We start from the raw sequence: 225,917 nt of genomic DNA, 5'->3' as shown, positions 1-225,917 counted from the left end.
TGTTCCTGCTCTCGGCGCTGCTGCCGTGGATGTGGTTCAACGGCGCGGTCTCCGACTCGACCAGGGCGTTCCTGAAGGACGCGAAGCTCGTGCGCTCGACCATGATCCCCCGCACCATCTGGGTCAATCGCATCGTGCTCTCGAAGGGCATCGAGTTCCTGCTCGCGCTGCCGGTGCTCGCGCTGTTCGCGATCGTGTTCCCGGTGTCGGTCGGCTGGGAGCTCGCGCTCTTCCCGCTCGCCATCGTGCTGCAGGCGGTGCTGACCGCCGGCGTCTGCCTCATCGTGGCGCCGCTCGTCGTCTTCTTCCGCGACCTCGAGCGCGCGGTCAAACTCGCGCTGCGGTTCCTCTTCTACGCCTCGCCGATCATCTACGGCGTCGCCGACCTGCCGAGCGAGCTACACGTGTGGGCCGCGTTCAACCCGCTGTCGGGCATCTTCGGCCTGTACCGCTCGGCGTTCTTCGCGCAGGAGCTCGACTGGTTCGACGTCGGCATCGCGGCGCTGATGTCGGCGGCGATCCTCACGGTCGGGCTGCTCGTGTTCCGCAACAGCCAGCGCCAGGTGCTGAAGGAGATCTGATGACGGATGCCACGGCCGCCGCGCCCGAGATCACCGCCCCCTATGCGATTCGCACCGACGGACTCGGCATCCGCTTCCGCCGCAACCGACGCGGCCGCCGCTCGTTCAAGGACCTGCTGTCGGGGCGACGGCGCCGCACCCGGCCCGACGAGTTCTGGGCGCTGCGCGACGTGTCGATCACGGTGCGCCCCGGCGAGGCGATCGGCGTCGTCGGGCGCAACGGGCAGGGCAAGTCGACGTTGCTGAAGCTCGTCGCCGGCGTGATGATCGCCGACGAGGGCACCGTCGAGGTCACCGGCGGCGTCGCGCCGCTCATCGAGATCACCGGCGGCTTCGTCGACGACCTGACCGTGCGCGACAACGTCTACCTCACGGCGGGCCTGCACGGCATGACGAATCCGCAGATCGATGCGAAGTTCGACGAGATCGTCGAGTTCTCGGGCGTCGGCGCGTTCCTCGACACCCCGTACAAGCACCTGTCGAGCGGCATGAAGGTGCGCATCGCCTTCGCGGTCATCTCGCAGCTCGAGGAGCCGATCCTGCTCGTCGACGAGGTGCTGGCGGTCGGCGACAAGGCGTTCCGCGAGAAGTGCTACAAGCGCATCGAGGAGCTCCTCGCGGGCGGGCGCACGATGTTCTTCGTGTCGCACAACGAGCGCGACCTGCGCCGGTTCTGCACGCGCGGCCTCTACCTCGACAAGGGCGCCCTGCAGCTGGACGCCCCCATCGACGAGGTGCTCGACCGCTACAACGCCGATCACGGCACGGCGTAGCACGCTTCCCCGGCGCTGTCCACGGGTGCGCCCGCGGAGGGACTCCCCCAGCACCGTCCCGTATCATCGCCGCATGCCCGAGCGCGTGCACAAGATCACCTCGATGGACGGCTCCGCGCCGAACGAGGCGCCGCCCGCGCCGGGGCGCCCCGATGAAGCGGCGCCGGCCGGCGGGTCGGGGCTCGATCGCGGCATCGACGCCGTGCTCTCCATCCAGCGTCCGATCGTCGTTGCGCACATCCGCAGCATCCGTCGTCGGGTTCCGGATGCCTCGACCGAACGTCTCGTGCGCATCCTCGAACGGCGCTACCTCGCCGCCGTGACGACGGGCGGCGCCGCCGTCGGCGCGACCGCCGTGATCCCGGGCATCGGCACCGGCATGACGCTGGCCCTGTCGGGCATCGAGACCGCGGGCTTCCTGGAGGCGACGGCGCTCTTCGCGCAGTCGGTCGCCGAGGTGCACGGCATCGCCATCGACAACCCCGATCGCGCCAGGGCGCTCGTGATGACGCTCATGCTCGGCCGCGAGGGCGTCGACCTCGTGCGACAGTTCGCCGGGCAGGCGAGCGGCGGCGGCATCGCCCGCGAGGCGTACTGGGGCGAGCTCATCACGAACGGGCTCCCCCGTGCGCTCGTCGGGCCGGTCGCCGACCGCCTTCGCTCGTCCTTCATCAAGCAGTTCGCCGTCAAGGGCGGGGCCGGCATCGTCGGCAAGGCCCTCCCGTTCGGCATCGGCGCCGCCATCGGCGGAACGGGCAACCACCTGCTCGGCCGCAAGGTGCTGCAGCAGTCGCGTCTGGCGTTCGGCCAGCCCCCCGTGCTGCTGCCCGCGGAGCTCGAGCCCGGCGATTCGCCGACGCTGCTGAACGCGACCGCTGCGCGGCTCACGCGGGCGGGCGCGGCGGTCGGATCCGTCGCGGTGTCGACGAGCCGCGGCCTGCGCGGTGCGGCGTCGCGGCTCGGCCGGCGCGACCGGCAGCTCGAGGCAACCGCGGATGTCGCGACGGCCGATGCCGAATGGTCGGCGCCCGACGGGCCTCCGTCCGGCGTCGACGAACGCTGAGATCGCCTCGTCAACGGTGTCGCACGGGCCACGTCCACCGCGCAGCACCGCCGCGCCGGGTGTCGTGCCCGGCAGCTAGGCGGTCGTCTCGAGATCGTCCTCTTCGCGCTCGGCCTCGACGTCGTGCTCGTCGACCTCGCCGTCTTCGGCGTGCAGAGCGGCGAACCGCTCCCATTCGGCCATGAGGTGGTCGACGGCGGCATGGAACCGGTCGGTCGTGACACCGGGCGTCGTGTCGCCGAAGTACCGCTCGACCCAGACGCCGAGCCGTTCGAGCGCCGCCCGGTCGTGGGCGACCTCGTCGACGCGCGCGACGGCTCCCGCCTGATCGGAGGCGTCGAGCCATTCGCACGCCTGCAGGTACCCGGCCGTGTCGATCTGCGCCGCGGGGTTCACCGGGCGGGTGATGAGCAGCGGCTTGCCCGCGGCGAGCCGGTCGTAGACCATGGCCGAGATGTCGACGATCGCGACATCGGCGGCGGCGAGCTGCCAGCCGAGCTTCGGGCCGTCGTCGAAGATGTGCTGCGCGGTCGGATCGGCGGCGTTCGCCGCGGCGAGCGCGGCGATGATCGTCGCGTTCGCGGCACCGTACTCGGGGTCGACGACCCCGGAGCGCGGGTGCGGCCGGTAGATGACGCGGTGCCGCCCGGTGGCGAGCAGGCCCTTCACGAGGTGGACGCCGTGCGTGGCGATCGACCCGTATGCGGCGGCGGCCCGGTCGCCCTCCCATGTCGGTGCGTAGAGCACGACCTCGCGGTCGTCGGGCGTGTACGGCAGGGTCGTGCCGTCGAGGTAGTGGTCGGCCTGCGGGCGCCCGATCGGGATCGCCCGCTTGTCGAAGTCGTAGTCCCAGAGCACCTTCTCGAGGCGCGCCCTGGCGGCGTCGCCGGCGATGAGGGCGTAGTCGTAGGCCTTGAACTGGTTCGTGGTCATGTACATCTTGTCGGACTCGCCGTGATTGATGAACACGTGCCAGCGCCGCCCGTAGCGCATCATCTGGAAGTTCTTCGCGTTCTGGTTCACGTAGAAGATGACGTGCAGGTCTTGCTCGTGCACGACGCGCTCGAGGTCGGCGACCCTCCGCACGTACGCCACGGGCAGCGGCGACTCGTCGAGGAGTTGCAGCGCGGCGCCGGAGGCACGGCTGAGGACGAGCACCGGATGCCGCTCGGCGAGCGTCGCGAGCGGGGCGTACCACTGGCGCATCTGGTACAGGTTGACCTTGCCGTCGGCGAAGTAGACCCCGACGCGGAACCGGTGCGGCTCGAGCGGCGCCTGGTCGGCGAGCTTGTCGACGAGCGCCCGCTGAGCACGCCGCGACCACATGATCTCTTTGGCGAGCTTGACGGCCCGGCGTGCATCTCTTCGCAATCCCACCGTTCAAGGGTAGCGAGGCGCCCCCGAGCGGATGCCTCGGAGCGGCGTCCGCCCGCACACCGATGGTCGATCGTTACGGGCGCCCGACTCACGCCGGTCAGACGACGGGCGGACGGCCGGCGCGGGCCATGCGCCACACGGTGCGCCAGGTCATGCACCGCCGCTCCCCGGGGTGCTCGCGCCAACCGGCACGCCAACCGCCGAACCAGGCCTTGAGCGCCGCGGGATTCCTCGCCCAGCGCAGGACCTGGATCGCGGTCCACGAGCCCACGTAGAGCGGCACGAGCACGTACGGGAGGTTGCGGCGCGCGAGCCACACGCGATTGCGCGCGTTGAGCCGGTAGTAGTAGGCGTGCCGCGCCGGATCGATGACCGGATGCCCCGCCTCGAGATCGCCCGCGTACCACGCGATGCGGCCGGTGTCCCAGACGCGCCAGGCGAGTTCGATGCCCTCGTGGGCGTAGAAGAACGGGTCGGCCCAACCGCCGGCCGCCTCGAACACGGCTCGCGGCAGGAGCACGGCGCCCTCCCAGCAGGAGAACACGGGCGAAGAGTGCGAGGCCTCGCCCTTGCGGATGCGCGGGATCCATCGTCGGGGCGAGACCAACCCGGTGGGGTCGACGACCCGGGGCTGGATGAGGCCGAGCTCGGGCCGGGCGGCGAGCATGCGGCATCCGTCGCTCAGGAAGGTTCCGCTCGGCAGGAACGCGTCGTCGTCGAGGAAGAAGAGCACGTCGCCCGCGACCTCGGGCACACCGCGGTTGCGGCCGGCCGGGATGCCGAGGTTCTCGGGCAGGTGCAGCGTCTTGACGCCGGCGGGCAGCGGCGGTTCGGCGGTCGCCGGATCCCACCCGTTGCCGACGCAGACCACGTCGACCTCGACGCCGACCTGATCGAGGACGCTGCGGATGCCGCGCGCGAGGTCGTCGGGACGCGTGCCCATGGTGAGCACCACGACACCGACCCGCGGCATCGCCCCTGCCGCTGGAAGCGCCGGCTCGGGGCGGTGGCCGGAGGCCTCAGGACCGGACACGGCGGGATGCCATGATCGCGACGAAATGCCCGAACACGGCGAGGATCGCGAGCGGGAGCAACGCCGAGAGCACGATGCGGTCGACGAGCGGCTGGCCGAACACGAGCCCCACGAGCGAGGCCGCGAACACGATGAGCGTCAGTTCGACCGAGTGGTAGAGGCGGTGGAACGGCACGAACCTCGCCGCCCTGCGGAGCTTGGCGACGAGGCCGCCGCGCGGCGCGCTCTCGCCGTGGGTGTCGGCCAGCTTCGAGAGGCCGGCGTTGGCCCGGGCGACGTGGACCATGTCGTTGAGCGCCTTGTTCAGCACGATCACGAGCGCGAGGAGCGCGGCGAGGGTGGTCCAGAGGAAGTCGGCCGGGAACTCGAGCGGGTACGCGGCCGCCCGGATGCCGAGCGCGAGCGGGATGAGCGCCTCGGTCGAGTAGTGGCCCACCTTGTCGAGGAACACGCCCGCCGGCGAGGAGGTGCGCCGCCACCGGGCGACCTCGCCGTCGCAGCAGTCGACGAGCATCTGCAGCTGCCCGAGCACGACCGCGAGCAGCGCCCCCCAGACCCCGGGGATGAGCAGGGCCGCCGCCGTCGACCAGCCGACGAGGATCATGATGCCGGTGACCCCGTTGGCCGAGATCGGCGTCTTCAGGAACCACCACGTCAGGTAGGGCGAGAACCGCCGCAGGTAGAGCGAGGCCGTCCAGTGCTCGGCGTTGCGCCGGCCGCGCACCTCGGGCGGCTGCGCGACGGCGCGGAGCTCCGCGATGCTCGCGGGCCTCCCGTGCGGGTCGATGCGCGACATCCGTGTCACCTTCCCGTGTGTTCGGCGATGTTGCTCGTCAGCGCGAGGTACCCCGGCACGAAACCGGCCCCCCAGAAGACGTGAATGCATGGCAAGACTACGAGAAACCAGAGCGCCGTGCGCACGCCGTGACCGCGCGCGTACAGCAGCGTCGCCGCGAGCACGAAGAGCAGGTAGACCGCCGGCACGGCGAACCCGAGCAGCAGCCAGGGCGTCGCCCCCAGCGCAGCCTGCACGAGCCCGAGCACGCCGACCACGAGGCCGAGGATCACGCCCACGACCATGACGGGGGGAACGAAGTACCGGATGCCGCTGGCGCCCGGGAACCGACGTGCGAGCTCGCCCCGCCAGAGGCCCGTCGAGAACATCTGCCTGGCCAGCCGTTCGAGCGTCGCACGCGGGCGGTACGTGACCGCGAGCTCGGGGGTGAACCACACGACCCCGCCGTCGGCCCGCAGGCGGCGGTTGAGCTCCCAGTCCTGACCGCGCTTGATGCCCTCGTCGAAGAGGCCCACCCGCAGCAGCGCCTCGCGACGGAACACGCCGAGGTAGACGGTGTCGGCCGGGCCCTCTTCGCCGCCGACGTGGAAGGAACCGCCGCCGAGGCCGACCTTCGTGGTGTAGGCGAGCGCGACCGCCTGCTGGAACGGCGTGATGCCCCTCGCGTCCATGATGCCGCCGACGTTGTCGGCGCCCGTGCGCTCGAGCACCTCGACCGCGACCCTGGCGTAGTGGGCCGGGAGCTTCGAATGCGAGTCGACGCGCACCACGACCGGGTACACCGCCGCCCGGATGCCGAGGTTCAGCCCGGCCGGCGTGGAACCCGCGGCGTTCTCGAGCACGTGGATGCGCGCGTCGCGCCCCGCGAGGTCTGCGACCAGCTCGTTGGTGCCGTCGATCGAGGGACCGAGTGCGATGAGCACCTCGACGGGGCCCTCGTAGTCCTGCGCGAGGATCGACTCGACGGCCTCGAGCACGTGCGAGGCGTCGTTGAGCACGGGCATCACGTAGGACACGCCGACGAGGGGCGAAGGGGTCGCCTCGTGGTGCTGCTCGGGCATGTTCCTCACTCGTGATCGGGTCGATCGAGCCTAGCAGCCGACGCCCGCCGTTCCCCGGCGGCGCGGGGCCCGCGACGGGCGGGAACGCGAACGGCGGTGCCGGCCCGCAGGGGCCGGCACCGCCGTTCGGATCGGTTCGCCGCGGGCTCAGCCCTCGAAGGTGCCGAGGGTGACCTCGGCGGTCTTCGACTCGCCGTCGCGCGTGTACGTGAGGCTCGCCTTCGCGCCGCCGGGCAGCGCCCGCACCTGCGCGGTGAGGTCGGTCTGGTCGGTGATCGGCACGCCGTTGAACTCGGTGATCACGTCGCCCTCCTGCAGGCCGGCGGCCGCGGCCGCCCCGCCCTCGACGGGCGCCTCGGCGATGAGGGCGCCGACGGTGTCGCTGCCCTGGGCCACCTCGGCCGAGGTCACCGAGGCGCCGAGCAGCCCGTGGGTCGCGGCGCCGTCGTCGATGATCTCTTCGGCGATGCGCTTGGCGAGGTTCGACGGCACGGCGAAGCCGACGCCGATGTTGCCGGACTCCGACGAGGAACCCGTCGAGAGGATCGCGACGTTCACGCCGATGAGCTTGCCGTCGGAGTCGAGGAGCGCGCCGCCCGAGTTGCCCGGGTTGATCGCGGCATCCGTCTGGATGACCGGCAGCGACACCTGGCTGGTCGCCGTCTGCTGCTGTCGCTGCTGCTGGCCGCCGTCGCTCCCGTCGCCGCCGTCGGGCAGGTCGAAGAAGAAGTCGAACGGGCTGTCGGATCCGCCGTCCTCGCCCTGGCCCCCGTCTTGGCCCTGACCGTCGGTCGAGTCGTCGGGCGTGCTCGGCGCGGCCGAGGAGGCGACGTCGATCGAGCGGTTGAGCGCGCTGACGATGCCGTTGGTCACCGTGCCCGAGAGGCCGAGGGGTGCGCCGATGGCGATCGCGGTGTCGCCCACGTTGAGCTCGTCGGAGTCGGCGAACTCGAGCGGGGTGAGGCCCGAGGCATCCGTCAGCTTGATGACCGCGAGGTCCGACAGGGGGTCGGTGCCGACGACGGTCGCCCCGTAGAGGTGACCGTCGGCCGTCTTGACCTGGATGCTCGGGTCGGAGATCTCGCCGTCGAGGGTGACCACGTGCGTGTTGGTCAGCACGTAGCCGTCGTCGGAGAGGATGATGCCCGAACCGGTGCCCGCGGCGCTGCTGCCCGCGACGGAGATCGTGACGACGCTCGGGCTCGCCTTGGCGGCCACGGCCGTGATCTGGTTCACCGAGTCGGTGTCGTTGACGACGATGTTCTGCGCGCTCGCGGTGTCGGAGGCGGTCGCGCCCCGGTCGTCGGAGTTGACGAGGGCGGTGATGCCCGCACCCGATGCGCCGCCGATGAGCGCGGCCGCCACGAGGGCTGCGGCGATGCCGAACCCGACGCGCTTCTTCGGCTGCTCCTGGCCGGCCACGCCCGGAGCCGTGGGCCCCGCGTTGTAGGGCGGCACGCCCGCGATGGGCTGCGTCGGCTGCGTCTCGCCCGGACGGGGACCGCCGAACGCCGGCGGGATCTGACCGGGCTGGGCCGGGGCCGCGTAGCCGGTCGCGACCGGCGCGGCGACGCCGGCCGCCGTCGCACCCGCGATGGGCGCGGTCGGAGCGGTCGGCGTCGCGGCGCGCACCGGAGCGGCCGGAGCCGAGGCGTAGGGCTGGGGGGCCTGGCCGGGCGTGTACACCGTTCCGGTCGCCTGCACCGGGGCGGGAGCGGCCGGAGCTGCGGGCGCAGCGGGAGCGGCGGGCGCGGCGTCGCTCACGGCGGCGGCAGGTGCGGCCGGGGCTGCGGGCGCGGCCGGGGCGGCGTCGCTCACGGGGGCCGCGTCGCTCACGGCGGCGGCAGGTGCGGCCGGGGCGGCCTCGGCCGCTGCGGGGGCGCCGGGAACTGCGGGCACGGCGCCGGTCGCGGGAGCGGCATCCGTCGTCGGTGCTGCCGCTGCTGCGGTGTCGGGCGCGGTGGGCGCAGCGTTCTCGGAGACGTTCTCGTGCTCAGGCTGCGTGGGGCCCTCGGTGCTGTCGGTCATGGTGTGCTCCTTCCAAGGCGAAGCCAGCTTCCCGCCGCAACCTGTGCGACGCATCGGCGAAGTCTGTGATCTTGCTATCCCCCGGCGGTGAAGGCCCCGAGTGCTCGAGAGACGAGGGCGAACCCCGCGGATTCCCGCCCGGGAACGCCGTGGGACAGCGTAGCGGCCGCACCCTGACATACGGTGTGAGCGTGACCGACTTCGACTCCGGATCCCGCCTCCGCCCGTGGCAGCGCACCGCGGCCGGCGCCGGGCTCCTCTCCCCCGACGGCGTCGTCGCCGCGACGATCTTCGCCGAGATGAGCGCGCTGGCCTCGCGCACGGACGCGATCAACCTCGGTCAGGGGTTCCCCGACGAGGACGGCCCGGCCGAGGTGCTCGAGGCGGCCATGCAGGCCATCGCCGACGGGGTGAACCAGTACCCGCCGGGGCCCGGCATGCCGGTGCTGCGCGAGGCGATCGCCCGCCATCAGCGGCGCTGGTACGGCATCGAGGCGGATGCGGCATCCGAGGTGCTCGTGACCGCGGGCGCGACCGAGGCGCTGGCGGCGACGATCCTCGCCCTGGTCGACGACGGCGACGAGGTCGTCACGTTCGAACCCTCCTACGACGCCTACGCGGCCCTCATCGCGCGTGCGGGCGGCGTGCACCGCACGGTCCCGCTGCGGTTCCCCGACTGGCGGCCCGATCCCGACGAGCTCACGGCGGCGATCGGCCCGCGCACCCGGCTCGTCATCGTCAACACCCCGCACAACCCGACCGGTGCCGTGCTCGACCGCGACACGCTCGGGCTCGTCGTCGAACTGGCCGAACGGCACGACGCGATCATCGTGACCGACGAGGTCTACGAGCACCTCGTGTTCGACGGCACGCACGTGCCGATCGCCGCGCTGCCCGGCGCCCGTGAGCGCACGGTGACGATCTCCTCGGGCGGTAAGACGTTCAGCACCACGGGGTGGAAGGTGGGCTGGCTCGTGGCCCCGGCGCACCTCGTCACGGCGATCCTCGCGGTGAAGCAGTACCTCACCTACGTCAACGGTGCGCCGTTCCAGCCGGCCATCGCCGCCGGGCTCGACCTGCCGGACCATGTCTTCGCGGATGCAGCGGCGAACCTCCGCGCCAAACGCGACGTGCTCGCAGCCGGGCTCGTCGCCGCCGGCTTCGAGATCTCGCTGCCCGCGGCGGGCTATTTCATCGTGGCGGACGCCGCTCCGCTCGGGTTCGACGACGGCGCCGAGCTCTGCCGTCGGCTGCCCGACCTCGCCGGGGTCGTCGGTGTGCCGATCTCGGCGTTCGTGCATCCGGAACGTCGCGACGCCACGCGGAGCCTCGTGCGCTTCGCGTTCTGCAAGCGCCTCGAGGTGCTGCAGGATGCCTCGGAACGCCTCGCAGCGCTCGGTGCGCGATGACGGCGAGCGGCACCCCCCGGGATCACGATCCGCCACGCGACCAGGCGGGATCTCGACCTGACCGAGTCGATCGAGAACGAGGCCGACGCCCTGCTCGTGGACCTGCTGCGCCCGGCGCAGTGGCGCCCCGCGCCCACGGGCCGCGAACGCGCGGCGCAGCGCGGCTTCACGCTCATGGCGATCGAGGAGGGCACCGAACGGGCCGTGGGCTTCGTGCACGTGCTCGAGGTCGGCGCCGTCGATCAGGGCGGCCTGGCGCACCTCGAGCAGCTCTCGGTGCTCCCCCATGTCGGCAGGCGCGGCCATGGCCGCCGTCTGGTCGAGGCAGCGGCCGAGGACGCTCGGCACCGGGGGTACGACCGGATGACGCTGCGCACCTTCGCCGACGTGCCGTGGAACGGCCCGTTCTACGCGACCTGCGGCTTCGTCGAGAGCGAACCGGACACGGACTTCCTGCGACAGCTCGTCGAGGTCGAGCGCGATCACCGGCTGGAATCGGCCAGACGTCGCATCCAGATGACCCGCGATCTCCGCGGTGCCGACCTGTCGGCGGGGTGAGCTGATGTCGGGGCACGACCGTGACGATCGCTGGAATCACAACATCGAGTACCACTCGATGCTGCTCGAGTGCGTGCCGGCCGGTGCCGCCTCGGCCCTCGACGTGGGAACCGGCAATGGGCTGCTCGCCATCGAGATGGCACGCATCGTGCCCGCGGTGACCGCGATCGACCTCGACGCGGCGGTGCTCGCCGAAGCCGAAGCCGAAGCCGAAGCCGAAGCCGAAGCCTCGGCCGGCATTGCGGCGATGGGCGGCGCCCACATCGCCTGGGTCGAGGGCGATATCATGCGGCATCCGTTCTCGGCCGCGTCATTCGACGTCGTCGTCTCGGTCGCGACGCTGCACCACTTCGACGATCCGGCGACGGCGCTCGAGAGGATGGCGGAGCTCACCGCACCGGGCGGCGTCGTGGCCGTCGTCGGACTCGCCCGCAGTGCCGGCTTCGTCGATCTGTGGTGGGAGGCGGTCGCCGTCTTCACCCATCGCGTGCGCCGCCGCGGCCGCACCGTCTGGGAGCACTCCGCGCCGACGCGATGGCCGCCGCCGCACACGTACGCGCAGATGCGCGACATCGCGCACGCCGCCCTCCCGGGCGCAAGGTTCCGGCGCCTCGCCCTGTGGCGCTACGCGATCGTCTGGCGCAAGCCGGGCACGCGCAGGACGCCCGCCACGTGAACGCGAGCGAGTACGACGAGCGTGCGGATCCAGAATGCGCGCGCTCGTCGCATTCGCTCGCGTTCGGGTCCGTTCGGGTCAGCGCGGCACGACGGCGAAGCGGCGCAGCACGAGCGCGGGGTTGACGCGGCGCACGGCGGCGATGCGCTCGGCCGAGACCCACGCGATCGCGACGTCCGCCACCTCGCCCACGGTCGCGAGCTCGACGCCCATGGGGTCGACGATCATGCTGTTGCCCGCACCGACGGGCGGCGCGTGGTCGGCCGCGGCGACGTACACCGTGTTCTCGAGCGCGCGCGCCGTGGTGAGCACGCGCCAGTGCGCCTCCTTCAGCGGTCCGCGCACCCACTCGGCCGGCATGCACACGACGTCGGCGCCGGCGTCGACGATGCGGCGCGTGACCTCGGGGAACCGCGCGTCGTAGCACGTCTGCAGGCCGAACCGCAGGCCGCCCGCCTCGAACAGCTCGGGCTCGCCGATGCCCCCGGGCGCGACCCAGTCGGACTCGCGCTGGCCGAACGCGTCGTAGAGGTGCAGCTTGCGGTACGTCGCCACGACTCCGGATGCCGGCGCCACGGCGACGACCGTGTTCGCGACGCGCGCCTCGCCGTCGAGTCGCTCGACCATGCCCGCCACGAGGTGCACGCCGAGGCGGTCCGCGAGCTCGGCGAGCGCGCGCGTGAACGGGCCGTCGACCGGTTCGGATGCCGCGTGCCACGAGGCATCCGGCTGGGGGGTGAAGTAACTCGAGTACTCGGGCAGCACGACGAGGCGGGCCCCGCGCGAGGCCGCCAGCTCGGCGAGGCGCGTGATCTCGGCCAGATTCGCCGCGACGTCGTCGCCCGGCGCGAACTGCGCGACCGCGACGCCGAACGCGGGCTGAGGGGTCTCGACCTGATCGGTGCTCATGCTGCGATGCTACGCACGTGCGGCGTCGAGCGTCTCGAGCGCCCACGCGTAGTGGCCGCCGAGGCATTCGTGCACGGGCTCGGCGAGCGGCCCGCCGAGCCACTCGTGGGCGGTGGGGTCGAAGAGGTCGTCGTCGCTCAGCGACTCGAGTCGGGCGAGCACGCTGATGTGGCTCTCGCGCAGCCGCTCGCGCGCGGTCGCGAGCGAACCGGTGCCGCGGTAGCGGTCGCGGAGCACCACGTTGAGCTCGTCGAGCTGCGCCCAGCTGTACCCCTCGGCCGGGTAGGAGACCGGCTTTCCGGCGCGTTCGGCGTCGAGCCAGCCGAGCAGCAGCAGGTGCCACGCGTGCAGGTGGTCGATGAGGTCGCGGATGTCGCGGTCGCGCCCGGCTCGCGGGAAGGGCGCCTCGCGCTCGGCCTTCGGAATGGACTCGATGGCCTCGTCGAAACGGTGGAATCCGCGAACGGCGGATGCCTCGAGCTGGACTCGGTTCGTCGGTACGGACATCTGCCCATGCTACGTCCGGCGGCCGAGGCGGCGCGGGGTCTCTCCCGCGGCGACGCGATCGGCGAGGTTCCACACGGCCGCGGCCGCCGCGGTGTCGTCGAGGCGCCGGAACCGCCGCACCTGCGTCGGCGGCCCCGAGAGGCGGAACGGGCCCGACGGTGCGACGAGCATGCCCGGGTCGGGGGTCGTCATGAGCGCGGAGAGCGCCGGGCGCGCGGCCTCGGCGGGGGTGCCGCCGAGTCGCCGGCTGATGCGGGCGCCTGGGCCGGGCGATCCACCCCGGAGCCCCGGCGCGATGCCGGTGTCGGGCACGATGCCGGGGTGGCACAGGCCGACGCGCAGCGCGTCGGCGCGCCGGCCGAGTTCGACGCCGAAGAGCCCGAGCGCGAGCTTGGACGCGCCGTAGGCGCGCAGCGGCGTGTAACGGTCGAGCTCGAGCGGGTCGTGCAGGTCGAGGCGGGCGTTCGCCACCGCCAGGCTCGTCTGCACGGCGACCCGCGCGCGCCCCGCGAGGAGCAGCGGCAGGATGCCGAGCACGAGCACGGCGTGCCCGAGGAAGTTCGTCTGGAAGTGCAGTTCGTAGCCGTCGACGCTGACATGCCGGAAGCGGTCGCCGAGCAGCACGATGCCGGCGTTCAGGACGAGGAGGTCGATGGGGCGCCCGTCGTCGCGGAGGCCGGCCGCCAGCGCGCGAACGGAATCGAGCCGCGCGAGGTCGAGCCGCATGCACTCGATCCGGGCGGAGGGGGCCCCTACACGGATGTCGGCCGCGGCGCGCGCACCGCGCTCCCGGTCCCGCACGGGCATGACGACCTCCGCACCGGCTCGGGCGAGCGCACGGGCGATCTCGAGCCCGATCCCGCCGCTCGCGCCGGTCACGAGGGCCCGAGTCGAGGAGAGGTCGGGCAGTCGGGCCGTGCGGTGTTCCCGGCGGAGGCCCGTCATGCCGCGCACCGGCCCTCGGCGGGCGAACCGCCGCGCTCGACCCCGAACGTCGGCTCCATGGCAGGAGCGTATCGGGGGTGCGCCGGGCGATGCCTCTGGGCTGGCCCTGAGGCGGCTGAGCAACTTCGGAGACGACGAAGGAGAGCACTCCCGTGCTCCCCCGCGGTTCCAGTTTAACGCCGGGACAGGGCCTTGCCGCAAGGCCCCCCTCGTGATGCAGAATGATCGTCCCGTTGCGGACCACCCGAGGAGAAACCCTGACCAACAGTGCATTCAACCTGCCCGAACGACTCGCCGCGAAGGCGGCGCCCGAGCTGATCGACGGCGACGAGGCGCACTTCAGCGCGATCGCCGCGACCGTCGGGCGCACGGTCGCCGAGACATCCGCCCGCCTCGACGAGGTGCGCCGCCTCCGCGGCGGACACGGCCAGCAGGCGCTCGACCGCGATCTCGAGGTGCACCGCCTGACCGGTCGCCTGCGCACGCTCCGCCGGTTCGGCCTCGACCTGTGCCTCGGGCGCATGGTGGACGGCGCAGCTGCGGGCGCCGGCGCGGCCGAGACCCCGGTCTACGTCGGCCGCGCCGGACTGACCGACGACGCAGGCGCGCGTCTGCTCGTCGACTGGCGCTCCCCCGCGGCGGAGCCGTTCTTCGGCGCCACCCACGGCGACCCGATGGGCCTGTCGAGCCGCCGCCGCTACCACTGGACCGCCGGGCGCGTCACCGACTACTGGGACGAGGTGTTCACCGACGACGGTCTGACGGGGCACGCCGCACTCGACGACCAGTCGGCGTTCATCGCGAGCCTCGGCGGCAGCCGCTCCGCGCGCATGCGCGACGTGCTCAGCACGATCCAGGCCGACCAGGACGCGATCATCCGGGCCGGGTCGCGTGGCGCCCTCGTGGTGGACGGCGGACCCGGCACCGGCAAGACGGTGGTCGCGCTGCACCGCACCGCGTACCTGCTCTACTCCGACCCGCGGCTCGGCCACCGACGCGGCGGTGTGCTCTTCGTCGGGCCCCATCAGCCGTACCTCGACTACGTCGCCGATGTGCTGCCGAGCCTCGGCGAGGAGGGCGTCGCCACCTGCACGCTGCGCGACCTCGTGCCGGAGGGCGCGCGGGCCGGCATCGAGCGAGACCCCGAGGTGGCCCGGCTCAAGAGCTCCGCGCGCCTCGTGCAGGCCGTCGAGGCGGCGGTGCGGCACCACGAGGCACCGCCGACGCGCGGGCTCACGGTCGAGTCGCCGTGGGCCGACGTCTGGCTCGACCCCGCCGACTGGGCCGAGGCCTTCGACGCGGCCGAGCCGGGCACGCCGCACAACGAGGCGCGCGGGCGCGTGTGGGAGGCCCTCATCGACCTCCTCGTCGACCACCACGACGAGGTCGGCGAGTCGGTCACCGAGGCGATGGTGCGAGGTGCGCTGCAGCAGGACGCCGAGCTGCGCACCGCGTTCAACCGCGCCTGGCCGCTCCTCGACCCGGCCTGCGTGATCGGCGACCTGTGGTCGGTTCCGGCGTACCTCGCGGCCTGCGCTCCGCACCTCACGCCCGCGGAGGTCGCCGCGCTGCAGCGCACCGACACCCGCGCGTGGACGGTGTCCGACCTGCCCTTGCTCGACGCCGCACGGCTGCGCATCGGCGACCCCGAGGCATCCGCCCGCCGCCGACGCCGGGAGGCCGAGGACGCGAGCCGGCGCGAGGAGATGTCCACCGTCATCGACCACCTCGTCGAGGCCATGCAGTTCGACGACGGCGAGGGGCTCTGGCGCATGCTGCAGGGCTCCGACGTGCAGCAGACGCTGCTCGAGAACACGGTCGGGTCCGCCGCCGACCCCGATGCGCTCGCCGGGCCGTTCGCGCACATCGTCGTCGACGAGGCGCAGGAGTTGACGGATGCGGAGTGGCAGATGCTGCTCGCCCGCTGCCCGTCGCGCAGCTTCACCGTCGTCGGCGATCGCGCGCAGGCCCGCCATGGATTCACCGAGTCGTGGACCGAGCGGCTCGCCCGGGTCGGACTCGATCGCGTCTCGATCGCGACGCTCGGCGTGAACTACCGCACCCCGGCCGAGGTCATGGAGGCGGCCGAGCCGGTGATCCGGGCCGCGCTGCCCGACGCGAACGTGCCGACCTCGGTGCGGCGCAGCGGCCTGCCCGTCATGCGCGGCTCGGCCGGCGAGCTCAGGCAGGTGCTGGCGCACTGGCTCGACGAGCACAACGAAGGGGTCGCCTGCGTGATCTCCGCGGATCCGGCGGGCAACGGGCATCTCCTCGGGGACGAGCCCGCGGATGCCTCGGCCGACCGCCCGCCGGCGCCGCCTCGCGTGCGGCGCCTGACGCCCGAGCTCGCGAAGGGGCTCGAGTTCGACCTCGTCGTGCTCGTCGACCCCGATCGGTTCGGCGACGGCGTCGAGGGGGCCGTCGACCGGTACGTGGCGATGACCCGGGCGACGCAGCAGCTCGTCGTCCTCACGAGCGGCTGAGCCACGAGGCATCCGCTCACGCCGCGTTCGCCCCCGAGTCAAGGGGTCGTCCCGTCACCGTCTCGGCCGGTAGCGTCGTCGTATGCCACTCTTCGGTCGCCGTGAGCCCCGCATCGTCCGCCTGCAGGACCCGACGGTCGCCGTGAAGCCCGACCGGGCTCCATGGAGCCTCTGGGCCGACGGCTTCGGCCGGCTCGCGATCAGATCGGTGCAGGCGATCATCGTGGTCGCGATCGCCGCCGGCATCATCTTCGTCATCCAGTCGCTCACCCTGGTCACCATCCCGCTCGTGCTCGCGCTCATCTTCGCGAGCGCCTTCGCCCCCGCGATGAGCTGGATGCGCTCCCGCGGGGTGCCGTCGGTGCTGGCGACCCTGATCACGCTGCTCGTGACGGTGGCCCTGCTCACCGGGCTCGGCTGGCTCATCGTGTGGGCCGTGCGCGACCAGTGGGACGAGCTGTACGGCCAGGCGCAGGAGGGCTTCGCCTCGTTGTCAGAATGGGCGCACCAACTTCCGTTCTTCCCGACCCCCGAGCAGCTCGACGACTGGATCGGGCAGGTCACCGATTTCCTGACGAGCGCGCAGTTCGGCTCGGGGGCGATCGCGGGCGTCGGCGCAGTGGCGACCTTCATCACCGGGTTCGTGCTGCTCGTGACGATCCTGTTCTTCTTCCTGAAGGACGGCCCGCAGATGTGGGAGTTCGTGCTGCGCCCGTTCACCGGCGAGAACTACGCTCGGGCGCGCCGCGTCGGCGACAAGACTATCTCGACGCTCGGCTCCTACGTGCGGGGCACGGCGGCGGTGGCGCTGGTCGACTCGATCGGCATCCTCGTCGGGCTGCTGATCCTGCAGGTCCCGCTCGCGATCCCGCTCGCGGTGCTCGTGTTCATCCTCGCGTTCATCCCGATCGTCGGCGCGACGCTCGCCGGCATCCTCGCGGCCCTCGTCGCGCTCGTCTCGAACGGCCTCGTGAACGCGCTCATCGTCGTGGGCGTGGTCGTGCTGGTGAATCAGCTCGAGGGCAACTTCCTGCAGCCGGTGCTCATGGGCCGCACGATGAAGCTGCACGCCTTCGTCATCCTCGTCGCCCTGACCGTCGGCACCGCGCTCGGCGGCGTGCTCGGCGCCGTGCTGGCGGTGCCGATCACGGCCGTCGCATGGGGCGTCGTGCAGGTCTGGGACGGCCCCGGCCTGCCCGCGCGGTGGGCGAGGGCCAAGCCCGTCCCGCCGATCCGCGTGCGCTGACGGCCCGCGAACGGTCGCTCGAACGGCCGGAGGGGCCCGCCCATCGGCGAGCCCCTCCGGCGTCGATGCGGTTCAGCCGCGGCCGAACAGCTTCGTCAGCCAGTCGACGATGGCCGAGATGACCCGCACGATCACCTGCGCGACCGTGCGCTGCTTCTCGACGACCACGGCGTCGGATGTCGCGACCACGGGCTCCTGCCCCGGCACCGTCGCCGTGACCTCCACCGACAGGGCGTGGCCGACGTCGGAGCCCCGCACCTTGTACTCGGGTCCGACGCCCTTGGCGCCCTTCACGGGCTCGCCGTCGATCAGCCAGCGGAAGGCGAACGTCGCGTCGTCGTGCGACCAGGTGCCGGGGTCTGCGCTCACCCGCTCGCCCTTCACGACGTCGCCGACGATGCTCGGCGCCTCGAGGTTCTCGAGCGGCACCGTGACCTCGGGCAGCACCTCGAGGTCGGTCGGCTCCCCGATCGCTGAGAGGCGCGCGCCGGTGTCGGCCGGCGCGGCATCCGTCAACTCGAGCAGGCCGTGCAGGTCGATCGAGCCGTCGGCCGCGATCGTGGGCCGAATGCCGTCGAGGTCCGTCGACTCGAACCAGCCCGCATCGACGGGCGAGACGCCGCCGAGGTTCCACACGTTCGTCGGGTCGGTCAGCAGCGTGGTGTCCGCCTGCTTCAGGCCCAGCACGTCGAGCGACGGCGACTGCCACGACAGCACGCCGGTCGCCCGGTAGTCGGTCGTGCTCGCGTTCGTCTCGAGTCGCACGCCGCGGTCGTTGCCGACCGAGGTGACACGCTCGAGCCGCACGTTCGGGCCCGAGTTCGACGTCACCCCGGTGCCGAGGTTGCCGAAGCTGACCGAGTTGCGCAGCAGGTGGTCGCCGGGCATCGACTCGCCGCCCAGCTTGAACCCGTTGCCCTCGCCGGTGAACGACGTGTCGCCCGAGACCCAGCCGTTGTCATAGGCGACCGAGTCCTCGATCACGACCGTGCCGATGGGGCCGGTCGTCGACTTCGCGTAGAGGTCCCATCCGTCGTCGATGTTGTTGTAGGCGATGTTCGAGCGGAACACGTTGCCCTCGCCCACCGTGAGCTTCGCGGCGAAGCCGTCGGCGTCGTTGCCGCCGACGTCCATGTTGTCGTGCGACACCGACGAGACGACGAGGTTGTTCGTCGGCCAGAGCGCGGGCGGCTCGCTCTCGGAGCCCGAGATCTGGATGCCCGTGTCCTGGTTGTGGTGCGACTCGACGCGCTCGACGATGTTGTGGTTGCCCGAGACGAGCATCGGCTTCTGCTTGTTCGCCGAGCCGGTGATCTCCAGGTTGTACACGTGCCACCAGTCACCGCGCAGCACCAGCCCGCCGTCGGGCGAGCCGGTCAGGTCGAGCACGGCCCGCGTGCGCGGTTCGCTCATGATCGTGATCGGCGCATCCTCGGTGCCGTTGTGGCCGCGATCGGCGACGATCTTGCGGTCGAGCGCGTACACGCCACCCGCCAGCACGACCTGCTGGCCGGGCTGGGCGAATCCGACCGCGGTACGCAGGTCGAGCGGCGACGCGGTCGTGCCGTCGCCGTCGGGCGTGCCGTCGGGGGCGACCCTGATCGACTGCCCCGGCTCGCCGAACGAGGCGACCGTGACCGTGAACGGCTCGTCGACCGGCTCGGTCGACGAGATCGCCTCGTACTCGCCGAGCTGCGGCTGCTCGGCCGACGGCAGCAGCCGTGCGGTGAGCTCGTTCGCGCCGGGCTGCAGGGCGACGGGAACGAGCGTCCGCTCGCCCGGGGCGAGGGCGATGCCGTCGACGAGCACATCGCCCGCGGCACCCAGGATCTGACCGGTGCCGTGCATGTTCGACACCAGCGGCACGTCGAGGCTCGACGCCGGCGTCGTCGACGTCACATCGACCGACAGGGTCGGGTCGATGAGCTTCGTGGGCGGCGGCACCGCGGCGTCGTCGTCTTCGGGCCGGATCGTGGTGAACTCCCAGTCGGTGACCGTCACCTGGATCTTGCGCGCGACCGCCATGCCCACGTACAGCACGTCGGGGTTCTGCTGCTCGAGCAGGTCGGGGTCGTAGTCGATGACCTCGAGCACCTCGTCGCCGCGGTGCCAGACCGCGTGGTATCCGGTGTTCGACCTGCGCAGGCTGAGCTCGTACTCGTCGCCGTTCGCGAATTTCGGCGCCGAGACATCCGGCCGCCAGTTCGGGTCGAACTCGGCGGAGTCGCTCGCGTCGCGCGTACCGGCGGTGTTGTCGGTCGTGGCGCCCGTGTAGCCGGTGACGAGGCGGCCGCCGGGCGTGCCGTCGTGCCACTGCCCCGCCTCGGTGCCGTAGTTGTACCGGGTGAGGAGCGCCCCCGCCGAGTTGAAGTAGCGTGCGGCCGAGACGCCGGGCACGAGATCGTCGACGGCGATCACGCCGAAGCCCGACTGCGCGTCCTTGAGCGCCGCGTCGTCGACGTGGAAGGTCGCCGTGAGGGTGAAGTTCTCGGTCGCCGGATCGACGGCCGTGTAGTAGTACTGGAACCCGTCTTCGGAGGTCGCGATCTTCGTGGAGCTCGCGCGGGCGTCGAACGTGATCGACCCGTCGGCGTTCTCGGTGACCTGCCCCCCGGAGTTCGCGTTCGAGCCGATCTCGGCGATCTGCCAGCGCTCGACCTCGCCCGCCACCTCGACGGTGAACGGCGCGCCCGTGGATGTGTCGTCGCCCCGATGTGCGAGCACGCGCATCTGGTAGGTCGCGCCGGGCGTGAGGCCGGTGACATCGGCCGTCGCGCCGGTGAGCCCGTCGAGCGCCGTCGTGAACGGGGAGCCCGCCACGCTCGTCTCGATCGAGTACGTCTCGGCCTCGGCGACCTCGGACCACGTGAGGCTCACGGTCGCGGCGCCGCCGGCGACCGCGGTCGTGAGCGCCCCCGTGATCTCGGCGGGCGCGAGCGGCAGGGAGAACCCTGCGACGGCGGCGCGCGCCGAGGCGATCGGCGAAGCCTCGCCGGCGCGGGTCAGCCGCACCTCGACCTCGTAGTCGCCGGATGCCGGCGGCGTGAGCTCCAGCGTGCCGCCGACGCCGTCGGTCGCGGCGAGGGTCTGGTCTGCGACCGCCCCCGTGCTGTCGAAGAGCGTGGCGTAGACGACGTCGCCGCCGTCGGCGCCGAGCACTCCCGTATACGAGACCTGGAGCCGGCTCGGATCGATCGGGTCGGTCGCGACCGCGTCGATGGTCGGAGCGGCGACGTCGGTCCAGTCGCCGCGGGTCTCGGGCGCGAAGTCGCCGAGCTGGGCGGCGTAGACGTTCACGCCCGAGCTCGGCGAGGCGAGCCAGTACTCGCCCGCGGCGAGGACGTCCAGGGTCGCGGTCTCGACGGCCTCTGTGCCGTCATCGGCGAGCGACGGGATGCGCCCGACCTCGCCGCCCGCGTTGTACAGCGCGAGCGCACGGTCCGCCGTGGCGCTGCCGCTGCGGGTGTTGACGTGCAGTTCGGTGGGCACGTCGGCATCGGAGACGGTGAAGTGCAGCGAGCGGGATGGGCCCGTGCCCGATCCGTTGAGCTTGATGCGCTGGGTGAACTCCTCGCCGCGGTCGGAGATGCGCGCGTGGGCGTCGACCGTGACGTTCTTGCCCGGTGCGGCCCAGATGCTGAAGTCGGTGCCGGTTTCGGTCACGGCGACGTAGTCGCGGGCTTCCAGGCTGTTCGCGTTCAGGGCCGTGTCGGGGCCGATCGCGACGGCCGCCACCGCCCCGGTCATGGTGAGGGCCGCGGCGGTCACGACCGCCAGCGACACGCGGATGGATGGTCTGAGCAGGGACATGGATCTCCTCGTCGAGATGCGCACCGCGCGACGTCGAACGGTGCGAGAAAGCGGTTTCTGAAGCCCGTCAGCTCCGACGGTAATCGCTTTCCGATTGCGAGGCAAGAGTCGGACGCCCCTGAGCGCTGCTCATCGCACGGCGAAACGCCCCGTGCCGGTCGACCGGCACGGGGCGTCGCACATCGTTCGCGACCGACCTCAGTCGCGTCGAGCCGTTCGGCGGCGCAGACGGCTCAGCACGATCGCGGCACCGCCGACGAGCACGGCGAGGATCGCCGCCAACGGCGCGGCGCCCGCGTCGAAGCCGGTCGACGGCAGATGCGGATGCGTCGTCGTCGCCGTGTTCTGCAGGCCGACCGCGACACTCGCCCCGGCGCCGACCGTGATGGTCGGGTCGTCGGTCGTCACGCCGTCGATCTGCCACACGGGCGAGCCCCACTCGACACCGTCGATCGCGGGAGGAGTCGCCTCGCTGAACTCGACCGTCGCGCCGACCGGGACGTCGGCCACCGCGGTCGCCTCGCCGAGGGCGAGCACCAGCGTCTGCTCGGCGCCGCCGTTGACGCGGTAGGTCACCGTGAACTCGGTGCCGTCGGGCACGAGGTCTGCAGTCTCACCGGTCACGGTCTTGGTGATCGTGAACCCGCCGGGAGCGAGGTCGGCGGTGTTGTCGAGTTCCAGCGCGACCGTCGTTCCGGTCGCGGGCACGAATGACACCCAGCCGTCGTCGTCAGGGGTCTGCACGACACCGTCGATCGTCCACGTCGGCTCGCCCCAGGCCACCCCCGGGATCGCCGGCGGGGCGGTCTCCCGCACGGACACCGGGATGCCGGTCGGCAGCCCCTCGGCGGTGACCAGGGTGCCCGCGACGAGTTCGGCGGTCTGCACCGGACCGTTCGACACGCGGTACTCGATCGGGAACGAGGTGTCCGCCGGCACGAGGTCGGAACCGTCGCCCGACACTGTCTTCAGCGCGGTCAGCGAACCGAAGCCATTGGCGGTGTTCGTGAGCGACAACGCCACGGTGGCGCCCGGCTGCACGACGAATGTGATCGCGCCCGAGGCATCCGGGGTCTGCGGGGTGCCGTCGACGGTCCAACCCGGCGTGCCCCATTCGATGCCGGGGAGCACCGGCAGGTCGTCCTCGCGCACGGTCACGACCGTGCCCGCGGGCAATGCGTCGAACGTCACGGTCTGATCGATCGGGATCTCGAGCGTCTGCTCGGCCCCGCCGTCGAGGGTGTAGACGATCGGGAACGTCGTGTCGTCGGGGACGAGCGAACTCGCATTGCCGACCACGCTCTTCGAGATCGCCGCCCAGCCGACGGCCTGCGCCGTGTTCGCGAGTTCGAGCGAGATCGACTCGTCGCCGATCAGGGTGAAGGAGACCGCGCCGCTCTCGTCGGGGGCCACGGGTTCTCCGCCGACCGTCCAGGCGGGCTCGCCCCAGCTCACCCCTTCGACGTCTGGCAGTCCGGACTCGTCGATCGTGATGACGTCGCCCGCCGCGAGCCCGTCGACCATGGCGGGTTCCTCGGGCAGGACGGTCAGGTCGATCGGGTCGCCGCCGTTCACCGTGTACTCGAGCGTGAACTCCGCGTCGGACGGCACGATCGTCGCGCCGGAACCGGTCACGGCCTTGGTGACGTTGAATCCGGCGGGCATGGTCTCGGCGGTGTCGGTCACGGTCAGGCTGAACGACGGATGGGTCGCGTCGATCACGAACGTCGTGTCGCCGCTCCAGGTGACGTCGGTCCACGCGAGCTCGGGCGGGAGCACGTCGTCGCTCGGCGCGATCTCGACGAGCGTCACCCGGGTGCCGAACGGGAAGTCGTCGGCGGGCGACGCGGGCGTGCCGTCGGGGTTCAGTGCGAGTACCCCGGTCGCCACGGTGCCTCCGGGTTCGAGGGCGACGTAGCGCACCTGGAACGCGGTGCCGTCGGCGAGGTCTGCGGCGTCGACGCCCGAGAGCTCCTTGGCCACCGAGAACGTGCCGGCGTCGAGCGGTGCGTCGCAGGGCAGCGACCCGGCGAACAGGTACGAGTGCACCTCACCGCCCTCGAATGTGAGTGCGTCCGCGAGGATCTGGCCGTCCCACGGCTCGGCGACCACGTCGAGACGCGCGTCGGGAGCGTAGATCGACCCGTCGCCGCGGCCGCCGGTCTCGATGTCGACCGTGCCGGTGACCTGCGACAGATCCCACAGCACGTACGGCGAGTAGGTGCCCTGCGGGTCGATGCCGGGAGGCATGATGCTCGTCGTGCCGGGCGAGACGTGGATGATGAGCGGGTTCGACGGCCCGGGCGCGCCGTCGGAGAACTGCAGCTGACCCGCGCCGGCGATGTCGTCGTATTCGACGATGTTGGGCTGATCGGGAGCGAGCGGCCCGAGCACGACGCGGTCGCCCGCGTCCTCGATGACCGACACGGGGTACCCGATGCCGGTCGACGGGTCGGCGATGTCGGCGAGGCACTGCGTGATCTCGGCCTCGTTGGCGTCGGCATCGGCCTGCACGTAGCGCGCGACGATCTCCTGCGTGCTGGACCCGGTGTTGTCGTAGGTGTAGATGCTGCCGTTGCCGGCCGACGTCGCGGGCGGTGCCGCGTCGTCGGGATACGTCTGGTTCTCGGCGTCGATGAGCGGCGGGTCGTCGCTGCCTGTGCTCAGCGCGTACCGCAGCCAGTCGCCCCGGGTGAAGCTGACGAACGGCTCGTCGCGGTCGACGATCTTCAGGTCGCCGAACTGCGACGGCTCGGTCGCGCCCGTGTTCGTGATCTGCACGCGCCCGAAGTTGTTGGTCGGGTTCGAGGCGTACGCCCCGATGAGCACGCGCGTCGGGTCACCGTCGACCGTCGGCAACGTGTACGCACCGGTGCCCGCGATGACGTGCGCGAACTGGTACTGCGCGGTCTGGGTGACGCGGAGGCGGTCGCCGACGGCGATGCTGCCCTCGAACTCGGTGTTGGCGAGGGTGGCGTCCTCTTTCGCGTACACGGTGAAACCGCCCGCGAGGCTCAACGGGTTGACCGAGGACTTGCCGGCGAGCGCGGCCGGCGCAGCACGGACGACGGATGCCGCGGGCGCGGCCTCTGCGGGCGCCGACGAGGCGGGCGCCACCGCCGACGCGCCTGCCGCGAGCACGAGCATGCCCATCGCGGCGACGAAGCCGTTCCACCGTCTGCTGCTGCCCACACGGGCCCCCTCACGCTGTGATCGCCCGCACGGACGGCGCACCGCCGCTCGCTGTGCCGGTGCGACGGGTACGCATGATGACACTCTCCGAAGAGACTACCGGCTCGCCGGGGCCGCGGACAGCCTGCAGCCCCGCGAAACGCACGGTACACGGCGCACGACACTCGGCGCCTCCGACCCGCAACACAGCAGAGGCCGTGACCTGATCTCAGGTCACGGCCTCTGCTGCACCGCCTTCGGCGGATCGGTTGCGGGGGCAGGATTTGAACCTACGACCTCTGGGTTATGAGCCCAGCGAGCTACCGAACTGCTCCACCCCGCGCCAGGCCCTCGATCAGGGCCGCACGCTGTTGCGCTTCGTCCAGTATACGGGTGCGGTGACCCCGCTCGGACCATCGGCGATCGACCGAGCCACCTGAAGCACAGCTCTCGAAATGCAGCACAACCTCGAGATGCAGCACAACCTCGACATGCAGCACAGCCTCTGAAAACGCGAAGAAGCCGGAATCGAATGACTTCGATTCCGGCTTCTTCGTGCGATATTTCTACCGCCTCGGTTGCGGGGGCAGGATTTGAACCTACGACCTCTGGGTTATGAGCCCAGCGAGCTACCGAACTGCTCCACCCCGCGGCACAAGAGATGAATCTAGCACGGGAATCGGGCGCCATCAAATCGAGGGCGGATCGCCGGCGTCTGGATGCACCGCGAGCCAGCGGCTCGGGCCGAGGCATCCGATCGCGTTGCAGCATGCGCACACCTGGTTGCATTCGCTATGGATGCCCACCACCCTCGGCGGCGTTCCGTTGGGGTTCCCGCAGTTTAAGTAAGGACTCCTTTCGAAACCCTCGGTGGCGTTGGTACTGTCCGGGAGACCGTCAGCCCGCCCGGGCCGAACCGCCCGGCATGATCGAAGAGGATCCCCATGACCCAACGCCATCTGCTCCGCAGCGGCTCCATCGCGATCGCCGCAGCATCCGTGCTCGCGGCATCCGTCCTGACCGCGGCACCGGCGAGCGCCGCACCTGCGACAGCCGACCCCGCGCCCGCTGCGCAGCTCAACGGCTACCGCAGCGTCGGCTACTTCATGGCCGACTCCCCCGTGACGCGCGACTACCAGGTGGCCGATCTGGTGAGCACGGGCGCCATCGGCGACCTCACCCACCTCAACTACGCGTTCGGCAACGTGACGAGCGACCTGCGCTGCGACATCCTCGACCAGGCCGGCGAGGGCGACGCGCAGAACGACTTCCTCCGGCAGGTCGGCGCGGCCGACTCGGTCGACGGCGTCGCGGATGTCGCGGGCCAGCCGCTCGCGGGCAACTTCAACCAACTGCGCAAGCTCAAGCAGGTCAGCCCCGACACGAAGATCCTCGTGTCGCTCGGCGGCTGGACCTGGTCCGATCACTTCTCCGAGGCCGCGTCCACGGCCGAGGGACGCACCGCGCTCGTCGAGTCGTGCATCGACCTCTACCTGCGCGGCGACCTGCCCCTCATCGACGGCGTCGGCGGCCCCGGTGCCGCTGCGGGCATCTTCGACGGCCTCGACATCGACTGGGAGTGGCCGGTCACCGGCGGCGAGACGGCGAACGCCCGCCCCGAGGACCGCGAGAACTTCCTCCTGCTGATGGAGGAGTTCCGCGCCGAGCTCGACGTGTACGGCGCCGAGACGGGCGAGGACTACCTGCTGACGGCGTTCGCACCGGCCGGCGGCTGGAACGCCGGGCAGGGCGGATGGCTCGACCCGCGCCTGTTCGCGGCCGTCGACTTCCTCAACGTGCAGGGCTACGACTTCCACGGCGGCTGGGTGCCCAACCAGACCGGCCACCAGGGCAACCTGCACCCCGACGGCGCGCAGAACTGGGGCCTCGGACTCGACGGCGCCATGGGCATGTACGTCCACGCCGGCGCCGACCCCTCGCAGCTGAACGCGGGCCTCGCCGCCTACGGACAGGGGTGGACCGGCGTCACCGACGGCACGAAGGCGTGGACCACGGCCACCTCCTCGATCGGCACCGCGACCTACGCGAACCTGCGCACGGTCGGCAAGGCCTACTTCGACCCGAAGGTCGGCGCCTCGTGGCGCTGGGACGGCAACGACTGGTGGAGCCTGGACGACCCGACCTCGGTGAACGCGAAGGCCGAGTGGCTCGCCGCCGAAGGCTACAGCGGCGCGATGTGGTGGGACGTCACCGGCGACTACCGCAACGAGCTCGGCGGCGCCCTCGGCAGCACCCTGCGGGCTGCGACGCCCGGTCCGGGAACGGATGCCTCGTGCGCGGCGCCCTGGTACGCCACGGGCGTGTACAAGGCGGGATCGGTGGTCTCGCACAACGGTGCCGAATACCAGGCGAAGTGGTGGACCCGCAACCAGCAGCCGGGCGGCGCGAACGGCCCCTGGAAGCAGATCGGCGACTGCGGCACCGCGCCCGCCGTGCCGACGCAGGACTGCGCGCCCGCTTGGGACGCCGGCACGGCCTACACGGGCGGCAAGCTCGTCTCGCGCGCCGGGGTCAACTACACCGCGCAGTGGTGGACGAAGGGCGAGCGCCCGGGCACCGCGACGTGGGGATCGTGGACGCCGACGGGTCTCTGCGCCTGATCTCGCGTTCGAAACACCGATGGCCGGCAGCGTTCGCTGCCGGCCATCGGTCGTTCATGCGGGAATCACTCGTTGTTGGTCAGGGCCAGCATCTTGGCGATGGTCTCGGCGAGCTGCGCATCGGCAGCGCCGTACGCGGCCCAGTCGCCGTCGGCGAGCGCCGCCTGCTTCGCCTTGAGGAAGCCGGATGCCTCGCGCAGCAGTTCCTGCATCTCGGTGCTCGGCTGGTCGGTCGCCCCGTCGGTGCCGCCGTCGGTGCCCCCCTCGCCGTCGGTCTCGCCGTCGGGCGTCTCGGGCGTGGCATCGGGGTCGACCGCGTTGTCACCGGCATCCGCACCGGAATCCCCGCCGAACAGCACGTCGAGCGCGAGGTCGAGGGTGTCCTGGAACGCGATGTCGTCGCCGAACGCCACCAGCACCTTCTGCAGCAGCGGGTAGCTCGTGTTGCCCGTGGACTTCACGTAGACCGGCTGCACGTAGAGCAGGCCGCCGCCCACGGGAACCGTGAGCAGGTTGCCGTTGATGACGTCGGACTGCCCCTGCTTCAGCAGGTTCAGCGACTGCGACACGGTCGGGTCGGAGTTGAACGTGGCCTGCACCTGACCGGGGCCGGGCACGTTGTCGTCTTCGGGCAGGGTCAGCAGCCTGAGCTTGCCGTACCCCTCGGCGCGCTTGCCGTCTTCGGACCCGGCGTCGGCGTCGACCGCGAGGTACCCGCGCAGCACGTTGCGGCTCTGGTCGCCGCGCGCCTCGGGGATGAAGGTCGAGTAGAGCGAGTAGGACGGGGCATCCTGACCGGGCATCTGCATCGTCAGATAGTAGGGAGGCTGCAGCAGGGTCGTGTTCGCGCCCTCGGTCGGCTCCTTCGGCGTCGTCCAGGCGTCTTCGCGCGAGTAGAACGCGCTCGCGTCGGTCACGTGGTAGCGCCCGAGAACCGCACGCTGCATCTTGAACAGGTCGGCCGGGTAGCGGACGTGGCTGAGCAGCTCGCCCGACATCTTGCTCATCGGCTCGACGGTCGACGGGAAGACCTTCTGCCAGGTCTGGAGGATCGGGTCTTCGGTGTCCCACGCGTACAGGGTCACCGATCCGTCGTAGGCGTCGACCGTGGCCTTCACCGAATTGCGGATGTAGTTGACCTCGTCGAAGGGCAGCGTCTGCGGGAGCGTCTCGCTGTCGGCGATCGCCTCGCTCATGCTCACCTTGTTGGAGTACGGGTACTGGTCGGTGAGCGTGTAGGCGTCGACGATCCAGACGAGCTTGCCGTCGACGACCGAGGGGTACGCGTCGGAGTCGGGGGTGAGGTACGGCGCGACCTTGCGCACCCGGTCGATGGGATCGCGGTCGTAGAGGATCTGCGAGGTCGTGTTCACGGCGTCGGAGAGGAAGATCTGCTCCGACTGGAACTTGAGCGCGTAGGCGAGCTTCGTGAAGACGTTGTCGAGCTTCGGACCGCCGTCGCCCTGGAACGTGGTCTGGGTCTGCTCGTCGTTGTCGCCGCCGGCCGGGTAGTCGAGCTCGACCGGCTTCGTGCCCTCGGGCGCGCCGACGATCGAGTAGTCGGGCGAGTTCTCGCCGAAGTACACGCGCGGCTCGAACTCGCCGAGGTCGCCCGTCGAGGGGATGCCCGACTGCACGAACACCGGCTGCCCGCCCGGCGAGCGCTGGTTGCCCGCCGCCGCGACGAGGCCGTAACCGTGCGTGTAGACGATGTGGGAGTTGTACCAGGTCTCGGCGTCGCCGAGACCCGAGATCTGGAGGTCGCGCACCGCGACGACGGTGTCCTGCGTCTCGCCGTCGATCTGGTAGCGGTCGACGTCGAGCGCGTCGGGGAACTGGTAGTACTGGCGGAACTGCTCGAGCTGCCGGAACGCCGGGCTGATCACGAGCGGATCCATCAGGCGGATGTTCGCCGTGGTCTCGGCGTCGGCGCGCAGGGCTCCGGGCTCGGCGGTGGTCTGCGCCTCGAACGGGATCTCCTCGATGTCCGAGACCCCGTAGGCGTCTCGGGTGAGGTCGATGTTGCGCTGGATGTACGGGGCTTCGAGCGTTCGCGGGCTCGGGTCGACCTGGAAGCGCTGGATGACCCACGGGTACAGGGTGCCGATCAGCAGGCTCGAGACGACGAGCAGGGCGACGCCGACGAGCGGCAGGCGCCAGCGGCCGATGATCGCGGTCACCATGAACAGCACGGCGACGCCGACGGCGGCGACGGCGAGGATCTGGCGGCCGGGGATCACCGCGTTCACGTCGGTGTACGCCGCACCCGTGATGAGCGATCCGGTCTCGGTGACCGTGGCGTACTGGTCGAACCAGATGCTCACGCCCTGCAGCAGCAGGTAGAGCCCCGCCGTGATCGCGATCTGCACCCGGGCCGACTTGGAGATGACGACCTCTCGGCCGCTGATGCGGATGGCGCCGTAGAGGTAGTTCGTCGCCGCCACGAGCAGCAGCGAGAGCAGCACGACCGCCGAGGCGAACCCGATGATCGAACGGTAGAAGGGCAGCTCGAACACGAAGAACCCGAGGTCGAACCCGAACTGCGGGTCGGTCGAGCCGAACGGGGTGCGGTTCAGCCAGGTGAGCGTGAGGTCCCAGCGGCTCGACGTCGAGACGCCCGCGAAGATGCCGAGCACCACGGGGATGCCGTACATCGCGAGGCGCCGCAGCGGCTCGAAGACCTCTTGGTAACGATCGAGTTGCGAATTGAGTTTCGCGTACACCGGGCGCGTGCGATAGGCGATCTGGATCGAGGCCCACACCGGCAGGGCCATCGCGACGAACCCGATGAGGAACAGCACGGTGCGGGCGATCCACTGCGTGGTCAGCACCTCGAGGAACCCGAGCTGGTCGTACCAGAGCACGTCGGCGTAGAGGCCCACGAACACGAAGAACGCGATCACCAGCACTGCCAACACCCCGATCGTCAGGGCGATGGGCGCTCGACGGCGCGATGTCCTCGGTTCTTGCGTCTGTGCTGTCACTCTCGGCCTCTTGCTTCGGTCGGGACGGATCGAGATTCCATCCTATGTTCGCGAACCCGAGCGTCTGCCCGGAACCGTGCGCTCCGAGGACATGAGGCGCCGGTCAGTCGTCTCCGTCGGCGGTGCAGGTCGCGAAACCGGAGGTGTCCGCGTCGGCGCCGGCGGCCTCGACGATCTGGCGGGCCTGATCGAGATCGGAGACGGCGAAGACGTCGAGGCCGTCGGGCACGTTGCCGACCACCTCGTCGCAGTTCGACTCGGGTGCCAGGAACACGGTCGCGCCGGCGTCCTTCGCACCCCACAGCTTCTGACGGATGCCGCCGATGGGCCCGACCACCCCCGCCGAGTCGATCGTGCCCGTGCCCGCGACCACGTCGCCGCCCGTCATCGCGCCCGGCGTCAGCTTGTCGACGATGCCGAGCGCGAACATCATGCCGGCGCTCGGGCCGCCCACGTCGTCGAGCTGCAGCTCCACGTCGATCGGGAATTCGTAGACCATGCGCACGCCGATGCCGAGGACCGCGGTGCCGCCGTTGTCGGTCGGCGTCACCTCGACGCCCGTCTCCTCGCCGTCGCGGAGCACGGTGAGCTCGGCCGGCGACGCGGTGCCGTTCTCCTGCACGGCGGCGCGCAGCTCGTCGATGGAGAACACCTCGGTGCCGTTCACGGCCGCGATCACGTCGTCGTCTTCGAGGAGCCCGGCGGCCGGGCCGTCGTCGAGCACGCCCGAGACGGTCACCTGCCTGGGGAAGTCGTAGTCGAGCTCGACGAGCGCCGCCGCGATGGCGTCCTGCTGGGAGTCCACCATCGCCGCGGTGTTCTGCGCGTCCCGGTCCTCGTTGCTGAGCCCGGGCGGGAAGATCGCCTCGACGGGCACGACGGACTGCTGCGGGTCGAGCCAGGCGCCGAGCACCTCGAACCAGGTCGGCGTCGAACCCGGCCGGCCGACGACCGAGACGGTCAGCAGGTTCAGCTCGCCCTCGGTCGGATACGTCTGCTCGTCGGGGATCTCGATGAGCGGAAGCTCCTCGCCCTCGTGCTCGGCCGTGCCGAGGGTGTCGTAGACCGGACCAGGTCGTTCGACGACGTACGGCGTCGGGAAGAGCGCGAACGCCACGCCCACGACCGTCGCGACGATCGCCGCCCACCAGCCGACGCGCTCGCGCAGCGGCCGGTGACCGCGGCGGCCGTGCGCCGCACCGCCGTCGACGGCGTCGCCCCCGTGCGACCCGTCGGTCGCCGACGATTCGGGCAGCGGCGACCGGTCGTCGTCGAACAGGGCCATGGGTGCGTCCTTCCGAGCGGTTCGAGCCACCGCATGGTTCCGATACCCCCGCTGTTCGCGACGGGCGGACACCGGGAACGCCCAGCTTAAGGCATTTCCCAGCCAGTCGCCCTGGGCTCGACGCTACGGTTGGAGAGAACTTGACAGGAGGTGGCTCACGTGGCCGATGGGAACGAAGAGCCGAGCGGAACCAACCCCGAAGAGGAGTTCCGCGAGATGCTCCGCAACCTGCTGTCCGGGGGCGGCGACATCGACCCGGCGCAGTTGGCCGGTGCCGCCGGCCTGCCGAACGACCCCGCGAGCATGGCCGCGCTGTTCGGTCAGCTGCAGCAGGCGATGAACCAGGCCGAAGACGGCATCGACTGGAGCGTCGCCCTGCGCCAGGGCGAGCAGCGCGCGGCATCCGCTCAGGTGCAGATCACCGACGAGGAGCGCGCCCGCCTCGGCCAGGCGCTCGACGTCGCCTCCCTCTGGCTCGACGAGGCGGTCGACTTCTCGCGACTGCCCGACTCCCCCGAGCTGCTCACCCGCCGCGGCTGGGTCGCCGCGACCATGCCCATCTGGACGCAGCTCGCCGAGCCCGTGGCCCTCAGCATCTCCGACGCCCTCACCCGCGTCATGCAGGAGCAGGCGCCCGAAGAGATGCAGTCCATGATCGCGGGTGCGAGCAAGCTCATGCGCGGCATCGGCGGTGCCATGTTCGCCATGCAGCTCGGCCAGGTCGTCGGCCAGCTCTCGGGCGAGGCGGTCTCCGGCGGCGACGTCGGCATCCCGCTCCAGGCCGACGGGCGCGCGGCGCTCATCCCGCAGAACATCGCGGAGTTCGGCGCCGACCTCGACATCCCGTCGACCGAGATCGAGCTCTACCTCGCGGTGCGCGAGCTCGCGCATGCGCGCCTGTTCCGCCACGCGCGCTGGCTGCGGCTGAACCTCATCAGCGCCATCACCGCCTACGCCAGGGGCATCGAGATCGACACCGAGCGTCTCGAACGCCTCGCCGACGGCTTCGACCCGTCGAACACCGACGAGCTCCGTCGGGCGGTCGAGTCCGGTGCCCTCATCAGCCCGCGCAGCGAAGCGCAGGAGTCGGCGCTCTCGCGGCTCGAGACGATGCTCGCCCTCATCGAGGGCTGGGTCGACCAGGCGACCGCCGACGCGACCTCGCGGCTTCCGAAGTCCGACGCCATCGCCGAGACGATCCGGCGCCGTCGCGCGACCGGCGGGCCGGCGGAGTCCGCGTTCGCGACGCTCGTCGGCCTCGAGCTCCGACCCCGTCGGCTTCGCGAGGCGACGGCGCTGTGGCGCGCAGTGGGCGACGCCGTCGGCGTCGAACGACGCGACGCGCTCTGGGCGCACCCCGACCTGCTCCCCACGGCCGAGGATCTCGACGACCCCACGGGCCTCATCGCCCGCCTCACGGGCACCGTGACCGCCGGCTCCGAGGCCGACGACGACTTCGATCAGGCGCTCGAGCAGCTGCTCCGCGGTGAGACCCCGGCCGCGCCCGGTGAAGACGGCAGCGAGCCCGACGCAGGCGATCAGGGCGCACCCCCGACCGCCTGACCCGACGCGGCGTCGCAGATCGGCCTCGCCGGCCTCGCCTCCCGAGCGACGCGGAACGACCGCGGCGCCTGTGGAGAGGCGAGGAGACGACGGCGCCCGATGCGGCATGCTCGCCGCATGACCCCTCGCCTCGACCCGGCCCTGCCGCTCGTCTGGCGCACGCCCGACACCCTGCAGCTCGGCGCGGCCTCGGCGCGCGTCGTCATCGAACGGCCCGGCCCCCTCGAGATCGGGCTGCTCCAGGCGCTCAGGCACGGCGTCGAGGTCCCGACGCTCGTCACGATCGCGTCGGGCCTCGACGGCACGCCCCGACAGGTGCACGAGTTCCTCGACCGGCTCGCACCCGCCTGCGTGAGCAGGCGGGACGGGGCGGATGCCGCGGAGTCGGCCGCCGACGTCGCATCGACGGCCGGCGCGCCGGCCTCCGCCGCACCGGCCGCAACCGCACCGGCCGCCATCGAGGTCGACGGCGCCGGCGAGCTCGCCGATGCGGTCGCGACCGGCCTCCGCACGCTCGGGCACGATGCGCGAACCCCCGATCGTGCTCCGGCGACCGAGCCGACGCACGCGGCGCTCGTCGTGATCGTCGCCGACTGGGCGGTCGCACCGGTGCGGTACTTGCCGCTGATGCGGCATGACGTCCCCCATCTCGTCGTCCTCGGCGACGACGCCGGCATCCGCGTCGGGCCGCTCGTCGAGCCGGGCACCGGTGCCTGCGTGCGCTGCCTCGATCTCGCCCGGCGCGACGAGGACTCGGCATGGCCGGTGATCGCGGCGCAGCTCGCCGGGCGGCCCGCGCCCGACGACGGGCCCCGGCTGCGGTTCGAGGCCGCGATCGCCGCGGCCCGTGCCGCCGACGACTACCTCCGCAGGGGCGAGAGCCGCCTCATCGGGGCATCCGTCAGCTTCGACCGCTCCCGACTCGCCTCGCACCGTCGCGACCACGGGATGCATCCGCTGTGCGGCTGCCGAGCTCCTGGAGGAATCGCGATTCCGAACGCTCTGCCCGATGCTGCCCGCCGACCCTCGCCCAGCTCAGCGAGAGCCGTCGACGTGCCCGCGTGACTCCGACGTAGAAGAGTCGTCGTTCCTCGTCGATCGCGTCGAGGCCCTTGGCGTAGGCGATGGGCAGCATGCCCTCGGTGAGACCGACGATGTGCACCTCGTCCCACTCGAGGCCCTTCGCGGAATGCAGCGTGGCGAGCGTCACGGCGGCGACCGTCGGCTCGTGGTGCGCCTCGGCACGCGAACGCAGGTCGTCGGCGAAGGCGCGGAACGTCGTGCCGGCCGGCGCGTCGTCGACGAGCCGTGCGAGGGCGTTCAGGGACTCCCATCGGCCGCGCACCGCACCGGGGCCGTCGGGTGCCTGGGCCGTCCAGCCGAGGGAGCGCAGCACGTCGCTCACCGATTTGAAGAGCGGCTCGTTCGCGATCGTGAGGGCGGCGGCGCGCAGCGCCTGCACGGCCTGGCGCACCTCGGGTTGGTCGAAGAACCGCACCGCGCCGCGCACCCGCGACGCGACGCCGACCTCGTCGAGCGCGTGCTCGAGCATCGCCGACTGCGAGTTGACGCGCATGAGCACCGCGATCGTCTCGGGAGCGGCTCCGGCGTCGATGCTCGCACGCACCAGCGTCGCGACGCCCCGTGCCTCGGCCAGCTCGTCGGCGTAGGAGGTCACCGAAGGTTCCGCGGCGGGACGCGTCGGCCCCGCGGCATCCGTCACCGCACGCAACTGCAGGGAACCCGGTCGACCGCGCATGAGCCGGTTCGCGGCGTCGACGATCGGCTCGGTCGATCGGTAGTTGCGCTCGAGCCGCACCACGGTGGCGTCGGCGAACCGGCGGTCGAAGCCGAGGAGGTACTCGGGGGTCGCGCCCGCGAAGGAGTAGATCGTCTGGCTCGCGTCGCCGACGACGCAGAGCTCGCTCCGGTCGCCGAGCCACAGGTCGAGCAGGTGCTGCTGGGCCGGAGAGACGTCCTGGTACTCGTCGACGACGAAGTGCCGGTAGTTCTCGTGCACCTGCATGGCGACGGATGCCTCGGCCTCGACCATGCCCGAGGTCGCGAGCAGCACGTCCTCGAAGTCGAGCTGGCGGCGCTCGTCCTTCAGCCGCTCGTAGGCGGCGAGCAGATCGCGGAACTGGTCCGCGGAGAGCGAGCCCGGAGCGCCGCGCACCGCGAGCCTCGTCTCGTATGCCTCGGGCGTCATGAGGGTGACCTTGCGCCACTCGATCTCGCTCGCGACGTCCCTGAGCGTGGGCTGGTCGACGCGGAGCCTGATCGACTCGGCCGCGGCGCCGAGCATGCGGCCCTTGTACTCGAGCACGCGAGGCGCCGAACCGCCGACGACGAGCGGCCAGAAGTGGTTGAGCTGGGCGAGCGCAGCCGCGTGGAACGTGCGCACCGGCACGCCGCCGGCGCCCAGGAGTCGGAGCCGTTCCCGGAGCTCGGCCGCGGCGCGCGCGGTGAAGGTCAGCGCCATCACCCGGGCCGGATCGTAGGTGCCGGTCGAGACGCCGTAGGCGATGCGGTGCGTGATCGCCCGCGTCTTGCCGGTTCCGGCGCCGGCGAGGATGCAGACGGGGCCGAGGAGCGCCTCGGCCGCGATGCGCTGCTCGTCGTCGAGATCGGCGAGCAGCGGGTCGGAACTCGCGCTCATGCGCCCCATCCCCGCGGCGAGGATTCGATGGGCGCGCCGAACCACCGTTCGAGCAGCCAGCCGGCGATCGACGTGCGCCCGGGGAATCCGATCTCGGGCAGCGCCGCCGCGAGCTCGGCTCGCGAGAACCAGCGCAGCTCGAGGATCTCGACGCCGTCGGGCGTGACCTCGGGGGCCGGCAGCGTCGACGCCGCCCGTGCCGTGAACCCGAGCATGAGGCTCGCGGGGAACGGCCAGGGCTGCGAGCCCGCGTACTGCACGTCGTCGACGACGAGACCGGCCTCCTCGCCGATCTCGCGCACCACCGCGTGCTCGAGCGACTCCCCCGGTTCGACGAAACCGGCGAGGAGGGAGAACCGGTTCGTCTCCCACAGCGCGTTGGACCCGAGGAGCACGCGGTCCTCCGCATCCGTCACGAGCACGATGACCGCCGGGTCGGTGCGCGGGAAGAGGGATCCGCCGTCGGCCTTGCAGCGTCGGGACCAGCCCGACTCGGCCGGTTCGGTCGCCGACCCGCACCGTGGGCAGAACTGCGAGACCGCGTGCCAGTTCGCGATCGCGACGGCCTGGGTGAGGAGCGCGGCCTCGTAACCCGAGAGCTGCGTCGCCGCCTGGCGCAGACCCGCCCAACGGGACGGCTCGGGCTCGATCTGCTCGGCGCCTTGGTCGTCGAGCACCCAGGCCTCGATCGCGAAGGCCGAGGCGGATGCCGCGGCGTCCGCCTCGTCGGAGGCGTCACGCCCGAGGTAGCAGCGCACGAGCACCCGGTCGGCGCCGAGACGATCGCGCACGGCCGCCGGCGAGCGGAGGTCGAGCGCGGGCGACGCGCCCGCCTCGCCCGCCTCGCCCGTCTCGTCCTCGGCGAGCAGCGCCCGTCCCGCGTGCAGCAGCAGCACGCGGGCTTCCGCGTCGGCGTCGAAGCGCGCGGCACGATCCTCGACCGTCCGCGCGACGCCGTCGCGCTCGAGGCGCACCCGAGCCAGCGGCGGTGATGTCGAATCGCGCACAACAGGCCTCTCTCGCGTCGGGGCGGAGTCGGCGGCAAGGCGTGGCGCTCGCCCCGGCGACGGAATCACCTGCTTAAGCTGTTGGCCATGGCCAGACCCACACTCACTCTAGCCGCGTTGGCCACGGCGGCGATCCCCGGCCTCGAGGTCACCGCGGCACGCGCCCGTACCCGCCGATCCGCCGGGGCCTTCGACGCCGCCGAGCTCCACACCTCCGACGGCAGGCGACTGCTGATCCGCGTGCCCCGATCGCAGTCGGCCGAGACGGAGCAGTCGGCCGACCTGGTCGCCCTCGCGGCGATGACCGCCGGCGTCCGGTCGCGCCTGCCGTTCTCGGTTCCCATCTTCGCCGGGCAGGCGCCCATCGACGGCACCCGCGCGGTCGTGACCGACTTCCTCGACGGCGGGGTCGTGTCGGGCGACGACCTCACCGCGCACGACCGCATCGCCGAGTCCGTGGGCGCCGCGATCGCCGCGATCCACTCGCTTCCCACCGGATTCGTCGGCGATGCCGGACTCCCCCGTGAGACCGCCGACGAGTCGCGCGATGCCGTGGTCGCGCTCATCGGCCGCGCGTCCGATACCGGGCATCTCCCCGCCGCGCTGCTGCGCCGATGGGAGGAGGCCACCGACGACGCCGCCCTCTGGCGGTTCCGACCGGCCGTCGTCAACGGATCGCTCTCGCCCGACTCCTTCCTCGTCGACGAGGAGCGCGTGCTCGCCGTCATCGGCTGGTCGGCGATCGCCGTGGGCGACCCCGCACAGGACCTGCACTGGCTGCTCACCTCGCGGGGCGCCTCGGCCGAGCGCGCGCTCGAGGCCTACATCCTCGGGCGCGGCGGAGCCGCCGACGCGCTCCTTCCGCAGCGGGCGCTCCTCTACGGCGAGCTCGAGCTCGCACGCTGGCTGCTGCACGGCGTCGAGCGTCACGACGAGCGCATCATCGCCGACGCCGTCGAGATGCTCGACAACCTCGTCGCGAGCGTGCACGAGCACACCACCGAGGCGCTCTCGCCCGCGACGGGGCCGATCCTCACCGTCGACGGCGTCGAACGCCTCCTCGACGAGACGCCTCGTTCGAACGCCGACGCCTCGACACGCGAACCGGCGTCGGCGATGCTGACCGACAGCTACGACTTCTCGGACCTCGAACGCGACGAGGTCGGCGAGCGTTCGGTCTCTGCACCGGATGCCACGGCACCCATCCCCCTCGATCTGAGCGACTGGGGCGACGCCGCACCGGCGGCCGCCGAGCCGGCCCGCGCGAGCGCAGAGGCCGGGCCCGGGGCATCCGACCCGAACGCGACCGCCCCGCTGGATCAGGCGACCATCGATCAGCTCACGGCCGAGGCCCAGGCCCGCCGCAACGCGGCCTCGTCGTAGAGCTCGGTCGGCCGGATGATGCGGTCGTCCTCGACGAAGTAGAAGACCGCGTCGATCTGCTCGGCCGGAACGCCCGACCACGCCGCGTAGGCGAGGCGGTACAGCGCCAGCTGCGTCTGCTTCAGCTCGAGGTCCCGTGCGTTGCGCGGGGCGCGCCCGGTCTTCCAGTCGACGACCTGATAGCGGATGCCGCGAGCCGCGAGCTCTCCGTCGGCGGGCACCTCGTAGACGGCGTCGAGCTTGCAGACGAAGACGTGCTCGTCGATCGGCAGGTGCAGCTCGATCTCGACGGCGATAGGCCGACGATCTGCCCACTCGGACGCCTCGAACGTGGTGCGGAGCGCCCGGATGCGTTCGCGATCGGCGTCGCTCCTCGTCGTCGCGCGGGCCGGCTCGGAGCCGAGCACCTCGTCGTCCTCGAGCGCGTCGAGCGCGAAGAGCCCGTCGTCGACGCCCGCGGCCTCTGCCTCCCCGGTGGACCGGTGCTCGACCCACTCGTGGAACAGCGTGCCGAGACGCGTGGCCCGATAGGGTCGCTGCGGCATCGGCCGTCGCAGCTGCGCCGCCACGGCATCGGGGTCGTCGAGGTAGTCCTTGAATCGCGAGGCAGGGATGCGCGACGGGATCGGGGTCGGGCCCGGGCCCTCCTGCCGACGTCGGCGTTCCTCGATGAGCAGGGTCAGTTCGGCGGACAGCTGCGGGCCGATGCCGGAGCCCGTGGGGAGCCGGGCAGCGGCGTGCACGGCCTCGGCCGCGCGCTCGACGCCCGCGCGGCGGGCGCCGAGCGGGTCGAGCGGCCAGACGGCGCGGGACGCCGTGCCCGTGCGCGGGTTCTCGTCGCTCTCGGGGCCGGTCGGAAGCAGCGACGGTTCGATGACGCCGGCGATCGCGAGCTCGCGGAGGAACGGGCTCGGATGCCGGGGCGTCTTCTGCGTCGACCACCACGATCCGCTGAGCAGGAGCTCGGACCGAGTGCGGGTGACGGCGACGTAGGCGAGTCGGCGTTCCTCTTCGGCATGGCCCGCCTTGTTCTCGGCGGCGAACGCGGTGACCGCCTCGTCGAACTCGCGCTGGCTCTGCGCCCCGCGCCACCCGAGCTCGGGCAGCTCGTCTCGATCGCCCTTGAACTCGTTCGGCAGTTCGCCGAACGCGAGCCAGCCCTTCGATGAGCGGGGTTTGGACGGGATCTCGTCTTCGACCATGCGCGGCACGGCGACCGCGTCCCATTCGAGCCCCTTCGAACCGTGGATCGACAGCACCTGCACGGCTCCGGGTTCGGGGTCGTCTTGACGCGGGGAGAGGCGATCGCGCTGCTCGGCCTCGGTGAGCCAGCCGAGGAAGGCCCCGAGCGTGGGATGCTCGGCGTCGTCGGCGAATCCGGCGAGGAGTTCGTCGAAGGCCTCCAGACTCGGAAGGCCGAGCGGCTGGTCGGCGTTGGCCGTCGCCTCGATGTCGAGGAGCAGCTCCTGCTGCACGAGGTGCACGAAGTCGATGAGGCCGAGACCGGCGCGACGGCGGAGCGCCTGGAGCTGCGCCCCCGCCCTGCGCAGTCGGCCGAGTCCCGTCTCGCTGATGCCGGCGAGGGCGCGGTGGTCGTCTGGCGCCGTGAGCACGAAGTCGAGCGCGTCGACGATGGACGGCGATTCGGCGGCGTCGACGGAGGCGCGCAGCTCGCGCCGCACGTCGTCGTCGAGTCTTCGTCTCGCGAGGTCGCGGTCGACGAGCCACGCCGCGACCTGCCGCAAGCCGGCGAGGTCGGCCGGGCCGATGCGCCACCGGGCCCCCGCGAGCACGCGAATGAGCTCGGAGCCGGCGGTGGGGTCGTGCAGCACCCGCAGCGTGCAGACGAGATCGGCGACGACCGGCTGATCGAGCAGTCCGGCGAGGCCGAGCACGTGCACGGGCACACCGTGCGCACGCAGGGCGGAGGTGAACACGTCGACGTTGGCGAAGGTCCGGCAGAGCAGCGCGCCGCTCTTCGCGCCGGCGCCGCGGGCGACGTGCGCCGCGAACCAGCGGGCGACCCGGTCTGCCTCGCCCTCGATGGTCTCGGACCAGGCGACCTCGAGGTGACCGGCACCGGCGAACGGCGACGGCGCGAGCGGGGCCTTCGGGATGCCGGCATCGAGCTGGGCGATGAGCGTGTTCGCGGCGTCGAGGACGATGCGCGGATTGCGCCAGCTCGTCGACAGGTGGTAGACCGCGGCACGGCCCTGTCCGAAGTCGCGATCGAACCGGGCGAGGTTCGCGGCGCTCGCACCGCGCCACCCGTAGATCGACTGGTCGGGGTCGCCGACGGCCATCACCGGATGCCCGTCGAAGAGGGTCGCGAGCAGTCGGGTCTGCACGACGCTCGTGTCCTGGTACTCGTCGAGGAGCACGGTTCGCGATCGCTCGCGATGCTCGGCGACGACCTCGGGGTGCTCGGTGCAGATCTGCAGGGCGAGCGCGACCTGGTCGGAGAACTCGACGTACCCGCGCTCGCGTTTGGCCGCGGCGTAGGCGTCGGCGAGGTCGAGCAGCGGCGGCAGGGCGTCGACCACGCCGAGCGCGTCGACGAAGGAGGCGAAGTCGGTGCGCTTGCGGGGCGCCTCGATCGGCAGGCCGCGCATCGCGAGGAAGTCCCGCGCGAACACCCGCACGTCACGGCTGTCGGCGACGTTCTCGGCGAGGGCCCGGCTGAGCGAGAGCGTCGCCGCCGTGACCTTGTCGAGCGAGGCGTCGAGCTCGATGAGCCGGGGGTCGCTCGACGCGCTGACGACCGAGCGTGCGAGCAGCCACGCGGATGCCTCGCCGAGCACGGTCGCGTCGGGTTCGCGCCCGATGCGCATGGCGTGCTCGCGGTAGATCGCGCTGGCGAAGGAGTGGTAGGTGCTCACGGTCGCGGATTCGAGCGGATCGATCTCGAGATCGGCGATGCCCTCGGCCACGAGTTGCGCGACGCGTTCGCGCACCCGCTCGGCGAGTTCGCCCGCCGCCTTTCGCGTGAAGGTGAGCCCGAGCACCTCGGCGACGCCGACGTGCCCGTTGGCGAGCAGCCAGACGACCCGGTTGGCCATGGTCTCGGTCTTGCCGCTGCCGGCGCCGGCGACGACGATGCTCGCGCCGTGCGGATCCGCCTCGATGACGGCCTGCTGCTCTGGCGTCGGGACGTGGAGCCCGAGCCTCGTGGCGATCTCGGCGGCGCTGATCGCGACGTTCGCCCGCGCGGCCTCGGGCGCCCCGGAGCCGATCGGACCGGCCGGCGTCGGTGCTGCGCCGCTCACGCGGACACCGCCGGAACGAGGTGCACGCGGTACTGCCAGGAACCGAAGCGGGAGCGGTGGCCGAGCTCTGCCGGGCCTTGGAACTCGGCGCCGGCCATGACGCGCCCGACCTCGGCGAGACGTTCGCGGAAGGCCGTCTCGGCCTCGTCGTCGAAGGGCTGCTGGGCCCGCTCGGTGTAGGCGAGGCCCCGCGACGGCGTGGCGACGTAGACGAGCTTCGCGCCGCCGAGCGTGCCGCCGGACTCGATCGCGCCCTGCCGGGCCGCGAGCTGGTAGGCGGCGAGCTGCGGATGCCCGGCGGTCTGCGCGATGGTCGGCGGCGTGCGCCCCGTCTTGAGGTCGACGATCACGGTCGTGCCGTCGGGCGAGGCCTCGATGCGGTCGATGGTGCCCGTGATGCGCACGCGGTCGACGGTGATGGTGAAGCGCCCCTCGGCACCGAGCAGCACCTTGCGGTCGTCGGCGAAGGAGCCGAGGTATTCGGCAGCGCCCTCCGCCATGCGCCGAGCGCCGCGGCGTTCGCGCTCGGCGACCCAGCCGGCCTCGAAGCGAACCCCGTTCAGTCGGGTCTCGACCGAGGACCAGATCGTGTCGAGGCTCGTGTCGCCGTCGTCGCGGGCGCCGACCTCTTCGACGACCGCGTGCACGATGGTGCCGATCGACGCGGCGACCCCTGAGGGAGGCGAGGCGATGTGGTCGACGAACCAGCCGAGCGGCGACTCCTCGACGCGGTCGATCTGCGAGGGCGAGACCGCGACGACGGCATCGGGGTCGGCGTCGAGGTCGACGAGCGGCGCCGCGGTCGTGGGCTCGGCGAGGCCGTACCACTCGGCCGGCCCGGCGCCCGGCACGCCCTCCTCTGCCAGCCGCGCGAGCGCTGCCACGGATTCGGGGTCGCCGGCCACGGCATCGCGGCGGAGCACGCCCACCAGCTGCCGCAGGTGCAGCGGGCGTCGTCGCGGCCGCACCCGCTCCCGTGCGTAGCCCATGAGCACCGACGGCTGCTCGTCGTCGTTGGCCGTGCACGCGAGCACGACCTGCCTGCGCGCCCGCGAGGCGGCGAGCACGAACATGCGCAGCTCGTCGTCGCGCACTCCGGCACGGGCCTCGCTCGGGGCGTCGACCCCGGGCAGGGGCGAACCCGATCGCCGAGCCTGCACGGCTCGGGGCAGCAGCGCCGCGTGCAGGAGCGTGCCGCGCGGACGGAGGTTCGGCCACACGGCGTCTTGGAGGCCGGCGATGACGACCACGTCGAACTCGCGCCCCACGACGCCCTGAGGGGTCGTGACGAGCACGGTCTCGGCCGAGCGCCGCGGCGCCAGCGAGTCTTCGGGGAGTTCGCTCGCGAGCACCTCGTCGACGAACCGCACGGCCGGCGCGTCGGGCTCGCGCTCGACGAACCGGGTCGCCGCGGCGAAGAGGGAGACGGCCGCATCGAGTTGGCGGTCGGCCTCGTCGGCGAGCACCCCGGTGCCGCTCGCCTGCCTGCCCCATTCGGCGGCGAGCCCGCTGCCCTCCCAGAGCGACCAGAGCACCTCTTCGATGCTGCCGCCGGCCGTGGCGATGCCGGCGGCGGTGTCGAGGACCGCGGCGAGCTTCGCGGCCCGCCGGCCGGGCGCTGCGTCGATGGTCGCGAAGCCGCCGGGCGCGCCGAGCGCGTCGACGAGGAGCTCGTCGCCGCTGCGATCGCCGCCCGCGGCGAGCTCTTCATGTCGGAGCGCGAGGCGCAACCGGCGCAGGCCGATGCCGTCGAGCCGGCCGAGCGGCCCGGTGAGCAGCGCGACCGCGAGCTCGGCGGTCAGCGGCTCGCGGCCGAGCACGAGCGAGCAGGCGGCCAGCAGCGCAGCCGCGGCCGGGGCGTCGCGCAGCGCGAGGCCCGTCGCGACGCCCGCGGTGGGGACGTCGGCGAGGGCGAGCGCGCGCTCGATCGCGGGGACGTCGGCGCCGGAGCGCATGACGACGGCCATCTGCGACCAGGGCACGCCGTCGAGCAGGTGCCGCTCGCGCAGCAGCGACGCGACCGCGAGCGACTCGGCGGCGCTGGAGGCCGCCTCGATGCCGAGGAGCGGGGCGAGGCCGTCGGGCGCCGCGAGCTCGGGCGCGAGCCCGGCCGAGCGATGGCCGCCGCCGAGGGCGGTGCCGATGTGGTTGCGAACGCCGTCGAGCATCTCGGCGATGCCCGGGCGCCCGCGGTGCACGACGGGCAGGTCGACGCGCCGCACGGGCGCGCCGTCGAGCACCGAGGAGAGCGAGCCGAGCAGTTCGGGACGGCCGCCGCGGAATCCGTTGCTCGCGACGTCGGGATCGCCGATGGCGATGATCTGCACGCCGCACGCGGCGAACGCGGCGATGAGGGAGGCCGCCGCCTCGGTCGTCTCCTGGGCGTCGTCGACGACGAGCAGCCGCAGCCCGGCCAGCGGCCCGAGCGCCGCGGATGCCGCGGGGTCGGCGCCGCTGCGCCGCACGATCGTCGCGGCGTACGCGCCGAGCTCGGCGGAATCGAACTGATCGGGCCGCACGAGTTCTTTGACCTCGGCGTACTCGGCCATGAACGCCGCCGCGGCGACCCATTCGGGCCGGCCGGCGTCCTCGCCGAGCCGGGCGAGTTCGGCCTCGTCGACCCCGAGTTCGACCGCGCGCATGAGCAGGTCGCGCAGCTCGCTGCGGAAGCCGCGCAGCGACCGCACCTCTGCGCCGAGCGGATCGGGCCAGTCCGGGCCGAACCCGTCTCGGATGCCGCCCTCGATGAGGTCGGCGACGATGCGGTCGTGCTCGCCTCCGGTGAGCAGGGTGACGGGCGCGGCGGAGTGCGCGCGGACGAGTTGGAACGCGATCGAGTTCGCGGTGCGCGCGAGCGGGCCCCGCGTGGTGGCGGCGAGGCGCACCGCGATGCGGTCGCGGAGCGAGGTCGCCGTCGCCCTCGTGGCGCAGAGCACGAGCACCTCGTCGACGCCGTAGCCGAGCCGCTCGACCCGGTCGGCGACGAGCTCGACGGCGAGGGAGGTCTTGCCCGAGCCGGGCGCGCCGAACACGGCGACGTGCCCGCGTTCGCCGTCGAATCCGAGTTCGCCGACGAGCGCCGCAGGGGACGGCGAGACGCGGGTGTCGGGCCGCGAGGAGAGGGTGGGGCTGGGCATGGCCACACGCTAACCCGTTCCGCCGACAGTGAACGTGCGCCGGCGCCCGCGAGCCGTGTCCTAGTGTGGTCGCAAGGACAGAAAGGCCCCCACTGTGGACGTACGGATCGGCATTCAGAACTCCCCTCGCGAACTCGGCTTCGAGTCGTCTCAGTCGCCCGAGGAGGTCAAGGCCCAGGTCGCGGCGGCTCTCGCCGGCGACGCGAAGTCCCTCGAGTTCGTCGACTCGAAGGGCACGGTGTTCCTGGTTCCGGCCGCCGCTCTGGCGTACGTCGAGATCAGCGGCGTCGAGGCCCGCCGCGTCGGATTCGTCGCCTGACATGGAACTGCTCTTCGTGGTGCTCGGCGGGGCGATCCTCGGCATCGCGGCCCGCTATCTGCTGCCCCTGCGCCGCTCGCACGGCGTCATGCTGGTCCCGTCGATCGGCGCGGGCGTCGCGGCCGTCGTGTGGGTCGCGCTCACCTGGCTCGGCTGGGCATGGGACGGCGGTTGGATCTGGGCGGTCTCGCTCGTCGTGGCCGGCCTCGCCGCCGCGGCGACGGCCTACCTCATCGGGCCGCGACGCGAGCGGGCGGATGTCGCGCTCTTCGAGCGCCTGGTGCGCCCGGGCGCGAGCACGAACACGAGCGCGACCCCCGCGCGCTGAGCCGCGCGGGCCCGCCCGCGAATCGACACCGAACGGACCGCTCCCTCCTCGGAGGGCGCGGTCCGTTCGCGTCGTCGCCAGCGGTGCGCCTGCCGAGGCTCCGCCGGCGTGCGGTGCCGGCGCCGGCGCCGGGGCCCGGCATCGGTGCACGAAGGGGCGGTGCGCCAACCGGCCCGCCCGCTCGATCAGGCGGTGAGGCCGAGCGCGTCCATGCGCCGGGTGTGGTCGGCGATGAGCTCGGTGAAGATCGGCTCGACCCGTTCGTCGAGCCCGCGCGCGTCGGAGGCGCGCAGCGCCGAGCGCGCGATGAGCAGCGTGTCGCCCACGAGGCTCCGGCCCCACAGGGCGAGTCGGTCGGCGAGGCCCGGCTGCGCGGCGATGGCGCTCGCGAGTTGGGTCTCGAGCACGGTGCCCGCGCCGCCGCGGTCGAGGATGCCGCGCACGCGACGCGAGACATCGGCCGGGAGCCCGCCTGCGAGACTCGAGAAGTAGCCGTCGAGCATGCCCGACGTGATGTGGATGCCGAGCAGCAGCTCGTACCAGTCGGCGTCGGTCCAGGCGCGGCGCAGCCGATCGGTCGCGGGCGCGAAGGGCGCCATCACGTCGACGGGCTCGACGCCGGACCGCCGGAGCTCGGCGATGAGGTCGTGGTGCTTGCCGAGCGCGATGCCCGCGGCCGCGCTCAGCCCCTCTTTCGCGCCGAGGTCAGGCGCGGTGCGGACCGCGAGCGCGAGCCCCTCGAAGAACTCGAGCTGGATGTACGCGGCCTGGCCGAGGAACGGCACGGGCTCGGGCACGAGCTCGGTGAAGTCGACCTTCGTCAACTCGGTCGGCGCGACGCGGGGCCGCAGTCGCGGCGCTTCGGGACGCGCACCGCGTCGACTGATCCAGGACACCACGTGCACAGCCTATCCGAGGCGTTCGGCCGGTCTCGGTTAGGCTGGGACGTGCATGCGGGCATCGGACCCGCAGCCGTTGCGCCTGAGGAGAAGCAGGGCGCATCACTTCCGCTCTACCGACAGGCAGATTCTTGACTACATTCGCAGAACTCGGCGTCGCGTCCGACATCATCGACGCGCTCGCGACCAAGGGCATCATCGATGCCTTCCCCATCCAGGAGCAGACGATCCCCCTCGCCCTCTCCGGCCAGGACATCATCGGCCAGGCCAAGACCGGCACGGGCAAGACCTTCGGGTTCGGCCTCCCGATCATCCAGCGCCTCGGCGACGACCCCGAGCCGGGCGTCAAGGTGCTCGTCGTCGTGCCCACGCGCGAGCTGTGCGTCCAGGTGACCGAAGACCTCGAGCTCGCCACCTCCAACCGACCGACGAAGATCGTGTCCATCTACGGCGGCAAGGCGTACGAGGGCCAGATCGAGCAGATCAAGGCCGGCGCCCAGATCGTGGTCGGCACGCCCGGCCGCTTGCTCGACCTCGCCTCGCAGCGCCTCCTCTCGCTGAAGAACGTCGAGGAGATGGTCCTCGACGAGGCCGACAAGATGCTCGACCTCGGCTTCCTCGCCGACATCGAGAAGCTGTTCGCGCAGACCCCGGCGAACCGCCACACCATGCTCTTCTCGGCGACCATGCCCGGGCCGATCGTCGCGCTCGCGCGCCGGTTCATGTCCAAGCCCATCCACATCCGCGCGACCGACCCCGACGAGGGCCTCACGCAGGCGAACATCAAGCACCTCGTCTACCGGGCGCACTCGCTCGACAAGGACGAGGTGATCTCGCGCATCCTCCAGGCCGAGGGCCGCGGCAAGACCGTCATCTTCACGCGCACGAAGCGCGCTGCGGCCAAGCTCGTCGAAGAGCTCAACGACCGCGGCTTCAACGCGGCCGCGGTGCACGGCGACCTGAACCAGGACCAGCGCGAGCGCGCCATGGCCGCGTTCAAGGCCGGCAAGAAGGACATCCTGATCGCCACGGATGTCGCGGCGCGAGGCATCGACGTCGACGACGTCACCCACGTGATCAACCACACCATCCCCGACGACGACAAGACGTACCTGCACCGCGCGGGCCGCACCGGCCGCGCGGGCAAGACCGGCATCGCCGTCACGTTCGTCGACTGGGACGACCTGCACAAGTGGGCGCTCATCAACCGCGCACTCGAGTTCGGCCAGCCCGAGCCGACCGAGACGTACTCGTCGAGCCCGCACCTGTTCACCGACCTCGACATCCCGGCCGGTACCAAGGGCCGGCTGAAGCCCGCCGCCCCGACGGCCGCCCCGACGCGCTCGAGCACCGCCGGCCGGAGCGAACGCGACGGCGACTCCGCCCGGGCACCCCGCAGCACCCGTTCGCGGCAGCGCACGCGCGGCGGCCGCAGCGAGGGCGACACGGCCTCGGCCGCGTCGACGGGCAGCACCGAGCCCGCGGCATCCGCACCCGCCTCCGGCGAGACCGCGACCGCGACCCGCGAGCCCGGCACCGGCACCCACGACGGCGGCGGCAGCGAGCACCACGACGGCAACGCCGCCCCGCGTCGGCGCCGTCGTCGCCGCGGTCCGCGTCCGGCCGGATCGACCGGCGGAACGGCGCCGCAGGCCTGACCTCGGGCGCGACCGCGCACGACACGAACGACGCGAAGAGCGGATGCCGCGAGGCATCCGCTCTTCGTCGTCTCGTGACCGATGCTCCCCTCGACGACACCTCGGCGCGGTCAGGGCAGCACGGGCGACGTTCCGGTGGCCTCGGCCACGATGCGCGCGACGACCTCGCCGGGCGTGCGTTCCTGGCCGAGGCGATTGGTCTTGCCGGTGCCGTGGTAGTCGCTCGACCCGGTGACGGCGAGGCCGAACTCGGCGGCGAGGGCGTGCAGGCGCGGCTTGGACCCGGGGTCGTTCTCGGGGTGGTCGATCTCGAGGCCGAAGAGCCCGGCGTCGACGAGCTGTCGCAGGCGCTCCCGCGGCACGACGTGCTCGGCGCCGCGCGCACCGGGATGCGCGAGCACGGGCACGCCGCCGGCCGCGCGGATCAGGCGCACGCCCGTGAGCGGGTCGGGGGCGTAGTGCGGGCTCGCATAGCCGTGCCGCGGATGCAGGATGCCGGCGAAGGCCGCCGACCGCGTCGACACGTGGCCCCGGGCGACGAGGGCGTCGGCGATGTGCGGACGCCCGACCGTCGCCCCCACGGCGGTCTGGGCGAGCACGTCGTCCCACGTGAGCGGGTAGTCGCGCGCGATGCGCCGGACGATCTGCTCGGCCCGCGTCATGCGCGACTCGCGGATGCGGGTGGTCTCGGCGAGCAGCGCCTCGTCGAAGGGGTCGAAGAGGTAGGCGAGCACGTGCACGCTCGTGTACTGCTCGCGCGTCGACAGCTCCATGCCCGGGATGAGGGCGACCCCGCTCGACGGCACCGCGGCCGCCGCCTCGGCCCAGCCGGCGGTCGAGTCGTGGTCGGTCAGGGCGATGGCCGACAGGCCGACCTCGGCCGCCTCGGCGAGGAGCTCGGCCGGGGCGCCCGTGCCGTCGGACACCGTCGAGTGCACGTGCAGGTCGGCCTCACCGATCACGGATGCCGACGACGAAGCCATCCCACCATGCTAGGGCCGCGCCCGCGGGATTCGGCTCCGCCATAGACTCGTCCCCTAGCTTGGAGGGATGCTCCCCCGCATCCTCGGCTGGATCCTCGTCTCCGGCTCCGCGCTCCTCGCCGCCCTCCTGCTCTGGCCCCAAGCGCTCGGCCTGCAGAACCAGTGGGTGTTCGCGCATGTCGTCGCGCTCCGCGGCGTCGCCGGACTCGGCGCGCTGGTCGCGGCGGTGCTCCTGCTACTGCTCGCCTTCGCGCGTCCGCTCCGCACCGTGGCGTTCGGGCTCGCGGCGGTGTGCGCGCTGTTCGCGGCGGGCAACGCGGCGGTGCTCACGGCGCGCGGCTTCGCGTCGACGGAGGCGGCCGGCGACGCGGCATCCGACGCCGTCACGGTGCTGAGCTGGAACACGCTCGGCGAGGTGCCCGACGCCTCCACCGTCGCCGACCTCGCCCTCTCGGAGTCGGCCGACGTCGTCGTGCTGCCGGAGACGACCGGCCCGCTCGGCGAAGACGTCGCGGTCGCGATGCGGGAGGGCGGCAGCCCGATGTGGGTGCATACGGCCGCGTTCGACGACGTCGCGAAGGCTCGCTCGACCACCATCCTGATCTCCCCCGACCTCGGCGACTACGAGGTGACCTCCGCGCTCGTGCCCGGCCCGCCCGGCAACACGAACACGCTCCCCTCGGTGGTGGCCGACCCGGTCTCGGGCGAGGGGCCGCGCATCGTCGCGGTGCACGCCGTCGCGCCGATCCGCTGGGAGCTGCGCAACTGGCGCAGCGACCTCGACTGGCTCGCCGAGCAGTGCGCGGGCGGCAACGTCATCATGGCGGGCGACTTCAACGCCACGGTCGACCACTTCGCCGGTCGCGGCACCAACGGCGGCGACCTCGGAGACTGCGCGGATGCCGCGGTGCAGGCGGGTTCCGCGGGCCTCGGTACCTGGCCGACCGACCTGCCGCAGCTGCTCGCGAGCCCGATCGACCACGTGCTCGCGACCCCGGGCTGGCAGGTCGACGCGTTCCGCGTCGTGGGCGAGCTCGACGCGGCCGGCAGCGATCACCGACCCATCGTCGCGACCCTCTCGCCGTCCGCCTGACGCCTTCGGGGATCGCCCAGCCCGGTCTCGACGAGCGGTGCGAGAATGGAGGCATGGACTCCAGCGACACCTCAACGACCGAGACCCCGGCAGCGGCGACCGCCGACGAGACGGGCCGCAACGCGAACCGTTCGACCACGCCCGGCTCCGAGGGGTTCAAGGACTTCATCAGCAGCGGCTGGGCCGCGCGCGACGAGGCCCTGCCGCCCGCGCGGGAGCAGGCCGCCTACGCGGCACGGCGGCGGGCGGCCGTCTCCGCGGCGTTCCGCGGCATCCGTCTGATCGTGCCCGCCGGCGACATGAAGCAGCGGGCGAACGACACCGACTACCCGTTCCGCGCGCACACCGCGTTCGCCCACCTCACCGGGTGGGGCTCCGACTCCGAGCCGGGTGCGGTGCTCGTCTTCGAACCGACGGGCGACGGCCACGACGCGACCGTCTACTTCCGCGAGCGCGCCGGGCGCGACTCCGAGGAGTTCTACGCGAACCCCGCCATCGGCGAGTTCTGGATCGGGCCGCGCCCCTCGCTCGAGCACGTCTCGGCCGACCTCGACGTCGCGGCCCGCGGCCTCGACGAGTTCGACCGCGTGATCGACGCCGTCGACACGGCGACGCTCGTGCTCCGCGAGGCCGACGCCGCGATCACCGAGCGCGTCGACCACGCCCGCATCCGGTTCGCCGCAGAGGAGGCGCTGTCGACGAACGCGTCCGACGCCCCGTTCTCACTCGAGGTGGGCGGCGATCACGAGCCCGACGCCGAGCTCGCGCGGGTGCTCTCCGAGCTGCGGCTCGTGAAGGACGAGTTCGAGATCGCCGAGATGCGCGCCGCGGTCGACGCGACGCAGCGCGGGTTCACCGACGTCTTCGCCGAGCTGCCGCGCATCACCTCCGAGGTGCGCGGCGAGCGCGTCATCGAGGGCGTGTTCTCGACCCGTGCGCGTCTCGAGGGCAACGACGTCGGCTACGGGTCGATCGCCGCCGCGGGGCCGCACGCGACCATCCTGCACTGGACCCGCAACGACGGGCCCGTCGTGCCCGGCGATCTCGTGCTCCTCGACGCCGGCGTCGAGCTCGACAGCTACTTCACGGCCGACATCACGCGCACCTTCCCCGTCAACGGCACGTTCTCCGACGTGCAGCGCCAGGTCTACGAGGCCGTGCTCGAGGCTGCGGATGCCGCGTTCGAGGTCGTGCGTCCCGGCGCGGTCTTCCGCGACGTGCACGCGGCCGCGATGGCCGTCATCGCGCGCAAGACCGCCGAATGGGGCTTCCTCCCCGTGTCGGCCGAGGAGTCGCTGCGACCCGAGAACCAGTTCCATCGGCGATACATGGTGCACGGCACGAGCCACCACCTCGGCCTCGACGTGCACGACTGCGCGCAGGCGCGCCGCGAGATGTACATGGACGGCGAGCTGAAGGCCGGCATGGTCTTCACGATCGAGCCCGGCCTCTACTTCCAGGCCGACGACCTCACGGTCCCCGAGGAATTCCGCGGCATCGGCGTCCGCATCGAGGACGACATCCTCGTCACCGCCGACGGAGCCGAGAACCTCTCGATCGGCATCCCCCGCACCGTGGCCGAGGTCGAGGCGTGGGTGCAGGGCGCCGCTCGCCGCTGATCCGTCGGCGACCCCGGGCGACCGAACCGCTCAGGCGTCGTCGCCCGCCCGCCGGCGCTCGCGCTCGGCCTTGCGGGCGGCGTCGAGCGCCTCGCCGTAGGTGAGCCCCTGCGGTTCGGCGGGTTCGCCATCACCCGCGGCATCGGGCTCGCCCGAGGAGTCGGATGCTGCCGCGTCGGAGGCCGCGGCGTCGGATGCCTCGCTCGCACCGTCTCCGCTCACGGAGGCGGCACCCGCGGTCGCGGCATCCGACCGCTCGCCGTAGCGGGGAGCCAAGGTCTGCGTCGGCGCCGATGGCTCGGGCGTGCCGCCCGAGGTTCGGGTCGGCAGCGCCGGCTCCGGGACATCCGTCACGTGCAGCACCTGACGTGCCCGCTCGACGTGCGCGGTCTCGGCGACGATCGAGTACCGGGTCGCGAGCACCTGCGCGATCGAGGTGAAGTCGCGGCGACGGCGGTTGACCGAGTACGACACGACGCTGAAGATCATGCCGAAGCCGGCGCCGATGAGCACCGCGGAGAGCAGGATGCCCACCGACGACGGCGAGGGCGCGAAGATGAAGAACAGCAGGCCGAGGAAGGTTCCGAACCAGGCACCCGAGAGCGCGCCGGTGCCGGCCGCGCGGCCCCACGTGAGCTTGCCCGTGATGCGCTCGACGCTCGTGAGCCCCGTGCCGACGATCGCCAGCTCCTTCACGGGGAACTCGGCCTTCGCGAGCGCATCGACGGCGGACTGCGCCTCGGCGTAGGTCTCGAAGGTCGCGACGGTCTCGCCCTGCGGCAGTGTGGGGAAGGCGCGGGCCATGCGTCCGCCGAACGGCGATTGGTTGCTCACCCGTCCATCCTCCCACGGGCTAAGTTTGTACCGTGAGCGCAACGAGAGTCTTCGTCGCCCGACTCGCCGGGTGCGCCGTCTTCGACCCCGCCGGCGATCGGGTCGGAAAGGTGCGCGACGTCCTCGTCGTCTACCGCAAGAACGATCCGCCCCGCGTGGTCGGCCTCATCGTCGAGGTCCCGGGCAAGCGCCGCGTGTTCCTCTCCATCGGGCGCGTGACCTCGATCGGCAACGGCCAGATCATCACGACCGGGCTCATCAACCTGCGCCGCTTCGAACAGCGCGGCGGCGAGGTGCGCGTGATCGCCGAGATGCTCGGCCGCAAGGTGCGCTTCAACGACGGCTCGGGCGAGGCCTCCATCGAAGACGTCTCGATCGAGGAGCAGGAGCAGGGCGAGTGGGAGGTCGAGCAGCTCTTCGTGCGCCGGCCCAAGGGCGCCTCGCCGTTCTCCAAGGGCCAGTCCGCCTACGTCACCTGGCGCGAGGTGAGCGAGAGCGCGCGCACCGGCGAGGCCCAGTCGGCCGAGCACCTCATCGCCACCTACTCCGAGCTGAAGCCCGCCGACCTCGCCAACACGCTGCTCGACCTGCCGGTCGCACGGCGGCAGGAGGTCGCCGAGGAGCTCTCCGACGACCGGCTCGCCGACGTGCTCGAAGAGATGCCCGAGGCCGACCAGGTCGAGATCCTCGGCGGCCTCGGCGACGACCGCGCCGCCGATGTGCTCGACCACATGCAGCCCGACGACGCGGCCGACCTCATCGCCCAGCTCCCCGAGGAGCGCGGCGAGCACCTGCTCGAGCTCATGGAGCCCGAAGAGGCCGAAGACGTTCGCATGCTCCTGTCGTACGGGCCCGACACGGCCGGCGGCCTGATGACCACCGAGCCGATCATCGTCTCGGCCGATGCGACCGTCGCCGAGGGCCTCGCCCTCATCCGCCGCCACGACCTGCCCCCCGCGCTCGGCGCCGCGGTCTGCGTGACCCTGCCGCCGTACGAGGCGCCCACGGGCCGCTTCCTCGGCATCGTGCACTTCCAGCGCATGCTCCGGTACCCCCCGCACGAGCGGCTCGGGACGCTCATCGACCAGGGGCTCGAACCGGTCGGCGCCGACACCTCGGCGGCCGAGGTGAGCCGCATCCTCGCGAGCTACGACCTCGTGTCGGTGCCGGTCATCGACGAGAAGCACCGCCTCGTCGGCGTCGTGACGATCGACGACGTGCTCGACTACCTGCTGCCCGACGACTGGCGAAGCCATCCTGAAGACGAAGACGAGGTGAGCAAACGCGCCACCGCCCGTGCGCAGCTGACGACGGGCAGCATCCCGATCCCGACGAGCGGAAGGAGGGCAGGAGATGGCACGAGGTAACGACGAACGTCGGTTCGACACCCCGAAGGGCAGCCGTCGCGCCCCGTTCCGCAGCGGCGGCGACAGCGACCGGTTCGGCCGCTTCACCGAACTCGTCGCGCGCGGCATGGGCACGCCCTGGTTCCTCCTCGGCCTCACCCTGTTCTGCGTGCTCTGGCTCGCGTGGAACACGCTCATGCCCGAAGACCTCCGCTTCGACTCGGCCGCCAACGGGTTCACGGCCCTGACGCTCGTGCTCAGCCTCCAGGCCTCCTACGCGGCGCCGCTCATCCTCCTCGCGCAGAACCGTCAGGACGACCGCGACCGCGTGCAGATCGAGCAGGACCGCCAGCGGGCCGAGCGCAATCTCGCCGACACCGAGTACCTCGCGCGCGAGGTCGTCGCGCTGCGGCTGGCCGTGAAGGACCTGGCTTCGAAGGACTTCATCCGGTCCGAGCTGCGAGCCGTGCTCGAAGAACTCGACCGCGCTCAGGCCGACCGTGCCGGCGACGAGGATTCCGCGAATGCCGCGCCCCGAGGCTGACGCGGCCGGCGACGTGCTCGAGGCCGCGGTCCTCCGCGCGCTCGGGTCCGTCATCGACCCCGAGATCCGCAGGCCGATCACCGAGCTCGACATGGTCGGATCGGTCTCGGCCGACGAGCGAGGCCGGGTGGCCGTCGTCATCCGCCTCACCATCGTCGGATGCCCCGCATCAGACCGTATCGAGCGCGATGTGCGGCAGGCCGCCGAGGCGGTGGCCGGCGAGGGCGCGGTCGACGTGACGCTCACCGTGATGACGCCCGAGCAGCGCACCGCGCTCACCGAACGCCTGCGCGGCGGCAAGGCGGCCCGCGGCAACCCGTTCGGCCCCGGCACGCTCACCCGGGTCGTGGCGGTCACCAGCGGCAAGGGCGGCGTCGGCAAGTCGACCCTGACCGCGAACCTCGCGGTGGCGCTCGCCGCTCGCGGCCTCTCGGTCGGGCTCGTCGACGCCGACGTGCACGGCTTCTCGATCCCGGCGCTGCTCGGCCTCGTCGACGAGGACGGGCTCGCGGCGCGTCCCACGCAGGTGAACGACATGATCCTGCCGCCCGTGGCGCACGGCGTGAAGGTCATCTCGATCGGCATGTTCGTCGAGCCCGCCGAACCCGGCGCGCGTGCCTCGTCCACGGCCGTGGCCTGGCGCGGCCCGATGCTGCACCGCACCCTCAACCAGTTCCTCACCGACGTCTACTTCGGCGACCTCGACGTGCTGCTCGTCGACCTGCCGCCCGGAACGGGCGACATCGCGATCTCGCTCGGCCAGCTGCTGCCGAACGCCGAGGTGCTCGTCGTCACGACCCCCCAGCCGGCAGCGGCCGACGTCGCCGAGCGGTCGGGCGTCGTCGCCCGGCAGACGGGGCAGCGCATCATCGGCGTCGTCGAGAACATGGCCGGCCTCCCGGGCGCCGACGGCACCGTGCTCGACCTGTTCGGCTCCGGCGGCGGCGAGGAGGTGTCGCGCCGTCTCTCCGAGGGGCAAGACGAGGCGGTGCCGCTCATCGCGAGCGTGCCGCTCAGCATCGCCCTGCGGCAGGGCGGCGACGCGGGCGAGCCCGTCGTGGCCGGCTCCCCCGACGACCCGGCCGCCCGCGCCATCGAACGGGTCGCCGAGGCCATCGCGACGCGTCCACGCCGGCTCTCGGGCCGCCGGCTCGACGTCTCGGTGCGGTGATCCGGATGCCGCGCGCCACCGCTTCCCGCAGCGGCCGGCGTGCGGCCGGGCGGCGCCCGCGCCCCGCGACCGGGCTCGTCGCGACATCCGGCCGCGCGGTGCCCGCCGCGGTGCTCGCCGTGGCGCTCGTCTCCTGCGCGACGTCGACACCCGAGCCCACGACCGCTGCCGCCCGGCTGCCCGACGGCCTCACCACGAGCATCCTGCAGAGCAGACAGGACGTGGTCGACGGCCGCCTCGTGGTGGAGATCGACAACGCGACGGGCGCCGACCTGTGGTTCTCCTCGTTCGATGTCGAGGCGCCGGGCCTCGAGCCCGGACTGCACTTCGAGGGCCCGCGCACGATCCCCGCCGGGCGGTCCGTGCAGTACCGCGTCGACCTCACGCCCGCACGCTGCGACGGCGACCCCGGACCCGCCGAGGTGACGCTCACCGTGGTCGCGACGGGCGACGACGAAGCGGGGGCCGCACCCGAGGCCGGCGCTGCGGCGACCGGTACGATCGAGGCCGACGACCCCTACGACACGCTCCCGCGCCTGCAGAACTCCGGATGCCTCACCGCCGCGGTCGAGCGCGTTGCGAGCTTCACCCTCGCCGACCGCCTGCGGTCGACCGGTTCGGGCGTCGACCGGCGCGCGTTCCTCGACATCGAGGTCGAGCCGACCGGTGACGGCGACGCGTCGGTCGATCTCTCGGAGGTGCTCGGCACGACGCTGCTGTCGGCCGAGGACGGCCTGAACTGGTCGACGACGACGGCGCACATCGAGGCATCCGACGCGCCCACGACGATCTCGCTGCCCGTGCGCCCGGCAAGGTGCGACCCGCACGCGGGCGCCGAGGACAAGCGCGGCACCATCCTCCCGCTCGTCATCACGACGAGCGAGGGATGGTCGGGGCAGTACGAGGTGCGCGCACCCGCATCGCTCAAGGCCGACCTGTTCGCCTACTTCACCGAACGCTGCGGACTGCCCTCGACCTGAGGACGGCCCGCACCGTGCAGGTCGCCCGCCCCGGCGCGGAACTCAGCCGCGAGGCTCGACCACGCGCGCCAGCAGCTCGACGAGGAGGCGCCCCGTGAGCTGCGACGGCAGCGCCTCGACGAGCGCGAGCACGGGAGCCATCTGCGCGGGAAGCCCGCCGCCCTCGCCGCCGAGCAGCCCGATGGCGCCCAGCAGACCGGCCGCGGTGTCGGAGTCGAGGCCCGCGTCCGAGGCCAGCAACGGCTCGAGGCCGCCGGGCAGGGCGTCGGCGAGGCCCGCGAGCACGAGTTCGCCGTCGACCTTCGGCACGCCGCGCACCGCGTCGGCGGCGACCACGAGCGCGGCCGCCAGTTCGGGCACGACGTCCTCGGTCACCGGCGTGACGGTGAGGTGCGTCGTGTGCGGCAGGCGAGAGCCGTCGGCCTGCACGATGCCGGGCTGCAGCTGCAGGAACCACCCGGCCTGGCGCGCGGCATCCGCCCAGTGATGCGGATCGACGCGAAGGTGCTCCTCGACCCGCTCGTCGGTCGCGACCGCGAACAGCGGGCCCGTCGGCCGGCCGACGACGCGGAGGCCCTCGATGCCCTCGACCGTCTCCCGCAGCGCGGCCGTCGCCCGCGCCGTCTTCGCCGACAGCGACGCGAAGCCCTCGTCGCCGAGCACCTCCGTGATCGCCCAGGCCGCCGCGAGCGGACCCGCCGGCTTCGATCCCGTCATCGTCGGGTTCACGACGGGATACCCCGGCCACCCCGTCGTGCGGAAGTACTGGTGCCGCTGACGATCGCGCCCGCGCGTGAGCAGGACCGACACGCCCTTCGGCGCGTAGCCGTACTTGTGCAGATCGGCCGAGAGGCTCGTGACGCCCGGCACCGCGAAGTCCCAAGTCGGCAGGTCGTCGGGCCAGAAGCCGAGCGCGAAGCCGCCGATGCACGCGTCGACGTGCAACGCGATGCCGCGCGCACGGCACACCGCCGCGACATCCGCCACCGGGTCGAGGGTCGCGAACGGGTACGACGGGGCCGATACGACCACGAGCGCGACATCGTCGCCCAGGCGATCCTCGATCGCGGATGCCGCGAGCGTGCCGGTCTGCGGATCGACGGGCACGAGGTCGAGCGCGAGCCCGAAGTACTCGGCCGCCTTGTGGAACGCCGCGTGCACCGTGATCGGCGCGACGATGCGCGGGACGCGGGGCGTGCCCGCGCGCACCGAACGCCAGGCGTCGCGCGCCGTCTTCACGGCGAGCAGGCAGCTCTCGGTGCCGCCGGAGGTGACCGTGCCGACGACGACCTCGGCCGAATCGGAACGGTCGGCCCCGTCGGCCCCACCGACCCCGTCGGCCTCGCCGTGGAACACCCGGCGCGCGAACCCGACGATGCCGGCCTCCATCGCCGCGACCGAGGTGAACGTCGTCGGGTCGAGTCCGTTGACCGGCTGCACGAGGCGCGCCGCCCGAGCCGAGAGCTCGTCGAGCTCGGCGAGTCCGGAGTCGTACACGTACGAGAGCACGCGTCCGCCGTGCGTCGGGGCATCGCCCTCGCGCAGCGCCGCGAGCTCGGCCAGCACGTCTTCTGGGTCGCGTCGGAATCCGTTCATGGTCACATCGTCTCCTGCGTGTCGTTGCGGGGTGTCGGGGCCGTGGCCGAGGGGTCGGTGTCGGCGGCATCCGCCTCGATGTCGTGACGGCGCAGCCCGTACCGCGCGAGCGGCAGCAGGCTGAGGAACACGAGCACCGCGGGCACGGCGCTGAAGCTCACGGCGATGCCCGCCACTGCGGCGTCGGGCTGCTCGACGACCGTCGAGCCCGTCGATTCGAGGTAGCCGGTGAGCGCGAGCACGATCGTGAGCACCGTCGCGCCGAGCGCCATGCCCGCCGTCTCGCCCGCGGTCCAGATGCCGCCGAAGCTGCCGGCACGGCCCTCGCCGTGCTCGCGGGCGTCGTGCGAGATGACGTCGGGCAGCATCGCCATGGGCAGGGTCTGCATGCCCGCGTAGGCGGCGCCGGCGAGCGCGACGGGCAGGTACACCCACGCGCCCGGCGCCCAGATCATGCCGACCATGCTGAGTGCGGCGACCGCGAACAGCAGGCTCGCCCAGCGGAACGCGCGCTCCTTGCCCACCGCGCGGGAGATGCGGCTCCACACCGGGGCGCAGAGCACGGCGGGCGCGATGAGGGCGACGAACAGCAGCGTGAGCGCATCCTCGCTGTGCAGCACCCACACCGCCACGTAATTGGCGCCCGCGAGCATGACGCCGGTCGCGAGGCCCTGCAGCACGAAGGTCGCGAGCAGGGCCCGGAACGGGGCGCTCCGGCGCAGGGCCGCGATGCCCTCGGCGTACGCCGCTCGGATGCCGAGGCGCGGCGCCTGCGCAGCGGGGAGCCCGCGCGGGGCCGTCGTGACCGCGACCAGCATGCCCGCGCCGATGACGACGCCCGCGACGAGCGCCATGACGAGATACCCGAGCGCCTCGTCGTCGCCGCCCATGCGGCGCAATGCCGGACCGCCCGCGCCGAACAGCAGGATCGCGAGGCTCAGCACGACGACCCGCCAGGAGAGCAATCGGGTGCGGGCGTCGTAGTCGGACGTGAGCTCGGCGGGAAGCGCGATGTACGGCACCTGGAACAGGCTGAACGCCGTCGCCGTCGCGAGGAAGGCGAGGAACACCCAGACGCCGGATGCCGCGGGGCCGAAGTCCGCGGGCACGGCGAACGTGAGCAGGAACCCGACGGGCAGCGCGATCGCGCCCACGCGCATCCACGTGCGGCGCGTGCCGGTGCGGGCGAGCGCACGGTCGCTGTGCTCGCCGATCCACGGGTCGATGACGACGTCCCACACCTTCGCCGCCGTCACCACGAGTCCCGCGACGAGTGCGGTGACACCGAGGGTGTCGGTCATGTAGAAGACGAGGACGAGTCCCGGCAGCGTCGCGAACCCGCCGGTGCCGAGCGAACCGATGGCGTAGCGGGTGATGACGCCGCGGGAGAGGGGGCGCTCCGTTGCGGTCATGGAGGCAGTGTAATCGGCTCCGGAGACCGGATCGGACCAGAGTGGGTCAACTGTCCTAGAATGTCCGACATGCGCGCCACCCTGGCCTCCCCCGACCTGTACGCCCGCCTCACCGCCGAGATCGTCGCTTCGGGCGACCGCACGGTCGAGGTGCCGACGCCGTCCACCGGCGAGACGCTGCACCTGCTGCCGCGTTCGAGCGCCGAGGACGTGCACGACGCGACCGCACGCGCCCGCATCGCCCAGGTGGCGTGGGCCAGGGCCGGCTTCGCCGAGCGCCGACGCATCCTCCTCCGCGCGCACGATCTCGTGCTCGCCCGGCGCGAGCTCCTGCTCGACCTGATCCAGCTCGAGAGCGGCAAGACCCGCGGGCAGGCGTTCGAAGAGGTCTTCCAGGCGGCGAGCGTCACGCGCTACAACGCCGTCACCGCCCGCAGGGCGCTGCGCGGCGGCGCACGCCGCGGCGGCATCCCCACCGTCATGACCGCGAGCGTGCGGTACCGGCCGAAGGGCGTCGCGGGCGTCATCACCCCCTGGAACTATGCGCTGAGCCTCGCGGCCATGGACGTCGTGCCTGCCCTCGCTGCGGGCTGCGCCGTCGTGCAGAAGGCCGACGACCAGGGCGCCCTGTCGATCCTCGCGCTGCGACGCGCGTTCATCGACGCCGGGGTGCCCGAGGCGCTCTGGGCCGTCGTCACGGGCGAGGCCGCCGAGGTCGGCGAAGCGGTCACGGATGTCGCCGACTACATCTGCTTCACGGGGTCGACGGCGACCGGCCGCAAGGTCGCCGAGAAGGCCGGCCGGCGCCTCGTGGGCGCCTCGCTCGAGCTCGGCGGCAAGAACGCCCTGCTCGTGCTCGCCGACGCCGACCCCGTCGACGCGGCCCGGGGTGCGGCGCACGCCGCGTTCTCGGCGATGGGCCAGCTCTGCGTCTCGGTCGAGCGCCTCTACGTCTCCCGTCGGGTGGCCGGGCCGTTCCAGCAGGAGCTCGTCGCTCGACTGAACGACGCGGTGCTCGGCTCCGAGCTCGAGTACCGGGCCGATTACGGCTCGCTCACGAGCGCCGCGCAGCTCGCTCGCGTGCAGGGGCACCTCGACGACGCGGTCGCCAAGGGAGCGACCGTGCTCGTGGGCGGCCGGCACCGCCCCGACCTCGGTCCGTGGTTCTTCGAGCCGACGGTGCTCACCGGGGTCACCCCCGACATGAGCGTCTACGCAGACGAGACCTTCGGCGCGATCGCCTCGCTCTACCTCGTCGACGACGACGCCGAAGCCGTCAGCGCCGCGAACCGCAGCCAGTACGGGCTCAACGCGTCGATCTTCTCGGGTTCGCTGAAGCACGCCTCGCGCGTGGCCGACCAGCTCGAGGCCGGCAGCATCAACATCAACGAGGGCTACCGCGGGTCGTTCTCGGCCGTGGCCGCGCCCATGGGCGGGGTCAAGCAGTCGGGCGTCGGCCGGCGCAACGGCCACGAGGGCCTGCTGCGCTTCGTCGAGCCGGTCACCGTCTCACGCGCGACGGGCCTCGTGCCGCTGCCGCGCACGGCCGCCGAGTACCGCACGCTCGTGCCGGTCATGACGCTCGTCGCACAGGCGCTGAAGGCGATCCGCCGGGCCTGACGCCGTGCGCCGCACCCGGCGCAGCACGACCGCGCCATGCGCGGCATCCCCCGACTCGCGCCGTGCGCGGATGCAGGAAACGAGGCGCCATCCCGGCTGACAGGAGGGGATGCCTCCCAGTTTCCTGCACGGCGGTCACGAACACGGCACGGCGACCACGAAGCGGCTCGGCCGTCGCGCGGCTTGGTCGCAGGCGACGCGCACCGATCAGGTGGCCTCCGAGTCGAACGGCGCGACCTCGCCCGCGCCGAGGGCGTCGCGCTTGCGCTTGCGCTGGAGGTACGCCGAATTCTCGTTGACGCCGGCGCGTGCCACGACCGGCTTCGCGGGCTCGGCGAACGGGTCGGCGTCGCTCAGCGCGTCGCGGATGATGCGGCGCGGGTCGTACTGACGCGGATCGAGCTTCTGCCAGTCGACGTCGTCGAACTCTGGGCCCATCTCCTCGCGCATGCGATCTTTGGCGCCGTTCGCGAAGTCGCGCATCGAGCGCACGAACTTTCCGAGCTGGGCGGCGTAGTGGGGCAGACGTTCGGGACCGAGCAGGAAGACGGCGATCACCCCGATGATGAGGAGTTTCTCGAACGTCAGACCGAACATCCATACAGGATAGTCGGCGGCGAGGCGTGCGATTCACACGCGGACCGGGCCGTAGGCTTGGGCGTTGAGAGAGTGCCGGGAGCCCCATCGTGTCCGAACGTGACCTGAACTGGAAGTACGTCGACGAGTCCGTCGTCGAGACCGAAGCGGTCGCCCGCGCCCGGCAGCAGTCCGTCGAGCTCGGCATCGATCCCGTCTCCCCCTCCGTCGGCGCCCAGCTCGCGGTCATCGCGGCCGCCGCTCGCGCGGAGTCGATCATCGAGATCGGCACGGGCGTGGGCGTCTCGGGCCTCAGCATGCTGCAGGCCGCCCGGGGCGCGCTCCTGACCTCGATCGACACCGAGAACGAGTACCTGCAGGCCGCACGCGAGAACTTCGCCGACGCGGGCATCGCGGCCGCGCGTGTGCGCCTCATCGCCGGCCGGGCCAGCGAGGTGCTGCCGCGCATGAACGAGAACTCCTACGACCTCGTCGTCATCGACGCCGATCCCGGCCTCGTGATCGAGTACGTCGAGCACGGGCTGCGCCTCGCGAAGCCGAGCGGCACGGTCCTCGTCGCACGCGCCCTCTGGCGGGGTCGCGTGTCCGACCCGGCCCGCCGCGACGAAGAGGCCACGGCGTTCCGCGCGCTCATCTCCGAGCTCGCCGCCTCGCCTGCGGTCGCGACCGCGGTCTCGCCGGCCGGAGACGGCCTGCTCCAGATCGTCAAGCTCGGCGCCTGATCGGCGCCTTGCAGCGCCTGATCGGCCCCGAAACCGAGCCCGAAACAGGGGCAGGGCGCGAACCCGAACGGACCCCGGACGTGCCTCGAGCCGAGCACCGCACTGCGGGCTCGGCTCGAAACCTATGGAACTGATCAGGCCGGGTTGACGACGCCGGCGAGCACGTCGTAGAGCTCCTTGGCCTCAGCGTCGTTGACCGAGACGACGAGACGGCCGCCTCCCTCGAGCGGAACCCGCACGATGATCAGACGCCCCTCCTTCACAGCCTCCATAGGCCCGTCTCCGGTGCGTGGCTTCATGGCCGCCATTGAGCTACCCCTTTCGTGGCTGTCTCATTCCATTATCGGTCATTCGAAGCACTCCTGAGAAATCGCCGTGAGCCTGTGGACGACATCGGGCGCCACGAGACCCGGCGGCGCGGCGTCGGCAGAGGCCCTCCCGGCGTCTCAGGGCGGGGTCCAGTCGCTGCCGTCGATGCCCCACGCGATGAGCAGCCATCCGACCTGCAGCGCGAGGAACACGATCACGATGCCCCAGCGATACCAGCGGGCCCGCGGGATCGCGGCGGCTCCGAGCAACGGGAACAGCGGCGAGGCGATGCGGAACACGCTCGACTGCGGAAAGAACACGGCCAGGAGGTAGAGCGCGTAGCTCAGCGACCAGAGCCGGATGTCGACGCCGAGACGGCGCACCGCCGGGGAGAGCAGCACGAGCGCGAACGCGACGACGAGCGCGACGACCGCGATCGTGCCGAGGGGTTGTCCGAGCCACCATCCGCCCGACTGGAACCAGGCCGTGAACGGCACGAGCTCGCCGTAGCCGATGTACGCGGCGCGCCAGGCGAGCTCGGTGTCGGTGTAGGCGTGCAGGTCGCCGGTCACGGCGCCCGCCACGAGCAACCAGGCGAAGCCGCAGATCACGGCGAAGCCGGTGACGGATGCCGCGAGCACGCGTTCCCGCATCGGGAACGGGTCGTCGTGCCGACGCCACCACCGCCAGAGCCAGTGCAGTCCGAGTGTGAGGGCGAAGGCCAGCGCGCCCGGCCGCGTGAACGACCAGACGGCGATCACCGGGAACAGCCACGCGTACCGGCGGTCGACGAGGAGGAGCAGCGCGGTCGCGAGGAGCAGGTATCCGAGCGCCTCGGCGTAGCCGAACTGCATGATGGGCGCGACCGGCGCCACGCAGAAGAGCACGACCGCGAACATGGCCCGGTCGGGCGCGAGGAACCGCGACATGAGGCGATGGAACACGAGCGCGGCGCCGAGCCCGGCGGCGAGCGAGACGAGCACCGAGGCGACGTTCCACGGGATCTGGAGCCACGTCAGCGCGCCGACGACGGCCGGATAGACCGGCATGAACGCCCAGGCGTTCTCGGCGACGTGCCCGTCGTCGGTCAGCGGGAGCACGCTCGGATACCCCGCGAGCTGGATGATCTGGTACCAGCGGGCGTCCCACATGTTCGCGAACTCGAAGTAGCCGGGCTTCGCGGCCGTCCACGGGTTCGCCCCCTGCACGCTCGCGAGCGTCGTCACGAAGACGGTCGTCACGACGCGCGAGGCCGCGTACACGAGCAGCACCCGCAGCCACCACGGCGAGACACGCCAGCGCACCCGGGGCGACCACCGGGTCAGACGGAACGGGTCGGGTTCGCGCGCCGTGTCGGCGGTCGCGTCGGTCATGCCGCGCTCACGCGCCGGTCAGCCAGGACCGCAGCCCCACCTCGCACGCGACGATCGCGTCGACGCGCACGCGCTCGTCGTCGGTGTGCGCGAGGCTCGGGTCGCCGGGCCCGTAGTTCACGGCGGGCACGCCGAGGGCGCTGAAGCGCGCGACATCCGTCCACCCGTACTTGGGCCGCGCCTCGGCGCCGACCGATGCGAGGAACCCCTGCACGAACGGGTCGTCGAGGCCCGGACGGGCGCCGGCCGAGGCATCCGTCACCGTCAGCTCGTACTCGGGGAACAGCGCGCGCATGGCCGCGACGGCGTCGTCGATCGAGCGGCTCGGCGCGAAGCGGTAGTTGACGGTGAGCACGGCCTCGTCGGGCACGACGTTGCCGGCCACTCCCCCGCGGACGCCGACCGCGCTCAGCCCCTCGCGATAGGCGAGCCCCTCGACCTCGACCGTCTCGGCCTCGAAGGCGGCGAGCCGCTCGAGCGCCGGCGCGAGCGCGTGGATCGCGTTCACGCCCATCCACGGCCGCGAGGTGTGCGACCGGGTTCCCGTGGCGCGCAGCTCGACCCGCAGGGTGCCGTTGCAGCCGCCCTCGACCTGTCCGTTCGAGGATTCGCCGAGGATCGCGAAGTCGGCCTCGAAGAGGTCGGGCCGCCGCTCGGAGAGGCGCTTCAGGCCGTTGAGGTCGGCCTGCACCTCTTCATGGTCGTAGAACATCCAGGTGACGTCGTAGACGGGCTCGGCGAGCTCGACCGCGAGCTTCAGCGCGACCGCGACCCCGCCCTTCATGTCGGTCGTGCCGCGCCCCCACAGGTACTCGACGCCGCCGTCGGTCTCGAAGCGGGTCGGCACGTTGCCGTTGATCGGCACGGTGTCGAGGTGCCCGGCGATCACGACCCGCCGCTCACGGCCGAGGTTCGTGCGCGCGACGATCGTGTCGCCGTCGCGGTGCAGGTCGAGGTGGGATGCCGCGGCGAGCGCCTGCTCGACGAGGTCGGCCAGCACCGTCTCGTCACCCGACACGCTCGGGATGTCGCAGATCGCCCGGGTCAGCGCGACGGAGTCGGCGGTCGGGTCGAGTGCGGGCGGCGTCGGAGCGGTCTCGGCGGGCATTCCCCGATTCTACGGAAGCGACGCCCCGCGTCATCCGCCCGTTCGCATCGGTACCCTTGGATCATGCCCGCGAACGTCGACGCCTCCGCCCCTGCCCGCACCGCCTCCGCCGCCGGCCTCACGACCATCGCCGGCGACGGCACCGTGCTCGACGCCTGGTTCCCCGCGCCGAGCCTCGGCGACGAGGCGACCCCGCTCGCCGAGGAGCACGCCGCGCTCGCGGGCGAGGACGCCCGACGCAACGTACGGGTCGAGGTCGTCGAGCTCACGATCGAACTCGACGCTGCGCCCGCCTCGACCGCCGACGCGTACCTGCGGCTCCACCTGCTCTCGCACCTCATCGCGGCGCCGAACACGGTCGTCCTCGACGGCGTCTTCGCCCACCTGCCGGCCGTCGTCTGGACCAACGCCGGCCCGGTGCATCCGGCCGACTTCGACCGGCTGCGTCCCGCGCTGCAGCGCGCCGGCATCCACGCGACGGGGCTCGACAAGTTCCCTCGGCTGCTCGACTACGTCACCCCCGACCGCGTGCGCATCGCCGATGCCTCGCGGGTGCGCCTCGGCGCGCACCTCGCGCCCGGCACCACGGTCATGCACGAGGGCTTCGTCAACTTCAACGCCGGAACCCTCGGCGCCTCGATGATCGAGGGCCGCGTCTCGCAGGGCGTCGTGGTCGGCGACGGCTCCGACATCGGCGGCGGCGCCTCCATCATGGGCACGCTCTCGGGCGGCGGCACGCAGCGGGTGGCGATCGGCGAGCGAGCGCTGCTCGGCGCGAACGCCGGCATCGGCATCTCGATCGGCGACGACACCGTGGTCGAGGCGGGCCTCTACGTCACCGCCGGCACCAAGGTCGCGCTGCTCGGCGACGCCGAGGCCCGCACTGTGAAGGCCGTCGAGCTCTCGGGCGTGCCGAACCTGCTCTTCCGCCGCAACTCGCTGAACGGGCGCGTCGAGGTCCTGTCCCGCGACGGCCACGGCGTGAAGCTCAACACCGCGCTGCACGCCTGAGCCGCGGCCCCGTCCGCGCCCGGGCGACGCGCTCGATTACAGTGGTGGCTCAGGCCGCCGCGTGGCGGCCCTCGTCATGGGCGATCACGAAGGAGTGACGTGGGCACCGACGCACCGCGAACCCGACACCACCGCTGGCTGAGAGCGCTCACGTGGCTCCTCGCCGTCGTCCTGCTGCTCGTGATCGCGGCGGCAGGGGTCGGCTGGTGGACCGTGCAGCGCTCGTTCCCGGTCACGAGCGGGCGCATCGACGCCCCGGGGCTCATCTCGCCGGTGTCGGTGTACCGCGACGACGCCGGCATCCCCGAGCTCGTCGCCGACAACGACCACGACCTCTTTTTCGCCCAGGGCTTCGTTCACGCGCAGGACCGCTTCTGGGAGATGGACTTCCGGCGGCACGTCACGGCCGGCCGCCTCTCGGAGCTCTTCGGCGCCTCGCAGGTCGGCACCGACACGTTCGTCCGAACGCTCGGCTGGCGCAACGTCGCCGAGCAGGAGTACGAGGCGCTCGACGAGACCTCGCGGGCCTACTACGAGGCCTACGCCGACGGCGTCAACGCCTACCTCGACCGGCGGAGCGGCGCCGAGCTCTCGCTCGAGTACGCGGTGCTCGGCCTGCAGAACCCCGGCTACGCCCCAGAACCCTGGACCCCCGTCGACTCGATCGCGTGGTTGAAGGCGATGGCGTGGGACCTGCGCTCCAACCTCGGCGACGAGATCGACCGGGCGCTGTTGAGCGCCGAGCTCCCCCCTGAAGAGGTCGCCCGGCTGCACCCCGGCTTCGACTGGGCGGGCGCGCCGACCATCCTCGAGGGCATGCCCGCGGCATCCGCCCCGGCCGAGAGCGCCGCGGCCCCGCTCCCCCAGCCGTCGTCGGGGGCGGATGCCGCGTCCGCCGCACCGGCCGACGCCCGGGCCTCGAACGCCTACGCCGCGGCGCTGACCTCGCTCCGCGACGTGCTCGACGCCGTCCCGGCCCTGCTCGGCCCGGAGGGCGGCGACATCGGCTCCAACTCGTGGGTCGTGTCGGGCGCACTCACCGAATCCGGGTCGCCGCTGCTCGCGAACGACCCGCACCTCGGTCCCGCGCTGCCCTCCATCTGGTCGCAGATGGGGCTGCGCTGCGCCGAGATCACCGACATGTGCACGTTCGACGTGGCGGGGTACACGTTCTCGGGACTGCCGGGGGTGATCATCGGGCACAACGATCGCATCGCGTGGGGGTTCACCAACCTCGGCCCCGACGTCGCGGACCTCTACCTCGAACGGGTCACCGACGACGGCTACGAGCTCGACGGCATCCAGGTCCCGTTCAACGAGCGCGAGGAGACCATCGAGGTCGCGGGCGGCGCCCCCGTCTCCGTCACGGTGCGATCGACCGGCCGCGGTCCGATCGTGTCGGACATCAGCGCCGACTTCGAGGCCGTCGCCGGAGCGTATCCCGCGGCATCCGGCGCGCCGGACGGAGAGTACGCGCTCTCGCTGCAGTGGACCGCGCTCACGCCGGGCACGACCGCCGCCTCGATCTTCGCCATCGACCGGGCCGAGGACTGGGACGGCTTCCGGCAGGCGGCGTCCCTCTTCGACGTGCCGTCCCAGAACCTCGTGTACGCCGACGTCGACGGCAACATCGGCTATCAGGCGCCCGGCACGATCCCGATCCGCAAGCAGGGCGACGGCACGCTGCCGCAGCCGGGTTGGACGAGCGAGGCCGGATGGGCGGGCGAGGTCGACTTCGACGATCTGCCGAGCCTGCTGAACCCCGAGCGCGGCTACATCGTCACCGCGAACAACGCCGTCACGCACGATGCCCCGTTCCTCACGGCCGACTGGGATCTCGGTTACCGCGCCGAGGGCATCGAGCGCAGGCTGCTCGAGCAGATCGACGCGGGCGAGCCCTTCACCGCCGCCGATCTCTCCGAGATCCAACTCGACACGGGCGACGCCAACGCCGCCGCGTTCCTCCCGGTGATCGCCGAACTCGATCTCTCCGGCGACGCCGCCCGCGGCGCCGGACTCCTCGAGGGGTGGGATGCCCGCGACGACGTCGACAGCGCCGAGGCCGCCTACTTCGCCGTGTTCTGGAGCAACCTGCTCGACGACATGTTCTCGTCCCTGCCCGAGCAGACCCGGCCGTCGGGCGGCGACCGGTGGTTCAGCGTCGTCGGCACCCTGCTCGCAGAGCCCGAGGCCGACTGGTGGAACGACGAGGAGCTCGGGGTGCAGGGCCGCGACGAGATGCTCGCCCACGCCCTCGACGAGGCCTGGAGCGAGGCGACGAGCCGCATGGGCAGCGATCCCGCGACCTGGCGCTGGGGCCGGCTGCACACGCTCGAGCTGACCAACCAGAGCTTCGGCACCTCGGGCATCGCCCCGATCGAATGGCTCTTCAACCGCGGCCCGTACGAGGTCGGCGGCGGCTCGTCGATCGTCAACGCCAACGGCTGGGACGCACGCGAGGGCTACGCCGTCGACTGGGTGCCGTCGATGCGCATGGTCGTCGACCTCGACGACCTCGACGCGTCCACGTGGATCAACCTCACCGGAGCCTCGGGCCACGCGTTCCATCCGAACTACACCGACCAGGCCCCCCTCTGGCAGCACGGCGAGACGCGCACCTGGCCGTTCAGCCTCGACGCCGTCCGCGACGCGGCGCAGGAGACGCTCAACCTTCTCCCCGTCGAGGGGATCGGGCCCTCGGACCCGGTGCCGAGCGAGACCCCGGCCCCCGAGCCGACGGAGTAGCTGCACGGCGCGAAGAAGGGGCGACACCGTTCGGTGTCGCCCCTTCTTCGCGCCCGTTCCGGGCGGTGACGGCCGCAGCGGATCACCGCTCGCGGCGCGTCAGCGCCCGGAGAAGATCACACGCCCGGAGAAGATCACACGCCCGGGTAGCGGCGCTCGGCCTCGCCCACGTAGAGCTGCTGCGGGCGACCGATCTTCGTCTGCGGATCGAGGTTCATCTCACGCCAGTGCGCCATCCAGCCCGGGAGCCGGCCGATCGCGAACAGCACGGTGAACATGCGCGTCGGGAAGCCCATCGCCTTGTAGATGACGCCCGTGTAGAAGTCGACGTTCGGGTAGAGACGACGCTCCTTGAAGTACTCGTCTTCGAGGGCGAACTGCTCGAGCTCCTTGGCGATGTCGAGCAGCGGGTCGGCGACGCCGAGCCCGGCGAGCACCTCGTCGGCCGACTGCTTGACGATCTTCGCGCGCGGGTCGTAGTTCTTGTAGACCCGGTGCCCGAAGCCCATGAGCTTGACGCCGTCTTCTTTGCGCTTGACGCGCTCGACGAACTTGCCGACGCCCTCGCCGGAGTCCCGGATCTGCGCGAGCATCTGCAGCACGGCCTCGTTGGCGCCGCCGTGGAGCGGGCCGGAGAGCGCCTGGATGCCGGCGGAGATCGAGGAGTACAGGTTGGCTCCGGTCGACCCCACGAGGCGCACCGTCGAGGTCGACGCGTTCTGCTCGTGGTCCTCGTGCAGGATCAGCAGGCGATCGAGCGCCTTCGAGAGCGTCGGGTCGATGTCGTACGGCTCGGCCATGTTGCCGAAGTTCAGGCGCAGGAAGTTGTCGACGAAGCTCAACGAGTTGTCGGGGTAGAGGAACGCCTGGCCGAGGCTCTTCTTGTGCGCGTAGGCGGCGATCACGGGGAGCTTCGCGAGCAGGCGCACCATCGTGAGTTCGACGTCGTCGGGGTCGGTGCCCTCGTAGTAGGTCGAGAGCGCCGACACGGCGCTCGAGAGCACCGACATCGGGTGCGCGGTGTGCGGCAGCGCCGAGAAGAACCGCTTGAGGTCTTCGTGCAGCAGCGTGTGCCGGCGGATCTTCTCGTCGAACTCGGCGAGCTCGTCGGCGCTCGGCAGCGAGCCGTAGATGAGCAGCCACGCGACCTCGAGGTACGTGGAGTTCTCGGCCAGCTGCTCGATCGGGTACCCGCGGTAGCGCAGGATGCCCTGGTTGCCGTCGATGTACGTGATCTCGGACTGGGTCGACGCGGTGTTCACGAACCCGTAGTCGAGCGCGGTGAGCCCGGTCTGCCGTGTCAGCGTCGACACGTCGAGGCTCGCCGCACCGTCGACCGCGGTGCGGATGGGGAACTCCGCGGTGCCACCGGGGAAGTTCAGGGTCGCCTTGAGGGGCTTCTGGCCCTCGGCTGTGTTCACGACGTCGCTCACGGCGCCTCCTGTGATCGTCATGTGCGGTCACCTGCTTTCCGACCCGCGACACCGTTCGGCCGCGGTCCGAACTACAGCCTAGACGCGCTCCGGGCACACTGTCGCATCCGCCAAGACATCCGGGCCTCGCTTGAGGTTTCGAACAGTCCTGCCTCAGGCGACGGATGCTGCGAGCCGCAGCGCGGCGGCACGGATGCGCTCGTCGGTCGCCGTCAGCGAGAACCGGACGTGCTGCGGGTGGCGTCCGCCGTAGAAGTGCCCGGGACCGGCGAGGATGCCCGCTTCGGCGAGGCTCGAGATGGAGTCCCATGCGTCGCGCCCCTCGGTGGCCCAGAGGTAGAGGCCGGCCTCGCTCCGCTGGATGCGGAAGCCCGCGGCCTCGAGGGCCGGACGCAGCACGTCGCGCCTGGCGCGGTAGAGCTGCTTCTGATGGGCGACGTGCTCGTCGTCGCCGAGGGCCGCCGTCATCGCCGCCTGGAGCGGCGCGGGCACCATCAGGCCCGCATGCTTGCGCACGTTGGTGAGCTGTTCGATGAGCAGGCCGCAGCCGGCGATGAACGCCGCCCGGTAGCCCGCCATGTTCGACTGCTTGCTGAGCGAGTAGACGGCGAGCGTTCCGCGACGGTCTTCGCCGCTGACCCGGGGATCGAGGATGCTCGGCACCGGCTCGGCGTCCCACGGCGCGTCCCAGCCGAGCTCGGCGTAGCATTCGTCGCTCACGATGATCGCGTCGAGCTCCCGCGCCCGAGCCCGCGCCGCGCGCAGTTCGTCGACGCCGAGCACACGGCCGTCGGGGTTGCCCGGGCTGTTGAGCCAGATCAGTTTCGTCGCCTCGGGCCATTCGGCCGGGTCGTCGGCGGCGACGGCCTCGGCTCCGGCGATGGCGGCGCCGATGGCGTACGTCGGGTACGCCGCGCTCGGGTGCACGACGACGTCGCCCTCGCCGACGCCGAGCATGAGCGGGAGCAACGCGACGAGCTCCTTGGACCCGATCGTCGGGAGCACGTTGCGTTCGCTCAATCCCGTTCCGACCACCCCGCGACGCCGTTCGAACCACGCGACGATCGCACGGCGCAGCTCGGGCGTGCCGATCGTCTGCGGGTAGGCGTGCGCGTCGGTGGCCGCCGAGAGGGCCTCGCGGATGATCTGCGGCGTCTCATCGACCGGCGACCCGATCGAGAGGTCGACGATGCCGTCGGGATGCTGCCTGGCCCGCGCCGCGTACGGGGCCATGGACTCCCACGGATAGTCGGGCAGCGCGCCGAGCGTCATGCTCAGTGCGCCTGAGGCGGCAGGGCCGAGATGACGGGGTGGTCCTTGGCGATGACGCCGACCTTGGCGGCGCCGCCGGGCGAGCCGAGGTCGTCGAAGAACTCGACGTTGGCCTTGTAGTAGTCGGCCCACTCGTCGGGCAGGTCGTCTTCGTAGTAGATCGCCTCGACCGGGCAGACCGGCTCGCAGGCGCCGCAGTCGACGCACTCGTCGGGGTGGATGTAGAGCGAACGCTCACCCTCGTAGATGCAGTCGACGGGACACTCGTCGATGCACGCACGGTCTTTGACGTCGACACACGGAAGAGCGATGACGTAGGTCACAGTGGCTCGCGTTCCTTTCGGAGTGGGGCTCCCAGTCTATGCCGCCACGCGGGAGGCGGGACGCGCCGGAAGCTGCGGCCAGGCCACGACGAACACGGTGAGCAGGGCCGGGCCGAGCGACCAGATCGTGCCCGTCAGGTCGCCGACCACGAGGACCGAACCGCCGGGGCCGGCGAGGGTGAGGACGCCGACCGAGACGATGACGCCGAACCCGACGACCGCTGCGATCAGCCGACCGCTGAACACGCGGAATGCGACGAGGAGGCCCGCGACGCCCGCGAAGGCCGCGACGATCCCCCACGGCACCGTGACCTCGCCGATGCTCCACACCTGTCGATGCCCCACCGTGCCCAGCGAGCCGTAGAGCGCTCCGACGAGGAACGCGATGACGAGCGTTCCGATGCGGCTGCCGAGGCCGGGCTGCGCGGTGCCGTTCACTTCGGCGTGACCGTGTACGACACCGTGCCGTCCTGCACGGCGAGGAGCACGCGGTACTGGTCGTTCGCGTAGACCGCCGCATCGAGCTGGCCGCTCGTGAGCGCGTCGAGCTGTTCGTCGCTCAGCGAGGAGTCCTGCGCGAACCCGGCGCCCTCGAGCTTGGCCCGAGCGGCCTCGGCGGCGTTCGGGTCGTCGGACTGCACGACCACGACCCATCCCTCGGCGCCGCCCGTGCCGAGGCCGACCATGATCTTGCCGTCGACGATCGCGACCGCCGCGGGGAAGCCCTCGGGCAGATCGCCGCCGAGGCTCACGTCGCCGCCGGTCGCGCTCTTGATCGCGTCCTCGACGCCGTTCTCCACGAGCTTCTCGACGGGGTTCTGGAAGCAACCGGTGAGCATCCCGGCCGCCAGGCCCGCCGTCGCGACGGCCATCGCGATCCGGGCGGCGGTCCGCGGCATCCGCGGGGTGATCGTCGGAGATGACATGGGAGCTCCTCGTGGCTGGCGGTCGATCGAGGGGGCGGGCGCCGGCCCTGATCCCCCGGGTGTGGAGTCTACCGCCGGGTCCGCAGTGCAGCCATGGCGTAGCGTGGAAGCCCCGACCGCCGAGAGGATCGACGATGACCGCACCGGAGACCGAGACCGCAGCGCCCGAGGTCCGACTCGAGTTCGACGACGACGCGATCGCGGTCGTCACGATCGACCGTCCGCGCGCCCTGAACGCGCTGTCGAGCGACGTGCTCGAGGCGATCGACGCGGCATTCGACGAGATCGACGCGGCAGCGGCATCCGTTCGCGGCGTCCTGATCGTCGGCGCCGGCGGTCGCGCGTTCGTCGCGGGGGCCGACATCTCGGCGATGGCCGGACGAACCCCGGCCGAGGGCGAGCGCATGGCGCGGCTCGGCCACCGGGTCGCCGCCCGCATCGAGGCGTGCCGCGTGCCCGTCATCGCGTGCGTCGACGGATTCGCCCTGGGCGGCGGGCTCGAGCTCGCGCTCGCCTGCGACCTCGTCTACGCGACGGATGCCTCGACCTTCGGACAGCCCGAGGTGCGGCTGGGCCTCATCCCCGGATTCGGCGGAACGGTCCGGTTGCCCCGCGTCGTCGGGCCCGCGCGCGCGAAGGAGCTCATCTACACGGGGCGCCGCATCGGCATCGAGGAGGCTGTCGAGGCCGGTCTCGTGGCGCGACGGTTCCCCGACCGCGACGCGCTGCTCGCGGGAGCGCGGGAGACCATCGCCCTGGTCGCCGAGAACTCCCCCTCCGCCATCGCCGCGGCCAAGCGCGTGCTGGTCGCCGCAGCCGGCCGCCCCACCGACGAGGCGGTCGAGCTCGAGATCGGCGGGTTCATGTCGGCGTTCGGCACCGACGACATGCGCGAGGGCGTCGCGGCGTTCCTCGAGAAGCGCACGCCGGGCTTCAGCCGCGGCTGAACGACGCGTCGACGGCGCCCCGCGGCCGCGCGGCGGGCCGGAGCCCGATCGTCAGACGGTGACGCGGGTCGAGAGCCACGCGACGCCGTCGAACCGCACGCCGTCGGCGCCGAACATCTCGAGGTGCAGGTGCGGGCCGGTCGACTGACCGGTGGACCCGACCAACCCGACCTGCTGGCCCGCGGAGACGAGTTGGCCGACGCCCACCGTGATCGAGCCGCTCTGCATGTGGGCGTACGACGAGGTGATGAGCTGGCCGCCGATGTTGTGCTGCACCTCGACGTTCACGCCCAGCCCGCCGCCGCTCTCGGTGGCGAGCACGACGACGCCGTCGGCGATCGACATGACGGGCGTGCCCGCTCCCGGGTTGAAGTCGACGCCGTCGTGCTCGGTCGAGCATCCCGAGCAGGGGGCCGATCGCGGCCCGAAGCCGTCGCTCGTGCGGCTCGGCGTCAGCACCGGCCAGACGATCCGGTCGCTCTCGATGATGCTCACCGAACCGAGGCTCGCCACCTGCGACGTGATCGGCGGCGGCGCGGCCTCGACCGCATAGCCGCCGTCGGGGACGGGAGCCGCGATGACACCGCTCGCGATCTCGACGACCTGCGGCTCGAGCGCCATGGTGTCGTCATACGGCGTCTGGACGGGCGCGTAGACCGACTCGGTCGCGCCGCTCGCGCTGACCGCGAGCGCCGGCGTGCTCGTGCTGAGCGTGAGCCCGGAGGCGGCCACGATGGCGAGCACGGCCAGGCCGGTGCGGGCCGGCAGGAAGCTGCCCATGGCCGGCACGGCGGCGAAGGCGTTCGAGGTGCGGGCCGCGAAGGAGCTGCGGAGACGAGGGGCTGCGGGGACGCGGAACGACGCACGGGGGCGTGCGACCGCGCGGCGGCCGTGATGGGGGAAGGTCATATGGTGGAGCGGTGTTTCGGGTCGGGGGCATGCGGCGAACTCCGCCACGGTACGTCAGGTATCTGAACAAACCCTCAGTTTCACCTGCGGAGCCCGTGTACAACCCCTGCCGGGCATGCGAACGGGGGCGGATGCCGCAGGCGCGAGCCCTCGGCATCCGCCCCCGTCGGGACGACTAGCCCTGCTTCTTCAGGCGCGAGGTCGTGCGGGCGCGCGCCGTCGCATCGAGCTCGACCTTGCGGATGCGCACGGCGGCCGGCGTGACCTCGACGCACTCGTCTTCACGCGCGAACTCGAGGCACTCCTCGAGCGAGAGCTGGCGCGACGGCGTCATCGACTCGAAGGTGTCGGAGGTCGACTGACGCATGTTCGTCAGCTTCTTCTCCTTCGTGATGTTGACGTCCATGTCGTCGGCGCGCGAGTTCTCGCCGATGACCATGCCCTCGTAGACCTCTTCGGTCGGGTTCACGAAGAAGGTCATGCGCTCCTGCAGGGCGATGATCGCGAACGGCGTCACGACGCCCGACCGGTCGGCGACGATCGAGCCGTTGTTGCGGGTGACGATCTGGCCGGCCCATGCGTCGTAGCCGTGCGAGATCGCGTTCGCGATGCCGGTGCCGCGGGTCGTCGTCATGAACTCGGTGCGGAACCCGATGAGGCCGCGGCTCGGGACGATGAACTCCATGCGGACCCAGCCGGTGCCGTGGTTCGACATGTTGTCCATGCGGCCCTTGCGCGAGGCGAGCAGCTGCGTGATCGCGCCGAGGTACTCTTCGGGCGCGTCGATCGTGAGGTGCTCGTAGGGTTCGTGCGTCTTGCCGTCGACCTGCTTCGTGACGACCTGGGGCTTGCCGACGGTGAGCTCGTAACCCTCACGGCGCATCTGCTCGACGAGGATGGCGAGCGCGAGCTCGCCTCGGCCCTGCACCTCCCATGCGTCGGGGCGGCCGATGTCGACGACCTTGAGCGACACGTTGCCGACCAGTTCGCGGTCGAGGCGGTCCTTCACCATGCGCGCGGTGAGCTTGTGGCCCTTGACCTTGCCGACGAGCGGCGAGGTGTTCGTGCCGATCGTCATCGAGATCGCGGGCTCGTCGACCGCGATGATCGGGAGCGGGCGCACGTCTTCGGCGTCGGCGAGCGTGTCGCCGATCATGATGTCTTCGAAACCCGCCACCACGGCGATGTCGCCGGGGCCCGCGCTCTCGGCCGGGTACCGGTCGAGCGCCTTGGTGAGGAAGAGCTCGGTGACGCGCACGTTCTGGACCGAGCCGTCGTGCTTGACCCAGGCGACCGTCTGGCCCTTCTTGATGGTGCCGTGGAACACGCGGAGCAGCGCGAGGCGGCCGAGGAACGGCGAGGCGTCGAGGTTCGTGACGTGCGCCTGCAGCGGGTGCTCGTCGTCGTACGTGGGAGCCGGGATGTGCTCGAGGATCGCCTCGAAGAGGGGCTCGAGGTCGTCGTTGTCGGGCAGCTCGCCGTTCTCGGGCTTGGTGTGGCTCGCGGCGCCGTTGCGGCCGGACGCGTAGACGACGGGGACGTCGAGGATCGCGTCGAGGTCGAGGTCGGGCACGTCGTCGGCCAGGTCGGAGGCGAGGCCGAGCAGCAGATCCTGGCTCTCGGCGACGACCTCGTCGATGCGCGCGTCGGGGCGGTCGGTCTTGTTCACGAGGAGGATGACCGGCATGCGGGCCTCGAGCGCCTTGCGCAGCACGAAGCGGGTCTGCGGCAGCGGGCCCTCGGATGCGTCGACGAGGAGCACGACGCCGTCGACCATCGACAGGCCGCGCTCGACCTCGCCGCCGAAGTCGGCGTGGCCGGGGGTGTCGATCACGTTGATCGTGATCGGGTTGCCGCCCGCGTGCAGGCCGTTGTACGAGATCGCCGTGTTCTTGGCGAGGATCGTGATGCCCTTCTCGCGCTCGAGCTCGTTGGAGTCCATCGCGCGCTCTTCGACGTGGGCGTGCTCGGCGAACGAGTGCGTCTGGTTGAGCATCGCGTCGACGAGCGTGGTCTTGCCGTGGTCGACGTGAGCGACGATCGCGACGTTGCGCAGGTCGTTGCGGGTGGCCTTCGCCATGGTGTTCGGTCCTCTGGGCTGGTGGGCTCCGTGCGACGGGCCCGTGACCGCGACGGGCGGCACGACGGGGAACGCGGAAGCGCTTTGGTGAAAGGTCTGGGGAGTGCGAGGCCGAGAATGACGGCGCGCGCCCGACAAGCCTACCGTGCTCGGGCGCGCTTCACCTGAGAACACCGCGTGACGCGCGAACGCCCGGCATCCGAAGAGCGGATGCCGGGCGTTCGCGATCGTGCGATGACCGACTCGAGCCGGTGCGGGCCTACGCCCCGAGCTCGATGTTCGCGCCGGGAATGGCCGCGAGCAGGTCTTGGGTGTACTGCTCCTTGGGGTTGTCGAACACCTCGTCGGTGGTCGCCGCCTCCACGATGCGGCCCCGCTGCATGACCGAGACGTGGTCTGCGATCACACGCACGACCGCGAGGTCGTGCGTGATGAAGAGGTACGTCAGTCCGAGCTCGCCCTGCAGGTCGGCGAGCAGGCGCAGGATCTGCGCCTGCACGAGCACGTCGAGCGCCGAGACGGCCTCGTCGAGCACGACGATCTCGGGCTTCAGCGCGAGCGCGCGCGCGATGGCGATGCGCTGGCGCTGGCCGCCCGAGAGCTCGTTCGGGTACCGGCTGACCAGGGTGCGCGGCAGCGAGACCTGGTCGAGCAGCTCGAAGACGCGCTCGCGACGCGAGACGCGGTCGCCCACGCCGTGCGTGGAGAGCGGCTCCGAGATGGTGTTGCCGATGTTGCGCAGCGGGTTCAGAGAACCGTACGGGTCCTGGAACACGGGCTGCATGCGGCTGCGCAGCTCGAACAGCTGCTTGCCGGTGACGCTCGCGAGGTCTTGACCACCGACGACGATCTTGCCCGACGTGGCGTCCTCGAGCTTCAGCAGCATCTTGGCGACGGTGGACTTGCCGGAGCCCGATTCGCCCACGAGCGCCATGGTGGTGCCCTTGGGGATCTGGAACGACACGTCGTCGACGGCGGTGAACTCGCCGGCACCGCGGATCTTGAACACCTTCGTGAGGTTCTCGACCGTGATCGCGGGCGGCGCGGCCGCAGCCGCCGCGAGTGCCTCGGCACGGGCCTCGGCGGTCGCGATGAGGTCGATCTCGTCGCCGGCCGCCGACTCGGCGCCCTCGTGCAGCTTCGCCTCGGCCGCGTGCACGCTGCCCGTGGCCTGGATGCGGCGCGAGGCGAGGCTCGGCGCCGCGGCGACGAGGCGCTGCGTGTACGGGTGCTGCGGGTTCTGCAGGATCTCGACCGAGGGGCCGGACTCGACGACCTTGCCCTTGTACATGACCACGAGCTGCTCGGCGCGCTCGGCGGCGAGGCCGAGGTCGTGCGTGATGAACAGCAGGGTCGTGCCGAGTTCGCGGGTGAGCGACTCGAGGTGGTCGAGGATGACGCGCTGCACCGTGACGTCGAGCGCCGAGGTCGGCTCGTCGGCGATGAGCAGCTGCGGATCGGCCGCGAGCCCCATGCCGATGAGCACGCGCTGCCGCATGCCGCCCGAGAACTGGTGCGGGAACTGCTTGAGGCGACGGTCGGCGTCTTGGAGGCCGGCCTGCTTCAGCACCTCGATGGCGCGCTTCTTGACCTCTTTGCGGCCGGTGGCGATGCCGTTCGCACGGATGCCCTCTTCGACCTGGAAGCCGATCGACCACACGGGGTTGAGGTTCGACATCGGGTCCTGGGGGACGAAGCCGATCTTGCGACCGCGGATGCCCTCCATCTCCTTCTTCGACGCCTTGGTCAGGTCCTGACCGTCGAGGAGGATCTGACCGCCCGAGATGTGGCCGGTGCCGGGGAGCAGGTTGATGATCGCGTGCGCGGTCGTCGACTTGCCCGAGCCGGATTCGCCGACGATCGCGAGGCTCTGCCCGCGGTACAGCGTGATGTTCACGCCGTCGACCGCCTTGACCAGGCCGTTCTGGGTGTTGAAGCCGACCTGGAGGTCCTTGATCTCGAGGATCGGACGCTCGCCGCCGGTGTTCTGAGCGGGCGTGCCGCTCGTGTTCGTGAGGTCGCTCATCGACGTGCCCTCGCCTTCGGGTCGAGCGCGTCGCGGACGACCTCGCCGAGCATGATGAAGCTGAGCACCGTGACCGACAGCGCGATCGACGGCAGGATCAGCACCTGCGGAGCCGTGCGGAGGTCGGTCTGGGCCGCGCTGATGTCGTTGCCCCACGACATGGTGCTCGAGGGCAGGCCGACGCCGAGGAACGACAGGGTCGCCTCGGCCACGATCGCCGAGGCGAGCGAGATCGTCGTGATGACGATGACCGGAGCGATCGAGTTCGGCAGCACGTGACGCAGCAGGATGCGGAAGCGTGAGACGCCGAGTGCGGTGGACGCCATCACGAAGTCGGCGTTCTTGACCCTCAGGATCTCGGCTCTCAGCACACGCGCTGTGGCCGGCCAGGCGAATATGCCGATGGCGAGCGAGATCACCCACACGTTCGCGTACTTGGAGAACACCGACATGATGACGACGGCCGCGAGGATGTAGGGGATCGAGAAGAAGATGTCGCCGAGGCGCGAGAGCACCGAGTCGATCCATCCGCCGTAGAAGCCCGCGAACGCACCGAAGACGATGCCGAGCACGGCCACCAGCACGGTCACGATGATGCCGACCGAGAGCGACGTCGACGTGCCGTGGATGATGCGCGAGTAGATGTCGCAGCCCTGCTTGGTGAATCCGAGCGGGTGGCCGTCGACCGGGCCGCCGTTGCTGTTCGACAACTGGCAGTCGTTGTTCGGCGGCACCTGGGTGAAGAGCCCGGGGAACAGCGCCACGACGATGACGAGGAGGATCAGCACCGAGGAGATCCAGAACATCGGGCGGCCTCGGACGTCGGCCCACGCGTCGGTCCAGAGGTTCGTGGGCTTGCCGTCGGTCTTGACCTTGTCGATCGCGACGAGCGGGGTCTCTTCGATCGGCGCGACGTAGTGCTGCTGATCGTGTCTGGTGTTACTTGGCATAGCGGATCCTCGGGTCGAGAACGGCGTACAGCAGATCCACCAGCAGGTTCACCACGAGGTAGATCAGCACCATGACGGTCACGAACGCGACGACCGTGGGGCCCTCACCGCGGATGATCGCCTGGTACAGCGTGCGTCCCACACCGGGGACGTTGAAGATGCCCTCGGTGACGGTCGCGCCGACCATGAGCACGCCGAAGTCGACGGCCAGATAGGTGACCACGGGGATCAGGGAGTTGCGCAGGATGTGCACGGGGACGATGCGTCGCCGGGCCAGGCCCTTGCTCGCGGCGGTGCGAACGAAGTCCTGGCTCTCGGTCTCGAGGACCGACGACCGTGTCAGCCTCACGATCTGCGCGAAGCTGATCGACGCGAGCACGATCGCCGGGAGTATCAGGTCTTGCGTCGGAGCTCCCGGCCCGACCGTGGTTCTGAACCACCCCAACTGGATGCCGAAGATGTACTGCGCCACGAACGCGATGACGAAGATCGGCAGCGAGATGAGGATCAGGCTGACGACGAGGGCGCTGGCGTCGAAGATGCCGCCCTTGCGCAGACCCGAGATGAGGCCGATCGTGATGCCGGCGACCATCTCGATGAAGACGGCCATGAGCGCCAGGCGCAGCGTGACCGGGAAGGTCGTCACGAGGATGTCGGAGACCGGCTGCCCCGAGAAGGACGTGCCGAGGTCGCCGCGGAAGATGTTGCCCAGGAAGATGAAGTACTGGACGATGAACGGCTGGTCGAGGTTGTACCGTTCGCGCAGCTGCTCGAGCACCTGGGGCGGCGGCGTCTTGTCGCCGAACAGGGCGACGATGGGGTCGCCCGGCATGGCGAAGACCATGAAGTAGATCAGGAAGGTGGTTCCGAGCAGTACAGGGATCGCCTGCAGCAGTCGGCGCGCGATGTATCCGGCCATGGATCAGGCCTCGCGCTTCGGTGTTGTGGACATTGTGGAGAAACCTCACCCTTATGCGAGTTCGTCCCCACGATGCTACGCCGATCAGGCGCGCACCGGGGGGTTACGTGAGTGTGGGGCGGCAGCCGACCGGCTGCCGCCCCACGGGCGCCTCAGAGTCTAACCCCGAGGCATCCCGGATCGAGAATTACTCGCTCTTGGTGATCTCGTTGTACAGCGGCACGGAGTTCCAGCCGAACTGCACGTTGTCGACCGACTCGCTGTACGCGCCGTTGACCGTGGAGTACCACAGCGGGATCGCGGGGAGGTCCTGGAAGAGGATCTCCTGCGCCTCCTGGAACTTCGCGTTCGCGGCGTCGAGGTCGGTCTCGGCGAGGCCTTCCTTGAGCAGTGCGTCGAAGTCGGCGTTCGAGTAGTCGCCGTCGTTCGAGCCGGCACCCGTCGCGTAGATCGGGCCGAGGAAGTTGAACAGGGCCGGGTAGTCGGCCTGCCAACCGGTGCGGAACGCCGTCTGGATGGAACGGTCGGTGACCGCGGTGCGCACCTCGGCGAAGGTCGGGTACGGAGCGCCCGACGCGTCGATGCCGAGGTTGTTCTTCAGCTGGTTCGCGACTGCGTCGACCCAGGCCTGGTGGCCGCCGTCGGCGTTGTAGGCGATCTGGAAGGAGCCGCTCCACGGGGAGATCGCGTCGGCCTGAGCCCAGAGGTCCTTCGCCGCGTCGGCGTCGAAGTCGAGGACGTCGGAACCGGGGATGTCCTCGGAGTAGCCGTCGATGACCGGCGACGTGAAGTCGTGGGCCGGGGTGCGGGTGCCCGAGAAGATCACGTCGGTGATCTCACCGCGGTCGATCGCCTTGGAGATCGCCGCGCGACGGAGCTTGCCCTCTTCGCCGCCGAAGTGCGCGAGGCGGTCGGGGACGGTGAACGACTGGAAGATCGCCGCCGCCTGCGTGACCGAGCGGTCGCCGAACTCGTCCTGGAAGGTCGAGAGCGCGCCGTCGGGGATGGCGTCGAGCACGTCGAGGTTGCCGCCCTGGAGGTCGGCGTACGCCGCTTCCTGCGTGGCGTAGAAGACGATGTCGAGTCCGCCGTTCTGCGCGGCGCGGGGGCCGTCGTAGTCGGGGTTCACGACGAGGTCGATCTTCTCGTTGTGCTTCCAGGCGTCTTCGCCGTCGAGCATGTACGGGCCGTTGCCGACGGGGTTGTTGCCGAAGGCCTCGATGTCGTCGAAGGCCGACTCGGGCAGCGGGAAGAACGCCGAGTAGCCGAGGCGCAGCGGGAAGTCCGACTCGGGCTGCTTGAGCTTCACGGTGAACGTGGTGTCGTCGACGACCTCGAGGCCGGTGAGCTCGGAGTCCTCGTCGTAGCTGAAGCCCTCGATCGACTCGAAGAAGTAGCTCGAGAGCTGCTCGTTCGAGAGGAGCGCGCCGTAGTTCCAGGCGTCGACGAAGGAGCTCGAGGTGACGTCTTCGCCGTTCGAGAACTTGAGGCCCGAACGGATCTTGATCGTGTAGTTCTGGGCGTCGTCGGTCGAGATGTCCTCGGCGACGTCGTTGTGGGGGGCGCCGTCGGCGTCGTAGTAGACCAGGCCCGCGAAGATCGAGTCGAGGATCTTGCCGCCGCCCGTCTCGTTCGTGTTGGTGGGAACCAGCGGGTTCTGCGGCTCGGAGCCGTTGGTGGTGATGACCGCGGACGAGCTTGCGCCGTCGGTCGACTCGGGCGAGCCGCTCGTGCAACCGGTGAGCACGAGGGCTCCGGCAGCAGCAAGAGCAATGGCTGCGACGCCGATTCTCTTGATCTTCAATGTTCCTCCTGTGAGACGTGCGTCGGCAGTGCGGCTTCTGGCCGCCCTGGAGCGCGGGATGAGACGAGACTATGAATCGCGATCCCGCGAAGCAAACTCCTGAGGAAACCGTTACCGACGCGCAACCTTCGACTGGGTTCCTGCGAAAGAAATTGTCGTCACGCGCAGGATATTTGCGCAGACGGCGCGTATGCGAGGATCGATGCATGTCGGCTGCTCGTTTGCGCATCGAGATCATCATCGTGCTGGGGCTCTCGCTCGGCGCGTCCGCGGTGTACTCGATCGTCTCGATCATCGCCAAGCTCACCGCCGAGCAGGCGCTCGGCGACCAGAGCGTGGCGCTCAACCCGAGCCGTTCCGAGCGGCAGTGGCTCGACTTCACGTACCAGTTCCTCGACGTGTTCTTCGGGCTGTTCGCGGTCGCCCTCGTGCTCTACCTGCTGTGGCAGCCGGGCCGGAGCCCGTTCCGCCGCATCGGCTTCGACCTCACGCGACCCGGCCGCGACGCGGCATCCGGTCTGCTGCTCGTCGCCGTCATCGGCGTGCCCGGGCTCGCGCTCTACGCGGCCGGCCGAGCGCTCGGCATCACCGTCGCGGTGCAGGCCTCCCCCGCCGACTGGCTCTGGTGGACGGTGCCGATCCTGGTGCTCCGCGCCCTCGAGGCCGCGCTCACCGAGGAGCTCATCGTGGTCGGCTACCTCTTCACGCGCCTGCGCGAACTCGGCGTCGGGCCGTGGGCGACGATCCTCTCGAGCGCAGTGCTGCGCGGCACATACCACCTGTACCAGGGCTTCGGCCCGTTCGTCGGCAATGCGGCGATGGGCGTCGTCTTCGGCTGGTGCTATCAGCGCTGGGGGCGCACGATGCCCCTGGTCGTCGCGCATCTCGTGCTCGACGTGGTGTCGTTCGTGGGCTATCCGCTCGCGGTCGCGTGGTGGCCCGCGCTGTTCGCCGCCCCGACCTCGTGAGCGGCGCCGTCGTGCTCGGCCGCCTCGGAGGGCACGCGCCGCGGATCGGGTGACGGCGACGGATGCCTCGTGCGCGACCTCGGCGCCAGGTGCGAGCCCTCGACGAGCGCCAGCACCGTCGCGGGCATGGGCGGCAGCGCCTCTTCGGGCGGCTCGACCCTGACGTCGGATCCGCTCGCGCGCACGCGCGCCATGTCCATCCAGCTGACGCGGCTCGGCGTGCAGACCGCCGAGTGGTAGCCCTCGTCGCCGAACACGCTCCAGCTCGAGAGATCGGTGATCGACTGAGCGCGTCGAAGCGCCTCGGCCGTGCCGGGATCGCGTCGCTCGAGCAGACCGGCCCGCTGTTCGAGCCCGAGGCCGCGGCCCCCGAGCAACGAGGTGCCGACCAGCAGACCGACGAACGCGAGCGTGGCGAACCCCGCGATGAGATCGGCGGACATCTTGCCCCCTCCGCTTCGAGAGAACCGGGAACCGCGACCGCATCGCAGATACCCGAGAGATCCTCAGTGTACTCCCGGAGGCAGGCATCGGGGCTGCCCTGACGCGACTGATCTCGGCGATCGCGAGCATGGGATGACCCTCGAGGTGAGGGCGTCATCGGGCATCGCCCGCAGCGATCGGAACGGAATCATGAACCTCGCCGCAGCCTTCTTCGCCGGCCACCTCGCGGCTCGCGCCACCGACCGACGCTTCCGCGCGACGGAGCGGGAGGTCCTCGCGGCGCAGGAGCGCGTCACGGCGCGACGGACCGCCCGGGTCGCCGCCACGGCACGCCACGACCACGGGGAGCGCGGCCGCCACCTGGCACCGCGTCCCACGTAGTCCGCCGCGCTGCGAGAACGCCGCTCCGCCGCGCGAAGCCGCTCCGCTACGCGAACGCCTCCACCGGCGGGCAGGCGCACACGAGGTTGCGGTCGCCGAACGCCTGGTCGATGCGGCGCACGGGGGCCCAGTACTTGTTGCGCACGAGCGAGTGCACGGGGTACACCGCCTGCTCGCGGGAGTACGGGTGCTCCCACTCCCCCGCGATGACCGACTCGGCCGTGTGCGGCGCCCCGCGCAGGGGGTTGTCGTCGACGGGCCATTCGCCGCGCGCGACGGCGTCGGCCTCGGCCTTGATCGCGATCATCGCCTCGACGAACCGCTCGAGCTCGGCGAGGTCTTCGGATTCGGTCGGCTCGACCATGAGGGTGCCCGCGACCGGGAACGACATGGTGGGCGCGTGGAAGCCGTAGTCGATGAGCCGCTTCGCCACGTCGTCGACGCTGACCCCGGTCGCCGCGGTGAGCGGCCGCAGATCGAGGATGCACTCGTGCGCGACGAGGCCGTTCTCGCCCGTGTAGAGCACCGGGAAGTGCTCGCGCAGGCGGGAGGCCACGAAGTTCGCCGCGAGCACCGCCGCCGCGGTCGACTGCGCGAGGCCCTCGCCGCCCATCATGCGCACGTACGCCCACGAGATCGGCAGGATCGACGCGCTGCCGTACGGCGCCGCCGAGACGGGACCGCCGCCGTGCACGAAGCCGCCGGCGTGGTCGTCGCGCTGCGCCATGGGGTGGCCGGGCAGGTGGGGCGCGAGGTGCGCCTTCGCCGCGACCGGTCCGACGCCGGGGCCGCCGCCGCCGTGCGGGATGCAGAACGTCTTGTGCAGGTTCAGGTGCGAGACGTCGCCGCCGAAGTCGCCGAAGCGGGCGAAGCCGAGCAGCGCGTTCAGGTTCGCGCCGTCGACGTAGACCTGTCCGCCGGCGTCGTGCACGGCCTGGCAGATGTCGCGCACGTCGTGCTCGTAGACGCCGTGGGTCGAGGGGTAGGTGATCATGAGCGCCGCGATGGATGCCGCGTGCTCGGCGATCTTGGACCGGAGGTCGTCGAGGTCGACGTTGCCGAGCTCGTCGCACGCGACGACGACGACGCGCATGCCCGCGAGGACGGCGGAGGCCGCGTTGGTGCCGTGCGCGCTCGACGGGATGAGGCAGACGTCGCGCTCGGACTCGCCGTTGGCGCGGTGGTACCCGCGGATCGCGAGGAGGCCCGCGAGCTCGCCCTGGCTGCCCGCGTTGGGCTGGAGCGAGACCGTGTCGTACCCGGTGACCTCGGCGAGCCAGCTCTCGAGCTGCTCGACGAGCCCGAGGGTGCCGACGACGTCGGCCTCGGGCGCGAACGGGTGCAGGTTCGCGAACTCGGGCCAGGTGACGGCCTGCATCTCGGTGGCGGCGTTGAGCTTCATCGTGCACGAGCCGAGCGGGATCATGCCGCGGTCGAGCGCGTAGTCGCGATCGGCGAGCTGCTTGAGGTAGCGCATCATCTGCGTCTCGGACTGGTGCGTGTTGAACACCGGGTGCTCGAGGTAGCTGCTCGTGCGTCGCAGGTCGGCGGGCAGGCTCGACGGGAGCTCGGTGGCCTGCGCCGCGACATCCGCCCGCTCGCCGAAGCCGAACGCCTCGACGACGCGCGAGAGCTCGTCGGCGGTGGTCGTCTCGTCGACCGCGATGTGCACGGTCGCCTCGCCCGCCTCCCAGAGGTTCAGGCCGAGTTCGCGGGCGCGCTCGACGACGTTGCCGGCGAGTCCGGGCACGTGCACGCGGATCGTGTCGAAGTAGCGGTCGTGCGCGAGGGTCAGCCCGAACCCGGTGAGGGCGTCGGCGAGGGCCTTCGCCTTCGCGGCGGTCGTGACGGCGATGTGCCGGATGCCGCGGGGCCCGTGGTACACGGCGTACATCGACGCCATGACGGCGAGCAGCACCTGCGCGGTGCAGATGTTGGAGGTCGCCTTCTCGCGGCGGATGTGCTGCTCGCGCGCCTGGAGGGTGAGGCGGTACGCGGGGGCGCCCGCGGCATCCTTCGAGACGCCGACGAGGCGGCCAGGCAGCTGTCGTTCGAGGCCCTTGCGCACGGCCATGTAGCCCGCGTGCGGGCCGCCGAAGCCCATGGGGACGCCGAAGCGCTGGCTGGTGCCGACGGCGACGTCGGCGCCGAGCTCGCCCGGGCTCGTGATGAGCGCGAGGGCGAGCAGGTCGGCGGCGACCACCGCGAGCGCGCCCTGCGCCTTCGAGCCGGCGATGACGGATGCCGGGTTCCACACGCGGCCCGATGCGGCCGGGTACTGCACGAAGACGCCGAAGTGCTCGCCGAGCGCGGCGACGTCCGTCTGTTCGTCGAGGGAGGCGAGGACCAGCTCGATGCCGACGGCCTCGGCGCGGGACTCGAGCAGCGCGAGCGTCTGCGGGAGGGCGTCGGCGTCGACCACGAAGCGGTTGCTCGGGCTCTTCGAAGCGCGTCGCGCGAGCAGCATGCCCTCGACCACGGCGGTGCCCTCGTCGAGCATCGACGCGTTGGCCGTGTCGAGGCCCGTGAGGTCGGTGACCATGGTCTGGAAGTTGATGAGCGCCTCGAGGCGGCCCTGCGAGATCTCGGGCTGGTACGGCGTGTACGCGGTGTACCAGCTCGGGTTCTCGAGCACGTTGCGCTGGATCACGGCCGGCGTGATCGTGCCCGAGTAGCCGAGGCCGATCATCGAGGTGCGCACGCTGTTCTGGTCGGCGAGGGCGGCGAGCTCGGCGAGGGCCTCGCGCTCGGTCGCGGCGGCCGGGATCGCCGAGTTCAGCACCTCGCCCATGCGGATCGAGGTGGGCACGGCGGCGGTCATGAGCGACTCGAGCGAGTCGTAGCCGAGCTCTGCGAGCATGAGGCCGTGGTCGCTCGGGGTGGTGCCGATGTGGCGGCGCCCGAAGGCGTCGAGGTCGAACGTGGAGGAGGTGCTCATCGAGTGGGTCCTCACTCGCCGACGAGGGCGCGGTACTCCGCGTGGCTGAGCAGCTTCGGCAGCTCGGGCGCGGTGATCTTCAGCAGCCATCCCTCGCCGAACGGATCGCTGTTGACGAGCTCGGGCGAGTCGACCACGGCCTGGTTCGCCTCGACGACCTCGCCGTTCACGGGGGCGAAGAGCTCGCCGACCGACTTGGTCGACTCGATCTCGCCGACGACGGTGCCCTCGGAGACGGCGGTGCCGGCCGCCGGCAGCTCGACGAAGACGATATCGCCGAGCTTGTCGGCGGCGTAGTCGGTGATGCCGATCGTGACGGTGTCGCCGTCGACGAGCACCCACTCGTGCTCGGCGGTGTACTGGAGTTCGGTGTTGTCGGTCATGCGGTGCTCCCTCGAGGGTCAGGTGGAGAAACTGGTGCGGATCGGAGGTCCGGACGCGCCGTGCCGCGGACAGCGGGCGCGGGCGCTTCCGGGCGGGGTCAGGACGGGCGCTTGTAGAAGGGCAGCGGGACGACGGATGCCGGGATGCGTGTTCCGCGGACGTCGACGTGCAGGCCGCCGGCCTCGACGGCCGCGGGCGCGACGAACGCCATGGCGACCGGGTGGCCGAGCGTCGGCGAGAGCGCGCCGCTCGTGATGACGCCGACGGGCGCGGCATCCGCCCCGTCGCCGTCGTAGACCTCGTAGCCGGCGCGCGGCGCTCGGCGTCCCTCGGCGGTGAGGCCGACGAGCACGCGGGCGCCCTCGGCCGGACCGGCCGCGGTGGCGTCGCGGCCGATGAAGTCGCCCTCCTTGCCGTGCGCGACGACGCGGCCGAGGCCGGCCTGCACGGGCAGGATGTCGCGGCCGAGCTCGTGCCCGTAGAGCGGCATGCCGGCCTCGAGGCGCAGGGTGTCGCGGCTCGCGAGCCCGCAGAGCGTCACGCGCGGGCCGCCGGTCTCGACGAGCGCCGCCCACAGCCCCGGCGCGCGTTCGGGCGCGACGTACAGCTCGAAGCCGTCTTCGCCGGTGTAGCCGGTGCGGGCCACGAGCACGGGCCGGCCCTCGAAGGTGGCCGGGAACGCGCGGTAGTACTTCAGCGCGGCGATGCGCGCGTCGAAGTCCTCTTCATCGTTGCCCGGCCCCTCGACGCCGAAGCCCGGCGTCTCGAGCAGCACCGCGCGGGCGTCGGGGCCCTGGAGGGCGATGAGGGCGATGTCCTCGCTCTCGTCTTCGACGATCGTGTCGAAGCCCGCGGCGCGGGTGCGGAGCTCTTCGGCGACGACGGCCGCGTTCGACGCGTTCGCGACCACCATGAAGCGGTCTTCACCGGTGCGGTAGACGACGAGGTCGTCGATGATGCCGCCGTCCTCGGCGAGCAGCAGCGAGTACTTCGCCTGCCCGATCTCGATGGCCGAGAGCTTTCCGGCGAGCGCGAAGTCGAGGGCCGCCGCGGAATCTGCGCCGATGAGCACGATCTCGCCCATGTGCGACAGGTCGAACAGGCCCGAGGTCGTGCGCACGGCGTGGTGCTCGGCCAGGTCGCTCGAGTAGCGCACGGGCATCTGCCAGCCGGCGAAGTCGGTGAAGCTCGCGCCGGCCGCGCGGTGCACGGCGTCGAGCGGGCTGCGGCGCTCGCGCGCGGCATCGCCCTCGTCGGGCACGGCTGCGGGGCTGGTGGTACCGGGATCGTGGGTCACGAGTTCTCCTGAATGGTGCGTTCGTCGCATCGCACGGCGAATGCCGCTTGAGAACTCCCCCTCTGTCATGAGCCTGAGAGTTTCACGCAGCAGCGCTTTCACCGTGGGCGGGGCGCCGCAGCGCGGCATCCACTTTTCAGAGCGGCCGTGTTCATCGCGGTGTGATACCTGAGAGATTGGCGGGGAGGCTTGCTCCTTCGGTGCCGGTCCGGCTCTGCGTGAACAGAACGTGTCCGGCTCTCCCGCGATGCGTCGATGGCCCGGTATGAGATTGTCCGTCGATTCTACCAGTGCCGCGCCGCGCCGCCACGGATGGCCGTCGGGCACGGCGCCGAGCGGGCACGCCCGTTCGGCCGCGCACGTCATCGGGCGTCGTGTCGATTAGGCGGGAGCGGCCGCATCGAGGATGCTTCAAGTGCCGTCCGACCGCGTGAGCGCTGCTCCGCCTCGAGACGCGCACCTCGGGGGTGCATCGGATGGGGGTCCGGTGCACCCCCTCCTTCCCCGGCCGCGAGCGACCGCGTCGCGCCGCGACATCCGGATTTCAGTTCGTGTCAACTCGACTGTAAGATGATCGCGTACTTAGAGTCAGTCCGACACGAAGGGAGCGGCGGATGCCTCGCACGATCGAGCTCGCCGAAGCCCGGCTCGCCGTGTCGACCGTGATCTTCGCGCGCGAACCCGGCGTCGCCCACGACGAGCTCCCCGAGCAGCCCGTGCAACCGGCCGACCGATCGCTGTGGATCCCGCTCGTGCGACGCCTGCGCGCGCCGGGCAAGGGCCGCTGGGCGCTCCCCGGCGGCTGGCTCGGCGCCGCCGAGAGCCTCGAGGGCGCCGCCGCCCGCACCCTCGACGAGACCACGGGCGTCACGCCCCGCTACCTCGAGCAGCTCTACACGTTCGGCGCCCCCGACCGCTCGCCCGACGAGCGCGTCGTGTCCGTCGTCTACTGGGCGCTCGTGCGCCCCGAAGAGACGAGCGGCTCCATCGAGGACCCGAATGTGCGCTGGTTCGACGCCGACGACCTGCCCGAGCTCGCCTTCGACCACGACGAGATCGTGGCGTACGCCCTCGGGCGCCTGCGCACGAAGCTCGGCTACTCGCAGATCGCGCACGCCTTCCTCGACGAGACGTTCACGCTCGCCGAACTGCGCGAGGTCTACGAGACCGTGATGCGCCGCCCGCTCGACCCGGCGAACTTCCGCCGCACGGTCGAGGCATCCGGCGCCCTCGTCGAGACCGGCGAGGTGCGCACCGGCACCCCGCACCGCCCGCCCAAGCTGTACCGCCCGGCCGATCCCGCGGAGGCGGGCATCCAGGGCGCGTTCCGAATCCCCGTCGCACCGCACCTGAGGAGACACCCATGACGCTCGTCCAGCCCGCCGACACGCGGCTCGCGGCATCCGTCGACCGTTCGATCCAGCTGATCCAGACCGGCAAGGCGGCGGGCAGCACCTGCTCGCCCGACCTCGCGAAGGGACCGTGGGAGTTCGACGCGGGACCCGTGGCGTACGGGCCGGGCTCCTCGATGGGCGACGTGATCCCGACCGGTTCGCCGCGGCAGGGCGCGCTGCCCGAGTCGTACAAGACGGCGTCCGACGCCGAACTGCACGACCGCATCCGCGCCGCGAAGGCGACCCTCGGCGAGCGCGTCGTCGTGCTCGGGCACTTCTACCAGCGCGACGAGGTGGTCGAGCACGCCGACTTCGTGGGCGACTCGTTCCAGCTCGCGAACGCGGCGCTGACGCGTCCGGATGCCGAGGCCATCGTCTTCTGCGGCGTGCACTTCATGGCCGAGACCGCCGACCTGCTCTCGACGCCCGACCAGGCCGTGATCCTGCCGAACCTCGCCGCGGGCTGCTCGATGGCCGACATGGCCGACGAGGAGTCGGTCGAGGCGTGCTGGGCCGAGCTCGAAGACGTCTACGGCGATCTCACGGCGACGGATGCCGCGGGGCGCGTGCCGGTGATCCCGGTGACGTACATGAACTCCTCGGCCGCGCTCAAGGGATTCGTCGGCCGCCACGGCGGCCTCGTGTGCACCTCCTCGAACGCGAGGACCGTGCTCGAGTGGGCGTTCGAGCGCGGGCAGCGGGTGCTGTTCTTCCCCGACCAGCACCTCGGACGCAACACCGCCAAGGCCCTCGGCGTGCCGCTCGAGCAGATGCCGATGTGGAACCCGCGCAGGGCCCTCGGCGGCTCGAGCGCCGACGAACTCCTCGACGCGCGCGTCATCCTCTGGCACGGCTTCTGCTCGGTGCACCGCCGCTTCACGGTCGACCAGATCGCGCAGGCCCGCATCGACCACCCCGGCGTGCAGGTCATCGTGCACCCCGAGTGCCCCATGCCGGTCGTCGACGCAGCGGATGCCGCGGGCTCGACGGACTTCATCGTGAAGGCGATCCAGGCGGCCCCCGCCGGTTCGACGTTCGCGATCGGCACCGAGATCAACCTCGTGCAGCGCCTCGCCGCCGAGTACCCGCAGCACGAGATCTTCTGCCTCGACCCGGTCGTGTGCCCGTGCTCGACGATGTACCGCATCCACCCCGGCTACCTCGCGTGGGTGCTCGAAGAGCTCGTCGCCGGCCGCGTCGTGAACCGCATCACCGTGTCCGACGAGGTCGCCGAGCCCGCGCGCGTCGCGCTCGAGCGCATGCTCGCGGCGAAGCCGCCGGCATCCGTCGCCCCCGTCGATTCCGGCCGCGACGCGCCCGCTGACGCTCCCCGCTCGACCGTCGAGGCCTGACGATGGCGCACGTGCTCGTCGTCGGGGGCGGCATCGCCGGCCTCTGGACGGCGGTGCGCGCCGCCGACGCGGGCCACGACGTCGAGCTCGTCACGAAGACCGAGCTCGCCGACGGCAACACCCGGCACGCGCAGGGCGGCATCGCGGCGGCGCTGTTCCCCGACGATTCGGTCGAACGGCACTTCGCCGACACGCTCGTCGCGGGCGACGGCCTCTGCGACGCCGACGCGGTGCGCGTGCTCTGCGACGAGGGGCCGGCGCGGGTGCGAGACCTGATCCGCTTCGGCGTCGCGTTCGACCACGGCGACTCCGGACTCGAACGCGGGCTCGAGGCGGCGCACTCGCGCGCACGCATCCTGCACGCGGGCGGCGACGCGACGGGCGCGGCGATCGAGCGGGCGCTCGTGGCCACCGTGCGACGCCGCGCGGTGCGCATCCGTGAGCACACGATGCTCGTCGACCTGCTGACGGCTGATGCAGACGGGACGGATGCCGCGGCCGGAGCGGATGCCCCGCGGGGCGTGCGCGTCGTCGGGGTGCGGCTGCTCGCGGCATCCGGAGCCCTCGAAGACGTGCGCGCCGACGCCGTGGTGCTCGCCACGGGCGGCGCCGGGCAGCTCTTCGCGCACACGACGAACCCCGACGTGGCAACCGGCGACGGGGTCGCCGCGGCCTCGCGCGCGGGCGCCGCGATCGCCGACCTCGAGTTCGTGCAGTTCCACCCCACCGCGCTCGCGGCGCCCGGCACGCCGCTGATCTCCGAGGCCGTGCGCGGCGAGGGCGCCGTGCTGCGCGACCGGGAGGGGCACCGGTTCATGCTCGACCTCGACGAGCGCGGCGAACTCGCCCCCCGCGACGTCGTCGCACGCGGGGTCTGGCGCCGCAGCGTCGAGCAGGGCTCCCCCGTGCTGCTCGACGCCATCGCGCTCGGGCGCGACGTGCTCGAGCGACGCTTTCCGGGGCTCGGCGCGGCCTGCCGCGACGCCGGATACGACTGGGCCGTCGTACCCGTGCCGGTCACGCCCGCCGCGCACTACGCGATGGGCGGGGTCGTGACCGACCTCGACGGGCGCACGAGCCTGCCCGGGCTCTTCGCCGTCGGCGAGACCGCCCGAACCGGGGTGCACGGCGCCAACCGGCTCGCGTCGAACTCGCTGCTCGAGGCCGCCGTGTTCGCCGAACGGGCGGCGCGGGCGATCGACGCCGGTGCGAGCGTGGAGCCCGGTTCGGCGCGACCGGTGAGGCTCGCGGTATCCCCCGCCCCCGCGGTTCCGCGTGCGCTCGCCGGCGCGGCGCCCGGCCGAACGAACGACGATCCGCGCGCCGAGGTCGATCGGGCGGCGCTGCAGGCACTCATGTGGCAGCACGTCGGGCTCGAGCGCTCGGCGAGCGGGCTCGCCGCGGCATCCGACGCCCTCGACTCCTGGCGGGCGCCCGAGGTGCGCGATCGCCGCACCGCCGAGGACCGCAACCTGCTCGACCTCGCACGGTCCACGGTCGCCGCCGCGATCGCGCGCACCGAGAGCCGGGGCGCGCACTTCCGGTCGGATGCCGCGGCGCAGGCCCTCCCCGGTACTGCGGCCGCGGGCCGGCCCCGGGCCGAGCACGACCTGCCCGAGAACTACCGGCCCGAGCACGACCGGCACGACCTGCACGACCTCGTGCGGCTGGACCCCGATGCCGAGGAGGCAGCATGAGCACCGACCGTCGCGAGATCGACCGCATCGTCACCGCCGCGCTCGATGAAGACGCGCCGTGGGGCGACCTCACGAGCGAGACCCTGATCCCGGCGGATGCCACGGCCACGGCCGCGCTCGTCGCCCGCGAGCCCGGCGTGCTCAGCGGCATCGAGGTGTTCGCGGCGGCGTTCCGCATCGTCGACCCGGCGATCGAGGTCGAGCGCCTCGCCGCCGACGGCGACCGGTTCGCGGCCGGCGACGTGCTCGCCCGCGTGCACGGCCCCGCCCGCGGCATCCTCACCGCCGAGCGCGTCGCGCTGAACCTCAGCCAGCGCATGTCGGGCGTGGCGACCCTCACCGCGCAGTACGTCGCGGCCGTCGCCGGCACGGGCGCGCGCATCGTCGACACCCGCAAGACCACGCCGGGCCTGCGCAGCCTCGAGCGGCAGGCCGTGCGCGACGGCGGCGGACGCAACCACCGGCGCTCGCTCTCCGACGCGATCATGGCGAAGGACAACCACCTCGCCGTGCTCACCGCGGGCGGCGTCGATCTCGCGACCGCACTGCGCAGCGCCCGCGATCGGATGCCGCACACCGCCCACCTCGAGGTCGAGATCGATCGGCTCGACCAGCTCGACGCCGTGCTCGCGGGCGGCGCCGACACGATCATGCTCGACAACTTCTCGCCCGACGACCTGCGCGAGGGCGTGCGGCGCATCGACGGTCGCGCCGTCGTGGAGGCCTCGGGCGGGGTGAACCTCGACACCGTCGCAGCCATCGCCGCGACGGGCGTCGACGTCATCTCGGTGGGCGCCCTCACGCACTCGGCGCGCGCGCTCGACCTCGGGCTCGACGTCGACATCGCGCTGGCCGAGTCGGTCGGGGTCGCACCCGCCGCACCGTCGGCCACGGGGCATCCGTGATCTACCTCGACCACGCCGCCACGACCCCGGTGCGCCACGAGGCGATCGAGGCGATGTGGCCGTACCTCACCGGCTCGTTCGGCAACCCGTCGAGCCGTCATGAGCTCGGCGACGAGGCGGCCCGCGCCCTCGCCTGGGCGCGAAGCGAGGTCGCGTCGGTGGTCGGATGCCGCGCCGGCGAGGTCGTGTTCACGAGCGGCGGCACCGAGGCCGACAACCTCGCGATCAAGGGCATCGCGCTCGCCCGCCCCCGCGGCCGCCATCTGGTGGTCTCCCCGCTCGAGCACGAGGCGGTGCTCGAGTCGGCCGCATACCTCGCACGCCATCACGGGTTCGCCGTCTCCGAGGTCGAGGTCGACGGCGGGGGCGTCGTGCACCCGTCGGCGTTGGCCGCGGCGATACGGCCCGACACCGCGCTCGTCTCGGTGCAGCTGGTCAACAACGAGATCGGCACGATCGAGCCCGTCGCCGAGCTCGCCGCCGTCGCGCACGAGGTCGGGGCGATCATGCACACCGATGCCGTGCAGGCCGCCGGACACCTCGACCTGCGCATCGGCGCGCTCGACGTCGACGCGATGTCGCTCGCGGGCCACAAGGTCGGCGCGCCGAAGGGAACGGGCGCGCTCATCGTGCGCGGCCGGGTCGCGCTCGAGCCCGTGCTGCACGGCGGCGGACAGGAGCGCGGCCGCCGCTCGGGCACCGAGAACGTCGCCGGCGCGGTCGCGTTCGCGACGGCGCTCCGGCTCGCCGAGGCCGAGCGCGTCGACACCGTCGCCCGCGCGACGCGGCAGGGGCTCGCGCTCCGCGAGGCCGTGCTCGCCGGCGTCGACGGCGCGCGGCTGACGGGCGACGCCGATCGCCGCCTGCCGGGAACCGTGTCGTTCGTCTTCCCGGGCACGAGCGGCGAGGCCGTGCTGCTCGAGCTCGACCGGCTCGGGGTGACCTGCTCGAGCGGATCCGCGTGCGCCGCCGGCAGCAGCGACCCGTCGCACGTGCTCACCGCCATCGGGGTGCCGGCCGACCTCGCGCAGACCGCCGTGCGCTTCACGCTCGGGCCGACGACCACCGACGCCGAGGTGGCGGATGCCGCGACCGCCGTCGCCCATGCCGTGTCGGCGGTGCGGGCTATCGTGAATCCATGACCGACGCGAACGAAACCGAGAAGCACCAGCACGACGCGGCCGCCGAGCGGGCCGAATCCGAAGCCGAGCGGCGCCTCCGCGACGAGCTCGCCCCCGAAGAGGAAGAGCTCGAGGGCTGGCTGCCCGAGGCGACGCCGACCGACGGGCCGGCACCCGCGCCGTGATCCGAGCGTGAGCCCGCCCGCTCGGCGGGCGCCACGATTTCCATGCATTCCGATCCTTCACCGGATTCGGGAATAGAGTCGCGCCGCCGACCGGTTGTCGACTTCATCCGGGCGCGGTCGCGCCCCAACCGCAGCAGCCGATAGGAACCGCATCGTGACCGACCGTGCCCTTCCAGACCTCACCGGTCCCGCCGAGCCCGACCTCACGGGTGCCCAGGCTCCGACGGCGCACGGCGGCGACGCCGGGCCCGGCGCATCGCACCGCGTCCACACCGACGACGAGGCGCTGCACGGCGCCCGCAATTCCCGCGTCATCTGGCTGCTGCTCGCCGCCACCTTCGTGGTCATCCTCAACGAGACCATCATGGGCGTGGCGATCCCGCACCTCGTCGTCGACCTCGGCATCACGATCGCCGCGGCGCAGTGGCTCACCACGGCCTTCATGCTGACGATGGCCGTCGTCATCCCCATCACGGGCTTCCTGCTGCAGCGCTTCACCACCCGTCAGCTGTTCATCGCGGCGATGACCCTGTTCTCGACCGGCACCCTGCTCGCGGCGCTCGCGCCCGGCTTCGAGGTGCTGCTCGGCGCGCGCGTCGTGCAGGCGACGGGCACGGCCATCATGATGCCGCTGCTCATGACGACGCTGATGGAGCTCGTCGCGGCATCCGACCGCGGGCGGTTCATGGGGCGCGTCTCGACGGTCATCTCGGTCGCGCCGGCGGTCGGTCCGACGCTGTCGGGCATCATCCTCACCTACCTCTCGTGGCGCTTCATGTTCTGGTTCGTGCTGCCGATCGCGCTCGTGATGCTCGTCATCGGCATCCGCCGCGTCGAGAACGTCACCGAACCGAAGAAGACGCCGATCGACGTCGTCTCGGTCGTGCTGTCGGCGATCGGCTTCGGCGGCCTCGTCTACGGCCTGAGCCTCATCGGCGGCGAGGCCACGGGCAGCGCGACGCCGGCCCAGATGTGGATCTCGCTCGCCGTCGGCGCAGCGGGCATCCTCGTGTTCGTGCTGCGCCAGCTCGTGCTGCAGCGCAGAGACCGGGCGCTGCTCGACCTGCGCACCTTCCGCTCCGCCAACTTCGCGATCTCGGTCTCGCTCATGATCGTGATGATGGCCTCGCTCTTCGGCACCATCATCCTGCTGCCGATCTACCTGCAGAACGTCCTGCACCTCGACCCCCTCGCCACGGGCCTGCTGCTGCTGCCCGGCGGGCTCGTGATGGGCCTGCTCGGCCCCCTCGTCGGCCGGCTCTACGACCGGTTCGGGCCGCGGCCGCTGCTCGTTCCCGGAGCCATCGTGGTCAGCGGCGTGATGTGGTCGCTCACGATGGTGTCCGAGACGACGTCGCCGTGGTTCGTGCTCGCCGCCCACGTCACGCTCTCGGCGGCGCTCGCCTTCATGTTCACGCCGCTGTTCACGACCGCCCTGGGTTCCGTGCGGCCGAATCTGTACTCGCACGGTTCAGCCGTGATCGGCACCGTCCAGCAGGTCTCCGGCGCGGCCGGAACAGCGCTCTTCGTCACCCTGATGACCGCCGGCACGCTCCTCGCGGCACCCGGTGCGGCCTCGCCCGAGGCGGCCGAGGCCGCGGGCATCCACTCGGCGTTCCTCGTCGGCGCGATCCTGTCGCTCACCTCGATCGTCGGCGCGCTGTTCGTGCGTCGGCCCGTCGAGAGCGACGACGCACCGGCGTTCGCGCACTGAACCGGTCGTGCGGCGCAGGCCGTCGGCCGGCCGCCAGTCGGCGATCACCGGTCGGCGGCCGCCGGCGCCGCACGCGGCGCAGCGTGTTCCCGCGGCGTCAGCCGCAGTTCGGGCGGCAGCTGCGCTGCGAGATCGCGTCGACGAGCACCGTGCCGAGGTCTTCGGGCTTGGTCGCCGAATAGGCGCCGCCCTTCGTCACCTCGGCGATCTTCTGCATCGCCTCGAGGTCGGTGTCGGGCCCGAACCCGATCATGATCACAGGCACCGGCTTCGTGCCGTCGTCGGCCTTGGTCAACTCGGCGAGCAACGTGTCGAGATCGATGCCGTTCTCATCCTCGTTGCGACCGTCGGTGATGAGCAGCACCGCGTTGACCTTCTCGGGGTCGTAGCCGTCCCGCACGCGCGTGACCGCAGCCAGCACCGTGTCGTAGAGCCCGGTCGCGCCGCCGAGGCGCTCGGGCAGCGACTGGATGATGCCGCCGATCCGCTGCGCGTGCGCCGCGTCTCCGAGCGCCGAGATGGGCGCGAGCTCTTCGTAGTCGAGGTCGCCGTCGCGCAGGGTCGAGAACGCCCACACGCCGAGGTCGACCTCGCCCGAGAAGCGCGAGACCGCGGCCTGTGCGGCCTGCTGGAAGATGTCGATGCGTCGGAGTCCGTTGCCGGCCGGCTCCTCCATGGATCCCGACACGTCGATCACCGCGAGGTAGCGCGCCCGGAGCGTGAGCACGCCCCACGTGCGGAGCATCGTCAACTGCGTCGCGGCATCGAGCGGGAGCGCCTGCGCCGCCGGTCCCTCGGGGGCGATGCCGAGGATGTCGATCGTGCCCGAGCCGTCGGCGGCGCGGAACCCGGCCGCGTTCAGCAGCTTCGTCGCGGCCGCGGCCGCCTCGGCGAACTCGCCGAGGTACTTCGCCCGCGCCGACGGCGCCTCCGATGCGGCATCCGACTCGCCATCACCCGACTCGAGCCGGGTCGACGTCGTCAGCGAGACCGTGTCGACGCGCGGCGAACCCGCGAGCGCCTCGGAATCCGACGGCTCGTCGGAGGCCGGCTCGTCGGAGGCCGGCTCGTCTGAGGCCGTCATCTCAGCCGCGGCGTCGCCGAGTCGCACGAGCGGGTAGTCGATGACGACGGTGCCGTCGTTCGGATATCCGGCGGTGAGGGTCTGCGACGGCGCATCCTCGTTGTACTCGGCGACCTGCGCTTCGGTCGTGATGACGACGCTCGGCTGCGCCTGCGACGAGAGGGAGCCGAACGCGGCGCTCGTCGAAGCGGGGATCGACTTGCCGAGCGCGATCATCGCCGATGCGAGCGGCCTCGGGTCTTCGGCGGGAGCGTGGGCGCCGAGCGCCACGAGGCTCGCGAGGCTCGCGGACGAAGCCTCGGGGTTGGGGAGGATGGCCGGAAGCGTTCCGTCGAGCACACGCTGCCAGGTGACCGGTTCGCTCGCGACCTCCGCCGCGTCGGCGGCGGTCGTGGCGAAGACGACGGGGGTGGCGGCGACGGATTCGCCGACGGCGGTCTCGGGTTCGGCACGGCCGAGCGAGGCGGCGGTCGCGGCCGCGCGGTCGACCCAGGCGGCGGACTGCGGCACCCATGCGTCGGCCGCGAGCCCGCCTGCCGCGAGCACGGCCGCGGTGTCCGCCGAGTCCTGTGCGGTGATCTCGGTGACGACGCATCCCTCGCTCTCGGCGTCGAACTCGGCGGCGATGTCGGTGAGGACGGGCGCGATGGTGCTGTCGGCGACGATGCTGAGCGACTGTGCCTCGTCGCACGCGTCTGCGGAGGCGGAGGAGGGGTCGAGGTGGCCGCCGACCCAGAGGTAGACGCCGGAGGCGACCACGCCGACCACGACGACGGCGGCGATGATGGACAGGATGAGGCCGCGCTTCGGCTTCTTCGCCGGTGCGGTGCTGTGACGCCCCACGGACACTCCAAGCCCGACGGTGGTCAGGGATGCACCGTCGAATCCTTCAGTTCGGGTTCCCACCGGGTACGGGGGAAGGATTCGATCAGTGTAGGTTACCCACGGCGGGCAGCGAAAACGATCGCTTCAGCTTGTGCGGAAGCGACATTCGGATGCCACATCGTCCACGGCCTGTCGCGGTGCGGTTCTCCTCGTCGATGCGGGGCGTGACGGGCCGCGCGGGGTTCATGGGAAAGAGTCTTTACGAATCTAGCGCACCCGGGGCGGTTCCGACGACGATCGTGCCGCCGCGTTCGAGATCGGAAGCGATGGAGGCCGCCATCCCGCCGGCCTCGACGAGGGCGCGGGTGATGGGCGCCTGACGCCGGCCGGTCTCGATGAGCAGCCGGCCGCCCGGCGCGAGCCACTCCGCCGCGGATGCCGCGATCCGGCGGTGCAGGTCGAGGCCGTCGCCGCCGCCGTCGAGGGCGAGCAGCGCCTCGTGGTCGCGGGCCTCTGGCGGCATCATGGGGATCTCGCCGGTCGGCACGTACGGCGCGTTCGCGGCGAGCACGTCGACTCGGCCCCGCAGGTCGGCGGGGAGCGCCTCGAAGAGGTCGCCCTCGAACACCCGGCCGCCGAGCGGCTCGAGGTTGCGCCGGGCGGCGCGCACCGCGGCGGGGTCGAGGTCGGCCGCGACGAGGTCGACCGGCCCCGCGGCATCCGCGATGACGACGCCGACGGCGCCGGCGCCGCAGCAGAGATCCACGACGACGGGCGTGCGACCGTCGGCCGCGACCGCTCGTGCGAACCGCGTCGCCGCCTCCGCGAGCAGCTCCGTGCGACGGCGCGGCACGAACACGCCCGGCTCGATGAGGATGCGGTGCCCGCCGAACCCCGCCCAACCGAGGATCTGCTCGAGCGGCTCCCCCGCCACGCGCCGCGCGGCGAGCCGTTCGAGCTCGGCGCCGGCGCCCCCCGGGGGGTCGGTGCCGCCCCCGCCCTCGGCCACGGCCGCTTCGAGCAGGGCGGCCTCCTCCTCGGCGAAGACGCATCCCGCCGCACGCAGGCGTGCGACGAGCGCGGCGTCGGGGGCCGCGTGCGGCGCAGTCTCGTCCATGACCCGAATGCTATGCGGCGATGCGCGGTGCCGAACGCAGGATGCGCCGCGCCCGCGCATGCCCTACGATCGTCGTCATGACCGCGTCGACCTGCAGCTGGTGGCCCGCCTCCTAGGCGGATCACTCGTTTCGACGTACGACGACCGCCCGAGGGCGGTCGTTTCGCATCTGCGGAAGGTTGCGGCCACGGGCCCAGACCACCGGAGATCCCATGACCGCACCGCACACTCCCCCGCTGCTCGGCTCGCTCGTCGCCGCGGGCGTCGACGCGCCGCCCTTCGCCGTGATCCGCCGCGAGCACGAGGCGGTGCTCGACGTGCTCGTCGGCGAGGTGGTCGACGTCGACCTGCTCGCCGAGATCCCGCTCGACGGCGACGAGGTGCTCGCGCTCGTGCCGTTCCGCCAGGTGCGCGAGCGCGGGTTCGCGGCGCACGACGACGGCGAGCCGATCCGCTGCCTGGTCGTGCGCGAGCGCGAGTCGATGGGCGTCGACGCGGCGCTCGAGGTGCTGCCGCGGCATCCGGTGGTCGTCGCAGACCTCGACGTCGACGTGGCCGACGAGGCGTACGCGGAGATCGTGCGGCGCGTCATCGACGAGGAGATCGGCCGCGGCGAAGGGGCGAACTTCGTGATCCGGCGCGAGTTCGTCGGCTCGACCGACGAGGTGCCCGCGGTGGCGGTGCTGGGCTGGTTGCGCGCGCTGCTCGAGCACGAGCGGGGCGCGTTCTGGACGTTCGCGGTGCACACGCCCGGGCTCTCGGCGGTCGGCGCGACGCCCGAACGGCATGTGTCGTCGATCGGCGGGCTCGTATCGATGAACCCGATCAGCGGCACGTTCCGCCACGACGTGCTGACCGAGGCGGATGCCTCGGCCGGCTCCCTCGACGAGCGGCTGAACGCGTTCCTGCACGACGTGAAGGAGCGCGAGGAGCTCGTCATGGTCGTCGACGAGGAGCTGAAGATGATGAGCGCGGTCTGCCCCGACGGCGGACGCATCCGCGGTCCGTTCCTGAAGCGGATGTCGCGGCTCACCCACACCGAGTACCTGCTCGAGGGGCGTTCCGACCTCGACCCCCGCGAGGTGCTGCGCCGTACGATGTTCGCGCCGACCGTGACGGGGTCGCCGATGGGCAACGCGTGCAGCGTCATCGCCCGGCACGAGCCGACGGGCCGCGGCTACTACGCGGGCGTGTTCGCCCGGTTCACGCCCACGGCGTCGGGGTACGACGTCGACGCGCCGATCCTGATCCGCACCGCGTACCTGCGCGACGGCCGGGTGCGGGTGCCCGTGGGCGCGACGCTCGTGCGCCACTCCGACCCGGTGGGCGAGGTCGCCGAGACGCGGGCGAAGGCGGCGGGCATGCTCACGGCGCTGGGCGCGCTGCCCCGAACGGATGCCGCGGCACGTCCGGCCGCGATCGGGCCGGCCGTCCCCGCGGCCGCCGGTGCCGATCGGGCGGGGGCCGACGTCGGCGCCGCCCACGACGCGCACGCCGACGTGCTCGCCGCCCGCAACGAGCACCTGGCGGCATTCTGGCGCGCCCCGCAGCACGCGCACGAGCCGCGCGGCCTCACCGCACTCGTCATCGACGCGAACGACGACTTCACGACGATGCTCGCGCACCAGCTGCGCCATCTGGGCCTCGAGGTGCGTCTCGTGGCGTGGCATGAGGCGCCCGACGCGGCATCCGAAGATCTCGTCGTGTTCGGCCCCGGCCCCGGCGACCCGCGCGAGGCGGGCGACCCGCGCATCGCCCGCCTGCGCGAGCTCATCGCCGCGCGGCTCGACGAGGGCCGCCCGCTGCTGGCGGTCTGCCTCAGCCATCAGGTGCTCGCCGACCTCGCCGGGTTGCCGCTCGCCCCGCTGCCGACGCCGCGCCAGGGCGTGCAGCTGCCCGTCGACGTGTTCGGCGAGACCGCGGCGATCGGGTTCTACAACACGTTCTCGGCGCTCGCGCCCGACGGATCGACCACGCCCCGCTTCGACCTCGAGGTCGCATCGGATGCCGCGACGGGCGTCGTGCATGCGCTGCGCGGCCCCGGCATCGCGTCGGTGCAGGGACATCTGGAGTCGGTCACCTCACCCGACGGGCTCGCGCTGCTCGAGCGCCTCGTCGACGGGGTGCTCGCGCCGGTCGTGCTGCAGGCTACTTGAGCAGGCGCGAGAGCACGCGATCGGCGAGCGGCTTGCCGCCCGTCTGACATGTCGGGCAGTACTGGAACGTCGAGTCCGCGAACCGCACCTCGCGCACGGTGTCGCCGCACACCGGGCAGGCCTCGCCCGTTCGGCCGTGCACCTGCATGCCGCGCCGTTTCGCGTCCTTCAGGTCGGCGGGCGGGCGACCGGATGCCGCGACCACCGCCTCGGCCAGGGTGTCGCGCAGTGCGGCGAAGAGGGTCTCGACCTGCTCGGGCGTGAGCTTCGCGGCGAGCGCGTACGGAGACATGCGCGCGGCGTGCAGGATCTCGTCGGAGTAGGCGTTGCCGATGCCCGCGAACACGGACTGGTCGCGCAGCACGCCCTTGATCTGCGTGCGCCGCCCGTCGAGCACCGCTCGGAAGTCGTCGAGCGTGAAGTCTGGCGCCGACGGGTCGGGCCCGAGGCGGGCGATGCCCGGCACCTCGCTCGGATCGCGCACGACGTACACGGCGAGCGACTTCTTGGTGCCCGCCTCGGTGAGGTCGAACCCCGAGCCGTCGTCGAGACGAACGCGCAGCGCGATCGGGCCCTTGCCGGGCTTCAGCAGGGTCTTCGGCACCTCGTCGTACCAGCGGAGCCACCCTGCGCGCGCGAGGTGGAACACGAGGTGCACCGGCGCATCGGCACCGCCTGCCGGCGACTCGCCCCCACGGGCGGTGGTCAGGTCGAGGAACTTGCCGTGCCGGGCGACCTCGGTGATCGTGCCCGAGGTCAGCGCGTCGAGCGGAGGATCGAACGTCTTGAGCGCCGAGATCGCCGTCACGACGGCCGAGGCGACCGTGCGCCCCACGGCGCGCTCGCGCAGGAACGCGGCGAGCGCATCGACCTCCGGCAGTTCGGGCACGAGCCCATGCTGCCACCGACCGCCGACGTCGGCCAGAGCCGGCCGACCCGGCATCCGCTCGCCGCCCCGCGCCGCCTCGCACTAGGGTCGGACCATGGCGAACGAGGAGCAGCAGATCGACGGCGTCCACCGGCTCGCGGTCGACGGCGACCCGATCTCGACCGAAGACGACGCGATCGACCTGATCGGCAGCGTCTGGTCGCACGGCGCGAAGACGGCCGCCGTGCCCGTCGAACGCTTCGACCCCGCGTTCTTCGACCTCAGCACGCGGCTCGCGGGCGAGTTCACCCAGAAGCTCGTGAACTACCGCATCCGTCTGGCGGTGGTGGGCGACCTGACCGAGCACACCGAGGCGAGCGGCGCACTCCGCGACTTCGTGCGCGAGTCGAACCGCGGCGACCACGTGTGGTTCGTGCGCGACGAGGCCGAGCTCGAACGCCGGCTCGCCGGGCGGTAGCGCAGAACGAGGCCGGCACGAGCCCGCGCCCGCGCCGGCCGTCGCGGGCGTCCCGAGTCGTACAGATGTTCGAGTGTCGGTGGTTGCTGAGAAGCTCTCATCATGAAGATGATCGAGCTGCGGCAGGCCCGCCACCTCGAGGCGGGCGACACCCTCGTGAACGTCGCCGGCCATGTCTACGAGGTCACGAGAGTCAGCCGGGTCGGCCGGGGCATCCGGGTGCAGTACCTGACGTCCGAGGGGCACGCGGGTCGGTTCACCGCGGCGCCCGAGTCGCTCAGCCGGGTCTACACGTCCTCCCGGCGGGCGCCCATCCCGGCGTGATCCGCTCGACCGGTCAGACCGTGCCCGCTCTCACGCCGGGCGGGTCATTCGCCCTTCAGCGGCAGGCGCTCGCCACAGGTCTGGCATGTCGGGCAGTACTGCGCGGTCGTGCTCGCGAACGAGAAATCGGCGATGGCGTCGCCGCACACCGGGCAGGGTTCGCCGGCGCGACCGTGAGCGCGCATCGCGGCCACCTTCGTCGCCTTGAGGTCGGCGATGGGCACGCCCCGACGAGCGGCGATCGCGCCGCCGATCACGCCGACCGTCGCGTCGAACAGGCGATCGAGCGCGTCGGTGCCGAGTGCCGAGGCGTGCTCGACCGGCGACACCCTCGCCGTGTGCAGGATCTCGTCGGAGTACGCGTTGCCGATGCCCGCGAACGACTCCTGCTCCTGCAGCACGGCCTTCACCTGTTTGCGCCGGCCCGCGAGCGCGCCGTCGAACGCGGCGCGGTCGAAGCCGTCGCCGGCGGGGTCGGCGCCGAGCTTCGCGACGGCGGGCACCTCGGCCGGGTCGTCGACCACCCAGCATCCGAGCGAGACCCACTGGCCCGCGTCGGTCAGCTCGAGTGCGGCGCCGTCGTCGAAGACGAGCGTCGCGAGCGTCGGCGCGGGCGGGTCGACGGATGCCGCGGCCTCCTGCCTGGCGTCTGCACCCGGGCCGGTCGAGGAGTCAGCACCGGCACGGTCGCCCGGTTCGCCCGAGGCATCCGCCTGCGCCCACCGTGCCCAGCCGTGGCGACCGAGCGAGACGACGAGGTGCCCGGCCTGACCGAAGCCGAGGTCGACGAGCTTGCCGTGCCGGCTCACGCCCGTCACCCGCTCGCCGACGAGACGTTCGAGGGGCCGCGCGCGGGTCTTCACGACGCGGAACTCGATCACGTCGACCTCGCTCAGGGCGCGGCCCGTCAGACGGGCGTCGAGCTCCTCGACGAGCGCCTGCACTTCGGGTGACTCCGGCATGCCGCCAGCCTCGCACAGACCGGCACGCCCCGCGAGGCCCGGCTCAGGCCGCGGCGCGCGCTCCGGCGACGAGCCCGTCGAGCAGGTCGCGCCCCTCGGGCCAGGCGCCCAGCCCGCTGTCGGCGTTGATGTGCCCGAGCGCCCCGGCCGACACGAACGCGGCACCCCAGGTGCGTGCGAGCGCAGCCGAGAACTCGCGCGTTCCGAACGGGTCGTTCTCGCTGCCGACCACGAGCGCGGGAACCCCGAGCTCCCCCGCCCCGATGCCCGCGAACTCGTGCGCCGCCTCGGGATAGCGGTCGCCCTCGGGGTCGGCGGGCGCCACGAACAGCACCGCCGACGCGCGACCCGGATTGCGCAGCAGCCACTCGGCGAACGCGATGCACCCCATGCTGTGCGCGACGACGACCGCCTCGGGGCCGGCCTCGGCGCTCGCCCGGTCGATGGCGGCGATCCAGTCGACGAGGCGCGGCTCATCCCACGACGACGGGGCGATGCGCACGGCTCGCTCGAGCTGCCGCTCCCAGTGCGTCTGCCAGTGACGCGGGCCCGAATCGTAGATGCCCGGGACGATGAGGTGGGTGGTCATGGCACCATGCTGCCAACGCGGGCGACGCCCGTCACGTCATGTGACCGTCGATGACCGCGCATCTCGCGACGCGACGGCGCGCGGCTCACGCCTCGGCGACGCGGCCGCCCTCGACGTGCCAACGCCGATCGAGGCGCACGTGCTCGAGCATGCGGCGGTCGTGGGTCACGAGCAGCAGCGTGCCGTCGTAGCCCTCGAGCGCCTGCTCGAGCTGCTCGATCGCGACGAGGTCGAGGTGGTTCGTCGGCTCGTCGAGCACGAGCACGTTCACCCCGCGCGCCTGCAGCAGCGCCATGCCGGCCCGCGTGCGCTCCCCGGGCGAGAGGTCGTCGACGGGTCGCAGCACATGGTCGGCCTTGAGCCCGAACTTCGCGAGCAGCGTGCGCACCTCGCCCGAGGCGAGCTCGGGCACGAGGGCCTCGAACGCGTCGGCCAGCGGCATCCGCCCGGCCAGTTGCGAGCGCGCCTGGTCGATCTCGCCGATTGCGACCGACGACCCGAGGCTCGCGCGCCCGTCGTCGGGCTCGATGCGCCCCAGCAGCAGCCCGAGCAGCGTCGACTTGCCGGCGCCGTTCGGGCCGGTGATGCCGATGCGATCGCCGCCCGACACCTGCAACGACACCGGCCCGAGCGTGTAGTCACCGCGGGTGACGGATGCCGCGGCGAGCGTCGCGACCACCGCCGACGACCGGGGCGCCTGGCCGATGGTGAACTCGAGCTTCCACTCCTTGCGGGGCTCCTCGACCTCGTCGAGGCGGGCGATGCGACTCTCCATCTGGCGCACCTTTTGCGCCTGCTTCTCGCTCGACTCGCTCGCGGCCTTGCGGCGGATCTTGTCGTTGTCGGGCGACTTCTTCATGGCATTGCGCACGCCCTGGCTCGACCACTCGCGCTGCACGCGGGCACGCGCGACGAGGTCTGCCTTCTTCGACGCGAACTCCTCGTAGTCTTCGCGGGCGTGCCGGCGCACGGTCTCCCGCTCCTCGAGGTAGGCGTCGTAGCCGCCGCCGTAGACGCGGTTCGCGTGCTGCGCGAGGTCGAGCTCGAGCACCTTCGTGACGGTGCGCGCGAGGAACTCCCGGTCGTGGCTGACGAGCACCACTCCCCCGCGCAGGCCCGCGACGAACGCCTCGAGCCGGGCGAGGCCGTCGAGGTCGAGGTCGTTCGTGGGCTCGTCGAGCAGCACGAGGTCGAATCGCGAGCAGATGAGCGCCGCAAGGCCGACGCGGGCCGCCTGCCCGCCCGAGAGGCCCGTCATGAGCGAGTCCGCCGTGATCGTCGAACCGTCGGCGGAGCCCCCGCTGCCGCCGGCACCGACCGTCAGGCCGAGCTCGGCGAGCACGGCCGGCAGCCGCTCGTCGAGATCGGCCGCGCCGGCGGCGAGCCAGCGTTCGAGGGCGACCGAGTACTCCTCGCCGGCGTCGACCCCGGGCGGCGGCTCGGGCAGCGCGAGCAGCTCGGCCGCGGCATCCATTCGAGCGGATGCCTCGGCGCAGCCGGTGCGGCGTGCCACGTACTGCGCGACGGTCTCGCCCTCGACGCGTTCGTGCTCCTGCGGCAGCCAGCCGACGAAGGCGTCGCTCGGGGCCAGCGACACGGTGCCGGCGAGCGCGGGGACCGCCCCGCCGAGGATGCCGAGCAGGGTCGACTTGCCCGCGCCGTTCGCACCGACGACGCCCACGACGTCGCCCGGCGCGACCGTGAGGTCGAGGTCTTCGAACAGCGTGCGGTGGGCGTATCCGCCGGCGAGGCCCTGAGCCACGAGGGTTGCAGTCACCGGTCAACCCTAGCCACGCACGACTGTGCGGTCGCCGTGCCGTCCGCCCAGCCTCAGCGCCGCCACTGGTACGGCGTCGTCGTCGACACCTGCACGAGCCCGGCGCGTTCGAGGATCGGGCGGGAGTACGCGGTCGAGTCGCTGTGGAGCAGCGTCTTGCCGAGGGCGAGAGCAGACTGCGCGCGCACCGCGACGAGTGCCCGGTAGATACCGCGACCGCGCCACTGCTCGCGTGTGGCGCCGCCCCAGATGCCGGCGAAGTCGCTGTTCGCGACCGGGTCGAGCCGGCCGGCGGCGACGATGTCGCCGGTATCCGTCTCGGCGACCCAGAACTCGAGGCCGTCATCGGCCGCGAGCCGCCCCATGACGGCCGCGATGAACGCCTCTGACGGCTGACTGCCGAACACGTCGTTCTGCATGCGATTCATGGCGCGGACGTCACGTTCGTCCCGAACGCGGCGCAACGAGACGCCATCGGGCACGCGGACGTCGACGGCGAGCGCGGCCACCGGGCCGATCATGATCGCCTCGGGCGCCTCGGGTTCGAACCCGTGCGCGAGCAGCGCCTCGTGCAGGCCCGGCGCGATGTCGTGAGAGCGGGTCTTCCACTCGACCTGGACGATCTGCGGCATCCGCTCGAAATGGGCGACCGCATCGGCGACGAGTGCGGCGACGCCCGCGGCATCCGCCCCGCCGAGGTCGCGGTAGCTGATGAACCCGCGGCCGCCGCCGTAGTCGACGAGCCGAAGGGGGCCGAGGTGCTCGATCGCGAGCGCGCCCGGCGTCTCGGCATCGGTTCGCAGTTGCTCGTCGTACGCCCGCAGCAGGGCTGCCCGGTCGCGCATGCCGTTCACGTCACCCACGACCTCACTCGAAGACGGGCGCGAGGAACCGGCGTTCGTAGCGTCGGATGCACTTCGTCTCGACCGCGTAGCGGTACGCCTCGACGCACTCGGGGTCGTCGGTCGAGGCGAGGCGGTAGCGCTCGTAGTCGGCGAGGGACGGGAAGGTGAACAGCGCGAAGGCCTCGTCGCTGTCGCCCTCGCTCGGCAGGAAGTACCCGTGGTGCGTGCCGCCGAGGCGGTCGACGAGCCGGATCCACCGTCGCCCGTACTCGCGGAACTCCGCGATCTTGTCGGCGTCGATCTCGTAACGCAGGTGCACGGTGATCATGCGGCTCATCTCCGGGGTTCGAGGTGCAGGCGCACCATGGGGATCTGCGGGTGCGCCGAGCCGGTCGCCCGGCTGATCGACCGCTCGAGCATCTCGAAGGCCTTCGGATGCCGCGCGGCGTACGCCTCGAGCAGTCTCGCACTCTCCTCGTCGTCGAGGAGTTCGGCGCGTGCGGGCACCCGGGTGCGGGCCCCGACGCTGACGCCGCAGCGCGGTTCGGCGCGCAGGTTGCGGTACCACTGCGCGTGCGGTCCGAACCCGGAGGCCACCACCACCCGGTCGGGCGCCTCGCGTTCGACGGCCTCGAGCACCACGTATCGCCGTTCACCGCTCGTGCGACCGCGGTGCTCGAGCAGCAGCATCCGCCCGGCGAAGAGGAATCCGAAGCCGGCCCGGAAGATCGGGATGGGGGCACGGACCGCCCACCGCGTCGTGAGGAATGCCGTTCCGAGGTCCATGCATCCACCCTCTCGCGAGCGCGGCGCCGAGACAAACGCGGTTGCAGCGACGCGACGCCTGGACATGGACCGCCGGACATGCGCCGCCGGACATGCGTCGCCGGACATATGCGCTCGCATAGGGTTGCCGGATGCTCCGACGACTGCTGTCCCGCGTCTACTGGGCCTGCAGCAGATGGAGTCTCTCCAGCGAGCCGGCGCCCGATCGTCCGACCGTCCTCATCGGCGCACCGCACACCTCGAACTGGGATTTCGTGCTGATGCTCGGCATCGCGTGGCGTCTCGGCATCGACTTCCGTTGGCTCGGCAAGAAGAGCCTGTTCGGCGGATGGCGCGGACCGATCATGCGGGCTCTGGGCGGCATCCCCGTCGACCGCGCCGACCCGAGCCGCGTCGTCGGCGAGGTCGTGGATCGCATCCGCGGGGGCGAGGTCTTCGGCCTCGTCGTGACGCCCGACGGCACGCGTGGCAACAACACGTACTGGAAGTCCGGGTTCTACCGCATCGCCCGCGAGACCGGCATGCCCGTCACCCTCGGTTACGTCGACCGCACGACGATGACGGCGGGCCTCGGCCCCACGATCGACCTCACGGGCGACGTCGCCGCCGACATGGACGTCATCCGGGCCTTCTACCGCGACAAGGCCGGACTCCGCCCCGAACGCCGCACCGAGCCGCGACTGCGCGACGAGACCGCGGCGGGCGTCTGACGCGACCGGGCGCCGACTTCCGCCTCCGCGCCGGTGCCGCTCACTCGGCGGGGCTCGCGAGGTCGAGCTCCGTCTCGGCGACCGCGATGACCGACCAGGTGCCTCCGCCGGCGTCCGTGAACTCGTAGGCGGGCACGACGACCACGCTGCCGTCGGGCTGCCACTGGCTCGCGAGCCCGAGGCGAGCGCTCACGATCTCGACCCGGTTCACGGGCCAGGAGATCGCGACACCGGATGTCGGCGCCGGCGGCGGCGCGGTCGGGGGCACCCACTCGGCCGCCTGATCGGGGGCGGCATCCGTTCGGACGGCGAAGGGCATGGCCGTCATCTGCGCCCCGAACCGCGGGTCCGAGAGCCGCTCGAATGCCTCCTGCTCGCTGACGATCGCGTACTCGCCGAGGGGGATGATCTCGGCGAGCGAGCCGTATGCGCTCAACAGCCCGCCCTCGGCGACCTCCGCGTTCCACGGCTGGTCGAGTCGCTGGCCGTCGATGACCGGCCATGCCTGCGCGGTGCGGGTGACCGACCCCTCCCACGTCTCGGAGGTGTACTCGAACGCGTCGGCGTCGCGGCCGGTCGCGCCGATGACCGAACGGAGCGCGTCGACCGCGGTCGATTCGCTCGGCGACGTCCCGGTCGGCTCGCAGGGCTCGACGACGTCGGGCTCGATCACGCCGGGCTCGATGGTCGGATCGACGGCCTCTGCCGATTCGGAGCTCTCGGCCCCGTCGCCCGTCGGCTGGCACGCCCACGGGTCGAGTCGCGGGTCGTAGTACGAGAAGCCCAACGTGCCGTCGAGGCCGACCGTGAGGCTCGGCGCGCTGCCGTCCTGCGGGCCGACCAGCCAGGATCCGTCGCGCAGTTCGGGCGTTCCCTCGACGCCGAGGGCGGCGGCGAGCGCGGCGACGTTCTCGGCGTTCGACGCGGCGCCCGCGTCGTAGCCGTAGCCTGCCGCGGACCCGGCGCTCGTCGAGAGGCCCGACGCGCTGAACTCGTTGCGGCCGAACCCCGACGGGTAGCTCAGGTCGGCGGACATCTTGTCGGCCGCCCCGGCGACCGCGTCCGAGCCCGCCGCGATCTCCGGCGTCGCTCCGCTGGCGACGCCGGGCAACGAGATGGGCGGCGCCGCCGCGTCGGCGAGGCCCGTCGAGCCGCCGTTCGCGGCGCCGAGCGCATACCCGGCGCCGCCGAAGATCGCGAGGGATGCCGCGACCGCCGCGACCGGGATCCACTTCGGCCGTCGACGACGACGTTCGGCGGCGAGATCGGCCGTCGGCGCGACGCGAGCGGATGCCTCGGAAGCGGCGGATGCCTCGAGCTCGATGCCCTCCTCCGCCGTCGCCCGCGCCACGACGGCCTCGGCGAATCCCGCACGAGGCTCGACGCTCGCGGCCGGGTCGGCGGCGCGCAGCCGTTCGAGGGGATCGGACTCGTGTTCGTCGTTCATGGGGTCGCCCTTCGCCGGATCGCGGTTCACTCAGGCATATGTCCGTCGCGGCCGGAACCTTGCAGCCGGCCGGAACCTTGCACTCCGCCGGAACCTTGCACTCAGAAGGTCTGGCGCTCGCCCCAGGCGTCGCGCAGGCGCTTGCGGGCCCGTGACAGCGCGGCATCCGCCCCCGACCTCGAGATGCCGAGCACGGACGCGAGCTCCTCGCCGTCGAGTCCCTCCCAGGCGTGCAGCAGCAGGATGCGCCGGTCGCGCTCGCCGACGCTCGCGAGCGCGCCGCGCAGTTCGGCGTCGAAGAGCACGCTGAGCTCCGGGTCGTCGGCGACGCGCACCGACCCGGTCTCGGGCAACTCGTCGACGGGCAGGTCGACGTGCTTGCGCCGGTGGTTCGCGAGGGTGAACCCCGCAGTGCGGTAGAGCCACGGCAGCACGGCCTCCCGCGGAACATCGTCGCGACGTCGCCACGCGGTCGCGAACACCTCGGCGGCGAGGTCCTCGGCGTCCTGTCGAGGGGCGCGACGGGCGAAGTACTTCACGAGCGCCGTCGAGTGCTCGCGGGCGACGCGGGTGAACCAGTCGAGGTCGCCTGACGCCGCCGGGGGCGACGACTCGGCCCGGGGCGACGACTCGGCCCGGGGCGACGGCTCGGGCCGCGCGTCATCGGGCATGGCGGCCTCCCGGCTCGTCTCGGCTGCGTCGGCATCGGTGCTGGCGGTCGTCACGAACAGATTGTGTCGCGGGCGCCGCGGATCTTGCACGGCGCGCCGACGAGCCGCGGTTCCGCATAGTCTGGGAGGAGTCGGGGCAGCACGCCCCGGCCGCCGCGCAGACGAAAGGCCCTCCGTGAAGCTCGCGCACCTGCAGCGCTTCGTCGCCATCGTCGATGCCGACCTGCACGTGCCGCGCGCCGCCGAGGCCACCGGCATCCCGCTCGCCTCGTTCTACTCGAGCATCGACGCGCTCGAGGCCGAGGTCGGGCAGCCGATCTTCTCCCGCGCCAAGGCGGGCTGGGGGCTGACCGAGGCCGGTGCGCTGCTGCTCGACGAAGCGCACCGCCGCATCGCCGAGTCCCCTTCTCCTGCGTCCAGGCCGGCCGTGCCGGCGGGCGGCAAGGCGAAGGCGTCGAAGGGCAAGGGCCGTGCGCCCATCGTGAAGGGCCAGCCGAAGCCCTACAAGAAGCGGCAGGGGCGCTGACCGGCTCCCACCCCGCGTCATGCTCGCTCCCAGCGTTCTCACCGTGAGCCCCCAGAGAGTCCGAATCAGCGCGCGATAGCGTTCGAGCATGCAGATCCAGCGTGCGGCCGATTCGAACGACGATCGCACCCTCGGACTCTCGCTGAGCGGGGGCGCCGCGTTCGGGGCGGCGCACGTGGGCGTACTGCTCGAACTCGAGGCACGAGGCATCCGCCCGGGCCTTGCCGTGGGCACCAGCTCGGGGGCGATCGTCGCCGCGGCCCACGCCGCCGGATTCGACGCCGAGCAGATCGAGCGGGCCGTGCTCGCATTCCGGTGGAGCGACATCGCGCGCTGGTCGTTCGCCCCGCGACTCGGTCTGCTCGACACCCGCGCGATCGGCGACGCCATCCACCGCGTGATCGGCTTCGACCCGCTCATCGAGGAGCTCCCCCGCGGCTTCGGCGCCGTCGCCACCGACCTCCGCCGCCGCCGCGCGGTGACGATCGACCGCGGGCCGCTGAGCATCGCGCTCCGCTCGACGATCGCCGTCCCCGGCATCCTCCCGCCCGTGCGCCGCGAGGGCTCGTGGTTCGCCGACGGCGGCATGATCGACAACGTGCCCGTCGCCGCCGCCCGCGAGCTCGGCGCGACGCGCGTGATCGTGGTGCGCCTGCACGCCAAGTTCGAGAACGTGCGCATGATGCGCACCGTCAACCGCACGGCCGACCTCGTCGACGACCCCTCGGTCGTGCTGATCCAGCCCGAGATGGAGCGCATGGCGCAGTGGAGCATGGTCGACGCCCCGCGTCTCATCGCCGAGGGGCGCCGGGCCGCGGCGGTCGCACTCGATGCGGCGGCGCTCGACGCCGCGGCGCTCAAGCAGGCCGCGCCCGAGCCGGCCGGGTTCGCCGCCGCCGACTGAGGTTCCGCCCGAGCGCGTCCATGCCAGAGATGCAGGCGCGCCGCAACCCCGTGACGATCCCCGTCCTCGACGGTTGAATGGCCCGGAACCCGAGAAAGGCTGGTCTCATCATGGACACGGGCATCTGGATCTGGATCATCGTCGCGGTCGTCGTGATCGCCGTCATCGTGATCGTCGCGGTCATGGTCTCGTCACGACGCCGGGCGCAGCACAAGCTCGAGGCCGACCGCCGGCGTTCCGCCGAGCTGCGGGCGAAAGCCGAGGCGACGGAACGGGACGCACGCGAGCAGGCGGCCGCGGCCGCGCAGGCCGAGGCGGACCGACTGACCGCCCAGTCGAACGCCGCGCAGGCAGAGGCCGACGCGGAGCGCGCCCGACTCGAGGCCGATCGCCTCGCCAACCAGGGCGCCGAGCGCGCCGATCGTGCCGCGGAGCTGCGTGAGCAGGCGCAGGAGCACGCACGGCACGCCGCGGACATCGATCCCGATACGGCGACCGCGGACGAACGTCGCGAGACGGCCGTCGCAACCGAGCGTCCTGTCGATCAGCCCGCCGAGCGGCGTGCGGAGCCCGCGGGCGCGGAGCACGTCGACGATGCGCACACCGAGGCATCCGTCCGCGAAGCACCGGAACCCACGGAGCCGTCGGGCGCGGAGTCGACCCGTCGTACGGAACGCCCCCGCGCGGCCGACGGCCTGGACACGACCGGCACCGGGGTCTGACGACCGCGGGCGGCCGTGCCTCAGACGTTGAAGCGGAACTCCACGACGTCGCCGTCCTGCATGACGTAGTCCTTGCCCTCCATGCGGGCCTTGCCCTTGGCGCGGGCCTCGGCGACCGAGCCGGTCTCGACGAGGTCCTCGAACGAGATGACCTCCGCCTTGATGAAGCCGCGCTCGAAGTCGGTGTGGATCACGCCGGCGGCCTGCGGGGCCTTGTCGCCCTTGCGGATCGTCCACGCACGTGATTCCTTGGGGCCCGCCGTGAGGTAGGTCTGCAGGCCGAGCGTGTCGAAGCCGATGCGGGCGAGCTGGTCGAGGCCCGATTCGTCCTGCCCGGTCGAGGCGAGCAGTTCCGCGGCATCCGCGGGGTCGAGGTCGATGAGCTCGGACTCGATCTTCGCGTCGAGGAACACGGCCTCGGCGGGCGCGACGAGCGCTGCGAGCTCGGCCTTCTTCGCGTCGTCGGTCAGCACGGCCTCGTCGACGTTGAAGACGTAGATGAACGGCTTCGCGGTGAGCAGGCCGAGCTCTTTGACGGGCGAGAGGTCGACGGATGCCGCGGAGAGGGGCGTGCCCTTCTGCAGCGCCTCTTGGGCCGCCTTCGCCGCGTCGAGCACCGAGGGGTCGAGCTTCTTGCCCTTGATCTCCTTCTCGAAGCGCGGGATGGCGCGTTCGAGGGTCTCGAGGTCGGCGAGGATCAGCTCGGTGTTGATGGTCTCCATGTCGGACTTCGGGTCGACGGCGCCATCGACGTGCACGACGTCGGAGTCCTCGAAGCCGCGCACGACCTGCGCGATCGCGTCGGCCTCGCGGATGTTAGCGAGGAACTTGTTGCCGAGGCCCTCGCCCTCGGACGCACCGCGCACGATGCCGGCGATGTCGACGAACGACACCGCGGCGGGCAGGATGCGCTCGGAGCCGAAGATGCCGGCGAGCACGTCGAGACGCGGATCGGGCAGGTTGACGACGCCCACGTTGGGCTCGATCGTCGCGAAGGGGTAGTTCGCCGCGAGCACCTGGTTCTTGGTGAGGGCGTTGAAGAGCGTCGACTTGCCGACGTTCGGGAGACCGACGATTCCGATAGTGAGAGCCACGGGGGTCTATCGTACCGGTGCATCGCCTCGCGGCAGATCGAGCAGCCCGGTGTCGATCACGGGCTCGACCGGCACGGCCGTCGTGCGCCGCACGCGCACGGTGAGGTACACGCCCACGAGCACGACCGCACCGCCCACGATCGCGGCCGGGTCGATCGGGCGGCCGAGCAGCAGCGCGATGATCACCGTGAACACCGGCAGCAGGTTGAGGAACACACCGGCGCGGGCCGGGCCGAGGCTCACCGAGCCGGCGTTCCAGAGCGCGTAGCCGGCGACCGTCGGCAGCAGCACGATGTAGGCGATCGCGAGCGTGCCGCCCACGTCGGCCGGCATCGTGAGCCCGGTGAACGCGATCACCGGCAGCATCGTGAGCGTCGCGAACACGGCCTGCAACGCGGTCGCCGTGATCGGCGGCGTCGTGAGGCGGCGGGCGATGATCGAGTAGACCGTCCACGCCACCACGGCGCCGAGCACGAGCAGGTCGCCCACGCCGAACCCCTGCGCGAACGCCGCGACCGGGTTGCCGCCCGTCAGCACGACGGCCACCCCGACGAACGCGAGCACGATGCCCACGACCTGCGTGCGCGACATCCGATCGCCCAGGAAGACGGCCGCGGCGAGCGCGATGGTGGCCGGGTTGATCGCGCTGATGACGGATGCCGTGACCGAGCCGGTCTGCCCGATCCCGGCGTAGAGCAGCAGGGCGTATCCGGTGAGCCCGAACACGGACTGCACGAGGTGCCACCGCCACTCGCGGGCGGCCGCCCGCCAGTCGGGACGCTCGATGAGCCACGCGATGGCGAGCAGCGGCAGAGCCGCGAGCGACCACCGCCAGAACGTCAACGAGACCGGATCGACCTGCTCCGACAGGATCGCCGAGAACACGAAGTTGCCCGCCCAGAACAGGTTGGCGAGCGCGAGGAGGAAGACGGTCCGACGTCGTGGCACCGAGGAATTCTAGGGCGTGGATTCCTGAGTGGTCGCCGAGAGCCGTTTCGGCAGGCTGACCTGCGGAAACACGCGGTTCGGCCGGCCGGTCCGCGACGGGCGCCGAGGGGGTCGTGTTCGCTCACCCGAGCCGGATGCCGCGCACCTCCAGGAACGGGACCGGATCGACCTGGGAGCCGTTCCGGTAGACCTCGAAATGCAGGTGGCAGCCGGTCGACGCGCCGGTCGTTCCGGACAGTCCGATGCGCTGCCCCTTGGTCACCAGCTGCCCGACCTTCACGAGCACGCCGCCGTCGACGAGATGCGCGTAGGCGGTGTCGGTGCCCGTGCCGTGGTCGATCTTGATGAAGTTGCCGTAGGTGCCGTAGGGTCCGGCGATCGTGACGCGTCCGGATGCCGCGGCCACCACGTTCGCCCGGCATCCGGTGCCGAGGTCGACGCCGCGATGGAACGATCCGGTGCACCCGCCCGGGGTGCAGATCGGATCCCGCGGGCCGAAGTTGTCCGTGATCCTCCCGTTCGCCGGCTTCGCCCAGGCGAGCACGCACGGCGTTCCCGCGGCGACGGGGGCCCGCAGCGCGCCGGTGCCGCCGAGGACCACGCGGGTCGACGGCTCGTGGGTGCGGATCGCCGACTCGATGAGCGGCGGGATGCAGGCCGTCTGCGACAGGTACAGGGGTGCGCCGGTCGCGCCCGCGAGCGCCGAGCCGGCGAGCGCGTCGGCGAAGCCGTTGCCGGTCGCGAGGAACACGGCGGGCGTGTCCATGCTCCCGAAGATCGCGTCGTTCACCGCCTCCGCGGTCAGGTAGCGATCGGGTCCCGCGTGGCGCACCACGGAGAAGCCGGCCCTGGCGAACGCCGACGCGGTCGCGCTGCTCACCACGGCGGTGCCGCCGGCGATGCGGACGGTCTTGACACCGAGCGCGCGCAGCGTGGAGACGGCCGTCGTCGACGCCGCGCCCGCGGCCCCGTCGACGAGCAGCACCGGGATGCCGTCGGCACCGGCGGCGGCCGAGGCGGCGAGCGCGTCCGGATAGCTCCGCCCCGTGGCGATGAACGCCTCGGAGGCGGCCCGGAAGGCGTCGGCCACGACGCGCGCCGACGTGTCGTAGCGGTTCGCTCCGCTGAGCCGCACGACGCTGGGCGCCAGCTTCTGGAGCGCGGAGAAGACGGCGGAGGACAGGATCGCCTCGCCGCCGACGACGACGATGCGCGCGGGCTTCAACCGCACGATCTCGGCGGAAACGGCGGGAAGCAGCGCGCCCCCCGGGGTGAGCAGCACGGGGCCGCCGACGCTCGCCGCGGCCGACGCCGCCGAGAGGGCGTCGGGGAAGTCGGCACCCGTCACGACGTAGACGACGGGCACGCCCGGCGAGTACCGCCCGGAGACGGCCAGCGCGGTGCCGTAGCGGTCTGCGCCCGACAATCGCACGGCGCCGTCCGCGAACGGTGCGATGGCGCTCCCGGCCTTGGCGCTGTCCAAGGGGGCGACGGATGCCTCGGGCACCGCCGATCTCGAGGCCGGGGCCTTCGTCGGGGCGGGCGTCTCGGGCGCTTCTGTCTCGGGGGCCTCGGTGGCGGGCGCCTCGGTGGCGGGAGCCTCCGTTTCGGGAGCCTCCGTCGCGGGAGCCTCCGTCGCGGGAGCCTCCGTCGCGGGAACCTCGGTCGCGGGCGCCTCGGTCTCCGGGCCGGCGCCCGGGGGCTCCTCGGCGGCGGTGCCCTCGGTCTGCGCCCCGCCCGGCGCCTCTGACGTGGACGGAGGATCGGATGCCACGACCGCCGCGAGTCCGCCGGTCGCCGTGGTCGGGTCCGCCGCGACGGCCGCCTCGGACCACCCCCATCCGGCCACGAGCGCCGCGGTCAGTGCCGCCGCCTGGACTGCGAGTGCGATTCGACGCATGTTGACGCCTTCCCCCCCCCTGGACGCCGTCTCACGCTCCCCCCGGAGCAACGGCATCGCTCCTCGCAGTGTACGTGGCGGGTGCGCTCCGGCACAGGGCGGCGTGCCCCGCGTCGTGGTTCAGGAGGCGCGGCGACGAAGGCCCGGCAGTGCCTCGAGTTCGCTCGCGAGCACGCCCGACGCGATCTCCGCGCGGATGCGCCCGCCGAGGTCGACGGCCGCGTCGCGGTACGAGGGCTCCAGCAGCATGTCGAGCACGGCCGTCGCGATCGCGTCGGCATCCGCCCCCTTCGGGAGCACTCCGGCGACGCCGTGGCGGGCCGCGCGTGCGGCGTTCTCGGGCTGGTCGCGTCCGAGCGGGATGCAGAGCGCGGGAACCCCCGCGGTGAGCGCCTTGATGAGCGTGCCGTGCCCGGCGTGGGTGATGACGAGCGCGGCCTTCGGGATCAGCTCGGCGTGGGACGCCGACTGCACGACGACGACGTTCTTCGAGGTCGGGATCTCGTCGGGATCGATCGCGGGGCCGGTGGTGATCACCGCGCGCACGGGCAGCGACGCGAGCGCGCGGGAGATCCGGTTGAGCAGGTCGGCCTGCTTCATGTACGAGCTCGAGAGCCCGACCACCACGAGCGGCGCGTCGCCCGGGGGCAGCTCGATCGATCCCTCCGCGGGGATGTCCTCGAGCACGGGGCCGACGTACCGCGTGTTCGGCGCGTCGGGCGGCGGGTCGTCGAACGCCGAGCCGGTGAGGACGAGCACACGGTCGGCGCGATCCCACTGCTCGCGGGGGTTGCGGACCGGTGCGAGGCCGTGCTCGGCACGGGCAGCGTTGACCGGGCCCATCCCGGCACCGGCGGCCGCGGTCATGAGCGCGTAGGCCGCGCGATCGCGCGCCCGGCCCAGCGCGTTGTGCGCCGGCGCGAGCCCGAGGCCGAACGGCGGGCGCGTGCGCGAGGGCTGCAGGTACACGCTCCCGACGAGCGCCGCGGTCGGGATGCCGCGCGCCTCCGCCCCGACGAGAGCGCCGAGGAGCAGGCCGTCGGCGAGGACCGCGTCGAACGGCTCGGCGTCGAGCGCAGCCGCGACGTCTGCGGCGAAGCGGGCGGCCGGGCCCGTCATGAGGCGATCGCGCACCCGGGTCAACGCGGCGAGTTGCGTGCGGCACTCCCAGTCCTTCAGCACGTCGTCGTCGAGGGCGGTCGACATCCGCTGCGGAGCGGTCGGCCAGATGCGGTGCTCGGCACCCGTGGCGGCGATCGCGTCTGCGAGGGTCGGGTCGCCGTAGACGACGACCTCGTGGCCGCGGTCGACGAGCAATCGGGCGATGCCGAGGTTCGGCGGCGTCGCGCCGCCGCCGTCCCACACGGCGAGCAGGTATCGCATGATCACTCCTTCTCGAGGATGCCGACGATCAGCCGGCTCAGCACGGCACGGGTCTGCTCGGCGGAACAGCCCAGGTCGCGGCGCAGCAGCTTCCAGGTGCCGACGTCGGTGGCGGCGTACAGCGCCGTGACGGCCTGGTCGCGCCCGGCCTCATCGGCCGCGAGCCGCGGCTCGAAGACCGTTGCCAGCCAGCGCCGATGCTCGCCGCGCGCGTGCTCGAGCAGCGAGTGGAGCACGGGTTGGCGATCGGCGTCGGCGACCGTGCGCCAGTTGCCGTCGCCGAACATCTCGTAGTGCCGCATGAGCGCCTCGACCGCCCCGTCGACGTCGCCCGGCGCGACGTCGCCGCGCAGGTCGACCACTTCGTCGGCGAAATGGCCGATCGCGGCGGTGAGCAGGCCCTCCTTCGAGCCGAAGTGGTTGAACACCGTCTGCACCGTCACCCCGGCCGCCTCGGCGACGCCGGCGAGGGTCACGTCGTCGTAGTGCGCGTCCGCGAAGCGCGCGCCGGCCGCACGGAGGATGCGCTCGCGAGTGCGCACCGCGGCCGCCGACCGCGCCGTCATGTCGTACTCGCGAGCCGACTGCGCCATACCCGAAGCATCCTCGGGTTTTGATGCATGGTCAAGTGAAAACTTGAACGGCATGCAAATGACTCGAGCCGACGCCCGATCGCCTCGCAGCGCGGTGCTGAGGTCAGGCTTCCAGCCGCGCCCGGAAGCACCGGGTCACGTACGGCACCGCGAGATCGGCCGCGCCCGCGACATCCGGATGCGTGTCCAGGAGTGCGCCGAGCGCGGCGAGGGTGGCCGCCTGCTCGGCGGGCGCAGCGGTGATGAAAAGACTCCGCGAGCGCACGAGTTCGAGGAACCGCTCGCGCGACATCCGCTCGACCCATTCGACCGTGTGCTCCTCGACCGCGCCGAACGGGGCGCCGATGCGCACGTAGGCCTCGAAGGTCGCGCTGGCGTCATGTCGCTCGTGCATGATCTCCCCCGCCTCGCGCAGCCACTCGGCACGCAGGTCGCGGCTGTTCCACACGAGCCCGAGCACGCCGCCGGGACGCAGCACGCGCGCGATCTCGGGCACCGCACGGTGCGGCTCGAACCAGTGCCACGCCTGCCCGGCGACGACGGCGTCGAACGAGTCGTCCTCGATCGGGATCTCCTCCGCCGTGCCGAGGATGCGCGGCACGGCCGGAACCGAGAGCTCGAGCTCGTCGAGCATCTCCTCGACCGGGTCGACGGCGATCACGTCGCGGTCGAGCGCCACGAGCGCCTCGGTCAGCTTGCCCGTGCCCGCGCCGAGGTCGAGCACGTCGAGCGCATCCCCGATGAGCCAGGCGACCGCCTCGGACGGATACCCCGGGCGGGCCCGATGGTAGACGGATGCCGCGGCGCCGAACGACCTCGCCGCCTCGATCGTGCTCGGGGCCGACGGATCGCCGAGCGGCGGCGCGGGAACGGGCGACTCGGACATGCGCTCATTCCACGCCCGCGGCGAGGCATCCGTCAAGCGTCTGCGGGTCGTGGCACGATGCCTGCGTGCCAGTGGACTTCACCGCGATCGACTTCGAGACCGCCAACCCGTCGAGCGCTTCGGCCTGCTCGATCGGCCTCGTGAAGGTGCGCGACGGCGCCGTCGTCGATCGGCTGCACCGGTACATCCGCCCGCCGTTCCCCCACGACGAGTTCTCGGAGTGGAACGTGCGCGTGCACGGCATCACGCGCGACATGGTGGCCGACGCCGCCGATTGGGCCGCCCTGCTCCCGGTCTTCCGCGATTTCGCGGGCGGCGACGTGCTCGTCGCGCACAACGCCGGATTCGACCTGCGCGTCATCGAGCAGACCACCGCCGCCTTCGAGCTCGAGGTGCCGAATCACCGGTCGCTCTGCAGCCTGCAGGTCGCCCGCAAGACGTACCACCTCGAGTCGTACCGCCTGCCCGTGGCCGCGATGGCCGCCGGCTTCGAGGACTTCTCGCACCACGATGCGCTCGCCGACGCCGAGGCGTGCGCCGCGATCATGGTGCACGCGGCTCGCAGGCACGACGTCGACGACCTCGACCGCCTCGCGCACGTCACACGGGTGTCGTTCGGGGCCATCGGCCGCACGGCCGTGACGGAGCGCGCCGCCGCCCACGGCCCCATGGCGCTCCAGTAGCGCCGGCGGCGGCGTCCTCGCCCCCTCGCCGCGTCGCCTGACGGACGATGTCGGAGGCCCCTGCGACACTTGCTCGCATGGAGATCCTGCTGCTGGTCATCGGCCTCGTCGTCGGCATCGCGCTCGGTGCGCTCGCCACCTGGTTCCTCGTCTCGAGGCGCTCGAACGACGCCTCGGCCGACCTCGTCGCCGTCGAAGATCCCGCGCTCGTCGAGGCGCGGCATCAGGCGGTCGTGGCGGCGCTGCAGGCCGACGGCTCGGCCGAACAGGCCCGCATCCGTTCCGAGGAGCAGGCGGTGCAGGCCGAGCTCCGCGCAGAGCTGGCGGCGGTGCAGGCCACGACCGTGGGCCTGCGCGAGCAGATCGATTCGGCGCGCGCGCAGTACCGCGAGATCGTCGAGCGCCAGCGCTCCGAGCAGCAGCAGCGCGAGGCGCGCGAGGCCGCAGACAGCAAGGTGCTCCAGGCGCTCGCGCCCGTCAAGCAGACGATCACCGAGATGCAGGCGAAGGTCACCGAGCTCGAGACGCAGCGCCACCGGCAGCACGGCGAACTGAGCCAGCAGCTGAAGATCGCGGCCGAGAACGAGGAGCGCCTGCGGTCCACCGCCGAAACCCTGGCGTCGGCGCTCCGTTCCAACAGCACGCGCGGTGTCTGGGGCGAGACCCAGTTGCGCAGCGTCGTCGAGGCCGCCGGCCTGCTCGAGCGCGTCGACTTCGACACGCAGGCGTCGATCACCTCCGACTCGGGTGCCGGTCGCCCCGACATGGTCATCCACCTGCCGGGCGGCAAGAACATCGCCGTCGACGCGAAGGTGCCCTTCAACGCTTACCTCGAGGCCAGCCAGATCCCGGCGACGGCGGGCGGAGACCTCGCTGCGCGTCGCGAGAGCCTCATGAAGCAGCACGTCAAGGCCGTGCGCGACCACATCACCGCACTCGGCGGCAAGACGTACTGGAACGGGCTCAACGCCTCACCCGAGATGGTCATCGCGTTCATCCCGAGCGAGTCGCTCGTCTCGAGCGCACTCGAGACCGACCCGGCGCTCCTCGACTACGCCTTCTCGAAGCGCGTCGCACTGGCCTCCCCCGTCACCCTGTGGTCGGTGCTGAAGACGGTCGCGTTCAGCTGGCAGCAGGACGTCCTCACAAAAGAAGCGAAGACCCTCTTCGACCTCAGTCGCGAGCTCTACACGCGTCTGTCGGTCACCGCAGGCCAGATCGAGAAGCTCGGTCGCACCATCGAACGCACCGTCAAGGACTACAACGCCTTCGTCGGTTCACTCGAGACCCGGGTCATGCCCACCGCCCGCAAGCTCAAGGCACTCGACGAGACCAAGGTGCTCGCGCAGCTCGAGGGCATCGAAGAGAGCCCCCGCGAGCTCACGGCCTACGAGTTCACCGCCGCGGCGTCCGCAGGCGCCGCCGCGATCGAGTCGGGCCCCCGCGATGACGAAGCTCGCGCGACCGACGGCACGCAACTCGATCTCGGCGACGTCGACGCCGGGTTCAGCGCAGACATCGACCCCGAGATCCGCTCGATCTGAACTTCGGGCGGCCATGCCGCGCGCCTTCGGTCCTGCGCGCCTCAGGCTCCGATGATGCTCAGCACGTTGCCCGCCGGGTCGCGGAACCAGCAGATGTCGGGCCCCTGCCCGCTCCTCGAGCCCCACGCGATTCCGCGCTCGTCGGTGCCGAACGAATGCGGTTCGTCGTAGATCTTCGTGACGACCCCCGCCGCGTTCAGGTCGTCGACCGCGGCGCCGATGTCGGGCACCACGAAGTTCAGGATCGTGAACGAGGCCGGCTCGTGCTCGTCCTTCGGGTACACGAACACACCCTGGCCCGACGGCAGCGCCAGACGCAGGCCGCCCATCGAATCCTCGACCCCGAGCCCGATGACCCCGCCGTAGAACGCCCGCGCGGCGTCGACGTCGCTCACGCTGAAACCCGGAAACGCATCTTCCAACTGCACCATGATCCCCCTCGCTCGCGCCCACCCTTGCACATCGACGACCCTGCGTCGAGTGCCGCGAGGCGCCACCGGCGGGCAGCACCCGAGGTACGAGGCCCGACCGTCAGACCTCGGTGTCGACGAGCCACTTCTCGACGAGGTGGTCGGCGACGATGCGCCGGATCGTGCCCGACTTGCCGCGCAGCACGATCGACTCCGTACGCACGATCGGCCCCTTCTTGCGTACGCCCTCGAGCAGTTCGCCGTCGGTGACGCCGGTCGCGACGAAGAACGTGTTGTCGCCGCGCACGAGGTCGTCGAGCTCGTACACCCGATCGCAGTCGAGGCCCGCGGCCTCGCCGCGCGCCCGCTCGGCATCGTCCTTCGGCGCGAGGACGCCCTGCATGAACCCGCCGAGGGCCTTGATCGCGCAGGCCGTGGTGATGCCCTCGGGGCTGCCGCCGATGCCGACGCACATGTCGATGCGCGACTCGTAGCGTGCCGCGTTGATGCCGCCGGCGACGTCGCCGTCGCTCATCAGGCGAGTGCCGGCGCCCGCCTCGCGGATCTCGGCGATGAGCTGCTCGTGGCGCTCTCGGTTCAGCACGGCGACGCGCAGCTCGCTCACGTCCTTGCCCTTCGCGGCGGCGAGCGCGCGCAGGTTCTCGCCGATCGGGCGGCGGATGTCGACGACGCCGATGCCCGTGGCATCCGTCACGATCTTGTCCATGTAGAACACCGACGACGCGTCGAGCATGGTGCCGCGATCGGCGACCGCGATGACCGAGAGCGCGTTGTGCCGGCCCGCGGCGGTGAGCGAGGTGCCGTCGATCGGATCGACCGCGATGTCGCAGGCGGGGCCGCGCCCGGTGCCGACGCGCTCGCCGTTGAAGAGCATGGGGGCGGCGTCCTTCTCGCCCTCGCCGATCACGACGACGCCGTCGAAGCTCACCGTGCCGAGGAAGGCCCGCATCGCGTCGACCGCGGCGCCGTCGGCACCGAGCTTGTCGCCCTTGCCGATCCACGGGTAGGAGCGGATCGCCGCCGCCTCGGTCGCCCGCACGAGTTCGAGCGCGATGTTGCGGTCGGGGTGGCGGTACAGACTCTCGGCGTCCTGGCTCATCATCTTCGAGTGATCCTCCGGTGTCGGTGCGTGCGGCCCACGCACCCCCGGTCGGGGCCGTCGGCGCGGCTCGCGCTCGCCTTCAGCCTAGGCACGCCCGCGACAACATCGCCGGTTTCCAGAACGCCGAAGGCAGAAAGAACAGCGAAACTTAACCCGCCGTCAAGTCGGCGGTCACGAGGCAAGCCCCGCCCTCCTGCTCGACCGACTCGTCGACGACCACGAGCGGCGCACGGACCGGTGCGAGCGCGCACGGCGTCACCGGAGCGATCACGACCAGGGCGGATGCCGCGCACAGCGCGTCGAGCCCCGCGCCGCGGTCGCTCGCGAGCGCGGCGACGGCCCCCTCGGCACCCCGGCCTGAGGAGAACACGTCGACGCGATCGCGCTCCGCGACGGACTGCGGTGCGAATCGCGCGCGCATGACGCCGCCGTGCGCGCGGACGATCGCCGCCTCGAGCAGGCCCTCGGGCGCCCCGCCGATGCCGAGCAGCAGATCGAGCGCACCGCCCGACGCCACGGCGTGCACGACGCGCTCGATGTCGCCGTGCTCGAATCCGTGCAGCCGTGCACCCGCGGCGCGCACCGCATCGACGACCGCGGCGTTGCGCGGCCGGACCTGCACGGCCACCCGCAACGACGAGACCGGACGGCCGTGCGCCGCCGCGAGGCGTGCCAGGTTCTCGGCGACCGGCGCGTCGAGCGCGAGGCCGGCATCCCGGTCGGCGGCGGCATGCACGAGCTTGTCCAGGTAGAACGACGGTCCGAGATCGGCGAACGAGCCGCGCGGCGCGACCGCGAGGATCGCCATCGCCCCGGCACGACCGGATGCCGCGAGCCGAGTGCCGTCGACGGGATCGACGACGAGATCGAGCGCGGGCCCCTCGCGGGTGCCGAACCGCTCCCCCGGGTGCAGCATCGGGGCATCGTCCTTCTCGCCCTCGCCCGAGACGACGCGGAGGTCCGCGGGCACGCCCGAGAGCGCCGTTCGCAGGGCGTGCACCGCGGCCGCGTCGACCGCATCGCCGTCGCCGCGGCCCACGAGTTCGCGGGCCGCATCGGCCGCGGCGCGCACGGCCGCGGCGAGTCGGCGCCGCAGCCGGGAGTCGGACGCCCACGACGCGGCATCCGCATCGCTCGGGGAACGCGGTTCGTCGGGTGCGGCTGCCGGCCGCTCGGAGCCGGGGATCGGGGTCACCGACCCATCTTCGCGCAGTCGCGGCATCCGCTGCCGTGCAACGCACGTGAGCACTCCTCGCGACCTCGGTAGACTTCCCCTTGAATCCTGTTGCCTTCCGAAGGAGCGCCATGCCCATCGCCACCCCCGAGCAGTACGCACAGATGCTCGACACCGCCAAGGCGAAGGCGTTCGCCTTCCCGGCGTTCAACGTCTCGTCGACGCAGACCCTCAACGCGGTGCTGCAGGGCCTCACCGAGGCCGGTTCCGACGGCATCATCCAGGTCACCACCGGCGGCGCCGACTACTTCGCCGGCCACACCGTCAAGGCCCGCGCCACCGGCGCGCTCGCCTTCGCCGCGGCGGCGCACGAGATCGCGAAGAGCTACCCCGTCACCGTCGCGCTGCACACCGACCACTGCCCGAAGCCGGCGCTCGAAGACTTCGTGTTCCCCCTGCTCGCGGCGTCCGAAGAGGCCGTCAAGGCCGGCGGCAACCCGATCTTCCAGTCGCACATGTGGGACGGCTCGGCCGTGCCGCTCGACGAGAACCTCGAGATCGCGAAAGAGATCCTCCCCCGCATGAAGGCGATCAACGCGATCCTCGAGGTCGAGATCGGCGTCGTCGGCGGCGAAGAGGACGGCGTCAAGCACGAGGGCTCGAACGAGGCGCTCTACACGACCCTCGACGATGCGATCTCCACGGTCGAGGCGCTCGGCCTCGGCGAGCAGGGCCGCTACATGGCCGCCCTCACGTTCGGCAACGTGCACGGCGTCTACGCGCCCGGCAACGTCAAGCTGCGCCCGTCGCTGCTGAAGGACATCCAGGACGGCCTCCAGGCGAAGTACGGCACCGGTCCGAAGCCGCTCGACCTCGTCTTCCACGGCGGATCGGGCTCGACCGACGCCGAGATCGCCGAGGCCGTGGCCAACGGCGTCGTGAAGATGAACATCGACACCGACACCCAGTACGCCTACACCCGCGCCATCGCCGACTACATGTTCAAGAACTACGACGGCGTGCTCAAGGTCGACGGCGGGGTCGGCAACAAGAAGCAGTACGACCCGCGCGCGTGGGGCAAGATCGCCGAGACGGCCATGGCCGCCCGCGTGGTCGAGTCGACCCGTCAGCTCGGTTCCGCCGCCAACTCGATTTCGGCATAGGGCGCATCCGCATGACGCATGACGAGGCCGCTCGCTCGAACGGAGCCGCGGGGCAGGATTCGCCCCCGCCGGCTCAGCCCATCGACGAGCGGCCTCGTCCGCGTTACGGCGAGTACGCCCCCGAGGGGTGGAGCTGGCAGCCGCCGGTCGACCCCAAGGCGGTTCCGGATGCCGCGACCGACGGCTCCCCCACCGTGCCGCCGCCCGGTGCCCCCGGTGCTCTCGGTGCGCCCGCCGCGCCCAATGCGGCGCCCGGCGCGGCCGTCGCGCGGCCGAACGACCGGCTCTGGACCATCGCGCTGCTCGTGTTCGGCGCGTTCGGGGCCGTGTACAACATCCTCACGCTCGTGCAGCTGCCCGCGACGGCGCTCGAGTCCGCCGAACTGTCCTCCGAGATGCTCGGCGTCGACGCGCCGACGGCCTTCACGCCCGGCCCCGCCGTGCCGGCCGTCATCGCGGTCGGCGTCGCCCTGCAGGTGCTCGCTTGGGTCGGCGCGCTGCTGTGGTCGCGCGCCCGCCTGCGCACGGGGCGGCTCGCGTGGTGGATCCCGGTGCTCGCCGGCGTCGCCGCGTTCATCGTCGTCACGATCGTCGGCCTCCTCGTGTTCGCGAGCGACCCGGCCTTCCTGACCTCGTTGAGCACCGCCGGAGTCTGAGCTCCCGCGCCGCCCGCGCGAATCCTGCAACGGTATGGGGCATGGGGCGCGAGGCACGCGCCGCGACATCCGCATCGCGCGCTTCGCGACATCCGCACCGCGCGCTTCGCGGCATCCGCACCGGACGCTCCGCGACATCCGAAAGGCGCGCTTCGCGGCATCCGCACACCATGACTGCTGGACGGATCGACCCCGCGGGAGCGGGAGCGACTACGCGTCGGCGCGGGTGCGGCCGCCGAGCGCGCGGGCGTCGGGCTTGCCCGCGAGATCCTTTCGCAGCTCCTTCGGGAGCGAGAACATCAGGTCCTCTTCAGCGGTCTTCACCTCGGCGACGTCGGTGTAGCCGGCGTCGGCGAGGGCTTCGAGCACCTCGGTCACGAGCTCTTCGGGCACGGACGCCCCGCTCGTGACGCCGACGCTCGCGACGCCGTCGAGCCATTCCTGCTGGATCTCGCTGGCGTAGTCGACGCGGTACGCGGCCTTCGCGCCGTACTCGAGCGCGACCTCGACGAGGCGCACGCTGTTCGAGGAGTTCGCCGATCCGACGACGATCACGAGTTCGGCGTCCTGGGCGACCTTCTTGATCGCGACCTGGCGGTTCTGGGTGGCGTAGCAGATGTCGTCGCTGGGCGGGTCGGCGAGGTTCGGGAACCGCTCGCGCAGACGGCGCACGGTCTCCATGGTCTCGTCGACCGAGAGGGTCGTCTGCGAGAGCCACACGACCTTGTCGGGGTCGCGCACGTCGATGTTCGGCACGTCGTCGGGGCTGTTCACGATGGTGACGTGGTCGGGCGCCTCGCCGGCGGTGCCCTCGACCTCCTCGTGGCCCTCGTGGCCGATGAGCAAGATCTCGAAGTCGTCGCGCGCGAACCGCACGGCCTCGCGGTGCACCTTGGTGACGAGCGGGCAGGTCGCGTCGATCGCGTGGAGTCCGCGATCGGATGCCTCGTTCACGACCGCGGGCGAGACGCCGTGCGCGCTGAACACGATGTGCGCGCCGGCCGGGACCTCGTCGACCTCGTCGACGAAGACGGCCCCCTTCGCCTCGAGCTCGGTGACCACGTGGATGTTGTGGACGATCTGCTTGCGCACGTAGACGGGCGCCCCGTAGTGGTCGAGCGCCTTCTCGACGGCGATGACGGCACGGTCGACGCCGGCGCAGTATCCGCGGGGGGCGGCGAGCAGCACGCGCTTGTGTCCGGGGACGGGGTTATCCTTGAGCCGGCCGCGCAGGCCGGGCACGCGCGGCATACCGAGGCCGATCTTGGGGGTGGTGGTCGTCACCCGTCCATCCTACGCGGGGCACGCTGGGCACCCGCCGACCGAAGACCGACCGACGGAAGACCGACCGCCGATCCGGCCGACCGCCCGACCCCACGCCCTCTGCCGAACGCCTCCGCCGAGACACAGGAGTACCCATGACGCAAGACGCGCCGACGCGAGAAGCGCCCTGGGCGGTCTCGACCCTGTCGGGCAAGCTGAAGGAGTGGATCGACCGCCTCGGCATGGTCTGGGTCGAGGGCGAGATCACGCAGTGGGGCGTCTCGGGCGGAAACGTCTACGGCAAGCTGAAAGACCTCGAGGTCGACGCCACCGTGTCGTTCACGATGTGGTCCTCGGTTCGGTCGAAGCTCTCGGAGCAGTTCAAGCAGGGCGACCACGCCATGCTGCTCGTGAAGCCGAGCTGGTGGGTCAAGGGCGGCTCGCTGTCGATGCAGGTGTTCGACATGAAGCACGTCGGCATCGGCGATCTGCTCGAACGCCTCGAGAAGCTGCGCCGGCAACTCGCGGCCGAGGGGCTCTTCGAGCTCTCGCGCAAGCGCCCGCTGCCGTTCCTGCCGGGCGTCGTCGGGCTCGTCACGGGCCGTGACAGCGACGCCGAGAAGGACGTGCTGCGAAACGCTAGGCTGCGCTGGCCGGCGGTCGAGTTCCGCATCGAGTACGCCGCGGTGCAGGGCGACCGCACACCCACCGAGGTGGCCGGGGCGATCCGCCGGCTCGACGCCGACCCCGAGGTCGAGGTCATCATCGTCGCGCGCGGCGGCGGCGACTTCCAGAACCTGCTCGGGTTCAGCGACGAACGGGTCGTGCGCGCCGCCGCCGAGGCGACCACGCCGATCGTCTCGGCCATCGGGCACGAGGCCGACCGGCCGCTGCTCGACGAGGTCGCCGATCTTCGGGCATCCACCCCGACGGATGCCGCGAAGCGCGTGATCCCCGACGTCACCGAGGAGCTCGCCCGGGTCGACGGCGTGCGCGCCCGTCTCGGCATGCGCCTCGCCTCGATCCTCACCCGCGAACGCGACCGCATCGGGCATCTGCGGGCCCGTCCGGTGCTGGCCGACGGGACGTGGATCATCGACCGCCGCGCCGAAGAGCTCACCCGATGGGTCGCCCGCGGCTCCGAGCTGGTCGAACGCCACGTCGAACGCCAGTCCTCGCGCATCGGCGAACTGCGCGGGCACCTCCGAGCGCTCTCTCCGCAGGCCACGCTCGACCGCGGCTACGCCATCGTGCAGGGCGGCGACGGCCACGTCGTGCGCGGGCCGGAGGGCGCGCCCGAGGGCGCCGGGCTCGTCATCACCCTCGCCGACGGCACCATCGGCGCACGGTCGCTGGGCGAGGTCGACGCGGGCAGCACCCCGCACGCGCCCGCCCCGATCGACGCCGACGGCATCGCCCCGACCGATGCCCTGGCGGCCGACGCCCTACCTGTCAGCGCCTCCGAATAGAATGTCGCCCATGCCCCCCACCACGGATGTCTCCGAGCTGAGCTACGAGCAGGCGCGTGACGAACTCGTCCAGGTCGTCGCAGAGCTCGAGCAGGGCTCGGCGACCCTCGAGCACTCGCTCGCGCTGTGGGAGCGGGGCGAGGCCCTGGCCGCACGCTGCGAGGAATGGCTCGTCGGCGCGAAGGCGAGGCTCGACGCCGCCCGCGCGAGCGCCGGCACCGCGGCATCCGGCGAAGACCGCTGATGGCGACCAAGCCGCCGCCGGTCGTCGCAGAGCTGGGCCGTCCGGAGACCCCCGAAGAGACGGCCGCCCGCAAGGCGAAGAACTCCCGCCACCACCGCGAGCGCCAGACCGCCCGCAACCTCGTCTACGCGTTGATCGCGAGCCTCGCCGTGGTGCTCGTCATCGTGCTCGCGGTGCCGCGCAGCAACGACGCGATCGAGCGCGACGTCGACGTCGCCGCGGTCGCCGAGCAGGCGCAGGCCGTGAGCGACGAGCCGCTCGCGGTGCTCGACCTCCCCGACGGATGGAGCGCCAACGCGGCCGAGCTCCGGCGCAGCCAGACCGACGGCATCACGGCGTGGTACGCGGGCTACCTCACGCCGAGCGACGAGTACCTCGGCGTGTACCAGGGTCTCGACGCCAATCCCACGTGGGCGGCCGAGCAGCTCGCCCGCACGCTCGCGACCGGCACGGTGCAGATCGACGGCGTCGACTGGACGGTGTACGACAACCGCGACTCGGGCGACGAGGTCGGCAATGCCCGGTACGGCATGACCGCCGAGTCCGGCAGCACGATCTTCGTGCTGGTCGGCACGGCGACCGATGCCGAGTTCGCGACCGTCGCGCGCGCACTGACGCCGACGATCGTCGCCCAGCAGTGACCGAAGAACCATCCGAACGCCGCACACCCGAGGAGCCGACGTGACCGAACCCGCAGCCCGTCCCACCACCCCGGCCGACACGTGGCGCGAACTGCGTCGCGGCAACGGCAGGTTCGTCGCCGGCACCCCCGAGCACCCCCATCAAGACGTCGCCCGCCGCGCCTCCCTCGCCGAGGGGCAGCGTCCCCTGGTGGCGATCTTCGGCTGCAGCGACTCCCGACTCGCGGCCGAGATCATCTTCGACATCGGCCTCGGCGACGCGTTCGTCGTCCGCAACGCCGGCCAGGTCATCTCCTCCTCGGTGGTCGGCTCGCTCGAGTACGCGGTCGGGGTGTTGAACGTGCCCCTCATCCTCGTGCTCGGACACGACGCGTGCGGCGCGGTGAAGGCCGCCATCGACTCGCAGGCCGCCGACGCCGAGCCGCTGCCCGCGCACATCGCCGGCCTCGTCGACAGCATCGTCCCGTCCGTCCGCCGCGTCGCCGGCGGCGACGCGGACGCCCCCATCGATCCCGCGACGGTCGACGCCGCCTACGTCGGGCGCGAGCACCTGCGCGGCACGGTGTCGCGGCTCCTCGAGGAGTCCGAGATGATCAGCGACGCGATCGCAGCGGGTACGCTGGCCATCGTGGGCGCGAACTACCGCCTCTCCGAGGGCCGGGTCGACACCGACGTCGTCGTCGGGAGCATCTGACGCCCCCGAGGCATCCGCCCCTCCCCACCCCGCCCGCTGCACGAGACCCACGGGCACGCGAACCGGAAGGAATCACCCTGGTGGACAACACCGCCGACTACCGCATCGAACACGACACGATGGGCGAGGTGCGGGTTCCCGCGTCCGCTCTGTACCGGGCCCAGACGCAGCGCGCCGTCGAGAACTTCCCGATCTCGGGCAACGGCCTCGAGCCCGCCCAGGTGGCGTCGCTCGCGCGCATCAAGAAGGCGGCCGCGCAGGCCAACGCGCAGCTCGGCGTGCTCGACCAGGATGTCGCGAAGGCCATCGTCGAGGCCGCCGACGAGGTCATCGCGGGAACGCACGGCTTCGTCGAGCACTTCCCGGTCGACACGTACCAGACCGGGTCGGGCACCTCGTCGAACATGAACATGAACGAGGTCCTCGCGACGATCGCGACGCAGAAGCTCGGCGCCGACGTGCACCCGAACGACCACGTCAACGCCTCGCAGTCCTCGAACGACGTGTTCCCGACCTCGGTGCACATCGCCGTCACGGCGGCGCTCATCGACGATCTGATCCCGGCGCTCGACCACCTCGCCGTCGCGCTCGAGGCCAAGGCCGAGGCCTGGGCCGAGGTCGTCAAGTCCGGTCGCACGCACCTGATGGACGCGACCCCCGTCACCCTCGGGCAGGAGTTCGGCGGCTACGCGCGCCAGATCCGCCTCGGCATCGAGCGGGTGCGCACCGCGCTCCCCCGCGTCGCCGAGGTCCCGCTCGGCGGCACGGCCGTCGGTACCGGCATCAACACCCCGGCGGGCTTCCCGCAGCTCGTCATCCAGCTGCTCCAGGCCGACACCGAACTGCCGATCACCGAGGCGGCCGACCACTTCGAGGCGCAGGCCAACCGCGACGGCCTCGTCGACGCGTCGGGCGCGCTGCGCACCATCGCCGTGAGCCTCACGAAGATCTGCAACGACCTGCGCTGGATGGGCTCGGGCCCGAACACGGGTCTCGGCGAGATCTTCATCCCCGATCTGCAGCCCGGCTCGTCGATCATGCCGGGCAAGGTCAACCCGGTCATCCCCGAGGCGGTGCTCATGGTCGCCGCGCGCGTCATCGGCAATGACGCCACGGTCGCCTGGGCCGGCGCGTCCGGTTCGTTCGAGCTCAACGTGCAGATCCCCGTCATGGGCACCGCGCTGCTCGAGTCGATCCGACTCCTCACGAACGCGTCGCGCGTGCTCGCCGACAAGACCGTCGACGGGCTCGAGGCGAACCTCGACCGGCTCACGGCGCTCGCGGGCATGTCGCCGTCGATCGTCACGCCCCTCAACAAGCTCATCGGCTACGAGGCCGCCGCGAAGATCGCGAAGCACTCGGTCAAGCAGGGCGTGACGGTTCGCGAGGCCGTCATCGACCTCGGCTACGTCGAACGCGGCGAGCTCACCGAAGAGCAGCTCGACACCGCCCTCGACCTGCTCTCGATGACCCGACCGCCGCAGGCGAAGTAGCCCGCAGCCCCGACGCACGCGAACGCCCGCCACGATCACTCGTGGCGGGCGTTCGCGCGTTCGCAGGGCGACCCCGCCGCCTCGCCCGAATCCGATCATGCCTCGAGCCGGAGCGTCGTCGGCGAGCAGCCCGGGCGAGGCTCCACGCGCGCCGGAATGCCCGGCCACCGGGTGCGTGCGCCGTGCCCGGACGAAACCTGCGCCGCCCTCGCCCTCGCCACGCCGGCACGCCGCGCTGGCACGCGACGCCGGCCCCGAATCAGGCCGACGGCGCCGGATCAGGACGCATTCGCGGTATCCGTCCTGATTCGGGCACGCCGGCCTGATTCCGGGCCACGCCGCCGCCTCCGGGCCGCAGGACCCCGGCCCGGCGCTACGCCAGCTCGGCCCCGTCGAGCATCTCCGAGACGAGCGCCGCGATCGCCGAGCGCTCGGAGCGCGTCAGCGTGATGTGGGCGAACAGCGGGTGCCCCTTCAGCGTCTCGATGACGGATGCCACGCCGTCGTGTCGCCCGACGCGGAGATTGTCGCGCTGTGCGACGTCGTGGGTGAGCACGACGCGCGAGTTCTGGCCGATGCGCGAGAGCACGGTCAGCAGCACGTTGCGCTCGAGCGACTGGGCCTCGTCGACGATCACGAACGAGTCGTGCAGCGACCGCCCGCGGATGTGGGTGAGCGGCAGCACCTCGAGGATGCCGCGGTCGACGACCTCGTCGAGCACGTTGTCGGAGACGACGGACCCGAGGGTGTCGAACACCGCCTGGCCCCACGGGTTCATCTTCTCGCCCTGGTCGCCGGGCAGGTAGCCGAGTTCCTGGCCGCCGACCGCGTAGAGCGGTCGGAACACCATGATCTTCTTGTGCTGCTGGCGTTCGAGCACGGCCTCGAGCCCGGCGCACAGCGCGAGCGCCGATTTGCCGGTTCCGGCGCGTCCGCCGAGCGACAGGATGCCGATCTCGGGATCGAGGAGCAGGTCGATCGCGAGACGCTGTTCGGCCGAACGGCCGTGCAGGCCGAAGACGTCGCGGTCGCCGCGGACGAGCTTGACCTCGCGTTCGCCGGTCACCCGCGCGAGCGCCGAACCCCGGTCGGAGTGGATGACGAGCCCGGTGTTGACGGGAACGCCCTCGGCCTCGGGGATCGCGAGGTGCTCGTGCTCGTACAGCTTGGCCATGTCGTTCGAGCCGAGGGTGATCTCGCTCATGCCGGTCCAGCCGGAGTCGAGTGCGAGCTCGGCCCGGTATTCCTGGGCGTCCAGACCGATCGAGGCGGCCTTCACCCGGAGCGGCAGGTCCTTGGACACGACGGTGACGGCGACTCCGTCGTTCGCGAGGTTCGCGGCGCACGCGAGGATGCGCGTGTCGTTGTCGTTGAGCTGCAGACCGCTCGGGAGCACGGACATGCTCGAGTGGTTCAGCTCGACGCGCAGGGATCCGCCGTCGCCGACGGGGATCGGGAAGTCCAGTCGTTCGTGCTCGATCCGAAGCTCGTCGAGGATCCGCAGCGCCTGGCGTGCGAAGTAGCCGATCTCGGGGTCGTTGCGCTTGGCCTCGAGTTCGGTGATGACGATGACCGGCAGCACGACGGCGTGCTCGGCGAATCGGAACAGCGCCCTCGGATCCGAGAGGAGGACCGAGGTGTCGAGCACGTACGTGCGCTCGTCCTGTGCGGCGCCGCTGGGCGATGCGGCGTCGGGTCGCTGCTCGCGACCGGTGGACGTTGCGACGGACTGGGAGATTTCGGTTGAGGCCACGACCGCTCCTGCCCCGAGCGTTTCCGCTCGGCTCTCGCGCCGGCCGGCGAATCCTCCTACGAGCGCTTCACGAGCCGACTCGTTCGGGCACCTTGCCCGATGTGAGTGACGCTACGTCCGCGTCGCGGATTCCGGTCGAACGACACGCGGCGCGTCTCACCACGACACGCAGTGTTCACATTCGCGCGCGGCGACCGCGGCGGATGCCTCGACCCGTCCACGACGAGCGCGGGGCGGATGCCGCGGGCCGCCGTCAGTACGTCGCGACCGTGCCGAACGAGATGAACGCCGCGCGAAGCATCTCGAGCGTCTCGGTGCCGGTTCCCGCGTGCGCGCTGAGCCGCACCTGGCCGAGCCGCGTGGTGGCGGTCACGCCGTGGTTGTGCAGCGCCGCCGTGAGCAGCGTGACCTGGCTCTCTTCCGGCGGTTCGATGACGACGATGCCGGCGCGCTCGTGCTCGTTCCGCGAGGAGACCACGGCGAACGCGAACTCGTCGGCGAGTTCGACGATGCGGCTGACGTTCTCGGCCACGGCGGCGTTGACCGCGGAGACGCCCACCTCGGCGACCTCCTCCATGCCGGCGGCGAACCGGGACTGGGCGATGGGGTCGGGGTTCGTGATCCGGAACGCCCTCGCGCTCTGCGCGGGCGGCGGCACGAAGCCCCACGGTTCGTCCTCCTCGGTGCCCGAGTATCCGGAGAACACCGGGGTGAGCCGGTCGAGCGCCCGCTCGGAGAGCGCCATGAACCCGGTGCCCCAGCCCGACCGGCACCACTTCTGGCCGCCCGTCACCACGACATCGGCGGCCTGCCATGGTGCGTCGACGACGCCGAATCCCTGGATGGCGTCGACGATCAGCAGTCGGTCGCCGATGACCTGCCGAATGCCCTCGATGTCGCAGAGGTACCCGGTTCGGGAGTCGACGAGGCTGACGGCGACGGCGACGGCACCGGATTCGATCTGCTCGCGGATCTGGCCGGGGGTGACCTTGCCGTGGTCGGTCTCGAGCCACACGGGCTGCACGGTGTGCAGCGCCTCTTGAGCGCGCACGGCGGCGATCGGCACGCTCGGGAACTCGTCGGGCGAGAGCAGCACGCTGCCGGTGAGCCCGAACATGGCGTGCATGAGGCCGCTCGTGGTGTTCGGGGTGAAGACGATCTGGTCGGACGGGAACCCGGTCAGGGTCGATGCCGCTTGACGGACACGGGCATCCTGCTCGGCGAACACGCCCAGTCCGCCGTGGCGCACGCGCTCGAGCACATGCGTGAGCGCGTTGCCCTCCTCGGCGGCGGCCTTCGACAGCGGACCGAACCGGCCGTAGTCGAGGTATCCGGGCTCTTCCGAGAATCCGTCGACGAATGCGTCGATGCCCATCCGTTCCTCCTTTGCACCTGCTCCGACGGTGCCGCCTGCCCCGAGGGTGCCGACTGCTCCGCGGCTATCTTGGCAGACCGGGGCCGGCTGCGGTGTGACCGGTCTCAGCCGCCGAATCGCCGATTCCGGCGCGAGTAGTCGCGGATGGCCCGCAGGAAGTCGACCTGCCGGAGGTCGGGGCCGAGCGCCTCGACGAAGTAGAACTCGCTGTGGGCTGCCTGCCAGAGCATGAAGTCGCTGAGACGCTGCTCGCCCGAGGTGCGGATGACGAGGTCGGGATCGGGTTGCCCGCCGGTGTAGAGATGCTCGCCGATGAGGTCGGGGGTGAGCCGTTCGGCGAGGTCGTCGAGGCTGCCGCCCTCGGCATGGTGCGCGGCCACGATCGATCGCATGGCGTCGGTGATCTCCTTGCGGCCGCCGTAGCCGACCGCGAGGTTCACGTGCAGTCCGCGCTTGTCGGCGGTGCGGTGCTCCGCCGCGTCGAGCGCGGCCACGAGCGGCTCGGGCAGGCCCGCATCGGAGCCGACGTGCTGCACGCGCCAGTCGCGGTAGTGCGAGAGCTCCTCCGCGAGCTCGGCGATGATCTCGATGAGGGCGGAGAGCTCTTCGGGCGCCCGGTTGCCGAGGTTGTCGCTCGAGAGCAGGTAGAGGGTGACGACCTCGATGCCGAGCTCGTCGCACCACTCGAGGAACTCGCGCATCTTCGCGGCGCCCGCGCGGTGGCCGTGCGCCGCCGTGTCGTAGCCGAGCTGCTTGGCCCAGCGGCGGTTCCCGTCGATGATCATCGCGACGTGCCGGGGCAGCGCGGCGGGCTCGAGCCCACGTCGCAGCCGACGCTCGTAGAGGCGGTAGAGGATGCCGCGACCGAGGGGCTGATCGCTGGATTGCACGCCGCTACACTACCGCGCCGAGGACCCGCACACTCACAGCCGTCCGTGACCCGCCTGCCCGTACGCTGTGACCATGAGCCCCGACCGCCGCCGTGATTCCGACGATCTCGCGCACGAGCTGACCCGGCCCGTCGCTCCCGCCGACACGGCCGACGCCTCGATCTCACGCGACGAGCACGGGCCCGATCTGCCGAACATCCCCCTGCTCGACGACGCGATCTCGCACCCCGCCGAAGAGAGCAAGCCCACATGGCGCGGTTGGATCCACGCCGGCACGTTCCCGTTCACCATCGCCGCCGGCATCGTGCTCATCGTCCTCGCCGAGGGCGCGCCGGCGAAGTGGGCGTCCGCAGTGTTCACCCTCACCTCGATGCTGCTCTTCGGCAACTCCGCGCTGTACCACCGCTTCAACTGGAAGCCGCGCACGAAGCTCCTCCTGAAGCGCATCGACCACGCGAACATCTTCCTGCTCATCGCGGGCACGTACACGCCGCTCGCGATCCTCGCGCTGCCGCCCGAGAAGGGTTGGCTGCTGCTCGCCATCGTGTGGGGCGGGGCCCTCCTCGGCATCGGCTTCCGCGTCTTCTGGATCACGGCGCCGCGTTGGCTCTACGTGCCCCTCTACCTGCTGCTCGGCTGGGCGGCGGTCATGTACCTCGGCGATCTGCTCGCCGTGAGCGTCGCGATGATGGTGCTCATCGTGGTCGGCGGGCTCCTCTACTCGGTCGGCGCGGTCGCGTACGCGCTGAAGAAGCCGAATCCCTGGCCCGGTCGGTTCGGGTTCCACGAGATCTTCCACACCTGCACGGTGCTCGCGTTCATGTGCCACTGGACGGCGACGCTCATCATCGCGATGGCCCCGGCGTACCACCTGGGCTGATCGAACCGGGCCGGCCCGCCCGTTTGGCGCGGTATCGGACGTGCGAACGGATGCCGCGTGCACGGCCTCGCGCGTGGGCGTCGGGCCCGACCGGCGGTCAGTCGCCGCGCGCAGTCTCGTCGCCGTCGGACCGGCCCGAGGCATCCGTCGCGCCGCCGTCGCGCCCGTCGGCGCCGGACCCATCGCCGCCGGGCCGATCGGCGCCCGGCCGGTCGGAGGCGGCCCGCTCGGCGTCGATGCGCTCGTTCTCGGCCATCTCGCGCGCGAGCTCCTCGCGGACCTCGGCGCGGTAGTTGGTGCGGCGGATGCGCCGCGTCATGTCGATGACGAGCAGCGTCACGGCGATCATGACGCCGAAGGTGATGACGAAGCCCCACACGCCGGGGGTGACCGTGTTCGGGTCGAACTCCTGGTCTTCGGACCCGACGAGGGAGGCGATGCCGATCGGAGCAGAGAGCAGGACGGTCGTGGCGCTCACAGGGTCGACCGACGGTTGGGGCTGACGGACACGGAGCGCATCGAAGAACTCTCTCTCACCGCGAATTTCGGCGTCACGGCGCGGGTTAGGCTTGAGTTGCAATCCTAGACGATCCGACTTCCGAGGAATCCGAGTGCCCGCCCCCGCAGCAGCCCCGACCGCCGAACCAGACCGGTTGGCGACGCGCTACGGCCGCACGCGCAAGCGCCGCAGGCGCGACCTCGTCATGCTGGTCGTCGCGGGCGTCGCGTTCGCCGTGGTGCTCGTCGCGTGGGTCGTCTGGGCCGGGCTCGACGGCCAGCAGGCGAACGTGCAGGCGACCGACACGGGCCACGTCGTGCACAACGACGAACGCAACGTCGAGGTCACGTGGACCCTGTCCGCTCCCCCCGGCGAGACGGTCGCCTGCACGATCAAGGCCCTCGACGACGAGTTCACGGTCGTCGGCTGGCGGGTCGTCGAGATCCCGGCATCCGACCTCCACCTCCGCAGCCTCACCGAGACCGTGCGCACCGCACAGGATGCGGCGACGGGTTTGATTTCGACCTGCTGGCTCACCTAACATGGGTCATTCGCCTCGACACTCGTCGGGGCGTCACGTCTATCTGGACGCGTCTTCGCGGCGCGTCACCCGCAGGAGGGCACCATGGCGCAGGACGCCACCGTCACCTGGCTCACGCAGGATGCGTACGACCGGCTCGCCGGCGAGCTCGAGCAGCTCTCGACCACGGGCCGAGAAGAGATCGCCAAGCGCATCGAAGCGGCCCGCGAAGAGGGCGACCTCAAGGAGAACGGCGGCTATCACGCCGCGAAAGACGAGCAGGGCAAGATCGAGGCCCGCATCCGCCAGCTGAAGGAGCTGCTGCGCAACGCCGAGGTGGGCGACGCTCCCGAGTCGACCGGCGTCGTCGAGGCCGGCACGGTCATCACCGCGATCATCGCCGGCGACGAAGAGACCTTCCTCATCGGCAGCCGCGAGATCGCCGGCGACTCCGAGCTCGACGTGTGGAGCGAGCAGAGCCCGCTCGGCGCCGCGATCATCGGCCTCAAGGTCGGCGACAAGACGAGCTACACCGCCCCCAACGGCCGCGAGATCGCGGTCGAGGTCACGGGCGTCGAGACCTGGGCCGGGCAGTAGCCTCTCCCGTCTCGCACACACCGCTGCACTCGCGAACGGCCCGGCTTCCCGCCGGGCCGTTCGCGTCGCGCGCGGCGCCCTATTCGGCGACGAGCCGCGGTTCGTATCCGGCCCGGCGCAGCACGTCGACCACGAGCGCGCGGTGCGCAGGCCCGCGGGTCTCGACCGACAGCCGCAGCGCGACCTCCGAGATCTGCAGTCCCGAGCCGTGCCGGGTGTGCAGCACCTCGATGACGTTCGCGTTCGCCTCGGCGAGGAGCTCGGCGATGCGCGCGAGCTGTCCGGGGCGGTCGGGCAGGCCGATCTCGAGCGTGAGGTAGCGGTCGGATGCCGCGAGCCCGTGCGCGATCACGCGCTGCATGAGCAGCGGATCGATGTTGCCACCCGACAGCAGCGCGACGATCGGTCCCTCGGAGGAGACCTGCCCGCCGAGCAGGGCGGCGACGGAGACGGCACCGGCGGGCTCGACCACGAGCTTGGCCCGTTCGAGCAGCACGAGGAGGGCTCGCGCGATGTCGTCGTCGCTGACGGTGATGACCTCGTCGACGGCGGCGCGGATCACCTCGAACGTCAGGTCGCCGGGGCGGTAGACCGCGATGCCGTCGGCGATCGTCGGCACGACGGGCACCTGCACCGGGTGTCCGGCCGCGAGCGAGGGCACGTAGGGCGAGGCGTTCGCGGCCTGCACCCCGATGACCCGAACCGTTCGGCCCTCGAGAGCCGCCCGCTGCTTGATCGCGCTCGCGACGCCCGCGGCGAGGCCGCCGCCGCCGATGGGCACGACGAAGGTCGCGGCATCCGGCACGTCGTCGAGGATCTCGAGCCCGAGCGTGCCCTGGCCGGCGATGACGTCGCCGTGGTCGAACGGCGGGATGATCACCGCGCCCGTCTCGTTCGAGAACGCCTGCGCCGCTTCGAGGGTCTCCCCGATCGAGTCGCCCTGGAGCACGACGTCGGCCCCGTACGCCCGCGTGGCGTCGAGCTTCGGCAGCGCGACCCCGACGGGCATGTAGATGGTCGCGCGGATGCCGAGCTCGCGCGCGGCGTAGGCCACGCCCTGGGCGTGATTGCCGGCGGATGCCGCGACGACGCCCCGCTCGCGCTCGGCCACGCTCAACGACGAGAGGCGGTGGTACGCGCCGCGGAGCTTGTAGGAACCCGTGCGCTGCAGGTTCTCGCACTTGAGGTGCACGGGGGCGCCCACGACGTTCGCGAGGAAGCGCGACGACTCCATGGGGGTGTGCCGGGCGACGGCCTGCACGATGCTGCGGGCACGTTCGAAGTCCGCGAGGGTGGGCCCGGGGATGGTGCTGATCACGCGTTCATTCTCCTCGTTGGTAGCCGGGACGTTGCGGCACGGTTCGCCAGAGCGGCGAGCTCGGCACGACCGGTGGGCCCGCGGACTGCTTCCAGGTGCCGCCGGCGACGAAGTTGACCATGACGTTGAGGACGGCCGCGATCGGCACGGCGAACAGGGCGCCCGGGATGCCCGCGAGGAACGAGCCCGCCGCGACCGCGAGCACGACCCCGAGCGGATGCACCTTGACCGCGGTGCCCATGATGAGCGGCTGCAGCACGTGGCCCTCGACCTGCTGCACGAGCAGTACGACCGCGAGCATGATGACGGCCGGCCAGAAGCCGTTGTAGACGAGTGCGACGAAGACCGCGAGCGCACCCGTGACGACGGCGCCGACGATCGGGATGAACGACCCGAGGAACACGAGGATCGCGATGGGCACCGCGAGCGGCACCTGCAGGAGGAACGCGCCGAGCCCGATGCCGACGGCGTCGATGGTGGCGACGAGGATCTGCACCTTGACGAAGTTCTGCAGCGTGACCCATCCGGCGAGCCCGGCGCCGTCGACGGCGGCCCGCGCCCGACGCGGGAACACCCGGACGACCCAGGCCCAGATGCCCCGGCCGTCGATCAGGATGAAGAGCGTGGCGAACAGCGCGAGCAGCGTGCCCGCGAGGAAGTGCCCCACGGTCGAGCCGACCGACAGCGCGCCGCTGACGAGGACGCCGCTCTCGGCCTGCACGGCCGACACGATCTGGTCGGCGAAGCCGTTCAGCTGCGCCTCGCTGAAGTGCAGGGGCCCGTCGGTCAGCCATGCGCGGAACTCGTTCCAGGCCACGACCGACTGGGCCGCGAGCTCGTCGGACCCTCGGACGATCTGCCAGATGCCCAGCGTCAGGAGCCCGCCGACGACCGCGAGCGCGCTCAGCATCGAGACCGTGATCGCGAGCCACTTCGGCCAGCGGTGCCGCTGCAGCAGGCTCGAGAACGGCACGAGGAGCGCCGAGATGAGCACCGCGACGAGCATCGGGATGACGATGTAGCGAAGCTGGATGATGAGGAAGATCGCGACCGCGATGACGCCGCCGACGAGGAGCAGCCGCCACGACCAGGCCGCGGCGAGGCGCATGCCGTAGGGCACGGCGGCCCGGACCTCGTCGTCGGCGCCGGAGGGCGGCTGCGCCGCGGCCCGCTGCTCGGGCGCGCGCTCGATCGCGCGTCTCCTGCCGACGAACCTGCCCCGACCCTGGCCCATCGCTCCAGTCTAGGCGGGGGCCATGCGCCGACCGGCATGCGATCGTGTCGGCGGCCGGCGGTACGGTGCTGGAACCATGGTCGACACCGTCAGTCCTCAGCTCGCACGCCGCATCGCACTCGCCGCGCAGGGGTTCGGCCGCCCGGGCTCGACGTCGGCCGGCACACGCCAGGTCGGCGGTGTGCTCGATCGTCTCGGCCTCCTGCAGATCGACTCGGTCAACGTCTTCGAGCGCAGTCACTACCTGCCCGTCTTCAGCCGTCTCGGCCCGTACGACCGGTCGTTGCTCGACCGCATCACCACCGGCCGGCGCGGGCGCACGCTCGAGTACTGGGCCCATGAGGCGGCCTTCGTGCCGCGCGAGCTGTGGCCGCTGTTCGAGTTCCGACGCAGCGAGTACCGCGCGAAGGGCGAGGCGTGGGGCGGCTGGCTGGTCGAGAACCGCGTGCTCGCCGACTGGCTGCGGGCCGAGCTCGCGGCGAACGGCCCCCTGCGGGCGAGCGACATCGAGCACGACGCCAACGTGCGCCGCGGCCCGTGGTGGGGCTGGTCGACGGTCAAGCGCACGCTCGAGTGGATGTTCCGCGTCGGCGAGGTCGTCTGCATCGAGCGTCGTCGCTTCGAGCGGGTGTACGCGCTGCCCGAGCAGGCGCTCGAGCCCGGACTGCTCGGCGTTGCGCCCGAGCCCGGCGATGCCGTCCGGGTTCTCGTCGAGCGCGCGGCATCCGCCCTCGGCATCGCGACCGAAGCAGACCTTGCCGACTACTGGCGCATGAAGCGGCAGCAGGTGCGCGCCGCCGTGCACGACCTCGAAGACGCCGGCGTCCTGCTGCCCGTCGAGGTTCCGGGGTGGCGCAGCGGAGCACGCCCCGCGCCCGCGTGGCTGCACCGCGACGCGCGGCGCCCGCGGCGCATCGAGGCGGCGACGCTGCTCTCCCCGTTCGACCCGGTCGTGTGGTTCCGTCCACGGGCCGAGCGCATGTTCGACTTCCACTACCGCATCGAGATCTACACGCCCGAGCCGCAGCGGGTCTTCGGCTACTACTCGCTGCCCGTGCTCCTCGACGACGACGTGGTGGGCCGGGTCGATCTCAAGAGCGACCGCAAGGCCCGCGTGCTCAGAGTGCAGTCGGCGTGGGGCGAGGCGACGGCGCCCGGCGAGACGGCCGCGCGCCTCGCGCCGGTGCTCCGCGACGCCGCGACCTGGCAGGGCCTCGACGACATCGTGGTGGCCGCCCGGGGCGACCTCGCGGCATCCGTTCGCAGCGAGCTCGCGCACGCCTGAGCCCCGCGCGAGGCCGCTGCTATCACGACGCCGCTGCTAGAACGAGCCGCCCATCTGCTCGAGCCGCTTCACGCGGTCGGCGATCGGCGGGTGGGTCGCGAAGAGCCGGCTGAGCGCGCCCGGCTTCAACGGGTCGGCGATCCAGAGGTGCGCCATCGACGAGTTCTGCCGCTTCATGGGCCGGCCGTACGCCTCGAGCTTCTCGAGCGCCGAGGCGAGCGCGTCGGGATGCCGCGTGGTCATCGCGCCGGTCGCATCGGCGAGGTACTCGCGCTGTCGCGAGACGGCGAGCTGCACGAGGCTCGCGACGAGCGGGGCGATGAGCATGGCCACGAGTCCGACGACCATCACGACGGGATTGCCGTTGTTGTTGTTGCGGCCGAAGAACGCCATGCGAAGGAACATGTCGGAGATGAATCCGATGGCCACGACGAGCCCGAAGACGATCATGGAGAGCCGGATGTCGTAGTTGCGGACGTGGCCGAGTTCGTGGGCCATGACGCCCTCGAGCTCGGCGTCGTCCATGATCTCGAGCAGCCCCGTGGTGGCCGCGACGACCGCGTGCTCGGGGTCGCGCCCCGTGGCGAACGCATTGGGTGCGGGGTCGGAGACGACGTAGACCTTCGGCATGGGCGTGCCGGTCGCGATCGACAGGTTCTCGACCGTTCGCCAGAGCCGCGGGTGATCGGCCTTGCTCTGCACCTCGACGGCGCCCGACATCGCGAGCGCCTGGCGGTCGGCCGTGAAGTACTGGAACAGCGCGTACGCGGAGGCGATGACCACGGTCACCACGACGATCGTCGCATCGCCGTAGATCGCCGAGGCGAGCCAGCCGAGCGCGCCGACGATCACCAGGAAGAACAGGATGATGAAGAAGGTGTTGCGCTTGTTCTTGGCGATCGCCCGGTACATCAGCTGCCTCTGGGGGTCTCGATCTGCGCCCCGCTTCGCGCGGTGCTCCTCGACCTCGACGGGTGCCTGTCGGAGCCCATCAGAACTGGACGCGCGGCGGCTCGGCGATGGCGGCCGGCTCGGTGACCTCGAAGAAGTCGCGTTCGTGGAACCCGAGCCCGCGCACGAAGAGCGTGTTCGGGAAGACCTTGATCTTCGTGTTGAGTTCGCGCACTCCGCCGTTGTAGAACCGGCGCGAGGCCTGGATCTTGTCTTCGGTGTCGACGAGCTCGGACTGCAGCTGCAGGAAGTTCTGGCTCGCCTGCAGCTGCGGGTAGGCCTCGGCCACCGCGAAGATCGACTTGAGCGCCTGCTGCATGTGGTTCTCGGCCGCGGATGCGTCGGCGGGGCCCTGCGCTTGCAGGGTCTCGGCGCGCGCACGCGTCACGGACTCGAACACGGACTTCTCGTGGGCCGCGTAGCCCTTGACCGTGTCGATGAGGTTCGGGATCAGGTCGGCACGGCGCTTGAGCTGCACCGTGATGTCGCTCCACGCCTCATCGACGCGCACGTTGAGCGTGACGAGCGAGTTGTACGTCGCCCAGAGGTAGATGCCGATGACCAGCACGAGCGCGACGACGATGATGACGGGGATGAGCCATTCCATGGCGGCGGACTCCTAGCGCTCTTGCGTGGACGACGGATGCCCTGACATCCTATCGATCTCATGTGAGCCCGACCGCGGTTCCCATGAGACTCGGAGCAACCTCCGGCGGACTCCCGGCGCGGTGCCCCCGGGCATAGGCTCGCACCATGACCGAGGGGACGCGTCCGTGAACGAGGGCACCGGGCCGAGGCGCCCCGGGCGCCCCGCCGGCACGCGATCGGGCGAGACGAGGTCGCGCATCCTGCGGGCGGCGACGGAGGAGTTCGCCGAGGTCGGCTACGAGGCGGCCTCGGTGCGCGCGATCGCGCGACGGGCGGGCGTGGACCCGTCGCTCGTGCACCACTACTTCGACGGCAAGGCGGGCATGGTCGCCGAGTCCGTCAGCGTGCCGCTGCGCCCCGATCAGATCCTCGGCGCGGTCATCGAAGCGCCCCCGCACGAGCTCGGCGCCCTGATCGTGCGTGCGGTGGTCACGGCGTGGGACTCGGCGCCCGTGCGCACGGCGGCGACCGCGGCGATGCGCACCGCGATGGGCCGGGGGCCGGTCTCGCGAACCCTGCGCGAGTTCATCCACCGGGAGATCATGTTGCGCATCGCGGATCGGCTCGAGGGCGGGCAGCGCGAACTCCGCGCCGAGCTCGCGCTGAGCCAGGTCGCCGGGCTGCTCATGGTCCGCTACGTGTTCGCGTTCGAGCCGCTCGCCTCCGCCGACGTCGACGAGGTCGTCGCGGCGGTCGCGCCCTCCGTGCAGCGCCACCTCGACGGAGCGGTGGAGGGGTCCGGTATCCGTTCGGCGCGCGGCCTTGACGCCGCACCGCCCGAGGCGAAGAATTCACCACGTGATGAATAATTCGGATGCCTCCGGCTCCGCCGTCGTCGTCGAGGCGCTCCGGGTGCGACGCGGGTCGACCCAGGTGCTCGACGGCCTGTCGCTCAGCGTGCCGGCCGGCGCCGTCGTGGGCCTGCTCGGTCCGAGCGGCAGCGGCAAGACGACGCTCATGCGCGCGATCGTGGGCGTCCAGGTCGTGCAGTCGGGCTCCGTCGAGGTGCTCGGGCTCGCCGCCGGTTCCCCGGCGCTCCGCCGCCGCGTGGCCTACGTCACGCAGCAGGCGAGCGTCTACGACGACCTGACCGTGCGGCAGAACCTGCGGTACTTCCGCCGGGTGCTCGGCGCCCCGGCATCCGACGTCGACCGCGTCATCGAGCGCACCGACCTCACCGCCGTCGCCGACCGTCTCGCCGGCGAGCTCTCGGGCGGCCAGCGCGGCCGGGTGTCGCTCGCGGCGGCGCTGCTCGGCTCCCCCGAGGTGCTCGTGCTCGACGAGCCGACCGTCGGCCTCGACCCCGTGCTCCGCGTCGAGCTGTGGCAGCTGTTCCGCAGCCTCGCCGACGACGGGGCGACGCTCCTCGTCTCGAGCCACGTCATGGACGAGGCCAAGCGCTGCGACCGGCTGCTCCTCATGCGCGACGGCGCGCTCCTCGCCGACGACACGGTCGACGGGCTGCTGGCCTTCACCGGCACCGACGACGTCGAGACCGCGTTCCTCCGGCTCATCGACCGCGGGGCGCCCGACCTCCGCCCGGGCGGAGCCGGGGGCGCCGAACCCCGCGGCGGCGATCCGGACGCCGGGACCGGATCGGAGGCCGTGCGATGAGCCTCATCCGCACGATCGCGACCGCGGGCCGCGTGCTCGCGCAGATCCGGCACGACCCGCGCACGATCGCGCTGCTGCTGCTCGTGCCCGCCCTGCTCATCGGCCTCGTCGCGTGGATCTTCAGCGACACCGAGGTCTTCGGCGACATCGGCCCCGCGATGATCGCGCTGTTCCCGTTCATCGTGATGTTCCTCGTCACGAGCATCGCGACCCTCCGCGAGCGCCGCAGCGGCACCCTCGAGCGGCTCCTGTCGATGCCGATGGGCAAGGGCGACTTCCTGCTCGGCTACGCGCTCGCCTTCGGCCTGCTCGCGATCGCGCAGACGGCCGTCGCGGTCTCGTTCGCGATCTGGGTGTGCGGGCTCGAGATCACGGGCTCGATCTGGCTGCTCTTCGCGGTCGCGGTCGCCGACGCCCTCCTCGGCACCGCGCTCGGGCTGCTCGCGAGCGCGTTCGCGCGAACCGAGTTCCAGGTCGTGCAGTTCATGCCGCTGCTCGTGCTGCCGCAGATCCTGCTCTGCGGCATCTTCCTCCCCCGCGACCAACTGCCGGAGGTGCTCGAGACGATCAGCGAGTGGCTGCCCTTGAGCTTCGCGATCGACGCGCTCCAGGCCGTCGCCGACGACTCCGAGAGCACCGAGTGGATCGTGTCGAAGCTCCTCGTCATCATCGCCTGGATCGTCGGCTCGATCGTGCTCGGCGCGATCACCCTGCGCCGCCGCACGCCCTGACCGGCCGGCGGGCGGGCGGGGAGCCGCCCACGCGCGCTTCACGCCCCGAGCACGCGGTCCAGGTACGGGTTCGCGAATCGGCGTTCGGGGTCGAGCTCGTCGCGCACCGCGAGGAAGTCGTCGAATCGCGGGTACCGCTCGCGCAGCGAGGCATCCGTCTGCGTGTGCATCTTGCCCCAGTGCGGACGCCCGCCGTGGGCCTGCATGATCTCCTCGACCGCGGCGAAGTACTCGGTGCAGTCCTCGCGGAAATAGCGGTGCACCGCGATGTAGCCCGTGTCGCGGCCGTACGCCGTCGAGAGCCAGTTCTCGTCGGATGCCGCGGCGCGGACCTCGATCGGGAAGCTCACCGACCATCCACGGCGCTCGATGAGCGCCCGCACCTCGCGGAACGCCTCGGGCACCTGCTCCAGCGGGATCGCGTACTCCATCTCGCGGAAGCGCACGGTCCGGTTCGTCACGAACACCTTGGGCGAGAAGTCCGCGAACTCCCGATCGCCGGTGAGCCGGTCGACCTGCCGGGCGAAGAACGGCGTGGTGCGCGGGGCCGCCCTGCCGAGCGCGCAGATGGCGCGATAGGCGCCGTTCGCCAGGAGCTCGTCGTCGATCCACCGCGAGACGCGGCCGAGCGGGTTGCGCGGGGCATCCGCCGGGAGTCTCGTGTTCGTCTTCGTCAGCGCGGTGTCGGTGTGCGGGAACCAGTAGTACTCGAAGTGGTCGGCTTCGCCGACGCGCGACATCCACTCGCGGAGCACCGCCTCGAGCGGCTCGACGCGCTCGACCGCCGACAGCACGTACCTCGGCACGAGCTGCAGGGTGAGCTCGACGAGCACGCCGAGCGCGCCGAGGCCGAGGCGCACCGCGGGCAGCAGCTCGGGGCGGCTCGTCTCGCTCACCTCGAGCAGCTCGCCGGTGCCGGTCACGAGCTTCGCCGCGACGATCTGGGTCGCGAGCCCGCCGAAGCCGAGTCCGGTGCCGTGCGTCCCGGTCGAGGTCGCGCCGGCGATCGACTGGCGGTCGATGTCGCCCATGTTGGGAAGAGCGAGCCCGTACGGCGCCAGGAGGTCGGGCAGCTCGTGCAGCCGGGTGCCGGCGGCCAGCCGCACACGCCCGGTCGCGACATCCGCGTCGATGACGCCCGAGAGGTCCGCGAGCTCCAACTGGACCCCGGGGGCCACCGCGATGCCCGTGAAGCTGTGTCCGGCGCCGACCGCCTTGATGCGGAGCCCGGATGCCGCGGCCGACGCCACGGCCCGCTGCACCGCCGCGGCCGATGCCGGCCGCTCCACGCGGAGCGGCCGCACCTGCTCGGTGCGGCCCCAGTTCCGCCAGATCGCCCCGGTCGCCGTCACAGGAACACCTTTCCCTCACCGCGGTACGTCGGAAGCACGTCGACGATGCGGCCGTCGTCGACGAGCTGGAACTCGTTCAGGTGCTCGGAGAGCTCGCCCGACTTCGTGTGCCGGAACCACACCCGGTCGCCGGCCCGGAGCTGCGCGGCCGCGGCACCGCCGACGGGGGTCTGCACCTCCCCGGCAGCCTCGCGCGGCAGCATCGAGAGCCCCTCGGGCCACACGATCCGCGGAAGTCGGTCGGGCGCCGGCGGCCCGGATGCGATCCAGCCGCCGCCGAGGATCGTCGCGTGGTTCGGCGACGGGCGACGCACGACGTCCATGGCGAACGCCGCCGCCGGCGCCGGCGTGAAGTGCGCGTACCCGTCGAAGAGGTGACCGCCGAACAGCCCGGAGCCCGCGGCGACCTCGGTGACCGAGCCGTCGGCCGCGGTGGCCTCGAGCGAACCGGTGCCGCCGCCGTTGACGAATTCGAGGTCGGCGTGCTCCCGCACGGCCGCGACCGCGCGGGTGCGGCGCTCGACGAGCTCGGGCATCGAGCGCGACTGCATCCAGCGGTTGACGGCCCCGTCGACGGGCCTGCCCGCAGGACGGTTCGTCACGCCCGCGATCTGCGCCTCGTACCCCATCATCCCGACGAGTCGGAAGCCGGGCCGCTGCACGAGGTACGCGGCGAGCGCGCCCGCGTCGGCCGGCTCGTAGACCGGCGACCGGCGCACGCCGAGGTGGCCGAGCACCGGCGCGTTCCACGAGGCGTCGAGCTCGAGGGCGATGCGGATCGGCTCCCGTTCGCCCGGCGCGACGACCGAGTCGATGAGGTCGAGCTGGGCGATCGAGTCGACCATGAGCGTGATGCGCGACGCGAGCCGGGCATCGGTCGCGAGCCGCCGGATGCTGCCGCGTTCCGCGGTCGGGTAGCCGACCACGAGGTCCTCGACGGTGTCGGCGAGCCAGATCGCCTCGGCGAGCGTGTAGGCGAGCACGCCCTCGTAGCCGGGCATCCGCAGGAGCGCCTCGATGACGCTGCGAACCCGGATCGACTTCGAGGCGACGCGGATCGGCTTGCCGTGCGCGCGGCGCAGCATGTCGGCCGCGTTGTGGCGGAGCGCCCCGAGGTGCAGCGCGCCCACCGGGGCGTCGAGCCCGGCGGTCGCGGTCGTCATCGCCGGCCAGTATCTCGACGGCGTCGCCCACGGTGCGGCATCCTCCGTTCCAGAGCCCCTGTTCGAGGAGAGGTCGAGCATCAGCGCACGCTCCGAACTCGCGAGACCGCGATCGCACCCAGGAACGCGAACACCGCGCTCAACATGAAGACCGGCATGAACGAGCCGGAGACCACCACCGCGGCCGCGCCGATGAGCGGACCGATCGCCTGCGGCACCGCGGTGGCGATGTTCATGATGCCGAGATCCTTGCCGCGGGATGCCGCGTCGGGCAGCACCTGGGTCGCAAGGGCCTGGTCGACCGACAGGAAGCAGCCGTAGCCGAGTCCGAGGATGCCCGCCGCGACGATCGCGACCGTGAGGTCGGGCACGAGCGCGAGCAGCAGCGCCGCGACGGCCTGCAGCGCGGATGCCGCGAACACGAACGCCTTGCGCCGCCCGAGCCGGTCGGAGAGCCGTCCGCCGACGAGCGACGCCGCGATCACGAAGACCATGTAGACGAGCGTGAGGATGATGAGGTCGTCCTCCGCGTTCTCGTCGCCGAGTCCGAACATCAGGAAGTAGAGCAGTAGGCTCGTGCCGAGCGCGTTGCCGACCGACACGAGCACGCGGCTGAGGAGCGTCCAGCCGAAATCGGGGTGCGCGCGAGGGCTGATCCAGAGGCTCGCGATCACGCCCTTCGCCGTGACGCGCGTGCGCTCGGCGGCGGCGAGGGGCTGGTCGAAGCGCAGGAGGAACGGCACCGCGAGCACGACCAGGGCGATCGCGAGCACGAGGTAGCCGAGCGCGCGGTCGGTGACGAGCTCGGTGACGAGCAGGAGCCCGACGATGATGCCCACCGCCTGCGGCGCCGACATCCAGCCGGAGACGAACCCGCGCTGCCCCACCGGCACCTGGTCCGAGATGGTCGCGGTCAGCGCCGCCGTCATGATGCAGAAGCCGACGGATGCCGCGACCCACGCCGCGCCGATGGCCCAGATCTCGGTCTGCAGGCCGAGCACGACGAGCGAGCCCGCGAACACGAGCGCACCGATGAGGATCCATGGGCGGCGACGGCCGAACCGCGAGGCCGTGCGGTCGCTCGCGGCACCGGTGAGCGGATACGCGATGATCGTCGCAACGGCCGCGACGCCCGAGATGAGGCCGAAGGCCATGACGCTGTCGACCCAGTGCTCGGGGTGGAGCACGTCATCGATCTGGGCGGGCAGCAGCAGTTGGATCGGCGTGAGCTGCGCCATCCAGATCGCGAACCAGACGGTCGCGAAGGATCCGATCCAGCCGGCGGAGACCCGCCGGACGGGTTCCGCGAGCGCCGCGGGCGGGTTGTGCTGAAGGCTCGTCATCGGGGTTCGGCCATTCTCGAGAGGGCGACGGCGGCCGCGTGCGCGACCGCCAGCGAGGCGTCGTCGTCTCGGTCGACGAGCCAGGTCAGGGTGAGTCCGTCGGTGAAGGCGACGAGCACGCGCGCCGCCTGCGCGACCGGGACCGTCCACTCGCTGCCGGAGCGCTCCGCGGCGACGACGAGCGACTGCTCGGCGAGCTCGACGTAGCGCGCGTACTGGGCGCGGGCCATCGGATGCCGCTCGGGCGAACGGAGCGCGTACTGGGTGAGCTCGAGCATCGCCTGCTCGTGCTCGGGGTCGGCCCGCAGGTGGTCGAAGTATCGGACGATGCCCGCTTCGAGCATCTCGACGAGGGTGCCGTCGACGAGGTCGTCGGGCATCACCGCGTGCCGGGCGTGCTCGATGACGGTGACGATGAGTTCGTCGATGAGCTCGTCCCGGGAGTCGAACGCGTAGTGGAAGCTCGCGAGGCTCATGCCGGCCTCGGCGACGATGGCGCGGGTCGTGGCCTGGGCGATGCCGTTGCGGGAGATCACGCGCAGCGCGGCCTCGATGAGCGCCGCGCGGCGCTCGCCGGCGGGGATGCGGGTCATGACGGCTCCTCTCGACGACACTGCCGATCTCCGGTGCGGGCGTCGGGGCGGACGTCGGACGGAGACAACTGGGTCGGGTGACCCAGTTGCAACAGTATGCACCAGAGCGCGCCGTCCGGCACACTCGCCGCACGAGGACGCGTCCCCCCGCACGTTACGCTCGCTCCATGCGCCTCGGAGTACTCGACGTCGGATCCAATACCGTGCACCTCATCGTCGTCGACGCCCACGCCGGCGCACGACCGATCCCGGCCGCATCGCACAAGTCGGTGCTGCGGCTCATGCGCTACCTCGAGCCCGACGGATCGATCGGCGCAGCGGGCGTCGACGCGATCCTCGCCGCCGTCTCCGGAGCGTCGACCGCCGCCCGGGAGGCGGGCATCGACGAGCTCCTCGCCTTCGCGACCTCTGCGATCCGGGAGGCCGCCAACGGCGAGGCCGTGCTCGCACGCGTCGCCGACGAGACCGGGGTCGAACTGCAGGTGCTCTCGGGCGACGACGAGGCGCGACTGACGTTCCTCGCCGTGCGTCGCTGGTACGGCTGGTCGGCCGACCGCATCCTGCTCTTCGACATCGGCGGCGGCTCGCTCGAGATCGCGAACGGCATCGACGAGTTCCCCGACGTCGCGCGGTCGCTCCCCCTCGGCGCCGGGCGCTCGACCATCGCCTTCCTGCCCGACGACCCACCCGCGCCCGAAGACGTGCAGCGGCTGCGCGAGCACGCCGCCGCGGTGCTGAGCGGCGCGGTCGGCGAGTTCGCCCGGCTGCCCTCGGCCGACCACGTCGTGGGCTCGTCGAAGACGATCCGCTCGCTCGCCCGACTCGCCGGTTGGACCGAGGACGGCGTCGGTTCCGGGGAACGCAGCATCCTGCGCCGCAAGGCGCTCGACGACTGGATCCCCCGGCTGGCCCGCATCCCCGCCGATGCGAGACCCGCCCTGCCCGGCATCACGGCCGACCGCACCTTCCAGATCGTCGCGGGCGCCGTCGTGCTCTCCGAGGCGATGAAGGCCTTCGACGTGCCCGAGCTCGAGGTCTCGCCGTGGGCCCTGCGCGAGGGGCTCATCCTCCGCAGGCTCGACCGGCTCGCCTGAGCGGCTCGGCTGGTGCTCGGCGGCGCTCGGCCGGTGCTCCCGCTGGGATTCGAACCCAGACTGCGGCGAGTTTAAGTCGCCTGCCTCTGCCGATTGGGCTACGGGAGCGCGCGACGCCGGCCCGTCGGGAGGCTCGGCACCACGCGTCAACCCTACTTCGCGGCACCGACCGGGCCGCGCCGCATCAGGCCGACGCGAACCGCCGAAGGGCGAAGACGCCCGGCGCCGGGCGACCGTCGACGAGATCGGCGAGGATCCGGCCGACGGCGGGTGTGAACTTGAACCCGTGCCCCGAGAACCCCGCCGCGACCGTGACCGGTCCGGCGGAATCGAGCACGAAGACCGCGTCGGGGGTCGTCGTGTAGGTGCAGCTGATCGGCGTCGCGACCTCGGCGTCGACGCCGGGCAACCACTCGCGCGCATAGCGCCGCAGCGCGGCGAACTGCACCGGCTCGGCGAGGTGGTCGCGACGATCGGGGTCGACGACGGGACCGACGCCGTGCCATCCGGCCTTCACGCCCTCGCCCGGCGTGAGCATGCCGTAGACCGGCGAATACCACCAGTCGTCGGAGGGGCCGGGCCGATGGTTGAACCCGGGCCACGCGCCGGCGTCGGGGCGCACGGCGAAGTGGGCCGGCTGCTCCTGCGTGACGACGAGCCGCGGCAGCTCCACGACCCCGCCCAGGAGCTTCGAGGTCCACCCGCCGACGGCCACGACGACACGGCGCGCGGTCATCGTGCCGCGCTCGGTCTCGAGATGCACGCGATCGGGCCCCTCGACCCGGATGCCTCGCACCGGCACGCGGTGTCGGACCCGCGCCCCGTGTGCGATCGCGGCCTGTTGCAGCGCCCGCACCGCGGCATCCGCATGCAATCGTCCGGCGGTGGGCAAGTGCAGCACGCGACCGTCGAAGCGGATGCCCGGCCACCGGCGCCCTGCCTCCTCAGCCGGGAGGAACTCGCCGGGCACGCCCGCCGAGGCGAGTGCCGCGTGCACCTCGTCGTCGACCGCCCCGTCGCCGCCGTGGTTGACGAGCCCCACCTCGTCGAGCACCGACGCGCCGGTCTCGGCCTCGAGTTCGCGCCACGCCCGCCGCGACTCGACGAGCATCGACACATGCGACGGCTCGGCGTACGCGAGGTTGAAGTTGCGGGATGCGCCGTGCGACGCGCCATGTCGATGCCCGGGCTCGAAACGCTCGAGCAGCGTCACCTCATGACCGCGCGCTGCGAGCCGCCACGCCGCGGCCGACCCCATGGCGCCGCCGCCGACGACGACGACCTCGGTGTCGACGACGCTCACCGCCGACCCCCGGCCGACGGCGCCACGGCACCGACGGCGAACGCGACGCCGCCCGAGGGCTGCGTCGCGTTCGACGGGGTGCTGCGCGTCATGTTGCGCCTCGGCCTACTTCGCGGCGGCGGCTTCGGCCTTCGCCTTCGGGGCCTTGGCGGCCTTCGGGGCGGCCTCGACCGGCGCCGGAGCGGCCGCTGCCGGCGGCTTCGGGCGCGCGGCGAACGCCTCGAACGCGGCGCGCGGCTGCTGCAGCGCGCTCAGCGAGACGATGTCGCGACCGAGGAAGAAGTTGTTCACCCAGCCCCAGAACACGCGGAACTTGCGCTCCCAGCTCGGCATCGCGAGACCGTGGTAGCCACGGTGCGCGAACCACGCGAGAAGGCCCTTGATGGCGAGCTTGCCCGACTGGAACACGCCCGAACCGATGCCGAGGCCGGCCACCGCACCGAGGTTCTTGTGCACGTACTGCTTGGGCTCCTCGCCGCGCAGCACGGCGACGATGTTCTTCGCGAGCAGCTTGCCCTGACGCACCGCGTGCTGGGCGTTCGGCACGCAGTAGCCGCCGACGCCGCCGCCGGTGAGGTCGGGCACGGCCGAGATGTCGCCGGCCGCCCAGGCGTCGGGCACGAAGTCGTCGTCGTCGCCCACGCGCAGATCCGCGCGGGTCTTGATGCGGCCGCGCTCCTCGACGGGGAGGTCGCTCGTGCGCACGATGGCGGGGTTCGCCATGACGCCGGCCGTCCAGACGATGAGGTCGGACTCGAAGCTCTCGCCCGTGGACAGCTCGATCTTGCCGTCGACCGCGCTCTGCAGCTGCGTGTCGAGGTGGATCTCGGCGCCGCGCTGGGCGAGGTGCTTGATGACCCAGTGGCTCGTCTCGAGCGAGACCTCGGGCATGATGCGGCCCATCGCCTCGATGAGGTGGAAGTGCGTCTCGTCGAACGTGAGCTGCGGGTAGTACTCGAGCAGCGCGCTCGCGAACGAGCGGAGCTCGGCGAACACCTCGATGCCGGCGAAGCCGCCGCCGACGACGACGAACGTGAGCAGGCGCTCGCGCTCGGGGCCGGGGGGCAGGTTCGAGGCCTTGTCGAAGTTGGTGAGCACGCGGTCACGGATCGCGACGGCCTCTTCGATCGTCTTCAGGCCGATCGCGTTGTCGGCGATGCCCGGGATCGGGAAGGTGCGCGAGACGGCGCCGCCGGTGACGACGACCACGTCGTACTCGAACTGCCACGGCTCGCCCACCTCGGGCGTGATCGTCGCGGTCTTGGAGGCGTGGTCGATGCCGGAGACCTTCGCGGTGATGACGTTCGTCTTCTTGAGGTGGCGCCGCTGGGCGACCACCGCGTGACGGGGCTCGATGGAGCCGGCCGCGACCTCGGGGAGGAACGGCTGGTACGTCATGTAGGGCAGCGGGTCGACGATCGTGACCTCTGCTTCGCCGGCGCGCAGCCACTTCTCGAGCTTCCACGCCGTGTAGAACCCCGCATAGCCGCCGCCGACGATGAGAATCTTGGGCACGGTGAATGGACTCCTCAGTTCTGGGTGATGGCGCTCACAGCTCGTGTTTTCGAGCCGTCCGCCTGGTATGCCGAGCGGCACCGATGCCCAACAGCGCTGCTAGCGTACCAAATCCCGCGACCAGTGAGAGCGGGAGGGTGATGTAGGCCAGCGTCCACGGGGTCGGCAGCAGCGTCTGCGCATCGACGTCCAGCGGCGGCGGCGGATCGGCGATCGGCACGATCTCCTGCTCCTCGGCGGGATCCGTGCTGACCGGGGCATCCGCTCGCCGATGCAGGGTGATCCACTCCGCGAGGCTGCCCAGCGGGTTCGCGTCGACCGGATCGACCGTCGCGGTCAGCGCCGGAACCGGGTCGATGAGCCCCCACCCGTACAGCGGGCTCGGAACGTCGTGGCCGTTGGGGTCGGCCGTCTTGATGACGCGCTCGATGACGTTCGCCGCATCGAGATCGGGGTACTCGGCCCGCACGAGCGCGACGAGCCCCGAGACGAGCGGCGCCGCACCGCTCGTGCCGCCCCACACCTTGTAGGCGCCGTCGGGCGCGACCCCGACCAGGTTCTCGCTCGGCGCCGCGACCGCGAGCGTGATGCCCTGCGAGCTCGCGTCGAAGCTCGCGTTCTTGTCGCGGTCGACCCCGGCCACGGCCAGCACGCCCGGGATCGTCGCGGGCGCGCCGACCTCGCTCGTGCCGCTTCCGCGGTTGCCGGCCGCCGCGACGACGACCACGTCGTGCTCGAACGCGTACGTGAACGCCTCGTCCCAGCTCTCGGGCCAGTCGCGGGTGTTGCGGGTCAACGACATGTTGATCACGTCGGCCCCGTTGTCGACCGCCCACTCCACCGCCTCGGCGATCTGGTCGTCGTTCGACTTCGTCGCCCCGGTGTCGGTGCCGAACGCGACGGAGACCGTGAGCAGGTCGGCCTCTGGCGCGACCCCGATGACGCCGTTGCCGGTTCCGGTGCCGCGACCGGCGAGGAGCGACGCCACCATGGTGCCGTGATCCTCGTTCTCGCCGACAGGGGTCTGCCCGTCGGGCGAGCCGAGGCCCGAGACATCCGTGCCGCCCTTGACGACGCCGCGCAGCTCGGCGACGTTGCCGTTCACCCCGGTGTCGATGACCGCCACCGTGACGCCCTTGCCCTTGGTGGTGTTCCACGCGGTCGTGAAGCCGTAGTCGGCCAACCAGTACTGGTAGTCGCGCACCGTGTCGGCGTGCGCCGGAGTCGCACCCGCGAGCGCCACCACCGCGCCGACCGCGAGCGCCGCGGCGGCCTTCGGGAGCGCGCTGCGCAGCTTCATGCCGCGCCGGACCCGTCGTCGGCGTGCTCGTCGGCTGCCGAGCCGTCGCCGCCGGGCGCATCGACCCCGTAGTCGGGGCACTGGCACACGTCGGGCGACCAGCTCGACCGCTCGAGCGCGAGGTCGCCCATGGGGTTGGCGCCCGGACCCGCCGACAGCGCGTGCGCCACGAGCGCGTGCAGGCACTTGACCCGCGTCGGCATGCCGCCCGCGGAGATGCCCGCGAGCTCGGGCACCACGCCGAACGACTCGCGGTCGGCGAGGTAGTCGCGGTGCGCCGCGGCGTAGTGCGCGGCGACCTCGGCATCGTCGGCGAGCAGCTCGTTGCACTCGACCATGAGCTGCGCCGCCTCGAGGAAGCTCATCGCGGCCGTCGCCGCGGGGTGCGACAGGTAGTAGAACGTCGGGAACGGGGTGCCGTCGGCGAGCCGCGGGGCCGTCGCGACCACCGTCGGAGCCCCGCACGCGCATCGCGCCGGGATGCCCACGACATCGCGCGCCTGACGACCCAGCTGCGCCGAGACGATGCGGATGTCGCGGTCGCTCACGGGTTCGAACGGCGGTCGGCTCATGGGGTCTCTCCAGCGGCGGGCGCGAGTCCCGCGGTCAGCACGGAGGAGAGGATGGTGCTCATCCAGTCCCCCTTCGATTCGGTCACGTCTGCGGAGACCTCGGTCGCGGCATCCGTCTTGGCGGTCTCGGCGCGGTCGTCGATCACGAGGTAGCTCACCTCGCCCGGCATCACGTAGGTCAGCCGCTCGCGCGCCTGGGTCATGATGAAGGTCTCGTCGTTCCAGCGCTCGCGCTCGTCGCGCAGGCGCTGCACCTCGGACTCCTGCGCCGAGACGTCGGCCCGCAGCGCCGCGATCTGCTGCCGCTGCTCGGCCAACGACGCGATCGTCGGTGCGAGCACCACGACCGCGAGCACGAGGACGCCCATCATGATGAGCGAGAAACCTGAGAATCGGATGCCGCCGAGCCATCCCGAGGGCGCCTGACCCGGTCGGCGCGGCGGGCGTGCGCCGCCCGACCCCGACGCCGTGCCCCGCGCACGCGCGGGCTTCGCGGCGGACGCGGGCTTCGGCGTCGTGGTCGACTTCGGCGCGGCGGAGCCGGGCTTCGGCGTCGTCGTCGACTTCGCCGCGGCTGCATTCTTCGCGGAGGACGGACGTTTCGTCGCCGAGGACGCGTTCGATGCCGACGTCGTCGAAGCCGCGGGCCGCTTCGACGCCGAGGACGTCGACGCGGGAGACTTCGACGCGGAGGACTTCGACGCGGAGGACTTCGACGCGGGGGCCTTCGACGCGGCGGGCTCGGAGGCCGGCTTCGCGGGCTTCCTGGGCGCCTTCGTCGGGTCGGCCGGACGGCGCGCACGCGAAGCATCCCTGCTCATCGCCCCTCCTCTGCTCTCCCCCGACGCGAACCCCGAGACGACGCCGGCGGGGACGGCCGCACGGCCGCCCCCGCCAGTCGGTACCGGCTCGAGCCGATCAGGCCGTGAATCTCGGGAACGCCGAGCGCCCCGCGAACACCGCGGACTCGCCGAGCTCTTCTTCGATCCTCAGGAGCTGATTGTACTTCGCGACGCGCTCGGAGCGGGCGGGCGCGCCAGCCTTGATCTGACCCGCGTTCGTCGCGACGACGAGGTCGGCGATCGTGGTGTCCTCGGTCTCGCCCGAGCGGTGCGAGAGCATGGCGGTGTAGCCCGACCGCTGCGCGAGGCTGACGGCGTCGAGGGTCTCGGTCAGGGTGCCGATCTGGTTGACCTTGACGAGCAGCGAGTTGGCGACGCCGCGCTTGATGCCGTCGGCGAGGCGCTCGGGGTTGGTGACGAACAGGTCGTCGCCGACGAGCTGCACCTTCGAGCCGAGGGCGTCGGTGAGGAGCTTCCAGTTGTCCCAGTCGTCTTCGGCGAGGGCGTCCTCGATGGTGACGATCGGGAAGTCGCGCACGAGGCCCTCGTAGTACTCGATGAGCTGCTCGGCGTTCCAGTCCTTCTGGTCGAGGCGGTACACGCCGTCGTTGAAGAACTCGGTCGCGGCGACGTCGAGGCCGAGCGCGATGTCCTTGCCGGGCGTGAAGCCCGCCTTCTCGATGGCCTTCACGAGGAACTCGAGGCCCTCGCGGTTGCTGGGCAGGTCGGGGGCGAAGCCGCCCTCGTCGCCGAGGCCGGTCGCGAAGCCCGCGGCCTTCAGCTCGCCCTTGAGGGTGTGGTAGACCTCGGTGCCCCATCGCAGCGACTCGGAGTAGGTGTCCGCACCGATCGGGGCGAGGAAGAACTCCTGCATGTCGATGCCGTTGTCGGCGTGCTCGCCGCCGTTGATGACGTTGAACAGCGGAACGGGCAGCACGTGCGCGTTCGGGCCGCCGAGGTAGCGGAACAGCGGCAGGTCGGCCGAGTCGGCCGCGGCCTTCGCGACGGCGAGCGAGACGCCGAGGATGGCGTTGGCGCCGAGCTTCGACTTGTTGGGGGTGCCGTCGGCCTCGATGAGGGTGGCGTCGACGAGGCGCTGGTCGCTCGCGTCGAGATCTTCGATGGCCGGGCCCAGCACGTCGAGCACGCCTTCGACGGCCTTCTGCACGCCCTTGCCGAGGTACCGGCCCTTGTCGCCGTCGCGCAACTCGTACGCCTCGAACGCGCCGGTGGAGGCCCCCGAGGGCACCGCCGCACGTGCGAGCGAGCCGTCGTCGAGCAGGACCTCGACCTCGACGGTCGGGTTGCCGCGAGAATCCAGGATCTCGCGTGCGCCTACAGCTTCGATGAATGCCACAGTGAACTCCTCTGTGATGGGTGGGTGCGTTGGACGACTCCGTCGTGATCCGCAGGCAAGTCTAGTGAGGGCGGCTCACACATTGCGTCGCGAGTAGGATGCCGCGCGCGACCTCCCGACGGTTGCACGGGCCGCGCGCCGCACCCCTGCCCGTCCGAGTGTCCTGGGTTCGTGATCCGTCGATCTTCGCCCGATGCTCGCTCGCCCAGGGCGAAGATCGACGGATCACGACGCCCAACCCACCACGCACGCCCCCCCCCCCCCGCCCCACCCCCCCCCCCCCCCCGACGCCCAACCCACCACGCAGGCCCGACCCCGCAGGCCCAACCCACCCCGCAGGACCCACCCACCCCGCAGGCCCAACCCGCCCCATCACGCAGGCCGTTTCGCCTGGTCGGCGGGCGTCGCTCCCTCCACGCCCGCGATCCCCACGCCCGCGATCCCCACGCCCGCGGTCTGCAGGGCGACCACGCGCCGTACTCGTTCCACCATCGCGTCAGGATCACCGAACAGATCATCGGACGTCACGCGAATGACGCGCCATCCCGAAGCCTCGAAACGCTCGCGGCGGGTGATGTCGCGCTTCCACCGCGCTCGATCCCGATGATGCTCGCCCTCGTACTCGATCGCGACGCGCCAATCGGGATACGCCAGATCGGGATGCAGCACCTCGTGGGCCTCTCCGACCACGACCGGCAGGGCGATCTCGGGCTCGGGCAGCCCACTGCGAACGAGTACCAGGCGCAGCAGCGTCTCGGGACGCGACTCGGGGCCGACGCGCACCTGCGGCAGGGCCTCCGCGAGCCTGCGAGCGCCGCGGCGGCGACCCCAGGCCCGCACCGCGGCCCGCAGTTCGTCGATCGTCGCCAGGGCCTGCACACGATGCCGTCCGTTCCTCCGGCCGGTGACGAGGGCATCGCCGACCGCGACGAGATCGGCGACCTCGAGGGATGCCGCGAGTTGGCACCACGCGAGCACCGGGCTCGCCACGGGGAGGCCCGACTCGAGCCACGAGACGAACGGTGTCGCGGACTCGTGGCCGACCACCCCCGCGGTGCGGGCCCGCGCCATGTCGGGCGGCGCCAACAGGTGCAGCGGGCGCAACGGCAGGTCGGGCGGGAGCGGCAAACCGTGCAGGCGGGCCGCCGTGGCATGACTGAACGCCTCTCCCGGCCTGAGCAGCGGCTCGTACGCGAGACACACCCCGCGGATCGAGTCGAGATCGAGCCCGACCCCGCTGACCGCGGTGAACGGGTGCGACACGTCGGCGGATCTCAACCGCTTCGCGCCAAGACCGTGCGCCCCGCGATCGGCGGATCTGAACGCGGATCCGCGCAGGTGCGGGGGAATCGGGACACGACGCGGCATGCACACATCGTGCGCGACGCACGGCACAGCCGCTCCGACTCTCCACAGGCCTGCCGCCTCCGGTCGACCCATCGATTCGTGATCCGTCGATCTTCGCCCGATGCCGTGCGCGGAAGGGCGAAGATCGACGGATCACGTCTTCGGGGCGGGAAGACGGGAGCGCGGGAAGACGGGAGCGCGGGAAGACGGGAAGGCGGGAGCCCTCCCGCACTCCCGCCTACGCGGCCAGGTCGCGGAAGCTCAGCGACGCGGCATCCGTCGTCTCGAGGGTCACGTTCGCGACCGCGTCGAAGCCGTCGGCGGTGACGCGCTCGAACAGGGCGCGCGCGTTCTTCACGCGGCGCTCGAAGCGCACGCGGGTTCCGGATGCCACGAGCTCGTGCTTGAGGTTCAGCAGCGTCGCGGGCGGCACCGCGGGGTCGTAGACGAGCACGACCGAGCGCGGGCGGCCCTCGTCGCGCACGGCGAGGAGGTCGACGATGCGCTCGAACCCGATCGAGAAGCCGCAGGCGGGCACGTCTTGACCGAGGAACCTTCCGATCATGCCGTCGTAGCGGCCGCCGCCGCCGAGCGAGTAGCCGAAGTCGGGGTGCGAGATCTCGAAGATCGTGCCCGTGTAGTAGCCCATGCCGCGCACGAGCGTCGGGTCGAACTCGATCGTCGCGTCGGGCATCGTCTCGCGCAGCGCGAGCAGGTCGGCGTACGCGTCGCGGTCGAGCCAGGCGGGCGGCGGCATGACGCCGTCGTAGAGGTGCCAATCTGCCGTGGTGAGCGCCTCGAGCTCGGCGGCCACGTCGGCGCCCTCCCCCACGATGCCGAGTTCGCGCAGCTCGGAGGCGACCCCGGAGGTGCCGATCTTGTCGAGCTTGTCGATCGTGATGAGGGCGCGCTCGCGTGTGTCGTCGGCCACGCCCCAGGATGACAGGATGCCGGCGAGCACGCGCCGGTCGTTGAGGCGGATCGTGCATCCGGTGAGGCCGAGCGCGTCGAGCGTCGCGACCGTGGCCGAGAGCAGCTCGAGCTCGGCGAGCGCGCCCGGCTCGCCGATGATGTCGATGTCGCACTGCACGAACTGGCGGTAGCGGCCCTTCTGGGGGCGTTCGGCGCGCCAGACGGGGGCGATCTGGATCGACCGGAACACGGGCGGCAGCGCCGCGCGGTGCGTGGCGTAGAAGCGCGCGAGCGGCACCGTCAGGTCGTAGCGCAGGCCGAGATCGGCCAGCGAGAGCGCGTCGCCGGATGCCGCGGCGGCCGCCAGGTCGTCGGGGGTGATGCCGCGCTTCATCACCGCGAACGCGAGCTTCTCGTTGTCGCCGCCGAGGCCGGCGTGCAGACGCGAGGCGTCCTCCATGACGGGCGTCTCGATCTCGTCGAACCCGTGCGACGCATACACGCCGCGGATCACGCCGAGCGCGTGCTCGCGACGCGCCTTCTCGGCCGGGAGGAAGTCGCGCATGCCGCGCGGAGGGGTGACGGATGCAGCCATGCCGACCATTCTTCCAGCACGTGCGGGCCGCGGGCGTGCATCCGTCAGTCGGAGGCGGGCCCCGCGGCATCCGCAGGCTCGGCCGCAGGCTCGGCCTCGGCCGCGCGCACCTCGGCCTCGAACCCGCGGATCGCGCCCCGCAGCGCACGCTCGGCGTCGAGCCCCTGCGCGCGGGCGGATGCCGCGAGCTCGAACAGGATCCGGCCGAGCTCGTCCTCGGTGGGCGGCGACACGACGGCGGGCGCGACGCGCGCGGCATCCGCAGCCTCCGCTCGGAAGGCCCCGATGCCGACGCCGACCTTCGCGGCCTTGCCGAGCATCTTCTGCGCGAGCGCGAGCGCGGGCATGCCGCGGGGCACCCCGTCGAGCACGCTCGTGCGGTGCGGCTTCTCCTCGGCCTTGAGGTCCTCCCAGAACGCGACGACGTCGTCGGCCGTCGACGCCTCGCGATCGCCGAAGACATGCGGATGCCGCGACACCATCTTCGCCGTCATGTGCCGGGCGACGTCGTCGATGTCGAACGCCTCGCCCGCCGTGTGCGCGGCGATGTCGGCGTGGAACAGCACCTGGTAGAGCACGTCGCCGAGCTCCTCGATCATCTCGGCGCGGTCGCCCGACTCGATCGCGTCGATGAGCTCCCAGCTCTCCTCGACGAGGTACTGCACGAGGCTCTCGTGGGTCTGGTCCGCGTCCCACGGGCAGCCGCCGGGGGCCCGCAGCAGGGCGACCGTCGCGATGAGTTCGTCGAGTCCTTCGTGCGCTGGCCGCGCGGCGGGGTGGTCCATGCGATCAGCCTAGGCACGCCCGGCTCGGAGCGGTCAGTGGATCGCCGCGAGCGCCACGCCGACGATGAGGAACAGCGACCCGAACACCCGGTTCACGATCGTCTGCCCGCGCGCCGACGTCGTCGCCCGGCGGAACGAGCGCGCCGCGAGCGCGAAGAAGCCCCACATGACCGCGATGTCGACGGCGATCACGGTCGCGCCGACGATCAGGTACTGCGGCAGGAGCGGCGCATCGGGACGGATGAACTGCGGGAGGAACGCGAGGAAGAACACGATCGCCTTCGGGTTCGAGAGGTTCACGAGCAGTCCGCGGCGGAACAGCGACCACGACGACTCCGTCGAGAAGCCGGATGCGGCGCGCGCGGGAGCGGCCACCGTGGCGGCGCCTGCCGGGGCGGATGCGGCGACGGATGCGCCCGTGCCCGCGGCGGTCTCGGCGCCCGTCCGGACGAGTTCGGCGCCGCCGGAGGCATCCGCTTCGCCGGTCGACGCGACCGGCGCGGACGCGACCGGCGCGGACGCGACCGGCGCGGTCACGACCGGCTTCGCGAGGAACTGCCGGATGCCGAGGTAGACGAGGTACGCGGCGCCCGCGTACCGGATGGCATCGAACGCGACCGGCGAGTTCGCGACGAGCACGCCGAGCCCCGCCGCGACGACGACGATGTGCACGACGAGCGCGGCCTGCTGGCCGAGGATGCCCCAGATCGAGCGCCGCAGGCCGACCTTCAGGGCGTTGCCCATCGTGTTGACGGCACCCGCGCCGGGGGTGAACGAGATCACCACGCTCGCCGCGAGCAACGCGACCCAGACCGAGAACGACACCGCAGCAGTGTACGCGCCCGATAGGATTCCCTGAGGAGTGCCGGGAAGTCTGGTCGGCCGGCGGGAGACCGCCGACATCGCCCCGTCGACGCCGAAACCCCGTGGCCCGCCACACCCGGCGTCGCACTCGACGAACGGAGTGCCCGTGAACATCCTCAGGTCCGAGCGCTGGTCCGCCATCCTGCTGCTCGTCGCCGCCGTCCTCGGCCTCGTGCTCGCGAACGTGTCGTTCGGGGCCAAGGTGATCGAGCTGAACACCGCGCACATCGACCTGCCCTGGCTCGGGCTCGACCTCTCGATCGAGCACTGGATCAGCGACGGCCTCCTCGCGGTCTTCTTCTTCATCGTCGCCGTCGAGCTCAAGCGCGAGCTCGTCATCGGCGAGCTCAACTCGCTCTCGAAGGCGATGCTGCCCGCGATCGCCGCGATCGGCGGCGTGGTCGTGCCGGCCCTCATCTTCGTCGCGTTCGCGTGGGGCACCGACACGGTCGACGGATGGCCCATCCCGACGGCCACCGACATCGCCTTCGCCCTCGGCGTGCTCGCCGTGTTCGGCCGGTTCATCCCGACCCGCGTGCGCGTGTTCCTGCTTGCGCTCGCCGTGCTCGACGACCTCATCGCGATCCTCATCATCGCGTTCTTCTTCACGAGCGACGCGAACCTCGCGTTCATCGGCCTCGGCGCGATCACGATCACGATGTTCGGCGCGTTCAGCCGCATGCTGAAGCCGCGCTCGGCCTGGGTGCTCTCGCGCAAGCCGCAGTGGCCCATCGCCGTCGTGCTCTGGGTGCTCGCCGCACTGACGTGGTACTTCATCTACCAGTCCGGCGTGCACGCGACGATCGCCGGCGTGGCCCTCGGCTTCGTGATGGCGCGGCGCCCCGGCGGCCGATCGGTGCACGCGCTCGAGCCGTACTCGAACGGCATCATCCTGCCGCTGTTCGCGCTCTCCGCCGCGATGGTGGCGATTCCGCAGGTCAGCCCGAGCGAGCTCGACCCGGCGTTCTGGGGCATCCTCGTCGGCCTTCCGGTCGGCAAGATCATCGGCATCGTGCTCATCGGCGGCCTCGGGGTGATGCTCGTGAAGCGCCGGGCGGGCGTGCCGCTCACGATCGGCGACCTCCTCATGGTCGGCGCGCTCGGCGGCATCGGCTTCACGGTGTCGCTGCTCATGAACGAGCTCGCGTTCTCCGACCACCCCGAGGTCGCCGACGAGGGCACGCTCGCGGTGCTGCTCGGTTCCGGCATCGCCATCGTCTGCTCGGCGATCGCGGTCACGGTGCGTTCGCGGCAGTACCGCAAGGCGGGAGCGCTCAGCGGGCCGGGCGGTCCGTTCTCGCGATGACCGAGGCGCGATCGGGCAACGGCCCGACCGATGCCGCGCGCGTGCATCTGCGCGCCGAGCTGCAGGAACGCCGCCTGACCGGCATCCGCGGGTTCGTGCACGCCACGCTGCTCCTCGCGGGCGAGGCGAGCGGCCTCGGCGGGCCGTCGGTCGCCGACCTCGTCGTGGTGCGACGCGCGACCGAGGCGCCGGTGCTCCGCACGAAGGCCGGCTCGCTCGATGAGGCGGACGCGCTGCTGCGCACGATCAACGACGACCTCGCCCGCATGAGCGTCGAGGAGTTCCTCGACGAGTGGGGTCATCTCAAGCCCTGAAGGCATCAGGCGGGTGCCGGATGCCGCGGGCACGGCCCACCCCGGGCGCCTCGGTCCGAGTCGGCGCCCGCGCCGAGACACGGCTCAGGCGGTGCCGGCCGTCGCCTCGACGCTCGGCTCGGGCAGCGGGAAGATGTTGGCGATCAGCCTCGACACCCATTCGATGAGGTCGGCGTCGCCCGGCGCCTCGCCGCCCGGGGTGGGGAACGGCACGAGGATGACGTCGTTCTGCGCGAAGTGCTTCGCGCCCGGGTACATGCGCTCGAGGCGGACACGGCGCGAGTCGGGGATGTTCGCCGGCGCGAGGCGGAGCTTCGACCCCGTCGCGATGACGTCGGAGAGCCCGGCGAGCTGCGCCTGACGGCGAAGCCGGGACACGGCGACGAGGTGCTCGACCGCGTCGGGCAGGGCGCCGTAGCGGTCGGCGAGCTCGTCGACCACGAGATCGATCTGCCCGTCTTTCGCGGCCGGGCCGCTGGCAGCGGAGAGCTTCTGGTACGCCTCGAGGCGGAGCCGCTCGGAGTCGACGTAGTCTTCGGGGATGTGTGCGTCGATGGGCAGCTCGAGGCGCAGCTCGGTCTGGCCCTCGGCGACGTCGCCGCGGAACGCCGACACCGCTTCGCCGATCATGCGCAGGTACAGGTCGAAGCCGACGCCGGCGATGTGGCCCGCCTGCTCGGCGCCGAGCAGGTTCCCGGCACCGCGGATCTCGAGGTCCTTCAGCGCGACCTGCATGCCCGAGCCGAGGTCGTTGTTCGCCGCGATGGTGGAGAGGCGGTCGTGGGCGGTCTCGCTGAGCGGCTTCGCCGGATCCCACAGGAAGTACGCGTACGCGCGCTCGCGCCCGCGCCCGACCCGCCCGCGCAACTGGTGCAGTTGCGAGAGCCCGTACTTGTCGGCCCGATCGATGATGATCGTGTTGGCGTTCGAGATGTCGAGTCCGGTCTCGATGATCGTCGTCGAGACGAGCACGTCGAACTTGCGCTCCCAGAAGTCGTTGACGATCTGCTCGAGCACGTGCTCGTTGAGCTGCCCGTGCGCCACCGCGATGCGCGCCTCGGGCACGAGCTCGGAGAGCTGCGCGGCGACCCGGTTGATCGAGGAGACCCGGTTGTGCACGAAGAAGACCTGGCCCTCGCGGAGCATCTCGCGCCGGATCGCGGCACCGACCTGCTGGTCGGAGTAGGGGCCGACGTAGGTCAGGATCGGGTGCCGGTCTTCGGGCGGCGTCGCGAGCGTGGACATCTCGCGGATGCCGGTGACCGCCATCTCGAGCGACCGCGGGATGGGCGTGGCGCTCATGGCGAGGATGTCGACGTTGGTCTTGAGCTTCTTGAGCGCGTCCTTGTGCTCGACGCCGAAGCGCTGCTCCTCGTCGATGATGACGAGGCCGACGTCTTTGAACACGACCTTCTCGGTGAGGATGCGGTGCGTTCCGATGACCATGTCGACGGTGCCGTCGGCGAGGCCGGCGATGGTCTCGCGGGCCTCCTTGTCGGTCTGGAAGCGGCTGAGCGCGTGCACGTGCACCGGGAAGCCCGCGAAGCGCTCGGTGAACGTCTCGAGGTGCTGCTTGACGAGCAGCGTGGTCGGCACGAGCATCGCGACCTGCTTGCCGTCTTGGATCGCCTTGAACGCGGCGCGCACCGCGACCTCGGTCTTGCCGAAGCCGACGTCGCCCGCGAGCAGACGGTCCATCGGGATGGGCCGCTCCATGTCGGCCTTGATCTCGTCGATGGTCTGCACCTGGTCGGGCGTCTCGACGAACGGGAAGGCCTCTTCGAGCTCGTGCTGCCACGGCGTGTCGGGGCCGAACGCGTGCCCCTTCGCGGCCATACGGGCCGAGTAGAGCTTGACGAGCTCGACCGCGATGTCGCGGACGGCCTTGCGGGCACGGCCCTTGGCCTGCGCCCAGTCGCTGCCGCCCATCTTCGACAGCGAGGGAGCCTCGCCGCCGACGTAGCGGCTCAGCAGGTCGAGCTGGTCGGTGGGCACGAACAGGCGGTCGCCCGCCTGCCCGCGCTTGGAGGGCGCGTACTCGATGACGAGGTACTCGCGGACGGCCTTCGGCTGCTGGGCGATGCCGGCCGTGCGGCTCGGCCCGGTCGGCCTCGAGCCGGTGGCGACCTCGCGCTGCACCATCTCGACGAACCGGCCGATGCCGTGGGTCTGATGCACGACGAAGTCGCCGGCCTTCAGCTGGAGCGGATCGACGACGTTGCGCCGCCGCGACGCGAGCTTCGTGTTGCGGCGGGTGTCGTACCCGACCGCTCGGCCGTAGAACTCGGTCTCGGAGAGGAGGCCGATCTTGACCTCGGGCACCTCGAATCCCCTGGCGGCCCCCGCCTGCACGAGATAGGCGACGCCCGGCTCGAGCTCGGCGGGCATCTCGTCGACGATGCGCGCGGCGAGGCCCGCCTCGGCGATCACGTCTCTGGCACGCTCGACGAGGCCGTGCCCTGCGGATGCCACGACGAGGCTCCACCCGTCGCGCAGCCGCTCGGCGACGTGGTCGATCGCCCCGGCGACGTTGCCCGCGAAGGTCGGGACCGCGGTCGCGGCGACGCGGACGTAGTCGGAGGCGACGCTCGCGGCGAGGTCGGCGGCCGCTCCGTCGCCCGCGGCGGCGACGACGGATGCGGCGTCGCCGATGTCGAAGTTCGAGAAGGTCCACCAGACGCGCTTGGGATCGGGCCGCCCCGGCGCGCTGAACAGCGTCGCGTCGCGGAACTCGCGCAGCGTGAGGAAGTCGCCGGCCGCGAGGTCGATCGGGGCGTCCGCCCCGACGGTCGCGGCGCTCCACGCGGCGCCGAGGAACTCGCGGTTCGTCTCGGCGAGGCTCGCGGCCCGGCCGGCGACCCGCTCGGGCTGGAGGACCGCGACCGCGGCGCCGAGCGGAAGATAGTGCGCGAACGGCACGAGCCGTTCGAGCAGGGCGGGGGCGAGCGACTCCATGCCCTCGACCGGGATGCCCTCGGCGACCTTCTCGAGCATGCCGGACAGGCTCGGGAACTCGTGCACCATCTCGCGGGCGCGCTGGCGCACGGCGGGCGTGAGCAGCAGCTCGCGGCTCGGCGCGAGCACGACGCGGTCGACCACCTCGGGCAGCGACCGCTGGTCGGCGACGGAGAACGCCCGCAGCTCCTCGACCTCGTCGCCGAAGAACTCCACCCGGACCGGATGGTCTGCGGTCGGCGGGAAGACGTCGAGGATGCCGCCGCGCAGCGCGAACTCGCCGCGCCGGGCGACCATGTCGACCCTCGCGTAGGCCAGGTCGACGAGCGTGCGCGAGATCGCGGACAGGTCGTGCCCGCGCCCCCCGGCGACGAGTTCGATGGGTTCGAGGTCGGTGAGGTTCTCGGCGAGCGGCTGCAGCGCGGCGCGCACCGAGGCCACGACGACGAGCGGATGCCCCGCGCCCTCGTGCTGCCAGTCGTGCATGCGCCGCAACGCGTGCAGCCGACGGCCGACCGTCTCTGCCGACGGGCTCAGCCGTTCGTGGGGCAGCGTCTCCCAGGCGGGGAACTCGAGCACCTCGACGCCGTCGAGGTACGGCTCGATCGAGGCGCGCACGAGCTCGCCCTCGCGGCTCGTGGCGGTGATCACGAGCAGCGCCGGAGCGAGTCCCGCTTCGGCCCGCCGCGAGAGCAGGCCCGCGAGGAGGGGCGCGTCGACGCCTTCGGGCGCGGAGAAGTCGGCGTTGCGCAGGGCCTCGGCCAGCGCAGCGTCGATCGTCGAGGCGCGCGAAAGCGCCGTGTTCAAGCCCTGCAGGATCACCATGCGAGTCTACGCGGGGCCGCCGACAGGGGTTCCGGCCGCGAGGCGGTCGGCCGCTCCCGATACGATGGGCGCCGCACGCCGGAACACGCACACGTCACCTGAGGAGCCCCGTGATCACAGCCGCCGCCGATGGATCCGCACTCGGCAATCCCGGCCCGGCCGGGTGGGCCTGGTACGTCGACGACGACCGTTGGGCGGCGGGCGGCTGGAAGCACGCCACGAACAACCAGGGCGAGCTGCGGGCCGTGCTCGAGCTGTTCCGCGCGACCGCGCACCTCGACGAGGAGCTCCTCGTGCTCTGCGACAGCCAGTACGTCATCAACTGCATCACGAAGTGGATGCAGGGCTGGAAGCGCAAGGGCTGGCGCAAGGCCGACGGCAAGCCGGTGCTCAACGTCGAACTGCTGAAGGAGCTCGACGCGGAGCTCGCCGGCCGCCGCTACCGCTTCGAGTGGGTCAAGGGCCACGTCGGGCACCCCATGAACGAGGCGGCCGACATCCGGGCGCGCTCGGTCGCCGAGGCCTACCGCAGCGGCGGCGCCGTGCCTTCCGGCCCCGGTTGGAGCGACGCGGGCGGGACGCGCACGGCCGCCCGCGCGGGCGCGACGAGCTCGGCCGCCGATGACATCGAAACCGGGCTCGCCGCGGCATCCGCCCTCGACCCGACGCCCGCCGGCCCGACCGACGCGGTCCCGCAGGACGACGATGCGCTCTTCACGCTCGACGACGCGCCCGACGCCTGGCACCAGCTCACGGTCGAGCTCTCGACCGAGGAGCACGACCGGCTGCTGCAGCTCGCTCGCGCGTCGGGCGTCTCCCCCGAGGAGTACCTGCGCGGGCTGATCTGACCCGAACCGCGCCGACCGAACGGCGCCGACCCGCACCGCCGGTTTCGCAGCGGCCGGTCAGGCCGGCGAGTGGAACCGTTGCTGCGCCGCCACGAGTCCGACGTCGGCGACGGCCTCCACGGCGTCGGCCGCGTCCGAGAGCAGGTTCGGCAGCGTGGCGCGCTCGGTGCCCGAGAAGTCCTTCAGCACGAAGTCGGCCGCATCCTGACGCCCGGGCGGGCGGCCCACGCCGACGCGCACGCGCGTGAAGTCGGCGTTGCCGGTGGCCTTCAGGATGTCGCGGAGTCCGTTGTGGCCGCCGTGGCCGCCGCCCGCCTTCAGGCGGATGGTGTCGAACGGGATGTCGAGCTCGTCGTGGACGACGATGAGGCGGTCGGGCTCGAGGCCGTAGAACTTGAGCAACGCGGAGACCGGACCGCCGGAGGTGTTCATGTAGCTGTTCGGCTTCGCGATGACGAGCTTCGGACCGCCTGGGCGCAGGAATCCCTCGGCCACACGCGACGGCGTCTTGTGCGACTTGAACGTCGCGCCGAGGCGCGACGCGAGCTCGTCGGCGACCATCTGGCCGACGTTGTGCCGGTTCGCCGCGTACTGGGCGCCCGGGTTGCCGAGGCCCACGACGAGCCAGGTGTTCGCGGCCACGTGCAGTTCGCCTTTCGGACGGGATCGGAGGAGATCGAGGAGACCCACCGGTTCGCTCCTCTCCTGGGTGCACGACGGGAACGGGCCCGCGGCCCGCATCCGAGCGTACCCGGATGCGGTGCCGCAGGCCCGATCGGCGTGCGTGCGGTGCGACTACTCCGCGGCGGCCTCGTCGGCCGGAGCCTCGGCAGCGGCCTCGTCGGCCTCGCCCTCGGCGGCCTCTGCGGCCTCCTCGCCGAGGTCCACCTTCTGCGGGGTGTGCACGTTGACGACGAGGGAGTCCTCGTCGGTGACGAGCGAGGCGCCCTTGGGCAGCTCGACGTCCTTCGCGTGGATCTGCGCGCCATCCTCGAGGCCCTCGACCGAGACGACGACGCTCTCGGGGATGTGGGTCGCCTCGACCTCGAGCAGCAGCGTGTGCGAGTCGAGGTCGGCGATGGTGCCGGGAGCGGTCTCGCCCTCGACGTGCACGGGGACCTCGACCTGGACCTTCTCGCCCTTCTTGATGACGATGAGGTCGAGGTGCTCGATGATCTGGTGCACCGGGTCCTTCTGGACGTCCTTGACGAGCGCGAGCTGGCTCTTGCCCTCGATCTGGAGGTCGAGCACGGCGTTCGCCTTGCGGATCAGCAGCTGGACCTGGTGGCCCGGCAGCGTCACGTGCTGCGGCTCGGTGCCGTGGCCGTAGATGACCGCGGGGATCTTGCCGACGGCGCGGATCTTGCGGGCTGCGCCCTTGCCGAACGAGTCGCGGTGCTCCGCGACGACCTTGTTGTCTTCAGCCATGATGTCTCTCCTTGGGTGGGCCCGGCTTCTCGGCGCCCAGATCGTGTGTCTGATGTCTTCAACTCGAACGCGCGGCATGCAGGATGCGCGGATGCGTGAGGAATAGCCGTGGAGCCAGCTCCCACCGCGTCGATCACGGATGCCTCGTGCGCGATCGCTCGCGCGGCGGGCCTCCCTCGCCGAAGTTCAATCGCCCAGTCTAGCAGCCACCGACGCGGCCGCCCGTTCGACGACCTTCTCGACCGGATCGCCGATGTCGACCACGACGCCGGGCTCGTCGCGCTCGAGCGGTTCGAGGCTCGCGAGCTGCGAGTCCAGAAGGCTCGGCGGCATGAAGTGGCCCGTGCGCCCCTCGGTGCGGGCCGCGAGCACCGCTCGGCTGCCGTGCAGGTGCAGGAACAGCGTCGCCGGCGCCTCCGCGAGGATCGCATCGCGATACGCGCGCTTCAGCGCCGAGCAGGCGACGACGAGGCCGGTGCCGGCCCGATCCGCCTCGGCGAGCGTCGTCCCGACGAGCTCGAGCCACGGCCGGCGGTCCTCGTCGTCGAGCGGCACGCCCGACGCCATCTTCTCGATGTTCGCGATCGGATGCAGGTCGTCGGCGTCGGTGAACGGCACGCCGAGTTCCCTCGCCACGAGCCTTCCGATCGTCGACTTCCCGGATCCGGAGACGCCCATGACGACGACGGTGGGGGGCTCAGGCTCTCGTGCGCTCATCGGCCGATCCTCTCACGACACCTCTCAGCAACACCGTGCAACGGTGAGGCCGCCTCACAGTACGCTGGAGGCATCCCCAGAATCCCGTCACGAGGAGTGTGTCCGTGCCTGAAGCCGTAGCCAACATCGGAGTCGTCGGACTCGCCGTCATGGGTTCGAACCTCGCCCGCAACCTCGCGAGCCGCGAGGGCAACACGGTCGCCGTCTTCAACCGCTCGTACGAGCGCACCGCGACGCTCCTCGAAGAGCACCCCGAGGCCGGGTTCGTCGGCGCCGAGTCCTACGACGAGTTCGTCGCCTCGCTCGCCAAGCCCCGCACCGCGATCATCATGGTCCAGGCCGGCAAGGGCACCGATGCGGTCATCTCCGAGCTCTCGAGCCGGTTCGAGCCGGGCGACATCATCGTCGACGGCGGCAACGCGCTGTTCACCGACACCATCCGGCGCGAGAAGGCCGTGCGCGAGACCGGCATCAACTTCGTCGGCGCCGGCATCTCGGGCGGCGAGGAGGGCGCGCTGAACGGCCCCTCGATCATGCCCGGCGGCTCCGACGAGTCGTGGGTCACGCTCGGCCCGATCCTGAAGTCGATCGCCGCGGTCGCCGAGGGCGAGCCCTGCGTCACCCACATCGGCCACGACGGCGCCGGCCACTTCGTGAAGATGATCCACAACGGCATCGAGTACGCCGACATGCAGCTCATCGCCGAGGCCTACGACCTCATCCGCCGCGGCACGGGCAAGACGCCCGCCGAGATCGCCGACGTCTTCGCCGAGTGGAACCACGGCGAGCTCGAGAGCTACCTCATCGAGATCACGGCAGAGGTACTGAAGCAGGTCGATGCCGAGACCGGTGCGCCGCTCGTCGACGTCATCCTCGACGAGGCCGGCTCGAAGGGCACGGGCGTCTGGACCGTGCAGACCGCGCTCAGCCTGGGCACGCCGGTGTCGAACATCGCCGAGGCCGTGTTCGCCCGCGGCCTCTCGTCGCACCCCGAGCAGCGCTCCGTCGCGAAGGGCCTCGCGGGCCCCGACGAGGCCGACCGCATCCCGGCCGACGAGGTCGACGCGTTCATCGAAGACGTGCGGCTGGCGCTCTACGCCTCGAAGATCGTCGCCTACTCGCAGGGCTTCGACGCGATCCGCGCCGGCGCCAAGGAGTACGACTGGAACATCGACCTCGCCGCGGTGTCGAAGATCTGGCGCGGCGGATGCATCATCCGCGCCCAGTTCCTGAACCGCATCGCCGACGCGTACGACGAGACCCCCGACCTCGAGCTGCTGCTCTCGGCGCCGTACTTCGCCGAGGCGTTCACGCGGGCGCAGGCGGCCTGGCGCCGGGTCGTCGTGCGCTCGGTCGAGACCGGCATCCCGGCCCCCGCGTTCGCCTCCTCGCTCGCGTACTACGACGGCCTGCGCGCCGACCGCCTGCCCGCCGCGCTCGTGCAGGGCCAGCGCGACTTCTTCGGCGCGCACACGTACAAGCGCGTCGACAAGGAGGGCGTGTTCCACACGCTGTGGTCGGGCGACCGATCCGAGATCGCCACCACGCCGTCCACCCACTAGTAGCCTTGGCCCCGGGCACCAGCCCGGGGCCGAGACCGGTCCCCCGCCGATCCGACGACGAGTGAGGGCGCATGCGCAAGCCGACGTGGCAGACCCAGGGCGAGGACCCCGACTACCGCTTCACGCTCGCCAACGAGCGCACGTTCCTCGCGTGGATCCGCACCGCCCTCGCGCTGCTCGCGGGCGGCGTGCTGCTCTTCGAGTTCGCCCAGGCGATCGGCCCGCGCTTCGTGGTGCTGATCCTCGCGGTCGGACTGGCCGTCGTCGCCGCCGTGCTCGGCGGGTTGTCGTACGTGCGCTGGAAGGCGAACGAGGTCGCGATGCGAACGGGTCGGCCGCTGCCGCACAGTGTCATGATCCCCCTGCTCTCGGGCATCGCGCTCCTCGCCGCAGCCGCCATCGCCGCCCTGATCCTGATCTCGGGCTTCTCGGGCTGAGCACCCCATGACGACCGTCCCGCCTGCTGCGCTGTCGCGCGACCCGGGCATGCAGCCCGAGCGCACGGCACTGGCCTGGAGCCGCACCGGGCTCGCCATCGCGGTGAACGCCGTGCTCGTGCTGCGCGACGGGCTGAGCTCGAGCCAGCCCGCGCTCTCGACCGCCGGGGTCGCGCTCTTCGTGCTCGCCGCCGTCGCCGTCGCGCACGGCGCGGTGCGACGCCGGCAGCTCGACGCCCGGCGCGAGATCATCCCGCCGTCGCCGGTGGCGATGCTCGGCGTGGCCGCCACCGTGCTGCTCGCCGCCGTCGCGGGCATCGCGTCCATCCTGATCGAGGCCACGAGATGAGCGAAGAGCACCCCGAGCTCGCCGGCTACGAGCCGGTCGACCGGCCCCGTCGCCCGGGGCGCCGTCGTGCGATGCGGGTCGCGGTCTTCCTCGCCCTCGCGGCCATGGTGCTCCCGATCGTGCTCTCGACGTTCTCGGTCGCCACCTCGACCGCGCGCTCCACGTGCACCGCGTTCGCCACGGCGGCCGCGGGCGCCACGGGCGGCGAGTTCACGACGGATGCCCCGTTCGAGCTGTTCGCCGCCGGCGGGCCCGGTTGGCAGTGCTACGTCATCACCGAGAACGGCGCCCGTCGGCATCTCGCGAACTTCGGCCTGTTCCCGGCGACACCGCGCTACGGCACCGGTACGCCGACCTAGGCGCGTCGACCGTCGGCCCGGTCATCGTCGTGGGCCGCTCCGCCCGCAGCCGGCCCTCCGGCGGGCGCCGCGTCAGGCGCTCCGTCGGCGATGAACACGCGCTTGTACGAACGCCCGTCGGCCAACGTCACCGTGCGGGCCTCGACCAGCCCGCGGGTCACGCGCTGGTAGATCGCCTGGGGCGTCACTCCGAGGCGCTTGGCCGCCTCGGCGACGCTCTCCCCTGGCAGGTCGGTCGGGACGCTCGAGGGCCGCTCGCGCTTCCGGCGACGACTCGCCTCCTGTCGCTCGGCGATCTCGTCGTCGGCGCCGGCCCACCGGTACTTTGCCGCCGACGGGCTGAGGCCCGCGGCATCCGCGATCTGCTCCCACGACGAGCCCGCCTCGAGGGCGTCGCGTGCCGCGGCGAGCATCGCCGGGTCGGTCTCGAGGGCCGTCAGAAGCGAGCGGATGCCCCGGAGCCGGTCGAGCGGCGGCACGCCGTCGCCGGTCTCCAGCGCCGCGAGCGCCGCGAGGGCGGCCGCGCTGTCGCCGGACAGGAACGCCATGGTGTGCCCTGCGTCACTCGGCGAGGAGGCTGTTGCGAACCTCGCGCCGGATGACCTTGCCGATGAGGGAGCGAGGGAGCTCGTCGGCCTGGACGACGCGCTTGGGCACCTTGTAGGCGGTGAGCCCGTCGCGGGCGAGGTCGCGGATGCCCTGCTCGTCGAGCTCGGCCCCGTCGCGGAGCACCACGACGGCGACGACCTGCTCGCCCGAGTGCTCGTCGGGCACGCCGACCACGGCGACCTCGACCACGTCGGGGTGCGCGAGCACCGCCTCTTCGACCTCGCTCGGGGCGACGTTGAAGCCGCCCGTGATGATGAGCTCCTTGATGCGGTCGACGATGTGCACGAAGCCGTCTTCGTCGATCGAGACGATGTCGCCTGTGCGGAACCAGTCGGCACCGCCGTCGTCGGACGGCACGAAGACGGCCGCCGTCTCATCGGGCTTCTGCCAGTAGCCGGAAAAGACCTGCGGGCCGCGCACGATGAGCTCGCCCTCGGCGCCCGCCGCGACATCTGTCTGGGGATCGTCGGGGTCGACGACGCGGGCTTCGGTCGACGGCAACGGCAGCCCGACGGTTCCGGCGCGGCGGTTCGGCGCGACCGGGTTGGCCATCAGCACGGGCGAGCACTCGCTGAGCCCGTAGCCCTCGACGAGATATCCGCCCGATGCCTGCTCCCACGGTTCGACCACGTCGGCCGACAGCGGCATCGCGCCCGAGATCGCGATCTCGATGCCGTCGAGCGAGACGCCGGCCTCGGCGGCCGCCTTCGTGAGCCGGTCGTAGATGGGCGGCACTGCGGGGAGGAACGTCGGCGGGCGGCGCTTCACGGCCTTCAGCACGAGTTCGGGATCGAACTTCGGGAAGAGCACGAGACGGGCGCCCATGCTCATCGCGAAGGTGAGGCAGAGGGTGAGCCCGTACGCGTGGAACATCGGCAGGACCGCGTGCACGACGGCGCTGCCGCGTTCGATCTGCGGAACCCAGGCGCGGGCCTGCGCCGCGTTCGAAACGAGGTTCGCATGCGTGAGCGTCGCGCCCTTGGGGCTGCCGGTCGTGCCGCTCGTGTACTGGATGAGCGCGACGTCGCCGACCGCGGGCGCGACGATGTGGGAATCGACCGGGGCGGACGCCACGAGCTTCTGCCACGGCGTCGTGCCGCGGACCTTCGTGGTGAGCGCCTCGCGCGATTCGCGGGCCTTGGCGACCGGCATCCGGAGCAGAGCACGCGTCAGCAACGGCATCGCCCGGGTCACGTCGACCGAGATGATCTCGCGGACCGCGACGTCGGCGGGGAACGCCTGGATCGTGTCGACCACCTTGTCCCAGGCGATGACCACGGCGGCGCCGTGATCCTCGAACTGGTGGCGCAGCTCGCGCGGCGTGTAGAGCGGGTTGTGCTCGATCACGATCGCGCCGAGGCGCAGCACCGCGTAGAACGCGACGATGTGCTGCGGGCAGTTGGGCAGCACGAGGGCGACCGGGTCGCCGGGCTGCACGCCCAGCAGGCGCAGCCCCTCGGCCGCGCGCTCGATCTGCTCGCCGAGCTCGCGGTACGTGGTGGTGCGCTCGAAGAACTCGAGCGCGACGCTGTCGGGGTACGCCTCGACGGAACCGCGAACGAGGTCGTAGAGCGAGTCGGTCTGCGGCTCGATGTCATGCGGCACGCCGTCGGCGTAGCCGGCGAGCCATGGGCGCGGCGTCTCGATGGTCACCGGTCTACGCCGCGCCGTCGAACATGCTCGTCACCGAGCCGTCTTCGAAGACCTCGTGGATGGCGCGTGCGAGCAGCGGCGCGATGGGGAGCACGGTGAGGCGATCCCAGCGCTTCTCCTCGGGGACGGGGAGGGTGTCGGTCACGACCACCCGGTCGATGACGTCGGACTGCAGGATCTCGGTGGCCGGGTTCGAGAACACCGCGTGCGTGGCCGCGACCACGACGCCGGTGGCGCCGGCCTCCTTCAGCGCCTCGGCGGCCTTCACGATGGTGCGGCCCGTGTCGATGAGGTCGTCGACCAGGAGGCACACGCGCCCCTCGACCTCGCCGACGATCTCGTGCACCGAAACCTGGTTCGGCACGAGCGGGTCGCGGCGCTTGTGGATGATGGCGAGCGGTGCGCCGAGCTTGTCGCTCCAGATGTCGGCGACGCGCACGCGGCCCATGTCGGGCGAGACGACGGTCAGCGTCGACGGGTCGAGCGAGTTCTTGAACTCCTCGAGCAGCACGGGCATGGCGAAGAGGTGGTCGACGGGGCCGTCGAAGAAGCCCTGGATCTGCGCGGCGTGCAGGTCGATCGACATGATGCGGTCGGCGCCGGCCGCCTTGAACAGGTCGGCGACGAGTCGGGCCGAGATGGGCTCGCGCCCGCGGCCCTTCTTGTCCTGGCGGGCGTAGGGGTAGAACGGCGCGACGACGGTGACGCGCTTCGCGGAGGCCCGCTTGAGCGCGTCGAGCATGATGAGCTGCTCCATGAGCCACTCGTTGATCGGCGCGGTGTGCGACTGGATCACGAACGCGTCGGAGCCTCGCACGCTCTCGTCGAACCGGGCGTAGATCTCACCGTTCGCGAAGGTGCGCGCATCGGTGGGCACGAGCTCCGAACCGAGTTCGTGCGCGATCTGCTCGGCGAGGGCGGGATGCGCCCGCCCCGACACGAGCACGAGCCGCTTCGATCCGGTGGTCTCGATTCCCGACATGTGCTGTGTCCTCTCCGCCTGCGCCCTGCGCGGCGTGTTCAGTCGGCGTCGGAACCGGATGCCTCGTGCGCGGCGCCGGCGGCGTCTGCCGCCGCCGAACCGGCCCGGTGCTTCTGGACCCACTCCTCGATGTTGCGTTGCGGTGCCACGTTCACGGCGAGCGCGCCGGACGGGACGTCTTTTCGGACGACGGTTCCGGCGCCCGTGTAGGCGCCGTCACCAATCCTAACCGGCGCGACGAAGACGCCGTGGGAGCCGGTGCGCACGTGCGACCCGACCTCGGAGCGGTGCTTGCGGACCCCGTCGTAGTTGGCGAAGACCGAGCCCGCTCCGATGTTGGAGTGCACGCCGATCGTGGCGTCGCCGACGTAGCTCAGGTGCGGCACCTTGCTGCCGGTGCCGATGGTCGCGTTCTTCGTCTCGACGAAGGCGCCGATCTTGCCGTCGGCCCCGAGCACGGTGCCCGGCCGCAGGAACGAGAACGGGCCGACCGCGGCTCCGGCGCCGACGACCGCGAGCGTGCCGTCGGTGCGTCGCACCTCGGCGCCCGCGCCGACCTCGCAGTCGGTCAGCGTCGTGTCGGGCCCGATGCGCGCGCCCGTCTCGACCACGGTCGCGCCCTTGAGCTGCGTGCCGGGACGGATGGTCACGTCGGGCGCGATGCGCACGGTGAGGTCGATCCACGTGGTCGCCGGGTCTTCGATCGTCACGCCGTTCAGCTGCCAGCCGCGCACGATGAGGGCGTTCAGCCGCGCGGCGGTCTCGGAGAGCTGGGCGCGGTCGTTGATGCCCGCCACGAGCCACGGCTCGGTCACGGGCACGGCCTCGACCTCGGAACCGGCGGCGCGCAGGAGCTGGATGACGTCGGTGAGGTACTTCTCGCCCTGCGCGTTCTCGGTCGTGAGGTTCGCGAGCTGATCGCGCAGCGCGGCCGCGCCGAACGCGTAGATGCCCGCGTTGATCTCGGCGATGGTGCGCTCGGCGTCGCTCGCGTCCTTCTGCTCGACGATGCGGTCGAACACGCCGACGCTGTCGCGCACGATGCGGCCGTAGCCGGTGGGGTCGTCGTAGAAGGCGGAGAGCACGGATGCCGCCGCAGCGCGATCGCGGTGACGCTCGAGGAACCCGACGAGCGTGTCGGCGTTCAGCAGCGGCACGTCGCCGTTCAGCACGAGCACCTCGCCGTCGAAGCCGTCGGGAAGCGCGGCGACGGCCTGCTCGACGGCCCGGCCCGTGCCCGGCACGTCGTCCTGGTCGACGATAACGGCGCCCGGCAGCTCGGCCTCGACGGCCGCGGCGACCTGGTCGCGCTCGTGGCGCACGACGGCGATGACGTGCGCCGCCTCGAGGGTGCGCGCGGTCGCGAGCACGTGGGCCACGATGGGGGCTCCGGCGAGGGGGTGCAGCAGCTTCGGCGTGGCCGACTTCATGCGGGTGCCCTGCCCGGCGGCGAGGACGATGATGGCGAGGTTCTGGTCGGTCATTCGCGTCTTCCTGTGGGGTGGGATCTTGCGGTGTTCCGGTGGCGTTCGACGGCGTTCCGGCTCCGCCACCAGGATTCGAACCTGGACCGAACAGCTCCAAAGGCTGTCGTGCTGCCGTTACACTATGGCGGACCGCTCGGGCGGCATGCGCACGGGCGCCATCCAGTCTGCCAGACCGCGGCGCGCCGGACCGCACGGCCCGGGCCCGCGGCATCCGCTTCGTGCATCGTCACGCACGTCGATCGCACGGCCGGGCCGCGCGATAATGGCGGGATGACGCATGCCGACGAGGTCGACCGCATCGTCGAGGACTGGGAGCGCGAACGCCCCGATCTCGACTTCGCACCCCTGCAGGTGCTCTCGCGCGTCGCACGGCTGTCGAAGCATCTCGATCGCGCGCGACGCCAGGCGTTCGCGCGCTCCGAGCTCGAGGCGAGCGAGTTCGACGTGCTCTCGGCGCTGCGCCGCGCGGGCTCGCCGTTCCGGCTGTCGCCCAAGCAGCTGCTGCAGCAGACGCTCGTCTCGAGCGGCACGATGACCAACCGCATCGACCGCCTCGTCGAACGCGGGCTCGTCACCCGCCAGACCGACCCGAACGACGGACGCGGCATCCTCGTCGAGATGAGCCCGGCCGGCCTCACGCGGGTGGATGCCGCGATCACGCGCCTCGTCGACGCCGAGGCCGAGCTCCTCGACAGCCTGCCGGCGGCCGAGCAGAAGCGGCTCGCCGCGCTGCTGCGCAAGCTGAGCCTCGGCTTCGACTGAGCGGGACCCGCTGCCGTCAGCGGCGCATGACCTTGCGGGCGAGCCAGTTGCCGAAGAACTGCGCGAGCTGCACGAAGACGATGATGAGGATCACCGCGGCCCACGTGATCAGCGGCTGGTACTGGCGGTAGCCGTAGACCACCGCGAAGTTGCCGAGACCGCCGCCGCCGATGAGCCCGGCCACCGCGGTCATGTCGACGATCGCGACGAGCACGAAGGTGTAGCCGAGGATCAGGGGGCCGAGCGCCTCTGGCAGCACGACGGTGCGGAGGATGCGGATCGGTCCGGCGCCCATCGACCGCGCGGCCTCGACCACGCCGGGCGAGACGGTCAGCAGGTTCTGCTCGACGATGCGCGCGATGGCGAACGACGCGGCGATCGAGAGCGCGAACACGAGCGCGTCGTTGCCGATGCCGGTGCCGATCACGAGGCGCGAGAGCGGCTGCACGGCCGCGATGAAGATGATGAACGGGATGGGCCGGAAGAAGTTGATGACGACGTTGACGATCGTGAAGACCGGCTTGTTCGACAGCAGGCTGCCCGGTCGGGTCGTGTAGAGCACCATGCCGAGGAGGAGGCCTGCGAGCCCGCCGAACAGCAGCGTGAGCGCGACCATGTAGAGCGTCTCGAACGCCGCTTCCCAGAACTCGGGCCCGAGCTCGAACAGGCGATCCATCACGCCACCTCCGTGACCTCGGCGCGGTCGCCGATCTTCGCGAGCACCGCGTCGACCGCGGCATCCGCCCCTCTGATCGCGAGCGTCAGGTGACCGAACGCCCGCCCCTGGATGTCGTTGATGCCGCCGTAGACGAGCTCGAACTCGAGCCCCGCGTTCGCGAGGTCGAGGAACACCGCAGCCTGCGAGGCGTCGCCGTCGCGGAAGGAGATGGTGACGATTCGGCCCGCGTGGCGTTCGCGCAGCACGACGGCCTCGGCCGGTGACGGGATGCCCTTGACCACCGTCGAGACGAACCGCGCCGACGACGCGTTCTTCGGCGACGAGAACACGTCGAACACGTCGCCGGACTCGATGACCCTGCCGCCGTCCATGACGGCGACCTTCGTGGCGATGGACTGGATGACGTCCATCTCGTGGGTGATGATGACGATCGTGACGCCGAACTCCCGGTTCACGCGTTTCAGGAGTTCGAGCACCTCCTGCGTCGTCTCGGGGTCGAGGGCGCTGGTGGCCTCGTCGGCGAGGAGCAGTCGCGGCGACGTCGCGAGCGCTCGGGCGATGCCGACGCGCTGCTTCTGGCCGCCCGAGAGCTGGTCGGGATAGCTCCGCGCCTTGTCGGCGAGCCCCACGAAGGCGAGCAATTCGTCGACCCGAGCCGTGATCTCGGCCTTCGACGCGCCCGCGACCTGCAACGGGTACGCGATGTTCGCCCGCACTGTCTTGGAGTTGAAGAGGTTGAACTGCTGGAAGATCATGCCGATCTCGAGCCGGATGCCGCGGAGCTCGCGCTCCGGCATGGCCGTGATCTCGCGGCCGCCCACCTCGATCGTGCCCGAGGTCGTCGGTTCGAGGGCGTTGATGAGCCGCACGAGCGTGGACTTGCCCGCGCCCGAGTAGCCGATGATGCCGTAGACGTCGCCGGCCTCGATCTCGAGGCTCACCGAGTCGACGGCGACAATCGGTGCGCCGCCCTTCTCGGGCGAGGGGTAGGACTTGGTGACGTCGGTGAGGCTGACGAGTGCCATGTGGTGCTCCTTCCAGAACGCCGGAACGGGCGGCGGGACCGGTTCGGGTCCCGCCGCCCCACGAAGCGGCGATCCGCCGAGGCGGACGCCGGTTCGATCAGCCCTTGGCTTCCTCGGTGTCGGCCTCGACCTTGGCGAGCGAGTCCTGCAGGTCGGCCACGGAGACCTCGAGCGGCACGGCGGTGTCGCCCGACGCCTCGAGCAGGCCCGCCTGCACGTCGGGGTCGGTCTGGAAGATCTCGACGAGCTTCAGGTAGGTCTCGTTGTCGGCGTCTTCGGCGCGCGTCGCGAAGATGTTCACGTAGGGCAGCGCGTTCGGGTCGGAGGGGTCGTCCTGCGCGATGGCGTCCTCGAACGAGAGGCCGGCGTCGGCGACGTAGTCGTTGTTGATGATGGCGGCGGCGACGTCGGGCAGCGAGGTCGGCGTGAGCGAGGCCTCGAGCGCGGTGACCTTCACCTTCGAGTTCTCCTCGTCGATGTCGGCGAGATCGGAGAAGATCGTGCCGCCGCTCTTGAGCTCGACGAGCCCGGCCGACTGCAGCACGAGCAGCGCGCGCGCCTGGTTCGAGGCGTCGTTCGGCACAGCGACGGTGTCGCCCTTCTCGATGTCGGCGACGTCGTCGACCTTCGTCGAGTACAGGCCGAGCGGGTAGATCGCCGTCGAGCCGATGGGCGTCAGATCCTGGCCGGCGGAGACGTTGTAGTCGGCGAGGTAGACGATGTGCTGGAACTGGTTGAGGTCGAGTTCGCCCTCGGTCGTGGCCGGGTTCGGCTGCGCGTAGTCCGAGAAGTCGACGAGCTCGATGTCGATGCCCGCTTCGTCGGCGGCCTTCTCGAACGCGTCCCACTGCGGATCGCCCTTGCCGACGACGCCGATCTTGACGACGTCGTCTGCGCTGCCGCCGTCGCCGGAGGCGCAGGAGGCGAGGCCGAGTACGAGGGGGACGGCGGCGAGTGCGGCGATGAGCTTGGTGCTGCGTGCCTGGAAGCGGGATGCCATGGGAGTGTTCCTTTCGTCGTCGCGCGCGTTCTGGTGCTGATGGCAGTGGAGCGGGCACGGCTCCGCCACGGTGGGTCACGGTGGGGGGCTTCGATGCCGCGAACGCGGGCGCATTCCCACGTTAGGTGAAGATTCTTTGCGTACCGGCCACGAGGGTCACAGTACGTCACAGGATCTGCGACGTCAGGCTTCGAGAATCTCGGAAACTTCGATCCAGCGCGTCTCGAGGTCGGCGACGGATGTCTCGAGCGCGCGCAGTTCGTCGCCGAGCACGCCCAGCCCCTCGTAGTCGGACTGGTCGTGCACGGCCAGTCGTTCGTGCGCCCGGGCGATCTCGGCGGCGAGCTTCTCGAGCTTGCGGTCGATCGACGCGAGCTCCTTCTCGGCGGTGCGGCGCTCCGCGCCGGCGAGGGCGGGCGCCGCTTGGGCCGTGCCGGTGTCGAGCCGCGTCGCGCCCGCGGGCCCGGCGGCGGGAGCCGACGCCCGCCCCGCGGCATCCGCCGCCGCACGCGGCTCGAGCGCCCTGCGCAGCTCGAGGTACTGGTCGACGCCGCGGGGCAGGTCGCGCAGGTGCCCGTCGAGGATCGCGAACTGGCGGTCGGTGACGCGCTCGATGAGGTAGCGGTCGTGGCTGACCACGAGCAGCGTGCCGGGCCAGGAGTCGAGGAGGTCTTCGATGGCCGCGAGCATGTCGGTGTCGAGGTCGTTCGTCGGCTCGTCGAGGATGAGCACGTTCGGCTCCTGAAGCAGGATCAGCAGCAGCTGCAGGCGGCGCTTCTGCCCGCCCGAGAGGTTCTTCACCGGGGTCGAGAGCTGGGCCGTCGTGAAGCCGAGCCGCTCGAGCAGCTGCCCGGGCGTCATCTCCTTGCCGCCGACCTCGTAACTCGTGCGCTGCTCGGCGACCACGGCCGAGACGCGCTGCTCGGCCCATTCGGCGAGCTCGTCGAGCTCCTGGCTGAGGGTCGCGATGCGCACGGTCTTGCCGCGCTTGACGCGCCCGCCGGTCGGCTGCACCGCGCCGGTCACGAGTCCGAGCAGCGTGGACTTGCCGGCCCCGTTCACGCCCAGGATGCCGGTGCGCTCCCCCGGCGCGATGCGCCACTCGACGTCGCGCAGCACGGTCTTCGTCGCCGGCTCGCCGGATGCGCCGGCCTGCGACGTGTCGGTCGCGGCGAACTCCACGGAGACGTCGATGAGGTCGACCACGTCCTTGCCGAGCCGCGAGACCGCGAGCCGGTCGAGCTCGACCTTGTTGCGGACGGGGGGCTCGTTCTCGATGAGCTCGTTCGCCGCGTCGATGCGGAACTTCGGCTTCGACGTGCGCGCCGGGGCGCCGCGGCGCAGCCACGCGAGCTCCTTGCGCATGAGGTTCTGCCGTTTCGCCTCGGATGCCGCCGCCATGCGGTCGCGTTCGACGCGCTGGAGCACGTAGGCCGCGTACCCGCCCTCGAACGGCTCGACGATGCCGTCGTGCACCTCCCACGTGGCGGTGCAGACCTCGTCGAGGAACCAGCGGTCGTGCGTGACGACGACGAGCGCGCCGGAGTCGGCCGCCCAACGACGCTTGAGGTGCGCGGCGAGCCAGGCGATGCCCTCGACGTCGAGGTGGTTCGTCGGCTCGTCGAGGAACACGACGTCCCAGTCGCCGACGAGCAGCGCGGCGAGGCCGACGCGGCGGCGCTGCCCGCCCGACAGGCTCGCGATCTGCCCGTGCCACGGCACGTCGGCCAGCAGGCCGCCGATGACGTCGCGCACCTTCGGGTCGCCGGCCCAGACGTGCTCCTCGATGCCGCCGACGACGAACTCGGCCACCGTCTTGCCCGGATCGACGACGTCGGACTGGTCCAGCATGCCGATGCGGATGCCGCGGCGCATCGTGACCCGCCCGCCGTCGGGTCGCAGGCGTGCGGCGAGCAGCTTCAGCAGGGTGGACTTGCCGTCGCCGTTGCGGCCGACGACGCCGATGCGGTCGCCCTCGTCGATGCCGAGGGTCACCTCGTCGAAGACGGTGCGCGTCGGGAACTCGAGATGCAGGCGCTCGGCGCCGAGAAGATGTGCCATGTCCCGTCGAGCCTAGTTGCCGTTGCTGGGCGCCCCCGGCCGGGCGTCGCTCGGGCGGCGGCGCCCCCGGGCGGTCGGCGCGCGGGTCGGCGCACCCGTCGGCGAGACGGTCAGCGGGCGAGCACCCGCGCGCCGTGCACCGCGCCGTGCACGTGGATGGCCGTCAGCCGCGCCGCGGAGAGCGCGACCTGCAGCTCGAGTGCCGAGTCGGTGTCGGCCGCGAGGAAGGCGACCGTCGGCCCCGAGCCCGAGACGAGGCCGGCGAGGGCGCCGTTCGCCACGCCGAGCTCGAGGATGCCGCGGAGTCCGGGCGCGAGCCGCAGCGCGGCCTCTTGGAGGTCGTTGTGCAGCGCCGTCGCGAGCAGGCCCGGATCCCCGGCGCGGAGCGCCTGCAGCACCTCGGCGTCGACGACGGGCGAGGCGGGCACGTGCCGTCCCTCGTCGTGGCGGATCCGATCGAGCTCGCCGTAGACGCCGGGCGTCGAGAGTCCGAACTCGGCGACCGCGAGCACCCAGTGGAAGGAGCCGGTCGCGAGCGCCGGGCTCAGCCGGTCGCCGCGGCCGGACCCGATGGCGGTGCCGCCCGCGAGCGAGAACGGCACGTCGGCGCCGAGCTGCGCCGCGATGGAGGAGAGCTCCTCCTTCGGGAGGCCGGTGCCCCACAACGCGTCGCAGGCCACGAGGGTGGCCGCGGCATCCGCTGATCCGCCGCCCATGCCGCCGGCGATCGGGACGTGCTTCTCGATCTCGAGCCGCACACCGCCGCGGACCCCTGTGACGCGGGCGAGGAGCTTCGCGGCCCGGATCGCGAGGTTCGAGGCGTCGGTCTCGAGCCCGGAGGTGTCGACGCTGCCGCCGAAGGCCACGCTGAACTCGTCGTCGGGCCAGGCGCGAACGTCTTCATAGAGCGAGACGGCCTGGTACGCCGTCGCGACGTCGTGGTAGCCGTCGGGCTGCACCTCGCCCACGCGCATGAACAGGTTGATCTTGCCGGGCGCGCGCACGTGCACGGAGTCTTCGGTCCAGGCGATGCTCATGCGCTCACGACTCCGGGGCCGTGGCGGCGGATGCGACCGCGGCGCGGGCGATGCGCAGGAAGTCGCCGACGACGAGCTGCTCGCCGCGCGACTCGGGGGCGACGCCGGCGCGTTCGAGCACCTCGCTCGCGGCCGAGGCGGTGCCGCCGAGGACGCCGGACAGCGACTGCCGGAGCATCTTGCGGCGCTGCTGGAAGGCCGCGTCGACGAGCGCGAAGGTCGCGCGCCGCTCCTCGATCGTGCCGGGCTGCTCGCCGCGCTCGAAGCCCACGAGCACCGAGTCGACGTTGGGCACGGGCCAGAAGACCATGCGCGAGACCTGGCCCGCGGTGCGCCAGTCGCCGTACCAGGCGGCCTTCAGGCTCGGCGCGCCGTAGACCTTCGAGCCGGGTTCGGCCGCGAGCCGGTGCCCGACCTCGGCCTGCACCATCACGATGCCCGACCGCAGCGAGTCGAAGTGCTCGAGCAGGTGCAGCAGGACAGGGACCGAGACGTTGTAGGGCAGGTTCGCGACGAGCCGCACGGGCTCGCCGGGCAGTTCCGTCACACGGAGCGCGTCGGCGGTGACGACGGTGAGCGAGGTGCCCGGCTGCATGATGCCGGCCGTGTGGGGCAGCTGCGCGGCGAGGCGCTTGTCGATCTCGACCGCGATGACGGATGCCCCGGCCTCGAGCAGCCCGAGCGTGAGCGAGCCGAGCCCCGGCCCGATCTCGAGCACGGTCTCGCCGGCGTGTACGCCCGCGGTCTGCACGATGCGGCGCACGGTGTTGCCGTCGTGCACGAAGTTCTGGCCGAGCTTCTTCGTCGGCGTGACGTCGAGCAGCTCGGCGAGGTCGCGGATCTCGGCGGGGCCGAGCAGGCGCGCGATCGCCGGCGCTCCCTCGGCCTCGTGGCGGTGCGCGTTCATGCCGCGCCCCCCGCGTCGTCGACCCGTGTCTCAGTCCCCCGCACGCGCTTCATCCTGCCATGAGCCGTAGACGCGGCGCGTGTTCGACGCGAGATCGGCGCACAGCGCGTCGAGGTCGGCTCCGAGCACGTCCGCCATGAACCGCACGGTGTGCGGCACGAGGTAGGGCGCGTTCGGGCGACCGCGCAGCGGCGCGGGCGTGAGGTAGGGCGCGTCGGTCTCGACGAGGATGCGCTCGCGCGGCGCGACCCGCAGCGCGTCGCGCAGGTTCTCGGCGTTCTTGAACGTCACGTTGCCGGCGAACGAGAGGTACCAGCCCTCGGATGCCGCGAGCCGGGCGAGCTCGTCGCCGCCCGAGAAGCAGTGGAACACCGTGCGGTCGGGCGCCCCGACGCGTCGCAGCGTCTCGACGACCTCGTCGTGGGCGTCGCGATCGTGGATCTGCATGGCGATGCCGTGCCGCTTGGCGATGTCGATGTGCGCCTCGAACGAGCGGAACTGCGCCGGCCGCCCCTCGTCGCCCGTGCGGAAGAAGTCGAGCCCCGTCTCGCCCACCGCGCGCACGCGCGGCTGCGCGGCCAGCTCGTCGATGACGGCGAGCGCGTCGTCGAGGGTGCCGGCGGCCTCGAGCTCGGGCGCCTCGTTGGGGTGCAGCGCGACCGCGGCGAGCAGGCGGGGCTCGCGCGCGGCGACCTCGGCCGACCATCGGCTCGTCGCGACGTCGGTGCCGACCTGCACCGCGCCGATCACGCCGACGGATGCCGCGCGCTCGAGGTGCTCGTGCACGTCGAGCGGGAGCGCGCCGTCGGCGATCTCGAGATGCGTGTGGTTGTCGTAGACGCCGACCGGCAGGCCCTCGGGCAGCGGCGGGTACTCGACGGGGCGTCCGCCGTCGTTGCGGGTGCGGAGGTGGTCGGGGCTCACCGAGTCGTTCACTCCGCCGTTTCGATGCGCGGGAACAGCGCCTCGAGCGGCGCCACCCGCGGGCCGACGCTCCACTCGTCGGCACGGTCGATGCGCTGCTCCTGCACGGTGCCGGGCGCGCCGAGCGCGGTCCAGAGCTTGGCGGTCGCCTTCGGCAGCACCGGCGAGAGCAGCACGGCCAGCGTGCCGAGCCCGTGGTACGCCGTGGCGAGCACGGTCTCGAGGCGCTCCCGCTTCGCCGGGTCCTTCGCGAGCACCCACGGCTCCTCGGCCGTGATGTAGCCGTTGAGCGCCTCGACGAGCTCCCAGACGGCGCCGATGGCCTCGTGGATCGCGATGCGGTCGATGGCCGACCACGAGGCATCCGTGGCCCGCTGCTCGACCGCGGCGATGGCCTCGTCGGCCTCGGTGCGCTCGGATGCCGCGGGCACCTCGCCGTCGCAGTAGCGCGTGATCATGGCGATGACGCGCGACGCGAGGTTGCCGAAGCCGTTCGCGAGCTCGGCCTGGTAGCGGGCCGAGAGGTCCTCCCACGAGAACGACCCGTCTTGGCCGAACGCGATGGCGCGCAGGAAGTAGTAGCGGAACGCGTCGGAGCCGAACGTGTCGGTGATCTGCTCGGGGGCGATGCCGGTGAGCTTCGACTTCGACATCTTCTCGCCGCCGACGAGCAGCCAGCCGTGCCCGAACACGCCGCGCGGCACGTCGAGCCCGGCCGCCATGAGCATGGCGGGCCAGATGACCGCGTGGAAGCGCAGGATGTCTTTGCCGACGATGTGCTGCGCGGGCCAGCGGCTCGCGAACTCCTCGTCGTCCTGGCCGTAGCCGACGGCCGTGATGTAGTTCAGCAGCGCGTCGAACCAGACGTAGACGACGTGCGTCTCGTCCCACGGGACCTTGACGCCCCAGTCGAACGTCGACCGCGAGATCGACAGGTCGGACAGCCCGGAGCGCACCCAGCCGAGCACCTCGTTGCGCGCCGACTCGGGCTGCACGAAGTCGGGCCGCTCCTCGTAGAGCGCGAGCAGGCGCTCGGCGAAGGCCGAGGTGCGGAAGAAGTAGTTCTTCTCGTGCAGCAGCTCGACGGGCTTGGAGTGGATGGCGCAGACGAGCTGGCCCTCGTACTCGCCGGACCCCGGCACGAGGTCGGACTCCTGCTTGTACTCCTCGCAGCCGACGCAGTAGTAGCCCTCGTACTCGCCCGTGTAGATGTGGCCGTCGTCGTAGAGCTTCTGCAGGAACTTCTGCACGTTCTCCTCGTGCCGCACGTCGGTCGTGCGGATGAAGTCGTCGTTCGCGATGTCGACCGTCTCGAGCAGCGGCTTCCAGGCCTCGTCGACGAGCTTGTCGGCCCACTGCTTCGGGGTCACGCCGTTCGCGGTGGCCGTGCGCAGGATCTTCTGGCCGTGCTCGTCGGTGCCCGTGAGCGACCACGTGCGCTCGCCGGCCTGGCGGTGCCAGCGCGCGAGCACGTCGGCGGCCACCTCCGTGTACGCGTGCCCGATGTGGGGCACGTCGTTGACGTAGAAGATGGGCGTGGTGACATAGAACGAGGAGCCTTCGGCCATGCGCTCAATCCTACGGGCGAGCGGATGCCCCGACGTCCGCGTTACGGGCGCGCAGGGTCACTCGAGGGCTTCGGCGTCGTCCCGTTCGCGCGCCGCCCGGCGACGACGGCGCACGCTGCCGTCGCCGACCGCCGCCGGCACGGCCTCCTCGACGTCGAGCCGGTCGTGCTCGGTCGGCACGCCGATGGTGACGTCCTCCTCTTTCAGGTCGGGCTCCTTCATCTTCTGCATCGGGTAGTCGACGACCCGCATGCCGAGCACGATCTTGCCCGGCGCCTCCCGCCGCTCGAGCGCGCGGTACGCATCGGCGACCCGCTCGAGCGGGAAGACGTCGGCGATGGGCAGCCGGATCCGCCTGGCGGACACGAGCGCCGCGACTCGGCCGAGCGCGACGAGGTCTCCCGTTCCCGCGCGCACCGCCTGCTCGCGTTCGACGGCGTCCCAGTCGGTCAGCGTGAACACGCGCGACGGCTCGACGCCGAGCGCCGCAGCCTCCCCGGCCTGACCGCCGAGGAAGTCGAGGAAGACGCTGACGGGGTGCGGGGCGACCTCGCGCGCGCGGTCGGCGAGCGCGGGGCCGTACTCGAGCGGGATCACGCCGAACTGGCGGAGGAAGTCGAAGCGCATGTCGGGTGCGGTGCCGATCACGGCGGCGCCGCGGAGGCGGGCGAGCTGCGCGGCGAGGCATCCGACCCCGCCCGCGGCCGCGGTGACGACGACCGTGTCGTTGGCGCCGAGGTGCAGTCCCTCGATGATCGACCAGGCCGTGGTGCCGGCCGTGTAGAGCGACCCGGCGACCTCCCACGAGAGGGCGGGCGGGCGCCCGATGAGGTTCGCCTCGGGCACGACGACGTGCGTGGCCTGCGCCCCGTCGTCGGCGAAGCCCATGACCTCGTCGCCCCGGTCGAACCGCATCGTGCCCGGGCCGGTCGCGATCACGAGGCCCGCGAGGTCGCGCCCCTGCGGGCTGGGCGGCTCGACGCGCCATCGCTCGGGATGCTCGCCGCGCCTGATCGCGCTCTCGATGGGGTTCAGCCCCGCCGCGTAGACCTCGACGAGCACCTCGCCCTCACCCGGCTCGGGCGTGGGGACCTCGGCGATCTCGAGCACTTCGGGGCCGCCGAACGTTGCGAACCTGACTTCGTGGGCCATCTCGCGCCTCCTCGTGCGTACGACCCCATTGTCCTCCCCATCCCCCGAAAAGGGGACGGATTCTCAGGAAGGCGGCACGGCGCGCTTGGCGGCCAGCGCCGCCTCGTACAGGTCGCGCTTGCCGAGTCCGGTCTCGGCGGCGACGAGGGAGGCGGCGTCCTTCAGCCGCGTTCCGGATGCCGCGAGGCCGAGCACGCGCTCGAGGGCGGTCGAGGCATCCGCCCGCTGTTCGGCCGCGCCCTGCACGACGATGCAGATCTCGCCGCGGACGCCCTCGGCGGCCCACTCGGCGAGCTCGCCGAGGCCGCCGCGCCGAACCTCCTCGTGGAGCTTCGTGAGCTCCCGGCAGACGGCTGCGGGCCGGTCGGCGCCGAACGCGTCGGCGAGCGCGCCCAGGCTCGCGGCGAGCCGCGACGGGCCCTCGAAGAACACGAGCGTGCGCCGGTCGCCCGCGAGCTCGGCGAGGCGTCGCGCCCGGTCGCCCGACTTGCGGGGCAGGAACCCTTCGAACGCGAACCGGTCGGTGGGCAGCCCGGCGACGGCGAGCGCCGTGATGACGGCGCTCGGCCCGGGGATCGCGGTCACCTCGACGCCCGCGGCGACGGCCGCCTGCACGAGCGGGAACCCCGGATCGGAGACGGTGGGCATGCCCGCGTCGCTCAGCACGAGCAGGTCGGCGTCGCGGGCGAGCTCGACGAGCTCGCCCGCCTTCTGCCGCTCGTTGTGCTCGTGGAGCGCGATGAGCCTCGGCCGGTTCTCGATGCCGAGCCCGGCGAGGAGGCGCTGCGTCACGCGGGTGTCCTCCGAGGCGACGACCTGCGCCCCGGCGAGGGCCTCGCGCAGGCGCGCCGAGGCGTCGCCGAGGTTGCCGATGGGCGTTGCGGCGAGGATGATCATGCCCCCAGTCTCGCGCACCACCGGGCGACCTCCCGTCGGGTCCGCCTCGGTTACGCTGAATCGCATGACTGCCGAGACGGATGCCGCCTCCACGGCGCCCGTCGAGACGGTGACGCCCGAGGCATCCGACCACGCGGCCGAAGCGGTCGAGAACCCCGCCGGGGCCGCCGGGGCTGCCGGGGCCACTGAGGCCGCCGAGGCGGAACCGAAGGCGCCCGAACCGCGCGGCACCCGCCTCGACGCATGGTGGGCGCGCACGCTCTCGACGCCGCGCCGGCGCGCGCTGTGGTACTGGGGCGGCCCGATCCTCGTCACCCTCATCGCCGCCGTGCTGCGGTTCTGGAACCTCGGCCATCCGCAGGCGATCGTCTTCGACGAGACGTACTACGTCAAGGACGCCTGGACGCTCCTGCACCACGGCTACGAGTCGAGCTGGCCCGAGGGCGCCGACGAGGGCTTCGCCGACGGCGACACCGACACCTACCTCGACGACCCGTCGTACGTGGTGCATCCGCCCCTCGGCAAGTGGATGATCGCGCTCGGCATGGCCGCGTTCGGCGCCGACAACGCGTTCTGGTGGCGTGCCACCACCGCCCTCGCGGGCACCGCGGGCGTGTTCGTGATCATGATGCTGGCGCGTCGGCTCTGGCCCTCGACGATCGTCGCCGTCATCGCCGGGCTCCTGTTCGCCGTCGACGGCAACGCGATCGTGATGTCGCGCGTCGCGCTGCTCGACAACTGGGTCATGATCTTCGCGCTGCTGGGCGTCTGGTTCGTGGTGCTCGACCGCGCCTGGGCGCGTGAACGGCTCGAACGCGCGCTCGCGGCCGCGCGCACGGCCGGCCGCGACCCGCACTACGGCCCGGCCCTCTGGTCGCGTCCGTGGCTCGTCGCGGCGGGCGCGGCCTTCGGCGCGGCGACCGCCGTCAAGTGGTCGGGCCTCTGGTTCGTCGCCGCGTTCGGCATCTACCTCGTCATCGTCGACGCGCTCGCACGGCGCCGCGCCGGGGTTCCGCTGTATGCGACGGCCGCGATCCTCAAGCAGGGCCCGATCACCTTCCTGCTGTACGTGCCGGTCGCGTTCGCCGTCTACCTCGCCTCGTGGACGGGGTGGCTCGCGACCGACGGCGGGTACGACCGGCACTGGGCCGACGACGGGGCCAACCGCGCGACCGGCTTCTTCTCGTGGGTGCCGACCGCGCTGCAGAGCCTCTGGCACTACCACCAGTCGGCGTACCAGTACCACATCGGCGTGCACTCGGAGCATCCGTGGCAGTCGAACCCGCTGACCTGGCTCGTCATGGGCCGGCCGACGAACATGTACTTCTCCTCGACCGACGACGGCTCGGGCGGATGCGGCGGCGAGACGTGCTGGTCCTCGATCATGGGCATCGGCAACCCGATCATCTGGTGGGCCGCCGCCCTCGCCTGCCTCTACCTCGTGTACCGGCTCGCGCGGTACCGCGAGTGGCAGGTCGGACTCGTGCTGCTCGGGCTCGGCGCGGGCTACCTGCCCTGGCTCATGTACCTGGACCGCACGGTGTTCCAGTTCTACTCGATCGCGTTCGAGCCGTACATGATCCTCGCCCTGGCGGCGGTGGTCCGGCTCATCCTCGGCCGGCCCGACGACGTCTGGTGGCGCCGCGAGCGCGGCATCGCCACGGTCGGGGTCTACCTCGTGTTCGTGCTGCTCGTCTCGGCGTTCTTCTATCCCCTCTGGAGCGGCATCCCGCTCACGCCCGACTTCCGCCAGCTGCACTTCTGGCTGCCGAGCTGGGGATGATCGACCTCCGAGGGCGGATGCCCGGACTCCTCGTCGCCGCGACCGCCGCGGCTGTCGCCTGGCTCGTGCACCTCGCGGTCCCGGCCCTGCCCCTGCTCACGGTCGCCGTGGCCCTCGGCATCGTGGTCGGCCAGGTGCCCGCGGTGCAGCGCCGCCTCGACGGCGCCCTGGCGCCCGGGCTCAAGACCGCGTCGAAGAGCCTGCTCCGCGTCGGCATCGTGCTCCTCGGGCTGAAGCTCAGCCTCTTCGACATCGCCCACCTCGGCTGGGTGACCATCGCCACGACCGTCGCGGTCGTCCTGCTCACCTTCGTCGGCACGATCGGGCTCGGGCGCGCCCTCGGGCTGCCCGGGCACCAGCCGCTCCTGGTCGCGAGCGGATTCGCCATCTGCGGCGCCTCGGCGATCGGCGCGATGGGCTCGACCGTGCGCGCACGCGACGAGGATCAGGCCGTGCCGGTCGCGCTCGTCACGCTGTGCGGGACGCTGGCCATCGCGGTGCTGCCCGCGCTGTGGCATCCGCTCGGGCTGTCGGCGGTGCAGTTCGGCCACTGGGTGGGTGCCGGCGTGCACGACGTGGGCCAGGTGGTCGCGACCGCCCAGCTCGCCGGACCTGCGGCGCTCGCCGTCGCGGTCGTCGTGAAGCTGACCCGCGTGCTCATGCTCGCCCCGATGGTCGCGATCACCGCGGCCGTCGAACGGCGGCGCCACGTCGAGACGACCGGTTCGCGCCCGCCCGTGGTGCCCCTGTTCATCGCGGGGTTCGTGGCCGCCGTGCTCGTCGCGACGTTCGTGCCGCTCCCCGAGGCCGTGCTCTCGGCCGCCGACGCCGTGCAGACGGCGGTGCTGGCCATGGCGCTCTTCGCCCTCGGCGCGTCGATCAGGTTCGCCGACCTCGCCGCCACCGGTTGGCGCGCGCTCGTCGTCGGGCTCACCTCGTGGGTGCTCGTCGCGACCCTCGCCTACGGCGCCGTGCTGCTCGGCTGACGGCGACCCGCTCAGCGCACCTCGAGCACGAGCTTGCCGCGCACCTCGCCGGCCTGGAACGCCTCCACCGCGGCCCGCACCTCGGCGAGCGGCACGATGCGGTCGATCATCGGCCCGAGGCGTCCCTGCTCGAGCAGCGACACGAGCGCCTCGAGGTCCTCGGCGTCGCGGGCCGCGGCGAGCGGCTTCAGGGAGGCGTGCATGAAGGGCCTGCGCAGCATCGCCCCGACCAGCCTCGGGATCGGCCCGAGCAGGCCGTCGCCGCCGCCGGCAGAGAGCACCACCGTGCCGCCGCGCCGCACGAGCCGGGCGAGTCCGCCGAGCGATTGGGCGCCGGCGAGGTCGAACACGGCGTCGTACGAGCCGTCGGCCTCGAGGTCGGGCCAGTCGCCCGCGCGGTCGAGCACTCGATCGGCGCCGAGCGCTCGCACGTGGTCGGCCTTCGCCTCGCTGCAGACGCCGACGACCTGCCACCCGGCGATCACCGCGAGCTGCATCGCGAATCCCCCGACTCCGCCGGAGGCGCCGATGACGAGCAGCCGGGGTCGTGACCCGGATGCGTCGACCGGGCGCGCGGGGTCGATGCCGGCGAGGCGCAGGCCCTGCAGCGCGGTGCCCGCGGAGACGGGCAGGGTCGCGGCATCCGCGAACCCGACGTCGTCGGGCACCCGCACCGCGAACCGCTCGGGCAGCACCGCGTATTCGGCCCAGCCGCCCTGGGACGCCTCGCCGCAGACCCGGTCACCGACCGAGATGCCGGAGACCGCGGACCCGACCGCCGCCACCGTGCCCGCGATGTCGCGGCCGACCGTCGGCACGCGGGGCCTGCGGAATCCGAAGAACGCCCGCATGAGCTTCGGCTCGCCCCGCATGATCCGCACGTCGCCCGAGGCGACGTCGACGGCGTGCACGGCGACGAGCACCTCGTCGGGCTTCGGCTCGGGCGCCGCGCCGGTCTCGAGCGCGAGCACCTCGGGCCCGCCGTAGCGATGCTGGGCGACGGCCCGCATGGCCGTCGCGGGCCGCTCGGCGGCGTGCGTCTCGACCTGTGTCTCGGCCTTCGTCTCGGCCTTCGTCTCGGCCTTCGTCTCGTTCATCGTCGTTCACTCCCCCTCGGGGTACTGGAAGACGTCGTCGAGCGGCACCCCGAAGACCCGCGCGATCTGGAAGGCCAGTTCGAGCGAGGGCGAGTAGCGGCCCTGCTCGATGGCGATGACGGTCTGGCGGGTGACCCCGATGCGACCGGCGAGCTCGGCCTGGGTCATCTCGCCGTGGGCGAACCGCAGCGAGCGGATGGCGTTCGTCACGCGCGTGGGCTTCACCATTCCTGGAACCCCCCGGCGCGGTAGGCCGCGAGCTTCGTGAGGCTCGCGAGGATGCCGCTGATCACGAAGCACAGGTAGATCACGTTCGCGATCCAGAACCAGTCGACCTCGAACCACGCGAGGATCAGGGCGGCCAGCGCCCCGATCACGACGAAGGAGTTGCCGACCCGGTCGCCGGTGCGCTCGATCTCGCGGTCGCGCTGGTCGGCCTTGTAGGTCTCGCTCGGCGCGACGATCTCGATGAGGATGCGCGACAGGATGCCCGCGACGATCGTGCCGCCGATGGTCCACACCATCGGCCACACGTAGTCGACCTCGGGGATCGGCGTGCCCACGAGCCGCGGGAGCATGATGCCGAGGTAGACCGCGTAGCCGATGACGGCGATGGCCAGGAACGACCAGACGCCCTTCTCCTCGTACGACATCGTGCCCTCCTTCGCGAGTGTCAAGAATTCTTGACACCCCGAATGTAAGGCATTCCGAACCTGAGGTCAAGCATTCTTTACATCATTGACGGTGACAGAGAGCGGATGCCGGCAGCGCCGCCGGCATCCGCTCGACGACGTCGACCGGCGTGACGCTAGTGGCTGCCCCCGTCGACGAACTTCAGGCCGACGACGCAGCCCACGAGACCGACGAGCAGCAGGATCTTCGCCCACGAGACATCCGCGTCGCCCGTGATCATCGACCACACGACCGTGAGCGCCGCGCCGATGCCGACCCAGACCGCGTAGGCGGTGCCGGTCGGGATGTCGCGCATCGCGAACGCGAGCCCACCCATCGATGCGACGAGCGCGACGCCGAACACGACCGACGGCCAGAGCTTCGTGAACCCCTCGGACTTGCCGAGCGCGGTGGCCCAGACAGCTTCGAGCACGCCCGAGGCGATGAGGACGATCCATGACATGACGACTCAACTCCTGAGCCAGTCTTGTCGCGTTCCGGGTACTGGGTGCCCTCGTCCGGATGCCGCGAGCCGCGGCGTTCCCGCAACCCTACCGATCGTTCCTGCTCAGGCGCTGTGCACGGTCGCGAAGTGCTCCACGACGGGGAACGGGTCGTAGAAGCGGTGCAGCAGTTCGCGCCAACGCGCGTACTCGGGCGCCCCGCGGAACCCGATCTCGTGCGCCTCGACGCTCTCCCAGTGCACGAGCAGCAGATAGGTCGAGGGCGACTCGACGCCGCGAGAGAGTGTGAGGTCGACGAAGCCGGGCATGCCCGCGATGAGGTGGCGCGCCTCGTCGAACGCGGCCTCGAACTCGCGCTCGAGTCCGGGCACAACGGGCAGCAGCGCATGTTCGAGGATCACCCGGCGAGCCTACCGACGAGCACCTGCTCCGAGTCCGTAGGCTCGGGCGATGCGCGTCGCCCGTTGGATCGTTCCGCCCGTCGTCGCCATCGCCGCCTGGTTCGCGAGCGGCTGGATCGCGCACGCGGGCATGGCCTCGGGGTCGTCCGCTGCGACCAGGATCACGCGTGTGCTCGCGCCCGACACGCTGCCCGTCGGCGCTTCGGCGCCGGGGCCATGGGGTCCGCTCGCCGTGCTCGCATCGGCGCTCGCGATCGGCGGCGGGTTCGCCCTGCTCGCACTGCTGCTGCGCGCGGGACGCGGGACCCCGGGTTTCGCCGCCGGATGGCTCGCCGCGGTGCTCGCCGGCACGGCCGTGGCTGCGCTGCCCGTGTTCGGCACGGTCATCGCCGGACTGGTCGCGTCGACGCCGTTCGTGCTGCCCACGACGGAATCCGCCGCAGTCGGCGCGTATTGGGGCGTGCTGTGGGGCTGGCTCCCGGCGCTCGCCGTCGTCGCGTTCGAGCCGGCCCGGGCCGTGACCGGCTCCCCGGCGCAGACCACACCGGCGACCCCCACCGGTCCGAGGCGTGCCCATCGTCGTCCGGTCGCCGTCGCCGCCGCAGCCGCCCTGGTCGGCCTGATCGCGGTCGCCGCGATCGTGCCGGCGGCCGACCAGGCCTGGCACAGGGCGATCTCCGCCGAGGCGGCCGACTCCGACGGGGAGTTGCACGAGCCGTCCGAACCCATCCCCACTGGCACGCCGGCGCCCGACGTCGCGCCGGGCGACTGGACGGTGGACCCGACGTGGTGCACGGAGAACCAGCTCGAGTTCACGGCATCGGAGCCGGACTCCGCGGCGGGCACGCGGGGCATGCGCGTCACCGCGGTGAACGTCTCGTCGGCGCCCTGCGTGCTCGACGGCTACCCCGACCTCGCGTTCAGCGCGATCACCACGGGAGCCGTCGACGTGCGCGTGCTGCACGGCGGCGGACTCGCCGAGCCGGATGCGGGCCCGGTGGAGCTCACCGTCGAGCCCGGCTCCGGCGTCGAGGCCGAGCTCTCGTGGCGCGCCCCGGCAGCGAGCGACCTCGAACCCGCCGACTTCGTGCTCGTGGCGCCGTACGCGGGTGCCGTCCGCACGTACGTTCCAGCTCGGACCGACATCACGGGCGGCGACGTCGAGGTCACCGCGTGGCGCACCGGGTCCTAGGCGGCCGCGGCACTCGAGGCATCCTCGCGGTCTGATTGCACTGCATTACGGGTTCGGGCGGTCGGTGCAGGCGGCGCGACTAGCGTGAACGCATGGCAGACCGCGAATACGGCTTCAAGACCCGCGCCATCCACGCGGGCAACATCCCCGACCAGGTGACGGGCGCGCGCGCCCTGCCGATCTACCAGTCGAGCGCCTTCGTCTTCGACGACACGGCCGACGCCGCGGCGCGCTTCGCCCTGCAGAAGTACGGCAACATCTACTCGCGTCTGGCCAACCCCACCGTCGCGAGCTTCGAGGAGCGCGTCGCGAGCCTCGAGGGCGGCCTCGGCGCCGTCGCCACGGCCTCCGGCCTGTCGGCGCAGTACATCACCTTCGCCTCGCTCGCGGGCAGCGGAGACCACATCGTCGCCTCGGCCAACCTCTACGGCGGGTCGATCACGCAGTTGGATGTCACGCTGCGCCGGTTCGGCATCGAGACGACGTTCGTGCGCTCCGCCGACCCGGTCGACTACGCCGCCGCGATCCAGGACAACACCAAGGCCCTCTTCGTCGAGACCATCGCGAACCCGTCGGGCGAGGTCGCCGACCTCGAGGGCCTCGCCGATGTCGCGCACGCCCACGGCATCCCGTTCATCGTCGACTCGACCATCGCGACGCCGTACCTCAACCGGCCGATCGAGTGGGGCGCCGACATCGTCACGCACTCGGCGACGAAGTTCCTCGGCGGGCACGGCACGACCCTCGGCGGCGTCGTCGTCGAGTCGGGCCGCTTCCACTGGCACTCCGAGAAGTTCCCGCTGTTCGGCCAGCCGGTGCCGAGCTACGGAGGACTCGAATGGTCGGGCAACTTCGGCGAGTACGCGTTCCTCACGCGCCTGCGCGCCGAGCAGCTGCGCGACATCGGCCCCGCGCTCGCCCCCCACTCCGCGTTCCTGCTCGCGCAGGGCGTTGAAACGCTGCCGTACCGCATCCAGGCGCACATCGACAACGCCCGCGCGGTCGCCGAATGGCTCGAATCCGACCCGCGCATCGAGAACGTCTGGTGGGCCGGCCTTGAGAACCACCCGCACTTCGACCGTGCGAAGAAGTACCTGCCCAAGGGCCCGGGATCGGTCTTCAGCTTCGAGGTCAAGGGCGGCCGCGCCGTCGGCCAGAAGCTCATCGAGTCGGTCAACCTCGCCTCGCACCTCGCGAACATCGGCGACGCGAAGACGCTCATCATCCACCCGGCATCGACCACGCACGCGCAGTTGACCGAGCAGCAGCTCGTCGACGCGGGCGTGCTTCCGGGCGTCGTGCGGATTAGCGTGGGCATCGAAGACGTTGAAGACATCATCGACGACCTCGACCAGGCCCTCACGGCCGCGACTGGAGCTTCACGATGAGCACTGCACTCGACACCCCGAGCACGGATGCCTCGACCGGCGACGCCTCGACCGAGACCGTTCGCCTCGTCAACGGCCTCTCGTGCGACCTGCCCGCGAGCTCGCCGCTCGCGAAGCTGCTGAAGTCGCAGCGCACCTGGGTCGGCCCCGACGCGAAGCAGCGCCTCGCGATCCTGCGCGCGGCGAAGTCGGTCGCGATCGTGGGCGCCTCGCCGAAGCCGCAGCGCTCGAGCTACTTCGTCGGCACCTACCTGCAGCAGTCCAGCGCCTACCGCCTGTACTTCGTGAACCCCATGGAAAAGGAGATCCTCGGCCAGCCCGCCTACGCGAGCCTGAAGGACCTGCCCGGGGTGCCCGACATCGTCGTGGTGTTCCGCCGCGGCAGCGACATCCCGAGCGTCATCGACGACGTCGTCGCCGTGGGCGCGAAGACCATCTGGGTGCAGCTCGGCATCTGGAACCAGGAGGCCGCGTACTCCGGCGAGGAGCAGGGGCTCACCGTCGTCATGGACCGCTGCATCAAGGTCGAGCACGCCCGCTTCCACGGCGGACTGCACCTGCTCGGCTTCGACACCGGCCAGATCACGGCGCGCAAGACGCTGCGCTAGGAGCACGCACGCACGCGAATGGATGCCCCGTAACCCGCGCTCGTGGGTTCCGGGGCATCCGCCGTCTCACCTGACGATCAGCCCCAGAACGCGACGAGCGCCTCGGTGATCTGCGCGCGCACGTCGTCGTCGCTCGCCGTCGCCACGCCGTCGCCGGGCTGCACGCCGTAGTCGCCGAAGCTCGCGTGGTTCGCGCCCTCGATCTCGACGAAGGTCGTGTCGGCCGGCACCAGATGCGCGGCACCCTCGATCTTGTCGGGCGTGCTGAGGCCGTCTTCGCTGCCCGAGATGCTGAGCACGGAGAGGTCGTCGCCGCTCACGTCGTTCGCGCAGTACGAGCCGAAGAACACGATGCCCGCGACCTCCTCGTCGGCGGCCATCATGCAGGCCTTCACTCCCCCGAGCGAGTGCCCGCCGACGTACCACTCGTCGACGTCGGGCGCGTGGCCCGTGAACGTCGAGAGCGGGCGCAGGTCGAAGAACGCGAGGTTCAGCGTGGGTTTCGTGATGACGACCGTCGTGCCCGTCTCGGCGACCGCGTCGGCGAGTTTCGCGAGATAGGCGTACGGATCGACCTTCGCACCGGGGATGAACACGAGCCCGCGATCGGATGCCGCGTCGACCGGGGTCATGACGACCGAGTCGTCGAACGACTCGATGCTCACCCGGTCGTCGGTCCAGGCTTCGAGCGCCGCGGGTCGTTCGCCCTGCATGACGGTCTTCGCCCACACGAGGAATCCCACGACCACGAGCAGGAGCACCACGACCACGGCGAGCAGCACGCGGATGCCACGGCGACCCCTCGGACGTTCGGCGGCGGACTCGTTCGGTGCGGCGTTCGTCATGGCTCGAGTCTCGCAGGCGCGCGCGCTCGCGTCGTCAGCCTTTCGTTCGGTTCGGCCGTCTCGAGCGGCCGTCTCGAGCGCCGCCCCATCGGTTCGAGCGGCGGCCTCAGCGCCGCTCGACGGTGTTGCCGTTGCCGTTGATGCGGACCGGCTGCGGATCGTTGTCGGCCTCGATGCTGTTGTCCTCGCCCGAGATCTCGACCGAGCCGACGGTCGCGGCTTCGAGGTCGTTGTCGCGCCCCGAGATGGTGATCGACGCGATGGTGCGCGCCTCCACGTCGTTGTCGTTTCCGTTGATCGTGACCGCGCCGAGCTCGGCGCGGGACTCGATGTCGTTGTCCTGGCCCTCGATGCTGAGCGCCGTGGTCGCGTTCAGGCGCACGGTCAGGTCGTCGCCGCGCACGATGACCTCGGCGCAGTCGCCCTCGACGTCGTACCTGACCCGCTGCCCCTCGAGCGTGATGCTCGACGTCTCGGCGCACGAGACCTGCTGGCGGCCGCCGGCGGCGTTCGACCCGTCGGACCCGTCGGAGCCGTCGACCCCGGCCGGGTCGCGGTCGACCGGCATGACGCATCCGGCCAGCAGGAGCACGCCCGCGAGTCCGATGAGCGCCGCCGGCGCGTGCTTCGCGTGTGTCCGCATCCCGTCCCCCTGAGTCGACCGTTCCTCCCACCCTAGACACCCGCGGCCGAGCGGGTGATCCCGCGAGTCGAACCCGCTCGGCCCCTCAGAGGGTTCGCCCGTAGGCCATCAGGAGGAAGCTCGATCCGTCGGGCCGCGTGATCGTGTGCTCCCGCTCGGGCAGCCGCTCGAACCCGAGGCGTTCGTAGAGGCGGTGCGCGCCGAGCATCTCGGGGCCCGTGTTGAGCACGACCCGCTCCGAGCCGCGCTCGCGCGCGAGCCCGAGCACATGCTCGACGAGCGTCTCGCCGATGCCGCGCCGTCGTGCGTCGGGCGCGACCGCGAGCAGCCGGAAGTCGAGTTCGCCGTCTCGGGCGACGGGCGACATGGTTCGGCCGGCCCGGGGCGTGGCGACCGTGCCGAGCAGGGCCCCGGTCGCGGCATCCGCCGCCACCCAGACCTCGTGCTCGCGGGCCCGGTCGGCCACGGCCGCGATGTCGGCCCGATAGCCGTCGCCGATCGCGTACGAGGCGGAGTAGGCGGCGACGGACAGCTCGGCGACCTCGTCGGTCTCTTCGGGGTGCATGAGCCGAACCACGACGTCGTCACGTCGGGGCGCGCTCCCGGTCGGGGCGTCGAGGATGGGCTTGCTCGCAGCGGTTATCTCGTTCATACGGAGGATCAGCCTACGACCGCCCTCCTGCACGAAGACCGTGTGCGCCGGATCGGCCGAATACGCAGGTTCCTGCACGTTCACGGCGAATGCCTGCACGGTCTGCGGCGTAGCCTTGAGGCCGTGACAGCGTTCGTCTCCGCCCTCGACCTCTTCTCGATCGGCATCGGGCCGTCGAGCTCGCATACGGTCGGCCCGATGCGGGCCGCCAACGCCTTCGCGCAGGGCCTCCTCGACGACGGCCTCCTCGAGCGCGTCGACCGCGTCGCGTGCACCCTCTACGGGTCGCTCGGCGCCACCGGGCTCGGCCACGGCACCCCCGACGCCGTCGTCGCCGGCCTTCGTGGGCTGCGGCCCGACACGTGCGACCCCGACGACGTGCGCGGGGCGTGGACCTCGCTCGGCGAGGGCGGCGAGGTCCTGCTCGCGGGGCGGCATCCGATTCGCATGTCGGCCGACGAGGTCGTGTTCGCGCCGCGCACCCGCCTGCCCGGGCATCCGAACGCGATGACGCTGCAGGCCTGGGGCGATGGAGACGCGCTCCCGATCGCCGAGGAGACGTTCTACTCGGTCGGCGGCGGCTTCATCCGCCGCGACGGCGACGCCCCGCAGGAGTCCGAGGTCGTGCGCTACCCCCTCCCCTACTCGAACGCGGCGGAGCTGCTCGCGCTCTGCGAGACCCACGGCGTTTCCTTCTGCGATGTCGTGCGGTACAACGAGGTCGCGCTGCACGGCGAGACGGGCATCGACGACGGGCTCGACGCGATCTGGGCGGGCATGGCCGAGTGCGTCGAGCACGGCCTCTCGACCGGGGGAACCCTGCCCGGCGGGCTCGGCGTGCCGCGCCGCGCGCCCGGCGTGCGCCGACGCCTCGAAGAGTACGAGCGCGACGAGACCGGGCATCCGGGCGCGCGCGACACGTCGACCGAGTGGCTGCACGCCTACGCCCTCGCCGTCAATGAAGAGAACGCCTCGGGCGGGCGTGTCGTGACCGCGCCCACGAACGGCGCCGCGGGCATCATCCCGGCCGTCGGCCACTACTACCTGCGCTTCGTGCCGGGCGCGGATGCCGCCGGCATCCGCCGCTTCCTGTTGACGGCGGCGGCGATCGCGTCGCTCGTCAAGCGCAACGCGTCGATCTCGGGCGCCGAAGGCGGATGCCAGGCAGAGGTCGGCTCCGCGTGCGCCATGGCGGCCGGGGCCCTCTGCGCCGTGCTCGGCGGCACGCCACAGCAGATCGAGAACGCCGCCGAGATCGCGATGGAGCACCACCTCGGCCTCACGTGCGACCCGGTCGGCGGTCTCGTGCAGGTGCCCTGCATCGAGCGCAACGCGATCGCCTCGTCGACCGCGGTCTCGGCGGCCAGGCTCGCGCTGCACGGCGACGGCACGCACCTCGTGTCGCTCGACACCGTCATCGAGACCATGCGCCAGACCGGCCTCGACATGAAGACGAAGTACAAGGAGACGAGCCTCGGCGGCCTCGCCGTCAACGTCGTGGAGTGCTGACCGCCTTCCCGTTCGTTCTGCGCCGACGACCGCGCTCAGCAGGCGCTCAGCAGGCGCAGGCGATGCCGTGGTCGATCGCGGTGACGGATGTCGCGCGGCCCGCGCTGCTCGCCTGCTGCCCGCCCGGGCCGACGATCCCGCCCGGCGCGACGTTCGTGAGTCCGTCGGGCACCCGCTGCGCGAGCTCCGCGTCGGTGTCGAACGCGAAGCCCTCGCGCACCCAGTACTCGAATCCGCCGATCATCTCCTTCACCGGGTATCCGAGCGCGGCGAACTCGAGCGCCGAGCGGGTCGCCCCGTTGCATCCGGGACCCCAGCAGTAGACGACGACCGGCGTGCCGACCGGAACGACGGATGCCGCGCGCGCACCGATCTCGCGACGCGGCACATGAACGGCGCCCGGCACGCGGCCCTGCGCCCACGCCTCGTCGTTGCGCGTGTCGATGAGCACGAACGGCTCGCCGCCGGCGAGCGCCGCCTGCACGTCGGAGACATCCGCCTCGAACCCGAGGCGGCCGCGGAAATGCGCGATCGCGTCGGCGGGCGAGGCGACCTGCTCGAACAGGGACGAGTGGGGCGAAAGCTGAGTGGCTGCGTCTTGCGTCATGCCTCGACCCTGCCATCGGCGACCGCCGACGGCCTCGCGAAATCCGGACGCCGATGCGCGACATCCTGACACGATCAGGGATGGCGGGGCGGTGCGGGCCGGCCCTGCTGATCCTGCCCGCCGCCGGCCTCGGCGTCGCAGTTGCCGCACCTTCGCGGGCCGTTTCAGCGGGCAGGGCAATCGGACATCTCCTTCACCACGGCGTATCGCGTCTCCCCGGGATCGGGCTCACGCCCGCTGCCGGACCGGCTTGCGGGCGTTCCGGTCACGGGGAGTCGCACCAGGTAGCCGTCAGTCCTCTTTGATTCTTTTCATCCGACGACCGGTGCCCGCGTATGCGCGCGCAGTTGGGAGCCACAGCAGTACCGCGCCGACGCTGACGAGAGCCAGCGCGATCAAGATGAACCATTGGTCGCGGACAGCGACAGCCAACGTGATGGCAATCAGCGTCGCAACAAACCGTGGCCATTCTCGGCCGCGACGAGCATGGATCCCACTCACTATCGCGACTGCGCCGCACCATGCCGCGAACGCTGTGGCCCCGGCAGCGAGAGCCAAGGCCGCGTTGCTGTCTCCCAGCGAGGGCACGAGGAAAGCCAGAACGATCAGGGCGTAGACCAGTGCGGACGCACCGCCGACCACCAGCACGTTTGCCGCTGTCTCAACGACCCTTGGGGCAGCACCTCTGCTCGAGAAGGCGAGCTTCATCGTGGCTTCCTCGTTCACCCGTTCTTGCGCTGTCGACCCGCGCGCTTTGAACGCCGATGGACCTCAAACGGCGCGCCAAAGTATGACACGACTTAGGTTGCGAACTGCGCCAACGTGTCGTCCGGTGCGCATCCCGACCTCGTCGTAAACCGATCGGTTACCGCGACGTCGCGCAGACGATGCGCTGCACGGTTGGGAGCTCGAGTGGCGGGTCGTCGGTGTACCAGTAGTACTCAAGGGTGATCAGCCGACCGTCTTCTACCCACAGCAGGATCCCGCCAATAGCGTCGCCGCTTTCGTCGACAACCTCGACCTGAGCATCGTTGCTCATGGATCGGTAGGGACCATTTGCGCGGTCAATCTTCTGGACCTCGGAGGGGATGTCAAGTTCGAGCATCGTGACAGGGCCACTCACCGCGCGCAGTGCCGAAATCTGATCCCGCATGGCGGCGGTGAGCTCGCCGCCAGTGACGATCAGGGTTCGCTCGAGCACTCGGCGCACCTGAGCGAGAGAAGGCGTCTCCATCATGACCTCAACCATGGCACTGCAGCGGTGATCGATCGACTACGAGAAGCTTTTCAGTAGGCGGGCGGCGGTGCCGTTGTTCCCGAGCTGGTAGATGCTGACCCCGCCGACCGAGAACGTGAGCGGCTCGAATGGCGTCGCCTCGATCTCTGTCAGGTCGGTGAGTTTGGCGATGCCGACGGTGACGTGCGCGAGGTAGTTGGCCCCGCTGTGATCGGGGACGTAGTTTTCGATGTAGGTGATCGTCGTGTTGTTGATGTCGGGTTCGGCATCGGTGCGCACATAGGCCGCGGCGGTACCGCCGGACTCGGTGAACGGCCTCAGCGCCTCAATGAGGCGCGACTGGAAGTCGAGTACCTCCTTGCCCGGCTTCACGACGACGGCGGCGATACCGACGCCCGGCTGCACCTCCATGTGCTCGATCTTCTCCGCTGAGAAGGTCAGGTGGCTGAGGTCGAGGGTGCTCAGCACCACTTCGATCGCCGCGTACACCTCATCGAGCGCTGCAGTCCGCACGTAGCGCTGAAGCGTCGTGATGTGCGGCCGGTGGTGCTCATCGAGATGGAAGCCAGGAGGCGAAGGGATGCTGGTGAGCATTCGGTCGTTCTCCGACTGGGCGCGCGCGAGCATCGATTGATCGGGCTCGAGCAGTATGTCGACTGCGGTCAGCTCGCTCACGACGCCACCACCAGATCGTTCTGGAGCGAGTCGATCGTCCTCGAGCTCAACCCGAGACCCCTTGAGAAATACGTCTCGATGTCGGCGAACTGCGCCTCCATCTCAGCCCGGGCGGCTTCGAGGTATTCCTTCGTCACGCCCACCACCGGTGCGAGCAGGGCCGGGTCGCCACCGATCGACGCAAACTTGTCGACCGTAGGCTGAAGCACGGGCACGAGCGAGTCGTTCGTCAGTAGATAGTCGGCCAGAACGTCGTCGTCGCTCACGCCCAGGAGCAGGAGCAGGGATGCAGCGGCCCAGCCGGTGCGGTCCTTCCCGGTCGTGCAGTGGAAGAGTCCTGGGCGGTGCTCCTGCTCGGCGAGGATCATGAAGAATTGGCGGAAGCCGGCGATCGCGCTGGGGAGCGAGAGGAATTGGCGGTAGCTCTCTTCGAACATCTTGACGGCTTTGCCGCCGCCGAGGAGCTGTTCGGCGGCCTTGGGGTCGCTCAGCACCTGCAGCATCTGCGCCGGCCCGGCGCCGGGCTGATCGGCGAGGATGTCGAGCACGATGTACTCCGTCCCCGTCGGCAGAATGTTCGCGTTCGCGGTTCGCTCGTCCGCCGTGCGCAGATCGTAGACGGTTCGTACGCCGAGCTGCGCGAACTCGTCGGCCGCCGTGCCGTTCAGCCCAGAGAACTCCGCGGAGCGGTACACCTGACCGGTCTTGACTTTTCCCCCGGCGGCGGACCAACCCCCGACGTCCCGCAGATTCGGCACTCCCTGAATATCGATGGCCACGCCGGGGCTGATCCCGGTGGTCACGATGGTGTCGCTGGTGGTGGCGTTCATATCGTCCCCTCTCGACGCGCTGGTCACCCCGTCGTCCAAGGGGCTCTCCGGGTGCCAACGTAGACCCTCGCTTCGTGGCGGCGCATCACCTTGTATAGGTGAGCAGTGGCGGGAGCGCCTCGCGGCAGGTGGCTACCCGAATCGGAGCGTCATGCGCTCGAGGGACGTTGCATGGTGCACGAAAAGGCGGTCAGACACGTTCGATGTCGTCGGGTCTCCATGTCTTATCGAACCAGGGATTGAGCGGTCCATAGAGCCGCAGGATCGCGTACCAGCTCTTCGAGGGAGCGGTCTGGATCCAGTTGCCCTGACGTTCGCTGGGGGGCTCCGGGCCGAAGGTCAGGTCTATCGATCCGTCGTCGTTGTAGACGAGCTCATCGTGGTTGTTCTCACTGCTGCGGCTGGGTAAGGGCTGGCCGGTCTGCAGCTCCGAGCGGGTCTGCGGGTCGTAGGCGATGACCGACCAGAAGTCCTTGGCCGGAACATTCGGTGGGAGGGTGAGGCGATAGTTCTTCTCGCCCTGCAGGAACGCGCCGGAAGCATCCCGTTCAGTGAGCGCATATTGCGAGCCGACGCCCACCATCTCCAGCGCCATCGCGGGGGTGTTCAGCGTCGCTTGGTAGAAGAACATCGTCCTGGCGTCCAAGTTGCGGCCATCCCGCCCATCACCGTCGAGCCATTGGTAGTCGCCGCCGACGAAGCCCGTCTTCCACTTGCGGTCCTCGTAGAAGTAGGCGCGCTTGTCCCGGGTGTGGAACACGATCGAGCGGGCAGTGGCGTTGCCGACTGCGGCGGCATCGGCGAGGGTGGCGCGCATCCGCTCATCAGGTTCGAACGGATGATCCTTGTGGATGCCGATCGAAGCGAGCAGGCCCCGTGTCTCCGGATCGATCATCTCGATCGGTTCGCGCCTGATCACCTGCGCCATCTCTTCATAGAACTCCCGATCGTTGGCGTGAATAGTGTTGAACGCCTTGCCCGAGAAGGAACTGAACTCCATTTGAGGCCGATCTTGCGCTGCAGACAGCGGGTAGATTTTGACGCCGTCCTCGAACATCGCCCTCGCCGCATCGGTCTTGCCTTCGACGGTGAAGCCGCGCAATGCCAGGAGGTTGGCATAGCTCGGCGAGTGGGAGACGAAATGCCCGTCAGGGATCTCGCCCGTGTAGCCGGGAGGCACGATCAGGTAGCTGCCCCCGGCGCCGCGGTCAGGTCCCGGTGCGCCCATGTCGGTCACGAACCGGAACCAGGCGTCGTTGACGGTGCCCGGCCCGCAGCCCGGTGGGATCTCGACGACCGTCGGACCGTCACGGTCCAGGTCGAGCATCGCGAGCGCGTAGACGGTGTCGGTGTTCCCGGTCAGGAAGAGCGGGTTGGAATCCAGCAGGCGGTCGGCGATCACCATCTTGTGTGCGGCATCAAGGCCGATCTCTGTCAGCCCTGCGCGCATCCCTTCCATCGACGCCGCGGGAACACACTGCAGGAATACCTCGACGGCTCGCAGGAAATCGAGGTTGTCGAAGACCTTCGCAGCCGTCTCGTCGCTCGGGAAGCCGTCGGTGAACTCCAACGCACCGATCCGCGTTTGAACGCGGTCCGGCGTCAGGATCTTGCTGGGGATCGGTGTGTTGTACCCGTCAGGTACCCCCGCGGATGTGGTCATGTATGCCATACAGATCAGTCCTTCGTCTGGTCGTCGACTTCAGTGAAGAGCGCGCCTTGCCCGGCGCCCGAGCCCGCCTTGCCGCCGCCTCGACCGCGCAGGACGTACCCGAAGGCGACCGCGACCAGCGCTCCCGCCAGCGGCCCGACGACGTACACCCAATACGAGGAGAAGTCGCCGCCGACCAGATCTGGCCCGAACGTGCGGGCGGGGTTCATCGAGGTGCCGGAGATGGGGCTGCCCCAGAGGCCCGCCAGGGCGATGTACGAGCCGACGCCGAACGCGCCGATGATGCCGATGTTCTGCGCGCCCGATGCGGTGCCGAGGATGACGCTGACCAATCCCAGGGTGAGGACGAACTCCATCCAGAACGCGGCCCCGTCGGTGTAGCTGGAAGCGGGGTAGTTCGATCCGTAGGATGCCGAGACGCCGACGACCGACTGCAGGAAGAGGGCTGCGAGGGTCGCACCGAGCAGTTGCACGATGATGTACCCGGGTACCCGTCGCCACGGGAAGTCGCGTCGAAGCGCGAACGCGAGGCTCACGACCGGGTTCAGATGGGCGCCCGACACCTTGCCCATGAACAGGATGATCCCCATCACCATGAGGCCAGGGGCGACGACCGCCGCCTGCCTGCTGATGGTGTCGGGGAACGCCTGGCTCATCATCCCGCCGCCGGCTGCGACGATCACGAGCAGGAACGTGCCGAACAACTCGGAGAAGAGCCGCCGCCACTCCTGACGCGGGTTCTTGAAGTCGTTCATGGGTTCGAGGAACTCGGTACGGAACCAGGACTCCTCCTTGCGGCGGGTCGCATTGCTACCTGACATGGGTGTCCCTTTCGGATGCCGGAATACTCACCTGAGCGACCCACTTGGCCCCGCCCTCGTTCCAACTCTTCAACGTGCCGATCATTCAGCTGCTCCTCCTGTGTTCACGCAGATCGGTCTGGGGTTAGAGATTCGCAAGAAGGTCGAGATCCTCGCCGAGAGCCGAGGCGATTCTCGGCGCTGCCGAAACGACTCGGGGCCGCCCCGCGACGGTGGTCACCGCGGACAGCACGTCGACGATCTCGTCCGGTCGAACGCCGACACCGATCGCGTCGTCGACCTCGCTCCGAATCGACGGCTCGGCCGCAGCCATCGCGACGAGCGCAGCAAGCCGAACGAGATGATAGGCCCGAGGGTCGAGAATGCTCGAGCCCGGTTCGTCCGCATCGCCCGGCAGTTCATCGTCGACACACAATCGGCGGAGGCGCTCAAGGTAGTCCACGAATCCTTCTTCCACCAACGACGGCCGCGCGCGATGTCGAACTCACATGCTGATGATCAGTGTGGAGCGGACCAGCTGGACAACCCTCATATGGACTGTATGAAAGTGCGCGTTGCTGATCGATAGCAGATTCGCTCCGCATCGTTCACAGCGGAGGCGAAGCGGCATAGCATTCAGGAGTGACCGAGGCGCTTGTCAAAAGGGGTTCACTTCGACCGGACTTCAATCGCGCACTCCTCAAGGGAAAGGTCTCCTCGCCGCGTCCAGGTATCGGAGTGGTCAGCCGCCGCAGCGTCATCGAGGTGGCACGGGCGAGCGAGTGTCGAGTTGTTTCGGTGATCGCCCCGGCCGGATACGGCAAGTCGACGATGCTCGCGGAGTGGGCCGCGACCGACGACCGTCTCGTTGCATGGGCCTCGGTCGATCGACTCGACAACGATCCTGCGGCCCTACTCACCCTTCTGGCGACATCGCTTGCGGAGGTCTCTGCAGACGCGGCGGAGGTCGTCGCCGAGATGCGCGGCGTCGGTGCCTCCATGCTCGGCCGATCAGCGCCAATGCTCGGGCGGGCGCTCAACCGCACCGCGAAGCCGTTCGTCCTCTTCATCGACGATCTGCATCTTGCGAACTCAAGCGAGTGTCGGGATGCCCTCGAGGTGGTGCTTGCCGAGGTTCCCGACGGGTCACAGGTCGTGATCGGCGGCCGAGTCGCTCCGGACTTCGTCACCCGTCTTCGCGTCGGAGGCAGTCTTCTCGAGATCGGCGAAGAGAGGCTTCGGATCGAAGCAATCGACGCTCGCACCATCTTCGAGGCGGCGCGCGTAGACGCCGGCGACGAAGAGATTTCGACGGTTGTGGAGCGCTGCGAAGGCTGGCCCACTGGGATCTTCCTCTGTGCTCTGGCGTCCGCCGGCGGCTCCGATGTCGTAAGCGTGTCCGGCGAAGACACATTCGTTTCCGACTATCTGTATCAGGAGTGTTTCACGCGCCTCGACCCCGCTCTGCGCGACTTCCTCCGCCGCACCGCTGTCCTGAGCCAACTCTCTGGTCCGCTCTGCGACTCCGTCCGCGAAGCCGACAACTCGCAGGCGATGCTCCACGCCCTCTCTTCATTGAACCTCTTCCTCATCCCACTGGACCGACGAAGGCGATGGTTCCGGTACCATGCACTGTTTCGCGAGTTTCTTCTCGGCGAGTTGGAGAGAGTCGAAGCGAAGGAGATTTCGCTTCTGCACGGTCGCGCGGCGAAGTGGTTCGAGTCCGAGGGCGCGAACGAGCGCGCGATCGAACACCTTCTGGCCTCCGGCGAGCGACAGCGTTCCCCGGCGCTTGTTGCTGCGGCCGCGTTGCCCGCCTATCAACGCGGCGAAGTGGCATCGGTCGAGAGGTGGTTGAGTGAACTCGGCGACGACACTGTCAAGGCGACCCCGGCCCTGACGGTGATCGCAGCCTGGACGGCGATCCTTCTGGGGAAATCGCCCGCGTCCGAGCAGTGGGCAGCCGGCCTGGAGCACGTCGACGTGTCGGAGGAGTCCGCAGAGGATCAGATCGCCTTCAAGTCGGCTCGCGCGATGGTCCGGGCGGGGATGTGCGGCGATGGTCCCGCTCGAATGCTGGCGGATGCCAACTACGCCGTCGACCACGAGCCTGTATGGAGCCCGTGGAGGGACCAGGCGCTGCACCTGCTCGGCTCCGCCTACCTCCTCAACGGGGAGAACCGACAGGCGCGTCAAGCGTTCGAGGAAGCCATCGAGTGTGCAGTCCCCTTCGGGAACACGGACTCGGTGCTACTCAGCGAAGCCGAACTGGCGATCCTCGCGATTGACGACGGCGACTGGGCGGCGGCGGACGCTCACGCCGCTTCGGGCCGCCGAGCAATCGATGCCAACCACATGTCCGGGTATGCGACGACGGCGCTCGCTCTCGCCGTCAGCGCACGCATCGCGATCCACAACGGCGATGACAGCAGCGCCACGCGATTGCTCGCACAGGCCATGCGCGCACGGGTCGATTGCACCCATGTGCTGCCCTACCTCGCCATGCGTACGCGGTTGCAGCTCGCGATGTGCTACTCGCAAATGGGCGACCGAGCGGCCGCGATGCACCTCCTCCACGAGGTCGACGACCTGCTGCGACGCCGCCCTCGGATCGGCGTCCTCGCTGAGCAGATCGAAACCTTCCGCGCGCAGTTGGCCGAGACGGTAGGACACTTTGCGACCACCCCCCTCACACCCGCCGAGCTTCGCCTGCTTCCCTACCTGCAGACCCATCTCAAGGTCGCCGAGATCGGCCAGCGCTTGTTCATCTCGCGCAACACCGTGAGCACGGAGGTGGCCTCGATCTACCGCAAACTGAACGTCTCCTCGCGCGCTGAAGCAGTCGAGCGAGCGATCCAAGCGGGCATGCTCGGGGAGTGACGAGGCGAGATAGACGTTGCCTTCGACCTCGCTGAGCCCACAGCCCAGTGCTACTGGACAACGCGACCAAGGTCTGAACTCCACATCTACGCCACGCGACGGAGCGAGATCTGTCTCACGAAGATCTCACCACAGACAGCCGCAGTGTGTGTCGCGCTCAGGGATCGGCTAGTTGGCGGAGTGCGCCGCGTGCGACCACGGAGACCGCGCCGGCGTGAGTCGGTGTGCGGGCGTGAGTCGTCTACCCCAGGTCGTTGTCAGCCAGCCTCTCGCTGACGGCTTTCGCGAACTTCGGAGCCCCGCTGCGGGCCAGTCTCGCCAACAGCACCTCCGCTGCGACGGGCGGATGTGTCATCGCCGCTGCTTGCTCAGTGATGACCTGGCATGTGGTGGTCGGTCCGAGGTCGAACTGATCCAGCAGGAAGTCATCCAGCCGGATGGCGGCCAGGCCGAAGGGCCGCAGCGCAGCCTCGGGGAAGTCGCTGACGTTCTCGGTGACGATCACATCAGCACGACCCCGAATCGCTGCGGCAACAACATGGCGATCGTCAGGGTCCGGAAGCTCGATCCCTCCCTCGAGTGCTTCCCACCCTTCGACGAGAGCATCGTCGAAGGCCTCATCCATCGAGCGAAAGCGGCTCTGGAACCTGCTTGGGTCAATGTCGGGATGGATGCGCTCAAGTGCACGCAGCGCCTCATCAACGACCCGTCGTGACCACAACGGCCGGAACGCGCCGGAGTCGGCCATCCGCAGCATCGTGTCGCACGGCGCGATCGGAACCAGCACGCAAGCATCGAGAAACGCCGTGAACAGCGCCACCGCCTAAGACTTCCTCGCCTCGGCGAGGGCGTTCCGGTACGCCCCGGCGTCGACGTCGTACAGGCCGTCCTCGCTCGCCTGGCGGGTCAGCTCATCAAGACGACTGCGACGATCGATCCGCTTCCGCTCACGGTACGCAAGCACGTCCTGCAGACGAAGACGCCGATGCCGGGAGGCCCCGAGGCGTTCGAAGGGCAGCTCATGCTCGTCGAGCAGCCGGACCAAGGTGTTCCGGCTCACGCCCAGCAAGTTCGCCGCCTGCTGGGTCGTCAGTTGACGGTCGATCGGCTCGACACTGACGGACGCACCGTTACCCATTGCATTCACGACCTGCCGCAGTACCTCGTAGATCTCGAGAGGCAAGGGGATCTGCTCGCCGTCAGGCCCGAGCAGCATCGCGGGGGCGGAGTGGCTTTCGAGCAGCCGCGCAAGGTTGAGCATCTCCTGCAGGTCCTCCGGCGGAGCGACCACGCGTGGCTCACGGGACGGGCTGGGAACTGGAGTACTCATGTCTCGATTATCGCCCAAAACGTTCAAAACGTCCATATCGCCCACGATACTGGACTTCCTGGGTTCCGACCTCTGTCGCGCTGAGGGATCCCTCAACGCGAACCAAGTGATCATCGCTCCGCGTCGGTTCGAAACCGAGCGGGCTGGCGTTCTTCGGCGGTGGGCGCACGGTGGTAGAAAGCCGGGGTGCAGACGATTCTCACCTTCGCTGATCATCTCCGGCTCATCGACGAACGGTCCGCCGCCTTCCGCGCTGCGATCGAGGCCGCGCCCAGCCTCGATCTGCCGGTCCTGACGAGCGATCCGAATGCGGCACCCGGACGAACACTGTTCGACCTCGTGCGCCACGTCGGCGTGGGCCGGCGCAAGACCGCCGCTATCGTCGCCGCGGGGCCCGCTGACGCTCCCCCTGCGAAGTCCGCGTGGGAGAGCGCTGCCGGTGCCCCCCCGGGAGCGCGACGCTCTACTGACTTGGTGGAACGAGTCGGTCGAGCGACTGACGAGCACGCTGCGTGAGGCCGGCCCGGACCGCCCGTGTTGGACGTGGTGGGACGACTCGCCGTCACCGCAGACCTCCGGAGCATGGGCGCGACGCCAAGTTCCTGAGATCGCGGTGTACACCTACGACGCGCAACTCACTCTGGGTGTGCCCCAGCCGATTCCAGACGAGGTCGCCCTCGACGGTTTCGACGACTGCCAGTTCACTCTCTGCGCAACAACAGTCGCTTGGCCGAACGAACCCGCCGTCGTCGACTATCACGCCAAGGAGGGCCGCTCATGGCGGCTCCGGCTCGACCGCCAGGGCGCCCGTGTTACACGCCTCGGCGCGCCCGTTGCTGGCGAGGATCAGCTCCCGGCCGACGTCACTGCCCGCGGCACAGCCAGCGAGTTGGTGCTGTTCTTCTACGGCCGCATATCCATGGAATCCCTCGAGCTCAACGGCGACCGCCGCATCTTCGATCAGCTCATCGCCTGGGACCCCTCCGCCTGATGATCCCTCACGGGCATCGATGGCGCTGTCGTGGCCAGCGGGCAAAGTGCCGTCTCTGAGTGCCCATCGTGCCCGCGCTTGCCCACGACGGAAGCCATCAGCGCAGGTGCCTCGCGAAGAAGCCGCTCGTTCCCTCCCCCGCATGTCGGGGAACGCCGGTGTGTCCGCCCATGTTGGCGTTCAGGCTCTTCTCTCGGGAACCGAACGCGTCGAACAGGTCCAGCGCCATCTGGCGGTCGTTCCCCTCGTCATCCCACTGCAGCAGAACGTGCACCGGAATGCTCACGCGACGAGCCTCCTCCATGATCGCGCGGGGGACGAAGCTGCCGGCGAACAGCGCCGCCGCGACGATGCGCGGCTCCACCGCGGCGAGCCGCACGCCGATCGAAATGATCCCGCCCGAGTACGCGACGGGTCCGTCGATCTGCGGCAGGGACAGGAGCGCATCCAAGGCTGCCTGCCATTCCGGGACCGCCATTTCGACCAGGGGCAGGACGAGGCGGTCGATGATCTCGGCTCCGACAGGCTCGCCTGCCTGCAGCGCGCGGCGCAGATCGGTGCGTGCCTCGTCAATGCCGGGAAGGCCCGGTCGGTCACCGCCGCCGGGCAGTTCGATGGTCGCCGATGCGATGCCGTCCGCCGCGGCGTGCCGTGCCCGGCCTGCCAGCCGAGGGTGCATCTGCCGAAGTCCACCGGGATGACCCAGCAGGATCAGCGGTACGGGGGCCGAGGCTGACTCGGGCGTCCAAAGGATGCCCGGAATCTCGCCGAGTGCGAAGTCGCGTTCGATGACGCCGTCGTGGAGTCGGGGTTCAGAGGTGAAGTGCATGGTCGTGCCTTTCGGGAATGCGCATTGAGCGGCGCTCCCGGACGACCTATCGCCCTGCCGTGTCTCCATCGAGGAGCACCCACGTCGATTCGTTCACAGGTACCACCTCCTCGATCACACAGTCGCACGGACCGGCTCAGGATATCAGCGTCGTGACTCCACGCCGCGTTCCATCCGGTGCATCCCAGATGAAGCGATCCCGCCGTCATAAGGTTGGACGATGAGCACCGGATGGCTCATCGTCTGGAGCCTCGTCGGAGCCGCGCAGGCCCAACGGGCCGCGCGCTCGATCGCGGATCACGACGAAGTCGACCGCCCGTAGTCGGATCCCTCGGTAGTCGGATTCCGCGGCGATCAGTCCACCGGGCGCAGGCCGTGCGTGACCCGGCGGTTCCGAAACGCGAAGACGATCGGGAGGACGACGGCCCCCACGAATGCCGCAGCGCTCGCGAAGTAGAGCACGTTCGACCAGCGTGAGTGGTCGCCGCCGGAGATGGCGAACGTGTCCGCGAGCGCCATGTCTGTTGCGACCGATGCAGCGAAGTAGGCGGGGCGCCGAGGACGACGATCAGCAACTTGCGAGACTCACGCCCCACGCTCATCGACCGACCGGATCAGGCGGGCGCGAAGAACGCCGTGACCGCCGACCCGAGCGCGGCGAGGTCGTCGACGTGCGAGAGCTCGCGGGCCGAGTGCATCGACAGCAGCGGCGTGCCGATGTCGACGGTGCGGATGCCGAGACGGGTCGCGCTCAGCGGACCGATCGTCGACCCGCACGGGATCACGTTGTTCGACACGAACGGCTGGTAGGTCACGCCGGCCTGCTCGCAGGCCCGAGCCCAGAGGGCGGAGCCGTGCGCGTCGCTCGCGTACCGCTGGTTGGCGTTGAGCTTGAGCAGCGGGCCGTCGCCCAGGTGCGGGCGGTTCACGGGGTCGTGCTTCTCGGGGTAGTTCGGGTGCACGGCGTGACCGGCATCAGAGGAGAGGATCCACGAATCGGCGAACGCGCGACGACGGTCCACATCGTCGGCGCCGAGCCCGGCGGCGATGCGCGCGAGCACATCGACGAGGAACGGGCCGCTCGCGCCCGAGCGCGACTCGGAGCCGAGCTCTTCGTGATCGAACGCCGCGAGCACGCTCACGTGCGACGCATCGGCGCCGTTCGCGGCGAACAGCGCCACGAGGCCGGCGTGCACCGAGGTCAGGTTGTCTTGACGGCCGGCCGCGAAGAACACGTCGTCGAGCCCGAAGCGGGCGGGCGCCGCGGTGTCGGCCGCGAGCACGTCGTGCCCGACGACGTCGCCGACGTGCAGCCCGGCGATGCCGGCGAGGTGGCCGAGGATGTCGCCGTCGGCGGCGGCGCCCGTGCCCCAGATGGGCTGCAGGTGGCGCTGCCGGTCGAGCGTGAGGCCCTTGTTCGCCTCGCGGTCGAGGTGGATCGCGAGCTGCGGGATGCGCAGCAACGGCCCGGTGCGCACGAGGTGCTCGGTGCCGTCGACGGTCACGAGGCGGCCGGCGAGCTCGAGCTCACGGTCGAGCCATGAGTTCAGCAGCGGCCCGCCGTACACCTCGACGCCGGCCTGCAGCACGCCCTCGGTGCTCGTCGAGGCGCCCGGCTTCAGCTTGAACGAGGGCGAGTCGGTGTGCGCACCCAGGATGCGGTACGGGCTCGTCGCGGTGGCCCCCTCGGGCTGCACCCACGCGATCACCGCGCCGTCGCGCACCGCCACGCGCGCGCCGGGCCCGGTCGGCCAGGCGTCGCGTTCGTCGACGCGGTCGAACCCGGCCGCGACGAGCCGATCGGCCACGGCCGCCGCAGCGTGATACGACGAGGGCGATTCGCGGATGAACGCGGAGAGGTCTTCGACATGGGCATCGCGATCCAGAGGCATGGCTCAATCCAACACCGTGGGTGCGCCCGACGCGAACCGACGGATGCCGCGGCGAGGCGGATGCCCCGACGAGCCGGATGCCTCGACGCACCGCTGCGGCTCAGGCGAAGCGCACCGTCTGCTGGAGGCGGGTGCGCACCTCCATGACCTCGGAGCCGCCGAGGTGCGGCGAGCCGGGGATGCCATCGAACACGGCGCTCGAGAGGCGTGAAGCACGCACGAGCGCGACGACCGCACCCCGGTGCGAGCCGCCGATCTGCAGGGGTTCATCGGCGAACTCATCGGGCACGACGACGACGAGGGCGGTCGGCTTGACCTTCGCGGCGCGTCCGATGGCCTTCGCCCGGGCTGCGAGCGCCCGCACGGGTCGTTCGCCCGCGAGCGCCTCGCCGATGAGTTCGCCGCGCCGGAAGCGCACCGGCCCGCCCCAGTCCTCGGACTGGATCGCGAAGAGCCCGGTGGGACCGAGCACGAGGTGGTCGAGTTTGGGCGGAAGGCCCGGCCCCGCGGCATCCGTCGCCAGGTCGTGCCAGACGGTGAAGGCGATGCCGAGCGTCGAGAGCGAGCGCGCGGTCGACTCCTCGGCGAGCGCGTCGGCGAGCAGGTGCCGGATCTCGCGGGGCGCGCGTCGCACGAGCGACGGGTCGTACGGGTCGGGGATCTCGTCGCCGTACCCCACCCATTCGCGGATTCCGTCGAGATACCGCTGGCGCGTGAGGCCGCCGGGGTGTCCGTAGGAACGCGCGAGCGGTCGTGAGTCGCGGCGCGGACGCGGCGGGGCGGGCGCCCAGGTCTCGTGCGTCGGCTCGGGCGAGGCGCTGCGTCCGTTGCGATCGAACGCGGCTCGCGCCGCCGTCGTGCCGACCTGCGTCCATGCCCGCTGCACCGCGTCGAACTGCGCGGTCGAACCGCCCGTGTCGGGATGCGCGCGGCGCAGGGCACGACGGTACCCCTGGCGGAGTTCGTCGGGACTCGCGTCGGCGCGGACGCCGAGCACCTCGTACGGTGAGGCGGAGAGCGGACTGTCGGGCATGGGCTCGCTTTCAGGTGTGCGCAGACGAGACTACCGCCGCTCCCCTGCACGTCGGCGCAACGCCCGCACCCGACACGGCCGCATGCGCGCGCCCTCCCGGCGCTGAGCTTTCCTCATCGATAGACTCCGGGCCAACGGTTCCGGGCGAGCCGCGCCGGTCGCGGCGCAGAGCGTGCGGCGGTGCACGCCGTGCCGCGGGGAGAGGTGGATCCATGACGATTGAGGTCAACTACTGGGCGGTCGCGCTCGCGACGATCTCCACGATGATCGTGGGGTCGATCTGGTACACGCCGGCGGTCTTCGGCAACTACTGGATGCGCGTCGCGAAGGTCGACATGGAGGACCGCAGCGCGGTCGGCCCCATCCTGACCACCCTCATCGTGAGCTTCATCTCGGCGTGGGTGCTCGCGCTCGCCGTGCAGGTGACGTGGCTCGCGTTCGGCGGCAACTACCTCGGCGTCGCCCTGATCGTCGCGATCGTCGCGTGGGCCGGGTTCACGGCGGCGAGATTCGTGACGCACGACGCCTTCGAGGGACGTCCCTCGGGCCTCACGATCCTGAACATCGCGCACGAGCTCGTGACGTTCGTGGTCATGGCGCTCATCATCGGCGCGTGGCCGCCGGCCGGCACGGTCTGACCCGCCCGTCGAGGAGGCGCGGCCCACCGCCCGTCGAGGAGGCGCGCCAGCGCCGTCTCGAGACGCCCCGACGCCGCCGCCCGTCGAGGAGGCGCGCCAGCGCCGTCTCGAGACGCGCCCCGCCCCGCTACTCGCCCGGCCCCTCCGCGAAGCGCAGAATCCCGTCGTCGACGAGCGTGCGCACCGCGGGCAGCAGTTCTGCGGCGAGCGCGACCGCGTCGACCTCGAGCAGGTGCGCGATCGCGGCGATGATCTGGCCGACCTCGAGTTCGCCGTCGCACGCGCCGACGAGCGCCGCGAGGCCGGTGTCGAGCGTGATCGCCCGCCCGAACCCGCCGCCCTGGCGCAGCAGCATGGCCGTCGGGTTCTCGTCGCCGGGCCAGTGGTGGCGCTCCTCGGTCACGTCGGGCGCGACCGCGAGGCGGGAGCGCGCGAGGTCGGCGTCGTCGAGCGCGGCCTGCCGGTCGTGCGCGGCGAGGCACTCCGAGAGGTGGCTGCCGAGCGTCGCACCGTCGCTGCCGAGCGGCCCGTGCAGCCGTTCGAGGCGGGCGAGGCGAGCGGATGCCTCGCGCGCGGCGCCCGAGGCATCCGTCATCGTCTGCTCGCCCGCGTCGTCGACGGGCCGGCGCAGCAGCACGTACCCGAATCCGACCTCGCGCACCCCGCGCGCGGCGAAGTCGTCGAGCCAGGCATCGTAGAGGCGGTCGAAGTCCTCGCCGGAGCGCGTGCCGCCGTCGCGGATCCACGTCTCGGCGTACTCGGTGACGTGCTGCACGTCGCGCTCGACGACCCAGTGGTCGAGCGCCCCACCGCCGGGTGCGCTGCGTGCGAGCCACTCGCCGACCCGGTCGAAGGCGTCGCCGCGCCCGCGGTACTCCCAGTTGCCGAGCAGTTGGGCGATGCCGCCGGGCTCGAGGTGCTCGCCGACGCCCGTGATGACGGCCTCGACGATGCCGTCGCCGACCATGCCGCCGTCGCGGTAGTCGTACTCGGGCACGCCCTCGCGCCGCGGCGTGATGACGAAGGGCGGGTTCGAGACAACCCGGTCGAAGCGCTCCCCCGCGACCGGGTCGAACAGGCTCCCGAGGCGGAACTCGACGCCCTCGATGCCGTTCAGCTCCACGTTCATCGCGGCGATCTCGAGCGCCCTCGCCGAGATGTCGGTGGCCACGACGCGGTCGGCGAATCGGGAGGCGTGCATGGCCTGGATGCCGCACCCGGTGCCGAGGTCGAGCACGCTGCCCGCGGCGTCGGGCATCATGAGGCCCGACAGCGTCATCGATGCGCCGCCGACACCGAGCACGTGGTGCTCGCCGAGCGCATGTCCGAGCGCGAGCTCGCCGAGGTCGGAGAGGATCCACCATTCGCCCGCGCCGTGCGCGTCGACGAAGGCGTACGGCCGCAGGTCGAGGAGGGGGCGGATGCCGCGTGCCCGGCCCAGCTCGCCGACCGGGTCGTCGGCCACGGCGTCCGCGCCGACGAGGCCGAGTTCGATCGCGCCGTCGACGCCGAGCGCGGGCAGGGCGCGGCCGAGATCGTCGCGGTCCACCGCAAGCCCGAGTACGAAGAGCTCGGCGAGCGTCGCGAGTTCGGCGGATGCCGCGTGCTCGAGCCGCTTCGCCTCGAGCACCCGTCGGGCCGGGACGCGCTGCCCGCGGTGCAGGGCCGCTGCGGCCTCGGCACCCCAGAGGGCGTCGAGGGAGGCGACGGCGAACCTCGCGGAGCGAAGGTCGACCGCGAGCGAGGCGAGGAGGTCGCGTCGACGCTCGGGCGCGGCGGTGCTCAGCGCGCCGCCGCTCGGCGCATCGTCGCCGTCGCGGCCCGCGTCGCGGCGATCGTGTGCGGCGGCGTCGTTCGCGTTCATCCGTCCATTCAAGCGCACCGCTCCCGAGGGCAGCGCGTCACCGGCATGTCATCGGGAGTCCATCTGCGTTCATCCGGCGTAACCCGCGCGACACACGAGGGCCGTAGCGTTGGCTAGCATCGAGACAGCGAGGGGAGGTCGCCATGACACACGCGACGATGCTGGAGAATCTGCGGCAGGACGCGCGCGACGAACTCTCCGCGCTCATCGAGCTGCGTTGCCGCCTCGGGGAGGACCCGTGGGTCTTCCTGCCCGATCTTCCGTCGGTCGACGAGCAGGTCGTGGCCACCCTGCGTGAGGAGCGCATCCATTCCGAGCGCTGGAGCGTCGCGCGGGCGCGGGCCTATCACCCGGCGGCACGTGCGGGCGACGTCGAGAAGTTCGAGTTCGAGCTGCTGCGCGAGATCGCGCTCGAGCTGCCCGAGTTGAGCGCCGCCGTGTGGAAGGTGCTCGATCGGGTGCCGTCGTCTTGGTGACGCTCAGCCGGGCTGCGTCTGCGCTGCGGCTCTGCGCTGCACGCGCATCCAGGTGAAGAACCCGAGCAGGGTGAACGCCCCGTAGAAGACGTACATGAACGCGGATGCGTAGTAGCCGGCGCTGAGCAGCAGCGGCACGCCGACGAGGTCGACGGCGACCCAGATGAGCCAGAACTCGGTCCAGCCCTTGGCCATGCCGTAGGTCGCGAGCAGCGATCCGACGAAGATCCAGGCGTCGGCCCAGACCGGTTCGAAGGAGCCGAGCGCCCGGAAGAGCGGGGTCAGCGCCAGGGTGCCGCCGACCATGCCGAGGCCGAGCGCGACGCGGACCTTCCAGCCCGCCCAGCGGGGTTCGACGGCGGGGGTGTCGCCGCCGCCCGCGCGCCGGTGCTGCGACCACCGCACCCAGCCGTAGATCGACACGATGATGAACATGATCTGCCGGGCCGCCTGGCCGAGCAGGTTGACGGGGTTCGGGGTGTCGAACACCGCCCCCATGAAGACGGTGAACAGCAGCGCATTGCCGACGATGCCGACGGGCCACGCCCAGATCTTGCGCCGCAGCCCGCCCAGCGCGCTCGCGAGGCCGAACAGGTTGCCGACGATCTCGCGCCACAGGACCACCTGGTCGCCGATGACGAGTTGTGCATCGAACAGCCACTCGATCGGGTTCACGGCGTCGGATCCTCGGATGCGACGCCTGCTGCGGTGTCGGTGCGGTCGGATGCCGCGGTGCCGACGGTTGTCTCGGTGCGGTCGGATGCCGCGGTGCGGGCCTTCGCCCGTCGCAGGCGGAGCGCGAGCCGCGCGATCGCGCGCCAGCCGATGAGGAGGAGGGCGAGGGTGAGCGTCGCGACGACGATGAACGCGAACGCGGTGCCCTGACCCGTCAGTGCTCGGAGGATCATGCCGAAGACCACCGAGGCCGCCCAGACGACGACGCCCGTGGGCCACACCGCGAACGGGGCGCGCCAGGCGCGGATCGCGACCCAGCCGAGTGCGGCTCCGGCGAGGAACGGCCAGGCGGTGCCCCACAGCCCGACGAGGTCGAGCGCTTCGGCGTGGCTGCTGCGCCCGGTCAGCGCGAACGCGATCACGAGCACGACGTCGAGCACCGCAGCGATGACGATCGCACCTGCACCTGCACCGTGCGTGGAACGCGGCTCCGCATCGCGCGGCCCGACCGAAGGAGGATTCACGCCCTCATCGTACGGGCGGCCGCGGGGTACTCCGTTCCGAAACGGGCGCTACATCGCTACATCGCTACATCGCTACATCGCTACAAGGTTTCAGCGGGGACACCCGGTTTCCCGGCCCCCGACCCGATCGCGCGCCCATGGCGCGCTCCAGCCTTCGCCGCGCGGCCGGACGGAGCCCACAGCCGACAGGCGGTCGGAGCAGTCGGTCCGGTGTGAGCGATGCGAGCGGTCGGAGCGGTGGGCCTCAGTGTTCGTCGTCGGCAGTCTCGGAAGACGCGTCCGACATGGAAGGCCTGTCCGACATGGAAGACTCGGCCGACGCAGAAGACTCGGCTGACGCGGAAGACGCGGCGGCAGGAGCGGAAGCCGCGGCGGCCGCGACGAGACCCGCGGGCGTGTGCACGGGGAGGGCGCACACGAACGACTCGCAGCGGTAGGCCGTGGCCTCGCCGTCGAGCGCGCTCCGACCCTCGAAGAGTTCGAAGCCGGCGGCGGCGAAGGCCCGCGCCTGCGACTCGGAGACGATCGCCGTGACGGAGGCGGGCTGCCGCCGCGTCGCGTCGACCAGCTCGAGCGTCGGGTCGAACGCCGGCCGGAAGCCTCCGCCGAGCACCGGATCGAACACGGCCTCGGGCCGCACCGGGTCGGGTGCGGGCACGGGGTCGCCCGCGGCATCCGGAACCACCGTGACGACCTGCACCAGGGGCGACGCGAGCCTCGCCATGAGGGCGAGCGAACCGCCGAACGCGATCGGACGCTGCACCACGATGCCGGCGACCGCGGCCATCGCGTCGCGCGCCGCGACGAGGTACCGTTCGCCGGCGCCGAGCGCGGCGAGCCGCCACGCCGCATCGGCGCAGGACGTGAGGCCCGACGGCGTCGCGCCCTCGGCCGGGTCGTCGGGCATCGCGAGTCCCCGCGCCGCGAGCACCGGATCGGCGCCGCCGGGCGGCGCGAACCCGCCGGGCGGCACCGCACCGCCCGAGCTCGCGCCGGCCCCGGCCGCGAGCGCCTCGGCCGCGCGCGCCCCGGCCGCGAGCGCCCCGTCGATGAGGGTGCGCGCCGTCACGGCGTAGCTCGCCTCGCCCGTGGCGAGCGCCAGATCGACGAGTCCGCCGGCGAGCATGCCGACGTCCTCGAGGGTGGCCCGCGCCTCTGAGACGGCGTCGTCGAGCGAGGCCCGGACGAGGGTGCCGTCGGCCCGCAGGTGCAGGCCGAGCACGTGATCGGCCGCACGCGTCGCCGCGGCGATCGCCTCGGCGCCCGCCGCACCGCCGTCGACGGCGCCGAACCGCGCGAGCGCGCCGATCGCGAGGCCGTTCCAGCCGGCGAGCACCTTTGCATCGAGCGCGGGCGCGGGCTGCGACCTCCGCTCCTCGGCGGTGAGCGCGTAGTAGCCGCCCTCGGAACGCACACCGTCGACGTCGCTCTCGGAGTCCTGCGCACTCGCGAACCCGCCGGACGGGAGCTGCATGACGTCGCGCAGGAACCCGCTCGCACCCGACGCGAGGTCGGCCAGTCGATCGGCGGCGGGATCGGCACCCGCACCACCGGCGCCCTCACCGGCGCCCGAGCGTGCCCCGGCGTCGGTCATCAGCTCCGCGAGCACCCGCAGCAGGAGCGCGTTGTCGGTGAGCATGCGCTCGTAGTGCGGCTCGCTCCAGTCGGCGCGCGTCGCGTAGCGGAAGAACCCGCCCTCGACCGGGTCGCGCAGCGGCGAGCGGCCCATCGCGAGCAGCGTGCGCTCGGCGAGCACGCGGCCGGGCGCGCCGGACGCTGCGAGGAAGTCGAGCACGGGCGCCACCGGGAACTTCGGCGCCCCGCCGAATCCGCCGTGCACCGGGTCTTCGTCGTCCGCGATCGCGGTGAGCGCAGGCCCGAGCGCCTCGAGCGTGGGCAGCGCACCCGCGATCGAGGCGCCGGATGCCGCGCCCAACGCCTCGGCCACCGCGCCGGCCGTCTCGAGGAGCTCGCCGCGGCGGTCGCGCCAGGCATCGGTCACCGCGGCGAGCACGTCGACGAATGCCGGAACCCCCTGCACCGCCTGCGGCGGGAAGTACGTGCCCGCGTAGAACGCCCGCCCCTCGGGCGTCGCGAACACCGTGAGGGGCCAGCCGAGCTGCTTCGTGAACGCCGACGCCGCCGCGAGGTAGCTCGCGTCGACGTCGGGGTGCTCTTCGCGGTCGACCTTGATCGCCACGAAATGCTCGTTCAGGTACGCCGCCACGGCGGGGTCGCTGAAGCTCTCGCGTGCCATCACGTGGCACCAGTGGCACGTCGCGTAGCCGATCGACACGAGCACGGGCACGTCGCGCTCGCGCGCGGCGGCGAACGCCTCCTCACCCCACGGAAACCAGTCGACCGGGTTGCCGGCGTGCGAACGCAGGTAGGGGCTGAGGGCACCGGCGAGGCGATTCACGAGGGCGCTCCCACGACGCCGCGCTGCGGCATCCGCTCGGCCTGCGGCATCCGCTCAACCCGCGGCATCCGCTCAGTCCACCTCGTCGGGGTGCGCGCTCACGCGACCCTC

At 71.5% G+C, this 225,917-nt stretch carries 205 protein-coding genes, 4 tRNA genes, 1 pseudogene and 2 riboswitches (2 of these 212 running past the window's edge); of the genes and pseudogenes, 78 read left to right on the top strand and 132 right to left on the bottom strand.

Annotation, left to right across the window (positions count from 1 at the left end):
* The 3 genes from GQQ92_RS02025 to GQQ92_RS16470 all read left to right on the top strand — a co-directional run.
* Positions 1-581: the 3' portion of an ABC transporter permease gene (locus tag GQQ92_RS02025; RefSeq protein ID WP_156998123.1), read on the top strand. It extends 232 nt beyond the left edge of the window; 581 of the gene's 813 nt are visible here — the last part of the coding sequence; its start codon lies beyond the left edge, outside the window; its stop codon occupies positions 579-581.
* Positions 581-1,354, top strand: coding sequence for an ABC transporter ATP-binding protein (locus GQQ92_RS02020; RefSeq protein ID WP_156997557.1), 774 nt, complete (start codon positions 581-583; stop codon positions 1,352-1,354). The genes GQQ92_RS02025 and GQQ92_RS02020 overlap by 1 nt, the downstream gene beginning before the upstream one ends.
* A 73-nt stretch (positions 1,355-1,427) precedes the next feature.
* Positions 1,428-2,417 carry a hypothetical protein gene (locus GQQ92_RS16470; protein ID WP_197738033.1) on the top strand — a complete coding sequence of 330 codons (990 nt, stop codon included), beginning with the start codon at positions 1,428-1,430 and terminating at the stop codon, positions 2,415-2,417.
* 75 nt (positions 2,418-2,492) lie between these two features.
* Here the strand turns inward: GQQ92_RS16470 and GQQ92_RS02010 are convergent, their stop codons facing one another.
* From GQQ92_RS02010 to GQQ92_RS01990, 5 genes are all read right to left on the bottom strand, one after another.
* Positions 2,493-3,794: a CDP-glycerol glycerophosphotransferase family protein gene (locus GQQ92_RS02010; protein ID WP_156997556.1), complete on the bottom strand. Its 1,302-nt coding sequence runs from the start codon at positions 3,792-3,794 to the stop codon at positions 2,493-2,495.
* A gap of 97 nt (positions 3,795-3,891) precedes the next feature.
* Positions 3,892-4,767, bottom strand: a complete 876-nt coding sequence (locus GQQ92_RS02005; RefSeq protein ID WP_156998122.1) for a glycosyltransferase family 2 protein — start codon at positions 4,765-4,767, stop codon at positions 3,892-3,894.
* A gap of 46 nt (positions 4,768-4,813) precedes the next feature.
* The gene (locus tag GQQ92_RS02000; protein ID WP_156997555.1) at positions 4,814-5,623 is read right to left on the bottom strand and encodes a CDP-alcohol phosphatidyltransferase family protein; all 810 of its coding nucleotides are present in this window, start codon (positions 5,621-5,623) and stop codon (positions 4,814-4,816) included.
* 5 nt (positions 5,624-5,628) lie between these two features.
* The gene (locus tag GQQ92_RS01995; RefSeq protein WP_232057434.1) at positions 5,629-6,684 is read right to left on the bottom strand and encodes a glycosyltransferase family 2 protein; all 1,056 of its coding nucleotides are present in this window, start codon (positions 6,682-6,684) and stop codon (positions 5,629-5,631) included.
* Positions 6,685-6,831: 147 nt separating this feature from the next.
* Complete coding sequence (locus GQQ92_RS01990; RefSeq protein ID WP_156997554.1) at positions 6,832-8,712, bottom strand: S1C family serine protease; 1,881 nt, start codon at positions 8,710-8,712, stop codon at positions 6,832-6,834.
* Between the two features lie 191 nt (positions 8,713-8,903).
* Between GQQ92_RS01990 and GQQ92_RS01985 the strand changes: the two genes are divergently transcribed.
* The 3 genes from GQQ92_RS01985 (at position 8,904) to GQQ92_RS01975 (ending at position 11,355) form a co-directional block, all read left to right on the top strand.
* Positions 8,904-10,121: an aminotransferase class I/II-fold pyridoxal phosphate-dependent enzyme gene (locus GQQ92_RS01985; protein ID WP_232057433.1), complete on the top strand. Its 1,218-nt coding sequence runs from the start codon at positions 8,904-8,906 to the stop codon at positions 10,119-10,121.
* A 96-nt stretch (positions 10,122-10,217) separates the two neighbouring features.
* Positions 10,218-10,679: a GNAT family N-acetyltransferase gene (locus tag GQQ92_RS01980; RefSeq protein ID WP_253820925.1), complete on the top strand. Its 462-nt coding sequence runs from the start codon at positions 10,218-10,220 to the stop codon at positions 10,677-10,679.
* Between the two features lie 4 nt (positions 10,680-10,683).
* Positions 10,684-11,355: a methyltransferase domain-containing protein gene (locus GQQ92_RS01975; RefSeq protein WP_156997552.1), complete on the top strand. Its 672-nt coding sequence runs from the start codon at positions 10,684-10,686 to the stop codon at positions 11,353-11,355.
* 78 nt (positions 11,356-11,433) lie between these two features.
* Here GQQ92_RS01975 and GQQ92_RS01970 read toward each other — a convergent pair whose 3' ends face one another.
* Genes GQQ92_RS01970 through GQQ92_RS01960 form a run of 3 tightly spaced genes read right to left on the bottom strand, consistent with a single transcriptional unit; the run spans position 11,434 to position 13,716 of the window.
* Positions 11,434-12,264, bottom strand: coding sequence for a carbon-nitrogen hydrolase family protein (locus tag GQQ92_RS01970; RefSeq protein WP_156997551.1), 831 nt, complete (start codon positions 12,262-12,264; stop codon positions 11,434-11,436).
* Between the two features lie 9 nt (positions 12,265-12,273).
* A complete protein-coding gene (locus tag GQQ92_RS01965) occupies positions 12,274-12,771 on the bottom strand; it encodes a ClbS/DfsB family four-helix bundle protein (protein ID WP_156997550.1) in 498 nt (165 codons plus the stop codon).
* A gap of 9 nt (positions 12,772-12,780) precedes the next feature.
* A complete protein-coding gene (locus GQQ92_RS01960) occupies positions 12,781-13,716 on the bottom strand; it encodes an SDR family NAD(P)-dependent oxidoreductase (RefSeq protein ID WP_197738032.1) in 936 nt (311 codons plus the stop codon).
* Between the two features lie 233 nt (positions 13,717-13,949).
* Here GQQ92_RS01960 and helR point away from each other — a divergent pair, with 233 nt between their 5' ends.
* Together helR and GQQ92_RS01950 are read left to right on the top strand one after the other, a co-directional pair.
* A complete protein-coding gene (helR, locus tag GQQ92_RS01955; protein WP_232057432.1) occupies positions 13,950-16,199 on the top strand; it encodes an RNA polymerase recycling motor ATPase HelR in 2,250 nt (749 codons plus the stop codon).
* An 82-nt stretch (positions 16,200-16,281) separates the two neighbouring features.
* Complete coding sequence (locus GQQ92_RS01950) at positions 16,282-17,445, top strand: AI-2E family transporter (RefSeq protein ID WP_156997547.1); 1,164 nt, start codon at positions 16,282-16,284, stop codon at positions 17,443-17,445.
* A 72-nt stretch (positions 17,446-17,517) separates the two neighbouring features.
* Here GQQ92_RS01950 and GQQ92_RS01945 read toward each other — a convergent pair whose 3' ends face one another.
* The 4 genes from GQQ92_RS01945 to GQQ92_RS01930 form a co-directional block, all read right to left on the bottom strand.
* Positions 17,518-21,255, bottom strand: a complete 3,738-nt coding sequence (locus GQQ92_RS01945) for a right-handed parallel beta-helix repeat-containing protein (protein WP_156997546.1) — start codon at positions 21,253-21,255, stop codon at positions 17,518-17,520.
* Between the two features lie 198 nt (positions 21,256-21,453).
* The gene (locus tag GQQ92_RS01940; protein WP_156997545.1) at positions 21,454-24,447 is read right to left on the bottom strand and encodes a DUF5979 domain-containing protein; all 2,994 of its coding nucleotides are present in this window, start codon (positions 24,445-24,447) and stop codon (positions 21,454-21,456) included.
* A gap of 248 nt (positions 24,448-24,695) precedes the next feature.
* Positions 24,696-24,769: transfer RNA gene (locus GQQ92_RS01935), tRNA-Met, on the bottom strand.
* A 235-nt stretch (positions 24,770-25,004) separates the two neighbouring features.
* Positions 25,005-25,078: transfer RNA gene (locus tag GQQ92_RS01930), tRNA-Met, on the bottom strand.
* Positions 25,079-25,370: 292 nt separating this feature from the next.
* Between GQQ92_RS01930 and GQQ92_RS01925 the strand changes: the two genes are divergently transcribed.
* Positions 25,371-27,047, top strand: a complete 1,677-nt coding sequence (locus tag GQQ92_RS01925; protein ID WP_156997544.1) for a glycosyl hydrolase family 18 protein — start codon at positions 25,371-25,373, stop codon at positions 27,045-27,047.
* Positions 27,048-27,112: 65 nt separating this feature from the next.
* Here GQQ92_RS01925 and GQQ92_RS01920 read toward each other — a convergent pair whose 3' ends face one another.
* Complete coding sequence (locus tag GQQ92_RS01920) at positions 27,113-30,031, bottom strand: UPF0182 family membrane protein (protein WP_331251601.1); 2,919 nt, start codon at positions 30,029-30,031, stop codon at positions 27,113-27,115.
* Between the two features lie 103 nt (positions 30,032-30,134).
* Positions 30,135-31,316 (bottom strand): YlbL family protein, encoded by a 1,182-nt coding sequence (locus tag GQQ92_RS01915; protein ID WP_156997542.1) that lies wholly within the window; start codon positions 31,314-31,316, stop codon positions 30,135-30,137.
* Between the two features lie 216 nt (positions 31,317-31,532).
* Between GQQ92_RS01915 and GQQ92_RS01910 the strand changes: the two genes are divergently transcribed.
* Positions 31,533-32,879, top strand: coding sequence for a zinc-dependent metalloprotease (locus tag GQQ92_RS01910; protein ID WP_156998119.1), 1,347 nt, complete (start codon positions 31,533-31,535; stop codon positions 32,877-32,879).
* Between the two features lie 901 nt (positions 32,880-33,780).
* Here GQQ92_RS01910 and GQQ92_RS01905 read toward each other — a convergent pair.
* Entirely contained in the window at positions 33,781-35,547 is a 1,767-nt protein-coding gene (locus GQQ92_RS01905; RefSeq protein ID WP_372493410.1) for an ATP-dependent helicase, read from the bottom strand.
* Complete coding sequence (nudC, locus tag GQQ92_RS01900) at positions 35,535-36,545, bottom strand: NAD(+) diphosphatase (protein ID WP_156997540.1); 1,011 nt, start codon at positions 36,543-36,545, stop codon at positions 35,535-35,537. Before nudC ends, GQQ92_RS01905 begins: the two co-directional genes overlap by 13 nt.
* 87 nt (positions 36,546-36,632) lie before the next feature.
* Here nudC and GQQ92_RS01895 point away from each other — a divergent pair, with 87 nt between their 5' ends.
* Entirely contained in the window at positions 36,633-37,928 is a 1,296-nt protein-coding gene (locus GQQ92_RS01895; RefSeq protein WP_156997539.1) for a phosphotransferase, read from the top strand.
* Here the strand turns inward: GQQ92_RS01895 and GQQ92_RS01890 are convergent.
* Together GQQ92_RS01890 and GQQ92_RS01885 are read right to left on the bottom strand one after the other, a co-directional pair.
* The gene (locus GQQ92_RS01890; RefSeq protein WP_232057430.1) at positions 37,880-41,194 is read right to left on the bottom strand and encodes a UvrD/REP family DEAD/DEAH box helicase; all 3,315 of its coding nucleotides are present in this window, start codon (positions 41,192-41,194) and stop codon (positions 37,880-37,882) included. The two genes, GQQ92_RS01895 and GQQ92_RS01890, sit on opposite strands and share 49 nt — an antisense overlap.
* Positions 41,191-44,331: a UrvD/REP family ATP-dependent DNA helicase gene (locus tag GQQ92_RS01885; RefSeq protein WP_156997538.1), complete on the bottom strand. Its 3,141-nt coding sequence runs from the start codon at positions 44,329-44,331 to the stop codon at positions 41,191-41,193. The genes GQQ92_RS01890 and GQQ92_RS01885 overlap by 4 nt, the downstream gene beginning before the upstream one ends.
* 94 nt (positions 44,332-44,425) lie before the next feature.
* Here GQQ92_RS01885 and GQQ92_RS01880 point away from each other — a divergent pair, with 94 nt between their 5' ends.
* Together GQQ92_RS01880 and GQQ92_RS01875 are read left to right on the top strand one after the other, a co-directional pair.
* Positions 44,426-44,650, top strand: a complete 225-nt coding sequence (locus tag GQQ92_RS01880) for a DUF3107 domain-containing protein (RefSeq protein WP_156997537.1) — start codon at positions 44,426-44,428, stop codon at positions 44,648-44,650.
* Position 44,651: 1 nt separating this feature from the next.
* Positions 44,652-44,978, top strand: coding sequence for a hypothetical protein (locus GQQ92_RS01875; RefSeq protein ID WP_197738031.1), 327 nt, complete (start codon positions 44,652-44,654; stop codon positions 44,976-44,978).
* 185 nt (positions 44,979-45,163) lie between these two features.
* Here the strand turns inward: GQQ92_RS01875 and GQQ92_RS01870 are convergent, their stop codons facing one another.
* Positions 45,164-45,877, bottom strand: coding sequence for a ferritin-like fold-containing protein (locus GQQ92_RS01870; protein ID WP_156997536.1), 714 nt, complete (start codon positions 45,875-45,877; stop codon positions 45,164-45,166).
* A gap of 131 nt (positions 45,878-46,008) precedes the next feature.
* Between GQQ92_RS01870 and GQQ92_RS01865 the strand changes: the two genes are divergently transcribed.
* Positions 46,009-47,535, top strand: a complete 1,527-nt coding sequence (locus GQQ92_RS01865; RefSeq protein WP_156997535.1) for a DEAD/DEAH box helicase — start codon at positions 46,009-46,011, stop codon at positions 47,533-47,535.
* Positions 47,536-47,645: 110 nt separating this feature from the next.
* Here the strand turns inward: GQQ92_RS01865 and GQQ92_RS01860 are convergent, their stop codons facing one another.
* Positions 47,646-48,518, bottom strand: coding sequence for a PHP domain-containing protein (locus GQQ92_RS01860; RefSeq protein ID WP_156997534.1), 873 nt, complete (start codon positions 48,516-48,518; stop codon positions 47,646-47,648).
* 67 nt (positions 48,519-48,585) lie between these two features.
* Here GQQ92_RS01860 and GQQ92_RS01855 point away from each other — a divergent pair, with 67 nt between their 5' ends.
* Positions 48,586-49,611, top strand: a complete 1,026-nt coding sequence (locus GQQ92_RS01855; RefSeq protein WP_156997533.1) for an endonuclease/exonuclease/phosphatase family protein — start codon at positions 48,586-48,588, stop codon at positions 49,609-49,611.
* A 53-nt stretch (positions 49,612-49,664) separates the two neighbouring features.
* Positions 49,665-51,230, top strand: a complete 1,566-nt coding sequence (locus tag GQQ92_RS01850; protein ID WP_156997532.1) for an aminopeptidase P family protein — start codon at positions 49,665-49,667, stop codon at positions 51,228-51,230.
* Between the two features lie 30 nt (positions 51,231-51,260).
* On the opposite strand, the gene GQQ92_RS01845 is transcribed toward GQQ92_RS01850, so the two are convergent.
* Positions 51,261-52,064 carry a general stress protein gene (locus tag GQQ92_RS01845; RefSeq protein ID WP_232057429.1) on the bottom strand — a complete coding sequence of 268 codons (804 nt, stop codon included), beginning with the start codon at positions 52,062-52,064 and terminating at the stop codon, positions 51,261-51,263.
* Positions 52,065-52,096: 32 nt separating this feature from the next.
* Here GQQ92_RS01845 and GQQ92_RS01840 point away from each other — a divergent pair, with 32 nt between their 5' ends.
* The 4 genes from GQQ92_RS01840 to GQQ92_RS01825 are packed head-to-tail and all read left to right on the top strand — an operon-like array spanning position 52,097 to position 56,105.
* Positions 52,097-53,431: a magnesium transporter MgtE N-terminal domain-containing protein gene (locus GQQ92_RS01840; RefSeq protein ID WP_156997531.1), complete on the top strand. Its 1,335-nt coding sequence runs from the start codon at positions 52,097-52,099 to the stop codon at positions 53,429-53,431.
* Positions 53,418-53,954, top strand: coding sequence for a DUF1003 domain-containing protein (locus GQQ92_RS01835; protein WP_156997530.1), 537 nt, complete (start codon positions 53,418-53,420; stop codon positions 53,952-53,954). The genes GQQ92_RS01840 and GQQ92_RS01835 overlap by 14 nt, the downstream gene beginning before the upstream one ends.
* Positions 53,935-55,125 carry an Mrp/NBP35 family ATP-binding protein gene (locus GQQ92_RS01830; RefSeq protein ID WP_156997529.1) on the top strand — a complete coding sequence of 397 codons (1,191 nt, stop codon included), beginning with the start codon at positions 53,935-53,937 and terminating at the stop codon, positions 55,123-55,125. The genes GQQ92_RS01835 and GQQ92_RS01830 overlap by 20 nt, the downstream gene beginning before the upstream one ends.
* 5 nt (positions 55,126-55,130) lie before the next feature.
* The gene (locus GQQ92_RS01825) at positions 55,131-56,105 is read left to right on the top strand and encodes a hypothetical protein (RefSeq protein ID WP_156997528.1); all 975 of its coding nucleotides are present in this window, start codon (positions 55,131-55,133) and stop codon (positions 56,103-56,105) included.
* Positions 56,106-56,147: 42 nt separating this feature from the next.
* Here GQQ92_RS01825 and GQQ92_RS01820 read toward each other — a convergent pair whose 3' ends face one another.
* Positions 56,148-57,701, bottom strand: a complete 1,554-nt coding sequence (locus tag GQQ92_RS01820; protein ID WP_156997527.1) for a pyridoxal phosphate-dependent decarboxylase family protein — start codon at positions 57,699-57,701, stop codon at positions 56,148-56,150.
* A gap of 2 nt (positions 57,702-57,703) precedes the next feature.
* Complete coding sequence (locus tag GQQ92_RS01815; protein ID WP_156997526.1) at positions 57,704-59,113, bottom strand: MFS transporter; 1,410 nt, start codon at positions 59,111-59,113, stop codon at positions 57,704-57,706.
* Between the two features lie 69 nt (positions 59,114-59,182).
* Between GQQ92_RS01815 and GQQ92_RS01810 the strand changes: the two genes are divergently transcribed.
* On the top strand, positions 59,183-60,733 hold the full coding sequence (locus GQQ92_RS01810) for a succinic semialdehyde dehydrogenase (RefSeq protein WP_232057428.1): 1,551 nt from the start codon (positions 59,183-59,185) through the stop codon (positions 60,731-60,733).
* A 207-nt stretch (positions 60,734-60,940) separates the two neighbouring features.
* Here the strand turns inward: GQQ92_RS01810 and GQQ92_RS01805 are convergent, their stop codons facing one another.
* Entirely contained in the window at positions 60,941-61,330 is a 390-nt protein-coding gene (locus GQQ92_RS01805; protein WP_156997524.1) for a sec-independent translocase, read from the bottom strand.
* Between the two features lie 89 nt (positions 61,331-61,419).
* Here GQQ92_RS01805 and GQQ92_RS01800 point away from each other — a divergent pair, with 89 nt between their 5' ends.
* Entirely contained in the window at positions 61,420-62,052 is a 633-nt protein-coding gene (locus GQQ92_RS01800; RefSeq protein WP_156997523.1) for an O-methyltransferase, read from the top strand.
* Positions 62,053-62,186: 134 nt separating this feature from the next.
* On the opposite strand, the gene GQQ92_RS01795 is transcribed toward GQQ92_RS01800, so the two are convergent.
* The 3 genes from GQQ92_RS01795 to dapE all read right to left on the bottom strand — a co-directional run bounded on the left by GQQ92_RS01795 (position 62,187) and on the right by dapE (position 64,842).
* Positions 62,187-62,360, bottom strand: coding sequence for a DUF3117 domain-containing protein (locus GQQ92_RS01795; RefSeq protein ID WP_022890614.1), 174 nt, complete (start codon positions 62,358-62,360; stop codon positions 62,187-62,189).
* 138 nt (positions 62,361-62,498) lie between these two features.
* Positions 62,499-63,734 carry a hypothetical protein gene (locus tag GQQ92_RS01790; RefSeq protein WP_156997522.1) on the bottom strand — a complete coding sequence of 412 codons (1,236 nt, stop codon included), beginning with the start codon at positions 63,732-63,734 and terminating at the stop codon, positions 62,499-62,501.
* 7 nt (positions 63,735-63,741) lie between these two features.
* Positions 63,742-64,842, bottom strand: a complete 1,101-nt coding sequence (gene dapE / locus GQQ92_RS01785) for a succinyl-diaminopimelate desuccinylase (RefSeq protein WP_156997521.1) — start codon at positions 64,840-64,842, stop codon at positions 63,742-63,744.
* 63 nt (positions 64,843-64,905) lie between these two features.
* Between dapE and dapD the strand changes: the two genes are divergently transcribed.
* Positions 64,906-65,853, top strand: coding sequence for a 2,3,4,5-tetrahydropyridine-2,6-dicarboxylate N-succinyltransferase (gene dapD / locus GQQ92_RS01780; protein ID WP_156997520.1), 948 nt, complete (start codon positions 64,906-64,908; stop codon positions 65,851-65,853).
* Positions 65,854-65,952: 99 nt separating this feature from the next.
* The gene (locus GQQ92_RS01775) at positions 65,953-68,598 is read left to right on the top strand and encodes a penicillin acylase family protein (RefSeq protein WP_156997519.1); all 2,646 of its coding nucleotides are present in this window, start codon (positions 65,953-65,955) and stop codon (positions 68,596-68,598) included.
* Between the two features lie 134 nt (positions 68,599-68,732).
* Here GQQ92_RS01775 and GQQ92_RS01770 read toward each other — a convergent pair whose 3' ends face one another.
* From GQQ92_RS01770 to GQQ92_RS01750, 5 genes are all read right to left on the bottom strand, one after another.
* Positions 68,733-70,052, bottom strand: coding sequence for a citrate synthase (locus GQQ92_RS01770; RefSeq protein ID WP_156997518.1), 1,320 nt, complete (start codon positions 70,050-70,052; stop codon positions 68,733-68,735).
* A gap of 132 nt (positions 70,053-70,184) precedes the next feature.
* Entirely contained in the window at positions 70,185-71,303 is a 1,119-nt protein-coding gene (gene dapC, locus GQQ92_RS01765) for a succinyldiaminopimelate transaminase (RefSeq protein WP_156997517.1), read from the bottom strand.
* Between the two features lie 2 nt (positions 71,304-71,305).
* Positions 71,306-71,626 carry a ferredoxin gene (fdxA, locus tag GQQ92_RS01760; protein ID WP_092964954.1) on the bottom strand — a complete coding sequence of 107 codons (321 nt, stop codon included), beginning with the start codon at positions 71,624-71,626 and terminating at the stop codon, positions 71,306-71,308.
* A gap of 36 nt (positions 71,627-71,662) precedes the next feature.
* Positions 71,663-72,064, bottom strand: coding sequence for a histidinol dehydrogenase (locus GQQ92_RS01755; protein WP_156997516.1), 402 nt, complete (start codon positions 72,062-72,064; stop codon positions 71,663-71,665).
* Positions 72,061-72,552 (bottom strand): hypothetical protein, encoded by a 492-nt coding sequence (locus tag GQQ92_RS01750; protein ID WP_156997515.1) that lies wholly within the window; start codon positions 72,550-72,552, stop codon positions 72,061-72,063. Before GQQ92_RS01750 ends, GQQ92_RS01755 begins: the two co-directional genes overlap by 4 nt.
* A gap of 134 nt (positions 72,553-72,686) precedes the next feature.
* On the opposite strand from GQQ92_RS01750, the gene GQQ92_RS01745 reads away from it, so the two are divergent.
* Positions 72,687-73,499, top strand: coding sequence for an enoyl-CoA hydratase/isomerase family protein (locus GQQ92_RS01745; protein ID WP_156997514.1), 813 nt, complete (start codon positions 72,687-72,689; stop codon positions 73,497-73,499).
* Between the two features lie 51 nt (positions 73,500-73,550).
* Here the strand turns inward: GQQ92_RS01745 and GQQ92_RS01740 are convergent, their stop codons facing one another.
* The 6 genes from GQQ92_RS01740 to GQQ92_RS01715 all read right to left on the bottom strand — a co-directional run bounded on the left by GQQ92_RS01740 (position 73,551) and on the right by GQQ92_RS01715 (position 82,187).
* A complete protein-coding gene (locus GQQ92_RS01740; protein ID WP_156997513.1) occupies positions 73,551-74,408 on the bottom strand; it encodes a M23 family metallopeptidase in 858 nt (285 codons plus the stop codon).
* 175 nt (positions 74,409-74,583) lie between these two features.
* Positions 74,584-76,488, bottom strand: coding sequence for a translational GTPase TypA (typA, locus tag GQQ92_RS01735; RefSeq protein ID WP_156997512.1), 1,905 nt, complete (start codon positions 76,486-76,488; stop codon positions 74,584-74,586).
* A 259-nt stretch (positions 76,489-76,747) separates the two neighbouring features.
* Positions 76,748-78,514: a dipeptide ABC transporter ATP-binding protein gene (locus GQQ92_RS01730; protein ID WP_156997511.1), complete on the bottom strand. Its 1,767-nt coding sequence runs from the start codon at positions 78,512-78,514 to the stop codon at positions 76,748-76,750.
* A complete protein-coding gene (locus GQQ92_RS01725) occupies positions 78,511-79,464 on the bottom strand; it encodes an ABC transporter permease (protein ID WP_156997510.1) in 954 nt (317 codons plus the stop codon). Before GQQ92_RS01725 ends, GQQ92_RS01730 begins: the two co-directional genes overlap by 4 nt.
* The gene (locus tag GQQ92_RS01720) at positions 79,454-80,383 is read right to left on the bottom strand and encodes an ABC transporter permease (protein ID WP_156997509.1); all 930 of its coding nucleotides are present in this window, start codon (positions 80,381-80,383) and stop codon (positions 79,454-79,456) included. The genes GQQ92_RS01725 and GQQ92_RS01720 overlap by 11 nt, the downstream gene beginning before the upstream one ends.
* A 187-nt stretch (positions 80,384-80,570) precedes the next feature.
* Complete coding sequence (locus GQQ92_RS01715; protein ID WP_156997508.1) at positions 80,571-82,187, bottom strand: peptide ABC transporter substrate-binding protein; 1,617 nt, start codon at positions 82,185-82,187, stop codon at positions 80,571-80,573.
* 206 nt (positions 82,188-82,393) lie between these two features.
* On the opposite strand from GQQ92_RS01715, the gene GQQ92_RS01710 reads away from it, so the two are divergent.
* The gene (locus GQQ92_RS01710) at positions 82,394-83,155 is read left to right on the top strand and encodes a CPBP family intramembrane glutamic endopeptidase (protein ID WP_156997507.1); all 762 of its coding nucleotides are present in this window, start codon (positions 82,394-82,396) and stop codon (positions 83,153-83,155) included.
* On the opposite strand, the gene GQQ92_RS01705 is transcribed toward GQQ92_RS01710, so the two are convergent.
* The gene (locus GQQ92_RS01705; protein ID WP_156997506.1) at positions 83,101-83,598 is read right to left on the bottom strand and encodes a hypothetical protein; all 498 of its coding nucleotides are present in this window, start codon (positions 83,596-83,598) and stop codon (positions 83,101-83,103) included. The two genes, GQQ92_RS01710 and GQQ92_RS01705, sit on opposite strands and share 55 nt — an antisense overlap.
* A 190-nt stretch (positions 83,599-83,788) precedes the next feature.
* On the opposite strand from GQQ92_RS01705, the gene GQQ92_RS01700 reads away from it, so the two are divergent.
* Positions 83,789-83,980 carry a hypothetical protein gene (locus GQQ92_RS01700; RefSeq protein WP_156997505.1) on the top strand — a complete coding sequence of 64 codons (192 nt, stop codon included), beginning with the start codon at positions 83,789-83,791 and terminating at the stop codon, positions 83,978-83,980.
* A 46-nt stretch (positions 83,981-84,026) separates the two neighbouring features.
* On the opposite strand, the gene gcvP is transcribed toward GQQ92_RS01700, so the two are convergent.
* The 3 genes from gcvP to gcvT form a co-directional block, all read right to left on the bottom strand.
* Positions 84,027-86,918 carry an aminomethyl-transferring glycine dehydrogenase gene (gene gcvP / locus GQQ92_RS01695; RefSeq protein ID WP_156997504.1) on the bottom strand — a complete coding sequence of 964 codons (2,892 nt, stop codon included), beginning with the start codon at positions 86,916-86,918 and terminating at the stop codon, positions 84,027-84,029.
* 11 nt (positions 86,919-86,929) lie between these two features.
* Entirely contained in the window at positions 86,930-87,301 is a 372-nt protein-coding gene (gene gcvH, locus GQQ92_RS01690) for a glycine cleavage system protein GcvH (protein ID WP_156997503.1), read from the bottom strand.
* A 98-nt stretch (positions 87,302-87,399) separates the two neighbouring features.
* Positions 87,400-88,599, bottom strand: coding sequence for a glycine cleavage system aminomethyltransferase GcvT (gene gcvT, locus GQQ92_RS01685; RefSeq protein ID WP_372493411.1), 1,200 nt, complete (start codon positions 88,597-88,599; stop codon positions 87,400-87,402).
* 147 nt (positions 88,600-88,746) lie between these two features.
* Positions 88,747-88,854, bottom strand: a riboswitch (glycine riboswitch).
* A gap of 359 nt (positions 88,855-89,213) precedes the next feature.
* Between gcvT and GQQ92_RS01680 the strand changes: the two genes are divergently transcribed.
* The 7 genes from GQQ92_RS01680 (at position 89,214) to GQQ92_RS01650 (ending at position 96,967) form a co-directional block, all read left to right on the top strand.
* Positions 89,214-89,966 (top strand): NUDIX hydrolase, encoded by a 753-nt coding sequence (locus GQQ92_RS01680; protein ID WP_156997501.1) that lies wholly within the window; start codon positions 89,214-89,216, stop codon positions 89,964-89,966.
* Positions 89,963-91,345 carry a quinolinate synthase NadA gene (gene nadA, locus GQQ92_RS01675; RefSeq protein ID WP_156997500.1) on the top strand — a complete coding sequence of 461 codons (1,383 nt, stop codon included), beginning with the start codon at positions 89,963-89,965 and terminating at the stop codon, positions 91,343-91,345. Before GQQ92_RS01680 ends, nadA begins: the two co-directional genes overlap by 4 nt.
* A 2-nt stretch (positions 91,346-91,347) precedes the next feature.
* On the top strand, positions 91,348-93,042 hold the full coding sequence (gene nadB / locus GQQ92_RS01670; RefSeq protein WP_156997499.1) for an L-aspartate oxidase: 1,695 nt from the start codon (positions 91,348-91,350) through the stop codon (positions 93,040-93,042).
* Positions 93,039-93,947, top strand: a complete 909-nt coding sequence (gene nadC / locus GQQ92_RS01665) for a carboxylating nicotinate-nucleotide diphosphorylase (RefSeq protein WP_156997498.1) — start codon at positions 93,039-93,041, stop codon at positions 93,945-93,947. The genes nadB and nadC overlap by 4 nt, the downstream gene beginning before the upstream one ends.
* Positions 93,944-95,089 (top strand): cysteine desulfurase family protein, encoded by a 1,146-nt coding sequence (locus GQQ92_RS01660; RefSeq protein WP_156997497.1) that lies wholly within the window; start codon positions 93,944-93,946, stop codon positions 95,087-95,089. The genes nadC and GQQ92_RS01660 overlap by 4 nt, the downstream gene beginning before the upstream one ends.
* A complete protein-coding gene (locus tag GQQ92_RS01655; RefSeq protein ID WP_156997496.1) occupies positions 95,086-95,253 on the top strand; it encodes a hypothetical protein in 168 nt (55 codons plus the stop codon). The genes GQQ92_RS01660 and GQQ92_RS01655 overlap by 4 nt, the downstream gene beginning before the upstream one ends.
* A 154-nt stretch (positions 95,254-95,407) precedes the next feature.
* A complete protein-coding gene (locus tag GQQ92_RS01650; protein ID WP_156997495.1) occupies positions 95,408-96,967 on the top strand; it encodes an MDR family MFS transporter in 1,560 nt (519 codons plus the stop codon).
* 97 nt (positions 96,968-97,064) lie between these two features.
* Here GQQ92_RS01650 and GQQ92_RS01645 read toward each other — a convergent pair whose 3' ends face one another.
* Both GQQ92_RS01645 and GQQ92_RS01640 read right to left on the bottom strand, forming a co-directional pair.
* A complete protein-coding gene (locus tag GQQ92_RS01645) occupies positions 97,065-98,894 on the bottom strand; it encodes a VWA domain-containing protein (protein ID WP_156997494.1) in 1,830 nt (609 codons plus the stop codon).
* Positions 98,895-99,135: 241 nt separating this feature from the next.
* Positions 99,136-99,993, bottom strand: coding sequence for a putative protein N(5)-glutamine methyltransferase (locus GQQ92_RS01640; protein WP_156997493.1), 858 nt, complete (start codon positions 99,991-99,993; stop codon positions 99,136-99,138).
* 212 nt (positions 99,994-100,205) lie between these two features.
* Between GQQ92_RS01640 and GQQ92_RS01635 the strand changes: the two genes are divergently transcribed.
* Positions 100,206-102,149, top strand: a complete 1,944-nt coding sequence (locus GQQ92_RS01635) for an anthranilate synthase family protein (RefSeq protein WP_156997492.1) — start codon at positions 100,206-100,208, stop codon at positions 102,147-102,149.
* Here GQQ92_RS01635 and GQQ92_RS01630 read toward each other — a convergent pair.
* A complete protein-coding gene (locus GQQ92_RS01630) occupies positions 102,142-103,038 on the bottom strand; it encodes an Fpg/Nei family DNA glycosylase (RefSeq protein ID WP_156997491.1) in 897 nt (298 codons plus the stop codon). The two genes, GQQ92_RS01635 and GQQ92_RS01630, sit on opposite strands and share 8 nt — an antisense overlap.
* Before the next feature lie 94 nt (positions 103,039-103,132).
* Between GQQ92_RS01630 and GQQ92_RS01625 the strand changes: the two genes are divergently transcribed.
* Together GQQ92_RS01625 and GQQ92_RS01620 are read left to right on the top strand one after the other, a co-directional pair.
* Positions 103,133-103,495, top strand: a complete 363-nt coding sequence (locus GQQ92_RS01625; RefSeq protein ID WP_156997490.1) for a DUF4180 domain-containing protein — start codon at positions 103,133-103,135, stop codon at positions 103,493-103,495.
* A 102-nt stretch (positions 103,496-103,597) separates the two neighbouring features.
* The gene (locus GQQ92_RS01620) at positions 103,598-103,819 is read left to right on the top strand and encodes a hypothetical protein (protein ID WP_156997489.1); all 222 of its coding nucleotides are present in this window, start codon (positions 103,598-103,600) and stop codon (positions 103,817-103,819) included.
* Between the two features lie 44 nt (positions 103,820-103,863).
* Here GQQ92_RS01620 and GQQ92_RS01615 read toward each other — a convergent pair whose 3' ends face one another.
* From GQQ92_RS01615 to GQQ92_RS01590, 6 genes are all read right to left on the bottom strand, one after another.
* Positions 103,864-104,781 carry a DNA-formamidopyrimidine glycosylase family protein gene (locus GQQ92_RS01615; protein WP_156997488.1) on the bottom strand — a complete coding sequence of 306 codons (918 nt, stop codon included), beginning with the start codon at positions 104,779-104,781 and terminating at the stop codon, positions 103,864-103,866.
* 43 nt (positions 104,782-104,824) lie between these two features.
* Positions 104,825-105,370, bottom strand: a complete 546-nt coding sequence (locus tag GQQ92_RS01610; RefSeq protein ID WP_156997487.1) for an RBBP9/YdeN family alpha/beta hydrolase — start codon at positions 105,368-105,370, stop codon at positions 104,825-104,827.
* Between the two features lie 85 nt (positions 105,371-105,455).
* Positions 105,456-107,147 carry an ABC-F family ATP-binding cassette domain-containing protein gene (locus GQQ92_RS01605; RefSeq protein WP_156997486.1) on the bottom strand — a complete coding sequence of 564 codons (1,692 nt, stop codon included), beginning with the start codon at positions 107,145-107,147 and terminating at the stop codon, positions 105,456-105,458.
* Between the two features lie 53 nt (positions 107,148-107,200).
* Positions 107,201-107,992 (bottom strand): GNAT family N-acetyltransferase, encoded by a 792-nt coding sequence (locus GQQ92_RS01600; protein ID WP_156998117.1) that lies wholly within the window; start codon positions 107,990-107,992, stop codon positions 107,201-107,203.
* Between the two features lie 22 nt (positions 107,993-108,014).
* Positions 108,015-108,320, bottom strand: a complete 306-nt coding sequence (locus tag GQQ92_RS01595; protein WP_156998116.1) for an NIPSNAP family protein — start codon at positions 108,318-108,320, stop codon at positions 108,015-108,017.
* A 5-nt stretch (positions 108,321-108,325) separates the two neighbouring features.
* Positions 108,326-108,778, bottom strand: a complete 453-nt coding sequence (locus GQQ92_RS01590; RefSeq protein ID WP_156997485.1) for a nitroreductase family deazaflavin-dependent oxidoreductase — start codon at positions 108,776-108,778, stop codon at positions 108,326-108,328.
* Positions 108,779-108,909: 131 nt separating this feature from the next.
* Between GQQ92_RS01590 and GQQ92_RS01585 the strand changes: the two genes are divergently transcribed.
* Positions 108,910-109,488, top strand: coding sequence for a 1-acyl-sn-glycerol-3-phosphate acyltransferase (locus tag GQQ92_RS01585; protein WP_156997484.1), 579 nt, complete (start codon positions 108,910-108,912; stop codon positions 109,486-109,488).
* Positions 109,489-109,528: 40 nt separating this feature from the next.
* On the opposite strand, the gene GQQ92_RS01580 is transcribed toward GQQ92_RS01585, so the two are convergent.
* Both GQQ92_RS01580 and GQQ92_RS01575 read right to left on the bottom strand, forming a co-directional pair.
* Positions 109,529-110,935 (bottom strand): hypothetical protein, encoded by a 1,407-nt coding sequence (locus GQQ92_RS01580; RefSeq protein WP_156997483.1) that lies wholly within the window; start codon positions 110,933-110,935, stop codon positions 109,529-109,531.
* Between the two features lie 101 nt (positions 110,936-111,036).
* Positions 111,037-111,660, bottom strand: coding sequence for an RNA polymerase sigma factor (locus GQQ92_RS01575; RefSeq protein ID WP_232057427.1), 624 nt, complete (start codon positions 111,658-111,660; stop codon positions 111,037-111,039).
* A gap of 121 nt (positions 111,661-111,781) precedes the next feature.
* Here GQQ92_RS01575 and GQQ92_RS01570 point away from each other — a divergent pair, with 121 nt between their 5' ends.
* The 3 genes from GQQ92_RS01570 to GQQ92_RS01560 all read left to right on the top strand — a co-directional run bounded on the left by GQQ92_RS01570 (position 111,782) and on the right by GQQ92_RS01560 (position 113,758).
* Positions 111,782-112,132 carry a LysR family transcriptional regulator gene (locus tag GQQ92_RS01570; RefSeq protein WP_156997482.1) on the top strand — a complete coding sequence of 117 codons (351 nt, stop codon included), beginning with the start codon at positions 111,782-111,784 and terminating at the stop codon, positions 112,130-112,132.
* 88 nt (positions 112,133-112,220) lie between these two features.
* Positions 112,221-113,036, top strand: coding sequence for a patatin-like phospholipase family protein (locus GQQ92_RS01565; protein ID WP_156997481.1), 816 nt, complete (start codon positions 112,221-112,223; stop codon positions 113,034-113,036).
* A gap of 110 nt (positions 113,037-113,146) precedes the next feature.
* Positions 113,147-113,758: a hypothetical protein gene (locus GQQ92_RS01560; protein WP_156997480.1), complete on the top strand. Its 612-nt coding sequence runs from the start codon at positions 113,147-113,149 to the stop codon at positions 113,756-113,758.
* Positions 113,759-113,778: 20 nt separating this feature from the next.
* Here GQQ92_RS01560 and ychF read toward each other — a convergent pair whose 3' ends face one another.
* The 6 genes from ychF to GQQ92_RS01530 all read right to left on the bottom strand — a co-directional run bounded on the left by ychF (position 113,779) and on the right by GQQ92_RS01530 (position 120,562).
* Entirely contained in the window at positions 113,779-114,852 is a 1,074-nt protein-coding gene (gene ychF, locus GQQ92_RS01555; RefSeq protein WP_156997479.1) for a redox-regulated ATPase YchF, read from the bottom strand.
* A 6-nt stretch (positions 114,853-114,858) separates the two neighbouring features.
* Positions 114,859-115,800 (bottom strand): DMT family transporter, encoded by a 942-nt coding sequence (locus GQQ92_RS01550; protein ID WP_156997478.1) that lies wholly within the window; start codon positions 115,798-115,800, stop codon positions 114,859-114,861.
* Positions 115,801-115,921: 121 nt separating this feature from the next.
* Entirely contained in the window at positions 115,922-117,700 is a 1,779-nt protein-coding gene (locus tag GQQ92_RS01545) for a cell wall-binding repeat-containing protein (RefSeq protein WP_156997477.1), read from the bottom strand.
* A 120-nt stretch (positions 117,701-117,820) separates the two neighbouring features.
* A complete protein-coding gene (locus GQQ92_RS01540) occupies positions 117,821-119,083 on the bottom strand; it encodes a nucleotide disphospho-sugar-binding domain-containing protein (protein WP_156997476.1) in 1,263 nt (420 codons plus the stop codon).
* Positions 119,084-119,085: 2 nt separating this feature from the next.
* The gene (locus tag GQQ92_RS01535; protein WP_197738030.1) at positions 119,086-119,676 is read right to left on the bottom strand and encodes a TetR/AcrR family transcriptional regulator; all 591 of its coding nucleotides are present in this window, start codon (positions 119,674-119,676) and stop codon (positions 119,086-119,088) included.
* A 103-nt stretch (positions 119,677-119,779) separates the two neighbouring features.
* Positions 119,780-120,562, bottom strand: coding sequence for a class I SAM-dependent methyltransferase (locus GQQ92_RS01530; RefSeq protein WP_156997474.1), 783 nt, complete (start codon positions 120,560-120,562; stop codon positions 119,780-119,782).
* 65 nt (positions 120,563-120,627) lie between these two features.
* Here GQQ92_RS01530 and GQQ92_RS01525 point away from each other — a divergent pair, with 65 nt between their 5' ends.
* Together GQQ92_RS01525 and rmuC are read left to right on the top strand one after the other, a co-directional pair.
* Positions 120,628-121,245, top strand: coding sequence for an exonuclease domain-containing protein (locus tag GQQ92_RS01525; protein WP_156997473.1), 618 nt, complete (start codon positions 120,628-120,630; stop codon positions 121,243-121,245).
* A gap of 77 nt (positions 121,246-121,322) precedes the next feature.
* Positions 121,323-122,789, top strand: a complete 1,467-nt coding sequence (rmuC, locus tag GQQ92_RS01520; protein WP_156997472.1) for a DNA recombination protein RmuC — start codon at positions 121,323-121,325, stop codon at positions 122,787-122,789.
* A gap of 41 nt (positions 122,790-122,830) precedes the next feature.
* Here rmuC and GQQ92_RS01515 read toward each other — a convergent pair whose 3' ends face one another.
* The 3 genes from GQQ92_RS01515 to GQQ92_RS01505 all read right to left on the bottom strand — a co-directional run bounded on the left by GQQ92_RS01515 (position 122,831) and on the right by GQQ92_RS01505 (position 125,517).
* Complete coding sequence (locus GQQ92_RS01515) at positions 122,831-123,220, bottom strand: VOC family protein (protein WP_156997471.1); 390 nt, start codon at positions 123,218-123,220, stop codon at positions 122,831-122,833.
* A gap of 100 nt (positions 123,221-123,320) precedes the next feature.
* Complete coding sequence (gene glpX / locus GQQ92_RS01510) at positions 123,321-124,322, bottom strand: class II fructose-bisphosphatase (protein ID WP_372493412.1); 1,002 nt, start codon at positions 124,320-124,322, stop codon at positions 123,321-123,323.
* A 148-nt stretch (positions 124,323-124,470) separates the two neighbouring features.
* Entirely contained in the window at positions 124,471-125,517 is a 1,047-nt protein-coding gene (locus GQQ92_RS01505; RefSeq protein WP_197738029.1) for a fructose-bisphosphatase class II, read from the bottom strand.
* 110 nt (positions 125,518-125,627) lie between these two features.
* Here GQQ92_RS01505 and fbaA point away from each other — a divergent pair, with 110 nt between their 5' ends.
* Together fbaA and GQQ92_RS01495 are read left to right on the top strand one after the other, a co-directional pair.
* On the top strand, positions 125,628-126,659 hold the full coding sequence (gene fbaA / locus GQQ92_RS01500; RefSeq protein WP_156997469.1) for a class II fructose-bisphosphate aldolase: 1,032 nt from the start codon (positions 125,628-125,630) through the stop codon (positions 126,657-126,659).
* Between the two features lie 11 nt (positions 126,660-126,670).
* Positions 126,671-127,315, top strand: coding sequence for a DUF6264 family protein (locus GQQ92_RS01495; protein WP_156997468.1), 645 nt, complete (start codon positions 126,671-126,673; stop codon positions 127,313-127,315).
* 210 nt (positions 127,316-127,525) lie between these two features.
* Here the strand turns inward: GQQ92_RS01495 and GQQ92_RS01490 are convergent, their stop codons facing one another.
* On the bottom strand, positions 127,526-128,566 hold the full coding sequence (locus GQQ92_RS01490; RefSeq protein WP_156998113.1) for a 4-hydroxy-3-methylbut-2-enyl diphosphate reductase: 1,041 nt from the start codon (positions 128,564-128,566) through the stop codon (positions 127,526-127,528).
* 167 nt (positions 128,567-128,733) lie between these two features.
* Here GQQ92_RS01490 and xseA point away from each other — a divergent pair, with 167 nt between their 5' ends.
* The 5 genes from xseA (at position 128,734) to GQQ92_RS01465 (ending at position 133,119) form a co-directional block, all read left to right on the top strand.
* Positions 128,734-130,047, top strand: a complete 1,314-nt coding sequence (gene xseA, locus GQQ92_RS01485; protein ID WP_156997467.1) for an exodeoxyribonuclease VII large subunit — start codon at positions 128,734-128,736, stop codon at positions 130,045-130,047.
* 10 nt (positions 130,048-130,057) lie between these two features.
* Entirely contained in the window at positions 130,058-130,291 is a 234-nt protein-coding gene (locus GQQ92_RS01480) for an exodeoxyribonuclease VII small subunit (protein WP_308206783.1), read from the top strand.
* Positions 130,291-130,932: a DUF4245 family protein gene (locus GQQ92_RS01475; protein WP_156997465.1), complete on the top strand. Its 642-nt coding sequence runs from the start codon at positions 130,291-130,293 to the stop codon at positions 130,930-130,932. Before GQQ92_RS01480 ends, GQQ92_RS01475 begins: the two co-directional genes overlap by 1 nt.
* A gap of 40 nt (positions 130,933-130,972) precedes the next feature.
* Entirely contained in the window at positions 130,973-131,626 is a 654-nt protein-coding gene (locus tag GQQ92_RS01470) for a carbonic anhydrase (protein WP_197738027.1), read from the top strand.
* Between the two features lie 77 nt (positions 131,627-131,703).
* Complete coding sequence (locus tag GQQ92_RS01465) at positions 131,704-133,119, top strand: class II fumarate hydratase (RefSeq protein WP_301294255.1); 1,416 nt, start codon at positions 131,704-131,706, stop codon at positions 133,117-133,119.
* 373 nt (positions 133,120-133,492) lie between these two features.
* On the opposite strand, the gene GQQ92_RS01460 is transcribed toward GQQ92_RS01465, so the two are convergent.
* The 3 genes from GQQ92_RS01460 to GQQ92_RS01450 all read right to left on the bottom strand — a co-directional run bounded on the left by GQQ92_RS01460 (position 133,493) and on the right by GQQ92_RS01450 (position 137,137).
* A complete protein-coding gene (locus GQQ92_RS01460; protein ID WP_232057426.1) occupies positions 133,493-134,872 on the bottom strand; it encodes a PhoH family protein in 1,380 nt (459 codons plus the stop codon).
* 253 nt (positions 134,873-135,125) lie between these two features.
* Complete coding sequence (locus GQQ92_RS01455) at positions 135,126-136,247, bottom strand: aminotransferase class V-fold PLP-dependent enzyme (protein WP_156997463.1); 1,122 nt, start codon at positions 136,245-136,247, stop codon at positions 135,126-135,128.
* Positions 136,248-136,351: 104 nt separating this feature from the next.
* The gene (locus GQQ92_RS01450) at positions 136,352-137,137 is read right to left on the bottom strand and encodes an isoprenyl transferase (RefSeq protein WP_156997462.1); all 786 of its coding nucleotides are present in this window, start codon (positions 137,135-137,137) and stop codon (positions 136,352-136,354) included.
* Between the two features lie 73 nt (positions 137,138-137,210).
* Between GQQ92_RS01450 and trhA the strand changes: the two genes are divergently transcribed.
* On the top strand, positions 137,211-138,017 hold the full coding sequence (gene trhA, locus GQQ92_RS01445; protein WP_156997461.1) for a PAQR family membrane homeostasis protein TrhA: 807 nt from the start codon (positions 137,211-137,213) through the stop codon (positions 138,015-138,017).
* A 97-nt stretch (positions 138,018-138,114) separates the two neighbouring features.
* Here the strand turns inward: trhA and GQQ92_RS01440 are convergent, their stop codons facing one another.
* Positions 138,115-138,495, bottom strand: coding sequence for a hypothetical protein (locus tag GQQ92_RS01440; protein WP_156997460.1), 381 nt, complete (start codon positions 138,493-138,495; stop codon positions 138,115-138,117).
* A 133-nt stretch (positions 138,496-138,628) separates the two neighbouring features.
* Between GQQ92_RS01440 and GQQ92_RS01435 the strand changes: the two genes are divergently transcribed.
* Positions 138,629-139,057 carry a DUF4307 domain-containing protein gene (locus tag GQQ92_RS01435; RefSeq protein WP_156997459.1) on the top strand — a complete coding sequence of 143 codons (429 nt, stop codon included), beginning with the start codon at positions 138,629-138,631 and terminating at the stop codon, positions 139,055-139,057.
* Positions 139,058-139,141: 84 nt separating this feature from the next.
* Positions 139,142-139,633 carry a transcription elongation factor GreA gene (gene greA / locus GQQ92_RS01430; RefSeq protein WP_156997458.1) on the top strand — a complete coding sequence of 164 codons (492 nt, stop codon included), beginning with the start codon at positions 139,142-139,144 and terminating at the stop codon, positions 139,631-139,633.
* A gap of 79 nt (positions 139,634-139,712) precedes the next feature.
* On the opposite strand, the gene ilvA is transcribed toward greA, so the two are convergent.
* Both ilvA and GQQ92_RS01420 read right to left on the bottom strand, forming a co-directional pair.
* Positions 139,713-140,951, bottom strand: coding sequence for a threonine ammonia-lyase (ilvA, locus tag GQQ92_RS01425; protein ID WP_232057425.1), 1,239 nt, complete (start codon positions 140,949-140,951; stop codon positions 139,713-139,715).
* A 4-nt stretch (positions 140,952-140,955) separates the two neighbouring features.
* Positions 140,956-142,185 (bottom strand): AI-2E family transporter, encoded by a 1,230-nt coding sequence (locus tag GQQ92_RS01420; RefSeq protein ID WP_156997457.1) that lies wholly within the window; start codon positions 142,183-142,185, stop codon positions 140,956-140,958.
* Between the two features lie 76 nt (positions 142,186-142,261).
* Between GQQ92_RS01420 and GQQ92_RS01415 the strand changes: the two genes are divergently transcribed.
* Positions 142,262-143,470, top strand: coding sequence for a winged helix-turn-helix domain-containing protein (locus tag GQQ92_RS01415; protein WP_156997456.1), 1,209 nt, complete (start codon positions 142,262-142,264; stop codon positions 143,468-143,470).
* 36 nt (positions 143,471-143,506) lie between these two features.
* Here the strand turns inward: GQQ92_RS01415 and GQQ92_RS01410 are convergent, their stop codons facing one another.
* Both GQQ92_RS01410 and GQQ92_RS01405 read right to left on the bottom strand, forming a co-directional pair.
* On the bottom strand, positions 143,507-144,382 hold the full coding sequence (locus GQQ92_RS01410; protein ID WP_156997455.1) for a M48 family metalloprotease: 876 nt from the start codon (positions 144,380-144,382) through the stop codon (positions 143,507-143,509).
* A gap of 79 nt (positions 144,383-144,461) precedes the next feature.
* A complete protein-coding gene (locus tag GQQ92_RS01405; protein ID WP_156997454.1) occupies positions 144,462-145,028 on the bottom strand; it encodes a LemA family protein in 567 nt (188 codons plus the stop codon).
* A gap of 166 nt (positions 145,029-145,194) precedes the next feature.
* Between GQQ92_RS01405 and GQQ92_RS01400 the strand changes: the two genes are divergently transcribed.
* From GQQ92_RS01400 to GQQ92_RS01390, 3 genes are read left to right on the top strand one after another with little or no spacing between them, the layout of a single operon-like run.
* Positions 145,195-145,878, top strand: coding sequence for a TetR/AcrR family transcriptional regulator (locus GQQ92_RS01400; RefSeq protein ID WP_197738026.1), 684 nt, complete (start codon positions 145,195-145,197; stop codon positions 145,876-145,878).
* Complete coding sequence (locus GQQ92_RS01395; protein ID WP_156998109.1) at positions 145,871-146,683, top strand: ABC transporter ATP-binding protein; 813 nt, start codon at positions 145,871-145,873, stop codon at positions 146,681-146,683. Before GQQ92_RS01400 ends, GQQ92_RS01395 begins: the two co-directional genes overlap by 8 nt.
* Positions 146,680-147,414, top strand: coding sequence for an ABC transporter permease (locus GQQ92_RS01390; protein WP_156997452.1), 735 nt, complete (start codon positions 146,680-146,682; stop codon positions 147,412-147,414). The genes GQQ92_RS01395 and GQQ92_RS01390 overlap by 4 nt, the downstream gene beginning before the upstream one ends.
* 38 nt (positions 147,415-147,452) lie before the next feature.
* Here the strand turns inward: GQQ92_RS01390 and GQQ92_RS01385 are convergent, their stop codons facing one another.
* The 4 genes from GQQ92_RS01385 to GQQ92_RS01370 are packed head-to-tail and all read right to left on the bottom strand — an operon-like array spanning position 147,453 to position 151,865.
* Positions 147,453-148,766, bottom strand: a complete 1,314-nt coding sequence (locus tag GQQ92_RS01385; RefSeq protein ID WP_156997451.1) for a D-arabinono-1,4-lactone oxidase — start codon at positions 148,764-148,766, stop codon at positions 147,453-147,455.
* On the bottom strand, positions 148,763-150,010 hold the full coding sequence (locus tag GQQ92_RS01380; protein ID WP_156997450.1) for an alanine racemase: 1,248 nt from the start codon (positions 150,008-150,010) through the stop codon (positions 148,763-148,765). The genes GQQ92_RS01385 and GQQ92_RS01380 overlap by 4 nt, the downstream gene beginning before the upstream one ends.
* A complete protein-coding gene (locus tag GQQ92_RS01375) occupies positions 150,010-151,272 on the bottom strand; it encodes an MFS transporter (RefSeq protein ID WP_156997449.1) in 1,263 nt (420 codons plus the stop codon). Before GQQ92_RS01375 ends, GQQ92_RS01380 begins: the two co-directional genes overlap by 1 nt.
* Entirely contained in the window at positions 151,269-151,865 is a 597-nt protein-coding gene (locus GQQ92_RS01370) for a TetR/AcrR family transcriptional regulator (RefSeq protein ID WP_156997448.1), read from the bottom strand. The genes GQQ92_RS01375 and GQQ92_RS01370 overlap by 4 nt, the downstream gene beginning before the upstream one ends.
* A 167-nt stretch (positions 151,866-152,032) precedes the next feature.
* Between GQQ92_RS01370 and GQQ92_RS01365 the strand changes: the two genes are divergently transcribed.
* Complete coding sequence (locus tag GQQ92_RS01365) at positions 152,033-152,959, top strand: Ppx/GppA phosphatase family protein (protein WP_156997447.1); 927 nt, start codon at positions 152,033-152,035, stop codon at positions 152,957-152,959.
* 34 nt (positions 152,960-152,993) lie between these two features.
* On the opposite strand, the gene GQQ92_RS01360 is transcribed toward GQQ92_RS01365, so the two are convergent.
* The 11 genes from GQQ92_RS01360 to GQQ92_RS01310 all read right to left on the bottom strand — a co-directional run bounded on the left by GQQ92_RS01360 (position 152,994) and on the right by GQQ92_RS01310 (position 164,312).
* Positions 152,994-153,067, bottom strand: a tRNA-Leu gene (locus GQQ92_RS01360).
* A gap of 76 nt (positions 153,068-153,143) precedes the next feature.
* On the bottom strand, positions 153,144-154,262 hold the full coding sequence (locus tag GQQ92_RS01355) for an FAD-dependent oxidoreductase (protein WP_156997446.1): 1,119 nt from the start codon (positions 154,260-154,262) through the stop codon (positions 153,144-153,146).
* A gap of 105 nt (positions 154,263-154,367) precedes the next feature.
* Positions 154,368-155,777 carry an NAD(P)/FAD-dependent oxidoreductase gene (locus tag GQQ92_RS01350; protein WP_156997445.1) on the bottom strand — a complete coding sequence of 470 codons (1,410 nt, stop codon included), beginning with the start codon at positions 155,775-155,777 and terminating at the stop codon, positions 154,368-154,370.
* 34 nt (positions 155,778-155,811) lie between these two features.
* Positions 155,812-157,077, bottom strand: a complete 1,266-nt coding sequence (locus GQQ92_RS01345) for a S8 family serine peptidase (protein WP_156997444.1) — start codon at positions 157,075-157,077, stop codon at positions 155,812-155,814.
* Positions 157,074-157,649, bottom strand: coding sequence for a DUF501 domain-containing protein (locus tag GQQ92_RS01340; RefSeq protein ID WP_156997443.1), 576 nt, complete (start codon positions 157,647-157,649; stop codon positions 157,074-157,076). The genes GQQ92_RS01345 and GQQ92_RS01340 overlap by 4 nt, the downstream gene beginning before the upstream one ends.
* The gene (locus GQQ92_RS16700) at positions 157,646-158,470 is read right to left on the bottom strand and encodes an FtsB family cell division protein (RefSeq protein ID WP_232057423.1); all 825 of its coding nucleotides are present in this window, start codon (positions 158,468-158,470) and stop codon (positions 157,646-157,648) included. The genes GQQ92_RS01340 and GQQ92_RS16700 overlap by 4 nt, the downstream gene beginning before the upstream one ends.
* A 97-nt stretch (positions 158,471-158,567) precedes the next feature.
* Positions 158,568-159,848, bottom strand: coding sequence for a phosphopyruvate hydratase (gene eno / locus GQQ92_RS01330; protein WP_156997442.1), 1,281 nt, complete (start codon positions 159,846-159,848; stop codon positions 158,568-158,570).
* Positions 159,849-160,220: 372 nt separating this feature from the next.
* Positions 160,221-160,838, bottom strand: coding sequence for an endonuclease domain-containing protein (locus tag GQQ92_RS01325; RefSeq protein WP_156997441.1), 618 nt, complete (start codon positions 160,836-160,838; stop codon positions 160,221-160,223).
* A 595-nt stretch (positions 160,839-161,433) separates the two neighbouring features.
* Positions 161,434-162,702: a histidine--tRNA ligase gene (gene hisS / locus GQQ92_RS01320; RefSeq protein ID WP_156997440.1), complete on the bottom strand. Its 1,269-nt coding sequence runs from the start codon at positions 162,700-162,702 to the stop codon at positions 161,434-161,436.
* 44 nt (positions 162,703-162,746) lie between these two features.
* Entirely contained in the window at positions 162,747-163,487 is a 741-nt protein-coding gene (locus tag GQQ92_RS01315) for a MazG family protein (protein ID WP_156997439.1), read from the bottom strand.
* A 33-nt stretch (positions 163,488-163,520) separates the two neighbouring features.
* Positions 163,521-164,312 carry a LysE family transporter gene (locus tag GQQ92_RS01310; protein ID WP_197738025.1) on the bottom strand — a complete coding sequence of 264 codons (792 nt, stop codon included), beginning with the start codon at positions 164,310-164,312 and terminating at the stop codon, positions 163,521-163,523.
* Between the two features lie 145 nt (positions 164,313-164,457).
* On the opposite strand from GQQ92_RS01310, the gene GQQ92_RS01305 reads away from it, so the two are divergent.
* Together GQQ92_RS01305 and GQQ92_RS01300 are read left to right on the top strand one after the other, a co-directional pair.
* Positions 164,458-165,657, top strand: a complete 1,200-nt coding sequence (locus GQQ92_RS01305) for a Na+/H+ antiporter NhaA (protein ID WP_156997437.1) — start codon at positions 164,458-164,460, stop codon at positions 165,655-165,657.
* Positions 165,654-165,971, top strand: a complete 318-nt coding sequence (locus GQQ92_RS01300) for a hypothetical protein (protein WP_156997436.1) — start codon at positions 165,654-165,656, stop codon at positions 165,969-165,971. The genes GQQ92_RS01305 and GQQ92_RS01300 overlap by 4 nt, the downstream gene beginning before the upstream one ends.
* Positions 165,972-166,055: 84 nt before the next feature.
* On the opposite strand, the gene mfd is transcribed toward GQQ92_RS01300, so the two are convergent.
* Positions 166,056-169,748 (bottom strand): transcription-repair coupling factor, encoded by a 3,693-nt coding sequence (gene mfd, locus GQQ92_RS01295; RefSeq protein WP_156997435.1) that lies wholly within the window; start codon positions 169,746-169,748, stop codon positions 166,056-166,058.
* 113 nt (positions 169,749-169,861) lie between these two features.
* Between mfd and GQQ92_RS01290 the strand changes: the two genes are divergently transcribed.
* Positions 169,862-170,599 carry a ribonuclease H family protein gene (locus GQQ92_RS01290; RefSeq protein ID WP_156997434.1) on the top strand — a complete coding sequence of 246 codons (738 nt, stop codon included), beginning with the start codon at positions 169,862-169,864 and terminating at the stop codon, positions 170,597-170,599.
* Between the two features lie 57 nt (positions 170,600-170,656).
* Here GQQ92_RS01290 and pth read toward each other — a convergent pair whose 3' ends face one another.
* From pth to GQQ92_RS01275, 3 genes are all read right to left on the bottom strand, one after another.
* The gene (pth, locus tag GQQ92_RS01285) at positions 170,657-171,241 is read right to left on the bottom strand and encodes an aminoacyl-tRNA hydrolase (protein ID WP_232057422.1); all 585 of its coding nucleotides are present in this window, start codon (positions 171,239-171,241) and stop codon (positions 170,657-170,659) included.
* A gap of 153 nt (positions 171,242-171,394) precedes the next feature.
* The gene (locus tag GQQ92_RS01280) at positions 171,395-172,027 is read right to left on the bottom strand and encodes a 50S ribosomal protein L25/general stress protein Ctc (protein ID WP_197738024.1); all 633 of its coding nucleotides are present in this window, start codon (positions 172,025-172,027) and stop codon (positions 171,395-171,397) included.
* A gap of 186 nt (positions 172,028-172,213) precedes the next feature.
* On the bottom strand, positions 172,214-172,744 hold the full coding sequence (locus GQQ92_RS01275; protein WP_156997432.1) for a gluconokinase: 531 nt from the start codon (positions 172,742-172,744) through the stop codon (positions 172,214-172,216).
* Between the two features lie 104 nt (positions 172,745-172,848).
* Between GQQ92_RS01275 and gndA the strand changes: the two genes are divergently transcribed.
* The 4 genes from gndA (at position 172,849) to GQQ92_RS01255 (ending at position 175,451) form a co-directional block, all read left to right on the top strand.
* On the top strand, positions 172,849-174,306 hold the full coding sequence (gndA, locus tag GQQ92_RS01270) for an NADP-dependent phosphogluconate dehydrogenase (RefSeq protein ID WP_156997431.1): 1,458 nt from the start codon (positions 172,849-172,851) through the stop codon (positions 174,304-174,306).
* Between the two features lie 71 nt (positions 174,307-174,377).
* Positions 174,378-174,743: a YidH family protein gene (locus tag GQQ92_RS01265; RefSeq protein ID WP_156997430.1), complete on the top strand. Its 366-nt coding sequence runs from the start codon at positions 174,378-174,380 to the stop codon at positions 174,741-174,743.
* Between the two features lie 7 nt (positions 174,744-174,750).
* Positions 174,751-175,092, top strand: coding sequence for a DUF202 domain-containing protein (locus GQQ92_RS01260; protein WP_156997429.1), 342 nt, complete (start codon positions 174,751-174,753; stop codon positions 175,090-175,092).
* Positions 175,089-175,451, top strand: a complete 363-nt coding sequence (locus GQQ92_RS01255) for a hypothetical protein (RefSeq protein WP_156997428.1) — start codon at positions 175,089-175,091, stop codon at positions 175,449-175,451. Before GQQ92_RS01260 ends, GQQ92_RS01255 begins: the two co-directional genes overlap by 4 nt.
* Here the strand turns inward: GQQ92_RS01255 and GQQ92_RS01250 are convergent.
* The 5 genes from GQQ92_RS01250 to GQQ92_RS01230 all read right to left on the bottom strand — a co-directional run bounded on the left by GQQ92_RS01250 (position 175,448) and on the right by GQQ92_RS01230 (position 180,311).
* Entirely contained in the window at positions 175,448-175,999 is a 552-nt protein-coding gene (locus tag GQQ92_RS01250) for a hypothetical protein (RefSeq protein WP_156997427.1), read from the bottom strand. The two genes, GQQ92_RS01255 and GQQ92_RS01250, sit on opposite strands and share 4 nt — an antisense overlap.
* A 13-nt stretch (positions 176,000-176,012) precedes the next feature.
* Entirely contained in the window at positions 176,013-177,713 is a 1,701-nt protein-coding gene (locus GQQ92_RS01245; RefSeq protein ID WP_156997426.1) for a long-chain-fatty-acid--CoA ligase, read from the bottom strand.
* A gap of 4 nt (positions 177,714-177,717) precedes the next feature.
* Complete coding sequence (locus GQQ92_RS01240; RefSeq protein ID WP_156997425.1) at positions 177,718-178,695, bottom strand: ribose-phosphate diphosphokinase; 978 nt, start codon at positions 178,693-178,695, stop codon at positions 177,718-177,720.
* Positions 178,696-178,733: 38 nt separating this feature from the next.
* Positions 178,734-180,179, bottom strand: a complete 1,446-nt coding sequence (gene glmU / locus GQQ92_RS01235) for a bifunctional UDP-N-acetylglucosamine diphosphorylase/glucosamine-1-phosphate N-acetyltransferase GlmU (protein ID WP_156997424.1) — start codon at positions 180,177-180,179, stop codon at positions 178,734-178,736.
* A gap of 60 nt (positions 180,180-180,239) precedes the next feature.
* A tRNA-Gln gene (locus tag GQQ92_RS01230) sits at positions 180,240-180,311 on the bottom strand.
* A gap of 141 nt (positions 180,312-180,452) precedes the next feature.
* Here GQQ92_RS01230 and GQQ92_RS01225 point away from each other — a divergent pair.
* Positions 180,453-180,944: a MarR family winged helix-turn-helix transcriptional regulator gene (locus tag GQQ92_RS01225; RefSeq protein ID WP_156997423.1), complete on the top strand. Its 492-nt coding sequence runs from the start codon at positions 180,453-180,455 to the stop codon at positions 180,942-180,944.
* A 16-nt stretch (positions 180,945-180,960) separates the two neighbouring features.
* Here the strand turns inward: GQQ92_RS01225 and GQQ92_RS01220 are convergent, their stop codons facing one another.
* The 10 genes from GQQ92_RS01220 to rsmI all read right to left on the bottom strand — a co-directional run bounded on the left by GQQ92_RS01220 (position 180,961) and on the right by rsmI (position 192,194).
* Entirely contained in the window at positions 180,961-181,620 is a 660-nt protein-coding gene (locus GQQ92_RS01220) for a methionine ABC transporter permease (protein WP_156997422.1), read from the bottom strand.
* Positions 181,620-182,648 carry a methionine ABC transporter ATP-binding protein gene (locus GQQ92_RS01215; protein ID WP_156997421.1) on the bottom strand — a complete coding sequence of 343 codons (1,029 nt, stop codon included), beginning with the start codon at positions 182,646-182,648 and terminating at the stop codon, positions 181,620-181,622. The genes GQQ92_RS01220 and GQQ92_RS01215 overlap by 1 nt, the downstream gene beginning before the upstream one ends.
* Before the next feature lie 97 nt (positions 182,649-182,745).
* Positions 182,746-183,648, bottom strand: a complete 903-nt coding sequence (locus tag GQQ92_RS01210) for a MetQ/NlpA family ABC transporter substrate-binding protein (RefSeq protein WP_156997420.1) — start codon at positions 183,646-183,648, stop codon at positions 182,746-182,748.
* Positions 183,649-183,831: 183 nt separating this feature from the next.
* Positions 183,832-185,709, bottom strand: a complete 1,878-nt coding sequence (locus GQQ92_RS01205) for an ABC-F family ATP-binding cassette domain-containing protein (RefSeq protein WP_156997419.1) — start codon at positions 185,707-185,709, stop codon at positions 183,832-183,834.
* Positions 185,710-185,819: 110 nt separating this feature from the next.
* Positions 185,820-186,746, bottom strand: coding sequence for a 4-(cytidine 5'-diphospho)-2-C-methyl-D-erythritol kinase (locus tag GQQ92_RS01200; protein WP_156997418.1), 927 nt, complete (start codon positions 186,744-186,746; stop codon positions 185,820-185,822).
* A 4-nt stretch (positions 186,747-186,750) separates the two neighbouring features.
* Entirely contained in the window at positions 186,751-187,653 is a 903-nt protein-coding gene (rsmA, locus tag GQQ92_RS01195; RefSeq protein WP_197738023.1) for a 16S rRNA (adenine(1518)-N(6)/adenine(1519)-N(6))-dimethyltransferase RsmA, read from the bottom strand.
* A 30-nt stretch (positions 187,654-187,683) separates the two neighbouring features.
* A complete protein-coding gene (locus GQQ92_RS01190; RefSeq protein ID WP_156997417.1) occupies positions 187,684-188,589 on the bottom strand; it encodes a TatD family hydrolase in 906 nt (301 codons plus the stop codon).
* Entirely contained in the window at positions 188,586-190,145 is a 1,560-nt protein-coding gene (gene metG / locus GQQ92_RS01185; RefSeq protein ID WP_156997416.1) for a methionine--tRNA ligase, read from the bottom strand. Before metG ends, GQQ92_RS01190 begins: the two co-directional genes overlap by 4 nt.
* Positions 190,146-190,202: 57 nt before the next feature.
* Positions 190,203-191,297 carry an NADP-dependent oxidoreductase gene (locus GQQ92_RS01180; RefSeq protein WP_156997415.1) on the bottom strand — a complete coding sequence of 365 codons (1,095 nt, stop codon included), beginning with the start codon at positions 191,295-191,297 and terminating at the stop codon, positions 190,203-190,205.
* A 63-nt stretch (positions 191,298-191,360) separates the two neighbouring features.
* A complete protein-coding gene (gene rsmI, locus GQQ92_RS01175; RefSeq protein WP_156997414.1) occupies positions 191,361-192,194 on the bottom strand; it encodes a 16S rRNA (cytidine(1402)-2'-O)-methyltransferase in 834 nt (277 codons plus the stop codon).
* Positions 192,195-192,258: 64 nt separating this feature from the next.
* On the opposite strand from rsmI, the gene GQQ92_RS01170 reads away from it, so the two are divergent.
* On the top strand, positions 192,259-193,977 hold the full coding sequence (locus GQQ92_RS01170) for a dolichyl-phosphate-mannose--protein mannosyltransferase (protein ID WP_156997413.1): 1,719 nt from the start codon (positions 192,259-192,261) through the stop codon (positions 193,975-193,977).
* Positions 193,974-194,963 (top strand): YeiH family protein, encoded by a 990-nt coding sequence (locus GQQ92_RS01165; RefSeq protein WP_156997412.1) that lies wholly within the window; start codon positions 193,974-193,976, stop codon positions 194,961-194,963. The genes GQQ92_RS01170 and GQQ92_RS01165 overlap by 4 nt, the downstream gene beginning before the upstream one ends.
* A gap of 11 nt (positions 194,964-194,974) precedes the next feature.
* Here the strand turns inward: GQQ92_RS01165 and GQQ92_RS01160 are convergent, their stop codons facing one another.
* The 5 genes from GQQ92_RS01160 to GQQ92_RS01140 all read right to left on the bottom strand — a co-directional run bounded on the left by GQQ92_RS01160 (position 194,975) and on the right by GQQ92_RS01140 (position 197,597).
* Positions 194,975-196,060 (bottom strand): quinone oxidoreductase family protein, encoded by a 1,086-nt coding sequence (locus GQQ92_RS01160; protein WP_156997411.1) that lies wholly within the window; start codon positions 196,058-196,060, stop codon positions 194,975-194,977.
* 6 nt (positions 196,061-196,066) lie between these two features.
* Complete coding sequence (locus GQQ92_RS01155) at positions 196,067-196,288, bottom strand: helix-turn-helix transcriptional regulator (protein WP_156997410.1); 222 nt, start codon at positions 196,286-196,288, stop codon at positions 196,067-196,069.
* On the bottom strand, positions 196,282-196,713 hold the full coding sequence (locus GQQ92_RS01150; protein ID WP_156997409.1) for a hypothetical protein: 432 nt from the start codon (positions 196,711-196,713) through the stop codon (positions 196,282-196,284). The genes GQQ92_RS01155 and GQQ92_RS01150 overlap by 7 nt, the downstream gene beginning before the upstream one ends.
* A 155-nt stretch (positions 196,714-196,868) precedes the next feature.
* Positions 196,869-197,195: a DMT family transporter gene (locus tag GQQ92_RS01145; protein WP_156997408.1), complete on the bottom strand. Its 327-nt coding sequence runs from the start codon at positions 197,193-197,195 to the stop codon at positions 196,869-196,871.
* Between the two features lie 14 nt (positions 197,196-197,209).
* Positions 197,210-197,276, bottom strand: a riboswitch (guanidine-III (ykkC-III) riboswitch).
* A 24-nt stretch (positions 197,277-197,300) separates the two neighbouring features.
* On the bottom strand, positions 197,301-197,597 hold the full coding sequence (locus tag GQQ92_RS01140; protein ID WP_156997407.1) for an antibiotic biosynthesis monooxygenase family protein: 297 nt from the start codon (positions 197,595-197,597) through the stop codon (positions 197,301-197,303).
* A 49-nt stretch (positions 197,598-197,646) separates the two neighbouring features.
* Here GQQ92_RS01140 and GQQ92_RS01135 point away from each other — a divergent pair, with 49 nt between their 5' ends.
* The 3 genes from GQQ92_RS01135 to GQQ92_RS01125 all read left to right on the top strand — a co-directional run bounded on the left by GQQ92_RS01135 (position 197,647) and on the right by GQQ92_RS01125 (position 200,785).
* Positions 197,647-198,789: a DUF4232 domain-containing protein gene (locus tag GQQ92_RS01135; protein WP_156997406.1), complete on the top strand. Its 1,143-nt coding sequence runs from the start codon at positions 197,647-197,649 to the stop codon at positions 198,787-198,789.
* A gap of 92 nt (positions 198,790-198,881) precedes the next feature.
* Entirely contained in the window at positions 198,882-200,177 is a 1,296-nt protein-coding gene (locus GQQ92_RS01130) for an O-acetylhomoserine aminocarboxypropyltransferase/cysteine synthase family protein (RefSeq protein ID WP_156997405.1), read from the top strand.
* Positions 200,174-200,785: a CoA-binding protein gene (locus tag GQQ92_RS01125; RefSeq protein ID WP_156997404.1), complete on the top strand. Its 612-nt coding sequence runs from the start codon at positions 200,174-200,176 to the stop codon at positions 200,783-200,785. Before GQQ92_RS01130 ends, GQQ92_RS01125 begins: the two co-directional genes overlap by 4 nt.
* 77 nt (positions 200,786-200,862) lie before the next feature.
* Here GQQ92_RS01125 and GQQ92_RS01120 read toward each other — a convergent pair whose 3' ends face one another.
* The 3 genes from GQQ92_RS01120 to GQQ92_RS01110 form a co-directional block, all read right to left on the bottom strand.
* Positions 200,863-201,630, bottom strand: a complete 768-nt coding sequence (locus GQQ92_RS01120; RefSeq protein ID WP_156997403.1) for an alpha/beta hydrolase — start codon at positions 201,628-201,630, stop codon at positions 200,863-200,865.
* 106 nt (positions 201,631-201,736) lie between these two features.
* Positions 201,737-202,273: a DUF3060 domain-containing protein gene (locus GQQ92_RS01115; protein ID WP_156997402.1), complete on the bottom strand. Its 537-nt coding sequence runs from the start codon at positions 202,271-202,273 to the stop codon at positions 201,737-201,739.
* 85 nt (positions 202,274-202,358) lie between these two features.
* A complete protein-coding gene (locus GQQ92_RS01110) occupies positions 202,359-202,925 on the bottom strand; it encodes a GNAT family N-acetyltransferase (protein WP_156997401.1) in 567 nt (188 codons plus the stop codon).
* Positions 202,926-203,048: 123 nt separating this feature from the next.
* Between GQQ92_RS01110 and GQQ92_RS01105 the strand changes: the two genes are divergently transcribed.
* Entirely contained in the window at positions 203,049-204,434 is a 1,386-nt protein-coding gene (locus GQQ92_RS01105; RefSeq protein WP_156997400.1) for an L-serine ammonia-lyase, read from the top strand.
* 46 nt (positions 204,435-204,480) lie between these two features.
* Here GQQ92_RS01105 and GQQ92_RS01100 read toward each other — a convergent pair whose 3' ends face one another.
* The 8 genes from GQQ92_RS01100 to GQQ92_RS01065 all read right to left on the bottom strand — a co-directional run bounded on the left by GQQ92_RS01100 (position 204,481) and on the right by GQQ92_RS01065 (position 210,718).
* Complete coding sequence (locus tag GQQ92_RS01100; RefSeq protein WP_156997399.1) at positions 204,481-205,041, bottom strand: rhodanese-like domain-containing protein; 561 nt, start codon at positions 205,039-205,041, stop codon at positions 204,481-204,483.
* Positions 205,042-205,332: 291 nt separating this feature from the next.
* Positions 205,333-205,749, bottom strand: a complete 417-nt coding sequence (locus tag GQQ92_RS01095; protein ID WP_156997398.1) for a hypothetical protein — start codon at positions 205,747-205,749, stop codon at positions 205,333-205,335.
* Between the two features lie 157 nt (positions 205,750-205,906).
* Positions 205,907-206,290, bottom strand: a complete 384-nt coding sequence (locus GQQ92_RS01090) for a hypothetical protein (RefSeq protein ID WP_156997397.1) — start codon at positions 206,288-206,290, stop codon at positions 205,907-205,909.
* Between the two features lie 24 nt (positions 206,291-206,314).
* The gene (locus tag GQQ92_RS01085) at positions 206,315-206,953 is read right to left on the bottom strand and encodes a hypothetical protein (protein ID WP_156997396.1); all 639 of its coding nucleotides are present in this window, start codon (positions 206,951-206,953) and stop codon (positions 206,315-206,317) included.
* Positions 206,950-207,783 carry a tyrosine-protein phosphatase gene (locus GQQ92_RS01080; protein WP_156997395.1) on the bottom strand — a complete coding sequence of 278 codons (834 nt, stop codon included), beginning with the start codon at positions 207,781-207,783 and terminating at the stop codon, positions 206,950-206,952. Before GQQ92_RS01080 ends, GQQ92_RS01085 begins: the two co-directional genes overlap by 4 nt.
* A 190-nt stretch (positions 207,784-207,973) precedes the next feature.
* Entirely contained in the window at positions 207,974-209,455 is a 1,482-nt protein-coding gene (locus GQQ92_RS01075; RefSeq protein ID WP_156997394.1) for a DUF1254 domain-containing protein, read from the bottom strand.
* A gap of 5 nt (positions 209,456-209,460) precedes the next feature.
* Complete coding sequence (locus tag GQQ92_RS01070; RefSeq protein ID WP_156997393.1) at positions 209,461-210,276, bottom strand: MIP/aquaporin family protein; 816 nt, start codon at positions 210,274-210,276, stop codon at positions 209,461-209,463.
* Between the two features lie 124 nt (positions 210,277-210,400).
* Positions 210,401-210,718: a carboxymuconolactone decarboxylase family protein gene (locus tag GQQ92_RS01065; RefSeq protein WP_156997392.1), complete on the bottom strand. Its 318-nt coding sequence runs from the start codon at positions 210,716-210,718 to the stop codon at positions 210,401-210,403.
* A gap of 179 nt (positions 210,719-210,897) precedes the next feature.
* Between GQQ92_RS01065 and GQQ92_RS01060 the strand changes: the two genes are divergently transcribed.
* Positions 210,898-213,135, top strand: a complete 2,238-nt coding sequence (locus GQQ92_RS01060; RefSeq protein ID WP_156997391.1) for a helix-turn-helix transcriptional regulator — start codon at positions 210,898-210,900, stop codon at positions 213,133-213,135.
* Between the two features lie 241 nt (positions 213,136-213,376).
* On the opposite strand, the gene GQQ92_RS01055 is transcribed toward GQQ92_RS01060, so the two are convergent.
* Both GQQ92_RS01055 and GQQ92_RS01050 read right to left on the bottom strand, forming a co-directional pair.
* Positions 213,377-213,955, bottom strand: coding sequence for a PIN domain-containing protein (locus GQQ92_RS01055; RefSeq protein WP_156997390.1), 579 nt, complete (start codon positions 213,953-213,955; stop codon positions 213,377-213,379).
* A 3-nt stretch (positions 213,956-213,958) separates the two neighbouring features.
* The gene (locus GQQ92_RS01050) at positions 213,959-214,501 is read right to left on the bottom strand and encodes a helix-turn-helix domain-containing protein (RefSeq protein WP_232057421.1); all 543 of its coding nucleotides are present in this window, start codon (positions 214,499-214,501) and stop codon (positions 213,959-213,961) included.
* A gap of 150 nt (positions 214,502-214,651) precedes the next feature.
* Here GQQ92_RS01050 and GQQ92_RS16465 point away from each other — a divergent pair, with 150 nt between their 5' ends.
* The 3 genes and pseudogenes from GQQ92_RS16465 to GQQ92_RS16460 all read left to right on the top strand — a co-directional run bounded on the left by GQQ92_RS16465 (position 214,652) and on the right by GQQ92_RS16460 (position 215,456).
* Positions 214,652-214,981 (top strand): hypothetical protein, encoded by a 330-nt coding sequence (locus tag GQQ92_RS16465; protein WP_197738022.1) that lies wholly within the window; start codon positions 214,652-214,654, stop codon positions 214,979-214,981.
* Positions 214,932-215,039: pseudogene (locus GQQ92_RS16975) on the top strand (maleylpyruvate isomerase N-terminal domain-containing protein); the annotation flags it as partial. The gene GQQ92_RS16465 and the pseudogene GQQ92_RS16975, both read left to right, overlap by 50 nt.
* A 39-nt stretch (positions 215,040-215,078) precedes the next feature.
* Positions 215,079-215,456, top strand: a complete 378-nt coding sequence (locus tag GQQ92_RS16460; protein ID WP_197738021.1) for a hypothetical protein — start codon at positions 215,079-215,081, stop codon at positions 215,454-215,456.
* A 97-nt stretch (positions 215,457-215,553) separates the two neighbouring features.
* On the opposite strand, the gene GQQ92_RS01040 is transcribed toward GQQ92_RS16460, so the two are convergent.
* From GQQ92_RS01040 to GQQ92_RS01025, 4 genes are all read right to left on the bottom strand, one after another.
* Entirely contained in the window at positions 215,554-216,285 is a 732-nt protein-coding gene (locus GQQ92_RS01040) for a dienelactone hydrolase family protein (RefSeq protein ID WP_156997389.1), read from the bottom strand.
* Between the two features lie 354 nt (positions 216,286-216,639).
* Positions 216,640-216,804: a hypothetical protein gene (locus GQQ92_RS01035; RefSeq protein WP_156997388.1), complete on the bottom strand. Its 165-nt coding sequence runs from the start codon at positions 216,802-216,804 to the stop codon at positions 216,640-216,642.
* Positions 216,805-216,899: 95 nt separating this feature from the next.
* Positions 216,900-218,177 carry a M18 family aminopeptidase gene (locus tag GQQ92_RS01030; protein ID WP_156997387.1) on the bottom strand — a complete coding sequence of 426 codons (1,278 nt, stop codon included), beginning with the start codon at positions 218,175-218,177 and terminating at the stop codon, positions 216,900-216,902.
* A 100-nt stretch (positions 218,178-218,277) separates the two neighbouring features.
* Entirely contained in the window at positions 218,278-219,210 is a 933-nt protein-coding gene (locus GQQ92_RS01025; RefSeq protein WP_156997386.1) for a J domain-containing protein, read from the bottom strand.
* Positions 219,211-219,422: 212 nt separating this feature from the next.
* Between GQQ92_RS01025 and GQQ92_RS01020 the strand changes: the two genes are divergently transcribed.
* The gene (locus GQQ92_RS01020; protein ID WP_156997385.1) at positions 219,423-219,848 is read left to right on the top strand and encodes a DUF1761 domain-containing protein; all 426 of its coding nucleotides are present in this window, start codon (positions 219,423-219,425) and stop codon (positions 219,846-219,848) included.
* A gap of 127 nt (positions 219,849-219,975) precedes the next feature.
* Here the strand turns inward: GQQ92_RS01020 and GQQ92_RS01015 are convergent, their stop codons facing one another.
* Positions 219,976-221,712 carry a DUF7059 domain-containing protein gene (locus GQQ92_RS01015; RefSeq protein ID WP_156997384.1) on the bottom strand — a complete coding sequence of 579 codons (1,737 nt, stop codon included), beginning with the start codon at positions 221,710-221,712 and terminating at the stop codon, positions 219,976-219,978.
* A 143-nt stretch (positions 221,713-221,855) separates the two neighbouring features.
* On the opposite strand from GQQ92_RS01015, the gene GQQ92_RS01010 reads away from it, so the two are divergent.
* Positions 221,856-222,188, top strand: coding sequence for a hypothetical protein (locus GQQ92_RS01010; protein WP_156997383.1), 333 nt, complete (start codon positions 221,856-221,858; stop codon positions 222,186-222,188).
* A gap of 3 nt (positions 222,189-222,191) precedes the next feature.
* On the opposite strand, the gene pnuC is transcribed toward GQQ92_RS01010, so the two are convergent.
* From pnuC to GQQ92_RS00990, 4 genes are all read right to left on the bottom strand, one after another.
* Positions 222,192-222,863, bottom strand: coding sequence for a nicotinamide riboside transporter PnuC (gene pnuC, locus GQQ92_RS01005; protein WP_156997382.1), 672 nt, complete (start codon positions 222,861-222,863; stop codon positions 222,192-222,194).
* Positions 222,860-223,387, bottom strand: coding sequence for a DUF3054 domain-containing protein (locus tag GQQ92_RS01000; protein ID WP_156997381.1), 528 nt, complete (start codon positions 223,385-223,387; stop codon positions 222,860-222,862). The genes pnuC and GQQ92_RS01000 overlap by 4 nt, the downstream gene beginning before the upstream one ends.
* A 244-nt stretch (positions 223,388-223,631) precedes the next feature.
* Positions 223,632-225,806 (bottom strand): thioredoxin domain-containing protein, encoded by a 2,175-nt coding sequence (locus tag GQQ92_RS00995; RefSeq protein WP_156997380.1) that lies wholly within the window; start codon positions 225,804-225,806, stop codon positions 223,632-223,634.
* 72 nt (positions 225,807-225,878) lie between these two features.
* Positions 225,879-225,917, bottom strand: partial view of an aldo/keto reductase gene (locus tag GQQ92_RS00990; RefSeq protein WP_156997379.1) — the end only. It continues 798 nt past the right edge of the window; 39 of the gene's 837 nt are visible here — the last part of the coding sequence; its start codon lies off the right edge, out of view — the gene reads right to left on this strand; it ends in the stop codon at positions 225,879-225,881.

It is taken from the genome of Agromyces terreus (assembly GCF_009749465.1).
Taxonomy (GTDB): Bacteria; Actinomycetota; Actinomycetes; order Actinomycetales; family Microbacteriaceae; genus Agromyces; species Agromyces terreus.
This window is presented reverse-complemented; position numbering and strand designations above follow the sequence as displayed.

Excerpts from the sequence above, each read along its gene's own strand:
- GQQ92_RS01915 (WP_156997542.1), bottom strand. The coding sequence starts at position 31,316 with ATGGCCCTGTTCGACGACGACCGGTCGCCGCTGCCCGAATCGTCGGCG.
- GQQ92_RS01275 (WP_156997432.1), bottom strand. The coding sequence starts at position 172,744 with ATGAGCGCACGAGAGCCTGAGCCCCCCACCGTCGTCGTCATGGGCGTC.
- GQQ92_RS01615 (WP_156997488.1), bottom strand. The coding sequence starts at position 104,781 with ATGCCGGAGTCACCCGAAGTGCAGGCGCTCGTCGAGGAGCTCGACGCC.
- GQQ92_RS01730 (WP_156997511.1), bottom strand. The coding sequence starts at position 78,514 with ATGAGCGACCTCACGAACACGAGCGGCACGCCCGCTCAGAACACCGGC.
- GQQ92_RS01790 (WP_156997522.1), bottom strand. The coding sequence starts at position 63,734 with ATGACCGACGCGACCGCCGACACGGCGCGCGAACCCGACCCGTTCCGT.
- GQQ92_RS01595 (WP_156998116.1), bottom strand. The coding sequence starts at position 108,320 with ATGATCACCGTGCACCTGCGTTACGAGATCGACGCCGACAAGATCGCG.
- GQQ92_RS01080 (WP_156997395.1), bottom strand. The coding sequence starts at position 207,783 with ATGAACGCCACCACCAGCGACACCATCGTGACCACCGGGATCAGCCCC.
- gcvP (WP_156997504.1), bottom strand. The coding sequence starts at position 86,918 with ATGAGCACCTCCTCCACGTTCGACCTCGACGCCTTCGGGCGCCGCCAC.
- nadA (WP_156997500.1), top strand. The coding sequence starts at position 89,963 with ATGACGCTCGTCCAGCCCGCCGACACGCGGCTCGCGGCATCCGTCGAC.
- GQQ92_RS01315 (WP_156997439.1), bottom strand. The coding sequence starts at position 163,487 with ATGGACCACCCCGCCGCGCGGCCAGCGCACGAAGGACTCGACGAACTC.
- GQQ92_RS01370 (WP_156997448.1), bottom strand. The coding sequence starts at position 151,865 with ATGACCCGCATCCCCGCCGGCGAGCGCCGCGCGGCGCTCATCGAGGCC.
- GQQ92_RS01830 (WP_156997529.1), top strand. The coding sequence starts at position 53,935 with ATGCCGCGCCCCGAGGCTGACGCGGCCGGCGACGTGCTCGAGGCCGCG.
- GQQ92_RS01905 (WP_372493410.1), bottom strand. The coding sequence starts at position 35,547 with ATGGGGCGCATGAGCGCGAGTTCCGACCCGCTGCTCGCCGATCTCGAC.
- GQQ92_RS01420 (WP_156997457.1), bottom strand. The coding sequence starts at position 142,185 with ATGGGCCAGGGTCGGGGCAGGTTCGTCGGCAGGAGACGCGCGATCGAG.
- GQQ92_RS01480 (WP_308206783.1), top strand. The coding sequence starts at position 130,058 with ATGCCCCCCACCACGGATGTCTCCGAGCTGAGCTACGAGCAGGCGCGT.
- GQQ92_RS01585 (WP_156997484.1), top strand. The coding sequence starts at position 108,910 with ATGCTCCGACGACTGCTGTCCCGCGTCTACTGGGCCTGCAGCAGATGG.
- GQQ92_RS01380 (WP_156997450.1), bottom strand. The coding sequence starts at position 150,010 with ATGCTCGACCTCTCCTCGAACAGGGGCTCTGGAACGGAGGATGCCGCA.
- GQQ92_RS01095 (WP_156997398.1), bottom strand. The coding sequence starts at position 205,749 with ATGAAGCTCGCCTTCTCGAGCAGAGGTGCTGCCCCAAGGGTCGTTGAG.
- GQQ92_RS01035 (WP_156997388.1), bottom strand. The coding sequence starts at position 216,804 with ATGGCGCTCGCGGACACGTTCGCCATCTCCGGCGGCGACCACTCACGC.
- GQQ92_RS01025 (WP_156997386.1), bottom strand. The coding sequence starts at position 219,210 with ATGCCCGACAGTCCGCTCTCCGCCTCACCGTACGAGGTGCTCGGCGTC.
- GQQ92_RS01125 (WP_156997404.1), top strand. The coding sequence starts at position 200,174 with ATGAGCACTGCACTCGACACCCCGAGCACGGATGCCTCGACCGGCGAC.
- GQQ92_RS01620 (WP_156997489.1), top strand. The coding sequence starts at position 103,598 with ATGAAGATGATCGAGCTGCGGCAGGCCCGCCACCTCGAGGCGGGCGAC.
- GQQ92_RS01540 (WP_156997476.1), bottom strand. The coding sequence starts at position 119,083 with ATGCGATACCTGCTCGCCGTGTGGGACGGCGGCGGCGCGACGCCGCCG.
- GQQ92_RS01700 (WP_156997505.1), top strand. The coding sequence starts at position 83,789 with ATGAACCTCGCCGCAGCCTTCTTCGCCGGCCACCTCGCGGCTCGCGCC.
- GQQ92_RS01530 (WP_156997474.1), bottom strand. The coding sequence starts at position 120,562 with ATGTCCGAGTCGCCCGTTCCCGCGCCGCCGCTCGGCGATCCGTCGGCC.
- GQQ92_RS01010 (WP_156997383.1), top strand. The coding sequence starts at position 221,856 with ATGACACACGCGACGATGCTGGAGAATCTGCGGCAGGACGCGCGCGAC.
- GQQ92_RS01030 (WP_156997387.1), bottom strand. The coding sequence starts at position 218,177 with ATGCCTCTGGATCGCGATGCCCATGTCGAAGACCTCTCCGCGTTCATC.
- GQQ92_RS01960 (WP_197738032.1), bottom strand. The coding sequence starts at position 13,716 with ATGACGGGCCTCCGCCGGGAACACCGCACGGCCCGACTGCCCGACCTC.
- GQQ92_RS01640 (WP_156997493.1), bottom strand. The coding sequence starts at position 99,993 with ATGGACGAGACTGCGCCGCACGCGGCCCCCGACGCCGCGCTCGTCGCA.
- GQQ92_RS01855 (WP_156997533.1), top strand. The coding sequence starts at position 48,586 with ATGCTCCCCCGCATCCTCGGCTGGATCCTCGTCTCCGGCTCCGCGCTC.
- GQQ92_RS01895 (WP_156997539.1), top strand. The coding sequence starts at position 36,633 with ATGGCCAGACCCACACTCACTCTAGCCGCGTTGGCCACGGCGGCGATC.
- GQQ92_RS01995 (WP_232057434.1), bottom strand. The coding sequence starts at position 6,684 with ATGCCCGAGCAGCACCACGAGGCGACCCCTTCGCCCCTCGTCGGCGTG.
- metG (WP_156997416.1), bottom strand. The coding sequence starts at position 190,145 with ATGGCCGAAGGCTCCTCGTTCTATGTCACCACGCCCATCTTCTACGTC.
- GQQ92_RS01150 (WP_156997409.1), bottom strand. The coding sequence starts at position 196,713 with ATGTCGTACGAGGAGAAGGGCGTCTGGTCGTTCCTGGCCATCGCCGTC.
- GQQ92_RS01405 (WP_156997454.1), bottom strand. The coding sequence starts at position 145,028 with ATGGAATGGCTCATCCCCGTCATCATCGTCGTCGCGCTCGTGCTGGTC.
- GQQ92_RS01945 (WP_156997546.1), bottom strand. The coding sequence starts at position 21,255 with ATGTCCCTGCTCAGACCATCCATCCGCGTGTCGCTGGCGGTCGTGACC.
- GQQ92_RS01810 (WP_232057428.1), top strand. The coding sequence starts at position 59,183 with ATGCGCGCCACCCTGGCCTCCCCCGACCTGTACGCCCGCCTCACCGCC.
- GQQ92_RS01495 (WP_156997468.1), top strand. The coding sequence starts at position 126,671 with ATGACGCATGACGAGGCCGCTCGCTCGAACGGAGCCGCGGGGCAGGAT.
- GQQ92_RS01115 (WP_156997402.1), bottom strand. The coding sequence starts at position 202,273 with ATGCGGACACACGCGAAGCACGCGCCGGCGGCGCTCATCGGACTCGCG.
- GQQ92_RS01260 (WP_156997429.1), top strand. The coding sequence starts at position 174,751 with ATGACGACCGTCCCGCCTGCTGCGCTGTCGCGCGACCCGGGCATGCAG.
- GQQ92_RS01220 (WP_156997422.1), bottom strand. The coding sequence starts at position 181,620 with ATGGATCGCCTGTTCGAGCTCGGGCCCGAGTTCTGGGAAGCGGCGTTC.
- GQQ92_RS01145 (WP_156997408.1), bottom strand. The coding sequence starts at position 197,195 with ATGTCATGGATCGTCCTCATCGCCTCGGGCGTGCTCGAAGCTGTCTGG.
- glmU (WP_156997424.1), bottom strand. The coding sequence starts at position 180,179 with ATGACCGACCAGAACCTCGCCATCATCGTCCTCGCCGCCGGGCAGGGC.
- GQQ92_RS01160 (WP_156997411.1), bottom strand. The coding sequence starts at position 196,060 with ATGAACGAGACGAAGGCCGAGACGAAGGCCGAGACGAAGGCCGAGACA.
- GQQ92_RS01815 (WP_156997526.1), bottom strand. The coding sequence starts at position 59,113 with ATGACCGCAACGGAGCGCCCCCTCTCCCGCGGCGTCATCACCCGCTAC.
- GQQ92_RS16700 (WP_232057423.1), bottom strand. The coding sequence starts at position 158,470 with ATGAGCAGGGATGCTTCGCGTGCGCGCCGTCCGGCCGACCCGACGAAG.
- GQQ92_RS01770 (WP_156997518.1), bottom strand. The coding sequence starts at position 70,052 with ATGACGATCACAGGAGGCGCCGTGAGCGACGTCGTGAACACAGCCGAG.
- GQQ92_RS01990 (WP_156997554.1), bottom strand. The coding sequence starts at position 8,712 with ATGACCGACAGCACCGAGGGCCCCACGCAGCCTGAGCACGAGAACGTC.
- GQQ92_RS01610 (WP_156997487.1), bottom strand. The coding sequence starts at position 105,370 with ATGACCACCCACCTCATCGTCCCGGGCATCTACGATTCGGGCCCGCGT.
- GQQ92_RS01680 (WP_156997501.1), top strand. The coding sequence starts at position 89,214 with ATGCCTCGCACGATCGAGCTCGCCGAAGCCCGGCTCGCCGTGTCGACC.
- GQQ92_RS01100 (WP_156997399.1), bottom strand. The coding sequence starts at position 205,041 with ATGACGCAAGACGCAGCCACTCAGCTTTCGCCCCACTCGTCCCTGTTC.
- fbaA (WP_156997469.1), top strand. The coding sequence starts at position 125,628 with ATGCCCATCGCCACCCCCGAGCAGTACGCACAGATGCTCGACACCGCC.
- GQQ92_RS01300 (WP_156997436.1), top strand. The coding sequence starts at position 165,654 with ATGACCGAGGCGCGATCGGGCAACGGCCCGACCGATGCCGCGCGCGTG.
- GQQ92_RS01365 (WP_156997447.1), top strand. The coding sequence starts at position 152,033 with ATGCGCCTCGGAGTACTCGACGTCGGATCCAATACCGTGCACCTCATC.
- GQQ92_RS01820 (WP_156997527.1), bottom strand. The coding sequence starts at position 57,701 with ATGAACGGATTCCGACGCGACCCAGAAGACGTGCTGGCCGAGCTCGCG.
- GQQ92_RS01590 (WP_156997485.1), bottom strand. The coding sequence starts at position 108,778 with ATGGACCTCGGAACGGCATTCCTCACGACGCGGTGGGCGGTCCGTGCC.
- GQQ92_RS01825 (WP_156997528.1), top strand. The coding sequence starts at position 55,131 with ATGCCGCGCGCCACCGCTTCCCGCAGCGGCCGGCGTGCGGCCGGGCGG.
- GQQ92_RS01180 (WP_156997415.1), bottom strand. The coding sequence starts at position 191,297 with ATGGCCCACGAAGTCAGGTTCGCAACGTTCGGCGGCCCCGAAGTGCTC.
- dapE (WP_156997521.1), bottom strand. The coding sequence starts at position 64,842 with ATGCCCGCCGAGACCGCTCCGACGCCGCCCGCACTCGACCCGACCGCC.
- GQQ92_RS01545 (WP_156997477.1), bottom strand. The coding sequence starts at position 117,700 with ATGCGTCGAATCGCACTCGCAGTCCAGGCGGCGGCACTGACCGCGGCG.
- GQQ92_RS01215 (WP_156997421.1), bottom strand. The coding sequence starts at position 182,648 with ATGGCACTCGTCAGCCTCACCGACGTCACCAAGTCCTACCCCTCGCCC.
- GQQ92_RS01720 (WP_156997509.1), bottom strand. The coding sequence starts at position 80,383 with ATGGCCGGATACATCGCGCGCCGACTGCTGCAGGCGATCCCTGTACTG.
- GQQ92_RS01070 (WP_156997393.1), bottom strand. The coding sequence starts at position 210,276 with ATGTCAGGTAGCAATGCGACCCGCCGCAAGGAGGAGTCCTGGTTCCGT.
- hisS (WP_156997440.1), bottom strand. The coding sequence starts at position 162,702 with ATGGCTGCATCCGTCACCCCTCCGCGCGGCATGCGCGACTTCCTCCCG.
- GQQ92_RS01225 (WP_156997423.1), top strand. The coding sequence starts at position 180,453 with ATGACGCATGCCGACGAGGTCGACCGCATCGTCGAGGACTGGGAGCGC.
- GQQ92_RS02005 (WP_156998122.1), bottom strand. The coding sequence starts at position 4,767 with ATGCCGCGGGTCGGTGTCGTGGTGCTCACCATGGGCACGCGTCCCGAC.
- trhA (WP_156997461.1), top strand. The coding sequence starts at position 137,211 with ATGAGCCCCGACCGCCGCCGTGATTCCGACGATCTCGCGCACGAGCTG.
- GQQ92_RS01965 (WP_156997550.1), bottom strand. The coding sequence starts at position 12,771 with ATGTCCGTACCGACGAACCGAGTCCAGCTCGAGGCATCCGCCGTTCGC.
- GQQ92_RS01515 (WP_156997471.1), bottom strand. The coding sequence starts at position 123,220 with ATGGTGCAGTTGGAAGATGCGTTTCCGGGTTTCAGCGTGAGCGACGTC.
- rsmI (WP_156997414.1), bottom strand. The coding sequence starts at position 192,194 with ATGATCATCCTCGCCGCAACGCCCATCGGCAACCTCGGCGACGCCTCG.
- GQQ92_RS01375 (WP_156997449.1), bottom strand. The coding sequence starts at position 151,272 with ATGACGAGCCTTCAGCACAACCCGCCCGCGGCGCTCGCGGAACCCGTC.
- GQQ92_RS01850 (WP_156997532.1), top strand. The coding sequence starts at position 49,665 with ATGGACTCCAGCGACACCTCAACGACCGAGACCCCGGCAGCGGCGACC.
- GQQ92_RS01795 (WP_022890614.1), bottom strand. The coding sequence starts at position 62,360 with ATGGCGGCCATGAAGCCACGCACCGGAGACGGGCCTATGGAGGCTGTG.
- GQQ92_RS01580 (WP_156997483.1), bottom strand. The coding sequence starts at position 110,935 with ATGAACGACGAACACGAGTCCGATCCCCTCGAACGGCTGCGCGCCGCC.
- rsmA (WP_197738023.1), bottom strand. The coding sequence starts at position 187,653 with ATGAACGCGCACCGCCACGAGGCCGAGGGAGCGCCGGCGATCGCGCGC.
- GQQ92_RS01950 (WP_156997547.1), top strand. The coding sequence starts at position 16,282 with ATGCCACTCTTCGGTCGCCGTGAGCCCCGCATCGTCCGCCTGCAGGAC.
- nadB (WP_156997499.1), top strand. The coding sequence starts at position 91,348 with ATGGCGCACGTGCTCGTCGTCGGGGGCGGCATCGCCGGCCTCTGGACG.
- GQQ92_RS01090 (WP_156997397.1), bottom strand. The coding sequence starts at position 206,290 with ATGGTTGAGGTCATGATGGAGACGCCTTCTCTCGCTCAGGTGCGCCGA.
- GQQ92_RS01835 (WP_156997530.1), top strand. The coding sequence starts at position 53,418 with ATGGCACGAGGTAACGACGAACGTCGGTTCGACACCCCGAAGGGCAGC.
- GQQ92_RS01415 (WP_156997456.1), top strand. The coding sequence starts at position 142,262 with ATGGTCGACACCGTCAGTCCTCAGCTCGCACGCCGCATCGCACTCGCC.
- nadC (WP_156997498.1), top strand. The coding sequence starts at position 93,039 with ATGAGCACCGACCGTCGCGAGATCGACCGCATCGTCACCGCCGCGCTC.
- GQQ92_RS01250 (WP_156997427.1), bottom strand. The coding sequence starts at position 175,999 with ATGGCGTTCCTGTCCGGCGACAGCGCGGCCGCCCTCGCGGCGCTCGCG.
- GQQ92_RS01165 (WP_156997412.1), top strand. The coding sequence starts at position 193,974 with ATGATCGACCTCCGAGGGCGGATGCCCGGACTCCTCGTCGCCGCGACC.
- GQQ92_RS01110 (WP_156997401.1), bottom strand. The coding sequence starts at position 202,925 with ATGAACGAGATAACCGCTGCGAGCAAGCCCATCCTCGACGCCCCGACC.
- GQQ92_RS01015 (WP_156997384.1), bottom strand. The coding sequence starts at position 221,712 with ATGAACGCGAACGACGCCGCCGCACACGATCGCCGCGACGCGGGCCGC.
- GQQ92_RS01210 (WP_156997420.1), bottom strand. The coding sequence starts at position 183,648 with ATGGCATCCCGCTTCCAGGCACGCAGCACCAAGCTCATCGCCGCACTC.
- GQQ92_RS01265 (WP_156997430.1), top strand. The coding sequence starts at position 174,378 with ATGCGCAAGCCGACGTGGCAGACCCAGGGCGAGGACCCCGACTACCGC.
- GQQ92_RS01155 (WP_156997410.1), bottom strand. The coding sequence starts at position 196,288 with ATGGTGAAGCCCACGCGCGTGACGAACGCCATCCGCTCGCTGCGGTTC.
- GQQ92_RS01280 (WP_197738024.1), bottom strand. The coding sequence starts at position 172,027 with ATGGCTGAAGACAACAAGGTCGTCGCGGAGCACCGCGACTCGTTCGGC.
- GQQ92_RS01705 (WP_156997506.1), bottom strand. The coding sequence starts at position 83,598 with ATGTCCGCCGATCTCATCGCGGGGTTCGCCACGCTCGCGTTCGTCGGT.
- GQQ92_RS01050 (WP_232057421.1), bottom strand. The coding sequence starts at position 214,501 with ATGGACGTTTTGAACGTTTTGGGCGATAATCGAGACATGAGTACTCCA.
- GQQ92_RS01565 (WP_156997481.1), top strand. The coding sequence starts at position 112,221 with ATGCAGATCCAGCGTGCGGCCGATTCGAACGACGATCGCACCCTCGGA.
- GQQ92_RS01075 (WP_156997394.1), bottom strand. The coding sequence starts at position 209,455 with ATGGCATACATGACCACATCCGCGGGGGTACCTGACGGGTACAACACA.
- GQQ92_RS01710 (WP_156997507.1), top strand. The coding sequence starts at position 82,394 with ATGTCGGCTGCTCGTTTGCGCATCGAGATCATCATCGTGCTGGGGCTC.
- GQQ92_RS01395 (WP_156998109.1), top strand. The coding sequence starts at position 145,871 with ATGAATAATTCGGATGCCTCCGGCTCCGCCGTCGTCGTCGAGGCGCTC.
- GQQ92_RS01910 (WP_156998119.1), top strand. The coding sequence starts at position 31,533 with ATGCTCCGCAACCTGCTGTCCGGGGGCGGCGACATCGACCCGGCGCAG.
- xseA (WP_156997467.1), top strand. The coding sequence starts at position 128,734 with ATGACGCAAGACGCGCCGACGCGAGAAGCGCCCTGGGCGGTCTCGACC.
- GQQ92_RS01750 (WP_156997515.1), bottom strand. The coding sequence starts at position 72,552 with ATGTCATCTCCGACGATCACCCCGCGGATGCCGCGGACCGCCGCCCGG.
- GQQ92_RS01410 (WP_156997455.1), bottom strand. The coding sequence starts at position 144,382 with ATGTACCGGGCGATCGCCAAGAACAAGCGCAACACCTTCTTCATCATC.
- GQQ92_RS01130 (WP_156997405.1), top strand. The coding sequence starts at position 198,882 with ATGGCAGACCGCGAATACGGCTTCAAGACCCGCGCCATCCACGCGGGC.
- GQQ92_RS01885 (WP_156997538.1), bottom strand. The coding sequence starts at position 44,331 with ATGCCCAGCCCCACCCTCTCCTCGCGGCCCGACACCCGCGTCTCGCCG.
- GQQ92_RS01655 (WP_156997496.1), top strand. The coding sequence starts at position 95,086 with ATGACCGACGCGAACGAAACCGAGAAGCACCAGCACGACGCGGCCGCC.
- GQQ92_RS01345 (WP_156997444.1), bottom strand. The coding sequence starts at position 157,077 with ATGAAGCTGCGCAGCGCGCTCCCGAAGGCCGCCGCGGCGCTCGCGGTC.
- GQQ92_RS01745 (WP_156997514.1), top strand. The coding sequence starts at position 72,687 with ATGACCGCACCGGAGACCGAGACCGCAGCGCCCGAGGTCCGACTCGAG.
- GQQ92_RS01340 (WP_156997443.1), bottom strand. The coding sequence starts at position 157,649 with ATGAGCCGACCGCCGTTCGAACCCGTGAGCGACCGCGACATCCGCATC.
- dapC (WP_156997517.1), bottom strand. The coding sequence starts at position 71,303 with ATGACGCTCGGCGCGCTGCCCGACTATCCGTGGGAGTCCATGGCCCCG.
- GQQ92_RS01040 (WP_156997389.1), bottom strand. The coding sequence starts at position 216,285 with ATGCACTTCACCTCTGAACCCCGACTCCACGACGGCGTCATCGAACGC.
- GQQ92_RS01455 (WP_156997463.1), bottom strand. The coding sequence starts at position 136,247 with ATGGGCATCGACGCATTCGTCGACGGATTCTCGGAAGAGCCCGGATAC.
- GQQ92_RS01625 (WP_156997490.1), top strand. The coding sequence starts at position 103,133 with ATGGCGAACGAGGAGCAGCAGATCGACGGCGTCCACCGGCTCGCGGTC.
- GQQ92_RS01600 (WP_156998117.1), bottom strand. The coding sequence starts at position 107,992 with ATGCGCGACCGGGCAGCCCTGCTGCGGGCGTACGACGAGCAACTGCGA.
- GQQ92_RS01970 (WP_156997551.1), bottom strand. The coding sequence starts at position 12,264 with ATGAGCACCGATCAGGTCGAGACCCCTCAGCCCGCGTTCGGCGTCGCG.
- GQQ92_RS01925 (WP_156997544.1), top strand. The coding sequence starts at position 25,371 with ATGACCCAACGCCATCTGCTCCGCAGCGGCTCCATCGCGATCGCCGCA.
- glpX (WP_372493412.1), bottom strand. The coding sequence starts at position 124,322 with ATGATGAGCCAGGACGCCGAGAGTCTGTACCGCCACCCCGACCGCAAC.
- GQQ92_RS01635 (WP_156997492.1), top strand. The coding sequence starts at position 100,206 with ATGACCGCACCGCACACTCCCCCGCTGCTCGGCTCGCTCGTCGCCGCG.
- GQQ92_RS01975 (WP_156997552.1), top strand. The coding sequence starts at position 10,684 with ATGTCGGGGCACGACCGTGACGATCGCTGGAATCACAACATCGAGTAC.
- GQQ92_RS01860 (WP_156997534.1), bottom strand. The coding sequence starts at position 48,518 with ATGGCTTCGTCGTCGGCATCCGTGATCGGTGAGGCCGACCTGCACGTG.
- GQQ92_RS01205 (WP_156997419.1), bottom strand. The coding sequence starts at position 185,709 with ATGGCACATCTTCTCGGCGCCGAGCGCCTGCATCTCGAGTTCCCGACG.
- GQQ92_RS01725 (WP_156997510.1), bottom strand. The coding sequence starts at position 79,464 with ATGCCAAGTAACACCAGACACGATCAGCAGCACTACGTCGCGCCGATC.
- rmuC (WP_156997472.1), top strand. The coding sequence starts at position 121,323 with ATGGAGATCCTGCTGCTGGTCATCGGCCTCGTCGTCGGCATCGCGCTC.
- GQQ92_RS01390 (WP_156997452.1), top strand. The coding sequence starts at position 146,680 with ATGAGCCTCATCCGCACGATCGCGACCGCGGGCCGCGTGCTCGCGCAG.
- dapD (WP_156997520.1), top strand. The coding sequence starts at position 64,906 with ATGCCCGCGAACGTCGACGCCTCCGCCCCTGCCCGCACCGCCTCCGCC.
- GQQ92_RS01120 (WP_156997403.1), bottom strand. The coding sequence starts at position 201,630 with ATGACGAACGCCGCACCGAACGAGTCCGCCGCCGAACGTCCGAGGGGT.
- GQQ92_RS01255 (WP_156997428.1), top strand. The coding sequence starts at position 175,089 with ATGAGCGAAGAGCACCCCGAGCTCGCCGGCTACGAGCCGGTCGACCGG.
- GQQ92_RS01805 (WP_156997524.1), bottom strand. The coding sequence starts at position 61,330 with ATGTTCGGTCTGACGTTCGAGAAACTCCTCATCATCGGGGTGATCGCC.
- GQQ92_RS01135 (WP_156997406.1), top strand. The coding sequence starts at position 197,647 with ATGCGCGTCGCCCGTTGGATCGTTCCGCCCGTCGTCGCCATCGCCGCC.
- gcvH (WP_156997503.1), bottom strand. The coding sequence starts at position 87,301 with ATGACCGACAACACCGAACTCCAGTACACCGCCGAGCACGAGTGGGTG.
- typA (WP_156997512.1), bottom strand. The coding sequence starts at position 76,488 with ATGGCGAAGGCCACCCGCAACGACCTGCGCAACGTCGCGATCGTCGCT.
- GQQ92_RS01490 (WP_156998113.1), bottom strand. The coding sequence starts at position 128,566 with ATGCCGCGCGTGCCCGGCCTGCGCGGCCGGCTCAAGGATAACCCCGTC.
- greA (WP_156997458.1), top strand. The coding sequence starts at position 139,142 with ATGGCGCAGGACGCCACCGTCACCTGGCTCACGCAGGATGCGTACGAC.
- GQQ92_RS01535 (WP_197738030.1), bottom strand. The coding sequence starts at position 119,676 with ATGGCGCAGTCGGCTCGCGAGTACGACATGACGGCGCGGTCGGCGGCC.
- GQQ92_RS01740 (WP_156997513.1), bottom strand. The coding sequence starts at position 74,408 with ATGACCTTCCCCCATCACGGCCGCCGCGCGGTCGCACGCCCCCGTGCG.
- GQQ92_RS01020 (WP_156997385.1), top strand. The coding sequence starts at position 219,423 with ATGACGATTGAGGTCAACTACTGGGCGGTCGCGCTCGCGACGATCTCC.
- GQQ92_RS01240 (WP_156997425.1), bottom strand. The coding sequence starts at position 178,695 with ATGTCGGGAATCGAGACCACCGGATCGAAGCGGCTCGTGCTCGTGTCG.
- GQQ92_RS01475 (WP_156997465.1), top strand. The coding sequence starts at position 130,291 with ATGGCGACCAAGCCGCCGCCGGTCGTCGCAGAGCTGGGCCGTCCGGAG.
- GQQ92_RS01560 (WP_156997480.1), top strand. The coding sequence starts at position 113,147 with ATGGACACGGGCATCTGGATCTGGATCATCGTCGCGGTCGTCGTGATC.
- GQQ92_RS02000 (WP_156997555.1), bottom strand. The coding sequence starts at position 5,623 with ATGTCGCGCATCGACCCGCACGGGAGGCCCGCGAGCATCGCGGAGCTC.
- GQQ92_RS01170 (WP_156997413.1), top strand. The coding sequence starts at position 192,259 with ATGACTGCCGAGACGGATGCCGCCTCCACGGCGCCCGTCGAGACGGTG.
- GQQ92_RS01875 (WP_197738031.1), top strand. The coding sequence starts at position 44,652 with ATGGAACTGCTCTTCGTGGTGCTCGGCGGGGCGATCCTCGGCATCGCG.
- GQQ92_RS16470 (WP_197738033.1), top strand. The coding sequence starts at position 1,428 with ATGCCCGAGCGCGTGCACAAGATCACCTCGATGGACGGCTCCGCGCCG.
- GQQ92_RS01200 (WP_156997418.1), bottom strand. The coding sequence starts at position 186,746 with ATGAGCATCGCCTGGACCGAAGACTCCGTGCACGTGCGCGCGCCCGGC.
- GQQ92_RS02020 (WP_156997557.1), top strand. The coding sequence starts at position 581 with ATGACGGATGCCACGGCCGCCGCGCCCGAGATCACCGCCCCCTATGCG.